Raw genomic sequence first — 230,686 nt, forward strand, 5'->3', positions numbered from 1 at the left:
CCAAACAACAATGAACGTTCCCCATTCAACATACGCGTATCTAAGTGAGGTACTGACATGGGTGGCGAACCTTCTTCGGCTTTGCCATATACTTTGGCTTCATGCCGTAAAACGGTTTCAGGGTTGTTGCATTTCAAGAATTGTCCACTGACCGGAAAACCACCATAACCTTCTCCTTCTGGGATATCAGATTTTTCTAGAAGTTTAAGTGCTCCTCCTCCGGCCCCAATAAAAACAAACTTGCTCAGAATGGTTTTCTCTTCGTCGGTACCGAGGTCGGTTAGTGCTATTTCCCAGCAGCCATCATCTCTTTTATTAATATCTTCCACCTGATGACCTAAATGAAGCTCCACATCATCACAACTTTCCAAATATCCGATCATTTTTCGGGTTACAACACCAAAATTTACATCAGTACCAATTGGCATCCGAGTGGCGGCAATTCTTTCATTGGGGTCTCTTCCTTCCATCATTAGGGGAACCCACAAGCTAATTTCTTCAAAATCATCGGAATGAACCATATCAGCAAACATGGCATAATTCGTTAGCGCATCGTATCTTTTTTTTAGAAAAGTTTGATTGTCTTCACCGAAAACAAAACTCATATGATCGATATCGTTAATAAAGGGTATGTTGGTTTCGACAAGGCCCTGTTTTACAAGGTATGCCCAAAACTGCTTTGAGATTTCGAAAGACTCACTAATTCGTAACGCCTTGGAAATATCGATACTTCCCTTTTCATCTTCGGGAGTGTAATTCAGTTCGCAAAAAGCGGAATGCCCGGTACCAGCATTATTCCAGGCGTCTGAGCTTTCAGCAGCTACTTTGTCTAATCGCTCATAGATGGTGATTTTTGCATGGGGTATCAATTGTTTAAGTAATACGCCAAGCGTTGCAGACATAATGCCTGCACCTATTAAGGTAAAATCTTGTTTGCTTGCCATGCTCGGAAATTTAATAGCAAAGCTAACAAACCTTTTCAAAGCAGCTTGCTGAGGTCTGTCAGAGTACTCTAAGTGGTTTGAGGCGAACTTGGCATTGATTTTGTTTTAGACTATTAGCGGTGGTACAGGGCCGACTTTAAAAGCTATACTCGAGAGTTGTGCCTGGCGCCATCAAATAAAATAATTCTTACTTTTACAAATAGATAGACGAACATCCTTTAAAAAAACAAACATGAAAAATTCTACAAAAAAAATAGCTGGGTTTTTGCTAATGGCTTTTGCTCTTATTTGTGCCCCAAACGAAATATGGGCAAATTCAGAAGCTAGCACTACGCCCATTAGCGTTAAAAATGATTTAATCGGCGGTTGGGAGTATACCGTTGCAGGTGCACCTGAAGGTTATGAAAAGGGGTTTTTAATGATAGTTAAACAGGGCGAATCTTATAAAACACAGGTACAGCTTAGTTCAGGTGCTGTAAATGGAGAGAACATTGTAGTAAAAGGAAACAAGATTACATTTACAATCAATGTAGAGGGAGAGACGGTGTCTGTGGCTCTAGAAGCAAAAGGCAGCACGATTTCTGGTACCAGTACTTCACCAAGTAACGGTACGATGCAAATCACAGGAGTTAAAAGTATTTCGCCACAATAAAGAATCGTAGGCACTATTTGGCTTACGTTCAAAAAAAATAGAAATGTCATTCGGGTTACTAGGCTAACTTGAATGACATTTTTTTAGGAAAAAGGGTTTTGTTTAAGCGATTCATTTCCATATTTATTTCCTTATTTTTGGTCGATTCAAAACCGGCCAAAATGAAAAAAATACCAGTACTGCTCGCAGTATTGCTTTTCGCAAGTTGCGAGTTTTTAAAAGAAGAGGTAGACATGGTAGTTGTCAACGCCAATGTGTATACCGTAGATGAGAACTTTTCAAAAGCTCAAGCTTTTGCCGTTAACAAAGGAAAGTTTGTTGCAGTAGGAACATCGGAAGAAATACGAAAGACCTATACAGCAAATCAAATTGTAGATGCAGACGGTAGAACCATTACACCCGGATTAATAGATGCGCATTGTCATTTTTACGGCATGGGGCTGAAACAACAAGAAGTTGATTTGGTGGGTACAAAAAGCTTCGAAGAAGTGTTAGAGCGCGTCCAACAGTTTCAGAGAGAACACCAAAAAGATTTCATCCTTGGTGACGGATGGGACCAAAATGATTGGGAGGTTAAAGAGTTCCCGACCAAAAAAGAATTGGACGAACTTTTTCCTGATACTCCTGTAGCCTTAGAACGCATTGATGGTCATGCCTACTTGGTGAATCAAGCTGCCTTAGATAAGGCTGGAATCAGATGGGACACCAAAGTCGAAGGTGGAGAAATCGTAAAAAAATGGACCGATGGTTATTCAGGTATCACTGGAGTACTTATTGATAATCCTATGCGACTGGTTGATGCTGTTATGCCTGTACCTACTCTTGAAGCCAAAGTACAGGCTTTGAAAGATGCGGAGCGAATCTGTATGAATTATGGTTTGACTACAGTAAACGATGCAGGAATTGATCGCGCAACCATTGAACTTATCGATAGTCTGCAGCAGCGAGGCGAATTAGCTATTCGTGTCTATGCCATGGTAAGTAATACTCCTGAGAATTTAGAACACTATTTATATCAAGGTCCCGTAAAAACAGAAAGACTTAATGTGCGATCGGTTAAAGTTTATGGCGATGGGGCTTTGGGTTCTAGGGGAGCAGTCTTGAAACAACCGTATACCGACAAAAAGGGACATTATGGTGCCATGGTAACTTCGGTAGATGAAATAGAAGATCTGGCTCGCCGTATCGCTATTTCAGAATACCAAATGAATACCCACGCTATTGGAGATTCTGCAAATGCAGTCGTATTGCGAACCTATGCAAAGGCTTTGCAAGGGAGAGAAGACCGGCGTTGGAAAGTGGAACATGCTCAGGTCTTAGATGCTATCGATTTTGATTATTTCAAAAACGGAGTGATTCCATCTATTCAACCCACGCATGCCACTAGCGATATGTATTGGGCTGAAGACCGTTTGGGAGAAGATCGGGTCAAAGATGCATATGCTTTTAAGCGGTTATTAAACAAAGCTGGCAAAGTCGCTTTGGGAACAGATTTTCCGGTGGAGCAAGTGAGCCCGTTTTTGACTTTTTATGCAGCGGTTACTAGAAAAGATACGGAGGCATTTCCCGATGGCGGTTTCCAAATGCAAGATGCCCTTAGCCGCGAGGAAGCCTTGAGGGGCATGACCATTTGGGCAGCCTATTCGAATTTTGAGGAACATGAAAAAGGAAGTATTGAGGTCGGTAAATTTGCCGATTTTACCATTTATGACAAGGACCTAATGACCATTCCGGCCAAAGAAATTCCTACTGTTATGGCCGAACAGACCTATATTGGTGGTGAAGTGCGCTAAGCAATGCATTTGCGCTAAAAACAGATCGATAAAGGAAAAGCCGAAATCACTTTTGATTTCGGCTTTTCTAGTAGTAATAGTAAAGGAATATTACATTGTAATTGGTACGGCAACTCGGGTTTTATCCCAACCCATAACCATATGTACTCCACCATCGACTTCTTTGAACGCTATAGAAAAAGCCTCCAAAGATTTGTCACCTGTGCTAACACCCGCGCTAACGCGAGCTACATCTGAGGCTTCGTCTTTATAGAAATAAGAACCCCATTGGTTCAAGTTGCTATGTAAAATTATCGTCCATTCTTTATCACCAGGTACTGATAACAAGGCATAGGTGCCCGCTTTCACATCCTTGCCGCCAAAGTTAACATCCTTGTAAAATGTGATTTCAGGAGCTTCATTAGCACCAGTTCTCCATACTTTTCCTGCTGGAGCTAGTTCCGCTAAGGCACGTCCTTTAAGCTGCGGGCGACCGTAGGTAATACGTACCACTTTATCAGAAACTTTATAGTCTGAAGGATAAGAAGCATTGTCTAACGGACTTTTATCCATTCCGCTAAAATCTTGTGCTACAGCTTCGGTTGAAAATACCATAGCTATTGCCATAAAGGCAATGGTGAAAACTTTTTTCATAATAGTGTTTATTTATTTAAGTGTTAAAATTAATGAGTAATCCAATGACTCTCTCCTAAAAAGTCGTTAAAATCGGTAGTTCTTACAGAATATTGGTTTCGCTTACGCAAATACATTAAAAACATAGGATTTGTAGAAATTATTTTAATTAATGTAATAATATGTAACTAATAGTGGTATTTATGTTTGATAAGTGAAAGTATAATTCAATATTTGTATTATAAATAAATAATTGTTATATGTGTGGAATTGTTTGTGCATTTGAAGTGAAAGAGAGCACAGAAGTATTGCGACCTCAGTTGTTGGCAATGTCGAAAAAGGTAAGGCATCGTGGTCCGGATTGGAGTGGGATTTATGCAGATGATAAAGCGATACTCGCTCATGAAAGATTGGCCATCGTAGACCCAGCTTCGGGTAAACAGCCTTTGCTGAGTCCGGATGGTAAATTGATACTAGCGGCCAATGGCGAAATCTATAATCATCGTGAATTGAGAAAACAGTTTGAAGGCACTTATGATTTTCAAACCCAATCAGACTGTGAAGTGATCTTGGCCTTATATCAAGCGAAGGGACCTTCTTTTATTGATGAGATGAACGGAATCTTTGGTTTTGCAATCTATGATGCCGAGAAGGATGAATATTTTATAGCTCGAGATCATATGGGTATCATACCCTTGTATATGGGATGGGATCAAAACGGTACTTTCTACGTAGCTTCTGAATTGAAGGCTTTGGAAGGCACTTGTAGCAAGATTGAATTATTCCCTCCGGGACACTATTTGCACAGTTCAGATGGTGAATTAAAGCGGTGGTATGCTCGTGATTGGATGGAATATGATGCCGTAAAAGAAAATGAAACCAGTATTCAAGAGGTCAAAGAAGCGCTAGAAGCGGCCGTGCGTCGTCAATTAATGTCTGATGTGCCGTACGGAGTTTTACTGTCTGGAGGCTTGGATTCGTCGGTAACTTCTGCGATTGCCAAAAAATATGCCCAAAAGCGAATAGAATCAGATGATACTGCCGATGCCTGGTGGCCTCAATTGCATTCTTTTTCGGTAGGATTGGATGGTTCTCCCGATTTGGCTGCCGCACAAAAGGTAGCGGATCATATCGGTACGGTGCATCATGAAATAAAATTTACCATTCAAGAAGGGTTAGACGCCATCAAAGACGTGGTGTACAATTTAGAAACCTATGATATTACTACCATTAGAGCGTCTACCCCCATGTACTTGATGGCTCGTGTTATCAAATCAATGGGTATAAAAATGGTACTTTCTGGAGAAGGGGCAGATGAATTGTTTGGCGGGTACCTTTACTTTCACAAGGCGCCGAATGACAAAGAATTTCACGAAGAAACCGTTCGAAAGTTAAGCAAGTTGCACATGTACGATTGTCTACGTGCCAATAAATCTTTAGCCGCTTGGGGTATTGAAGGTCGCGTACCTTTCTTAGATAAAGAATTTATGGATGTCGCGATGCGTATCAATCCGGAAGATAAAATGATCAATGGTGAACGCATGGAGAAATGGGTAGTTCGAAAGGCCTTTGAAGATATGCTTCCAGCGAGTGTAGCATGGCGTCAAAAGGAACAATTCTCCGATGGCGTGGGGTATAGCTGGATAGATACTTTAAAGGAGGTAGTAGACAGGGAGGTAAGCGATGAGCAATTGAAAAATGCCAACTTTAGATTTCCGATTCAAACACCAACCTCAAAAGAGGAGTATTACTACCGTTCGATATTTGAAGAACATTTTCCCTCAAATGCGGCTGCCTTATGCGTGCCACAAGAAGCATCAGTGGCTTGTAGTACACAAATTGCCTTAGAGTGGGACGAGGCATTCAAAAACATGAATGATCCTTCAGGAAGAGCTGTAGCGAATGTTCATGAAGAGGCCTACTAAATTATAATTGGGATGTGCAAAAACCACATGTCAAGTACGCTAATAGATGCTGTTTCATTACCTGTTTATACAGGTTCAGTTTTTATTTTAATTAGTCAGCTGACCCCGCCCTTTGGCGGGGTCTTTTGTTGGGTAGTTGATCGCTTCAATTTATCCTAATTACGGCACTATACTACAGTGATTTTTCCTTGTATTTTTTCCACAATTATTGTTAATAACTTCAATCTTTAAAAACTGGCAAAACACTATATTCCATAGGGTATTCCGTATATTTGTAAGATTGCAAAATTTTAAATGAATACAACCTAATTTATTTATGAGCGAAGAAGCAAAAAACGAGGCTGAAGAGAACAAAAAACGCCAAGAAGAAGCGCAGGAGAATACCCCGATGAAAAATTATTCTGCCGACAGCATTCAAGCCCTGGAGGGCATGGAACATGTGCGTATGCGGCCATCCATGTATATTGGAGATGTTGGGGTAAGAGGGTTGCACCACTTGGTGTATGAGGTGGTAGATAACTCCATCGATGAGGCTATGGGAGGTCATTGTGACAACATTAGCGTTACCATCAACGAAGATAATTCTATAACGACAAGAGATAATGGTCGAGGTATTCCTGTTGGAATGCATAAAAAGGAAGGTGTTTCTGCCCTTGAGGTAGTCATGACCAAAATTGGGGCTGGGGGTAAATTTGATAAAGATTCTTATAAGGTTTCTGGTGGTCTTCACGGTGTTGGTGTTTCTTGTGTAAATGCCTTGTCGGAACACTTAAAAGCTACTGTTTTTAGAGATGGTAAAATTTGGGAGCAAGAATATGAACGCGGTAAATCCTTATATCCGGTTAAAACGGTGGGTGAAACCACAGATAGAGGTACTGAGGTTACTTTTTTACCCGATACGACCATATTTACCCAAACTATAGAATACAGCTATGAGACGCTTTCCAACAGAATGAGAGAGCTATCCTATCTGAACAAAGGAGTTACCATTTCAATAACTGACAAACGTCAGAAAGATAAGGATAGCGAATCAGGCTTTGTTACTGAAACTTTTTATTCCGATCAAGGTTTGAAGGAATTTGTAAAGTTTTTAGATGGTAACAGAGAGCAGTTGATTCAGAGTGTTATTTCCATGGAAGGTGAAAAGAATGGTATACCTGTTGAGGTTGCCATGGTATATAATACCTCGTATACAGAGAATTTGCATTCCTATGTGAACAACATCAATACACACGAAGGCGGAACCCATTTATCAGGCTTTCGTCGTGGGTTGACAAGCACCTTAAAAAAATACGCCGATAGCTCAGGAATGTTGGATAAACTAAAATTCGATGTGCAGGGTGATGATTTTCGAGAAGGGCTTACGGCAATTATTTCGGTAAAGGTAGCCGAACCACAGTTTGAAGGTCAAACGAAAACCAAGTTGGGTAACCGTGAAGTTTCATCGGCAGTTAGCCAATCGGTTTCTGAAATGTTGACGAACTATTTAGAGGAAAATCCCGATGACGCAAAAGTGATCGTACAAAAGGTTATTCTTGCCGCGCAGGCCAGACATGCAGCTACAAAGGCTCGCGAAATGGTGCAGCGTAAAACGGTAATGAGTATTGGGGGCTTACCTGGTAAACTATCCGATTGTTCGGAACAAGACCCTGCAATTTGTGAAGTTTTCTTGGTTGAGGGTGATTCTGCAGGTGGTACGGCTAAACAAGGGCGTGACAGAAACTTCCAGGCTATTCTTCCACTTCGTGGTAAGATTTTAAACGTAGAGAAGGCCATGCCTCACCGTGTATTTGATAATGAAGAGATTAAGAATATCTATACCGCCCTTGGTGTTACCATTGGTACAGAAGAGGATAGTAAAGCATTGAATCTTGATAAACTACGCTATCATAAAGTGGTAATCATGTGTGATGCCGATGTTGATGGAAGCCACATTGAAACCTTAATTTTAACCTTCTTCTTCCGATATATGCGTGAGTTGATTGAAATGGGGCATGTGTATATTGCGACACCTCCTTTGTATTTAGTTAAAAAGGGTCAGAAAAAGCGGTATGCCTGGAATGATGAAGAACGCGATGAGATAGCAAACAGTTATAGTGGTGGGGTAAGTATTCAGCGCTATAAAGGTTTGGGTGAAATGAACGCAGAGCAACTTTGGGATACGACCATGAACCCAGACTTTAGAACCTTACGTCAAATTACCATAGACAATGCAACCGAAGCAGATCGTATATTTTCGATGCTGATGGGTGATGAAGTACCTCCGAGAAGAGAATTCATTGAGAAGAATGCGGTTTATGCCAACATTGATGCATAGAAAATAGCACTTTCACAACAAAAATTCGTCCGCCAACTGGCGGACGTTTTTATTTGTAGGAATTATTAATATTAACTCCTAAATCAATTTTTTTATGAAAGTAAAGTTATTTACCATGTTGTTCTTCTCAGCTGTGATTTGTTTCGCTCAAGAAGATCTAAAAGAACGTGAGAAGCAAGCAGCATTTGATCCAGCCTACAGTTCGTATTCAAGAAAAAAACCGGCCTATGTTACCCTTAAAAGCGGTGAAAAAGTCGAGGCCGACATTAAAGATGTGGACCGTAAAAAAGGTCAGATCAATGAAATCAAATTCATAAAACCTGATGGCAAAAAACTTCGTGTAAAAGCTGAGGAAATTGTTGATTTATATATGGCGCCATCTGGTTTAGAAAAGTTGTCGCAACAGAGTAACTTTATGAACGACGCTACCAAATGGGGTAAGAGTGATGCTTCAAAATATTTGAACAAAGGGTACACCATGTATACCAATCAAATGGTTTCTTTAAAGAACAAAAAGAAAGAGGCAGAATTTTTGATGCAAGTGATTAACCCTAAATTTAGTCAGTATATTGAGGTATATTCTGATCCCTTTGCCAAACAGACTTCTAGCATCGGTATCGGTGGGATGAAGTTGGCCGGTGGTATTGCTAAATCGTACTACATAAAGAAGGGAGATCAAAAAGTATTGTGGTTGACTAAAAAAGACTTTGATGAACATTTCGAGTCGCTTTTTATGGACAACGATAAGTTCAAGGCAAAGTATGCAGACCACAAATTTAAATGGAGCTTATTAGGCGTGTATATTTTAGATTACACAGAATTCCTTGCAGAAGACGGCAAGCTAGCGAAGTAAGCACTTTTCCTTATAAATTATAAAACCCTGCTCGATACTTCGAGCAGGGTTTTTTAGTAGCGTTAATCGTTTATTATTCGCGTGTGGCCAGGGTGTGACCATCGGTTGCTTTAAGTATGGTTTCGTTGTTAGCTTCAATCATAGTGACCACATCATTCAACCTATTTTCCAATCCAGGATACGAAATGGTATAGACACCATCTTCTTCTTCCCATTTAAAATCGGTCAATACTTCTAGTTGCCCATTGTTATAGCTGTGATATCGTCCAAGGTAAGCATCATTAAATATCCACTCTTGTCGATTACTGCTTTTTTGGGTCTGGCTAACAGATTTTACCTCTAGCCTAGACCAAATTCCAATAACAGGGTCATTGTTTTCTGGAATTCGTGAACAATTGCTTGCGAGTATAATGCCAAGAATTGCTAAAAATGAAAATAACTTTTTCATCGTGTAGGTTTGATTCGGGGTTTGGTGTGATTAGAACGTAACGAGTCGATTAGGTATTGCTAAAATTCGATGTATGGTAAAATATTGTGATTTTCTTCGTTGAAGTGTAATTTTTTTTAACAACAGAGGTATTTCATCGATGTTTTTAGGCACTAAAATGCCCATTTAAAAGTGCATTTCGTCGAGAATTATCCTCTATTAATTTGTATTTTTGGGAAAATTTTAAATCAATTATTAAAACACATAATTTATGAAAGTTACCGTAGTAGGGGCAGGAGCTGTGGGTGCAAGTTGCGCAGAGTACATTGCCATCAAAAATTTTGCCTCGGAAGTCGTTCTTGTTGACATTAAAGAAGGCTATGCCGAAGGAAAGGCGATGGATTTAATGCAAACCGCCTCATTAAACGGATTTGACACAAAAATCACTGGCACTACAGGCGATTATTCGAAAACGGCCGGAAGCGATATTGCGGTAATTACTTCTGGTATTCCAAGAAAACCAGGTATGACACGCGAAGAGTTAATCGGTATCAACGCTGGAATTGTAAAAACAGTTTCTTCAAGCTTAATTGAGCATTCGCCAAACGTAACCCTGATCGTAGTGAGCAACCCAATGGATACCATGACCTATTTGGTGCATAAAACCACCGATCTTCCCAAGAACAAAATAATCGGTATGGGTGGTGCTTTAGATAGTGCGCGTTTCAAATACCGTTTGGCAGAAGCTATGGAAGCCCCAATTTCAGATATTGACGGAATGGTCATTGGCGGACATAGCGATAAGGGAATGGTACCTTTAACATCTCACGCAACAAGAAACAGTATTCGGGTATCTGAATTTTTATCTGCTGAACGTTTAGATCAAGTGGCCGCTGATACCAAGGTAGGAGGGGCAACCTTAACAGGCTTGTTAGGAACTAGCGCCTGGTATGCACCTGGAGCTGCGGTTTCGGCATTGGTACAGGCGATTGCATGTGATCAAAAGAAAATGTTTCCCTGTTCTACCTATCTTGAAGGAGAGTATGGCTTAAATGATATTTGTATAGGGGTTCCGGTGTTGTTGGGTAAAAACGGCATTGAAAAAATAGTGGATGTGCCGCTAAGTGACGCAGAGAAAGCGAAAATGCAAGAAAGCGCTGAAGGAGTTACCAAAACCAATGGCCTTTTAGAGTTGAGTTAACTACCCTAGAAAAAGATAAAGCTAGAGCCTTTGTAAATGAACTACGAAGGCTTTCTCTTTTCTAAGCAAAGGTGCTGAGGATAGATATTGTAAAAAATATACTACCTAGTAAGGCTTTATTTTTATATTTGCCGCATGAATACAAAATGGTACATCAGTACGCTAATAATTATTCTAGCCTTAATAGGGCTAAATCAAGAGCAGGCCAAACTTGCTAATCAGCAAATTGTAGTACAATTTACTGATGTAGAAATGACTTCGGCAACTGCCCATGATGACGTATTGGCTTCAGTTACCAAAAAGTTACAAGCCTTAGGTATTGTCAATATTGAAATTATAGAAAATGACGATGCGAAATTAAGTATACGCTACTATAGTGCTATTGATGCTCTTAGCGTAGGAGAATTTCTTTCCGAGGATAGTGAATTTTCATTGACCTATAGCGATATAGATCAACTGCCGCCTAACTTTCCTAAAGACCAACTTCCAGAAACCTGTAGTCTGGTCATCTCCGATCTTCAGCAACAAACCGATGGTGGATTTGGTGTAAACGGAAAACTTGCATTCGAATTAAATCAAGATTATAAGCGATTTTCTAATCCGGTAATCCTACCGCTGAATGCCTTGACTGGCTTTGAGCACGATGCAATTGTACAAGTGGCCTACAAAGTAAATAGGGTTATTGCCATTGCGCTTGACAATACTTTACGTCCTATTCCAGAAGTTAGGGCAGGTCCTTCTCCATATGGAATAGCTACCTGCTAATTAGCATATTGTCTGTAAATACACAAAGTGCTTTTCTAAGCTTCCTTCCAAAAATAAATAGAGTTACCAAAGAATTCAATCACTTCATATGAAGTAGTAATCTTTGGTTATTCTAGACAAAACATCATAAGCAATATCAATTAATCAGAAACGATATTTATTAGTTTGCAGCTATAGAATATTGTCAAATTAAATACATACTAAAATGCAAAATAAAGGACTTATAAAGCTTTTCGCTTTATTGTTTGGGTTAGTTAGTATCTATCAACTATCCTTTACATTTATTACCAATAAGGTTGAAGATGAGGCGAGAGCACATGTGCTGCGCCAAATTCCCGATGCTGACGACCCTGAAACACGGGCAAAACAAGACCAACTGGTTGCCAGTTACTTAGATTCTGTAGGGCAGACCAAGCAATTTGGTTTCACCACCTACAACGATGCTAAGAAGAAACAATTAAACAAAGGGCTTGACCTTGAAGGGGGTATCAACGTTACCTTGCAAATTTCAATTAAAGACATCTTAAAAGGACTTGCCGATAATTCGAAAAACCCGGTCTTTAACAAAGCTTTGGCCGATGCTGATGAGTTGTCGAAGAATTCTGATGATACGTATCTCAATCTTTTCTTTGAGGCCTTTGATGAAATCAAAGGCGATACCAAACTGGCTTCCCCAGATATTTTTGCGAACAAGGGCTTAAGCGACCAGGTGAATTTTCAAATGAGCGATGATGAGGTAAAACCCATTCTTCGTACCAAAATCGACGAGGCCATAGTTTCTGCTTTTGAAGTATTGCGAGAACGTATCGATGGTTTTGGGGTTACGCAACCGAACATACAACGTTTAGGTACTTCAGGTAGAGTGCTAGTAGAACTACCGGGAGCTAAAGATGTGAAACGGGCAATCACATTGATTTCTCAAACCGCCCAATTGGAGTTTTGGGAAACATACGAATCAAATAATACAAGCTTTAGCACCTTCTTAATTCAGGCGAATGAGAAGCTAAAAACACTTGTTGATACTACTGCTGAACCAGAACCCGTCAAAGAAGCATCGGAATTAGATTCACTACTCTCTGATGTGACCGCAGATTCTCTAGATCTTGCAACTCAAGTGAACCCATTATACGATAAGTTACTTCCAGCAATTCCTGGAAGAAATGCGATGTTTAGGGCCCAAGTAAAAGATACAGCTATCATCAATAGCTATTTGAAAATGCCAGAGATTATTCGTTTGCTTCCTTCTGATATTCAGTTCACGAAGTTCGCTTGGGAACGTCCAGCAACAGAAGATGTAGAGGTTATTGATTTGTACGCACTGAAATCAAATCGTGACAATGCGCCACGAATAAGCGGTGATGTTGTTAGTGACGCACGAGACACTTTTGATCAGTTTGGTAAACCTGCTATTAGCATGAGTATGAACTCTAGAGGTGCTAAATTATGGCAGAAACTAACCAGTGATGCGAATATCAACAATACCGGCATTGCTGTAGTTTTAGATAACAAGGTTTATACTGCACCAGGCTGTTCAGTAGTCGGTGGTATTTCTGGTGGAGGAACTGAAATTACTGGAACCTTTACAGTTGCTGAAACCACTGATATTGCTAATGTACTGCGAGCAGGTAAATTGCCTGCAAGGGCAGAAATCATTCAATCAGAAATTGTAGGGCCATCTTTGGGGCAAGAAGCTATTGATAGTGGTTTGATGTCTTTCATGATTGCCATGGCTATAGTGCTAGTCTGGATGGTTTTTTACTACGGAAAGGCCGGTCTTTTTGCCGATATCGCTTTGCTGTTAAATATTCTACTAATTTTTGGAGTGCTTACAAGCATTGATGCGGTATTAACCCTTCCAGGTATCGCTGGTATTGTTTTGACTATAGGTATGTCAGTTGATGCCAACGTACTGATTTTTGAACGTATTAAAGAAGAGCTGAAAAAGGGAAAAGGAAAGGGGCAAGCAGTTGCTGATGGTTTTGAAAATGCACTTTCTTCTATTCTTGATGCCAACGTTACCACAGGTCTTACGGCCTTGATTTTGTTTGTATTCGGTTCAGGACCAATTAAAGGCTTCGCAACCACCTTACTAATTGGTATCGTAACCTCGCTCTTTACAGCAATCTTTATTACAAGGTTATTAGTAGACTGGTACATTTCAGGAAAAGGTCGAAGACTAGATTTTTCCACTGCCTTAACGAAGAACCTATTTCAGAATATCAATATTAATTTCTTAGGAAAACGAAAAATTGCCTACGTCATTTCCGCCGTTTTGGTGGCTATCGGGTTGTTTTCTCTTTTTACACAGGGACTGCAACAAGGTGTCGATTTTGTAGGAGGACGTTCCTATCAAGTACGTTTTGAGAAGTCAGTAAACCCTTCTGAGATTTCATCGGAATTGAATGATGTGTTTGGAAGCGGTACCAATGTGAAAACCTTTGGTGAAGCGAATCAAATCAAGATTACAACGCCATACAAAGTTGATGTAGAAGGTATTGAGGTTGATGAGGAGATTCAAGATAAACTCTATACTTCATTACAAAAATACTTGCCATCTGAAACCAGCAAAGCCGATTTCATAGTGGGTAGCGATGAGAAAGCTATCGGTATCATGCAATCGGTTAAAGTGGGTCCAACCATTGCCGATGATATTAAGAACAATGCGTTCTTGGCGATCATTGGATCACTTGCGGTTGTATTCCTCTACATCTTAATTCGTTTCCGTAAGTGGCAGTTTTCATTGGGAGCTGTAACAGCGGTATTCCACGATGTATTAATAGTGTTGGGTATCTTCTCGATCTTCGGAACGATTATGCCCTTTAACATGGAAATCGATCAAGCTTTTATCGCTGCAATATTAACGGTAATTGGGTACTCTCTGAACGATACGGTGGTAGTCTTTGACCGCATACGTGAGATAATTGGAGAAAAAGGTTGGCGTTCAGGTGAGAATGTAAATCTAGCCTTGAACAGTACTTTAAGTAGAACCTTAAATACCTCTTTAACGACCTTGGTGGTACTCTTAGCCATCTTCGTTTTCGGAGGTGAATCGTTGAGAGGATTTATGTTTGCCATGATTATCGGTATTATTGTGGGTACATACTCGTCTTTGTTTATTGCAACACCCGTGATGTTTGATAGCTTAAAGAAAAGTGTCAAAACAGGACAGGAAGACAAATAACCAACTCAAAGAGTATGGTCTTAAAGAGAGCTGCATGTTTACATGCGGCTCTTTTTTTTAGCAACTAGATCCTAAAGCAGTAGTCTAAAATACCATCTTGAGCACCCGAATCAGTGTTCATATGGGCAGTTTGTCGTGAGACTAAAACGCTAAAAAGTTAAATAGGGCTTAGCTTCTGCTGATGACATGGCCGGTTGATCCGTTTTCATTCATTTGTAGTTGGTATATGAAATCAGCTTTCAATCCAGGTTCCTTTCTATGCGATACGAAAATGGTAGTTGTATCACTTTCATGGGCAATTTTGTTTACCAATTCCACCAGTAGTCTGGCCGAGGTATCGTCAAGCCCTGCTGTGGGTTCGTCTAGAATAAGAAGTAGCGGGTGTTTGATCATGGCCCTGGTAGTCATAATCAAACGTTTTTCGCCCATTGACAACTCGTGAAAAAGACGATCCTTCTTATCCCATAAGTGAATCAGTTTTAGCCATTCTTTTGCCAATCTCAATTGCGATTCAGTTGGTCTTATATAAAGGCCGATGGAATCATTTAAACCCGAAATCAGCATGTTTTCTACGGTATGATATCCAGTAAATTTCATCGTCATTGCGGGGGTAAAATAGCCGATTTTTTTCTTGATATCCCAGATGCTTTCACCGCTGCCTTTCTTTTTGCCGAAGAGAAAAAGATCTTGTCCGTATCCTTTCGGATTCTCCCCAGTTAGCATAGACAATATGGTGGTTTTTCCACTACCATTCTTACCCGAAAGCTCCCAAAATTCCCCTTTTTTTATAGTCCAGTTTATGTTTCGAAGAATGGTTCTATTCTCGAAACTAACTGTAACATCACGTAGTTCTATAAGCCGCTCATGCTTAAATTCAATTGGTTGAAGAGCGTCAGGAATAGGCCTGGTAAAGGAACTATTTTCCTTAGTTTCAAATAGGTTATTTTGAGCGTCATGAATACACAAGCGGTCTGCATTCAAACTTGCAAAGTTCGATATGAATGGTAGCAAGTCTTCTTTGCGACTTATAATCTGAATGAATGTGGTTTGATGAGATCTATCAGCTAAGGTATTAACTAGCTGCTCCTGTGATTCAACATCTAAATTATCAAATGGATTATCGAGTATGATAAAATCAGTATGTTGGTCAAATAGATAATTAAGAAGTGCTTTTTTCTGTTCACCACTTGACATGGTACGAAGCGATTGGCTTGTTTCTTGGGTAATTATCTTGTTGTCATGGCGGTCTTCTTCATCTATGAATCTTTCCAAGGCCAGTGGCGAGAATAGCATGCCCTGCAAACCATTTAAAAATGAAAACTCGTCAACGGTACCCCCTAATAGTTTACGTACTAGTTTTGATTTATTAGCATCATTCGTAATTTTTATGGCCCAGTGTTGTATACTCATAAACGTATTCTGAAAATATGAGATGGGTTTTCATTATAGACTGTGGTTTTGTCTAGATGCATGCCATTATTTATAGCTACTTTTTGTGAAGGAATATTGTCTACATGAATAATGGAAATTAGCGATGCGGTTAGCCTATGTTCTTGGGCGAAGGCTTTGCATTTTTTTGCGGCTTCTGTTGCATATCCTTGTCTCCAATGCTTGGGAAGAATAGAATATCCTATTTCGAGTTCTTGAATACCATCGACGGTCTGCATCAGCAATCCGCACTGACCGATAAATTCATTGGTTTTTTTATGTACGAGTACATTCATGCCACCTAGCTTATTGTCATAGCGATGAAACGCTTTGTCAAACCATTGTTGGCAAGCAGCCACCGGGTCTTCTGGCAACCCTTCCCAAAACGCAGTGCTCAATGGATCTTGGTGAAACGCCAACCAAGTGTCAAAATCAGTGGGTTCTAGTTTTCGAAACAGCAGCCGTTCTGTTTCCTGCCCAGTAAGAAGATAATCATTCATACCAACGAATCGTTAAAAATCCAATGAAGGTTTTGTTCCCACAGCAGCTCTTTAAAAGCGGTCTTGAAAAAACCAAAGTGCCCCGGTTGCCTTTTCTTTTCTTCTGCATAATGCACTCGTTGTATTTGTGCATTCTTATATTGATCTGCTAACCAATCCACGGTTTTTTCTGGTGCATAAAAATCTTTGGGAAAGCTCCAAGACAAAATTGGTAACTTGATCTTGTCAAACAGAAACTCCGCATTCTTGAAATGCATCATATATGATGACTGCCTTCCCCAGGAAGCCCATTCATATACCATATTCTTGGGCAGGTTTTCAAACAAAGCTAATTTTTTGGATGGAAAGTATCCAAACAACGGGGTGAGAAGGGGAATTAGAACGTACCAAAATAACCACATTTTAGTCTGGTGATATCCTTCAAAATCTTTCCAGTACCCACCTTGAGAGGCAACCATGATTACTTTGTCAATTAATCCGTGATTTGGATTAAACCCAAGAATTTGTCCACCTACACTATGGGTCATAAGTGTCAAGGTTGCATCTGGATGTTCTTCTTTAGCCAAGGCAACAATTGCGGCTTGATCATTTTGGCCCCAACTTATAAGGTTTCCCGTATATTTTTTTAACTCCTTAATTGATGAATTTGATTTGCCGATACCGGCATAATCAAAGGTGTAGACCACAACTCCTTTTGAAGCACAAAAGTTGGCGAAATTTGCATAATACTTTTGTAGCACGCCAGTGGCAGAGGAAATCACCAAGCTGTGTTTGGTAGGTGTATTGCAAAAGAACTTTGAAACGGCAATAGGGTATCCGTTTGAAGTGCGAAGGCGTGATTCTTTTACCTGTACTTCCAAAAGCATTAATTTTTATGATAAGCAATTTTATCACCAACCTCCAAAAGCCATTTTTCTGCAAGACCTGCATTTACCTCTAGCACATATTGAATAGGCACTCTTGAAGAGAGCCCTGTTTCGTTCATGGGTTGAGCATTCTCTTGGAAACTGGCTATGGTTAGATCTGCCTTTAGAAATATAATGTCTAAAGGAATTTCTGTGTTCTTCATATAGAAGGAGTGCATGCGCTCATCGGGAAAGATAAAAAGCATACCCTGATGATCTTCCATGCTTTTACGGTACATCAGGCCGGTTTGGGTTTCATATTCCGACTCGGCAAATTCAATATCCAATGTGGTCAGCAGCGTATCTACCTTTTGCTTGGTGATGGTGAGCTCACCTTCCTTCGTAAAGGCTATCGGTTCTGTTTTAATTACCTTTTTTGGTTCTTCTTTACAAGAAACCAAGAGCATACCAACGATACTTAAAAAAACGATATATTTCACAACTTTCATCTTTATGAATTTAACCGCAGAGGGCGCAAAGAAATCACCAGTTTCGCACAGCGAATAGCATTCGATTGCCCTTAACGGCAACTAGCTACGCAGCACTTTTAGTTGGTCGGAACATAAAGTAAAGGCCAATAATAACGAAAGGAACGCTTAGTAGCTGCCCTATGGTCAGTCCTATATCGGTAAGTATGGATTGATCTAAATCGTTTTGCGTCTCTTTTACAAACTCTATTAAGAAGCGTATTCCCCACAGTAAGACCAAAAATGTACCAAATAAGAAGCCCGATTTGTTTCTTTTGTCGGTTTTCCAATAGATATAATATAGAATTACAAACATGATTATATATCCAACCCCTTCATATAATTGAGCTGGATGTTTGTAAGGCACGTCTTTAAGATATTCAGAGAACTCAGGCTTGTTTACCAAGGCGTCATAAGCCGCGTTCACAGTTTTTTCTTTTGTAATTGACATTGCCTTAGACTGTCCGATGCCATCTCTGACAAAACGGGTGGCAAAAATGAAAGATTCTTCTACTTGTTTTCCAACGATTTCTGAATTAAAAAAGTTGCCTAAACGCACGCAAAAAGTACCCAATGCCGACGCCACAACGGCTCTATCTAAGACCCAAAGCATTTTTAGGTCTTGCTTTCTGGCATAGAGATAAATGCCTATAATCGCTCCAATTGTAGCACCATGACTTGCTAATCCCGTAAAACCAGTGAACTCATAACCATCAATAAAACCAAAGAGCGAACCGCCTGCACTTTCTCGTATCGGCAACAATATTTCCAACAAATGATTTTGATAGTATGCCCAGTCATAAAAGAAAACATGGCCTAAACGAGCTCCTAACATTATCGATACCACACTATAAATAAAAAGCGAATCCAATTGCTCAACCGTTTTCTTTTCGTTGGTAAAAATTCGCTTCATTACAAACCAGCCGATGGCAAAAGCGGCAATCCAAAGTAGGTTGTAATATTTGATTTGCAAGGGTCCGAGGCTAAAAAGGGTTTCATTCGGATTCCAGGTAATTCCTAAAAAGTACATGTAGATTTATTTTGAGGGCTAAGATACTAAAATAGACCAAAGACCGCTGCGGTTTTAGAAGTTAGATAGCAGCGCAAACAATTTATAGCTGTCATCAGCAAATGTTCTGAATTGGAATTTGATTTCATCACCTTGGAATTCAGATTTAAGGAACCGGGTCATATCCTTTTCCACCCCATGGATTACAGCTAAAAATCCGCTTTGCCGATAGCCACCCACCTTTAAAAAGGCCATGCTTTTTTAAGGCTTCCACGGTGTATTGAGAGCAAGTGGGGGAGTAGCGACAAGTTGCCGGGGTATAGGGTGAAATCGCTTGCTGATAGAAACGTACTAGAAAAATAAAAGGAGCTATCAGTATTTTTTTCATTTAAGCTGAACTTGTTTCAGTTTCTTTTGAATTGTTTTTCAATCTGTGATAACAGCTCTTATTGTAAAGATATGGCAGGGTTAAATCTTCACGAAACACTAAATGTGGTACCTTCTTTGCCGTCTTTCAATTGAATGCCCATTGCTGACAATTGGTCTCTAATTTTATCTGAGGTGCTAAAGTCTTTATTGTCTCTTGCATCTTTCCGCAATTGAATCAACAGTTCAACCACAGCTGTTAACTTATCGGAGCCTGTACCCACATCTGTTTTTCGTTCAAGTCCTAAGACGTCGAATATGAATGCACTGAGAACCCCCTTCAAAGTAGATTTATCTGCTGCCGTAATACTTTCATTTCCTTCTTTGATCAAATTTATATGCTTAACGGCATCGAACATTTTTGCGATCAATATTGGGGTGTTGAAATCATCATTCATGGCATCATAACACTCTTGTTGCCAAGAACGAACATCGAAAGTTGACGACTTGCCTGCTTCTAATTTATCAAGGGTATCTAAAGCATCCATCAATCGGTTGTACCCCTTTTCAGAGGCCAAAAGGGCATCATTGCTTAAATCTAAGATACTGGTATAGTGGGCCTGCATCATAAAGAACCGCACTACCGAAGGGGTAAAGGCTTTGCTGAGTATGTCATTTTCTCCGGTAAAGATTTCTCCCGGAAGGATATTGTTACCAGTTGACTTTGCCATTTTTTTGCCGTTCATCGTAAGCATATTGGCATGCAACCAATATCGAACAGGTGCATGGCCATTGCTCGCTTCAGCCTGTGCGATTTCACATTCGTGATGCGGGAATTTTAAATCCATTCCACCACCATGAATATCAAAAGTTTCTCCGAGATATTTGGTACTCATTGCGGTGCATTCTAAGTGCCAACCCGGAAAACCGTCTCCCCAAGGAGAAGGCCATCGCATAATGTGTTGGGGTTCCGCCCTTTTCCAAAGCGCAAAATCTTGCGGACTTTTCTTTTCATCTTGACCGGTAAGCTCGCGGGTATTGGCAATCATATCTTCCAATTTACGGCCGCTTAACTTTCCGTATTCATAGCTTTCGTTGAATTTGGCAACGTCAAAATATACCGAGCCATTCTGCTCGTAGGCATATCCTTTTTCAAGAATGTCTTTGATGATTTCTATTTGCTCAATGATGTGGCCCGTTGCAGTAGGTTCTATGCTCGGAGGTAGAAAATTGAACTTTTGAAGTATATTGTGAAAATCAACGGTATAGCGCTGCACAACTTCCATGGGCTCTAACTGCTCAAGACGTGCTTTTTTGGCAATTTTATCCTCTCCATCTTCCGCATCATCGACCAAATGCCCAGCATCGGTAATATTTCTGACGTATCGCACTTTGTACCCCAGATGTTTGAAGTAGCGGAATATCATGTCAAAAGACATAAACGTGCGGCAATTACCCAAATGTACATTGCTGTAAACCGTTGGGCCACAAACATACATACCGATATGACCTTCGTTCAAGGGTTTGAAAATTTCTTTTTTGCCAGAAAGGGAATTATAAAGCTTGAGCTGTTGGTTTTGGTACAATTGCATTATTGGAGCAAAGGATTAGAAGTTGGTGTCTAAATTCAAGTAATCTAAAAATTCGCGACGCACCGATTCTTCCTTGAATTTTCCGCCGTATTCGGCAGTTACGGTGCTGCTATCTATATCGCGTATTCCTCTAGAGTTTACACAAAGGTGTTTCGCATCAATAACGCAGGCAACATCTTCAGTCTCCAAGACTTTTTGCAATTCGCGAACGATTTGAATATTTAGGCGTTCTTGTACCTGAGGTCGTTTTGCATAGTAATCTACAATACGATTCATTTTAGAAAGTCCAACAACAGTTCCGTTTGAGATATAGGCGATATGCGCTTTCCCCACTATCGGAAGCAAGTGGTGTTCACAGGTGGAATACAACGTAATGTTTTTCTCCACCAGCATTTCACCATACTTGTATTTGTTTTCAAAAGTTGACGATTTGGGCTTTCTGTCGGGGTGAAGACCTCCAAAAATTTCATCAACAAACATTTTCGCAACCCGATTCGGGGTTCCTTTCAAACTATCATCATCAAGGTCAAGGCCAAGAGTTAGCATAATCTCCCTAACATTTTCCTTAATACGTTCGATTTTCTCTTCATCATTCAATAGGAAGGCGTCATCACGCATGGGGGTGTCTTCGGATGAGGAAACGTGACCGTCTCCCATGTCCTCAAAATGCTCTTTCAATGTGCTGTCAATTTTCATTTAATATGACTTTTACGAACAGCAAAGATATACATAATATGGCACTTTATACCTGATTTAGGCTATTACACAACATAAATTGGTGTTAAGAAATGGAGTGGGTTATTTTTATATTTTATGAGGCTTAACCTACAAATGAAGCATCTTAGCATTGTTTTTAGCGCAATCTTTTGTGTTGCCGTCACCAATACCTATGCCCAAGTTTCGCCAGACTGTGGTAATGCCGTACCTATTTGCAACAATACACCAGCAAACGGTGGAACGATCGGATTTGGTGTTGATGATTTCAACGGTGCTGCAACAAGCGGTTGTTTGGAACAAACCATTACCAATGCCATTGAGTCAAATTCGGCCTGGTACCGTTTTAGAACCGGGGCCTCAGGTCAACTTGGCTTTAATCTCGGCATAGATAGTGCCGATGATTGGGATTTTGCTTTGTACAGAGCCAGTGACTGTAATTCTTTAGGAGACCCCATACGTTGTAACTTTTTTGATAATCAAGATCAAGACGCTTTCTTGGGCGTAGGTGAAGATCCAACAGGTAATACTAGTAATATTCAATATGAAGATTGGATCGATGTAACAGCAGGAGAGGATTATTATTTGCTCATCAACAATTTCAGCAACACCAACTCGGGCTTTTCGATTCAATTTTCGGGAAACATTTTTATTACCAATCCTACTGATGCTCTTGATTGTTCTATAGTTAGTAATCTATTAGGACCTCCCGTTTCAGCTTGCGAAGGAGCCCATGTTACCTTAGACGCTACCACAAGCAACGCTGTAACTTATAATTGGTTCACAGATACAGGAGCTGGTTTTCAACCCATTGTAGGGGAGCATGCCGCTATGTTAGCGGTTTCCAGTACAGCGACGTATAGGGTGGAAGTTGTACGACCAGCAGGAAATAATATTATTAGCGATGTCCAGGTCGGATTCTCCGTTATGCCGACGGTTTTTGCGCTGGCAGATGTTGGGGTATGCTCTGCCGATACAACTGTCGATTTATTGGCCAAAGATACGGAGGCCTTGGGAAGTCAAAATCCCGATGATTTTGTCGTTAGTTATCACCCTACATTAGCAGATGCCGATAGCGGGGCCAATGCGCTTCCGAAATTACTGTCTACTCCCGCAGCTTCAATACCTATTTATGTTCGGGTAACTTCAGTGATAAACCCCAATTGTTATGATGCCTCGCAACAATTTCACCTAAACTTGTTGGAAACTCCCGTTTTAGACTTTCCTTCTGAGGTGTTCATCTGTGATGGTGCGGCAGCCATAACCATAGGATCTCTTGTTGCTCTGCCGTTTCATACTTATAGTTGGGACTCTGGTGAAACGACATCTAGTATTGACGTTACTCAAGGAGGTACCTATTCGCTTACAGTTACCAACACACAAAATGGCCTAAGCTGTTCAAATACACAAGCGGTAACTGTCGTGGTATCAATCCCACCAGTGATTGCTAATATTGAGATTGAAGATCTGCAGGAGGAGAATACGGTGAGTGTGTTCACACAACAAGCGGGCGACTGGGAATATAGTCTCGACAATGGCGCGTTTCAATCCTCCTCCATATTTCAGAACGTTTTGCCGGGCTCGCACTCGATTACGGTTAATGATATCAGAGGCTGTGGATCGGTAACCGAACAAATTGTGGTTGTAGGTTTTCCTAAGTTTTTTACCCCCAACGGAGATAATATGCATGATTATTGGCAAATAGACGGCGTTTCGAATTTGGAAAATCCATCCGTTTTTATTTATGATCGTTTTGGTAAACTTTTGGCTCAGTTAACCGCCAATAGCCAAGGCTGGGATGGAACTTTTGCTGGCAAGCCATTACCTTCCTCAGATTATTGGTTTAAACTCACTTATAGTGATACCAACGGGCAAATAACCGAAGCCAAGTATATCAACAATCATTTCTCTCTAAGACGTTGAGCATTGGGCTTGCATGTGCAGTTTATCGATAAACGGCATAAATTCCCGATAAAACATACTAAATCAGGCTTGATGGAGTTATACTCTGTAGAGAATTGTACCCTATTTAGCCCTAAATCTATGCGAACACTTCTTTGTGTCCTCTCTTGCACGCTGCTGTTATCGATATCAGTAAGCGCTCAATCAAACAACTCAGCTGACTGTAGAACGGCTATACCCATATGTGCAGATGGTCTTGTTACTATTATGCCTGATGTGGATGGTCTTGGTGATATTGATGATTTCGATCCGGAAGTCATTCTTCAAACTGGTTGTTTAGAAAAAGGTAGCAATAGCTCTGCAAATATTGAAAACAACACTTCTTGGTTTGTTTTTCGTGCAGGTACTGGCGGCCAGGTAGGTTTTGATATTGAAGCCTTACCTGTATCGGGTACCACAGTGACTTCTGAATGGGATTTTGCGGTCTATGGCCCCGATGTAGATTGTGGTGATATTAGCAATGGAACGGCACAGCCTATTCGTTGTAACTATGAAGTAAATGATACCAACTTTACCGGAATTGGTGTCAATCCCATAAGCGGTGAGGAAGGTGCTCCTTTTGTAACCCAAAGTTTAAATACCTACGATGAGTGGTTAGATGTGCAACCCGGTGAAATTTACTATATACTGATCAACAATTACAATACGAATTTTGACGGTGACCCAGAGTCTTTTATGTTCACATTTACGGGAAGCTCAGTAGACGCTGATCAAGATACGGCTATAGATTGTACGCTAAGAGATGAGTTTTTAGGGCTTGATATTGTAGCCTGTGAAGGTGACCCAGATATTACCTTGAGTGCTTTGAATTCTCCTGCAGGTGCTGATATCGCAAGCGTAGCTTGGACCGTTGATTATGATGATGATGGCACTATTGATGATACCTTAACAGGTACGGGGCCTTTTGGTGCTGAATATGTGGTTACTAGCCCTAATTCAGGCCGCTATTTTGCCGTAATTACTACAACTTCAGGAACCCCTTTAACGGTTGCAGATGAAGGAGGTATATTAATTACCTTTTACGGAATACCAGTGTTGGATCGAGTAGAAATCTTAGAGACGAACCTTTCCATAGACCCTGACCAGAATAACATTGAGTTTTTTGTAGATGGTGACAGTGACTACGAATTTGCCATTAATGGAGGCGAGTTTCAAGATGATCCTGTTTTTCTAGACGTTCCACCAGGATTGAATACCGTTATTATCAATGACAAAAACGGGTGTGGAACTACAGAACCCATTGAATTTTTGGTGGTAGGCTATCCTAAATTTTTCACTCCGAACGGTGATGGAATGCATGAAACTTGGAATGTATTGGGTATAGAAACCCTAGAAGACCCTATGGTGTTCGTTTTTGACCGTTATGGGAAACTCTTAAAACAGCTTGACGCAGTTGGAGGTTGGGATGGTACTTTTAACGGCCGACCTATGCCGTCTTCTGATTATTGGTTCAGGTTTGAATATGGAGAACAAGAAAATGGAGCCCTGGTCGCCAAAACCCGTAAAACCCATTTTACCTTAAAGCGATAAAAGTGTCTTTCGCAGTCTCAGCTTAAGACCAAGTCGGGCGGCTAGTCAAAGGAACATAATACTGAGGAGTCAATGCAATGCACTATGGCCACGCAGTTATCTTTTTTGTTTTATCGTTATAGCAACCTTCGCTAATCCGCCATCAGTAGGCAATTAAAAATTAATGGTATAACTTAAGGTACCGTTCATAGAAACACCATTGACCAAGGCTGGGGTATTTATGCCCGTATCAAACAAACTTTGCGCTACATCGCGTTCCGTTCGATTTAGGGCTAAATCTAATCGGCTGCTACCGAAGTTATACCCAATTCCACCAGAGATTCCTTCCAAATCGCCTATGGTGTTTGCGTTTTCATACGGACTCTCTTCAAAGCGATATCCTGCTCTAAGACTAAATCTTTCAATGCGATATTCTCCTCCTAAGCGAAATGAACTGACCGCCCCAAGTTCGTTGGCGATATCTGTATTAACGGCGGCGAAATTGGCATCACTTGTCGGACTCAATTCTGCTTTTGACATATCTTGGTATCCATAGTCAAAGCTCAATAATCCGTTTTTTCCGAATATTAGCGCCAAGCTTCCCGTAAGCTTTGCAGGTGTTTTTATTCTGTAGGTTGGAAAAATATTGATACGATCAAAATTTATGAAATTAATATTGTCATCTGCCAAATCAGATGAAATGCGCTGGGAAAGCTCATCTTCCAAGCGATACCATGTTGGCGATTGATAGCTGCCACCAACACGAACGAAGTCGCTCAGTTTGGCTATAGCCCCCACGTTAAGTGAAAACCCTGCGCCCTGCGTAAATAATCTATTGTCAAAAGTTGTGCGTTGAATTTCAGAATCGGCATTGTATCCTGTCTCTGTAAACTCATCGTATTGGTTATAGAGAATGCTGTGGAAATTAAGCGATGCCCCTACATATAATCGGTCGTTATACTCTGAGGCAAGATTCAGGGTGAACTTGCTATTATAACCCGAGGTAATTCTTGAAAATTCTTGATTCACGTTGGTATAGCCAGCATTACTGATATAAGCCGTGTTATCGTTTTCATTAACCGCTGGATCGATCAGACCGCCAAAGTATCCTAAGAACGCTTGCTGATCTCCAAAACCTTGGCTTGCCCCGATATCTAGATAGGCATCTTCTATAAATTCTCCTTCTTGAAGTAAAATATCCCCAAAAGGTACCCCTTGAGCAAAGTTCAAAAAGTAGTTGTCAATTCCCTCTGCAGACGTTCCTGAGGCATATATGTTGTCATCAAAGTTTTCAGTGATATCATAGTTGAATGCTAGGGCCACCTTGCTCCATCCTGCGTCTTTGTTGGTACTTTTGAAAACCAAAACAGCACCGGCTTGATTAATTTCAGCATAATTTGGCGAGCTGGCTGTAAGATTCCCGTTATAACTGATTGCATTGTCTCGATTGTAAACCGTTCCGGAAACGGTTCCCAGATTGTTGTTGAATACGGCAGATCCTGCGGGGTTGATATTCAAGGCAGACAAATCACCACCCAGGGCACCAAAGGCACCACCCAATCCTTGAAAGCGAGCCGTTCCTTGTAGGTTTTCTGAACTATAACGGAGGGCATCGGTAATGTTTTGAGCACTAGCGATTGAACATACCAATAGCACGATGAAAGTTAAGTTTCTTTTCATTTTTTTAGTTTTAAACTGTACCTGATTGATTAGGGCTTATTGTCTTCCTCTGCTTGAAGATCTACCACCACCTGAAGATCTAGCTCCTCCAGAAGATCTTGAGGAACCGCCAGAACTTCTATAGCTGCCTGAACTTCTAGAGCTGCTACCTGAACTTCTGTAGCTGCCACTGCTTCTTGAGCCCGAACTACGGCCAGAAGAACGGTAACTGCTACTTCTCGGAGCTGAACTTCTGTATGACTGGTTGCTTCTAGAGCTTCTGCTGTACGAGCCACTGCTTCTGGTTCTACTACCAGAACTCCTGTAAGTAGAGGTTCGCGGTATTGAAGATCGTGTTGTACTTCGGGTGTTGGCCGTACCTCTTTGATAACCGCTTGTACGAGGCGTACTACTTCTGTAGTATTGATTGCTTCTTGAAGAGCTGTTGTATCGAGGAGTTGCTCTGGTGCTTCTGCTCGTTCTGTACGAACGATTTTGATTTACCCCGACTGATCGTCTTGAAGCGATACCACTTCTATTGCTTCTGATACTTCTGTTGGTAGTACTTCTTGCACTTGACCTTCCAGTAGTTCTACTGCTTCTATAGCGAGATGCTGTCGCGCTTCTAGAGGTATTTAAGTTTGATCTACCTCTGAACGCACTACTTGAATTTGTACGTGTTAGCGGTCTGTTATTGTTGTAGTAACCTCGTCGTGAAGAGTTATAGGCATAACCTCTGTTGCCGTAGCCCCAACCTCTGTTGCCATAGCCCCAATTATTGCCCCAGCCCCAGTTGTTCCAGCCCCAGCCACCGTAGCCAGCCCAGCCCCAGTTATTCCAGCCTCCCCAGCCCCATCTATTCCATCGGTTCCAACGATTCCAGCCCCATCCATAGCCGCCGTAACCCCAGCCGTTATTCCATAGCCAAGGATCGTTCCATCCCCATCCAAATCCAGCGCCACCCCAGCCCCAGTTGTTCCATCCATTGTCGTAGATGTTGATGTTAACGCTAGTCGGGTTATCACCCCATCCGCCATTTCCGGCATAGTCGTTGTCGGAGGTGTAATACTGACTGAGATCAACTTCGGAAATACTATCATTTTCTACACCACTAGAGTATGAATCGACATCTGTAAAGATTTCGCCCTCTAAAATTTCACCATACTGATCGGCTTTCTGCCCAAAGTACTCGGAGTACGTATTGTCACCTTTCTTCTGCACTTTTTGAGCCTGCTGACGCGGAGCCCTATCTACAGAAACACGGGTTTCGTTAGATCCGTAAATACCATCATTATCATAATAAGACGCTTGTTGGTATGAGCCACAGGAAACAACTAGAAGACCGACCACAGCGAATAAGGCCGCAGTGCGAAATTTTTGGAGGTGTAGGGATTGTATCATCGTTGTAATTTAAATTGTTGAACATTATAAAAATAGTTAGTTTTACCAACTATTTATGACAAACATTAACACAATATTTGTGCCAAACTTAAGAAATGGGTAAAAATTTAACGACAAGAAAGGAAGATTATTCCAAATGGTACAATGAACTCGTTGTAAAGGCTGATTTAGCCGAAAATTCGGGAGTTCGAGGATGTATGGTGATCAAACCATACGGCTTTGCCATTTGGGAAAAAATGCAAGCAGGTTTGGACAAGATGTTCAAGGAAACAGGTCACGAAAATGCCTATTTCCCACTATTCATTCCGAAATCATATTTGAGCAAGGAGGCAAGTCATGTTGAAGGTTTTGCAAAGGAATGTGCCGTAGTTACGCATTATAGGCTGAAAAATGCAGAAGATGGAAGTGGCATCATCGTTGATCCTGAGGCTAAATTAGAAGAGGAGCTGATCGTAAGGCCAACTTCAGAAACCATAATTTGGGATACCTACAGGAGATGGATTCAGTCTTATCGTGATTTGCCGCTGCTGATCAATCAATGGGCAAATGTCGTACGCTGGGAAATGCGCACACGTCTTTTTCTGCGTACCTCAGAGTTTTTGTGGCAAGAAGGGCATACGGCTCATGCTACCGAAAAGGAGGCTATAGAAGAAGCAGAACAGATGATGCACGTATATGCGGAGTTTGCTGAAAATCACATGGCGGTACCTGTAATTCGAGGAATAAAAACGGAGAGCGAACGCTTTGCAGGAGCCGTTGAGACCTATTGCATCGAAGCCTTGATGCAAGACGGAAAGGCATTGCAAGCGGGTACATCACACTTTTTAGGGCAAAATTTTGCAAAAGCCTTTGATGTGAAATTCGCTAACAAAGAGGGGCAAAAAGAACATGTTTGGGCCACTTCTTGGGGAGTTTCCACAAGATTGATGGGAGCCTTGGTGATGACGCATAGCGACGATAACGGACTCGTACTTCCTCCTAAATTGGCACCTATTCAAGTGGTTATTGTGCCCATTTACAAAGGCTTAGATCAGTTGGATGTAATTTCTGAAAAAGTGAAGCCGCTGGTAAAAGAGTTACGTGCCAAAGGTATTTCGGTAAAATTTGATAATCGCGATACTCACAAACCAGGCTTTAAATTCAATGAATACGAATTGAAAGGCGTGCCCGTACGTTTGGCAATTGGGCAACGTGATTTGCAGAATGGCACCTACGAAATTGCACGTAGAGATACACTTGAAAAAGAAACCGTTGCTACAGATGAGGTCGTTGCTAAAATTGAATTTTTGATGGAGGATATTCAAAAGAACATTTATCAAAAAGCTTTTGATTACAGAGAAGAACATATTACTCCGGTAACTTCCTATGAAGAATTCAAGAAAGTATTAGAGGAAAAAGGAGGATTTATAGCAGCCCATTGGGATGGAACTATCGAAACTGAAGATCGTATAAAAGAGGAGACCAAAGCGACGATACGATGCATTCCTATTGATGTTCGCGAAGAGGCAGGAAGCTGCATGGTGACGGGAAAACCTTCATCACATCGTGTACTTTTTGCCAAAGCATATTAAAAGATGTAAAGAAATTATATCTGGGTGTTGTGATAGTTAAAAATAATTGTATTTTTGCACCCGCCTTTATAATATTTTCAAAGCAATAGTGTAGAGGTTTGACATCATGGCCCGTTCGTCTAGGGGTTAGGACGCCAGGTTTTCATCCTGGTAACAGGGGTTCGATTCCCCTACGGGCTACTTGGTTAATTCAAAATTCAATTTGAGAATTCTGAATTGGTTTAACGGCCCGTTCGTCTAGGGGTTAGGACGCCAGGTTTTCATCCTGGTAACAGGGGTTCGATTCCCCTACGGGCTACAAAAGTTCGAGTGGGATTGGCGAAGAAGGATATTAAAAAATTATAATTTAAGAAATAGAAGATGGCAAATCACAAGTCAGCATTAAAAAGAATCAGAAGAAACGAAGCCGTACGTCTTCGTAACAGGTATCAGCATAAAACAATGCGTAGCGCATTGAAGAAGTTGCGTTCTGAAGAGAAGAAAAAAGATGCTGAGGCTTTGTTACCGAGTGTTGTAAGTATGATCGACCGTTTGGCGAAACGCAATGTTATTCATTCCAACAAGGCGGCCAACTTAAAGAGTAAATTGGCAAAGCATATTGCTGCTATGTAAATTTACCATTGCTAAAATATTTAAATGCCCTAACGAGAGTTAGGGCATTTTTTGTTCAGGAATTTTTTATCAAGTGTCTTCAAACGAAAAATTGCCCTTCATTTGTAGAAAACCCATAATAAAGCACGCATACATGACCACTATAAGCACATAATGTACTTGCCGTAGATAGAACTCCTGATAAAATTCTGGGTCATGCCGTGCTATTAGCATAATTATGGGGAAGAACAAATTGAAAATCAAAAGACCAATACCAATCCATACTAGGGGAAGGTTGTTTTGTTCTATTCTGTATTTAGAATCTATAAGATAGAGTAGAATAGCCATGATCAACACTGCCGACCCAACTGCCAATGCATAGGTCTGCGGGAAGATAATCCAGTTTTCAAAAAATGGATTGATGGCCGTTGCGATTACATATACAAACGCACCATATTTAATCGGTGTCTTGAGATTTCTGACTTTGATTGCTTTGTAGAAAATAGTGTAGAAGTAGAAAAAGAAAACCCAATCATAGATGTTAAAAAAAGCGTTATTAGCATAGGGGTATTCCTCAGAATAATTGATTTGAAAATCTTCAAAATTTGCAATCAAGTAACCTAGCGCCTCGGTCAGGATGGTGTACCCGATAAAGATGGGAAAATATTTCAATACACTATCGAAATACCGCTCGTAACGCACAAGAGCTATCACCAATACCGCGAAGTATAAAAGGAAAAAGTAATTGGTTTTTAAAAAATCCAGAATGACTTGACTCATTGTGACCTAAAATACCAAAAACGATTTAAAGAAGAGAAAAATTGTTTCAGTTCTCTTCTTCTTGAATCGGTTTCATTCGACGCATTCTAAAGAAGCCTATCAAAAAACATATGTACATCAATCCAATTAAGGCCAAATGAATTTCTCTTAAGTTGTATTCTTCATAAGTCGTTGCATCCCAAATCCAATTTGAAATGAGGAAAGGATAAGCTGAGTAAAAAAGTAATAATCCAATACTTATCCAAAATAACAAATTTCTATGATTTTTAAGTTTCACTTTCTTCTTATGCAGTTCGAAAAAATAAAACAAAATGCTTCCAATTAAAACCAATGAACCTATCAAAACTGCGTAAGACTGGGGAAGAATCCGGAGGTCTTGAAAAAAAGGATTTACAATGCTGGCAACTACAAATAAAACCCCTCCGTATTTTATGAACTCCCTACTATTTGAATTGGAATTTGTTTTCCAAAAAACATAGAAAAAGTATAAATAAAAAATAAAATCAAAAATGTTATAAATGAGCGCATTGTAATTTGAAAATTCTTGCCCATAAATGATTTGAAAGGTTTCATAGTCTCTCACCATTACCCCCAAAAGTTCGCATAAAAATGTGTACGCAAGAAGTATGGGAAAATACCTCAGGACCGTATCAAAGTATTTTGGATAATGAACAAGGGAAACTACGAAAGTAATACCGTAAAAAACTAAAAAGTAGTTCTCTTTTAGAAACTCAAACACTTCTATTTTTATGAAGTTATCTATTGATATTGACTTTTTTAATTATAGGGTGGTGGAATACCACCTCCTCTATTCATTGTATAGCTCTTATCATCAAAAAACATTGGAGCCAAATTGGTCTTCGAAGTAGCGATTTCAGGTAAAAAAGAAGCAAAAGACTTTTTATCCTTGTCGTACAAACTGCTTGTTAATTGTATTTTACTTCGCTTGAAATCATCATCTAACAAAATCATTTTTAGTTCGCCTTCGGTGCTTTCCTGACCAAAATAGGCATAATCTCTATCCCCTTTTTTAATTGTAGGAGTAATGAATACAGAGTTCTGCCTTACTCTTGCCGCAGTGTCTTTAGGAAACAAATCTTGCTCCGGATAGTTTGAAAGGTAAAATCGTAAGGTCGATATCTTTACACCTGCTTTTTCTGCTTCTGCCTCTATATACGCCATATATTTTTTAATGGTATCATACTCATAGTAAACATAACGTGTTACATCAAACCGTTTTTGGGCGGCAGCTGCAGCCGATTCGGCCTCATTGGTTTTGTTTTCTATTTTTTGCTGCTGCATCTTATCGTCATAGCCCCTTCTATCAATGGAATCCTCATAGCGTTGAATTAGAGGTACGCGACGTCTTTCGTAAGTATCATACATCTGTTTTGCCTCCTGCACGGTAACAATTTGATCTGGAGCTTCTACTGGCTTTTGATCTTTGGGTTTGTCTTTTTGAACACAGCTTGATAAAGCAAAAATGGAAAGGAATACAAGGCTAAGTGGAAACCACTTTCTTTTAAGGTTTGTCATGACATAGATATTTTAATGGTTGTTGTTTACGCAAAAACTAGGGGGAAGACATACTTTTGCTACCCTAAAGATATTTTAAAATATAAGGAATCGAAAAAAAAAGCAAAATAATAACGGTTTGTGAGTGAATAGGGTATAAAAAATCCCAAAAACCAAAGCACTTTAAACCTTGGAATTTGGGATTTGTTTTTTGGAATATTCCGCGGTAGCGGTTATTGATTCATCGTCATTAAGAATTCTTCGTTATTCTTGGTTTGCTTGAAACGCTGTTCAATGAATTCCATGGCCTCTACGGGGTTCATATCTGCGAGATACTTTCGCATGATCCACATACGTTGAATGATGTCTTTGTCCAATAACAAATCATCTCTACGTGTACTGGAAGAGGTAAGATCGATTGCCGGGAATATTCTTCGGTTCGATATCTTACGATCTAATTGAAGCTCCATATTACCTGTACCTTTGAATTCTTCAAAGATCACCTCGTCCATTTTTGAACCAGTATCCGTTAAGGCGGTAGCGATAATAGATAAAGATCCGCCGCCCTCAATATTTCGAGCAGCACCAAAGAAACGTTTTGGCTTATGTAAGGCATTGGCATCAACACCACCACTCAATACCTTACCCGAGGCAGGTTGAACAGTATTATAGGCCCTGGCCAATCTGGTGATCGAGTCTAATAGGATAACCACATCATGTCCACATTCTACCAACCGTTTTGCTTTTTCAAGTACAATATTTGCTACGCGTACATGTTCAGTGGCTTCCTTATCAAAAGTAGAGGCAACAACCTCGCCTTGAACGTTACGCTGCATGTCGGTAACTTCTTCAGGGCGTTCATCTATTAAAAGAATAATTTGATATACTTCAGGATGATTCGCCGCTATACCATTGGCAATATCTTTCAACAACATCGTCTTACCTGTTTTTGGCTGCGATACGATCATACCTCTTTGCCCTTTACCGATAGGGGAGAACAAATCGATGATTCGTGTTGAAATCGTACTTTGGCGTTCTGCCAAATTAAATTTTTCTTCAGGAAATAAAGGGGTCAAATGCTCAAAAGAAACACGATCACGAACGATCTGCGGGTCGATACCGTTGATTTTGTTCACCTTAATAAGGGGAAAATATTTTTCACCCTCTTTTGGTGGGCGAACATTTCCTAAAACCGTATCACCTGTTTTCAATCCGAACAAACGAATCTGAGATTGGGAAACGTAAATATCATCAGGAGAAGACAAATAATTGTAATCTGAAGAACGCAAGAAGCCATAGCCGTCTTGCATGATGTCAAGTACCCCTTCGCTCTCTATAATGCTATCGAATTCGAATTCAGGTTCTTTATATCGATTCTTTAAATCTTTGTCGAAGTTGTTTTTGTCGTGATTCCCTTTCTGCTGTTGGTGTTGTTGTTTTTTATGCGGGTTATTCTGATTTTTATGTTGACTATTCTTTTGCTGATCTCTTTTTTGGTTACCGTTTTGCTGACGCGGGCGTGGTCTTGGTCTGGGCGTAGTTTCCTCAGTTTCTGCTTTGGCCACGTTTTCCGTTGTTTTACTTTCGGTAACCGCAGCTGCTACTTCCTTTTTTTCCTCCTTTGCCACGCGAGCACGAGGCTTCGGTCTTGGTTTGTCTTCTGTAGTGCCGGTTGCAGCAGGGGCAACTTCAGCAGCAGCTTTAGGGTTGGCCGCTTGTACATCTAAAATTTGGTAAACTAAATCTAATTTTTTTTGCGTTTTGTACTTGGGTACATTTAGCCCTTTCGCTATTTCCTGAAGCTCAGGTAGCTTTTTTGATTTTAAATCTGAAATCTCAAACATTAAGAATGGTATAAATTATACGTTTTGGAAAATATCTAGAAGTATATTGTTAATTGGGTACGGTTGGGGAAAGATATCCCGTCTGGTAAGTGCTGTAACTAATAACGAAACAATATTACAAATTATTTTTAGGAATGCACCTATATTTTTTAAAAAGACGTGTATTTTTGCATTCCGAGTATTGAAAATTAACAATGATTCAGAGAATACAGACCATTTACTTGCTTATCGTCGCTCTTTTAGGTGCTGTGCTACCGTTTTTTCTTTACCTCTGGTTAGACGCTGACGGGCAAGAATTTTTTGCCAAACATCATATTTGGATCGCCACTGCGTTTTACGTCATAGCTGCTTTGGCCGTTATTGCTATTTTTTTATTTAAAAACAGACAAAATCAATTTGTTGCAAACAGATTGAATATGATATTGAATCTTATTTTACTAGGATTTTTCGTTTACCGATCGCTAAACTTATCCGGAGAGACCTTGGTTTCTGAGAAGGGTATTGGGATGCTCATTCCTGTATTTTCTATCGTTTTTTTAGTCCTGGCCAACAGGGCAATAAAGAAGGATGAAGATCTTGTAAAATCTGTTGATCGCTTGCGTTAAACCTAACATCTTAGTTGTATTAGTGCGTGAAACCCGGGGTTGTTCCCGGGTTTTTTATTCCTCCCTAACTAGACGGAAACCAATTGAAAACCCCCATAAATTTGGTTCATGTGTCCTTCTATAATGCGATTGAGCATTTTCAGCTCCAAAATACCAACTTCCACCCCGAATAATTTTTAAAGCACCAGTTGGAGGTCCAGTAAGATTCTTTTCATTTTCTGCCGAATATGGTGCATACCAATTGGAAACCCATTCCCATACGTTGCCATGCATGTCATATAGTCCCCAAGCATTTGGGGCATAGCTTGCTACCGGTGTTGGCTGTCCTATGAAATTTCCCAATGTTGACTTTTTGAATTTTATTTGGGCATTATAATTGGCTAATTCATCTGATATTGAATCACCAAAGTGATAGGCAGTTGTTGTTTTTGCTTTACAGGCGTACTCCCATTCCGCTTCCGTTGGAAGTCTAAATATAACATCGTTTGACCTTGCATTAAGTTTTTCAATAAAGCTTTGAACATCATAAAAGGAAACACTTACCACCGGATAGCGTTGATGTAAGTTCCTAAAGGGTGAGGGTTTATCTGGGTGAATTTCTTCAGTACCCATTATTTCTTGCCACTGTTGTTGGGTTACTTCTGTAACACCCATCCAAAACCCTTTTTCCAAACGAACTTCATGTGGCTTGGTATAAGGTGAATCTGGGTTTTTATTATCTGTAGTACTTCCCATTGTAAATTTTCCCTTGGGAATATATACAAATTCCATCTTCGTAATAGGATCTATCCAATGTGAGTCTTTCGAATCTTTTGTTTGATTACAACTAATTAAAAGCGATATCAAGGCTGGTAGAAAGACTTTTTTGTATGTTTCAGTTAAATTCATCTTTTCCCTAACTCAACTACCTCCAAATCTTTTATATCGGCCCCGTCGATAACGAAGCGCAACATTGTGCGTACATGATGAAAACCATGTTTACCACAAGCCCCCGGGTTCATATGTAAGACACCTAGAGGTTTATCCCACATGACCTTTAGAATATGCGAATGCCCACATATAAAAAGTTTAGGAGGGTTCTCTTTGACCACCTTTCGTGTACGTATGTTGTATTTTGGTGGATATCCTCCAATATGGGTCATCAAAACATCAACACCTTCGCACATAAATCGGTTATCTAATGGAAATTCTTTTTGAATGACATGATTGTCAATGTTTCCGAAAACAGCGCGTAGCGGTTTTATTTTTGCCAAAGTATCGGTTACTGCTAAGTTGCCTATATCACCTGCATGCCATATCTCATCGGCTTGACGGGCATATTTTAAAATGGCTTCATCTATATGCGAATGGGTATCGGAGAGAAGGAGGATTTTGGTCAAATTTCTAAGGGCTAGTGGTTAGGAGTTACGACTAAGAATTAACTGCGAGATTAAAAATACGAACTATGAAATTAGAAATAAAAAAATTGAAACTAAGATGCTTACAGAAGGCGTTATACGACCCATCATGAAACCTTATTCTGATCACGAAACACCTAACCTTAAAATCCTAAACATCACCTATCTTTGTAAAACTTTAGAGATTCTTTTCATTGAGATATTTTGTTCAATTTTCATATTACGGAAAAGCCTACCACGGTTGGCAAAATCAGCCGAACGCTATAACTGTTCAAGAGCTTTTGGAAAAAGCTTTTTCTACGCTCTTGTCAACTACGGTTTCATTAGTAGGGGCCGGTCGTACTGATGCGGGGGTGCATGCCAAGCAAATGTTCGCCCATTTTGAAGTCGGCAAAATTGATAATACAATAGATTTGGTTTACCGACTAAATTCCTTCCTTCCAGATGACATAGCGGTACAAGCTATTTTTGAAGTCTCAGCTAAGGCACATGCTAGATTTGATGCCAGCGAACGCTCCTACGAATATTGGGTGACTCAGCAGAAGAATCCCTTTTATATCGATGCGGCGCATTATGTGAAACATCCCTTGGCAATTCAAAAGATGAACGAGGCCGCGGCCTTGCTTTTAGCAAACAAAGATTTTGAGTGCTTCTCCAAATCGAATACCGATGTACATACGTATTTGTGTGATGTTACCAAAGCGCATTGGAAGCAGCAAGGAGACCTTTTGGTTTTTAGCATAAGTGCCAATCGATTTCTCAGAAATATGGTACGGGCAATTGTCGGAACCCTTTTGGATGTAGGAACTGGAAAGTCGACTGTAGCTGATGTTAAATCAATCATAAATAGTAAAGACAGAAGCGAAGCGGGGTACTCGGTACCGGCAAAAGGATTATATTTGACCCGTATTTACTATCCCAATACCATCACCACAAAACATGGATAAAGATTCAGGCAAAGCATTTGATAAACGTTTGTTCAAACGTTTGTTGGTTCATACGCGTCCGTATAAGCTAACCTTTTATGGTGTCGCTTTAGCCGCAATCTTAATATCAGGATTTGCAATTTTAACACCTTTGCTTTTGCGTGAGATCATCGATGATGCGATTCGGAAAAGCAATGAGGAAAAACTGCTCTGGTTGACCTTAGCGATGCTCGCGGTTCTTTTTGCTCAAGTTGTTTGCCAATTGCTGTTTAACTACTATGCGAATTGGTTGGGTGAATCGGTCATCAAAGATATTCGCATTAACCTTTTCAAGCATATGTTGGGGTTTCGCATGAAGTATTTTGACAATTCTTCACTTGGTGTTTTGGTTACCAGGGCGGTTGCCGATATGCAACGTATAGGTGAGATTTTTAGTCAAGGTTTTTTCGTAATTGTTGCCGACTTGCTGAAAATGTTGGTGGCTGCGGGGGTAATGCTGATTATTAATTGGAAACTTGCCTTGATCGTTTTTGCCATACTACCCATAATTCTTTATGCAACACGTCTCTTTCAAAAAGCCATGAAGGTTGCTTTTATTGAGGTGCGAGCTCAAGTTTCAAATTTGAATTCTTTTGTGCAAGAACGGATTACCGGAATGAAGATCGTTCAACTATTCACTAGAGAAAAGATTGAAAGTGCAAAGTTTCGTGATATCAATGAAAAACACCAAAATGCTTGGTTGAAAACCGTATGGTATAACTCCATCTTTTTCCCTATTGCTGAAATTGTTTCGTCGATTGGAGTAGGACTGATCGTGTGGTATGGGGGACTGCAAAATGTATCTGGCCTTGCACAGGAAGAATTCGGAACCATCTTCGCATTTATTCTCCTTATTGATATGTTGTTCAGGCCCTTACGTCAAATAGCTGACAAGTTCAATACCCTTCAAATGGGAATGGTCGCAGCCAATCGTGTTTTTAAAATATTAGATACCCAAAGCAATATTCAAGATGTTGGTACCCTTATTAAAGACGATATAGCCGGTCGTATCAGATTTTCTGATGTACGTTTTGGGTACCTGGAAGACGAAGAGGTGCTTCATGGAGTTTCATTTGATGTGCAAGCCGGTGAAACGATAGCCATAGTTGGGGCCACGGGAGCTGGTAAATCAACAATTATCAATTTGCTGAATCGATTTTATGAAATAAATTCGGGGGCTATTCTGGTCGACGGTATTGATATCCAAGAATACGCCCTGGCATCGTTGCGGAAGCATATTGCAGTTGTCCTTCAAGATGTTTTTCTATTTGCCGATACCATAGCGAACAACATCAGTTTAAAAGATGAATCGGTGACCCTTGAAATGATTGTGCAAGCTGCCAAACAGATCGGGGTAGATGAATTTATATCAAGTCTTCCGAACGGATATGAATACAATGTAAAAGAACGGGGTAGTATGCTTTCAAGTGGGCAGCGACAGTTGATTGCCTTTCTAAGAGCGTATGTCAGTAACCCAAGCATATTGATTTTAGATGAAGCGACTTCTTCAGTAGATACCTACTCTGAACAGCTTATTCAACGAGCCACTGAAAAAATTACCGAAGGCCGAACTTCCATCATTATAGCTCACCGTTTAGCGACTATAAAAAAAGCGGATAAGATTATCGTTATGGATGCTGGTGAAATTGTAGAGACAGGCACACATAAAGAACTTTTAAAGGCAGGAGGCTATTATAGCAATTTATACGAAGCTCAGTTTTTAGCTGAAGAGGTTGCTTAGTCTTATTTTTTTGGAGCGAAATCTTGAAGTGAAATTTCCCCGGTTGCAAACAAAATCACATAGAAAAAAATAATTACCCCAATATAACCAACTCCCCATAACATGATATAGAGTATCGAACGTGGAATACGGTTGGCGAACTTGTACCTATGCATTCTGTTTACTACATAGATACCGTAAAGCAACATAATCACAATCATAAGCCAAGACAGTGAAAAATATTGGTCTGGGTTAGTTAACAACAATAGCATACTGATCGGAAAAGATACAATACTGAACTGGGCAAGACTGTACATTGCTGTTACAAACTGTTCTGACAAATTGTATTCTCTTTTATTAAATGCTACCCAGCCCGCAAAAGCGAAAACAGGGATATACAATAAAAAGAGGAATGAACTGTAGTCAAATGATAAAGACATTATTTTTTGACCTACCTCATTGTTTAAGTTTTCTCCACCCGCAATTTGCGATAAATCAATGCCGTCTTTGAAAATTTTTCGCATTATAAACATGGTGATACCTGATAGTGTAAGCGCTACCGCCAAATAACTTACAGGGTTTAAATACTTTCTTCGTATGCCATCAACATATCCTCCGATAACAACTTCTGGCTTGACAATTAGATGCCAAAAAGTTTTGAGAAACGTATTGTCTAAATTGAAATACCGTTCGGTAACATCGTACCATAAATTTTTAAGCGTAAGGCGATTACGAATAATTTTAGCTCCGCAGTTTGAGCAATACGTATAATCTGTTCTTAAGGGTAGGGTACAGTTTTTACACTCCATTGTGGAAAATTAAATCAAATCTTCTTTTAGTATTTCAGATAGTTCAGTTAAATCTTTGAATTTAATGAATTCCCCATTTCTTATATAGGAGATATCTCCTGTTTCTTCACTCACAACAATTGCAATAGCGTCGGTCTTTTCGGTGATGCTCACTGCAGCTCTATGGCGAAGGCCATAATGCAAAGGAATATTTCTTTCATTGGAAACGGGTAGAATTACCCGAGTAGCAACTATATAATTGTTTGCTATAACCACTGCACCATCATGTAATGGGCTATTCTTAAAAAAAATACTCTCGATAATAGGCTGGGTAATTTCGATATACATTTTGTCACCCGAAGACTTAATAAAATCAAGAGGATGTTTTTGCTCAATCACTAACAATGCTCCCGTACGGGTTGTCGACATGTTTTGACAAGCGTGTAAAAGGGCATCAACATTAATACTTGTCGAGAGCCCCTCCTGTCTTAAGAATTTAAAGTGTTTGAGAAAGTTGCGTTTGTTGGCAAAGTTGGTCGACCCGATCATGAGTAGAAACTTTCGTATTTCTTGTTGAAAGACAATAATCAAAGCAATTAACCCTACCTGCATGAATGCACCTACCATGCTACTGATCATTTTCATTCCCAGTAGTTCAGTGAGTTTCCAAAACCCCCAGACGATTACGATTCCAATAAAAATATTAATGGCAACCGAACCACGAACCAATTTGTAGATGTAGTAGAGTAGTACAGCAACCAGAACGATGTCGATCAGATCGGTAATCTTAAGATCAATAAAATTTAGGAAATCCAAGTTGGTCGCTGTTTTGGTAAAATTAGGAAATAAGATTTCAATACGTCAAATTAATAATCGATATGTCGAATGAACTACGAACAATTCATTAGACTGCTATAGAGTTTCACACATTCTACTGCTTCTTTAACGTCGTGAACCCTAAGAATATTGGCCCCTTTGGTTAAAGCTACCATATTTAGGGCAGTGGTGCCGTTTAAAGCTCGTTCAGCCGTAATTTCAAGGGTTTTGTATATCATCGACTTTCTACTTAGACCAACCAGCAAGGGTAAATCTAAATTTTGAAATAATTCGAGCTGCTGTAAAAGGCTGTAGTTTTGTTCAAGAGTTTTTGCAAACCCAAATCCGGGATCTACAATTATATCATGAATTCCTAAAGCTCTAGCCGCCATAACTCTTTCCGAAAAATAATACAAAATATCGGTTAAGAGGTCTTGGTATTCCGTTTTTTGCTGCATACTAAAAGGAGTACCTTTCATATGCATCATAATATAAGGAACCTTGTATTGCGCAATAGTAGACAACATGTTTTCGTCTAGCTTTCCGGCCGAAATATCATTGACTAGGGCGGCACCTGCTTCCAAACACTTGATTGCTACTTCGCTTCTAAAAGTATCAATAGATACCACCGCTTGAGGGAACTCTTTAATCAGCAACTGAATAATTGGTAGTATACGCTGAAGTTCCTCTTCTTTAGAAATAGCGTTGGCTCCTGGTCTCGAACTATAGGCTCCAACATCAATAAAAGAGGCTCCCTCATCTAGCATTTTTTCAACTTGCGACAGCACTGACTTTTCATCCTTGTACTTTCCGCCGTCAAAAAAAGAGTCTGGGGTAATATTTAAGACACCCATAATTTTGGGCTCGCTCAAATCGATTAGTGCACCTTTGCAATTAATGGTCATCTGGTTTTCTAAGGCTATATTTTGGGTAATTGGTTTGGTTTAGTCAAGTAATTGAAGTGAACTTTGACATTCACATAATTTTAAACGAAATTTACGCAAATTAGATTGATATTCATGCAGCATACTTCAGAGCAATACGATGACGTCATCAAAGATTGTCGTGATCTGTTCTTAAAAAAGATGACCGATTATGGTTGTGCCTGGCGAATTCTTAGACTTCCATCACTTACCGATCAAATTTTTATAAAAGCCCAGCGTATTCGCGGACTGCAGCAGAATGAGGTGCGCAAAGTTGATGAAGGTCAGCAAGCAGAATTCATCGGTATCATTAACTACGCTATCATGGCGCTGATTCAGTTGGAATTAGGAGTTGCTGAACAGCCTGATCTTCAGACTGAAAATGCGATAGCGCTTTATGATAAACACCTGGCTCAAACAAAAGGTTTGATGGAAGATAAAAACCACGATTATGGCGAGGCTTGGAGAGATATGCGTGTGAGTTCCTTGACCGATTTGATTCTGCAAAAGCTACTTCGTGTAAAGCAAATCGAAGATAATAAGGGTAAGACTCTAGTTAGTGAAGGTATCGATGCCAACTACCAAGATATGATAAATTACGCTGTTTTTGCTATGATTCATCTTAATGAAAGTAACCCCAAATCATGAAATATATAGTTGGTTTTAGCAGGATATTTGTTGGCGTATTATTTATTATTAGTGGCTTCATTAAGCTAAATGACCCCGTAGGTTTCTCATTTAAACTAGAAGAATACTTTAGTCAAGGCGTTTTAGACCTCCCTCTTTTTGAGCCTCATGCACTCACTATTTCCATACTTGTTGTCATTTTTGAAGTGCTGGTTGGGGTGATGTTATTGATCGGATTTCGGACTAAGTTTACGGTTTGGAGTCTCTTACTGATGATTATTGGTTTTACCTTTCTAACATTCTATTCAGCATATTTTAATAAAGTAACCGATTGTGGTTGTTTTGGTGATGCCATTAAACTTACTCCCTGGGAATCATTTACAAAAGATATCGTTCTTCTGGTATTGATTGTCATCTTATTTATAGGAAGAAAATATATACTTCCGGCCTTTAGTGTCAGAACAAATCGACTCGTAGTGTTTTTTGCCCTGGTGCTTTCAGGATTTTATGTATATCATGTTTTAAATCACCTTCCTGTAATTGATTTTAGGCCCTATGAAATTGGTAAGAATATTGAAGACGGTATGAACGTACCCGAAGGTGCCCCGGAAGCTATTTTTGAGTATGCGTGGAAATTTGATGTAAATGGTGAAGAAAAAGTGGTGGTCACCAATGGCGATTACCCTAAGGTTGATGGAAAATTTTTGGATGTTGAGACCACCGAGATTCAGAAGGGTTATGAACCACCTGTACATGATTTTACCATTGAACAAAACGGGGAAGACTTTGCAGCCTCTTTATTACAAGAGCCAAAATTGGTTATGGTTATTGCTTATGATTTGAGAAAGACCAACGAAACCGTTTACGCTGAAGTAAAAAGAGTAACCGATAACGCATTAAAGAAAGGGTACAAGGTTATCGGTATGTCTGCCTCGAATAACACACAGACCGACAAACTGATAAAAGACCATTCCTTAACTTTCGAATTCTATTTTACAGATGAGACTACCCTTAAGACCATAGTACGATCTAATCCCGGGGTTTTGGTTTTGGAGAAAGGTACCATAAAACAAAAAGTACATTATAACGATTTAGACGAATTGGAATTTAAATAGGGATTGCCCTAAAACATTTAACGAACTACAAAATGAGAAGTAAGATAGTTGCCGGAAACTGGAAAATGAATAAAAACCTAGAAGAGACTGAAGCCTTGCTTACCGGGCTTTCGGCCAAACTACCAGATACCCATGCGGAGGTTATGGTAGCGCCGACCTACGTAAATTTAAGCAACTCAGTTCGTCATCTTGAATCCTCAGCCATTCAAGTAATTGCCCAAAATATGCATTTTGCCGAGAATGGCGCTTACACAGGTGAAATCTCGGCTGATATGCTTTTGAATATCGGTATAGATACGGTGATAATTGGTCACTCAGAACGCAGGGCTTATTTTGGAGAAACTGACGAAATCTTAGCTAAAAAAGTGGAGGCCGCTTTAACAAAAGACATGAGGGTGATGTTCTGTTTTGGCGAGGAATTGGAAGATCGAAAATCAGGAAATCATTTTGCCGTAGTAGAAAGTCAATTAAAGAATGCCTTGTTTTCTTTAGATGCAAGCGTATGGCCTAAGATTGTTTTGGCATACGAACCAGTTTGGGCGATTGGAACCGGAGAAACAGCTTCTCCAGAGCAAGCGCAAGAGATGCATGCCTTTATCAGAAAGACGATTGCTGAAGCTTATGACGCTGCAATTGCGGAGCATGTTTCCATCCTCTACGGTGGTAGCGTAAAGCCAGCAAATGCTGAAGAAATTTTCTCAAAACCCGATGTGGATGGCGGATTAATTGGTGGCGCCTCTTTAAATGCCGACGACTTTGTCGCTATCATAAAAGCGATTTAAACCTTTTCTACTTTAAGCTTAAGGCAAGCTTAGATGGCACGAGTTATAGAAGATATGAAGTCTTGCTAGTATTGTTCCGCTTTAGAAAATTGATCCAAAGCCAGGATGTTCTTAGAGCTTGGAAAATAAAATTTGGCAGTACCTTTTTAAAAATCCAATGGCACAGATGTCTAATATCATTTACCTAGAATATACCTTCAAAGTAGACCCACCGCAACCTACATCAGATATACTCATTGCGCAGCTAGGGGAAGCCGGGTTTGAGAGTTTTGTAGAAAATGAGGAGGGTGTTTTGGCCTACATTCAAAAAAAAGACTGGTCTAATGAGTTATTGGAAGCGGTTGCTATTTTGAAAAATGAAAATTTTAAGATCGATTTTCACCTAAAAGAAATTGAGCAAGAAAATTGGAACGCCACTTGGGAATCTAATTTTAACCCTATTCAAGTTGATGACGTATGCGTAGTTCGGGCGCCTTTTCATGAAAAGCCACATGTTACTTATGATATTGTCATTGAGCCGAAAATGAGTTTTGGTACGGGGCATCATGAGACTACTTATATGATGCTACAGCATATTTTAGACCACGATTTTAAGGATAAATCCGTTTTAGATATGGGCAGTGGAACTGGCGTCCTGGCAATTTTGGCCGCAATGAAAGGCGCAAAATCTGTTGATGCTGTAGATATAGACCATTGGTGTTATGTAAATGCGAAGGAAAATGTTACCCGAAATAACTGCGAGCACATTCATGTATTTGAAGGCGATGTAAACACCGTAGAAGGGAAAAAATACGATGTTATAATCGCGAATATTAACAGAAATATTTTGCTATCCGATATTCCGAAATATGCGAAATGCCTGAATGCGAAGGGTATACTGTTTCTTAGTGGGTTTTATGAAGAAGACATTCCTATGATTAACTCTAAATGCGATGAGGTGGCGTTAAAGTTTCAAAAAAACCTGAAAAATAATAATTGGGTAGCCGTAAAATACGTATTTTAGGAGCGATACGAAGTTATTAAACCCTGAATAGCATGAGTACCAAAGAAAAAATATCCGAAGAGCTACTTTTAGATGAGGCGGTTGTAGATCAAAACGAAATCGTTCTTTTTAACGATGAGGTAAATACCTTTGATCATGTTATCGACACCCTGATCGATGTATGTGACCATATTCCCGAACAAGCAGAGCAATGTGCTTTAATTGTGCATCACAATGGAAAATGTACGGTTAAAACAGGAGAATATAGTGATTTAGAACCTCGATGTAGCAGGTTGCTACAGGCAGGATTAAGCGCTGAAATTGTCTAGCTTCGCTCTTCTTCCTTCCCAAAATCAAATTTCCATCTTAAAACCCATTTGGATACTTTTCATATGGGGAATTACTTTTTTGGCCTTTGGTAGATCGGTAGCTGCCCAAGAGCTTCCGCCAATTGAAAATTTCTCACCTGTTGACTATGGTGCTGAAAACCAAAACTGGGGTATTTCCCAATCCAAACAAAAGAACATCTATGTTGCAAATAACGGCGGACTTCTTGAATTCAACGGTGCTGTGTGGAAATTGTACGGGTCTCCTAATGGCTCTACCATTCGATCTGTAAAGGCAATAAAGAATATAGTTTATACAGGTTGTTATATGGAGTTTGGGTATTGGAGAAAGGATGCCATGGGTGACCTTGTCTACAATTCGATAAGTAATGACCTGACTTTTCCTTTGTTGGAGGATGAGGAATTCTGGAATATTGTAGCCTTAGAAGATTGGGTACTCTTCCAAAGTCTTGAACGTATATATATCTACCATACTTCCGATAAGTCTGTAAAGGTCATAGAATCGCCTTCTACGAAAGCACACATGTTTAATTATCAAGGAACTATTTATTTTCATAGCACGGGTAAGGGCCTTTTTAAAATTGAAAATGGAGAATCTGTATTGGTTTCGGACGATTCCGTTCTGAGAGAATCTATGGTTCTCGGAATTTTTTCGAAAGAAAACGGACCTCTTCTTGTAACGGAAAAAGGCGAGTTTTACTTTTTAGAGGATGACGGTTTGGTACAATGGAATATTCCGTTTAACCAAGAATCGGGTTTGATTAATGTGTACAGCAGTCTACAACTTTCAGACAATAGTATGATCTTGGGAACTATCTCGAATGGTATTTATCATATCGATAAAGAGGGGAATACGCTTCAAAGAATCAACCAAGAAAAAGGGCTAAATAACAATACGGTACTCTCGCTTTTTGAAGATGCAGAGCGCAATCTATGGTTAGCTCTTGACAACGGAATTAGTGTGATTAATGTCGACTCTCCTTTCAAAGAATACATTGATAAAAACGGAAAGCTGGGCGTGGTGTATGCCTCCGCAGTCTACAATGATTATTTGTACTTGGGTACGAATCAAGGGCTGTTTCACAAACGCATTGGTTTTGACGGTAACTTTGAATTCATTGCCGGGACCAAAGGACAAGTATGGCTTTTGAAAATTATCGAAGACGTTCTTTTTTGCGGGCATAATAACGGTACGTATATCATAGATCGAGGAAGGGCTCAGCTTGTTTCAGATTTTCCAGGTACTTGGGATCTGAAGCCTATCCCTAATCAAAATACCCTTTTACTTCAAGGAAATTTTAATGGTTTAAGTGTCTTAGAAAAGTCAAACGGGAAATGGGCCTTGAGAAACGTAGTGGATGGGTTTGATATTTCAAGTCGTTTTTTTGAGTTTATTGACGATGAACAGGTGGTTGTAAATCGTGAGCTAAAAGGCATTTACAAGTTACGTTTAGATGGTAAATATACCAAAGTGATAGACCTTAAGAATGAGGCATCAAAAGGCATTGGAGCTAGTTTGGTGACCTATCTTGGTAAGCTGTTGTATACCTGTGAAAATGGTATTTTTAAATATGATAGTGACCAGTCTAAATTTATAGCCGATACCTTGCTTACCAAGGCTTTTTACGGAAACGCTGATAATCCTATTGGTATTTTCATACCCGAAAAACAATCGCAACGTCTATGGTGTTTTACGAACAGCAATATTGCTTATGCGGCTCCGGCAAAGTTCGATGTAGATTCTCAAGTCAATAAAATAGCGATTCCGAAGAATGTTCGGAAAAACCTTGGTGTTTTAGGTTTTGAGAGTTTAACACCTATTGGTGACGAAAAATATCTGATAGGAATTTCAAATGGTTACCTCGTTTTAGATTTGAATAGGTTGACCACAAAAGAATACTCCGTCGGTATCAATGCTATTTCTAGAAAATCAACTGATTCAGCAATAGAAAAAGTCATTACAAACGGCAAGTCGAACTTTGAATTTGCACAGAACAATCTATACTTTTCATTTAATGTTCCTGAGTTTGATAAGTATACCGAGGTCGATTATCAATATCAATTACGGGGCATGTATGACAACTGGAGCGACTGGGAGAATACCTCAAAAGCCTCTTTCGAAAATTTGCCGTTTGGTAACTATAGTTTTAAAGTGAGGGCCAAAATAGGCAATGATCTTTCTACCAATACTGCCTCCTATGACTTCAGAATAGAAAGACCTTGGTACCTCTCAAATCTTGCCATATTTCTTTACACTTCGGGCTTTGTATTGTTGGCACTTCTAGTTCATAGATTGTACAAGAATTATTATAAGAAACAGCGTGAACAGCTTTTGAGGGATAACAAGAAGAAACTAAAGCGTAAAAAGCTTAAGGCTCAGAAAAAAATTGTTCAGCTCAATAACGAAAAGCTCAGAGAAGAAGTGGAAAGTAAGAATAGGGAGCTGGCCATCTCAACTATGAGTATTATCAAAAAGAACGAATTTTTAAATGCTATAAAAGACCAATTGAAAGGAACTGCTGAAAACCCTCAGATAAAATCTGTTATTCGAACCATAGATCGCAATATCAATAATTCGGATGATTGGAAGTTTTTTGAGGACGCTTTCAATAATGCGGATAAAGACTTTTTGAAAAAGGTGAAAACAACGCACCCTGAATTAACAGCGAACGATTTGCGCTTATGTGCCTATTTGCGATTGAATTTGTCTTCAAAGGAGATAGCTCCTTTACTTAACATATCTGTTCGTAGCGTAGAGGTAAAACGCTACCGTTTACGAAAAAAAATGAATCTTCCGCATGAAGATGGTCTTGCAGACTATATCATGGAGATCTAATTACTACAACACCACATCAGTTTACCACAACATTACCTATACAACTCTCTATTTTAACAATAGAATAGCTGATTCACTATGAATTGTCAAAACCATGGCAAAAGCCTTCATTAATTGACGATTTAGCTATTTAAAGTCATTTTTTTTGAATTGTATGTTTTTTGTATGGGTTCTTTTTATGGATTCTTTTCTCTAGTACAATATATTGCAATGCACAGTTCCGACCATTGAATACAACACTTTGTTGGAACGACTATGTTGCTATCTAAAAAGAAACTGAACTAATTTAAAGAAAACAAAAAATGAAAAATTTAAAGTACTTAGTAATTTGTTTGTTCGCAATCACTTTGAGTTGCGAGGAAGACGACAGTCCTGTTGTTTTGCCGTTGGCTAATCTGACGAGCACATCAGCAGTTAGTATGGATGGTTCCGGTACAGTTACCATCAGGGCATCAGCTCAGGGAGCAAAGTCCTATACTTTTGATTTTGGTGATGGCACTACAGGGGCATCACTTACTGGCTACATTGTAAAAACTTATAGCATGACGGGTGACAATACGTATACGGTCACTATTACCGCTGTTGATGAGAGCGGATCAAGTATAACCGAAACCATACAGGTGTCGGTAAGTATAGCAGCGGAAATACCAGCAGAGGTGAATTTATTGACCAATGGCAGTTCAAAAACGTGGTATTTGGCGGCATCGCAGCCAGGGCATCTAGGCGTTGGCCCGGCTCGTGAAGGCATAGATGGAGATTGGTGGTACCCCAAATGGTATTCTGCTCAAGCCTTTGAAAAATGTGGCAGTGAAGAATCTGATTGTTTATGTGATGACGAGCTTAGTTTTTCAGTGAATAGTGCTGGAGAAGTTACGTATGAATTGAATAATAACGGTCAAACCTATTTTAATGCAGGTCATCTTGCCACCGTAGGGGGCACAGGAGATACTGACTTGTGCTATGACTTTGATACCTCAGGATCGAAGTCTGTTGCCATATCTATGGTGTCGGGTAATGTACCTGAAGGAGAAACCACAGGTATTCAAATGGATTTTTCCGATGGAGGATTCATGGGCTACTACGTAGGATCTTCAACCTATGAGATTTTATCAATTACCGAGACTTCTTTACACGTACGAACCTTTGATGCGGCGAACCCTGATTTAGCCTGGTACCACAGATTTAGTTCTGAAGTTGATTCTGGAGGTGGTGATGAAAACCTAGCGACCATATATACCAACTTAGTTTGGGCTGATGAGTTTGATGTTGATGGTGCTCCCGACCCAGCTAACTGGACATATGACCTTGGCGCAGGTGGCTGGGGTAACGGTGAAGCACAGTCGTATACTAGTGATCCTGAAAATGTCAAAGTTGAGGGAGGAATGCTAAAAATTACCGCTATTGGCTCTGGTGATGCAGGCGGCGCTACACACTATTATGACGATGTAACTTTGGTTGCTACTGGCGGGGCTACTGCTACAGTAGAAGATTTCGAAGGTACCGCTCCGGCATTTACCGGTTTTGGTGGCGCATCAACCGATGTCATTGATAATCCAGATGCGACTGGCGACAATACTTCAATGAAGGTTGCACAATCTATAAAACCGGTTGGAGCTGAAGTTTGGGCTGGATCGTTTTTCGATTTAGACACTCCACTTGATTTAACCACCTACACTAGTATGAGTGTTAAGACTTGGTCTCCAGCAGTAGGGGCAGTGGTTAGGTTAAAGCTTGAAAACAAAGCTAATGCTGCAGAATTCGTGGAAGTAGATGCCAATACTACAATGGCAGAGGCATGGGAAACCTTAACTTTTGATCTCAGTGCGGCTCCTGCTTTTACGTATGATAGAGTAGTACTGTTCTTTGATTTTGGAGTAAGTCCTACGGGTGATGCAGCATATACGTCCGCACGAATTAAATCTGAAAACCTATACGAGTTTACTTATGGTAGGGTAGAGGTTCGCGCTAAGCTTCCTTCAGCAGGAGGTACATGGCCTGCCTTATGGGCTTTAGGTGCCAATTTTGATACCGTTGGCTGGCCAACTTGTGGTGAAATAGATATTATGGAGCATGTTGGTAATAACGCCAATGTAGTCTCTAGCGCCCTGCATTACCCCGGTAATTCAGGCGGTACAGCAGTAACAAATTCCACTTCGGTGCCTACAGCAACTTCGGAATTCCATAATTATACCGTGGAATGGACTCCAGATAGTATCAAATTCGTTGTTGACGATGAATTGATACACACGAGTTTTGTGAATACGTCAGATACGCCCTTCAATAGCGATTTCTTTTTTATCATGAATATTGCAATGGGTGGTACTTTAGGTGGAACTATTGACCCAGCATTTACACAAGATACCATGGAAGTAGATTACATCAGGGTCTATGAATAAATTAATTTGAAGTAAATTTAACCTAGGGCCAATGGAATTCTCCCCCCCATTGGCCTTTTTTTCTTCTGTTAACTAGGTTTCATAACGAAAGCTATTAAGAACGTAAAACAGCCTAAATACTAAAAACCAAAAATCCAATCAAATGAGCAAACCAGCAACTGAAATAAAAATGAATAGGTCGTATACCATTCTCATAAGTCTAATTGTCGCCTTGGGCGGATTTTTACTTGGTTTTGATAGCGCTGTTATTTCAGGCGCGGTTAAAGGAATTACCGTTTATTTTGAGATGACGGAATGGATGCTTGGGTTTTCCGTTGGCTGCGTGGTTTTTGGGGCTATGGCAGGAAACCTGATGGCAGGTCCAATGGCAGATAAGTTCGGACGAAAAAGTGTATTGATCTTTGTTGCCGCCCTTTTTGCAATATCGGCGACCTGGTCGGCTTTGGCAACTGGATACACTGAATTTATTATTGCACGAATTATAGGTGGTATCGGTATTGGTGGCGCCATTTTGATCGCACCCATATATATAGCCGAAATTGCTCCGCCAAAACTTCGGGGCAGTCTGGTATCGTTCAACCAACTTAATATCGTTATTGGCATTTCGGTCGCTTATTTTTCAAATTACTTCTTGGTAAACTTGGAAGGAGAAAGCTGGCGTTGGATGTTAGGTGTCGAAGCGATTCCTGCGGTAATCTACTTTCTCTCGCTTTTTGCTGTTCCCAAGAGTCCTAGATGGTTGATTCAAAAAACGGATAATGAAGTGATAGCCCAAAAAACTTTGGCGAAAATAGGGGGTGAAGAATATGCTAAGGCAACAGTTTCGGAAATTCGACGGGGCCTTGCAAAAAAGGAGAGCAAAGGAAGGTTATCTGATTTCTTTAAGAGCAGGTACGCTACGATTATGATCATCGCACTTGGCATTGCATTTTTTCAACAGATAACAGGAATAAATGCGGTTTTTTATTATGCCCCTACCATATTCGAGCAGGCTGGCGGCAGCACCGATTCCTCCTTTTTGCAGGCAATCGTAGTCGGCCTTACCAATCTTGTATTCACTTTGGTCGCCATGTGGTTGATCGATCGTTTGGGAAGAAAACCCTTATTGCTAATTGGCACCACCTTTATGACTATTGCGCTGTTGATGGCAGCATACGCATTTAACAAAGCGACTTATGACTTTAACGGAGATACACTCTCTAAAGTAAACAATAAAGAACTTAAAATTGCATTGAATGACCTTGAAGGCAAGTCCTTTTCTGGTCAAGCAGCACTATTTGAAGCAGTTGAGACTAAATTGAATAGTGATCAGTTCTTAGATTTTAAACGAAACCAGATTACCAATTTTATTCAAATTAATGCCACCTTGGTGCTTATTGCAATACTCTTGTATGTCGCTTCGTTTGCGATATCTTTGGGTCCCGTTATGTGGACACTCCTCTCGGAGATATTCCCAAGTAAAATCAAAGGAATTGCAATATCAGTGGTCGGCTTTTTTAACTCATTGGTAAGTTTTTCAGTAACACAAGTCTTTCCTTGGGAGCTTTCCAATTTAGGCCCAGCAATTACTTTCGCGATTTATGCCTTGCTCTCTTTCTGTGCGATGCTTTTTGTATATAAATTTGTAATCGAGACCAAAGGAAAAACGCTTGAAGAAGTGGAAGAATTATTAATTCGCAAATAAAACCCAAAAATGTTACGATTAGTATTTGTTCTTAATTTCTGTATTTTTTTATCCTGTAAACAAAATACGGAAAGTAAAAAAACAGCACCAGTTACCCAGACAGAATTAAACCCCTCGAAAGTTGAAATTCAACAAGATGGTGGGAAATTCAAATTAATGGTAAATGGAGAGGATTTTTATATAAAGGGTGCCGGACTAGAGTTTGGAAACGTACCAGCATTGGCAAAACACAAGGCAAATTCCTTTAGAACCTGGCGTACCGAAAATGGCAGGAAATCCGCAAAGGAAGTGTTGGATGAAGCTTATGAAAATGGCCTTATGGTTACCATGGGCATTGAAGTAGGGCGTGAACGTCACGGATTTGATTATGATGACCCTGAAATGGTGCAAAAGCAGTTGGTAGCGATCAAGAAACAGGTTTTGTCTTTAAAAGATCATCCTGCCTTGTTGATATGGGGAATCGGTAATGAGCTTAATTTACATTATACCAACCCAAAGGTGTGGGATGCGGTAAACGAAATTTCAAAAATGATTCACCAAGTAGACCCCAACCACCCTACAACAACTAGTTTGGCCGGATTGGCACAGAAAGAAATTGACTATATCAAGGAGCGTTGTACAGATCTTGATATTTTATCAGTACAGATGTATGGAGATTTACCCGACTTACCCAAATTAATTAAAAAATTTGATTGGAAAGGTCCTTATATGGTCACCGAATGGGGTGCAACGGGTCATTGGGAAGTGCCAACCACAAAATGGGGAGCACCAATTGAAGAACACAGCTCTGTTAAGGCGACAAATTATCTGAAGCGTTTCAATGGAGGCATAGCGGCCGATTCGCTGCAGTGTATAGGCTCATATGTCTTTCTTTGGGGAAATAAACAAGAACGTACACCCACCTGGTACGGTATCTTTTTAGAAGATGGAAAGGAAACGGAATCTGTTGACGTAATGCATTATATCTGGAATGGAACTTGGCCCGAAAACCGTACTCCTATTATTGAAGATTTTAAATTGGAGGGGAAAACTGCTTACGAAAATGTGGAGCTCGAAGCAAATAAGCAATATAGCGCTGAAATATTGGTAAAGGATTATGAAGATGATGATATTAAGTACTCATGGGAGATTATGCCTGAAAGTACAGATCTCAAGGATGGTGGTGACGCTGAAGCTCGGCCCGAAGCGATTACGGGCTTGATTGTATCGCAAAATGGGGGTAGTGTAGTATTTAAGTCTCCAGGCGCTGGAGTTTACCGTTTGTTTGTATATGCGGCAGATGGGTATGATCAGGCAGCAGCGGCCAATATACCCTTTAGGGTTAACTAAGTAATTAGTACGAATTCACACAGCAAAAAGACCTCCTGAATTAATCTTTCTTAGAGAGGTCTTTGTATTTCAATAGAATAGTAATATGAGCAAAAGAATATATGTAGGCGATACTGAATTAAAAGTCCAAGGGCGGCAAGTATCGCGCAGCCTAGCCGAAGTAGATGGGGAAAGGTTTTATAAAATTACCAATGTAGATACCATGCGACCTTTTTTTATGAGTGTGGTAAGTGATTCCAATCACTGGATGTTTATTTCAAGTAATGGCGGGCTAAGCACAGGAAGAAAAGATTGCGACATTGCCCTATTTCCTTACTATACAGATGATAAAATAACAGAGTCAGTCGGGGTAACAGGAAGCAAGACCATTCTTCAAATACATCAAAACGATAAGTCATATCTGTGGGAACCATTTTCTGAGAATTATAAAGGCCTGTATGCCACAGCGCAAAACTTGTATAAAAACGAATATGGAAATAAGATTCTTTTTGAAGAAGTTAATCACGATCTCGGACTGAGTTTTAGATACCAATGGAGCACTAGTAATCGATTCGGATTCGTTAAAAAGACTACGTTGATCAACACTACCGAAAGTAAGGTCAATATCACCGTATTAGACGGCCTACAAAATATAATGCCGTATGGTATAAATGCCGATTTGCAAAACAATAGAAGTAATTTGGCCGACGCTTACAAAAAGAGTGAGCTTGAAAAAGATTTGGGTATGGGTATTTATGCGCTAAGTGCCATTATCGTAGATAAGGCCGAGCCGAGTGAAGCCTTGAAAGCCACTATTGCTTGGTGCGTGGGTCTAGAATCTCCCGAATACTTGATTTCCTCACTACAACTCAACAACTTTAGAAAAGGGCTGACGGTAAAAGAGGAGAACGAAATACGGGCTGAAAAATGCGCTTATTTCGTATGTGCTGAACTGGCGATTGATCCCCAGCAAGAAAAAAGCTGGATGATCGTGTCAAACGTAAATCAAGGCCCTTCTGACGTGAACGCGGTTTCAAGTTTATTGCGAAAATCTAAAAACGCTTTGGCTAAAGAAGTGGCTGAAGATATCGCGCTAGGCACTCATAATCTTATCGAGTTGGTCGGTGGTGCTGATGGTCTGCAATTGACTGCAGATGAACTTCAAAATTCGAGGCACTTTTCAAACGTACTTTTTAACATCATGCGGGGAGGTATTTTTGATAATGGATACGAAATCCCGAAAGGTGATTTTATAAAATATATCGGCAATGCGAACAAAGAGGTCTATCAGGAAAATGAAATCTTATGGAGGCAATTACCCGATATATTTTCCCTAGATCATTTAAGGAACATCGCAGCACAAAACGATAACACAGACTTCAAAAGACTTTGCCTTGAGTATATGCCGCTAAAGTTTAGCAGACGACATGGCGATCCAAGCCGACCTTGGAACAAGTTTTCAATCAATACCCGAAGTGAAATAGATGGGTCTAAAGTACTTGATTACGAAGGTAATTGGAGAGATATTTTTCAGAATTGGGAAGCTTTGGCTCATTCTTATCCCGAATTCATTGAAAGTATGATCCATAAGTTTTTGAACGCAACCACCTTCGATGGCTATAACCCGTATCGCGTGACGAAAGACGGTTTCGACTGGGAAGTAATCGAACCCAACGACCCATGGTCCTATATTGGCTATTGGGGAGACCATCAGATTATTTACCTACTCAAGTTTTTAGAATTTATTGAGACTCATTATCCGAATCGTTTGGCGGCTTATTTTGACCAAGAGCTTTTTGTGTATGCGAATGTGCCCTATAAAATAAAAGCCTATGAAGACGTTCTTTTAGACCCTAAAGACACTATTTCTTTTGACCACGATCTTGAAAAGAAGATCATTGTCAACAAAAAACGACTTGGAGCTGACGGGGCATTACTTACCGATAAAAACCACTCCATTTACAAAGTGAATCTGGCAGAAAAATTATTGGCAACTGTTTTGGCCAAAAGTTCCAATTTTATTCCTGAAGGGGGTATATGGTTAAATACGCAACGACCTGAATGGAATGATGCCAACAATGCCTTGGTAGGTAATGGAGTTTCAATGGTTACCTTGTGTTACCTCAGAAGATTTTTAAAGTTTTTCGAAGGTCTTGTAGACCAAATGTCTCTTGAAAAAGTCGAATTGTCTGTGGAGTTAGCCAGTTTTTTTGACGGAATTGTGAGCACTTTAGAGCAGCATCAGCTGTTGCTATCCGATAAACTTTCAGACACGAACCGTAGATTAATCTTAGATGGCTTAGGACAAGCGGGAAGTACGTACAGGGGCACTATATACGAAAATGGCTTTTCAGGAGCAAAGACGGGAATTGCCAAAGAGGCACTCCAGAATTTTTGCGAAATCACGCTAAAGTATCTTGAACATTCTATAGATGCTAATAAGCGAGAAGATGACCTGTTTCATTCGTACAACCTTATGTCCGTTGCTAAGGGTGGACAAATCTCGATAGCATTTTTAAATGAAATGTTAGAAGGGCAGGTGGCTGTTTTAAGTTCTGGCTATCTTTCTTCTGGAGCTTGCCTAAAATTGTTAGACAGCCTTAAAAATAGCGCCTTGTTTCGCAGCGATCAATATAGTTATTTGTTGTACCCCGATAAGAAGCTCAAACGGTTCACAGAAAAAAATATAGTCCCAGCCACTGCAGTTGAAAATTCTGATTTACTGCAACAATTGGTAAAGGATAACAATACACAAATCATTGAAAAAGACGTCGAAGGCAACTATCATTTCAATGGCAATTTCAACAATGCCACAAGTTTGGTAGCTGCTTTGTCTAACGTCTCAACTGAGAAATATGGCGAACTGGTACGAAAAGAAGAAAGTGCACTCCTTGATGTTTTTGAGGAAATGTTCGATCACAAATCCTTTACAGGTAGGTCAGGAACTTTTTTTGGTTACGAAGGCCTGGGTTCTATATACTGGCACATGGTTTCCAAGCTTTTGTTGACTGTACAAGAATGTTGCCTCAAAGCCATCGCAGACAATGAAAATGATGTATTGATTGGAAGACTGTTAGATCATTACTATGAAATCAATGCGGGAATCGGAGTGCATAAATCACCAGAACTTTATGGGGCTTTTACCACAGATCCGTATTCGCATACCCCAGCGAACAAAGGGGCGCAACAACCAGGAATGACGGGCCAAGTGAAAGAAGATATTCTCAGTAGGTTAGGCGAGCTAGGCGTTAGTGTCAAAGATGGAAAACTCGGATTTGGACCTGGCCTTTTGAGAAAGGAAGAATTTTTAAAAGGAGGGCGCCGATTTCAATATACTGACGTTAACGGAAAGCAGACAGCGCTGATGCTTCAAGAAAACTCACTTTGTTTTACCTATTGCCAGATTCCGATAGTATATCGAATAGCTGATCGTTCAAGTCTAGAAATATGCTATGGTAACAATACTGTTGTTCGCGATGTTCTTCAACTCGATAGCGAGACCAGCACTCAAGTTTTCAAAAGAACGGGAGAAATAGATAAAATTATGGTTTCTCTTGATGCCACCGAATTGCATTAATTTAAGGTAGTCTTAGTGCGGTAATCTATTCTTAAGTAAGCCATAAACGAAAGTTCCTAAGGTAGCCGCGGCAATTACCAAAAGCATACTGCTAACTCCGGTGCCCAACAGAATATACATGGGGCCGGGGCAAGCTCCGGCAAGAGCCCAGCCGAGACCGAAGATAGTACCTCCAAGAATATAACGGATAAAACTCCTTTCTTTTGGCGGTAAATTTATCGTATTACCTTCGATGCTTTTTACTTTGAATTTTTTAAAAATCGATAACAGTAGAATACCTAAGAAGACTGCTGAACCAATGATTCCATACATATGAAATGATTGAAATTTGAACATTTCAAAAATGCGATACCACGAAACTGCCTCCGATTTTACCAGAATAATACCAAAGAATACACCAACGAATAAAAATTTTAGAAATTTCATATTAAAAGATAAGGGGTAGTAAAATGTGCGTCATGAGTAAACCTCCTATAAAAAACCCGATTACGGCTATCAATGAAGGTAGTTGAAGATTGCTTAAGCCTGTAATAGCATGACCAGAGGTGCATCCGCCCGCGTACCGTGTGCCGAAACCAACCAGAAAACCAGCCCCAAGTAGAATAGAAAGCCCCTTTAGGGTTAATATACGGTCCCAATCATAAATTTCACCAGGTAGTAATGTTGCACCGGCATTGTCAAAACCTAAGTCTTGTAAATCTGAAATCGTTTCATGATTTAAGGCAATTGTAGAGCCATCTGAAAGAAACTGCACGGCAATAAAACCACCAATAATAGCTCCTAGCACCACAGTAAGGTTCCATTTTTGGGCCTTCCAGTCGAATTTAAAGAAGTCAGCATACTTTCCAGCACCGCCTATACTACATAGGGTTCTGAGATTTGAAGACATGCCAAAGGTTTTTCCAAAGAAAACTAAAACCGCCATAATTAGAGCGATTAACGGGCCAGATACGTACCACGGCCAGGGTTGAAGAATTGCTTCCATTACATAGAATTTGAAACAAAAGTAATTCGAAATTTAAAAGCGCAATGTGATAAAGGTTACATACCTAATTTTTTGTAAAAGCAACACTTTGAAAGCTTGGTAAATCTTCTCCAATTTGTCGGGTTAAGGTATCTCCATTAAGTAGATACAAAGTAGGTTCGAAACTACCATTTAGACTTAATTGATTGTTGGAAAAGGTCCATGTACCTGTACTGGTATCTGCATCACCACAATCGATAAAAAATAGCCCACCAGTAATGCTGGTTACATTGATGCGAATGACATTGAGATTCCAAGAAGTGTCAGCATTTATGCTTAGGGTTCCTGTAATACAGGCTACTTCGTCGAGCAGGTTGGTAGAAGCTGTACCATCTGCATTTGCATCTTGTGCCGGATTCACATTTACAGCAGACAGCGTGTAAGTACCAATAACTTCTGCGCTCTCATCAGGTGGTGTGGGGCCATCATCGCTCGAACAAGAAATGCAAATTATAGTGCATGCAAGAAGGAAAAGGAATGTTTTAACTTGGGTCATAGCTCATTTTTTCGGAAGATAATTATTTTTCGTCAAAAGACGCTATGAAGTCGTATGCTCTTGTCTATTTTTTTCCAATAGGGGAGTCGTCACATTTTAAATCGCCAACAACATATTGCATACCATCTAAAAAGAATTGAAGCAATTCAGGATTGTCCAAACTTTGGGCGTTGTGGCTAGGCGCGCTATAAAACACCCTGCCTTTACCGTGCCTTTTAATCCAAGAAACATAGATGATTTTTTCGGTTACTGCGGCTTTCAACCCTTCGAGCTTATCGACTTCCATATATAGTAAAGGCCTAAAATTATAATCGAAATAAGCATTCTTAAAAAAGTAGGGTTCGTCAATATGGGTAAGGCCTTTGCCCTTAAAGGCTTTAACCATTGGGTGATTTAGATCCACTTCCTTTACTTGTATTTCTTGTTGTTTTGGGTGGTAGTCAAAACTGCCCCCCGTCATTTTACTAAATGCTACAGAATTGTTTTGCACAACAATTCCACCATGCAGTAGCATCAAGCCGCCACCCTTAGCCACATAATTCATAAGATTCTTTTCATATTGAGGAGCTCTCTCCTTAATTTGTTGGTCGCTTAACGAAGAGTTTGCTTTTAAAAGGTCGGAGAACAAGTCGCGATCAGGACCGGCAGGGTTTGGATTGTTCAGAATCAGCGCATCATATTTTTTTAAGTTCTTTTTGGTAAACTGTTCGATATCATAGCCAATATGCACTTCAAAGGCATTCGATTTTTTAGCGAGAATCTTGAGCATTTCAACATTATGAGGAATAGTCCAATGTTTGTACCCTGTTGCCTTCGAGAATACCAAGATCTTCTTTTTAGTAGCTGTAGCTATACTGGTCTTTGATGGTGCCGACTTTTCTATAGATGCCAGCCACGCATCAGAAATCTCCAAAGGTTCCAAACCTTGAGCAGATAGTTTTAGAAAAAACACTATTGCTAAAAAGCTTACCGTTATTTTTTGCATTATTTATAGTTTTTACGTTTCTTCGTTAACGTTAACGAAATATTGATTTTCCTTGCAATATTATCAAAAGTAATTGTAAATTACAGGATTGTTTAGATTTCTGCTTTTAAGATAACATGCCAAATGTAACCATTGTTTCACAATTATCGCAAACCACAAAATGGGCCCTCTGCTTGTTTTGTCTCCTACTTCTTTTTGGTTGTAAGACCGAAAAAGAGGAGCTTTTGCGACTTACTTTTAATAGTCCTATATCGGTAGCTTCGCCAATGTTTTTGGAATTGGATGAGGATTTTTCAGCAACCTTTTCGCTGATGAAAGAAGTAGATAAAGTGACTTCGGAAGTGCCATTTCAAATAGATGGTAATCGACTTTACTTTACCCCAGAGACTCCCTACACAAATCAAAAGGTGTCTTATTATATCGTAAAGGGTAAAGCTCCGTCACCGCATACTGCCATTTCACAAACGAAAGAGAAGGGCGATTTGAGCCTTAGTCAAGCGGGCAAATCCCTATTAACGTATCGGTACGGAATGACTTATCCTCCAGAGGGTGTAGATTCAATCTTTAAAAAATCGGGATATATTCACCCGATTATAACGCCAAAAGGAGATACGTTAACCCGAATTCAACCTCCAGACCATTATCATCATTATGGCATGTGGGGACCTTGGACACACACGCGTATTGATACTGTAAGAGTTGATTTCTGGAATCTTGGTGAGGGCATGGGTACTGTTCTTTTTAAAGCTTTTAAGGATACGAACTCAGGGGGTGTTTTCTCCTCTTTTACGGCTGCTCAAGAACACATAGATTTCAAAACCCCAAAAGCACCCCAGGTAGCACTCAATGAAGATTTGCATGTTCGACTGTGGAACTTGGGCCGCCCCGATCGATATATGTTTGATTATACAACTTCATTCAGTTCCCCTTTGGAGAACGGTATTCTTTTCGAAGCCTATCGTTATGGTGGTGGATTGGGTTTGCGGTTTACAGAACGTTGGAAGGCCGATAATTGCACTGTATTGACGTCTGAAGGAAAAGACCGATTAACAGCAGATGGTTCTAATGCTCGCTGGGCAATCGTCAGTGGAATTTCGACCGATGGTAAGGGTAGTAGTGGAATCCTCTTTATGAGTTATGCTGAAAATCGAATGCACCCCGAACCGATGCGCATATGGCCCATTGATGGTAACAATGGCAGGGGCGATATGTTTTTTGAATTCTGCCCCATTCGGCATGAAGAATGGCAAATTGAACCCAATAAGAAATACGAATTGAAATATAGAATGGTGGTTTTCGACGGTGAATTAACCGCCGTGGAAGCGGAGGCCTATTGGCAAGCTTTCGCGAACCCTCAGAAAGCAAGTGTTAACAAGAAAAGCTCATCCAACTAAAAGCAAACAAAATGCAACGTAGAAAATTTATTAATAAAACCGTTTTAGGTACTGCAGCCGCAGTAGGTTTTCCATCTATTGTTCCTGCAAGTGTATTGGGAAAAAATGCACCTAGCAATAAAATAAACATTGGGCAGATTGGTTGCGGCCGTATAGCAGTCAGCCATGACATGCACGATACTTTGAAATTTGATCAGGCAAGAATAACTGCAGTCTGTGATTTGGATTCGAAAAGAGTTAATAAAGCAAAGATTTTTGTAGATAAAGCCTACCAAGAAAAGACGGGTAAGGCCAACTATATGGATACCAAAACCTACACTGATTATCGTGAAATGCTCTTAAATAAAGATATTGATGCGGTAATGATAAGTACTCCAGACCATTGGCATTCACAGCCTGCAATGGAAGCTGCTCTGGCCGGTAAGGATATTTATTTGCAAAAACCAACCTCATTGACGGTAAGAGAAGGGCAACAATTGCAAGCCGCAGTGCAACAAAAAAATGTAATTCTTCAGGTAGGAACGCAACAGCGGGCGATGCCACAGTTTCGTGTGGCTGCCGAGTTGGTTCGGAATGGCAGAATAGGTAAAGTACATACCGTTAAAATCGGTTTGCCGGGTGATCCTGGTGGGCCAGAAGTTACAGCAATGCCAGTGCCTGAAAATCTAAATTTTGAAATGTGGCTGGGTTCTACTCCAGAAGTTCCTTACAACGAAATTGGGGTTCATCCACAAAACGACTATAGCCGTCCGGGTTGGTTACGACATCGAAATTATGGGGCGGGAATGATCACCGGATGGGGTCAACACCATTACGATTCGGCAGCTTGGGGAATGAATACCGAGCTTACAGGTCCGACTTCTGTAGAGGCCTTATCTGAGTTTCCAAAATCTGGATTTTGGAATGTGCATGGTGACTTCTTGGTAAAGCACGAATACGAAAATGGAATAACGGTTTATACCAGTGGTGGGTATACTAATGGAATAAAATATATTGGCGAAGACGGCTGGATTTTCGTTTCCCGTGGAGCATATCAAGCTTCTGCTTCAGATCCGGTGGATATAGAAAAAAGTGCCAAAGCCTTGAATGCCTCTGACCCAAGTATTCTGACGTCGGTTATAGGCGAAAATGAGATACATCTTGAAAAAATCGATGACCAACACGGCAATTGGTTGGATTGTATCAAGACGCGCAAAGCACCGATTTCACCAATTGAAAAAGGACATAAGGCTTGTGCTATCTGTTTGATCAGTGATATTGCCATGCAGTTTGATAGAAAGCTTGAATGGAATCCTGAAACCGAAGTGTTCGTCAATGACGATGAGGCTAATGCCCTATTACGACGAGATCAACGGAAGCCTTACGGAACAGATAATGTAAAAGTTTGATAAAAAAGGCCAAACTCTTCTTATATACCAGAGACGAGTTGAAGCCACCGTCGTATTAGGCGGGAACAAAAGCTTGAACCCTAATTATTTTTTAGCAAACCATCATTTAGATGAAATATAAATTGATAATCTTACTAACCTTTATTTCCTTTTCCTGTGGAGAAAAAAAGTCTACTGAAAAAAGTACTGAAACACCAACGATGAATACGGTAAAACTCATGACCTTAGACCCGGGTCATTTTCATGCAGCCTTGGTACAAAAAACGATGTATCCGCAGGTCGATTCAACCATCTTCGTTTTCGCACCAGATGGTCCGGAAGTAAAGGATTTTTTAAGTAAAATAGAGCAATATAATTCAAGGAGTGAAAGTCCTACTTCTTGGACCGTAAATAGCAATCTAAGTGATGATTACCTGCAGCAGATGATTACCCAAAAGCCAGGTAATGTAATGGTCGTCGCTGGCAAGAATTCGAAAAAAATCGACTATATTTTGGCAGCAGTAAAAGCAGGTTTGAATGTATATGCCGATAAGCCCCTGGTTATCAACCCTGAAGGCTTTGTGAAACTAAAAGAAGCGTTCAAAGTGGCGGAAGAAAAAGGGGTGTTAATTTATGATATCATGACCGAACGTTTTGAATCAACCACAATGATGCAGAAACTTTTTTCGCAATTACCTCAAGTGTTTGGTGAATTGGTCGATGGTACGCCTGAAGAACCAGCAATTAGCAAAGAAAGCGTGCATCACTTTTTCAAATATGTTTCTGGAAATCCTTTGGTTAGACCAGCCTGGTTCTTTGATATCAATGAAGAGGGCGAGGGCATAGTCGATGTAACCACACATTTGGTAGATTTGGTACAATGGGAAGCCTTTCCGAATCAAATCGTCGATTCTTCCGAAGTGGAAATGTTGCAAGCAAGGCGTTGGCCAACAATACTAAGTCAGGAAGAGTTTACTAGGGTTACCAAGTTGACGGAGTACCCATCGTATTTAGAAAAGGATTTGAAAGACGCTAAGCTCCATACGTATTCCAACGGAGAAATGATTTACAAAATCAAAGGCAAACACGCTAAGGTTTCGGTAATCTGGAATTATCAAGCACCAGAAGGAACAGGCGATACACACTACAGCATTATGCGCGGCACTAAAAGTAATTTGATCATTAAACAGGGTGCTGAGGAAAATTTCAAACCTATTCTATATTTGGAATACAAAGGTGATGCTGAGTTTGAAAATAGTCTATATGCTGCTGTCGATAATGAGATTGCAAAAGAATTTCCGGGTACCTCGGTCGAGAAGGTAGCTGACGGAAAATGGAAAATCAATATTCCCGATCAATTCAAAATCGGTCATGAGGCACACTTTGCCCAGGTCACAGCGAACTATTTAAAGTATTTGGAGGCCGGTGAACTCCCCGAATGGGAAATTCCAAATATGATTACAAAATATTATACAACCGTCGCCGCATATAAAATGGCTGAAGCTAATTAAATGAGTGAACTACTTTCTTTAAAAGATAAATATTTCGCCCTTTCGGGCGGCACAGGAACCTTAGGAGGTTCGATAGCCGAGTACCTAGTGCAAAACGCAGCCTATGTACTTCTGATAGGAAGATCTTTAGACAAACTAGAATCTAAGCAAAAAGAACTAAACGCGATAAGCGAGAACAGCACGCATATTTTTGTGGTGGATGTCATGAATGAGGAGGCTTTAGCCAATTTGAAAAATACAATCGAGAACGACTTTGGACGCCTTGACGGCCTCGTAAATCTTGCTGGCGGAAACATTCCCGGGGCCACTTTAAAACCAGATCAGACGATTCATGATATTGCCGTAAGCGATACACGAAAAGTGGTCGATATTAATTTGTTCGGTACCGTGATTCCGACCATCATGCTAAGTGAGTTGATGGTCAAACAAGGTCATGGCTCCATTGTAAATATCTCTTCTATGGCTTCTAGGCAGTCTATTTCTAGGGTTTTGGGGTATTCAATGGCCAAGGCGGCGGTAGATATTTTTACCAAATGGATGGCCAACGAACTGGCATCTAAACATGGAGATAAAATTAGGGTAAATGCAATTGCCCCAGGCTTTTTTATTGGAAATCAAAATAGAAGACTGTTGACCAATGAAGATGGTTCGTTTACCCCCCGTGGAAATGATATCCTAAAGAATACACCCATGGGTCGTTTTGGTGATGCTTCTGAACTGAATGGCATGGTGCATTATTTGTTAAGTGATGCTTCAAGTTTTGTAACAGGAAGCATTTTTGACGTTGATGGTGGGTTTAGTTCATTTTCAGGAGTTTAGCTAATGGAGTATTTAAAGAAAACATTTCGATGGTTTGGCCCTTCTTTTGGGGTTGGCCTGAATGATATCAAGCAAATTGGTGTAGAAGGTATTGTTGCCGCCTGCCAGGAAATTCCTTTGGGAGACGTTTGGCCACGTGAGACGATAGCATCTCTTAAAAAAGAAATTGAGTCTTACGAACTAGAATGGTCGGTGGTAGAGAGCGTAAATGTTCATACGGCCATTAAATATGGGTTGCCGGAAAGGGATAAATATATTGCGAATTACATTCAGACCTTAAAAAATCTTGCGACCAATGGTATTTATACGGTATGCTATAATTTCATGCAACTGATTGATTGGACCCGTACGGATTTAGATTATATTTTACCTTCTGGTGGTTCTGCATTGCGGTATAGCCCAATAGCGGCGGCTGCCTTTGACCTCTTTATTTTGAAACGTGAAAAGGCGAAGGAAACGTATTCTAATGTGCACTATGAAGAAGCAAAAGACTATTTTGAGAGACTGACGGAAGCGCAAAGAAAAAAGTTGGAGGAATCCATTTTAGCGGGCATGCCGGGTTCACGAAAGCTAATTGCTTTGGAGGAGTTCAAAAAGAATCACGCAACGGTATTGGAGATTAGCAAAGCGCAGCTCCAAGAAAACCTATCCTATTTTTTAAATGCGATTATTCCGGAGGCCGAAAAATTGGGTGTTAAAATGGCCATCCACCCTGATGATCCGCCATTTTCGGTTTTTGGAGTGCCACGAATTGTTTCCAATTATGAAGAGCTTAAATTTTTGCTCGATTGCTGCCCGTCTCCAAGCAATGGGTTGACGTTCTGTTCGGGCTCCTTGGGCGCATCGGCGAACAATGATTTGGTAAAAATCGTGGAGGATTTTGGAGATAGAATCCATTTTATTCACTTAAGAAATGTAGCAAGGAGTGCCGATGGCAGTTTTTACGAAGCAGAACATTTAAGGGGTTCTGTACCAATTGATAAGGTAATGAAAGCCATCGTTAAAGAGCAAAAACGCAGACATGAAAAAGGCGATGAAACAGTTTCCATTCCAATGCGACCCGACCACGGTCATGTTTTATTAGACGATAAAAAAAGACAAAACGATTTCTATTCGGGCTATTCTCTGATCGGCAGGGCTATGGGCTTGGCGCAATTGGCAGGTTTGGAAAAAGGAATCCGAGAAAACTTAATTGAAGCATGACAAAATCAAAAGTTGTTAAGAATGCTATGGTCTTTGGTGTACTGACCCTGCTTTGTTTGTTAGTATCATCGTGCGCTGCCGTAAGCGATACGAAAGTGTTGTATTTCGCCCATTCGCTACCTACTTCGCATCCAGTGCACAAGGGCATTTTAGACATGCAAAGCATTTTGAATGAAAAGTCGGGTGGGAAATTGCAGATCAAAGTTTTTCCTGACGGGCAGCTCGGTTCAGAACGTGAGGTATTGGAACTTTTACAAATCGGCAGCATTGCTATTACTAAGGTAAGCGCCTCAGCCTTGTCGAATTTCGCACCAGAATATCAGGTAACGGTAGTACCCTATTTGTTTCGCGATGATGCCCATTTGTGGCGAAACCTAGAGGGTGAAGTCGGTGAACAACTCTTGTCAAGTGGGAGTGAATATCTGCTTCGGGGATTGTGCTTTTACGATGCAGGAGCGCGAAGTTTCTACACCAAAGAAAAACCGATTAACTCCCCTGATGATTTAACTGGTCTAAAGCTACGGGTGCAAAACGACCAGATGTCGGTTGCGATGGCGAACACTTTAGGAGCTTCGGCAACGCCGATGGCCTTTAGCGAATTGTATACGGCCCTGCAACAAAACGTTGTTGATGGGGCAGAGAATAACATTCCCTCTTTTGTAACTTCAAACCATTTTGAGGTATGCAAATACTACACCTTTGATGAACATACCATGATTCCTGATGTGGTCATCATAGGTACCAAGTTCTGGGATAAATTATCAGCGGAAGAAAAAGAATGGCTTCGTTCGGCTTCCAAGGAAAGTGTCATCAATCAAAAACGCTATTGGAAAGAAACGATTGCCGAACAAATGGAGATGCTTAAAGAAAATGGAGTGCAATTCACCTATCCTGATAAAGCACCCTTTCAGGCGAAATCTAAACCGGTAATGGAGAATTTGATGAAAAACCCGAAAATGAAGGCGATTATTGACAAAATAAATGCAAACTAATGGAGAAGACCTACCAATTTCTGAACAAGGTCATCGAATGGCTTTTGGTGACAATTTTTGCGCTTCTTGTTGTTGATGTGGTCTGGCAAGTAATTTCGCGCTATGTGGTGGGAAAATCGAGTTCCTTTACAGAAGAATTCGCCCGATTCGCGTTGATCTGGCTAACCGTTTTAGGCGCTGCATACATCAATGGTCAGAAAGAGGGACATCTCTCTATGGATTTCCTTTTATCAAAGCTCCCAGAGCACAAAAGGCACGCACGCCAAAAAGTGATTCAAATGCTTATGGCATTTTTTGCCTTAGTCATTATGGTGATCGGCGGAGGCAATTTGGTATATACCACCTTGAGTCTAGGTCAGATTTCCTCAGCACTTAATGTTCCGTTGGGGTATGTGTATTCCATTGTTCCGTTATGCGGACTCATTATCATATTCTTTTCTTTTTACAACATCAAAAAACTAAACTTCGAATAGATGAGTATTGAAATCATAAGTATTGTTGTTCTTTTCGTCAGTTTCTTTGGATTGTTGGCCTATGGGCTCCCAGTTGCATATTCCATTGGTGTATCTACCATGTTTACCCTATTGTTGAATATCGCGTTCTTGCCTGCGATTACTACGGCTAGTCAACGAATGACCACGGGTATTGACAATTTTGCCTTGTTGGCCATCCCCTTTTTCGTATTGGCGGGTGAACTTATGAATCGAGGGGGCATTGCACAACGCCTAATCGATTTCGCTAAATCCTTGATAGGCAGTTTGCCAGGCGGTCTCGCTTTTGTAAACGTGATTTCTGCCATGCTTTTCGGGGCTATTTCTGGGTCGGCCATTGCTGCCGCTTCAGCCATTGGAAGTACTCTCACTGACAAAATGGAAACGGAGGGCTATCCTCGTGAATTTAGCGCTGCAGTAAATATCAGCTCGTCTACTACGGGGCTTTTGATACCTCCGAGCAATGTACTTATTGTTTTTGCTCTTGCAAGTGGCGGAACGGCCTCTGTTGCGGCCTTATTCATAGCTGGATACTTACCTGGTATTTTGGTAGGTCTGGCGATCATGATCATGGTTTATATTTATGCAACTCGCAAAAAACTCCCAAGGGCACCCCGAGTAGGTTTTAAAAAGTTATTTATCGATTTCAAGAATGCAGTTTTGAGTTTGACCCTTTTGATCATTGTAGTTGGGGGTATCGTTGCTGGAATTTTTACAGCAACTGAGGCGGCGGCCATTGCTGTAGTGTATGCTGCCCTGCTTGGTTTCATAAACAAAGAATTAAAGTTCAGCGATCTTAGACCCGTATTGTTGAAAAGTGCCAAAACAACCGCCATAGTGATGTTTTTGATTGCGACCTCCATGGCGATGTCATGGTTGTTTTCTTTTGAGGGGATTCCCCAATTGATGACCGATACGATTTTAGACAATGTGAGTAACCCCATCGTCATCTTTGTGATTATTAACATTGTATTGTTAATCGTGGGCACCTTTATGGATATGACTCCAGCGGTTCTCATTTTTACTCCAATATTTTTACCGGTGGCTATGGCCTTAGGCATGCACCCGGTTCAATTTGGAATGGTCATCGTCTTAAACTTGTGTATCGGTATCTGCACCCCTCCCGTAGGAACCCTCCTGTTTGTTGGAAGCGGGGTTGCAGAAGTGCCTGTAACAAAAGTGATTCGACCCTTATTGTCGCTATTGGCAGCAATGACGGCTGTACTCTTTTTGATTACGTATATTCCGGAGATTTCACTTTGGCTACCACGCTTTTTTGGACTAATAGACTAATGATTGAATAGCCATCCTTATCTTTACATAAAAGCTTGCACTCGGTATCCCTATGAGATTTATAATTGCTGTATTTCTTTCCTGTATTTTGTTTTCTTGCCAGACTTCCTTTGAGGAGCCTAACATCTCTTTGGATGAATACCAAATTGAAGATGGGTTTGAGCTGTCAGTTATTGCTTCCGAACCTTTATTGAAAGCTCCAGTTGCCATTGATTTTGATGCGCAAGGAAGAATCTGGGTTGCCCAGATGCCCGGCTATATGAACGATATGCAAGGCTCTGACGAAGATAAGCCTGTCGGTAGTATTAAAATACTTGAAGACTTAGATAAAGACGGGGTAGTCGACCACGCCAAGACGTTCTTGGATAGCCTAGTGATGCCAAGAGCGTTAGCCCACGTATATGGTGGCTTGCTGTATGCCGAACCGCCTTTCCTTTATTTTGTGGATATTGAAGATGATAAACCGGTAAACCGAATCCTGGTTGATTCGCTTTATGCAGCCGATGGCAATCCCGAACACCAACCCAACGGACTGCTCCTCAACATTGACAACTGGATTTACAACGCCAAATCGAATTTCAGGTACCAACGTAAAAACGGTGTTTGGAAAAAAGAACCGACTACCTTTCGCGGGCAATGGGGTATCGCTAATGACAATTTTGGTCGCTTGTATTACAACAATAATTCACAACAATTACTCGGCGACCACGTTTTGCCGAATCGCTTGATACGCAATAAGCATTTCACGCCCAAAGTTGGCGTAAATCGAAAACTTACGAACGACCAGCGGGTTTATCCTTTACATGCTACCACCGTGAATAGGGGGTATGCACCCGGAGTTTTAAATTCGGATAGCATATTGATAAACGCCACTGCTGCAGCCGGCTTGACCGTTTATAGAGGTGGGATTTTTCCAGAGGATTATGAAGAAAATGTTTTTGTGAGTATACCCGAAGGGAATCTGATTAAACGCAATATACTTTCTTTTATTGGAGATTCAACTACCGCCGAACAAGCTTGGGAAGGCAAAGAATTTTTGGCATCTACCGATGAGGGATTCCGCCCTGTAAGTTTAAATAATGGGCCTGATGGAAGTCTCTATATCGTAGACATGCACCGGGGTATGATTGGGCATCATGCCTATTTGAGTCCGTATTTGAAGAAAAAGACCCAGGGAACTCGACTGGATACGATTGTCAATTTTGGTCGTATTTTAAAAGTGAAAAGTAAATCAAAAACGCAAGAAACTATTCGCGATTTTGATGCTTTAACGGGCCCTGAACTGGTAGCGCTTCTAAAACATAAAAATGGTTGGATACGAAGTCGAGCACAGCATTTCCTCATTTTTAAAGAAAAAATAGAAGTACTTTCTGAATTGAAGGAATTGGCTGTGAAGGGCGATGAACTATCTCAACTTCATGCACTATACGCTCTAGAGGGCTTGAATGTCTTGGAATTCGATTTTCTGGCTGAAGTTGCTAAGGAAAGTCCATCGCAAGTGGGTGCCCACGCCATTGTTTTGATGGAACGGTTGGTATCTCAAGACAATAAGACAAAGGCATTAGACCTTTTTGAAACCTTGATAGGTAAAAACGATGTGGTGCTTGATCTGTATATGGCCGGCACTTTGGGAAGATGGATGGGCATTGATGCCGAAATGTTCTTCAACCCCATGATGACCCTATTCAATAAACGCAAAGGAAATCTTATTTTTGAGGAATCCGTTTTAAGTGGTTTGGAAGGGCAAGAAGGTATGTTCTCGGAGCGTTTACAGGTGATGGCCACTGTTGACGCAACTGATTTTAAGAGGCAGTTAGCAGCGACTATGGAGATGAAAGAAACAGAAACAGTCAATCCTATTTTTTCTCGTAAATTCCTTCAAGAAGATAATAGAACGGTGGGCGGTAAAATGTATCTTCAAATTTGTGCTTCATGCCATGGTGCCAATGGCGAGGGTATTGAAGGGCTCGCACCTCCCTTAATGAACTCAGAACATGTTGCCGATGCGCAAAGATTGGGACTTATCATTCTGCACGGATTACAGGGCCCTGTAGCGGTAAATGGAAAACGGTATGAGTTTAATTTGGCCATGCCTGGGCTCATTCGTAACGAAACCATATCTGATAAAGACATCGCTGACGTGATGGCGTATGTGACCAACGCATTTTCAGATATACCCAAGTTTTTAAGTAAAGAAAAGGTGTCTGAATTACGTGGCTTCAAACCCAAGAGTGGTGCAGAATATACCGAGGAGGAGTTAAAGGAATTTTCCAAGAATAACGGCCCGATAACTTCCGAGTTTAAGGTGTTCTAAACACTTTTAATTAGATTTTTGACTGCTATTAGTTTTACTGCAGGTAACTTATAATTCTCCGCATCTAGCACATAGGCTATGTGAGCTAATCTCGTTGTAAACCGTACCCCTTACGGGCGTTATTTGCACTCAAATTTGCTTTTTGTACTGTTTATACAATCAAATCTTTGCGTATACTTTTTGATGCTAAATAAAAGCAAAGCGCACTAAGCACACTGGCGATTACCGAATTACTAAGTGCCCACCTTAAGGCGTCAACACCTAAGCTCGGTTGAAGGGCATCGCTAATGATACCGCCTACAAAAGGTCCCAAGCCAAGCCCGATAATATTCAAAACAAAAAACAAGATAGCAGAAGCTAGCGCCCGCATTCGAACATTGACGATACCGTGGGTAAGTGCAATACAGGGTGCCAAATACAGTGAATTCAAGAAAGCGGGCAGTATAATGGCAAAGAGCGTCGTATGGGCACCATTAGCGAAAAAGGCCACAAGTGCCAAAGGAATGGCTAATAAAAGTGCCGAAGCGGGTAGCCAAAGGTACCAGCGCATATCTTTTTTCGCAATACGGTCGGTCAAATAGCCACCCATAAAATAACCGATTCCTGTTCCTATACCAAAAATCAGCGAGAGCCAGGTACCGATTTCTCCACTGCTCATACCATGCACCCGGGCCATAAAAGGCGGCAGCCATGAATTTACCGTGTAGCTAACATAGGCTGCTAAGCCAGCACCGACAGCGATATAGCGAAACGATTTTTTTTCACGCAGCAACTTGAATACGTCTTTCATGGAGTGAGGCTGATCCACAGCATCCTTCCCTTTTTCAGATAGGCCGCGAGGAGGTTCTTTTACTGTAAAAAGCAGAATCAAGGCAAACAGGATTCCTGGGATACCGACCACCAGAAAAGCGGTGCGCCATCCGAAATACTGATCTATCCACCCTCCGAGTAGGAAACCCAGTAAGATACCAATGGAGATTCCGGTTGAATAAATTGCCAAGGCGGTTGCCCTTTTTTTAGCAGGATACAAATCAGAGATAATCGAATGCGCTGGCGGGCTTCCCCCAGCTTCCCCGATACCCACTCCGATTCGGGCAAGGAGTAACTGTATAAAGTTTTGAGCGCTTCCCGAAATCGCGGTAAAAGCACTCCAGACCGTCAAGGAGATGGCGATGATATTGCGACGGTTGCCTTTATCAGCTAAGCGTGCAATAGGAAGGCCGAAGGAAACATAGAAAATGGCAAAGGTAAAGCCTGACATTAAACCCAGTTGGGTATCGGAAAGGTTTAACTCTTGTTTTATAGATTCTTGTAAAATCACCAAAATCTGCCGGTCAATAAAATTGAAGACATATACTGCAGTCAATATAAATAGCGTATACCCACGATATTTAATGGCTGAATTTGTAGTTGGGTCGGTCATTGGTTTGTGTGGAGAAGTTGTGCTCACTCCAGGAATCTACTTAAGATACTGTTTTTTATACAGATACCCGTTTTATCGCCTGTTGCAGTTTCTATTCAGATGATGAATTTGACAGTATTTTCACAGGGCTGTGCTCTCAAAATGCCTATATTTAGAGCCCGTGTGGAAATTCAAAACCTTTTTGGTAAATCATGAATGCAACCGAGACTATAGATTATCTGCAGCATTTGAAGAACAAAATCCTTTCGTATACGAAAGTAGACGATATGCATTTAGATTATTGGCTAAAAGTGTATCGAAAAATTGAATTAAAAAAAGGAGAAACCCTGGTTGCACCGGGTCAGTTGGTCAAACAGTTCTACTACGTAGCAAAGGGCTGTATTTACTATTACAAATTGGAAGACGGTGAACAAAAGGTACTTGAATTTTATACCGATGATGTCTTCTTTACCGATCTGCCGGCCTATGTAAAAGGAACCCCCTCGAACTATTACCTAAAAGCGTCTGAAGCTACTACAGTGTATGCGATACAAAAATCAGATGCAGAAAGCTCATTTGAAAAATCACATCAACTTGAGCGTTTCGGTCGCCTATCTATGCAAGAAGCCTTTATGAAAATCTTTACACGAGTCGAACGTTTAAGTAGCAAAAGTAACGAAGAAAGATATTTGAGACTTTTAGAAAAACGGCCCGACTTGATGCAACGTGTCCCGCAGTATTTGATTGCCTCCTATTTAGGATTGACGCCGGTAGGCTTGTCAAAAATCAGAAAAAGATTGGGAAAAGGTTAAATCTCAAGATAAGCTTTCTGACTTCGCTACTTTTCGATTACTCCAATAAATAAAAACTCCCGCAGTTAAGAACATCAAAACGCCATACACTGCAGGCGATATAGCGTAGGCCGTATTACCCAATAGAATAGTTGCAACACTAATACCTAAAGTACCATTTTGAATGCCGCCTTCAATCGTAATGGAGATGCGTTGTTTCAGTGGAAGACTAAAAAGTGACCCTAATACATATCCTATGGTCATGGTTATTAGGTTCAGTGCGATCGCCACGCCACCAGCGGTTTGAATATGTGCTAAAATAGTCGCTCTTTCTTTAAATATTACTGCACATAATACGAGTACAAAAAATACGCCTGATATTTTTTTTACAGGACCTTCCATTCGTTGCGCAAAGTCTTGTTTCTTACGTCGAATGAACATCCCAAGGGCGACAGGTAGAATAACGATAATGAATACTTGAAGAATGGTTTGCAATACATCGAGTTGAATCAAAGTACCTTCGCCCAAAACATGCTGTAAACCCAAGTTGATGATAAATGGAATAGACACTAGGGTAATCAAACTACTAATTGCGGTCAGGGAAACGGACAAGGCTGTATCGCCATTGGCCAAATGTGTGATGAGATTAGATGTGGGTCCGCCAGGGCAGGCTGCCAAAATGATAATTCCTATGGCAATTGCCGGAGGAAGATCAAATATATTGATTAAAGCAAAACCGCTTAGCGGTAATAAAACCAATTGGCAAAGAAGCCCGACTACAATCGCCTTCGGACGAACAAAAACCTGCTTAAAATCCTGTATGGTCAGTGAGAGGCCCATACCGAACATAATAATGATAAGTGACAATGCCAGAATCGCATTTGAGATGTTATCCATGGGTATAGTGGTTTGGTATTGCACTAAATATAGTATTTAAAAAATCGAAAAAATAAGTAACCATCAAGTTCTTGATGAATTATAGTGGCGGTATTTGTTTGCCTCCGATTTTGGATTGACCCCAGCAGACTTACCAAAAATCAGAAAGAGATTAAGAAAAGTTTAGCGCTTCAAAAATAGGTAGTACTTAACATCCCTTCTACGGAGGGATTGCGGGAGGACTTCTTGCCTGTCAAGTTGATTATCAAAAAATTAGAAAGCGCTTGGGTAAGAACTTGTAAAACGTAAGTTTAGTTGTTCGACATTGTTTTATTTAGGAACCCTCAATATCTTGTCCATCTTTCTTCCCCTCGCTAATTCCTCAATCAACTTATCTAAATAGCGACACTGTTTGGTTAAGGGCGTTTCGATGTCTTCAATACGATAACCGCAGATGACCCCTTTAATAAGCTCCGCATTTGGATTCAATGTGGCTCTTTCAAAAAAGGTTTTAAAGCTTACTTTTTCGTCAATCAATTCTTGTATTTTTTTCTCATCAAAACCAGTAAGCCATTCGATGACTTCGTGTAATTCGGCTAGGGTTCTTCCTTTCTTTTTTACTTTATCAACATAGTGCGGGTACACTGAAAAGAATTTCATTTCGGCCACACGTCTGTCGTGTTCAGGGGTGGTGGTTGGCATATCTCGAAGGGTTTATGTTGTTGCCCTAAGTTAATAAATAATAAAGAACTTATAAGGCTAATCACCAAAACCAAGGCAGCACAGCCTTTCGTTTTTTCGGATAATCCTTAAAATTCTCATGGTACCAGGCGTGATGGTTCAGGGCTCTGGGTACCAGGTTACAAATGGTCCATACTGCGAAGCTTAGGGCTGGTAAATTCCAAGCGATTATGGCAAAACCAATCCATTCTATAATTTCACCGAAGTGATTGGGGCACGATATCCATTTGAACAACCATCCTTGGGGAATGACGTAGCCTTCTTTTCCGTTTCGTAGTGCGATCAGTCGAGCATCAGTACCACGATTAATATAGGTACCACCAAAGTATAACAAGAGTCCAATTAGCATGTTGATACTGAATCTAGATGGGTCTTCAGGGGCTAAATACCCCAAGTAATAACCGTTTAAAAAACCATTCACGCCATTAAAGAAGAGCGCACTAAAAACGATGGTCAGCGGCATTTTCTTTCCGCGGGTTCGCAATCGAAAAGGAAAAATCAGGGTTCGATTAACGTAGTGGAAGGTCCAAAGGGCAACGAGCAGCCAGGTGAACCAGTCTTTTTCACGGGGACCAACAAGTACCAATAAGGGAAAAAGAAGAAAAGCGGGGAGTTCCATCCAAAACCAACCCCAGTGATTGGAAATCATCTTCCCCCACTTGTCATTAGCATGGCGACCGTAGGGAGCGCGAATACGAAACAGCAGCAGCGATACGAAAGTGATGACGGCAATTCCCATCCAGATGTAATTGAGTTGGGTGAAGTTTTCCAAATTCATTCCACAATAGTACCAAAGAAAAATTGAATTCGCTCGTGATCACCTTTTTTGTAGGCTTTATAGGGTTCAGATAGTTGAAGCAAAAACCACTTCACTATTCCAGCAAATGGACGGGTAAGAGACCGCTGTACCTTCGGTACTGAGGCCTCAAAGCGTTTGAAATAAGATGCAATATCATCAGATCGAAACTGAAGAATTTCTTCCATCTCGTCTCCATCCACAAAATGCCCGCAATGGAAGTTTTGAGCTGCAAAAGCATAGCTAGGAAAGTTCACCTTTCCCAAACCGAAGGCATTAAATGCCTTGGACAAGAAATCGAAATAGTTAATTCGGCAGGGGGCTCCACCACCCAAATTAAGAACCCGGCCCGTCAATGCTTCTTTGTGGTCTATAGCATTCACAAAGGCTCTTGCCGTATCGCGAAGGGTGCAAATTTCCATGGGCGTCTCTAAAGGCATATGAAACATCAATTTGGAAAGCTTGTGGTTACCAATACCCATGATGGCCGTTAGTCGAAAAATACTCCAATTCAATTGGCTTGATTTAATGAGTCTTTCAGCTTCCACTTTTGTTCGCGCATAGGTATCATGGGCCAAACCTTTGTGTGGATCGCTAGCGCGAATATCAGGGTCTTTTAGACGATCGCCGTAAATGGCGATTGATGAACTATACAATAGCATTGCATCAGGGCATTCCGCTTCCATACTGTTGACCAAATTTTCGGTACCAAGAACATTTACCTTATGCACCAAGGCATCGTTAGTGTTTTCAACCGTTGGTATTACCGCGGCAAGGTGAATGACAACATCTTGAAGTTGCACCGCCTGTTGAACATTATCTCGATTCGTAATGTCACCATATAGCACCTTGATTTTATCGCCAAAGGGTTTTAAAACTCGTTTGGTATGCCTCGAATCTCGGACAAATACCGAAACACCATGAAGTTTATCAGCAGCATCTAATTGTTGGAGCACTTCCAAACCTATAGCCCCCGTTGCTCCTGTAAGCAGGATTTTTTTCATGTTAAATAGCGTGGTGGTGATTTCTAAGGGAATATAGTGAAATGTTCAGAGACCAGCACCTGCACAATTGCTCTCTAACGTTACGCTTCAACGGTCTTCAGCCAAAACTACTTCTGTGGTGCAGGAGGATACCAGCACTAGCAAAGGTACTAGTTCAGTCATCTAGAAATTTAATAGCATAATCGTTATACCAGAATTCGGCCCTTAAGAAAATTTTTTTTCCAAATTCATCGCACCTGTAGCTTTTTCGCCTTTCTGGAAAGATCAGCCCGTCTTGCTCTATAGTGGATTCATTTTCTATTAAGGCATAGGTGGGCTCGTGATATACCATAGAGCTTAAAAAAGCGCCTGTATTCTTGTCGAAATGATACCACCATTCGTCTTGAGTAGAATGATTTTGGTGTTTCTTTGGTTCATAGGTTGCATTAATGGTATGCACGGTGTCGATAGTATTTAGCGTTTGTAACCCTTCATAGCTAAGGACTGTACCTTTATCTAGAAGTTTGAAAGGCATGCCTATAACATAAAGAGCACTGTTCACCGTTGTTTTAATAGAAGCACCCTCATCAATCATACTTCCATTTTTAAACTTTTGAGAAACGGAATCATTGTGTATAATTAAAAAGCTGTCCTTATCTACGACCCATCTTATTTTGATGCTTTTATTAGGCCGTAATTGATAGTGGTGGCGCTGTGTTACTTCAGATTCAATATCGCCATTCTCTAAAAGTAACCTTGATTTTTTTGTATAGGCTAAAGTGGCTATGTTTTGCCATTTTTCCTTTGTTCCGGCGTGATGTATTGCGTTTTGAAGAACCTTTGAAGCGGTTACTTCTTTTGAAGAAGCATTACTATTCTCCTTTTCTTTTGAAAATTTACAGGAGATAAACCCGCTACCAAAGATGCAAATGATTAGTATTAATAGGAATGAGTGCGAACTACTATTTTTCATAAAGTCTTCTTTTTTAAATTTCATATAGATGCTTCCCTCGCAAATTCCTCACCCAGCCTCATACTGGGTACATGTCTGTACAAACCACCTTGTGGTGAAGGTAGCGAAGAGAAAGGGTGGGCGATAAGCATTGATGTTGTAAGCTCAAATCAAACTAAGAATTAAAGTGAATATGCGCCGCGTCCAATAGTTTTTTGTAGGCTTCAATTCTTGCATGAGCGGTTCCGTCAATTAATAAAATGACTACCATCATGGCAATCGTTGTGATGCCAATGGCTCGCCAAGTTGGGGTGTTGCTAAAAAGGATGAGCAAAGCGGCTGCAATAATGATAATCGGAATGGCCTTGAAAACTATGGTTTTGTATTCTTTTAAAGTGCTTTCGGCGCGTGCAATTTCTGAGGTTACAAAGGCAGCCGCATCCGCCTGAAAGGCAGTTTCAAAAGCTGTAATTCTTGCCTTATTGGTAAAAAATAAGCCGAGCCCTATGGTCAACAACAAAGCACCTGCTACCAAAGTGGGTATGATGTAAGCTCTTGCCATATCAGTTTTGCCTAACTGCCAAAACCCTAAACTTGCCGCCATAAATACAACGCCAAATAGTATGAAAAATGGGGTTGAAAAAAGTTCGGCTTTGGCCCAATCGGTGGCTGCTTTTAGGATGTCCATGATGTTTTGTTTTAATGTATGGTATGCTATATACAGTTTGGTGATTCCTAGGGGAAGATAGTAAAATGCTTGAAATACGTATCGAAGCTGTCGGCAGAAACCACTTCAATGGAGTTAAAGGAGGCGAGTAATAGCGCGGGTAAACCCATCTTCTTTATCAGAATAAAAATCCATTGTCTTTAACAGCTTTATTAAACCAGTTTAATGAATTTGGGCAAAATTTCGATTACCTTGAAGCTCCTTAAAAAAAATACTCCTATGGCAAATCAATATGTAGATTTAGAAACACTTAAATTCTTGTTGTACAATGTACAAGGCCTGCAAGAGGTACTTGACCAAGAACGTTATGCAGACTACGATAAAGACTCTATAGAGTTATTATTGAATTCAGTAAAAGACTTTTCTGATAAAGAATTGTTTCCCTACTTCCGTGAGATGGATGAGAAGCCTGCTCATTTCAAAGATGGGGAGATTGTTGTGCATCCGCAAGTGAATAAGTTCATGGCTGCAGGTGGTGAAATGGGTTTGATTGCCAGTCCGTTTTCCTATGAAGATGGAGGCATGCAAATGCCGGCCATGGCCTTACACGCGGCTACGTTTATTCAAGATGCTGCCAATAACCATTTACCTGGCTATATTGGTTTGACGATTGGCTCTGCAGAACTGATTGCCCATTTTGCCAATCAAGAATTGAAAGATACCTATCTACCCAATATGCTAACGGGGCAATGGGGGGGTACCATGTGTTTGACCGAACCGCAAGCGGGGAGTTCGCTATCCGATATAGTGACTGCCGCAACTCCCGATGGCGATGCCTATAAAATTCACGGACAGAAAATATTTATTTCCGGAGGCGATTACCAGGGTGCCGAAAATATCGTGCATTTGGTTTTAGCTCGTATTAAAGGCGCACCAGCAGGTACGAAAGGCATATCCTTATTTGTGGTGCCTAAAAACAGGCCCACCGCTGACGGGGGTTTAGAACGCAATGATGTAACCACGGTTGCCGATTTTGAAAAGATGGGACAAAAAGGCTATTGCACCACCCACTTATTTTTTGGCGATAAAGAGGATTGCCAAGGTTGGCTTGTAGGTGAAGCTAATCAGGGATTAAAATACATGTTCCTGATGATGAATGGCGCACGAATTGGAGTAGGTAGAGGGGCAGCGGCGATTGCCTCTGCAGCCTATCAGGCCTCTTTGAACTATGCGAACGAAAGACCGCAAGGACGTCAACTGACCAGCACAGGTAAGAAAGATGCAAATCAAGAACAGACCTTGATAATCAATCACCCCGACGTACGACGCATGCTGTTACTACAGAAAGTAATTACCGAAGGTTCTCAAAGTTTGGTGCTTCTGACCGCCAAATATCATGATCTTTCGATAGCAAGTGCAGCGGCCGAGGAGCGTGAGCGGTATCGCTTGTTATTGGAAATCATGACGCCTGTTGTAAAAACGTATCCGTCAGAAGCGGGAATTACATCAGTAAATAATGGCGTTCAGGTTTTAGGGGGCTATGGTTTCTGTTCCGAATACATATTACAACAGTATTTAAGAGATATCCGTATATCGGCCATTTATGAAGGTACAACAGGAATACAGTCGCAAGATTTGTTGGGCAGAAAGATTACCATGGAAAACGGGAAGGCCTTACAACTCTTATCCGAAGAAATTAAAAATACCATAAAAGCGAGTATGGCACATGAGTCTCTTACACCCTATGCTAAAAAATTAGGAGCAAAGCTGCAATTGACACAGGAAGTATTGCAATCGCTAATGGGCTTCGCAATGAAAGGAGATTACCAGCGCTTTTTGGCAGATGCAACTCCTTTTATGGAATTCTTTAGCACAATTGTGTTGAGCTGGTTATGGTTAGATATCGGAAGAACAGCTCAGGAAGCCCTGGTAACTGGAAGCAAAGAACATAGCACCGATTTCTACGAAAGTAAAATTCATGCCATGGAGTTCTATTTCAAATACGAGCTGCCGAAAACAACTGGCCTGGCTGAAATCTTGATGGATAATAGGAAGGCCTTGACTATTGGTACCGATAAGGAGGTTTTTGCATAACGCGAACGTCATTCTTAGCGCAATCGAAAGACAACTCGCTTGGAGCGGTTCCACTAGGCACAGAGCGACTTAATAACTAACAACGAGCAACTAAACATATGAGCAACATCAAACAAAAATTCGACCTTACCGGAAAGGTGGCCATCGTAACCGGTTCTAGTAAAGGAATAGGTTTATCCATCGCAAAAGGCTTGGCTGAAAACGGCGCCAAAGTGGTGGTCAGCAGTCGAAAACAAGAGGCGGTAGATGCGGTAGCTGTCGAATTCAATAAAGCCGGACTGGAAGCAGTAGGTATCGCTTGTCACATTGGCCACAGCGAACAACGCCAAGCACTTGTTGCAAAAACGATGGAGAAGTATGGCCGAATTGATATTTTGGTGAATAACGCTGCTATCAACCCTTTTTATGGCCCCTTAGAAACCTCAAATGAGGAAGTCTTTGATAAGATTATGAATGTCAATGTAAAAGCCCCCTGGTTGCTTTCGAATTTGGTACATCCACATATGAAAGAACAAGGTGGTGGAAGCATCATCAATATCGCTTCTGTTGAGGGGGTACATCCTGGTTTTCGATTGGGCTTATACAGCGTGACTAAATCGGCCTTGATAATGCTTACTAAGAATCAGGCAAAAGAATGGGGAAGAAGTGGAATACGCTCCAACGTAGTCTGCCCCGGCCTGATAAAAACTAAATTTAGCGAAGCGTTGTGGTCTAATGAAAAGTTGATTGCGGGCTATGAGCAAATGGTACCATTAAGTAGAATGGCAGATCCCGATGAAATGGCAGGAGTGGTGATGCTTCTAGCTTCCGATGCTGGCTCATACATGACAGGAGGCGTGTATGCTGCTGATGGTGGATATCTGATTTCAGGCTAAGCTTGAAATAGCAAATTAGGGTACTTCTGGTCTTTCGATTGTCATAAAACTGGCCGAGTCGAGTACCTAGAATTACAAAAATTCAATTAATAAAAGCGCACCCATGAACTTCCAATACACAGAAAAATCACTGGCCCTTCAAGAAAAGCTAAAGCAATTTGTTGCAGAATATGTTAGCCCAAAAGAAGAAGAGGTGGAGGCCTTTCATAGCGACCCTGCCAACGCCTGGAAAAGATGGCCAGGTCTTGAACGATTAAAACAAAAGGCTAAAGATGCTGGCTTATGGAATCTTTTTCTTCCAAAAACATATGGCGATTTGAGTCCCGGTTTGACGAATCTTGAATATGCGCCCTTAGCCGAAATCATGGGTCGTATACTATGGTCTTCAGAAATCTTTAATTGCAGCGCTCCTGATACGGGTAATATGGAAGTGCTTGCAAAATATGGTACACCAGAGCAACAAGAGCAATGGTTAAAACCTTTAATGAATGGAGATATTCGTTCGGCCTTCTTAATGACCGAGCCTGATGTGGCCTCTTCAGATGCTACGAATATTGAAACTTCTATTCAGCTAGACGGCGATGCCTATGTCATTAAGGGTACAAAGTGGTGGTCTTCTGGTGCGATGGACCCAAATTGCAAGATTGCCATCGTCATGGGAAAAACCGATTTCGACGCTCCCCGACATCTGCAGCAGAGTATGATATTGGTTCCGATGGACACGCCGGGTTTACAAATCGTAAGACCATTGACCGTTTTCGGTTATAATGATTCTCCAGAAGGGCATGCCGAAATCATATTAGATAATGTTCGTGTACCCAAAGAAAATTTATTGGTAGGCGAAGGTCAAGGATTCGCTATTGCTCAAGGCAGATTAGGGCCGGGTAGAATTCACCATTGTATGCGATTGATTGGTATGGCACAACGTTCTTTGGAGTTGATGTCGGAGCGCACCACTCAACGAACGCCCTTTGGAAGAACTTTAGATACCTATAGTAGCATTCGCCAAGATATAGCAAAGTCTGCTTGTGAGATAGAACAAACCCGTTTACTGGTATTGTCTGCCGCAGACAAGATGGATAGGCTTGGTAACAAAGAAGCCAAAGATTTGATTGCCATGATAAAGATTGTGACCCCCAATATGACCTTAGCTGTAGTCGACAGAGCGATGCAAATTATGGGAGGAAGAGGCGTGAGCAGTGATACCCCTTTAGCTCATTTTTTCGCCGCCGGAAGAATGCTAAGATTGGCCGATGGCCCCGATGAGGTGCATATGAGTCAGTTAGGGAAGAATGTGATCAAAAGATATTCCCAAGGATAGCCATGGTTGAAAATAGGAACACAAAACCAGTACGAGAAGGCGAAGAGCTAAACGAGGGCAACCTCAAGAAATTCCTTCTGCAAAACAACTTGATTACAGATACCAATAGTGCCCTATCTGTTGTTCAATTTGCTAATGGATTTTCAAACCTTACCTATCTACTACAAATTGAAGATAGCGAATACGTTTTACGCCGCCCTCCTTTCGCTGCCCCTAAGAGAGGGCATGATATGGGTAGGGAATACAAGGTAATCCATAACTTAAATTCCGTTTTTGATAAAACCCCCAAAGCATTTGCCTATACCGAAGACTCGGCGATAATTGGGGCTCCCTTTTATATCATGAGCAAGGTCGAAGGAGAAATTTTGACAGCAAAGGCTGCACATAAGCGGCAAGTATCTCCTGAAGAATTCAAAACCATCTCCAATACTTGGCTTGATACTTTTGTGGCTTTTCACAAGATCGATTACAAAGCCGCAGGATTAGCAGATTTAGGCCGCCCAGAGGGTTATGTAGCGCGTCAAGTCAGCAATTGGGGCAAGCAGTATTTGGCCGCAGCTACTGATGATGTGCCAGCGGCAGAAAAGGTTATGGCCTGGATGCAAGGAAACCAACCCCAACATTACGACCATACCCTAATTCACAACGATTTTAAGTATGACAATGTCGTATTCAAGGATGATTCTTGGAAAGAAATCGCTGCGATTCTAGATTGGGAAATGTGTACCCTCGGCGACCCACTTATGGATTTGGGAACCTCCCTCGGGTATTGGACGACGGCTTCAGACCCCGATATTATGAAGCAGGGTTTGCAATCTCCCACCATCATGGAAGGCAATCCGTCACGAACAGAAATCGTACAGCAATACGCTCTAAAAAGTGGACGAAACATAGATAATCTGACCTTTTATTATGCCTACGGATTATTCAAAATTGCGGTCATTGCCCAACAGATTTATTACCGATACAAGCATGGCCATACCAGCGACCCGAAGTTTGCTTACCTAAACAAGGCTGCTGAGCTATGTTGTAATACGGCTTGGCAAGCGATTCAGAAAAACCAAATCGATAATTTATTTTAAGCGCTATGGACAAGCAATCGCATTTGCAAATCAATCAAGAACAATTTAAGGCATTTGTGCAATTGCCTATGGATACTCCTGTGGTGATGTTGAACTTGCTGAGATTTAAAGACCAGGTTCCTGAAACAGGATTGACGGGCGCTGCATCTTATAAAAACTATATGAAGGCGGCGACTCCCTTTTTTACCAAAGCAAAGGCTGAGGTACTATACATGGGAAAACCCCAAATGATGCTTATCGGTCCGGAAGATGAAGATATGTGGGATAAAGTACTATTGGTGAAGTACCATACCATTGCTGATTTTTTAGGCATGATACAATCGCAAGGCTATCCTTCACATCTGAGAGCACAGGCCTTGGAAGATTCAAGGTTAATTCATTGTAAAACCTAAATTGAGAAAATAGTCGATATGAATTTAAAAGATAAAGTGGTCGTAATTACAGGAGCCGGCAGTGGCATCGGTGCAGCCGCGGCCCAACTTTTTGGAATGCAGGGCGCAACGGTTGTAGTCTCCGATATTAATTTGGAAAATGCGCAGCAAGTAGTCGAAGAAATTACGGCTGCTGGAGGCAAAGCCATTGCGATCAAAACGGATGTCACAAAATTTGAAGAAGTAGAACGGCTCGTTACCGATACTGTAAAAGCACATGACCGACTTGATGTCATAGTCAACAATGCGGGTATCGGTGGCGCAAATCAGAAAAAAACCGCCGAACACACCCATGAAGATTGGCACAATGTAATTGCGGTAAATCAGACGGGCGTTTTTTACTGTATGCAGGTAGCGCTTCGACAAATGACCAAGCAAGGGCATGGAAATATTGTGAACGTTGCTTCCCTAGCCGGATTAAAGGCTTCTGGTAATAATCTTTCCTACAGCGCGAGCAAGTTTGCGGTAGTGGGGATGACCAAATCAGCAGCTTTGGAATACGGTCATAAGAACATTCGAGTAAATGCCGTATGCCCGGGATATACCCATTCGGCACTATTAGACCAACTACTTTCTACTAGAGACGATATGGGCGATATCTTAAAGCGCTATATTCCCATGCGAAGATTCGGTGAAGCAAACGAAATTGCCGAGGGTATTTGCTGGCTGGCATCAGATAATTCAAAATTCGTAACGGGTCAAACACTAACCTTAGACGGAGGTACGTCACTATAAGCTATGAACACATTAGAAGTAACCTATAAAGAAGCCTATGCCATAGTTCAAATGAACAGAGGTAAAGTGAACGCCATCAATTTTGAGATGGTACAAGACCTACGGGATATTTTTGCAAAGCTGGAAGCGAACCCTGAGGTGAAGGGGGTAATTCTAACCGGACAGCCGCATTATTTTTCTGCGGGACTAGATTTGATAGAACTATTTCAATACGACAAAACTCAAATGACCGATTTCTTTGTCTCTTTTGGAGCACTGTATTTGGAACTGGTACAGTTTAAAAAACCCTTTATTTCAGCCATCACAGGACATTCTCCTGCTGGAGGTTGTGTTTTGGCCGTTACCTGTGACAATCGTTACATGGCCGATGGAGATAACTATGTTATTGGTTTAAATGAAGTCGCCGTGAACATTCAAATCAGCCAAAATTTGACCGAAGTATATGCCTTCTGGATGGGTGAAGGGCTTGCCAGTAGATACATTATGGAGGGAAAACTACTTTCGGGAAAAGAGGCCTTGGCCGCCGGTTTGGTTGATGAATTAGTACCCTTAGAAAACGTTTTGGAGCGGGCCGAAACTAAGATGCTTCAGTACATGCAAGCAGACCAAGAAATTTTGGTCAATACCAAGGCTAAACTCCGTAAACACCTTTTTAACAAGTTAGATCTGCGAGCAGAGAATTCCCTTAAAGAGGCCAACGAATTGTGGTGGAAGCCCGAAATACGAGCCAAGATGAAGGCCTATGTGGAGAGTTTTTCGAATAAAAAGAAAGTATAGATAGAACATAGATATATAAACATGAACAAGCAACTATTATTTGTAAAAAGACCTGAAGGCGAAGCTGATGCTTCTACCTGGTCGTTAGAGACGCATCCTATTCCTGAAATCAAAGAGGGTGAAGTATTAATTCAACAACATTATGTATCCTTAGATCCGGCGATGCGAGGGTGGATGAACGAAGGAAAATCATATATAGCTCCCATGGAAATTGGTTCCGTGATGCGAGCAGGTTCTGTGGGGCAGGTTATTGAAGCCAAAAATCATCCAGAATTCAAAGTTGGTGATTTTGTTGCCGGCTATGCGGGCGTACAGCAGTATATCGCAACTGACGGAAAAGGTTATTATCAAGTTGACCCCAAGCTCGCACCCTTGCCCATGTACATTGGTACTTTGGGAATGCCGGGTATGACGGCCTATTTTGGGATTACTGAAGTGGGTAAAGTCAAAGAAAGTGATGTCGTTTTGGTTTCCGGAGCTGCTGGTGCCGTGGGGAGTATTGTAGGGCAGGTGGCCAAAATTAAGGGATGTCAGGTAGTCGGCATTGCCGGTGGCCCTGAGAAATGTAAATATGTTGTTGAAGAATTAGGTTTTGATGCCTGTATTGATTACAAAAACGAAGATGTAAAAGAAAGGTTGAAACAAGAATGTCCTAAAGGACTAGACATCTACTTTGATAATGTAGGAGGGGAGATTCTTGATATTGCATTAGGTCGCTTACGTATGCATGCCCGTATTGTAATTTGTGGTGCTATTTCGCAGTACAATAACAAGAAAGCCATGAGAGGGCCGAGCAACTATCTGTCGCTCTTAGTCAACAGAGCCAGTATGACGGGTATGGTTGTTTTTGACTATGCAGACCGATATAAAGAAGGGGCTCAAATTTTAGGCGGATGGATGGCCGCGGGAAAACTAAAGAGCCGCGAAGATGTGTATGAGGGTATAGAGAACTTTCCAGAAACCTACAATCGACTTTTCTCTGGTGATAAAATGGGGAAATTAGTTTTGAAGGTGATTGAAGATTAAGCAGTATAAGATTAGTAGAGAGAGACCATCGTTTCAGGCCTTTCGGCTGCCTTCAAGACGGGCGAAATGGAGCGCCGAGGAGCTGGTCGGCTGTATTTTTTTAGTGTTGAAAAAATTGAATTAAAATAAAAGCCTTATTAAAGAATGTCTATTTACCAAAAAATCGGGGAAGTCGGTTCAAAGTACATTGGAAAGGCAAAGCTTTTTAAGTACGGTTTTAATCTATCACCAATGTATAGAAGGAGCACGGGCAGGATACTGGCTGTTTCAGAGGATTTATTCAATATACAGATTAAGTTGCCCATAAGTTATAAGAACAGAAACTATGTGAATTCAATTTTTGGAGGAAGTATGTTTTCGGCTGTAGATCCAATACCAATGGTGCAACTAATGAACCTGTTAGACACCGATTATGTGGTTTGGGATAAATCTGCAGAGATTTTCTTTAAACGCCCCGCAAAAGAAAACTTGTATGCAGATTTTACATATACCCAGAATGAGATTGACGATATCAAGGAGAAAGTTGCGCTTGATAAGGAGACAGAAATCACCAAGATTACTACCCTGACCAACAGGGATAAATCTGTTGTTTACTGTGAAGTGAAAAAGCGAATCTATATAGCGGACAAGTCCTACTTTAAGAATAAGCGAAAAACTAAAAAATGAAAGCAATACGATGCAAAGCATACGGTCCGCCGTCTTCCCTTATTTTAGAGGAAGTGGAAAATTTGAAGCCAAAGTCCAAGGAGGTTTTGGTGGAAGTAAAAGCCTGTGGATTGAATTTTCCTGATACCCTTATTATTCAAGGCTTGTATCAGTTTAAACCCGACTTACCATTTACACCTGGCAGTGATGTAGCCGGAATTGTAAAGGAAGTAGGGGAAGGGGTATCTCACTTAAAGGTCGGACAAGAAGTTTTTGGTTTTGTGGCACATGGTGCCCTGGCAGAAGAAGTTTTGGTGCCTTCAAACGCCTGTTTTCCAAAACCTCCACAGATGGATTTTCCGATAGCCGCATCTTTTCTCATGGCTTATGGTACTTCTTATCATGCGTTAAAAGATAGAGGGCGTTTGGCCGAAGGAGAAACCCTTTTGGTTTTGGGGGCTTCTGGGGGCGTAGGACTTGCAGCAGTGGAGTTAGGAAAGTTAATGGGGGCCAAGGTGATTGCGGCCGCGTCAACCGATGAAAAATTAGACTTATGTACCGAGTATGGCGCAGATGAAACGATCAATTATACAACTCAAGACTTAAAAGCGACCATAAAAGAATTGACTCAGGGCAAGGGTGTCGATGTGGTCTATGACCCCGTCGGAGGATCATATTCAGAACCAGCCCTTCGAGGCACGGCATGGAACGGAAGATTTTTGGTGGTAGGTTTTGCCGCTGGAGATATTCCTAAAATGCCCTTGAATCTTCCTTTGCTAAAAGGAGCTTCAGTCGTAGGCGTTTTTTGGGGTGCTTTTGCAATGAAAAATCCCAAGGCAAATATGGAGAATACAATGACACTGATGAAATGGCACGCAGCAGGAAAATTAAAACCACATATTCACGCCATCTATGATTTGGCCGATACGCCCAAAGCCTTGGAGGAAATGACCAATAGAAAGGTAAAGGGGAAACTGATTGTGAAGGTTTAGTATTTTTGGAGAGAGACTAGATACCAAAGATTAGAGACAGGAGTGTCGCCCTGAGTGGAGTTGCAGGGCAATAACGCAAAAACTCGAATAGAACCGATTTATTCATTTAAAGAACAACTATCAACCATATAAAATGAGACTAGAAAATAAAATTACAGTAGTAACAGGAGGCTCCCGCGGAATAGGAAAAGCCATTTCTGAATTGTTTGCCAAAGAAGGAGCCACCGTAATCATTGTTGATTTGTTACCGCAGGGGCAAGAGGTCGCAGATGGAATCAATTCTAGAGGGGGAAAAGGAGAATTTCATTCCGTTTCTGTGACCGATAAATCGGCTATTGAAAAACTCTTTGCTGAGGTAAATGCGAAACACGGTAAACTAGATATCCTTATCAATAACGCCGGCATTACTAGAGACAGAACCTTAGAAAAAATGAGCGAAGAGGAATGGGACTCCGTAATCGATGTGAATTTGAAGGGGGTGTTTTTATGTACGCAGGCCGCTGCCCCGTATATGAAAGCAAACAAATACGGTCGTATTGTTAGTGCCGCCTCGAATGTGGGTCTTCGCGGAAATTTTGGTCAAACGAATTATGCAGCTACCAAAGCAGGAGTTATTGCCATGTCAAAAACATGGACCATGGAGTTGGGTAAACATGGCATAACGGCCAATGCTATTGCTCCTGGTTTTACGATGACCGATATGGTCGATAAAATTCCCAAAGAACATTTTGCAGCAATTGAGGCCAGTATTCCATTGAAAACCGTGGCACAACCTGTTGATATCGCTTATGGGTACTTGTACTTGGCTTCTGATGAAGCACGTTTCGTTTCTGGAATATGTCTAACAATTGATGGAGGAACCTCAAGATAAAATTATGGCAAAGCTAGTAGTAGAAAATTTTAATGCGTTTCGCGAATTGGAAGGAAAACCCCTTCCTGAGGGCGATTGGATGACCGTTACCCAAGAAATGATTAACGATTTTGCAAAAGCAACAGGAGACTATCAATGGATTCATGTAGACGTTGAAAAGGCAACCAAATACTCTCCCTTTAAAAAACCAGTAGCGCATGGCTTTATGTCGGTATCCTTACTTTCTAAAATGTTGGAAGAATTAATTCAGGTAAAATCTGCACAAATGGGGGTGAATTATGGCTTGAATAAGGTTCGTTTTCCGAGTCCGGTTTTGGTCGATAGTCGCTTACGCTTGGTAGGAGGTATTTCAAATATCGAGAACTACGGTGATACCGGATTGAAAATTACCTGGAACTGCACTGTTGAAATTGAAGGTTCTGAAAAGCCTGCTTGCGCTGCAGAGTTTTTGAGTTTAATGTTTGAGTGAGTCTGAATATACTTGGTTTCCTTAGGGAAACCTTTCGTATTTTTTGTACATTAAAAGCCTAATCAAAAAATACCAAACTTATGACCAGACTCTTTGACTTGCTGTACCACCAGCTTGAAAAAAATCCACTAGAAAATTCCCTTAATGGACGAGATGCCTCTGGCAAATGGCAAAGTTATAGCTCACAAGAAGTAATAAACGCTGCGGAGCAGGCTGCTTCTGGTCTGCTAAGTTTGGGTTTGCAACGGGGTGATAAGGTTGCCATGGTCATCTATAAAAACAGACCTGAATGGGTGATTATGGACTTCGCCATTCAAATGGCAGGACTGATTAGTATTCCTTTATACGCGACAATCAGCATTGGTGAGTATGAATATATATTAAATGAGGCTGAGGTAAAGGCTGCATTCTGCGGTGGTGGCGATTTATATGCTAAACTTACAGGTGCACAGCCAAACGTATCCGATTTAAAGCATATCTATACTTTTGACCAACATGATGATAGACCATTTTGGAAAGATATATTTAGCACCGAACATACAGAACAGGTAGAAGAAATAAAAAAAGATATCAAAGGGGAAGATTTGTTAACGATAATATACACCTCTGGTACAACAGGAAACCCAAAGGGTGTAATGTTAACGCATGACAATGTTATGCATGTGGTAAAGGAAACCTCTATTTTAATGGCTGCCGATACCGGTGATAATGTTTTAAGTTTTTTACCGCTATGCCACATTTTCGAACGCGCGGTTTCTATGGTGTACTACTATAAAGGATGCGGAGCATATTTTGCAGGAACCGATAATTTAAGTGGCCCTGAAGGTGATTTGGCAGCAGTAAAACCAACTACTTTTAGTACGGTGCCGCGACTTCTTGAAAAAATTTACGAAGCTATTTATAACAAAGGTTTGACTTTAGACGGAGCGAAAAGGAAGCTCTTTTTCTGGGCATTGAACTTGACTGATGACTACGAAATCAATCAAAACTTATCTTTTGTAAATAAACTTAAATGGCGCATTGCAGATAAGTTGATTTTTAGCAAATGGAGAGAAGCTTTGGGAGGTCAGGTAAAAGGTGTTGTTACCGGTTCAGCCCCTTGCCCTGTAAAAGTCATGCGCGTATTCTGCGCGGCCGGTATTCCTATACGAGAAGGATACGGCCTCACGGAAACCTCTCCAACCTTAACGGTAAATACCATGGATGCTGATGGAGTACTATTAGGAACGGTAGGACCCGCAATTGAAGGAGTTGAAATTATGATCGATCGTGAAGGTGGTGACTATAAGGAGGGTGAAGGCGAGGTTTTAGCACATGGACCAAACGTGATGCTCGGGTATTACAAAAAACCAGAAATTAACGCACAGGTATTTACCGAAATAGACGGTAAAAGATGGTTTAGAACAGGTGATATCGGCAAATTGGTTGGTGGCCCGGGAGGCAAACAATTTTTAAAAATTACCGATAGAAAAAAGGAGCTTTTAAAGACCTCTGGCGGTAAGTATGTTGCTCCTGCTCCTATTGAAAATAGGGTGAAGGAAGAGTTTTTGGTAGAGCAGATGATGGTGATAGGTGACAAACAAAAATTTGTCTCTGCCCTTATCGTTCCGGCAGAAGAGGCGTTGAAGAGTTATTGTGCAAAGAAAGACATTCCATGGACGAGCTTGGAAGAAATTATCACGCATAAAAAAGTAATCAAGAGATTTCAAAAAATTGTAAATAAGTATAATCCAGAATTTAGCCATGTCGAGCAAATTAAGAAGTTTTGTTTGCTTCCAAATCAATGGCTACCAGTTCATGAGGATGGTGCTGAAGCCGAATTGACCCCAAAACTCTCGCTAAAAAGAAGGGTTATTCGTGAGAAGTTTAAAAAGCAAATTGAGGAGATTTATGCGGTATAGCTATTTGCTCAATCCGGCATCAGCCATGGTTATCAGCAAGGCTAATTTGATCGCTTTTGCCCCATCTGCATTCATCCACCATTCGCCTAAGGAATGAGCACCACCCCCTTTGCCTCCACGTCCTAAGGTTACAGCTGGTATTCCCATAGCAATAGGGATATTGCCATTTGTAGACCCTCTGGTCAATTTAGGTGTTTCCCCGAAAAATGTGGTAGCCGCTATGGCGCGTTGTACAAGGGGAGTAGTAAGGGGCAATTCTCCCGAAGGACGGTCTCCAATTTTAATAAGTTCAAGTGCAATCTGATCATGCACTCCCGTGGCATTATATTCTTCTACGGCGGTGTTCATCGAAGCTTTAAAAATACTATCCATCTGAACTAATCTGGTGGCATCAACAGAACGCATATCAACTTCCATCCACGATTCAAAGGGAATGGAGTTTACCGAGGTACCCCCGCCAATTCTGCCGATGTTAAAGCTTGTTTTCGCACCGTTATCTGTATACTTTTTTGCCGCCTTAGTGAAATGGCCAATCGCAAAACCTAAAGCGTGATGCGGATTCGCTAGTCCGAATGCCCCCCAAGAATGCCCGCCTTTTCCTTTGAATAGGGCCTTGTAACGGGTAGAGCCTAATCCTGCAGTATTCACCCGCCCAGCTGAACCTCCATCAATAGCTATCCAAGAATCTATCTTAGGTGCACCTTTTCGAAAGAAATGTTTAACCCCGCGCAAATCTCCAAGACCTTCTTCCCCCACAGATCCTACAAACCAGATATCGGCTTGTGGTTTTATTTCGGCTCGTTGCATTGCCTTTGCGATTGCAAGCAGCATGGCTAATCCTCTCGTATCATCACCGATACCCGGTGCATATAGGGTGTCTCCTTTTTGCTTCACGACCACATCGGTTCCCTCCGGAAAGACCGTATCTAGATGTGCGTCAAGCACCACTACACGACTGCCATCTGTACCCTTTTTCAGACCGATGACGTTACCTACTTCGTCTATCCATGATTTATCAATTCCCGTTTTATCTAGCATTGCCTTAAAGACCGCTGCTCTTTTAGATTCTTTGAATGGCGGTGCTTCTATTTCCGTAAGTACGATTAAGTCTTTTGTAGTCTGACTGTCAATTTCATCTAGTACTGCAAAAGCCTTTTGGATCTGATTATTAGCACTGAGCTTCTTGATTTCTTTTTTATAGGATTTATCTGCCTGAGTTGCCAATTGGGCCGTAAGCCCAGAAAAGGAAAATACCAGCGTTATAAAAATAGGGAAGAGGTATGCGCCGTTCGGTTTCATTTTTTAGTTCTTTGATCTATCAATAGAATTTTTATAGGGAAAAGATACTGAAATTGTTGGGAGTTTGATTTAAAAATAGTTGAGGCTAGTCAGGAATGAACCGAGTTGTGCCGTACACATTAAAAATAATAATCGATAACCTCAGGAAAGCTAAAAAAAGCGGCATACCCTTGTCTGCTAAAAAGCTTATGTGTGTTTTAGCTACTGAGCCATAAAATTCTGATTTGGCATACTTAACAACGCCTGTAAGATATTGTTTCTCGAATTTGATCAAAAGCAGTAGCTTATGAAGATTTTAAAAGTATATCAAAAATAATCCTGGCAGCTTCTGTGCTACCTTTTACTGAGGGATGAAATTGATCTGATCCGTAGTAGGAAAAATCATTGGTAGCATCGAAATGGGCTTTCCATATTTGTCCAACAGGGCATAAAATGGCATCATACGCAGATGCGACATCCTTATGGTTTTTTATAACATCATCAAATGTGTCATAATAGGTACGGGAAGGCCAAACCATAAAAATTACCAGTTTGGCGTCGTTTTTTTTACAAATTTCGTCAAAGCGTGCTGCTCCTTCAAACAAGAGTTTTCTTCCTTCGCTTTGAGAAGATGGCCCTTGTTGCACGACAACATAATCGTATTTTTTTGACTCAATTTCATTTTTTGCCTTATTCCCAAAGTCAAGATGGTCAATAATGGCATAATTGGGTTCTGCCACCATTTTGGTACTAATATCCTTTTCTTTGGCTTTGGCATATTCGTAAACCAGTTTTGGTAGATCATTAGAATAGGTCAAACTATTGCCTATAAAAAGAATACTAATTGCCGCTGTATCTTGATCGCCATGCGTGCTGTCAATTGTTGGTGCACTGGCATCTTGATTTTCCTCAGTTTGAATCGAGGTGTCGATCGAGGCAATTTCCATAGTTCTACTTGGATTACAAGAAAGAAATAAGACTAGCGCCAGCATTTTAGAAAAAAGCACCTTCATGGTATAAATTTAGTCTATAACCTCAATAGATGGATTACTCCTGCGTTTTTTAACATTGAAAATATAGGACATACACGGAGATGATATTATTGTCAAATGTCAATTGTCTTTTGACAATGCCTTGAACAATAAATCTCATGTCGCAATTTAAATGAAGTAAAAAGGCATTTCATATGTCAAATCGTTAACCTAGGTACTAGTTGGTATGTGATTGCGATAGGCTATAAAAGGTTGCCTGAGTATAGTCGTCTGGGTCACCAGAGTTATTCTGGTTATATACGCCTGCCTTAAAGTACATGTATTGACCGCCTTCGTCATATCCACTACTGCTCATGTCAACATATTGTTCAATATCTTCCTTGCCTTCACGGGAAATGGTTACCCACATATCGTTTCCTATTACTTTCACTTGGTAACCAAAAACCTCATCTAAAGCAACGCCATCTTCAGGATTCGATGCAGAACTAGATCTACTTCCAATAATCTCAAAATACGTATCATCTCCATTATTTACCTCGTGGGCGATGTAGATAGATCCTAATTCGTTGTTGGGTAATTTTCGATAATAAATGCGTAAAGGCTCATCGTTGTTGGCATGAATCTGACCAACAATGACTCTACCGATTTGACTACTACTACCTGTGATAGTTACGTAATTTACGGCCAAGGTGGCATTTAGCACACCATCGTACCCCGCGGCATCATTTTTATCGCTTTCTGGGGCGCTTCCAAAGACCCAATTGTTTCCATTAACCCCTTGGGTACTAATATCTGTATTTCCCGCACGCAACATTTCACGCAGTTCGGTACGTGTGTACGAGGTATTGGCTGAAGTTTTAAAACCGTCTACAAAGCACTTGAAAACCATTCCCCCATCATCAGCCGTATAAAAGTACGTTGCGTTTTGATAACCGTTATTTAACTCTTGTTCTTTAATCTCGTCTGCAGTACCGCTGCCGTCATTGTCTGTTGGAATACTAATCTTCCATTTTGAAAGATCAAAATTGTCCGACGGCGGGTTATTTATTTCGGGTTCTGGTTCAGGCTCGGGCTCGGGCTCTGGTTCAGGCTCCGGTTCAGGCTCTGGTTCCCCAGTGGTTGCGTCCGGTTCGTTGTCTACTACTATTGGGTCATCAGAAGCACAAGAAAAACTTACCAAAAGTATAATAAGCACAAAACTGTTACCTATAATGTTCATTGTTGATTTGCTCATGCGATGGCGTATAGAAAAATTAGTTTTATCGGTATCGATATATCAAATGTTGTACACGAATCATACCGTTTTAGCTTCAGCTACAATGTAATCTTAAAAACGCTAAAATTACCTTATAGGTATTTTAAAATCGATGAATAGTTAGAATTTTAGTCCAAAAAGTAGCGAAATGACTCTTGACATTCCTCTAAATTAAACAATCGATCATTTTGGTGATGAACTTTCTACTTGCTGTGACCTCGACGGTATTACATCTTTCCTGATAAAGCTCCGCTTTGAAAACCACAAAAGAAAATACGGCGCTATTTTTCAAAAAAGAAGCGAGCTTCATTTAGAAACTCGCTTGCACTTCCACTTTTTTGTGGTTTATTCGTGACCTCGACAGGATTGATTACATCTTTCCTGATAAAGCTCCGCTTTGAAAACCACAAAAGAAAATACGGCGCTATTTTTCAAAAAAGAAGCGAGCTTCATTTAGAAACTCGCTTGTATTTCCACTTTTTTGTGGATTATTCGTGACCTCGACAGGATTCAAACCTGTAACCTTCTGAGCCGTAATCAGATGCGCTATTCAGTTGCGCCACGAGGCCTTTAGTTCCCCTAAAAGGGGCTGCAAATATATTTCTTTTTACTTTTATCGCCAAAATAACTCTGAACAAAAGAAATGGATTTTAATACGTATATACGCGATATCACAGATTTCCCGAAAGAGGGCATCGTTTTCAAAGACATCACTCCACTATTAAAGGATGCTAAGGCCCTAAAGGAAGTGACAAATGCTTTGTTCGAGTTAATCGGAAACCAAAGAATTGATAAGGTCGTAGGAATGGAAAGTAGAGGCTTTTTCTTTGCGCCCCTTTTGGCTTCAAAATTAGAGGCCGGTTTCGTTCCGGTAAGAAAGGCTGGTAAACTGCCCTATAAGACCATTAGTGAAGTGTATACCTTGGAATATGGTGAAGATGTCTTAGAAATGCATGAAGACGCTATTGCAAAAGGAGAACGCATTTTAATACACGATGACGTATTAGCCACAGGGGGTACGGCAAAAGCGGTTTGTAAGCTAGTTGAAAAAATGGGTGGGGAAATCGTGCAGTGCAATTTTTTGATCGAACTGGGTTTCTTAAATGGTAGAGGGAAATTGCAAGGCTATGAAGTGAAATCTCTTTTGCAATATTAATCTAGGGCGTTCGTGGTTACAAAATAACGCCAGCCAATTATAGCTAGTTGTAATTTCGAAGCTTTAGCCAAATCTAATCTCTTTTTGGTATAGGAGGGTAGAAGGATCTTATTCACCCGCGCTAAAAATTTGTAGAATGACGTTTTCATTGGGTTGGTTTTTACAAATATAACAAGTAAAGTCGTACCGTAGAATTGAAAAGACCGCCATACGGCGGTCTCTTTATATAGGCCTATATGATTCTACTTAAGCTATTATCGCGATCAAGGATAACAATAAGAACAATAAAACTTTAGCTAGTGTAATCATAAAAAGGGTTTTTTAGGGTTAATAAATAGTTGCACATAATCGATTATCCAAATAAGATATATTTAAAAAATGTTCAGTTGCAAGTATTTTGACTAAAATCAATACAAGTGAATACACTATTGAAACTAAAATAACGAGATATGTTTTAAATTTTATGACTCGCTCTTGTATAAAGTTTCATATTATAAGTAAAAATTCATTAAAATATTATAAATTGAAATAATTGTAGGGGTGTTTTTGAGTCTTTTTCAACTTGCAAGGGAGATTTTGCATTAAAAAAGGGTTTTTTTAGTGATTTCGTTTCTAGAACGAGAAAACCGACTTTGAAAAAAATCGGTTTTAATACGTCTCATGGTATCCCTAAAAATTGTTTTTTTAATTCTTTTTAGTGTGTATTTCAACTACACCGTCTTTTGCCTTTTTGCCATACTGCTCAATAGCTTTTTCTCCTTTAGAGACATCTATGGATTCAATATCATCAGGATCAAGGCGCTTTACTTTTTTTGCAGTACTTTCTTTACCGTCTATAAGGTATAGCGGTTCTTTGTCTCCATCAGTGTGGGTGAAGAAAAAGCCATTGCCTTTTTTACTGATGACTTTGATATCGTGGTCGTCATCGGAATCTAAATGAACAAAAGCATTGTTTTTATGATTTTTAGATATAAAAACATGCGCATCTTTTTCAATATGAATATCCATATCTTCTAAATCTTCCTCCTTCACTTCTTCTCCGTCTACAATAATGACCCTTTTTCCGTCTTCTTTCTTTATACGAATTTCCTTGTGCTCTTCCCCATCTGAACTAATCCATACATTCGTGTCGTCTGAATCAATGCTGATGCTTCTTGGTGTGTAGTTTCCTTTAGATCCAATAGAGACAAGATTGTGCTCTTGATCAATTAAAACGACCAATGGAGAAATGGGTTCTTCCGAATCTGAAGAATTGTAAGTGCTATTGAACGTTCCGCCGTTTTCGCTTTTTCCTGTGATTTGTATGGCTAGGTCGATGATTTCCTCATTCGCGTTACGCACTACCGTATAAGAAAAATCAATTTCTTGCTTCTTCAAATCATTCTTAATGTCAAGGAGCGTTTCATCGGAGGTCTTCTTGTCAATGGTCAGCTCTATTTTTTTCATTGGGGTAGCTTGCTTCTTGATATATTTTGCCTTGCTCTTTTCTTTCGTATGGCTACTCCCTTTAAAAGCGATTAAACTTTCAGGATTGATGGGCTTGTCCGATTTTAAGATTTCAAAATGCAAATGGGGTCCGGTAGATTTCCCCGTATTCCCTACATGGCCTATTGTCGCTCCCCTGTCGATTTGTTCACCACTTTTAACGCTCCTATCTTTTAAGTGCATATATTTTGTACTATAACCAGATTCATGTTCAACGATGATATAATTTCCATTGGATGCAGTTTGGGAGGAAACTTTTACAGTTCCAGCGCCGCTGGCCATAACTTTGGTTCCGGTCGTGGCTACTAAATCAATTCCATTGTGGAATTTATCTTTTTCAAACTTGTTTTGACCCATACCGAATCCGGCTGATATACGTTTGATATCCTGATGTGCTATAGGGCTTTGAAAATCTAGCATTTCATTGCTGTTTCCGCGTATTGAATTGGCAACTTCAGAAAATTTGATTTCCTCTTTGATATTGAAAGCGACTAAAAAAGTCATTATAAGGGGGAGCACAATAAATAATTTCAAAAAGTTTACTTTTTTGGATTGATTTTGATTTAACATGACTATTCGTTTTTTGATGAGTGAATTAAAAAAGGGGTTCGCGATTGATACTTCGCTAGTACCGATTACTTTTTGTAGTAGTAGATATTGGTAGTGCTTTTTATCGTCTTTGTCGACGCAGGTATATGCATCCGCTAGAAATTCTAAATTTTCCTTGATTGATTTTCTATACAACCAAATGATGGGATTGAACCATTGCAAAATCATAACAAGTTCAGCGAGTAGAATATCAAGTGAATGCAGCTGTGTAGCATGAACTTTCTCATGATTTAGAATGATTTTTAAATCGCTTCTTTTGAATAGCTCTGGATTGTAGAAAATATGTTTGAAAAAGGAGAAAGGTGAAATGGTCTTTTCTGTTTTTACATGCGTTAGCTTATCTTGTTTTACCACGCAGGCGCTATTTTTTATCTTCTTAAGAGCCCACAATTGCATACATAGACGAAAACTAAAAAAAAGAACACCCAAGACATATACGCTTATCAAAAGGGCCAACCCATTAAAAGCCTGCGATGTTTCGGTCACCGTGAAGGTGTTTTCAGTAGGGTAGAATGTACTTGCGGTAAGCGGCTGAGGTGCTACCAGTACCGTTCTTGTAAAGGTGATCAATGGCACTATAAAAGAAGCCATTAAGCCAAGAACCAAAAAAAGTCTATTGCTTGTAAAAAAGGTTTCTTTTTTTAAAAATAAATGATATGTGGTCAAGAATAGCGCTAAAACTGCACCAGACTTTAAAATATAAAGGAGAAAAGCTTCCATTATTTTTTGTTTTCTATCAGGTTAATGATTTCTTTCAATTCATCTACAGATATCTTTTCCTCTTTGGCAAAAAACGAGACCAAACTCTTGTACGAATTATCGTAGTAATCTGCGATGGTAGAATTGATGAACTTCTTTCTATAGCTCTCTTTAGACACTAGCGGATAGTACCGATGCGTATTTCCGAAGGCCTCATGACCAACATATTTTTTGTCTTCAAGATTGCGCACTATGGTCGATAGGGTATTGTAATGCGGTTTATCTCCTTGTAGTTCTGCTCGAATTTCTTTGACAAAAGCTTTCTCAAGCTGCCAAAGAATCTTCATGATCTCCTCTTCTTTATTGGTCAATTTTTGCATAGTGGTTCTAATTTGAATCAAACTTATTACTATTTTTTTAGTTGAACAACTGTTTTTATAGTTATTTAACTATTTATATAGGATTAACTGGGTTTTCTGTCTGGTTGATATCCTTCTTAATCAAAAATCTTCTGCTATATTTGTGAAAACTAACCAATGCAAAATCCCCTGTTGATACTTGCTGGTCTCGTTCTTCTAATCTTAGGGGGCAATTGGCTTTTGAAAGCTGCCGTAGCTTTATCTCTTAAATTAAATATCCCAAAAATTGTTATTGGAATGACCGTGGTCTCTTTTGCCACCTCTGCCCCAGAACTTATTGTTAGTGTTCAAGCTGCTTTAGATGGTTTTCCTGATCTCGCATTGGGCAATGTGGTTGGCTCCAACATCGCAAACCTAGGACTGGTACTGGCAGTTACCATACTGTTGGGGAGTATCGATGTCAATAGGAGTTTTTATATTACAGATTGGCCAGTAATGATGATTGCTTCCTTTCTTTTCTTTGGTTTTATTTATTTTGATGGGGTTATCGTTCAGTATGAAGGTATCATCATGGTGGTTTTTCTCTTTTTATTTTTGGTTTACTTACTCCGATTTCAGAAACCAGCCGTGATTGATGAACTTCCTGAAGACGATGAACCCTTACCCTTGTACAAAACCGTTTTATTTTTGGGTTTGGGCGGACTAGGTCTTTGGGGAGGATCAGAACTGCTTATTAAAGGTGCGGTGGGAATGGCCTCGGCTTATGGCGTAAGCGAACGTATAATAGGAATTACCATAGTGTCAATTGGTACTAGCATTCCAGAGTTGGCAGCCTCGATCATTGCCGTTATCAAAAAGGAAAAGGCAATCTCTTTAGGAAATCTTATAGGCTCCAATATTTTCAATTTGTTGGCAGTATTGGGCATCACCTCCATAATTACACCTATCCGAGTGATGGATGAAGGATTGCTGAGCAATGACATCTTCTGGATGTTAGGTATCTCGTTTTTGATACTTCCGTTGGTATTCATTCCAAAAGGTTTACGATTGGGATGGCGTGATGGCCTAATACTTTTAGGGGTTTACTTCACATTTGTCTATTTCACTATTCAATAGTTGCTAGACAAGCAGATCAATGGTATAATTTTTGTGGGTTTTTACCAGAATTGCTGTAAGGCATTTTCAAGGTAACCAACTGCACAAAATGGAAAGAACACTACTCAAAATTACCTTTTCTGTTTTCCTACTTATAATGTCAAATTCCGCTTGGTCGCAAGAACGAGAGTATATTGCTGGTATTTTGTTGGATGCCAAAACACAAGAACCTGTTGCTTTTGCCAGTATTCGTATCAAAGATAGAGCCTTAGGAATTATTTCAAATACCGATGGCAGCTTCAAAATTCCATTAAAGTACAAAGAGTATGGAGATATTATTGAAATATCTTCTATGGGGTATCAGACTAAAGAAATACCACTATCGCAACTATCGCTTATCACACTCAATACCATCCGTTTGGTCCCTGGTGTTTTAGAACTGGTTGAGGCGGTTGTTAAGGCGAAAAGTCGGAAACGGGGAAAACGAATCAAAAGACTAAAAAAACTGTCCGCCGCTCAAATTGTTAACAAAGCGATACAGGCGATACCTAACAATTATCCGACTAGTACTTTTTCATCTATTGGATATTACAGAGATTATCAATTGAAGAAAGAGAATTATGTTAATCTAAATGAAGCCATTTTAGAGGTGGTTGATGCTGGCTTCGATAATAATGACCATTCAACCACTAAGGTGCGGCTCTATGACTACAGTGGGAATGATGATTTTAATAGAGATCTGCAAGGCCGTTATAAATACGACTATAAACATTATAAAAAATATATTGACAAGGCCTACCTATCTGATTATGGTGGTAACGAGTTTAGTATTCTGCGAATACATGATGCTATTAGAAACCATAAAATCAACGCATATGATTTTGTCAATGTATTGCATACAGATTTTGTCGCCAATCATTTTTTTAAAAAAGAGGATGAAATTCATCGTGACGATGAATGGCTTTATCAAATTAGTTTCGCCAAAATTTTACATCGGTATCGGGCTTTGGGAACCATTTATATTGCCAAGAGAGATTTCGCAATCCATAAGATGGAATATACCCTTTATGACAGAACAAGAACTACAGAAAACAAGCAAAAAGACAAGCATGGGATCGACGAGGAAATAATTTTTACTGTCAACACCGAGTATAGGAGAAAGTATGCTAAAATGTATTTGAATTACATTTCCTTCTTTAATACTTTCCAGGTAAGCCAACCACCCAAATTTATGCTAAAAGAGACGGTGGTCGATCTTCAATGTAAATGTTTTGTCTTAACCTTCAATAATAAGGTGGACCTGCTATACGCCAAAGAAAAAAAGTATTACGATTTTAAATTTAAAGGAAAGAAAATTCAAATTGATAGAATACGTATAGAAAAGGATAATGAGCACCTAGTACTTGTATACCCTGATATGGCTCGAAGCGAATTTTTAAATATTACCAATACATTGAACGTAGCTGAACGAAAAAGGTTGGAGACCTTCGATATGCTTACCATAACATTAACTGGCCTTAGAGATGCTACAGGGGCAGCCAACCTAATAAATGAAATGCAGTACATAACCTACAAGCAGTTTCGTGAATTTTTTGTTCAAGAAATAAAGCCCAACGGGAGTGTCCTAAACGATACCCTTTTTATGAAAAAAGACATCCCCATTTTTAAAGACCAAGCCGTTGTAAAACCAGATAATTTTGATGATTATTGGATGAATACACCCCTTCAAAATATGAAAAACTAAACGTTTTCCGACAATGCAAAAAAGATTACCCATCAACTTGCTTTTGCTATTACTACTGCTAGTATCGAGCTCTGCTTTGTCGCAACAAGGTGAATATATCGTTGGAAAGTTACTGGATGCCAAAACACAAGAACCTGTTGCTTTTGCCAGTATTCGAATCAAAGACAGAGCCTTAGGAATTATTTCTAATATTGATGGAAGTTTCAAAATACCTTTAAAATATAAAGAGTATGGCGATATCATCGAAATATCTTCGATGGGGTATCAGACTAAGGAAATATTGATTTTTGATTTTTCAATATTCGAGCTGAATAATGTGCGATTGCAACCGGCTATCTGGCAACTGCAGGAAGCCATAGTAACCGGCAAAAAGAAAAGAGAACTAAGCGCCAGACAAATAGTGCGCAAGGCGCTAAGGGCAATACCAGACAATTATCCGCTTGAACCATTTTCTATGGTAGGTTATTATCGTGATTACCAATTAGACAGTTTGCAATATGTAAACTTAAACGAAGCTATTTTAGAAGTATACGACCAAGGTTTTGATGCCATGGATTCGGTGACCACCAAAGTAAAAATCTATGACTATTTAGAGAACACTGATTTCAAGCGTGATTCGATGGCCTTACGGTCGTACAATTATAAATTCAAAAAAGGTCGCAAGGTTATTGACAACGCTTTTTTATCTGCTTATGGCGGAAACGAGTTCACCATTTTAAGGGTGCACGATGCGATTCGTAACCATAAGGTCAGTTCCTATTCTTTCGTACATCGACTTAAATCAGATGTGCTTTCTGAGCACCGGTTTAAAAGAATACCCGATACGTATTTTGACGGTGAACCGCTCTACACTATACGCTTTACCAAATTACTTCTAAACTATAGCGCGTATGGTACGATGTATATTTCAAAACGCAATTTTGCAATCCACAAGATGGACTATACCGTTTACGACTTAAAGAAAAAGTTACCCAACGGACTGCGCAACAAACACGAAACAGAAAACGAACTGATATTTGAGATCACCACCTCTTATCAACCCAAAAATGATAAGATGTTTCTCAACTACATCTCTTTTCACAATACATTTCAACTTTGGGATCCACCAAAGTTTGTAATCGATTATATTACTCCTGATTATGTTTCAAAGTGTTTCGTTGTTGGTTTTAATAACAAAGTGAGGCTGCAAGACGCGGTTGCTTTAAAGAATTACGAGGTAAAAGTGAAGGGCAAGATCGTTAGAATGCAAAAAGCAGAGCTAACAGATGCACAAGATGTTGTGCTGTTGTACCCCAAGATGTATCCCAATAAGGCAGAGCAAATGCTAAGGGAAATTGAAATTGCCGCGCGAAAGAAGAAGATTACCAATGAACTGTTTGAAATAAAGCTTACCAATATCAAGGATGTTGATGGCAATGTAATTGACCAGTGGACTTCTAGAGATTACAATCAATTCCGAGAATTTTTTACTCAGGAAGTAAAGCCATTAACACAGGCGCCCTCAGATACGCTCTTCATGAAAAAACAAAGGCCGATTTTTAAAGACCAAGTTGTTGTAAAACCAGATAATTTTGATGATTACTGGATGAACACTCCCCTTCGCAATAAGACGAATTAAAACTAAGGAAAGATGCAAAAAACACTACACTTCAATTTCGTATTTACATTTTTCTTGTTGGTCTTGTGTCAGGCTATTGCTCAGGAGCAAGATTATATTTCTGGAAGACTTTTAGATGCTCAGACCACCGAACCTGTAGTTTTTGCCAATATTAGAATTAAGGATAGGGCTTTAGGTATTATTACAAATGTAGACGGTAGTTTTAGAATTCCCTTGAAGTATAAAGCCTATGGTGATATTATAGAGGTATCATCGATGGGGTATCTAACCAAGGAAATTGCCATAACGCAACTGCTTCAAGATAAGCTCAATATCATAACCCTAGACCCTTCAGCGATAGATTTGCAGGAAGCTGTGGTCAAAGGAAAACGCAAAAGAAATCTTAGTGCTAAGCAAATCGTGCAAAAAGCCATTGATGCCATACCCAGAAACTTTCCTGCAACTTCTTTTTCAACAATTGGGTATTATCGCGATTATCAATTTAAAGATGAGGAGTACCTCAATCTGAACGAAGCCATTTTAGAAGTTTTTGACCAGGGCTTTGATCAATTAGACGATGGTACATCGGAAACAAGGCTGTATAATTTTGGTCTGAATAAAAATTTCAAGCAAGATTCAATAGCACGAATAGCCTATGATTACCGAACCAACAAAAAAATAATAAGAAAGGCGCATCTAGACGCCTATGGAGGCAATGAATTTCGAATTTTAAGAATTCATGATGCCATAAGAAATTACAATGTAGGCGCCTATGATTTTGTAGGCGCACTAAAAACCGATTTGATAGCAAACCATTTTTTCATGAGGAGTAGTGATACGCGTATCAATAACGAAGAACTCTACGTTATTAACTTTAAGACCTTATACCCAAATTATAGTGCGCATGGAAAGATTTACATATCGAAGATGGGTTTTTCGATATATAAATTAGAGTATACCATGTACAACGCAAATAAAAGGAATAAGGATCGCAAGAAAAACAAACATGGGCATCGGCAAAAAGTGATTTTTGATATTACAACAGACTATAGAAAGAAAAGCGATAAAATGTATTTGAATTATATCTCGTTTCACAACAGTTTTGAAATTAGGAAACCGCCGAAGTTTGTTTTAGATTCTACATTTATCAATGCCCCAAAGGGGTATTGTATGTTGTATTTCAACAAACCAATAGACTCCGTATCAGCCAAAAGACTTAAGAATTACGAAGTTATTTTCAAACAAAGAAAGTTTCGTGTCAAGCAGGTTAAGGTAGTACAGGACTCCCTCAAAATTTATCTCGAACCTGATTTTAAAAATGCAATGATGAACGCCAGGTTTGAAATAAATATGTCGATTAAGAAGCAGAAGAGTGCGAATGAATTGTTTGATCTACGCGTAAAGAATATTAAAGACATTGACGGCAATGTGCTCAATGAACCTGAAATTGAAGATTACCTGCAATTCAGAGAATTTTTTGTGCAACGGGTAAAACCTGATTCAAGAGCCCCGCTTGATGATCTTTTTATGAACAAGCGAAAACCCATATTCAAGGAGCAACCGATGACTAAACCAAAAGACTATAAAGAATATTGGATGAATACGCCCTTAATAGAAAATACCCATATTGAATAAGATGCCGAAAAATAGCTTATTGATTCTGATTTTTTTGATTTCAATAAGCTGCCTTTCGCAAGAAGGGGAATACCTATTTGGGAAAGTCATAGACTCATCTCAGCATGACCCTATACCCTTTGTTAGCATCCGAGTTAAGGATAGAGCGCTTGGGGTTATTTCCAATATCGATGGAACTTTTAAAATACCGATGCGGTACAAAGTACTGGGTGAGATATTGGAAATTTCTTGCTTGGGGTATGAGACCAAAGAAATAAACATGCAAGACCTAGATGACGCCCAAAGCAATATTGTCGTTCTAAGGCCAGCTGCGTTTGAGCTTCAAGAGGCCGTTGTTTCTGCGAATATCAAGAAGCTTAGTGCGAGACAAATTGTTAAAATAGCTGTGAATAGTATTCCGCAGAATTATCCTCAATATAATTTTAATATTGTAGGCTATTATAGAGATTACCAGGTTAAAAATAGCAGCTATATTAATTTAAATGAGGCAATAATTAAAGTTTCAGACGAAGGTTTCGGAAAAAGAAACAGTTATTACAATCAACATCAGTTGTTGTCTTATGATAAAAATTTAGATTTCGATGTTGACGACTTTGCTAAGCAACCCTATGACTATGACGGTTATGATAAAATCGTACCAAACGCTAGAATGATCAACGATGGCGGCAACGAGTTTATTATGCTCATTATGCATGACGCCATTCGCAATTATAAAGAAGAGTCTTTTTCATTCGTTAACGACATGAAATCTGATTTTATTGACAACCATAGTTTTCGATTGGTAGGAAAGTCGTATTATAAAAATGAGTTCATATATCAAATCGAAATTGAATTTAGGAATGATCACTACTTGGCAAAGGGCAAGATTTTTATTGACACAAAAGATTTTGCAATATTCAAACTTGACTATGCGGTGCATAAATTGGCAAATCCTTCTAATAGAGCTAAAGAAAGCTTTGATTACGGTATTGTGGATAATGCATCAGAACGTTTTTCTGACGGATTTAAGAAAATGAATTCCGAAGTTTTGTATCATATACATACGGAGTATGTTCGCGATTTAGAGGGAAAAATGTTCCTGAATTATATTTCATTTTACAATAAATTCCTGATTCAAAGGCCTGCCGAATTTTACTCTAAATTCGTAATTAATTTAAATGACAACTCTTTTCGTATAAGGTTAAATAAATTGCCCGCCAACTTGAAGAAAATAAAGAATAATGATTTTAAAATAAGATATAAGAAGGTTTTGGTGCCAATAAAAGATTTTTACTTTTTGGAAGATGAGCGCACCTTTGTAGTTTGCCCTGATTTAGATAGTAAGAAAGCAGAAGGTCTTTTTGAAAACTTCAATTATAGTGTTTCAAATGTGACCTATAACTATAGAATTAGAGATACTGAAGGAAACAAACTCGATGAACGAAAATGGGAATACTTACATCAATATCGAGAATTCTTTACCCAAGAAATTCGGTTAAAAAGCGAAAAAATTGGCCAAAGCCAGTTCATGTTAAAAAACTTGCCTTTAGATAGTCCGCGACAACCCATTCTAAACGAAACAATGAAAGGCGACTATTGGAAAAATACGCCACTACCAACTATTCATAACTAAAAAAACCGCTTTTGAAGCGAATCAAAAGCGGTTTAAATTACAACAATTAATGTCAGCTATACTTTTGCTGATTTAACGGTTTTAACAATTCTTCCTGCAATTTTATACGGGTCACCGTTAGAAGCTGGTCGACGATCTTCCAACCAACCTTTCCATCCGCTTTCTACGGTTGCGATTGGAATACGAATAGAAGCTCCTCTATCTGAGATACCAAAGCTAAATTCATCGATAGATTGTGTCTCGTGATCTCCTGTCAAGCGTTGATCATTAAATTCACCATAAACAGCAATATGTTCTTTGACCACTGGACGGAAAGCCTCACAAATTTTTTCGTAAGTCGCTTTGTCTCCACATGTTCTTAAAGTTGTGTTGGAGAAGTTGGCATGCATACCAGAACCGTTCCAATCCATATCTCTTCCTAGTGGTTTTGGATGGTATTCAATGTAATAGCCATATTTCTCTGTAAGACGATCTAACAAGTAACGAGCCACCCAGATTTCATCTCCAGCTTTCTTTGCACCTTTTGCAAATAGTTGGAATTCCCATTGTCCGGAAGCAACTTCCTGATTGATCCCTTCAAAATTGATTCCAGCAGCGATACATAAATCCGCATGCTCTTCAACCAAATCTCTACCGTGTGTGTTTTTACCACCGACGGAACAATAGTACATGCCCTGTGGTGCAGGATAACCACCCACTGGAAAACCAAGCGGTAATTGGGTTTTGGTATCCATTATAAAGTATTCCTGCTCGAAGCCGAACCAGAAATCGTTGTCATCATCATCAATGGTTGCTCTACCATTTGACTCATGAGGTGTACCGTCTGCGTTTAACACTTCGGTCATTACTAAATATGCATCTTTGCGAGCCGGATCTGGAAAAATAGCTACAGGCTTTAATAGGCAATCTGAAGCTCCACCTTCAGCCTGTCTTGTTGAACTTCCATCGAAAGACCACATCGGGCAATCCTCTAATTTACCACCAAAGTCATTCACCACTTTGGTCTTACTTCGCATATTTTGCGTTGGGAAGTATCCATCCAACCAGATGTACTCTAATTTTGTTTTACTCATAATTTTAGCCGTTAATTATTCCATTTTTAAAAAGACAAACAAAAATAATTTTTTTCATCAATTAACCTACTTTTAAAGGGGGTAATTTTATCAAAAGTTATTATTATTGTCTTTAGCCCTAATTTTTCTAGGGTAAATTGTGAAATATCTATTATTTGATGGTAATTTTGTCATATTATTAAGGAATTACTGATTTTCTAAGAACAAAGATTTATGGCTACAATTCGATTTGAGGCTATTGCGGAAAGCCAAAGCAGAATCCGTATCAATATTGAAGATGAAGGAAGACGTTCAACGCTCTTTGCCAAGAATGTTTTTAATGAGGAGCGTATGCTTCAGTATTTGACTAAAGACGCCTTAGAAAGCGTGCAAAGTGCCATATTTTCGGGCTCTAAAATCGATCGTAAAATTGCCGATCAGGTAGCAGAAGCCATGAAAGGTTGGGCCATTACCATGGGGGCAACGCACTATACTCATTGGTTTCAACCCTTAACGGGTTCTACGGCTGAAAAGCACGATGCCTTTTTAGATTTATTGCCCGACGGTAGAGCACTGGAGAAATTTGGAGGCAGACAGTTGGTACAACAAGAACCCGATGCTTCTAGCTTCCCAAGTGGAGGAATTCGCAATACATTCGAGGCAAGAGGCTATACCGCCTGGGATCCTACCTCACCTGCTTTTATCTATGAAACTACCTTGTGCATTCCAACCATTTTCGTTTCGTATACGGGAGAGGCCTTAGACAATAAAGCGCCGCTTCTTAGAGCATTGCACGCTGTAGATGAAGCGGCAACCGCTGTTGCGAAATATTTTGACAAAAATGTTACCAAAGTCAGCGCCACCTTAGGTTGGGAACAAGAATATTTTTTGCTTGATAAAGCACTAGCTAACTCAAGACCAGATATTAGTCTGACAGGTCGAACCCTAATAGGTCAAACTGCGGCGAAAGGGCAGCAGTTAGATGACCACTATTTTGGAACCATCCCCGGTAGGGTTTTGAGTTTTATGAGTGATTTGGAAAAAGAATGCACCAAATTGGGCATTCCGGTAAAGACACGCCACAACGAGGTGGCGCCAAATCAATTTGAATTGGCCCCTGTTTTTGAAGAAGCTAATTTGGCGGTTGATCACAATCTGCTTTTGATGGATGTGATGGATAAAATTGCAGATAGGCATAGTTTTAAGGTGTTGTTTCACGAAAAGCCTTTTGCAGGTATCAATGGGTCTGGCAAACACAATAACTGGTCTTTGGCTACCGATACCGGAGTGAATTTATTGAGTCCTGGTACTACCCCGATGAAAAATTTACAGTTTTTGACGTTTTTCGTGAATACGATTAAAGCAGTAGATACCTATGAGGAACTATTGCGTTCTTCTATTGCATCTGCCGGAAATGACCATAGGTTGGGCGCAAATGAGGCACCGCCAGCCATTCTATCTATTTTCATTGGAACGCAGTTAAGTCGGGTTTTAGACGAGTTGGAAGGGGTGTCAAAAGGTAAATTGTCACCAGAGGAAAAAACAGAACTAAAATTGAATGTGGTAGGCAAGATTCCTGAAATTCTATTAGACAATACCGATCGGAACCGAACATCACCCTTTGCATTTACGGGTAATAAATTTGAAATACGCGGCGTAGGTTCTAAGACAAATTGCGCCAAACCGATGACTATTTTAAATACCATAGTCGCCAAACAGTTAATCGCCTTTAAAAAAGAGGTTGATGTCTTGATAGACAAGAAAAACTTAAAGAAAGACGAGGCGGTTTTTAATGTGCTTCGAGAGTATATAAAAACTTCCAAGAGAATTCGATTCGATGGCGACGGATACAGCGATGTTTGGGAAAAAGAGGCTAGAAAACGAAAACTTAGCAATAACAAAACCACCCCGGAAGCCCTTAAAGTACTAACCTCAAAAGAGAGTTTAGAGCTTTTCAAGTCGATGAAAGTGATGAGCGAAATTGAGGTGAAAGCGCGCCAAGAAGTAGAGCTGGAAGCGTATATTTTGCATCTGCAAATTGAAGGACGGGTACTTAACGAATTGGTTTATGGGCACATCATACCCGCAGCTATTGAATATCAAAATACGCTTATTCAAAATGTCTTGGGCCTGAAAGAAATTTACGGTGCCGCACATAAAAAACTCTCCGAAGGACAATCGAATATCATTGAGCAAATGGCCGAGTACCTAGTTGCGCTAAAAAAGAATACTGATGCGATGACGGAAACACGAAAAAAGGCAAATAAACTAACCGATAGTCATAAAAAAGCGGTGGCGTATGCCGAAAATGTCAAACCTTATTTTGATGAAATTCGCTACCATTGTGACAAGTTAGAACAGCTGGTAGACGACCAAGTTTGGCCATTAACAAAGTACCGTGAACTTTTGTTTATAAAGTAGGCCCAACTACAACCGCAGATTTCAGCAATTCACTTACTTTTGACACAAAAATCGAAGCATGAGTTCAACCCATAGTGAAAGATATAACCAAAGAGGTGTTTCTGCCTCCAAGGAAGACGTTCACAATGCCATTAAGAATATAGATAAAGGGTTGTTTCCTAAAGCCTTTTGTAAGATTGTACCCGACTATTTGACCAACGATGATGCTTATTGTTTGATAATGCATGCCGATGGTGCCGGAACAAAGTCTTCTTTGGCCTATATGTATTGGAAGGAAACAGGCGACATTTCTGTGTGGAAGGGAATCGCGCAAGACGCCCTGATTATGAATATTGATGATTTAATTTGTGTAGGTGCAACAGATAACATTATGCTTTCCTCCACAATTGGGCGTAACAAGAACTTGATTCCAGGGGAAGTGATTTCTGCTATAATCAATGGTACCGAAGAACTGATTTCCGACCTTAAAAAACATGGAATCACCATTCATTCTACGGGGGGCGAAACTGCCGACGTTGGCGATCTGGTACGTACGATTATCGTTGACTCTACGGTTACAGCACGAATGAAGCGTAGCCAGGTTATCGACAATGCGAATATTCAAGCGGGAGATGTGATTGTTGGTTTGGCATCTTTTGGCCAGTCAACATACGAAACAGCCTACAACGGTGGAATGGGAAGTAACGGACTCACATCGGCCAGGCATGATGTGTTCTCAAAATATTTGGCTGAAAACTATCCGGAAAGTTACGATGCTTCCGTACCTGAAGATTTAGTGTATTCTGGCAAGATCAAGTTAACCGATGCTATCGCCGAATCTCCATTAGATGCTGGTAAGTTGGTATTATCGCCAACACGCACCTATGCTCCCATCGTCAAGAAAATCCTCGAAAAATATACATCCGAAGACATACATGGTATGGTGCATTGTAGCGGAGGTGCACAAACCAAGATTCTTCATTTTATAGACCAAAACCATATTGTAAAAGACAACCTGTTTCCTGTTCCACCCTTGTTCAAATTAATTCAAGAACAGTCGGGCACAGATTGGAAGGAAATGTATCAGGTTTTTAATTGCGGACATCGCCTTGAATTATACGTCAATGATGCTGTGGCACAAGATTTGATTAGCATATCGGGCAGTTTTGGCGTTGATGCCCGAATTATTGGTCGTGTAGAAGAAAATCTTACGAAAAAACTTACGATAAGAAGTGAGTTTGGAACCTTTGTCTATTAGGGCATACGAATCATCCGAATACTGCGTTTTGTATAGTAAATATTGGTACTATGGAAAGAAAGCAGTTTTTACGAACCTTGGGCGCAGGTGCGGCTTTTGCACTTGCTTTTCCTTGTGTTCACGGATGCTCTAAAGATGATTCCCCAAACGGAAACATTGTAGAAGAACCCACAGGGGTAGATTTTACAATCGATTTGACCTCTGCTGAGGCGGCTAATTTGGCAACAAACGGTGGCTTTATACTGAAGAATTTAGTTGTGGTGGCTCGAAATCTTGAAGGGCAGTTGATTGCCGCTAGTCAGGTTTGCAGTCATGAGGCCTACGACCAAGTTAGATTTGTAGATCAACAAGGGGGTATTTTTTATTGTGATGTACATGGTTCACGTTTTGAACAGAATGGAACACCCTTGAATCAAGTAGATGCTAACCCCGCAAAAGCATTAAAAATATATAATATTGAACTTACCGGAGATATGCTTCGGGTCTTTGAATAGTTATGTAACAAATTTGTTTTGAAAATAGTTGCCCCGATACTTAGCCTTTTTTTTTCCATTTTTGCCCTTGGGCAAGACTGGAAAGAAAACTATGCTGATGCCTTGACTTTGTCTGTCGATGAAAACAAACCAATTGTCTTGGTATTTGCTGGATCAGATTGGTGTGCTCCCTGTATAAAGCTCGATAAATCGATTTGGCAATCAGACGAATTTAAAACGTATTCAAGCGCAAATTACATTCTCTACAAAGCTGATTTTCCAAGAAAGAAGGCGAACCGATTGGCTGTCGATCAAACAAAACAGAATGCTGCTTTAGCCGAACGTTTCAATCCCAAGGGCCATTTTCCTTTGGTTGTTGTTTTAGATTCCACAGAAAAAGTCTTGGGCAAGATGGGGTATAAAAAAATTAGCCCGCAAGCGTATATTTCACTTTTAAACAACTGTCTTAAGTGAAAATCCTTATCACGATACTTTTAAGTTTTCTTACCCTCACTGGATATGCACAGGAGCGTGAATTGGTTACCGTAAAGAAGACGCTAAAATTGATGGGGAGCAGATTTAGTATCACCGTAGTTTCACCAAGTGAGGAACTGGGTCACATCAATATTGAGGAGGCTATTGCCGAGATTACGAGAATTGAAAGAATGATCTCGTCTTGGAACACCGATTCGGAAACCTATCTTATCAATAAAAATGCGGGAATTAAACCGGTAAAGGTAAGTCTCGAACTATTCAGGTTGATTGAAAGATGCAAGGTGATTTCTGTACTTACCGACGGCGCTTTTGACATCTCCTATTCTTCGATGGATAAGATTTGGAAATTTGATGGAACGATGACTGAAATGCCAACAGCCGAAAAGATCAAAAAATCTGTTGAGAAAGTGGGTTATGAAAAAATCATACTAAATAGCGAGAAGCAAACCGTTTTTCTAAAGGAAAAGGGAATGAAAATTTCCTTCGGTGCAGTTGGTAAAGGATATGCCGCAGACAAGGCAAAGCAATTTTTGGTCTCCAGGCAGGTTGCAGGTGGTATTATCGATGCGGCCGGAGATCTTTCTACCTGGGGAACTGATGTGACTGGAAAGAAGTGGGTTATTGGCATTGTGAATCCGCTTGCCAAAGACAAAATCGTTTCTTGGTTACCCATTGTAGAATCCTCGGTTGCGACTTCTGGTAACTATGAAAAGTATGTGACCTTTAAGGGCAAACGTTATTCTCATATTATAGATCCAAGAACGGGTTATCCATCTTCGGGTATACGTCAAGTAACTGTTTTTGCAAAAGAGGCGGAGGTATGTGATGCTTTGGCAACTGCGGTATTTATAATGGGAAAGGAAGCCGGACTTTTTCTCATAAATCAGCTTGATGGTGTAGAGGTAATTCTTTTTGATAATTTTAATAAGGCGCACAAGAGCGATGGCATTTTGTTTGATAGAGATCCGTAACTTTATACATATGAAAAAAGTACTTCTTATATTATGTTTGGCTTTAACCTCGGTGTCTTGTGTAGCGGTAAAAGAATACGAAAAAGTGTATCTCAATGATGAGGAAATGCTATTGTCGGCCAAGGGCATGGAGCGTTTTGAAACCAACTTCCAGATTTACCGTGAAGCAGCTGCAGGGGCAAATGGCGGAAAGAGTGGGGGAGGCTGTGGTTGTAACTAACACAAATTGCAAATGTTCTAACTTCAAAAAAGTCTTTTCTAATTTAAGAATCCCATCTTTGAAACAGTTTTTACTTTTTAATTTTCTTTTGATAGCTTTCGCGGGCTTCTCCCAAGAGGATACTGCGTATAAAAAAAGGGTCTTAGAAGCTTCCGAAATAGACTTGTTGTTTAGCTATTATGGTCAAGATGGCCAGAATGCAGCGGTAACCGGTGGGGCAGGCACCGAAGAATTGACCGACGCTACCTCGAGTATAGTAGTGCGAATTCCGATTGGTGAAGATGACATCATAACTGTTGACGCCGGCATATCGGCTTATACTTCTGCATCTTCAAGCAATGTAAATCCGTTTGATGGTGATGCGAATCGCAATGCGAGTCCGTTTAGTGCTTCCTCAGGAGCATCTCGTCAAGACGTACTTGCGCATTTTAGTCCAGCGTACTCGCACAGTTCTGATGACCGCAATTCAATTGTTACGGCTAAGGCTTACGTTTCTGCAGAGTATGATTATTTCTCTGTCGGATTTGGTGGAGGCTATACCCGATTATTTAATGAAAAGAATACCGAACTTTCGATTAATGCCCAAGTGTATTTAGACAAATGGAACCCCCAATACCCCATAGAATTGAGAGATGGATTTTTTGATTCAAGAATTATGGGAAATGGAACCTACGCTCCGAACTTCAACGCTTTTGAAAAAGAAACTAGAAACTCCTATTCCCTGTCTTTAAGTGTTTCTCAAATCTTAGGCAAACGCCTACAAGGAGCTGTTTTTATGGATGTGGTTACCCAAAATGGATTATTGAGCACTCCTTTTCAGCGCGTATATTTTGGTGACACCTCGAACTTTTTTATTGAAGATTTTCAGTTGGCAGACGATGTAGAGCGGCTCCCCGACACCCGTTTTAAAATACCCATCGGTGCACGACTGAATTATTATTTGAGCGATCGATTTATTCTACGAACTTACTATCGCTTCTACACCGATGATTGGGGAATTACGGCACACACGGCCAACCTTGAGATACCCATAAAATTAAGTGACCGGTTTACGATATATCCTGTTTATCGCTATTATACCCAAACTGCTGCCGATTACTTTTATGCCAAAGATGTGGCACAGTCTACCTTTGATTTCTACACTTCAGATTATGACCTGTCGGCATATGATGCCAATCAATACGGAATGGGAATTCGCTATAAAGACATTTTCGCAAAGGCAAAGATTTTTACTTTCGGCTTGAAGACCTTAGACCTGCGCGTTAACAAATACGATCGCAGCGATGGGTTGAATGCATTTATTGTTTCTTTGGGTACTACCTTTGTTGGAGATTAAAATTGATGTATCCCTCATTTTCTAAATCAACTTTTGATTGTATAAATTTTGAAGATCCATTTTTTAATAGATAAATGGTATCGCCTAGATCTAAAATTTCACGATAGAAATGATCCGTAACGAGTATTGCAGATTCTTTTTTCTTTTCCTGAATCATAAGTTTGAACTTTTCTACATATGTAGGTGCTACGAAAGAAAAGGGTTCATCTAAAAGAATTATTTCCTTGCCGGAATTTAGGATAAGATAGGTTTCAACAACGCGAAGCTCACCAGAGGAAAGCTCAGACGTTTTACTATCCGCATAGCTTGAAAAGGAATCAAATTGACCAATAAAATCATGCCAATCCACACGAAATAAAGCGAATGCTTTCCTTACCTTAAGATTGCCCGGCAGCAATTTGTGCTGGGGTAGATATGCAATGCTATTGGTAGTGAACAGTTTTGTTTTTAGATACTTGCCATCTATGCGAATGTTTTTATATTTTGGATTTAGATCTCCGAAGAGAATTCGCAGCAAACAGGTTTTACCACTGCCATTCCTTCCTAGAATCCCTGTTACTTTCCCGGTTTCAGCTTTTAGGTAGACCCCATAAAGAATTTTCTTCTGGTCAAAGCTTAGTTCAACGCTGTCGATTTCTAGTATCAAAATTGGTTTAGCGTTAATACTAGAACAATAGTAATTACGGTATCTAGGAAAAAAGAAGTTATAAATAATATGGTAGAGGAAATTCCGAAGTTTTTATAAAAAATCAATTTTTGTTTTAAGCTGGGTTCGACATGGGAGGCAAACAAAATTCCGATGAGGAAAAATTTCAGGGTGATGATTAATGATAATGACATTTTTAAGAACAGAAAACCGAAGGTGATCAGCAAGAAAGTAATCAGAAACTTTCTGTAAAAATGAAAACCGAGTTGAAGTGTTTTGAAATTGAAAATATGCTGCATCAAATGGTTGCGATATCTTTAAATGTACAAATTTATCGTAAATTCGCACTCCAAGTGACACCAGATTATGATTGACAAATTAAATATTGTAAAGCAGCGTTTTGATGAGGTTTCAGACCTGATTATTCAGCCTGATGTTATCTCAGATCAAAAGCGCTATGTGCAATTGACAAAGGAGTATAGCGATCTGAAAGATCTTGTAGCAAAGCGCGATCAGTATATCGAACTTACCAATAACCTAGAGGAGGCAGAGGAAATCATTGCCGATGGTAGTGACCCTGAAATGATAGAAATGGCCAAGATGCAATTGGAGGAAGCGAAAGAAGGTATCCCAAAATTAGAGGAAGAAATCAAGTTTATGTTGATTCCCAAAGACCCTGAAGATGCCAAGGATGTCGTTATGGAGATACGAGCGGGTACAGGAGGAGACGAAGCAAGTATTTTTGCAGGAGACCTTTTCCGAATGTACACCAAATATTGTGAATCGAGAGGATGGAAAACCAATGTGATCGATTTAAGCGAAGGCACAAGTGGTGGGTACAAAGAAATTCAGTTTGAAGTAAGTGGAGCGGATGTCTATGGAACACTCAAATTCGAAGCTGGGGTTCATCGCGTACAGCGTGTACCTCAAACGGAAACTCAAGGTCGTGTGCATACTAGTGCTGCGACGGTGATGGTGCTTCCTGAAGCTGAGGATTTTGATGTGCAAATCGACCCGAAAGACGTTCGAATTGACTTTTTCTGTTCTTCTGGTCCGGGCGGACAGTCGGTAAACACTACGTATTCTGCGGTTCGGTTGACACACGTTCCTACAGGGTTGGTGGCGCAATGCCAAGATCAAAAATCGCAGCATAAAAACAAAGACAAGGCTTTTAGGGTTTTGCGTTCGCGTTTGTATGATTTAGAACTTGCTAAGAAGCAGGAGGAAGATGCGGCCAAACGAAATTCTCAAGTAAGTAGTGGAGATCGTTCTGCGAAAATTAGAACCTACAACTATGCTCAAGGTAGGGTGACCGACCACCGTATCGGACTTACGCTTTACGATTTGCAGAATATCATAAATGGCGATATTCAAAAAATTGTCGATGAACTTAGTTTGGTAGAAAACACCGAAAAGCTGAAAGAAGCCTCAGAGACATTTTAAATTAATATTACATCAGTTGTTCCGTTCGATTCTCTCGACGGCGCTTAAGGAGACATCTATTTATGACTACAGCGGCCTTAGTAGAACAAATCAATAAAAAACAATCTTTTCTCTGTATTGGTTTAGATACTGATTTGGATAAAATTCCCCCTCATTTACTAGAAGAGGAAGATCCGATTTTTGCTTTCAATAAAGCAATTATTGATGCTACGCACCATTTGTGCGTTGCTTATAAACCAAACACAGCCTTTTACGAAGCTTACGGAATTAAAGGTTGGAGGGCTTTGGAAAAGACAATAGAATACTTGAATACAAATCACCCGAGCATATTTACTATTGCCGACGCAAAGCGCGGAGATATCGGAAACACTTCAACGCGATACGCAAAGGCTTTTTTTGAAGATTTAGAGTTCGACTCGGTAACCATCGCTCCCTATATGGGCAAGGATTCTGTAGAACCATTTTTGGCGTTTAAAAATAAACATACCATACTTCTTGCCTTGACTTCGAATCAAGGGGCCTACGATTATCAAACCAAGATGGTTGGTGAAAAGGAATTGTATAAAACAGTAATAGAAACATCGCAAACATATGCGAATGCTGAAAATTTGATGTATGTAGTTGGTGCTACCAAAGCTAGCTACTTATCTGAAATACGAGAATTGGTTCCCAACAGTTTTTTACTGGTTCCTGGAATTGGAGCGCAAGGCGGTAGTTTAGCGGAGGTATGTAAATACGGAATGAATAGTCATGTAGGATTGCTCATAAATTCCTCTAGGGGAATAATCTACACTTCAAATAACAGCGATTTTGCGGAGGCCGCTGCAGCTAGTGCAAAAAAGATTCAAATGCTAATGGCTGAGGAATTGGGGAAGCTGAAATGATTATACCAGATTCTCTAAAATCTTTTTGATTTTTTGAGCTTTAATTTCAAAATACTCTACAAGTTTTGCGTCGTTGATGCTTGATGCCCTATCCATAAAATTTTGGTATTGATACTCCAAAAGGTGGATGGCCTGTCGTCCGTTGCTGATAGGTGTAACTGCACCTACTCTACAATATTGCTTTTCCATAGTCTTATACTTTGTTCTTATAAAGATACGGGCAGAATACATTTTTAGACGTAAAGGATCGTCATATTTGACTAAAAATCAGTTCTTTTGACGATTTCTTAACACTTTCGCATTGGGCTATTTCATTACAGTTCGTTGATTGTGTTAAATAATCCGTTAAAAGGGAATCGTCTAATAAAAGTTTTTATACCTTGCGATGTTGCCCTTTTTAGCAACAACAGAGAACACTTTGCTAAGCTATACCACATATCTCCACCAAGAATCCAATGTTTGGGTGACTTTCGTGCATGGCGCCGGGGGAAGTTCTTCCATTTGGTTTAAACAAGTGCGCGAGTTTCGAAAGCACTTTAACGTACTACTATTAGATTTGCGTGGGCATGGCAATTCGAAACCTTCACTCAAAGATGCCTTTAACGATCAGTATACCTTCGACTCCATTACAGATGATATTGTTGAGGTCATAGATCATCTTAAAATCAAGAAATCACATTTTATCGGCATTTCCTTAGGTACCATCCTCATTCGAAATATAGCCGAGCGTTATCCTGATATGGTTGAAAGCATGGTTATGGGCGGAGCCATAATGAAGCTTAATTTTAGATCACAGGTTTTGATTCGCTTGGGAATTATTTTCAAGTCAATCGTACCCTATTTATGGCTTTACAAATTTTTTGCTTTCGTGATCATGCCCAATAGCAATCATAAAGAGTCACGACTACTTTTTGTAAGGGAAGCCAAAAAGTTGTATCAGAAAGAATTTATCAGATGGTTCAAATTAACGGCTGAAATAAATCCGTTGCTGCGCTTTTTTAGAACTGCCGATATTAAAATTCCCACACTATATGTGATGGGAGGAGAAGATTACCTCTTTTTGCCATCGATCAAAAAAATAGTAGATAAACATACGCAATCAAGTTTAATCACCATAGAGGATTGTGGACATGTTGTAAATGTTGAACAACCACAGATATTCAATCGTTTGGTTATAAATTATGTAGCTGACATTAGTTGGGAATCCATTCTTGTTCAGAAGACATTGAAACAGCAAAAAGCATTGCTGTCTAAGGTATAGTCTTTTTAAGTTTTCATGTATTTTTAGACACTACAATCCTTACAAAGAGATGTTAAAACACGTACTAATTTTTACTTTTATGTTCTTGAGTCTATTGGTGTCAGCCCAATCAGATTCATGCGCTTGTTGTACAGAGCATCACAAGGCTTTCGATTTTTGGGAGGGCAAATGGGAGGTTACGAATTCCGATGGCACTATAGCTGGAACAAATACCATCGAAAAGATTCAAACGGGCTGCATACTCAAGGAGAATTGGACGGGTTCAAGCGGTTCAACAGGCACAAGCCTGAATTTTTACAATCTACAAACAACACAGTGGGAACAGCTTTGGGTGGATAATTCTGGAAGGCATTTGAAGTTACAGGGAAATAGGGTAGGTAATAAAATGATTCTCTCTTCCGAAGAGTTTACCCATACCAATGGCAAGCAGTATCGCAACAGAATTACATGGACATTGAATGCAGATGGAAGCGTACGTCAACTTTGGGAGATATTGGAACAAGATAACGTAGTCAACATCGCCTTTGACGGTTTGTATAAACGAATTGAATAAGCCACCGCAGGATTAAAAAAAAGCGACCAGTTCAATTGAACTGGTCGCTTTTTTTTAATAAGATTTGAATTTAATTGTACCCTGGGTTTTGTTCTAACAAAGGATTTCTATCACGTGCAGATTGTGGAATAGGAAATACCAACTTGTTGTCATCCCAAGAAAGCGTTCCAATATTGCGTTGTGTTCTTTTGTAATCGTGCAGTGTAAAGCCTTCAAAAGCCAATTCCAATTCTCTTTCGTTTAAAATCAAATCAAGGGTCAGCGCACCTAATGCTGGGGCAGAAGATCTTGCACGAAGTGCGTTGATTTCGTCTAAGGGTGCTAGCCCCACTGATGAATTCAATCTGAAATTACACTCTGCACGAATCAAATGCATTTCGGCAATTCGAACTGGAGTTGCATTTGCAAACTGTCTAACATGTTTCGATGTTAATAACAAACCGGTACTCACACCTTCTCCGGGATAGGTGAAATTTCTTCTTTGATCTGCATCAGAATCAAACTTGTCGAGATATGCCTGTGTAATGGCAATATCTCCTCCACGACCTCCAAGAGCCTCAGTGGCATAATGCGTATTTGAAATATTGGTACCTTCTTGTTGTGTAATCACCCAAGAGTAAATTGTCTCCGAAGGATTGTCATCTGTATCGAATGCTTCGGCAAAGGTAGCGGTTAAACTGTGTCCACTGTTTTGCAATATGTTGTCAGCGGCATCTCTTGCCCCGGTGTAATTGCCTTGTTGTAAATATACTCTTGCCAAGATCGCCTGTGCGGCGTATTTATCTGCGCGAGCGCCATTGTCATCTGGTAATTTGGCAAAGGCATCGGTAAGGTCGGAAATTACTTGGGTATAAACCTCCTCAACAGTGTTTCGTTCGATTCTGATGCTTACATCAGGCGGTGTAAGTATGATAGGAACTCCTAGTTGCGAATTGTTGCCCGCAGGGTTATATTGCTGCCCAAAAAAGCGAACCATATCAAAATATACAATTCCTCTTAAGAATTTCGCTTCGCCCTCCACACGATCTCTTTCTGCAGCGTCATCAAACTTATCTAGATTGGCTAAGACTGTATTTACATGTCCCATAATCGCATAGCTATCGCTGTATATATTCAAGGCTCCGGTGTTATTGTTGATCAGTGCCTTATTGAATATATCCCTTAGATAATCGAAGGTACCGTTCCAACTTACTTGATCGGTATTTCCTAGTAACTCAGAAGAGATATTTAGATAGCCGCTATAATTACCATTGTAGAGCGGGGCTAGGTTATCTGGGCTTGTATTTCTACCAATATCATAGGCCGCTAACAAAATCCCGTTTATGTTTTCAGGTGTTGCGGTGGCCGCATCAATGCCAATGCTCTGTTGCGGCTGTAAGTCTAGTTCCTTTTCGCAGGATGCAAAAACCAGTAAAAGGAGTAATGAGATTGAAAATTTTATATGTTTCATTTGTTTTATTTTTTGTTTAGAATGAGAGATTGAGCCCTAAGGTATAGACCTTTGCCGGTGGAGAAGAATAAAAGGTGCTTCCCACGTTGGTATTGGTATTGCCATCATCGTTGGATGATTCAGGATCATACCCTCTATAATCGGTTATGGTAAGTAGGTTTAAACCGGAGACATAAACACGTACCCTACTCAATCCTATGCGTTCAAGCGCTTGATTAGGTAATGAGTACCCAAGGGTCAAGTTTCGTAAACGAATGAAGTCGGCATCTTGTAAATAGCGTGTGCTAGTTGAATGTCCATTGTTAGTAAAAAGGCGCGCCTGAGGAACATCGGTTATGTCACCAGGGTTTTGCCATCTGTTATTGTAAACGTATACATCTTGGTTATCGAGGCCATTACCAAAACCAGTTTCTTGATACTGCCCGGCATTGTTGTATAATTGCGCGCCCCATTGGCCTTGAAAAGTGAACGAAAAATCAATGGTCTTATAATTCAAATTGCTCGAAAAACCTCCAATAATATCAGGGTTTGGATTGCCTACAACAACCCGTTCAGCTTGTGAAAAATCATTGGTCACCCCTTTGTTCAACGTACCGTCGGCATTTTCGGTATTCAAGACAAACTCCGCATCTCCAGTTTGAGCGTTAACCCCAGCATACTCTACCATAAAAAAGGAATTGATGGGTTCACCCTCTCTAAGAATGTTTCTACCTGTTATTTGATCTTCGGCATTGGGTAAACTGGTGATTTCATTTTTGTTTGTTGCGAAGTTGAAACTGGTCTTCCAAGTAAGATTCTCTGTTTGAATGTTGGTAGTATTCAAAACAAATTCAAATCCGCTGTTCTCTAGGTTACCAATATTTTGAAGTACTCGAGCCGAAGGAATTTGCGCTTCAAAAGGTACTCTGGTGAAAAACAAAAGATCCTTGGTTTTTTTGACGTAATAGTCGATTTCACCGCTTATTCTATTGTTAGCAAAACCAAAGTCTAAACCAAAATTGGTTTGTTCCGTTTCTTCCCATTTTAAATCGGGATTTTCTCCTTGCGTAAATTCAAGTCCTGACTGACCGTTGTAATTGGTTCCTCCATAGAGCCCTAAACTTGGAAAGTTGGTAATAGGGGTGTTACCATTGATACCCCAACTCGCGCGGAATTTTAGTAATGACAAAACGTTAGATTCTTTGAGGAAGTTTTCTTGCGAAACGATCCATCCTAATGATCCTGCTGGAAAGTATCCAAAACGATTGTTGGAACCAAAACGCGATGAACCATCTTGACGTATACTTGCCTTTAAGATGTACTTGTTTTTGTAATCATAAGTGGCCCGAGCAAAATAGGATATTTGTGCCCAGTTCGAAAAAGTTCCTGTACCTGCTGAAATTGTGGCAGCGCTCGAAACGGATTTAAAATTATCAGTGGGAAAACCGTCTCCCGTTACTGAAGTGGCGCGATTTTTAAAGCGCGTGTAGTTAGCTCCCAGAACAAAATCTACATTTGAATATTCGCCAAAAAGTTTGTTGAAGGTCAAATAGTTGTTCGTAGAGATAATCTCGGTACCGTCGTCAGAAGCGAAAGTCTGGCCGTTGGTAGATTGAAAAGGAGCTAATCTTCCTGTATTTCTATCAACTGTTTGATTGAGATAGTCATACCCGATTTCTGATTTGAATTTTAGTGATTCATGCAGTGTTAGTTCTGCAAAGAACTTCGTTAGCAGTCGACGTCTTTTGGTCAAACGGAAAGAATGTTTGTCTTGAAGTAAGAAGTTTGCATACAGCGTATTCCCGTTTATATCTCCATCTAATAAATTTACTGGTGAGGTGGGCACTTGAGCTATAGCCTGCAATGGTGTGGTAAAAGAATTGTCCCCCGAAATTCTGTCAATTACCGTGCTGCTATAGCCCAAATTAAGCCCTACATCTAACCAATCGTTAACGTTATGGTCGATGTTAGACCGCATACTTATACGCTCTAAACTGTTGCCGCGAACAATACCTTCAGAATCGTTATATGATGCGGATAAAAAGCTTTTCGTTTTTTCGTTGCCTCCAGTAAAGGAAATATTGGCATCTTGTACGAAGCTGTTTTGAAAAGCTTCTTCTTGCCAATCGGTATCTAGATTTCTATAATCTTGATCTCCTTGATAGCGCTGTAATCTGGTATCTACCCATGCATCAGATTCAGCCTGATCAGCAAAAAAGCCGCTATTTAAAGCAGATTCTTGGAGCAGTTCGATATATTGTGAGGCGTTTAACCAGTCTCTTTTATTGGTGGGTTCTCCATAACTTGACGATAGATCTATCGAGATGGTCGATTTTCCTTCCTTACCTCTCTTTGTAGTAATCAAGATAACTCCATTTGTTCCTTTTGCACCGAATATTGCTGTTGCCGAGGCATCTTTCAAAATATCAATAGATTCGATATCGTTTGGATTCAATGCTAAAAGCGGATTTAAATTTGATTGAATCGATGAGATATTGTTGTTGTTCATCTCAATACCATCGATTACATACAGTGGTTCTTGCGAAGCGGATACTGATGAAAGACCACGTATGATTACCTTAACCCCACCTTCGAGCTTACCATTTATCTGCGTGATTTGAACCCCTGGTGCCTTTGCGACCAAAGAACTCTGTAGGCTAGGCGTTGCAATACCTCCGATTTGGTCCGAATCGATTTTCGCAATATTGTCAGTTAATAGCCTTTTTGATTGTGTACCGAAACCTACTACCACAACCTCTTCAAGTTGTGATGCATCTTCCTGCATGGTAACACTAATGGTATTGGAGGCGCCTACCGTACGTTCAATAGTAGTTTGCCCCAAATAAGAAAAAACCAAAATTTCTCCCGCACTTGCGCTAATGGCATAGTTTCCGTCGAAATCTGATTGTGTTCCGCGTGTAGTTTCCTTAACAAGTATATTAACCCCAGGTAAGGGTACATTATCTTGATCTGTAACAGTTCCTGTAATTGTTTTTTCTTGTGCTTGTACTATAGAAATTAGTAGAAATAAAAGCATGCACAGCCATCTACATTTTTTTTTCATTCTTTTTGAGTTTAAAAGTTGTTTTTGAGTGTTGCTATAAATTGCAACCCTGAATTATTTTGATAGCTAATTCAAATAATTACCCTAAAAATTGAGACAGAAGTTTCTTTTAGAAGTAAAGTGTTCAGGGTTGCTTTATAGTTTTATTAGTCATTCTTAAGATCAAAGAAAGTGGGTATTAACGTATTGTTAGGAAATGCTTATAAACGTTTCCTTTTCCGATGAAAGTTTACGCTGAGTTTACAATTAAAAAGAGGGGGACAAGCCTTGAATAGATCATGCTGCGGCAACGAACTAATTGCGTTCATAGTAGAAATTCATAATTTTGATGATGTCTTCGGTGCTGTTCATTTTCAACCCCTCCTTTTTAATGTATTTTTCCATTGGTTTGGTCTGCTTTTCAAAAAGATTAGAAAGGTTTTTCTTTTTTTTTGGAAACTCCAATAGCCCTGTAGATTTTAGCTTAGGATCGGTAATATAAAATAGTGTACGTCCTCTCTTGAATTTTGCAGGTAAATCTTGCTCATAACTACTTTTTGCTTTTTTAGCAGCGGTATAGATAATCCGTTCTTTTTGGTACAGTGCAAACTTTTTAGAGACATAAAGTTTTTCAAAAAACGAAATACCACTCGTTCCATCTTCGTTGCTAAACGAATGCGTTTCGTAGGTTTGGTCAGAACCATTGAGCAGTTTAATGGAATAGCTATACGCATTGGAGAGGGTCAAAATCTTGTCCTCGTCTTTCAGTTCGATTGTACTTTCTACCGCATTAAAACGTACGAACTGTGTTTCTTCAATTCCATTTATTCGCGCAGGTGCAAATTCCTCATTTAGGTATGGAGAACCTTCTGCTTCAGCGTCATACTTAGGCTTGTTAGTGCCTACATAAAAAACCAATTCATTCAAACTTCCATTATTAACCTGTTGTATTTGTGCGGAAACAGAGGTGCCAACAACTGCCAAAACAAGAACTAGATATTTTAATTTCATAACCTATTTTTTTATTACACTTATAACACAAAGGCCACCAAACAAAAATTCGTCGGGTGGCCTTTTCTCTCTATTTTGCACTAACTATTAAGAGATTAAAAATTACCTGGGTTTTGAGTAATGTTGGGGTTATTCGTAGTTTCATCTTCTACAATAGGAAAGATGACCTTATTTGCTCCAGGTGCAGAAACTGCTCCATTATCTGGTCTTAGGTTTAGATTGTTTCGTAACAAATCCATTCTTCGATGACCTTCAAAACACAATTCTTTTCTTCTTTCCAGGAGTATGGCATCTAAATCCACAGTAGTTAAAGCTGTCAAACCAGCCCTTGTTCTTAATAGATTGATGTCGTTTAACGGTGAATCACCTACAGCGGTTCCATCTTGGAAGTTGGCCTCAGCTCTGATCAAATACATTTCGGTCATTCTCAAAACCATACCATCAGAAGCATTGTTCACCACATCTGGATATTTTGTGGTAAAAAAGGTGTCGTTACCTCCCGCATCTGAAGCTGCAGCAGACAGTTCGTCAAATCTTCTGTCTCCTGCCTCTGCAGCAAAAGCATCTATAAGGTCTTGACTAAAGGGGGCATCACCTCTTCCACCGGGCGAGGGATTGTAGAAGTTAACATAGGTTTCGTCTGAACCCGCATTTTCCTGTGGGCCATCAGTAGGTGTATTGACTACTACAAAAATGTTTTCAGAAGAGCCCGGATTGGCATCATAAAAATCATAATTTGCCGCAAGCGCATAGTTACCTGAGCTTATGACCTGATCTGCAAAATTAGCAGCGTTTGCCCAATTTTCTCTATATAAGTATAGTCTTGCCAAGAGAGCTCTCGCAGCTCCAGCCTCCGCTCGAAGCCCATTTTCTTCGGGAAGTGCGGCTATAGCATCTAATAAATCTTGTTCAATAAACGCATGTACTTCATTAACCGATGAACGTTCTAACTGGAATTCAGCAATATCTCCCCCTTCAAAAGGTTTGGTAACTAAAGGAACGCCAAGGTTAGATCCTGTTGAAAATTGATAGGGTTGTGCGAACAAGTTTACCAATTGAAAATAGGTAAGGGCTCTTAAAAATTTGGCTTCCCCGATGAACCGTGTTTTATCCTCATCTGTCAATCCGGTTACCTCTGTTACTTCTGGTAGGTTTACGATAATACTGTTTGCCGCACCTATTAGTTCATAACCATCCAACCAAATATTATCAATGGACGTATTTGTAGCTAAAGTTGCAAATTGGTCTACCTCCTGAAGAGATGGAAAACTACCCACAAAATTAACATTGTCTGACATAAAATCTGACATCAGTTGTGCCATTCCATTTAAATCACCACTTTGGTTCTTACTATAAATACCCACAACTGCGCCATTAATGGTAGCGAAACTGCTGAATACCGTGCTCGATGCAACATTATCTTCAGGAATTACGTCAAGTCGATTTTCACATGAAAATATCAAGGCAAAACTGAAGAGAAATACTATTTTTTTATATGTTTTCATTGCTTTATTTTTTTAAAATGTTAATCTGGCTCCGAAAGAATACGACTTCGCTTGCGGCGCAGTAAAGAACGACTCGCCTTGGAATAATGGATCTATATCATCAGTTACCTCCGGATCTATTCCTTTCATTTCGTCTGACTTTATGGTGAATAGATTAGTTGCTGTCGCATAAAAGCGCACTCCTTTAAAAATACCTCCTAAGTTGTCTAATGTTTTTTGACTTAAACTGTAGCCTAAGGTGATGTTTTTGAATCTGAGATAAGAAGCGTCTAATTGTTGTTGCGTAGATCGCTGATTGAATAAATTAAATGTAGAACTAGTGGGACTTGGTAAAAAGGCATTATCACCAGGTTGTCTCCAAAAGTTTAGATTTTGCTTCCTAATATTAACAATACCACCAATGGCATCATTACCATCAGCGAATCGAAGTCCGTCAATAACAACATCATTGCCGTAAGAATAGTTGATTAAAAAAGATAGATCAAAATTCTTAAAATTAATGGTATTAGTCATACCCCCTGAAAAATCTGGTAATGGACTACCGGTAACAACACGATCTCCCGTACCGGGATTTGTAGTTACATTACCATCAACATCAAGCCACTCTGCATCTCCTGTTTGTGGATTTACACCAATGTATCTAATCAAGAAAAAGTTGTTCAACGACTCTCCTTCGATGGCACGCTGTATAGGCCCATCGATAATTCTTCTACCTTGTGCATCTGTTGCAGCATCGGCGTTTAGCGTAAGAACTTGGTTATTGATAGTCGTTAAATTGAAGTTGGTTCTCCATCTAAAGTTTTCCTTATTGATGTTCACGGTGTTTAGCTCAAACTCCCACCCAGAATTTTCCATTTCGCCAATATTTCGGCTGATAGAAGCAAAACCTGTTTGAGGGGGTAAAACCTGGTTCAGCAAGAGATCACTTGTGGTTTTTTTAAAGTATGATGTATTGAAGGTGATCCGGCCTTTTAGAAAGGTAGATTTGAATCCGATATCTAGGGTTTCACTTTCTTCCCATTTAAGATCTGGGTTGGCTGGTTGATTGGGTATAACTCCTGATTCACCGTTATAATCTCCTATTGCCCCTGCGTTAAACAACCCTAATGAAGGGAAGGTACCCAAGCGGTCGTTACCCACAGTACCTAAGCTTGCTCGAATCGATAGGTAGTCAAAGAAATTTAGATCTTGAATAAAAGATTCTTCCGAAAGAACCCATCCGGCGGCGGCTGACCAAAAATATCCGAAACGATTGTTGGCTCCAAATCTAGAAGACCCATCTCTTCGAATAGAACCCTCAACGAGATATTTCCCTTTATAGTCATATGACAGTCTTGAAAAAAGTCCAAATAAATGCGATGGAAATCGATCCCCATTAAGAACTGTAGGTGTTGATCCTGATCCTAAATTTCGCAGTCCGTCAGTCAAAAAACCAGTTGATGAAACGTTCAGCCTTGTTCTTAGGGTTTCTTCGTAGTTCAGCCCCAGTAAAATATTTACACTGTGATCCTCTCCTAAATTCGGAATGTAATTCAGGGTTTGATTGGTCAACCATCTTTCTTCTCTAACGCTCACCACTTGGGCCAAACCACCGGGATTATTAAATGCTGCTTCTCTAGTGGTTTCTTCAACACTTAGTCGGTCTAAACCAAATTCGGAGCGCCACTTGAGCCCTTCAAAAGGGGTGATTTCAGTGAATGCGTTTCCAATTACTCTAAAGGTTTTAAGTTCACGCTCATCTAAAGCAACTCGAGCAAATATGTTCGGAATAAAAGAACCTGATTGCACGAAATTACCTTCGTCATCATACGCAGGAACCACAGGACTTTGTAAAAAGGCGGTCGTAAAAGGGGCGTCAATCTCATTTTCAATAAAAACACGTGCCAATCTGTTGTTGGTAATACCTAGATTCATACCAGCCTTTAACCAGGGTGTGACATCGGTATCTAAGTTAATACGTGCTCCAGCTCGTTGCTGATCATTTCCAATTATAAAACCTTGTGCATCTTGATAATCAAGGCCGAAAAAGAACGAAGTTTTTTCGCCACCGCCACGTACACCGAGATTATAATTTTGAGAGATACCTGTACGTTGAACTCCCCCTAACCAATCTGTGCCGCCAGAACCTAATGCTCCAAGCCCTAAATCTTCTGGAGAAGTTGGCGTGCCATTTTGTAGCGTAGCAACATCCGATTTAAACTGACGGAATTCATCTGCAGTCAGTATTTCAGGAACATCGGTAGATTCTGAATACTGGCTACTTACATCTAGGGTTACCCTGGTTTCAGAATTTCTTTTCCCTTTTTTCGTAGTAATTAAGATTACTCCATTGGCGCCTCTAGATCCATAAATTGAAGTTGCCCCTGCATCTTTCAAAACTGTAAGCGATTCGATATCATTAGGATTTACATAAGATAGTGGGTTGATGTCAGTATTACCACCACGGTTTAATGTATTACCTTCGGTATCAGTAATAGGAACACCGTCAATAACAATCAACGGTTGACTACCAGAATTAATGGAATTCACACCACGCACTCTTATTACGGCAGCAGACCCTAGTACACCTGAGGCGTTTACCACTTGAGTTCCAGCACTCTGACCTTGCAATAATTGATCTGCGGATACTACCTGAAGGTTTTCTATGGCTGCCTCCTTAACCAAGGCAACGTTTTGAATAATTTTCTTTTCTTGCTGGTTTCCATAACCGATAACAACAACCTCTTCAAGTGCCTCCGCATCTTCTTGCATTTGAACATTTAAAGTATTAGATTCTGTTATTCTTCGTTCAATTGTACTTTGACCTAGATACGAAAAGACTAAGACGTCTCCCGTACTTGCTTGAATTTCATAATTGCCATCAAAATCAGACTGTGTTCCATTTGTAGTCCCCTTTACCAGAATGTTGACTCCGGGCAGGGGTACATTTTCCTGATCGGTAACAGTTCCTGTAATTGTTTTTTCTTGCGCAAATCCCATCGATAATGATAGGCATAAGAGTATGCACAACCAATTGCATTTTTTTGTCATAATAGATTTATTTTTAATTAGTCATTAAGCATGACCAAAAATGTAAAGTGTAGCCTTAGTGCAACAGCTTTTTAACTGACGGTATATTCTTGCACTTGTTTGGGATAGTGAGAATACAACAACGTTGGGAGCGTGTTCAGAAATTAAAAAGTTGATTTGTTAAAGTTGTTTTACATCAATTAGCCATACGGGTCAAAGTAAAGGGCTATTAACATTTTTTTGGGAAAGTCCTATAAACATTTACTTATCCGAAGAAAGTTTACGGTTCGTTTACTTTTTAGTAGGGAATGGTTGAAGATTTAGAAAATATAACAATACATCTTTGTTTTGTTGTATAGGTAAATCGAATCACGGCGTTGCGCCTGCCTTGCTGTCATATATAATTGAAAATTATTCCCAGACAGATGAAAATCTATTATTAAAAATATGGAGCTTAGTATTGTTTTGAATTCGAAGTGAAATTGCAAATTGCAGCCCTGAGTGGGTTTTGATGACTAATTCAAAAACTACTCTAAAAATGAGAAAGAAGAAATGACTTCTAGGAGTATAACCTCAGAGCTGCTGTCTTACAATTTGATTGATGAAGGATCAATTTAAAAAGATTGGAGCAATTCGTAGGAAAATCTTATAAACGTTTCCTTTACCGATAAAAGTTTACGATGGGTTTACCTAGCAGCGCTAAGAACTAATAGCGAGTCTTTGATATTGGCTAGGGGTTAGTTGGGTGTCCTTCTTAAAGGCTTTGTTGAATGTTACCTTGTTGTTGTAACCTACCTCGTAAGCGATGTCTATTATGTTCAGGTTTTTCTGCTTGTCACTATTTAGCATTTCTTTAGCCTCTTGAATCCTATAGCTATTTATGAGCTCGTGAAAACTCATTTTAAAATGTTCGTTGATGACCTGCGAAGCATTGTGCCTAGAAGTGTTCAAATAAACGGAAAGTGTTTCTAGGCTAATATTATTTTCCTTATAGATTTTTTCGTGATCAAACAGATAGATAAGGTTTTCTTTTAATTCATGTGATAGGCTTTTGGTAAGGCCAGATTTTTCGTATTTATAAAACAATTTATTAAAGGTAAACGAGCCGTTGAATACATCAGGTTGAACGTTGGCTGAGTATCCAATATACATCACCATTAATGCCATGCAAACTACTTGCATGTGAAACAAAAATCCGAAGGTGATATTATTACCTAATAGTAAGCCGTATATCAGGTAAGAGCAGACATAGAGTATATGAATTACAAAAATGTTCTTCTGCCAACGGGCATTTTCCTTATTGATATGCGTGTTCGTTTTTGAGGCCAGATATAACCTTCTGATAAAGTAACCGTAAATCAACAACGACATTAGTTTTAAGGCAATTATCGCTATATCTGAATAACTTCTGCCAACATCTATCCGACCAAGCATTATCTCCAATTTCTGATTGGCACTCATAATATAACTTGGTAGTAGATAAAGTGCAAACAGCAAGGTCGGTAGAAAGTGTAGTAAGTCAATTTTCTTGAATTTGTATTGCTGTGTTATTCTTTTAAAGTACAGGTAGAGTAAGGGTCCGTATAAAAAGGAAAATACGGTAGATATTCGATAGCTATGTGGAAACTGATACTGGTAGCTAGTAATATTTAAGAAAATATGAAATATGAAAACAGAGTGAATAAAGATGAAGCTGCTGATCAACATTTTGGCCGTTGGATCGACTTTTTTGTTGAAGTGAAGAATAATTGCAATGTAAAAACCGATTAGTGCAACATACAAGTATATGAAAGATAGCGTGTTGAGCTTAGGTGCATACTGTGAAGGTACTACTTTAAGTTCTGGCGAATTTTCCAAATTTGAATACGCCTGATTTGGTAAAATCGTAGTTTTGAATTCGGCTAACGAATACTTTTTAAGGTATTTAATAGGCAGTTTTGAACTGTGGAATATCAAAGGGGTTAAAACCATGTTCTTCAAAACAGGATTACGTTTTGTATTGGTTTCTTCTAAGATAAAATTTGAGGTGTTAACCACTGTTGCGAAGAAATTTTTTGCTTCGTCTGATTTAAACAAATGCGTCTCGGAAGATTGTAATTGACTATAGCGAACACTATTTTCAAATGCGATAGGTACAGCAGAAAAACTTTGTTGTATAGCCAATAAGAATGCGATTACTATTCCTAATTGTCTCATTGTGCTTGATTGATGAATTAGCCACTCTCAAATTACTGATTAAATAAAAATGAAATCTTAAAAAAAACTTAAAAAAAGTAAACCCCGATAATAGTTTACCTATAGCAAATTGCTTAAAGTGTAAGTAAATACTGCGTTTTTCGCTTAAATGCAGTTTATTTATAGTTCAAAATAAAAGTTAAATTGTGTGTCAATAGCACAAAAAAAAACCGGTGCTCCCACCGGTTTTAACTAACTAACTCAAAAAATTACTAACTCAAATTTGTACTAAAAAGTTTTTGGAAACTTTGCAAATACTATTTTAGGTTCTCTAAAATTAAAACGTGCTAAAAACAAGAATAGTATATGGCAGCAAGAATAATTTTAACATTAATCCTGTAACACGAAAACTTTTCGCAATAGATCAGTGGTACGCGAAGATACTTTTGTGCGTATTTCTTTTTCTTCTATAGCGATCATAGTATACACACCCTTCAAAGCTTCTTGCGTCACGTAATCTGTCAAATCAGGATTTACATTCTTTGTTAGCGGAATATTGTTATACTTTGTTATCAAGTTGTTCCATATCTTATCTGCGCCAACTTTTTCGAATGAATTTTGAATTACCGGATTAAACTTTGCGTACAACGCTGTCTGCGTTGCACTAACAAGGTATTGCGTTGCGGCATCATCACTTCCCAAAAGAATTCCTTTTGCATCATTAAAGGTGATTCCTTTAATAGCATTTACAAATATGGGTGTGGCCTCGCCAACAGCATCCTCTGCTGCGCGATTCAAGACTTTGAGGCCTTCATCAGCTAATTTGCTTAGCCCTACATCGCGAAGCGTTTTATCTACTTTCCGCAATTCCTCAGGAAGTAGAATTTTCACAAGTTCATTTTTTAAAAAGCCATCTTCAAGTGTTAGTTTGCTAACCTGTTTGTCAATTCCCATGTTCAATGCTTCTCGAAGACCGGCAGCAACGTCTAAAGTGCCTCCAGTAGTACCTTGAGGGAGTTGGTTCACTACCTGTTGCAGTTCTCCACAGGCAATCAACTGAAATACAATAATGGCTAGGATAATCTTTTTCATATGGAAGGATTTAGATACGTACTATTTCTAGAACGAATTTGCCATACCAATAGTATGTTAATTCAATGCAAAAGAAAAATAGAGGAATTTAGGCGAAGATTACTGTCTTGTTATTATAAACCATTGTTTTCCGTTGCAAATGTAGTTTTACGGCTCTAGCTAATACAATTTTCTCTAGGTCTCTGCCCTTTGCAATAAAATCATTAATCGTATGCGAATGCGAGACGGTAGTAACATCTTGCTCGATTATAGGACCAGCATCCAAATCTTCTGTAATATAATGACTTGTTGCACCAATGATTTTTACCCCCCTTTCAAAAGCGGCGTGGTAGGGCTTGGCACCCACAAATGCCGGTAAAAACGAATGGTGAATGTTAATAATTTTATTCGGATAATGGTTGACAATCTTTTCGCTCACAATTTGCATGTAGCGCGCCAAAACAAGGAAATCGACCTGCTGTTCTTTCAATAGATTAAGTTGCTTTTCTTCAGCTTTTGATTTGGTTTCTTTGGTTACGGGAATGTGGTAAAACGGAATGCTGAACTGTTCGGCTATGTCTCCTAAATCGGAATGGTTACTGATGATGAATGGTATATCAACTTGCAATTCTCCCGACTTATACCGACTAAGAAGATCATAAAGGCAATGATTGTATTTTGAAACAAAAAGCGCCATTTTGGGTACCATATCATCTGTATAGATACTGCATTTCATATGATAGGGTACAGCGATAGCTTTTACAAACTCGGTTCGAAAGGATGAAATCGAAAACTCGGCTTTGCCATTGAAATCACTTTCTAGGCGCATAAAGAATACGTTAGCCTGTTTATCAACATGTTGGTCTAGATAAATGACATTGCCGCCTTTCTTTTGGATAAATCCAGTTACCGCATAAATGATACCGGCCTGGTCAGGACAATTGATAAGAATGGTGGTTTTCAATAGTTCTAGTTTTTACGACAAAATTAGAATATTAAAAATAGCAAACCAGCTTAAAATTGTGATTTTATCAGAGGACAGATTTTGACGAAATGGGTCTAAAGCTAGCTAAAAGAATCATCCGAAGAATTCGGCAAGTTGCGCATCCATTTTTTGAGCGATAGCCTAAAGCTTTTTATCTCCTTTCGCAAAAGATTAACGTATTCCTTCTCTTTGACACCATCTTTTTCCAAGCCAGTACAATACGAATTGATATTGCGAATCATGATGTTGATAAAGGTAGCATTTCGAAGACGTTCACTATACGATTTTGATGACAAGGCTTGTGCCATGTTTTTGGAAATTAAACGCGCATCGGTAAGGAGAGAATTGGCAATTATATCACGTAAACTATTCGATTGACATAATTTTACCAAATCTTTATTGAAGGAAACATAAGATACCAGATGCCTGCTAATCTCATAAAGTGATTCCGCTTTTTGATATACTGGTACAGAGCCTAGATTTTCTGAGGACATTATTTCTTAGAATAGCAATTTTCAACATAAAGTTACGTCGGAAATGAAGTATTTTTCTTTAGAATCGATAGTAAAATCGTATTTTAGCTTTTGATCGTTAAATTTTATTGTATTATACCTATGAATATTAAGATTGATGATTTGAATTGGAAGATCCTAGAATGTTTGCAAGAAAATGCTAGGGTATCTTTTGCCGATATTGGTCGAAAAATTGGACTAACGCCCCCTGCGGTGGCAGAGCGTGTCAAGAAAATGGAGGACCTTGAAATTCTTGAAGGTTATTCGGCTAAAGTGTCTCACGCCAAGACGGGGTATCAATTAAAGGCAATCATAACGCTACGCGCTTTTATGGGAAAGTTAAAACCATTTCTTGTTACGGTTACAGGCTTCGAAGAGGTTGTTAATTGTTATAGAATTACTGGTAATGAGAACATTGTGATGGAGGTGGTTTTGAAGGACCAATTTCATTTGGAAAAATTCATTGACCAACTTATTCAATATGGGGAGACCCGCACCCATATTATACTTTCAAATGTCGTTTCGAATGCACCCATAGCAAAGCGAAGTGGTTAAATAGTGCTTACATAGAAAGAAACCAGGATTTTTGGCTAAATTCCAACCCGATAAACTTAGAGCATGCAAGTTATTTTGGAATATGCAATTACGGCAATAGTCTGTTTGATTACAGCTATAGTAATTCAACGTATTTACAAAAAAGAAAAGAAAAACGACACAGAGGCACCCGGAGTTAATGGAATTATGTGGTTTGGGCTCGCCATTTTCGTTTGGGGAATCGGCGCGCTACTTAGTTTGATTGTCGTCTCTGGTTTTGGTTGGGCGCCTACCGATAAATTTTTGATCTATTTTGGTGTTTTGATTTCTCTTTTAAACTCCCTCTTTATATTACTTTCCTTACCGTCTATAGCATATACCGGTAGACGTAATATCGTAATTCGTTTGGTAGAACGCTTTTCTGAACGAGAGTTTATATCGATATATCTGGGTATTATGGGCATGCTTACTTTTGTTTTTTTTACTGCCTCTTTTACGAATTCAGCAATAAGTAACTCACTCATATGGCTCATTGATATACCAATTTCTATTGTGGTTGCTTTTGCGTTGCTAAATGCCTTAAATAAGGCCTTTAACAATAGAAATATGCGATTCATGGTTTTGCCATGCTTTGCGCTATTCGTGCTCATAGTAATTGCGGTTACGCACAGAATAATTCCCGAAGAACGAATTCCGATAATAATTTCAAAGGCTAGTTGGGTAACCCTTGGTACCGTAACCGCTATCTCCTTTAAGTTTCTCTTTATCCTTTTGTTTTCCATTTTATTATACAGCTGGAAATTCTTGTCTGAAAAAGAACAGAAGCAGTCTCGGTTAGATGAGGTTTTAGTTGAAAATGGAAAATTAGAGCAGGAGAATTCGAAATTGAAAATTGCTAACAGCAGCCATCTTGACACCATTTTGAGATTGACAAATGACTTAGAAACACTAACCGAGAACACCAAAATCGAGCTCTCAGAAAGACAAAAGGAAGTCTTGGGTAATTTAGGAGCTTTGGGTGCTGAAAAGTCGTATACCGAAATCGCCGAGGCTATGCATATCAGCGTCGATGGTTTTCAAACCCATATTCATCAAATCAAAAAAGCATTGCATATCAAGGGTTCAGCAGGTAAAAACCAACTCATTCAATACGCTATTGAAAATGATATGTTGAGGTATGCGACTCTCACCTTAGATTAGTTTCGCTAGTAAACCTCCACTGGTTAGTCAGTACTTCATCAATGCTACTGTGATTTTTCATCATTGCTTAGCCTTGCGCACTTTTTGGATTAAACACAACTTGCCTCAAATCAATAGCAAATACTATGGTACGAGTTGTTCTGTTTCTTTTTTTCTTCCTAAAATCTATTTTTCTAAGTGCCCAAGGTTCAATTGATGATCAAATCAATGAGAAATTTGAAAATGCAACGGGCTGGTTTGTAGATTTGATTTTCGCACAAATCCCTATTACGAATGAGGTGGGGGTGCCCTGGGTTCTTGTGATTTTAATTCTCGGCGCCAGCTATTTCACTTGGTATTTTAGAGGAATAAATTTTACAGGCTTTCGCACTGCTATTCGAATTGTGCAGGGCAAATATGATAATTTGGAAGTTGATGGCTCGCTGCACGTTTTCGATGCAATAAATATGAAAAACGGCGCTAAGCCTGAAGCCACTAAGGTAACGAATCATATTGGAGAAGTTACCCACTTTCAAGCACTCACAGCGGCTTTGTCGGCTACTGTAGGTCTTGGGAATATTGCAGGTGTAGCCATTGCGCTTTCTATTGGTGGTGCGGGTGCCACTTTTTGGATGATATTGGTGGGTTTTCTTGGGATGGCTTCCAAATTTGTAGAATGTACCCTGGGCGTTAGGTATCGTGAGATAGACGAAGATGGGAGAGTGTTTGGTGGTCCGATGTATTATCTAACCAAAGGTCTTAAGGAAAAAGGACTGGAGCGGTTGGGAAAGATTTTGGCAATAATTTTTGCTATCATGTGTATCGGTGGTTCCTTTGGGGGTGGGAATATGTTTCAAGTGAACCAAGCCTTCCAATTATTTGAATATGTTACGGGTGCGGAAGACAGTTTTATTCATGGCAAAGGATGGCTTTTCGGTCTGATTATGGCCATTTTTGTAGGTATCGTAATTATTGGTGGGATTCAGAAAATTGCCAAGGTGACCGATAAAATTGTTCCGGCTATGGTTGTTTTATATGTATTGGCGGTAATTACCATTTTGGTGATTAACTATACGCGTATTCCCGACGCCTTTATCGCCATATACAATGGAGCGTTTGCACCCGAGGGTATTGTTGGGGGCTTCATCGGAGTGCTTATTCAAGGATTCAAGAGAGCGGCTTTTTCAAACGAAGCGGGTATTGGTTCAGCTTCTATTGCGCATGCTGCTGTCAAGACCAAATATGCGGCAAGCGAAGGTCTAGTAGCTCTTTTAGAGCCCTTGATTGATACTGTAGTAATTTGTACGATGACCGCCTTAGTGCTTATCATTACAGGACAAGTAGAGGTCGGACTACCAATCTCAGATGCTCAAGGGGTTGTGTTAACCTCAAATGCCTTAAAAAGTGGTATATCGTGGTTTCCGTATTTACTTTCGTTTGCCGTAGTGCTATTCGCTTTTTCCTCGATGATAGCCTGGTCGTATTACGGGTACCAAGCCTGGTCATTTCTTTTTGGGAGAGGTAAAAAAACAGCATATCTGTATAAAACTATCTTTTGCATTTTTGTAGTAATAGGTTCGGCGGCTACATTAGGTTCGGTAACTGATTTTTCAGATGCCATGATCTTTGCTATGTTAGTGCCGAATATGATCGGTTTGTTCTTGCTTTTGCCAAAGGTAAAACAGGAGTTGGTAAAATATAAGAATGCTATTAAAACCAGGTCATAAAATGCGTACGAATATTTGTAGGTAAGCGATATAATCGCTTATTTTATATCCATGGAAATGGATAAAATCAATGAGTATCTTCAAATCGCCATTGACAAGGTGGTTTTCTTTTTACCTAAGATAGTACTTGCCGGTGTAATTCTCTGGATTGGCTTCAAATTAGTTAAAAAAATAGTTCAATTATTGAATCTCGCGCTGCAGAAATCGGGATTTTCGGAAACGCTACGCCCATTTATAGGTTCAACCGCTACAGTTCTTCTCAAGGGCGCAGTTCTTTTTGCCATCGCCTCTGTAATAGGAGCAGATCTTACCGGCTTATTTGCCATATTAGCCGCGGCAGGATTTGCCATAGGAATGGCTTTGCAAGGTAGCTTGGGAAATTTTGCCTCTGGGATATTGATTCTTACCTTAAAACCATACAAAATTGGCGATTGGATACAATTAGATGATAAGTTTGGAAGGGTAGAGGAGATCGGTATTTTTAGCACTGATGTACTTACTCCGGGGAATAAGATATTGATCATTCCCAATTCAATGATTACAGAATCAGTGGTCACCAATTATTCTGAAAAAGGAATGATACGCCTAGAACTTCTGATTACGATGCCTTATGATGAAAGCTTTCCCAAGGTAAAAAGCGTAATAACCGATGCTTTGCTTGAACTACCCAAAGTACTAAAAGATCCGCTGCCAGATATTGGAATACAAACGTTCGACAGTCACAGCATTTCATTGCTTGTGCGGCCGTATGTGGTTCCGGATGATTATTGGTCTGTTATTTTCGAAGCCAACCGTGCTATGAAAAAAGCATTTAACTCCAATAACATAAAAGTTGCCTACTCTGAAGGCGTTGAAATGGGTACAATAGGGGAATAAATTTTACAACAATCCATACAGAATTTATTGTGTAACTTTAGTAGTGCTAATTTTTGGCGAGATTTTTGATGGATGTTTTATCATATGAAGAAAAAATTACTACTCCTTTTCCTTGCCGTGTCTTTTTCGGGAGCAGCGCAGCAAATTACTCTTAAAAAGGGGGCCATTATAGACGCTATTGCTGTCAATGATTCTATCTCGGAAAATTTCGCCTTATATCTTCCAACCAGTTTCGATTTTTCCAAAAAGTGGCCCGTCGTCTTTGTATTTGATATGCAGGGTAGAGGCAAGCAAGTGTTGAGTATGTTTCGGCAAGCAGCTGAGCAACAGGGGTACATTTTGGCAGCATCTAACAACGTACATGATAGTATTACACTTTCAAAAAACGTTCTCATTGCTAGCAGAATGTTCAATAGTGTTTACGCTTTTTTACCGATAAAGAATAAACGAAGTTACACCGCAGGATTTTCAGGTGGTGCGCGCTTCGCCTCCCTGGTGCCTACCTTCGTAAAGGAAATACAGGGTGTGATTTCTTGTGGCGCTGCAGTTGCGAATGAAGGAGTGCTAAGTAGTAAAAACAAGTTTCATTTCATTGGTATAGTCGGTACTGAAGATTACAATTATTTGCCTATGCGCAATAGTCAAAAAGTGCTCAACAAGCTAAAGTTCCCCAACCAACTACTCTTGTTTGATGGCGGAGAAAGATGGCCGGAAACCAGGTACATCGCCAAGGCCATGGAAATTTTTACCTTGATGGCTCTGAGTAAGGGTATTGAGCCGAAAGATGATACTTTCATAACGAATACCTACAAAGGTAATATTGGAGAGGTCAGTGCGTTGCTTTCCTCCCAAAAGCCCTTAAGAGCAGACAAGCATCTCAATGAGATGATACGTGTTTACCGAAACTTCAAGAATATCGATTCCCTGAAGGAGAGCTCTAAAACCCTGAGGAAAACAAGGGCCTATCGAGTATTAAATCGCGCCCAGAATGCTACGTTTTTTAAGGAAACCTTTATCAAAGAAGATTATACCTATTATTTGGAAGAAGACGTCATTACGTACAACTACAATAATTTAGGCTGGTGGAAGTATCAAATGGATGAGTTGGAAAAATACGAATCGGGTACCAACATTTTTGAAAAGCAAATGGGTAGAAGATTAAAGTCTTATATAAATGCCTTAATAGCGGATAATATTGATATGGTAAAGGGAGCTAGCCCAATTGATGAAGAAGCCCTGCTTTTTTTATGGATGGTCAATACAATTACCGACGCCAAAAACTATAGCCCATATCTGAAAATTATTTCGCTCAGTGCAAAGGTTGAAGATTATGGTACCGCTCTTTTCTATCTTGAAGAACTGTTAAAAATAGGTTATACGAATACGTCAGAGTTATATGCTTTAGAAAACACAGCCCTCTTTCGAATTACCCCTGAGTTTAATAAGGTGGTGGACAAGTACCTTAAAGATGCCCGCTATGAAACTATAGACGAATAGGTTGTTTATTTTTTTACTATAAGTCTTGGAACTGCTTCTAAATTCCAATCGATTACCAATCCCCCTGCTAGTGATTGAGCAATTTCGCTACCGTACAATAGTTCACTGAGATATAGGGCAGCCTCAAAACTTTTAGCCCCTCCGGCAGAAGTGATGTACTTGCCATCGTGAACAAACAACACGCTATCTTTTACCTGTAGTTGCGGAAACATCTTTTGGTAGGAAGTAATATCGCTAGGAAAAGTAGTAGATACAGCATTGTTTAACACTCCCGCTTTGGCCAATACAAAGGCTCCATCACAATGACTGGTCATATACATGGCGGTTTTATCAACTTTTTTTACAAAGTTGATCATAACAGAATCTTTTAAATCGCTATCCAAATGATGCTCAGCACTAGGAACTACTAATATATCAATGTTAGGAATCGAATCTTTGGTGTAGTTAAAGTCAGGGAGAATTCGAACTCCTTCAAATGTAGTAATAGGTGCCAAGGTGTTTGCGACGGTAAAGGTATTCATAGCCTTGATATTTTTTCGATATTGGGTATGCTGAAAAATGTCAAAAGGGGCGGTAAATTCTGTATTATAGGTGCCTTCCATTATCAAGAAAGCAACATTGTATCTATCTGCCTTCAATTCTGGAAAGATTCTTTTTTCTACTATATTATTTTTACTTTCTTTCTTAAGCTGCTTGCACGATATACATATAAGAGCAATTGAAAGTAATAGGAGTCGTTTTTTCATGAGCTTTGATTTATGCGCAAAGTACAACAGAAACAAGAAAGAGGGAAATAGTATAAATCGTATTTTTACCTAAAATTAAGTCATGAAATACAACGCTTTACTTTATCTGCTTTTCGGATTGGTTTTGCTAATTGCTTGTAAGCAAAAAAAGAAGTATCACGATATAGTGGAGAAGGAAATTGAGGCGATTCAAACAGAGGCTACTGTTGGTATCCTAAAGTTTCAACAAGACTTGAATGAAGAGTTCAAAAACCCCGAGACCTCCCCACTACCTGACAAATTTAGAAAGGACTTTGAGTCTTTAGATTTTTTTGCTCCAGATACGAGCTATGTTGTCGTCGCAAAATTGGTTCGCACCCCTGAAGCGTTGCCTTTTATGATGCCCACTACCACCGACCGAAAAACAGAAGAAGTAGTTTACGGAATTGCTCACTTTACGCTCAACGGCAAAGCCAGACAATTGGAAGTCTATCAGAACAAGGAATTGATGTTGGAAGAAGATTACGCAGACTATCTTTTTTTACCATTTACCGATTTAACCAATTCGGAGGAGACCTATGGGGGAGGACGCTATATCGATTTAAGAATTCCGAAATCAGATGTCATCACTATCGACTTCAATAAAGCCTATAACCCCTATTGTACGTACAACAAAAAGTATTCTTGCCCTTTAGTCCCTGCCGTCAATCACCTCGAGACCAAAGTTTTGGCTGGCGTAAAAGCTTTTAATAAAGGGTACAAATAAAAAACCCCAGCAAAAAATGCCAGGGTTTTTCTCAACTTAAACTATTTAACTCAACCAATTTAATTCATATTAAAAAGAGTAGACTGCTGCCAAAACAAAGGAAGAAAGGCCTGCCATTACTTCACCATCCGAGTTAACAAATACATCTTCGGAAGCGCTGTCTAATCGCAATTCTGGTTTTATTATTAAATCACCAATGGTAGCACTACCGGTAAGGGTTACTGCAAAAACGCTTTGGTCACCATCAAAATTTGGGTCAGGAGAAGTTCCAATTGCACCGAAACCATCTGTTTCTGCAAAATACTCACCTCTTAACCCTATAGTGAAATTATCAGATGTTGCCAGTTGGGGATAAAGAGCAACACCTGCAAAGTTGCCTATGCCGTCTTCTTCATCACCACTGAAGTAAGCGGCATTGATTCCTAAGAAAAAAGAATCAGAAAGATCAAAACCACCTGTATAATCAACTTCGAAAGAACCATTGTCTACCAATAAATTAAGATATTGTCCACTATATCCTAATTGTGCTCCATAAGCATATTGTCCTGTAGGATTAAATTCGGTCAAATCTGTTTGATTCATGACAGCCAACATAAGACTAAAATCATCTGATAATGCAAAATCAGCTTTCAATCCCGTATGGGAAAAAGGGCCATAAGAAAACAGGTATGACGTGCTATAGTTGAAATTAGCTACAGGTGAAATTACTTCATAACCTAAGAAAGTATTGAAGTTACCAAAAGTAAGTTTTACTGACGGACTAACATTCCAATACACATACAATTGATTTACAATGTCGCCTGTTGCCGAGTACATTGGAGAGGCAAAAATTGCATCGGTTCCTCTAGGACCAAAAACTAGGTCAGCTACGAAACCTACTTTTTCCCCTTCGTAACCGGCAATAACATTGGCCATACCTAAGGCAAAGCCCGGGAGGTTGGCAAACGAACTACCTGGAGCCTGTGCATCAGTACCATTGCCAGCGTTTAGGTTAGCTCGATAGTAAGCATCAACACTACCGCTAAAGGTGAATTTTGACTTTGCTTCTTCTTCGGTTTCCTCCTCTTGAGCGAAGGTGCTGACCGTTGCAAAAAGCATGAATGCTAATAAAAGTATATTTTTTACGAAATTTGTTTTTGTAATCGTGTTCATAAGTTTAAATTTTAAGTTTCCCGCAAGGGACTTGATTTTTGATTGATCTGTTGTGAATAGATTATTTTGACGGAGCGTTCTGCAAAACGCTCCGTCTGTTTTTATTTTGAATTAGTCATTCATAAAGTCGGGGTATGAATCCATACCGTGTTCATGAAGGTCAAGGCCTTCGACTTCTTCTTCTTTAGAAACTCGAATCCCCGTGATGGCTTTTAATGCTCCTATGATGATTCCCGAAGTAACTACACAGAATGCACCTATTATTAGAACACCATATAACTGGGTCATGAACTGAGCTCCACTAGCCATTTTACCAAAGATACCTACCGCTAAAGTACCCCAGATACCACAAATCAAGTGAACTGCTACAGCACCAACAGGGTCATCGAGTTTTAATTTGTCTATCAATGCAACACCTAAAACGATGATAATACCAGACAGTAAACCAATAACAATTGCATTCTCTGGAGACATAAGATCAGCCCCGGCAGTGATACCTACCAATCCACCTAAAATTCCGTTTAAGAACATGGTAAGGTCAAGATTTTTGTAAAGTATATATGAAAGTACCATTGCGGCTACTCCACCAGCGGCGGCAGATAAACAGGTAGTAACCAATACCAATGAAGTTAATTCTGGGTCAGCAGACAGCACAGAGCCTCCGTTAAAACCAAACCAACCTAGCCATAAGATAAGCACACCGGCCGTAGCTAAAGGAATACTGTGACCTGGTATCGCTTTGGGTTTACCATCTTCTCCAAATTTACCTATTCTAGATCCTAATAAATAAATAGCTACTAGAGCAGCCCAACCTCCAACGGAGTGAACCAAAGTAGAGCCTGCGAAATCGTAGAAACCCCAAGAATCTAAGAAGCCACCGCCCCATTTCCATGCACCAACTATAGGATACACCAAGCCAACGTAAATTACGGTGAATATCATAAAGGCACCTATTTTAATACGTTCGGCAACCGCACCGGAAACAATTGTTGCTGCTGTTGCTGCAAACATTCCTTGAAAAAGGAAGTCGGTCCACCAGGTGTAACCGCCATCAGCGTAATCTGGAGTCATTCCGTTTTCGGGTGCTCCAATACCAAATCCGGCAAAGCCGAATATTCCTGATGACCCTTCCTCAAAGCCGGGATACATCATGTTGAAACCCCAAGCGTAATACAGAAGAAGGCCTACTGTAATAATAAAGATGTTTTTAAATAATATGTTAATTGTATTTTTTGATCTTGTTAATCCTATTTCTAAAAATGCAAATCCGGTGTGCATGAAGAATACCAATGCGGTAGCTACCATCATCCATACGTTATTCGCTGTAAATAATCCTGCGTCCATTTTAATAAAAGTTTAGTGGTTGTTTAGTTGATTCCTGCGTGACCGCTTTCCTTGGTTCGTATTCTATAAGCTTCAAGAACTTCTGAAACGAAAATCTTTCCATCACCTACGTTTCCTGTGTAAGCTGATTCTAGAATGCAGTTCACTGTTTTTTCCAAAAATTCATCGGATACTACAACTGATAAATAGCGCCGTTGAATGTCGGTGGTGCTATACGATATGCCTCGGTAGACATGACCTTGTTTTTCATTTCCTACTCCGGTTACATCCCAGTAACTGAAGAAATTGACTTCGATTTCGTGCAAAGCCTTTTTGACTTCGTCGAATTTCGACTTTCTGATAATTGCCTCGATTTGTTTCATAATAATTATAACGGTATTAGTTGAAGTGCCAAATGTATGTTAAAATTAATTGTACCCTATACTTTTTGGGGGTAGTATTTAAATTTTTATATATATAACAATTTAACCCCTATAAATTTGTGGGTATGATTAAATAAGTTGTACAATTTTGAATTTTTACATATTCAGTTTGCCAAAAACGTCGAGATTTTTGATATAAAGTAGATGTTTGGCTTACTTTTTTGAGAAAAGTTTAAAAAAAGCTAGGAAGAGCCTGTTTTTTAGCAAAAAAACAGAAATAGCAGTCGTAGTGTGATATTTATAACATTTTAGCTAACCACAACCCAATTGCAATAGCAAATACGCCAACTACGATACTGGCAATGGTATAGAAAGAGAAGTGCATTAATTCACCTGCTTTGAGCAAAGCGTGTTTTTCAAATGCAAAGGTGGAAAAAGTGGTAAATCCACCACAAAAGCCTGTTGATAATAACAAGGTCTGGTTTTGTGTTAGATAATCACTTTTCAAGGAGAAACCTAGAATTATGCCTATTAGTATACAACCTATAATATTCACAAGGAAGGTGCCTAAAAAGAAGTGTTGAAAGTAGTTATTAAAGTTTTTGGAGATGACAAAGCGCAGTATGCTTCCAATGCCTCCACCAAAAAATACAAGTAACAGTTGCTTCATACCCTAAAGGTATAAAACTAAACTGCTTTCTTATACTTCGAAGAAATTAAATCAATCGGATGTATCTCAGAAATGGAAGCTTTAGAACTTCCAGTTGAAGGTTTTTTTGCCTTTTGGTTCGTACCACTTAGGCTGAAAAACATCATTACTGCATTTACTCCGAGAATGATAAAAAGTATAGTAAAAAAAGTTGTCATCTTTTGCCCCTTATGGATGAATAACGCAAAAATACGTTGTTTGGTATATAATACGTGTAAAAAGATGAAATAGTCTACAAAAATGTAAGTTTTATCGTATACTTAAAAAAAGTGTTAATTATTGAGTAAATACTTAATTATAAAGAGAAGTATTAGAAAAATCAGAAATGTAACAGCAACCCATTTAACACCTTTATAATTCTTTAAGTGTAATTTTTTATCTTTTTTGTACGATAGCACAATTATCACCGCAAAAACAAGAACAAAAAGGCCAGCAAAAATTAATTGCCCAGAGCTGAACATATTTTATATTTTTGCGCAAAGCTAACGCAAAAACTCGTATCAATGCAAGACAAGATAAACGCGGTAAAGGAATTCCATATTTCTTTTGGACTTGGATATTCTGAAACCATGAAGGCTGACCTGGGGGAAAGTAAAAATTTGCTTCGTTTTAATCTAATGGATGAAGAGAACAAAGAGTATCTTGAAGCGGTTCAAGACAATGATATGGTTGAGGTTGCCGATGCCTTGGGCGATATGCTCTACATTTTGTGCGGAACCATTATCGAGCATGGAATGCAACACAAGATCGAGGAAGTCTTTAGCGAAATACAGCGTAGTAATATGAGCAAGCTAGGTGCTGACGGAAAGCCCATCTACAGAGATGACGGTAAGGTTTTGAAAGGGCCTAACTATTTCAAACCCAATATTAAGAAGATCTTAGAGGGGTAGCTAATCATCTATTTCGACCAAGTTTGGTCGCTTGCTTAAATGGTTGGTAATCCGCTCATAGGCCAATGCGAACTCCAATACCTTTTTATCATCACCGAATTTGCCCATTACCTGCATGCCCATGGGCCTGCCTTTTAAGTCAAATCCTACTGGCACGTTCACCACAGGAATACCTCCAAGACTACCCAATATAACTACCTCCATCCAACGATGATAGGTGTCCATCGGCTTGCCATTAATTTCTTTTGGCCAATGAATTTCCTTTGAGTACGGGAATACTTGGGCAGTAGGTAGTACTAAGAAGTCAAATATATCGAACATGCGATCTAATTCGATATTCCAATTGTTTCGGATAACATTTGCATTCTGAATATCTGTCTCGTCAAGGCTAAGGCTCTGTTCGATTTCCCAAATCAATTCTGGTTTCAGAAGTTTTCGCTTATCAAGATCATCATAATATTCCAACATACTAGAACGCCCAGCATGCCGCAGGGTTGTCCAGCTCTGCCATAAATCTGATAGTGTAAAGTTTGTTTTCACTGCTTCAACCGAGGCCCCAGCATCGGCTATACTAACTAGGCTGGCTTCGCACAACGCTAGTATGCCTGACTCCATTGCCAGATAATTGTCGAGATTTCCCATCCAACCCAACTTGATATTTTTGAGATTGAGGGGGCGTAAATCATCAAACACAGGATCTTTGGCCATGGTCTGAAGTAAGCGAATGGTATCTTTTGTATCTCGGCCCATCGGTCCGGAAGTCCAGAGCAGGCGTTCCTCGGCATCACCCTCTTCCATGACAACCGTAGTGCTCGGCCTAAAACCGATTACATTGTTAAAGGCACCTGGATTCCTTAAGGATCCCATCATGTCGCCACCATCCGCAGCAGGTAACATATGGGTGCCTAAACCGCAAGCCGCCCCGCCACTACTGCCGCCTGACGTCAATTCAGGGTTATGGGCACTGCCTGTAGCTCCAAACACGCGATTGTAACATTGAGACCCGAGACCAAATTCAGGGGTATTGGTCTTGCCGATAAAAATGGCACCCTGATTTCGAATTTTGGCTACCAAGAAACCATCCTCCTCGGCAATTCTATTGGCAAACAGTGGCGACCCACTAGTATAGGGGAGGCCCATCACAGGGGCCAAATCTTTTATGGCATGTGGCATACCATGCATCCAACCCCAATATTCGTTTCTGGCCAAAGCCTGGTCCGCCATTTTAGCTTGTTGCAATAGGGCATCATCAGCTACTAAACTTACGATGGCATTATAAACAGGATTGTACCGATGAATTCGATTCAGGTAAGCCTGCATTACCTCAAGGCAACTGACCTGTTTTTTTCGTATGGCCAACGATAGATCACAGGCGCTAAGGTCGGTTATGTCAGCTGGTAAGTTACCAGTAAACAATCCGTGGGAATACGAAAGTGGTGTAGAAATTAGTGCAGCAAAAGCAGCTGTATGCTGTAAAAATTTTCGACGCTCCATAGTAGTGATTTAATTTTTGGCTAGTTCTTGCAAGCCGCTATATATTTTGGCCAAAACATCAAATTCTCTTGATGTTCGAATATGTATTGCTTAAGTTGAAAAATAGTCTTTCATGGGTTGAAAATAATGATCATCCCATCCTTTTTGATAGTGCGCTCCGCTTTCCGGAAGTTTGCTATGAGCTAAGGTGATTTCAGTCTGGCCTTTGACTTCCTTCAATACAATTTCCAATTGTGAATCTTGTTCTTCATCTTCAAATTGGGAGGTTCTCCAAGATTGTGAAATTCTTTTGTTGGTCTCCAATTCGATGTTTACTCCTTCGATATATCCATCCCATGCCGTAAATTTTTCACCAACCCTGTCTGAAACAATAGCCGTAGCGCCAGTCATTTTTGTGTGCCCTTCACTACTTAACCAAGTCTTATAGATTTTTTCAGCTGTAGCGGGAATGACTGTTTTCAAGGTAAATTCCATATTAATTTGTTCGAGCCATACGCTCCGCTAGTTTGCCACCAATCCAAGCCATGGGAATGTAAGCGAGAACAATATCCACAACTGCAAACCAGGTTGGTCCGGGTAACATATAGTTGACCATAATACCCCCTAACAAGAATAAACCCCCAACACCCAATGCAATTTTCATTTTGTGTTTTGTAGCAATCGACGCTGCTATAGCTGCCCCAACAAGGGTTCCTAGGGCATGGGCCAAAAATGGAAAGATAAAATACTTGAAATCTAAAGTGGGCATTACTTCCGCCAAGGCATTCATATCACTAGGGTCTATTCCCACTATTGGAATTAATGCATGACCAAGTTTGACAAGCCCCATATTGACAAGGCTACCTCCAAACCAACCGGCAACTAAGGCTAAGAGGTTTCTAAGTATCGGATTCATAATTTTTACACGAATTGGTTAGTTATTGGTTTCTTATATGACGAATGAATGCAACTACACAAATGAGTCATTTCCGCCCTCCCTAAGGTAGTAAATAAGTATTGGAATTCCATTTGAGTAGCCTGTGGCCTCTAATTGGCAACCTTTCAATGCACCACCCTTTATTTTATTCGCGTGTCGTGAAATCCTGCTCTTTTCCAAATACCTTCTTCTTTGACCCAAAGATTAGTAACCCTAAATTCGCTTTCTTTTTGTTCATTCGGTGTAATCGTAGTAAAAGAAACTTTTGCCGTAACAATTGCCGTTTGCATATGCATTTCAATTTCAGTATCATGCATTGCATAATTTTTTACCGTCAAACGGCCACTAGATAATTGCTTTTTTCGTTGCTTTAAATAGGCCAACCAATCCTCTTTGTGTATTGATTTAGAATTGCCGTTTGTATGTACGTAGTTGTTGGTGATCATGGTTTGTAATTTTTCAATCTCCCCCGCCTCAAAGGCCATATTGAATTCGACAACCCGTGTCATTAACTTTTCTTTTTCCGCTGCCAAATTGGAGTTTTGACTGTGCTCTGTTTTACAGCTAATTGCAGTACAAAAAACTAAAAATATACTGAAGACTACCGTATTTATATTGCTCTGAATATGCATTGTATCTTTATGCTTTTATGGATTTCAATGATGTTTTTTCTTTTGGTACCGCGAGCACATTACGCGTTCGAAACGGTCCTATAGTTTTCTTGTTTCAGTTGCTTTAATCCGTATTTGCTTGTGATTACCAAAAAAGACATTGACGGTAATACGTTTATCTGATCTGATAGCGGTGGCGACCAGTCGTTTGACAATTGAACTCGGTGTTCTCGAGCGACCATAAGTTACGGAATAATCATAAAATTGCGATCACCAATCAGACGAGAATTTCAAGCTTGAAAACCCTAAAAGGTTTTACAAATGAATGCTGAGAATAGTTAATCGTTTTCTATTTCGCTCAAAACTCTTTTCAATATGGTGTTCAATTCATTTAGGTCATCAATTGTTTTAAGATACTCGTCTATACCGGTATACCCCATATTTTGTATTCGATAATCTGGTAAAAAGTCAGCAAAATGTAGCATTACAATGGTATCTACAATTCGTTCCTTTGTAGGATGCGGAAGATTGTTAGCTAAGACGATAGATTCTTCTATTCCAATGTGCACCACCTCGTGTATAATGGTGTTGGCAGGATTCACATAGTTCTTGAACCCTCCATCAATAGTGGTATAAATTAGTATTGACCCTTCACTAGGATCATAACTTCCCCCAGGTCCGTACAGGGTCAAGTTTACATTGTAGGTTTCAAACTCTTTGAAATTCCAATTTAAGCTTGAACGATTTAGTTGATTAATCATTTTATTGATTAATACCAGTTCACTTTCAATTTTTTCAAATCCTTTTTTATAATCAGCCAAACGGTATACGCTATCTCTTATAAAAGCTTCTAAGCGCTCATAATCATCACCAGACAATTCTCCTAACTTAGATTTTCGCTTGAGTTTTGCGATGAGGGGGGCTTTTGGTAGACTTACCTGATATTTTTTTTCTTCAAAGAAGTCAGTATCCTGTATTGTTCTCCAAATATAGTGAGACTCTGACTCTGCTGTGGGAATGGTAATCGTTATGCGATTCTGACCACTTGATTGATAAAATACCAAGAAAACAGTAACGACTATGATGCTGTATTTGAATTTCATTTTTTTGGGTATGCCAAACATCTCCTAACTACACTGAACAAGGCGATAGGTCTCATGGCAATCGGTCAGAGCACAGAACAGATCGTATTAACGTTCGACTCAGTTTATACCTTATACCGCCATCCGTATTCATCTTCGGCCCGATTGTACTGAATATCGGTAATGTGCCTTTTGAATTTTGAGGCGTAACTGTTTTCCACTCTGGGAAGATCATAGTCTGTGCCTCTATATCCGAAGCCTGCAATTGGTGAAATCACCGCTGCCGTACCGGCACCAAACATTTCTTTTAAACTTCCGTCTTTGGCAGCTGCAACCACTTCTGAAACAGTAATAGCCCGAACTTCGGTTGTGATACCTTCCGTTTTTGCTACCTCTAGTACACTTTTTCGTGTGATACCGTCTAAAATACGATCACTGGTTGGGCCCGTAATCAAAGTATCGCCGATACGAACAAAGATATTCATGGCGCCTGCTTCTTCTATATTTTCATGATGGTGGTCGTCTGTCCAAATGACTTGCTGGTATCCTTGTGCCTTGGCCAATTGGGTAGGATGAAATTGGCCTGCATAGTTTCCACCTGTTTTGGCGTAACCTACACCCCCATTTGCCGAACGAGAATATTTTTCCTCAATCAATACTTTTACTTCCCCAGAGAAGTAAGGTCCTGAAGGCGCCAGACAAATCATGAACCTGTATTCGTCTGCGGGTGACGCATGAAAACCTTCACCCGAGGCAAACATAAATGGTCGTATGTACATGGCACTTCCCTCTGTTTGCGGAATCCAATCCTTGTCTAATGCTAAAAGGGTTGTCAAGCCTTCCATGAAATACGCTTCGGGTAATTCAGGCATCGACATACGTCGCGCCGAAATATTCAACCGCTTGTGATTGTCTAATGGGCGAAAAAGAAAAATATCGCTATTCTTATCTTTATACGCTTTCATACCCTCAAAAATGGACTGGCCGTAGTGGAATATCTTTGCAGAAGGTGCTAAACTCACAGGTCCATAGGGTACTATTTTAGGAGTTTCCCAAGCGCCATTTCGATAGTCGCAGACCAACATATGATCAGAGAATACGCTTCCGAAAGCTAAATTGTCAAAATCAACTTGTGTTATTTTCGAGCTTTGTGCCTTTTCAATGGTGATGGCATTCTTGGTAATACTTTCCATTTTGAGTTATATTTAAAGAATAAAATTAGTTAAATATCTCAAATTGTATGGGCTTTTTCGGTTTAAAATGTCCAATTTTGTTGAAGTTTTAGAAATAATGAATAATATGAAACGAATTAACATTTTACTTATATTTTTCTTTGCTTTTGCCACTGTTGCGGCCCAAAATTCGCAGTCTGAAACAGAACAATCGGTAGTAGCGAGAACGTCTTTACCCTCTTTTGGAATGCTGATTGATGAAAATAACGTCATTTCCGCAGCTGAAATGTCTGAAAAGTACGGCGGCATGAAGGCGGCTGATACCGTACAAACCAAATTTGTGGCTACAGTTACCGATGTGTGCCAATCTAAAGGGTGCTGGATGCGGCTCGAATTGCAAGACGGACAAGAAACCATGGTGCGTTTTAAAGACTACGGATTTTTTATGCCCAAGGATATCAAAGGAAAAGAAGTTATTGTAAACGGACTTGCCTTTGTTGAAGAAATGAGTGTAAAGGACCAAAAACATTACGCGAAAGATGGCGGTAAGAGCGACGAGGAGATTGCTAAAATCACAGCTCCCAAAAAAACCTTGGGCTTTGAAGCTGATGGGGTTTTACTAAAAGACTAGTGGAACGCAAGATTATTACCACCTTAGATGGTTCAAAGACTATTCATATTGCTGATTGGGACGAACAATACCATTCCAAACACGGTGCTATTCAAGAAGCCTATCATGTATTCATAAAGTCTGGGCTTTCCCTTTTCAGTAATAGTTCTCTATCTATTTTAGAAATAGGTTTTGGCACAGGTTTGAATTGTTTGATTACCCTTCTTGAAGCACAAAAGTTAAATTTGAATATTCGGTATACTGGGGTTGAAGCTTATCCGGTTACATCTGAAGAACTAGAACAACTCGATTATATTTCAGAGCTGAAAGCTGAGAAGTTGGTAAAAGAGTTTCAACAGATGCATCAATCCTCCTGGGAAAAAGAAGTAGTGATTTCCGACTCCTTCCGCTTACATAAAAAACAGGAAGATTTTAAGGATTTTGATGATGCCAATGCATACAATCTAATCTATTTTGACGCTTTTGGGGCAAGAGTGCAACCCGAGCTTTGGACAGAAGCCATCTTTTTAAAAATGTACGCAGCCCTTCAAAATCAAGGTGTTTTAGTAACCTACTCGGCCAAAGGCAGCGTTCGAAGGGCTATGCAGGCTGTTGGTTTTGTTGTTGAACGATTGCCAGGTCCTCCAGGTAAGCGTGAAATGCTTCGGGCCACTAAATACGTATCTTAGCGGCAAAGTATTCATATTCAGTATTTAACATAAGCTTAAACAATACTGTTAAATCCAAATTAAAGGATAGCTTACCGATTTTAAAAACCAATACCTTTGACATATGCGCATATTGATTACAGGAGCCACAGGTTTGGTAGGCAGCGAAATTGTTCGTTTATGTCATGAGCAAAATATTGACGTCAACTATCTTACAACTTCTAAAAATAAAATCGTTTCTAAGACGAATTACCAAGGGTATTACTGGAACCCAGATACTGGAGAGATTGATCAGAATAGTTTTAAGGGTGTTTCAGCTATCATCAATCTAGCGGGAGCCAGCATCTCCAAACGATGGACCACTAGCTACAAGAAGATCGTACTTTCAAGTAGAATAAATGCGCTTCGTACCCTTAAAAATGCGTTGGAACAAATTGATACTTCAGGTATTAGATCATTTATTTCCGCTTCTGCAATTGGCATTTATCCGAATTCACTTGCCACTTTCTATACCGAGGATGAAAAAAATGTGGATGATAGTTTTCTAGGTGAGGTTGTAGCCATTTGGGAAAAGGAAGCAGATGTATTTGAAAAATTCGATTTTGCTGTTGCCAAGATTAGAATAGGGCTGGTAATTTCTGCGGCAGGCGGGGCACTACCCGAAATGGCAAAACCCATTAAATACTATGCAGGTGCAGCTTTTGGCAACGGCATGCATTGGCAGTCATGGATTCATATTTCCGATCTTGCGAGACAATTTTTATATCTTATTGAACACCGACTAGAGGGTACATACAATGGGGTAGGGCCGAACCCGGTAAACAACGCCAAATTGGTAAAGGAGATTGCGAAAGTAATTGATAGGCCCTTGTTTCTTCCGAATATTCCACGGTTTGTCATGAAAGCAATTTTGGGCGAGATGTCTTATCTTTTGTTTGCTAGTCAACGCGTTAGTAGCAAAAAAATAGAAGAAGAGGGTTTCGTCTTTCACTACCCGAATATTTGCCGTGCCTTAGAGAATATCTATTCAAAGGAAACGACCAAAAGTAAATTCAATTCTGTAGCTAAGAAAGAATACATTTAACACGCTTCAAGCTTCATACTTCTCCACACCTACTGTCTTTCAATATTTTTCGTGACATTTTGACATTTTTAAAGAATTGGCAGTACTTTTGCCACCTCAAAATGACGATTAATAGTACTATCAAATGAGTGAGAAAGACAAAACTGAAGATTTAGAAGATATTATTTCTGACACTACGCTAAACGAAGAAGGGCAAACGCAAGCTGAAGAGGTTGTTGAAGAGGAAGATGAGCTGACTGCTGAGGAAAAACTGCAGGAAGAACTTGGCAAAGAAAAAGACAAGTTTTTGCGTCTTTTTGCCGAGTTTGAAAATTATAAAAAGCGAACTTCAAAGGAGCGTATTGATTTATTCAAAACTGCTGGTCAAGAGGTTATCGTTTCGTTATTGCCTGTAATGGATGATTTCGATAGGGCAATGAAAGAGTTGGCAAAATCAGAAGATAAAGAAATGTTCAAAGGGGTTGAACTTATCAACAACAAGTTCAGGGAAACCTTAAAGAATAAAGGGCTAACCGAAGCGGAGGCAAAACAAGGTGATTCCTTTGATGCAGAAATTCACGATGCGATTACACAAATACCGGCACCGAACAAAAAGTTGAAAGGTAAAATTATCGACGTAGTCGAAAAAGGGTATAAGTTGGGTGACAAGATTATTCGTCATCCAAAGGTTGTTGTTGGAAACTAAGAAGAAATCATGAAGCAAGATTATTATGAAATTTTAGGGGTTACCAAGAACGCTAGTGCAGCCGAAATTAAAAAGGCGTATCGCAAGAAGGCCGTTCAATATCATCCTGATAAAAACCCTGGAGATGCCAAAGCGGAAGAAAATTTTAAAAAGGCCGCTGAAGCCTATGAAGTTTTGAGTGATGCAGACAAAAAAGCACGTTACGACCAATTTGGTCATGCCGCCTTTGAAGGTGGCGGTGGCTTTGGTGGTGGAGGTATGAATATGGATGATATTTTCAGCCAATTCGGTGATATCTTCGGAAGTGCTTTTGGTGGCGGTGGTTTTAATGGCTTTGGCGGTGGCGGCCAACGTCGTGTTAAGGGAAGTAACCTGCGCATTCGTGTAAAGCTTACCCTTGAAGAGGTTGCGAATGGCGTTGAGAAAAAGGTGAAGGTCCGTAGAAAAGTACAAGCTGACGGCGTCACATATAAAACCTGTGGTACTTGTAATGGTCGCGGGCAGGTAACCAAAGTGACGAATACCATTTTAGGTAGGATGCAAACGGCGGCTACCTGTAATACCTGTGGTGGCAGCGGTCAAATTATCGACAAACGGCCAAGTGATGCTGACGGACAAGGTTTAAAAGTTGCGGAGGAAACGGTTTCGATAAATATTCCTCCCGGTGTTGAGGAGGGTATGCAATTAAAAGTGCCCAATAAAGGTAATGAAGCTCCAGGTAATGGAGTGCCAGGAGATTTGTTGGTTGCAATAGAAACTGAGGATCACGCTACACTCAAGCGCGAAGGAGATAATCTGCATTATGACCTATATGTTAGTATTTCAGAAGCTGTCTTGGGAACATCAAAAGAAATTGATTCGGTTGGCGGAAAAGTACGTATCAAGTTAGAACCGGGAATTCAATCGGGGAAAATACTGCGTCTACGTGGAAAAGGTATTTCTAGTTTAAATGGTTACGGTAGTGGTGATTTATTGGTACATGTTAACGTTTGGACGCCCAAAGAGCTGAATAAGGAGCAAAAAGAGTTCTTTGAACGGATGCAGAACAACGAGAATTTCGAACCCAGGCCAGAAAAATCAGATAAATCTTTCTTCGAAAAAGTTAAAGATATGTTCTCATAGTGGATATTAATTTGGCATTTAAATAAAAAACGTATATTTGGAATAGTATTGGGAAACCGATACTAATTTTCTTTTTCATAGCAATTTTTTTCCCATCCTTAATTCATTAAGGGTGGGTTTTGTTTTTTTAGCGCGTTTGTGTTTTCCACAAGTGGTACAGCGTTCATAAGAAAATCGAACTAAGCCCACTGTTGCGTCGGGTCTAAATACCAAAGGGGAAGTTTTTTAGATTAAATCCATCTTAAAAGAGAATTGCCTTTAAAACGCATTTACATATCTTTGATAAAATTGCTTGCATGAACAATATTTTGGTTACTCAGGGGGTTACCAAACGCTTTGGAGAACATACCGCTCTCAAAAAAGTCTCCCTCGAAATTCCCAATAACAGTATCTACGGACTCCTCGGTCCGAACGGGGCCGGTAAAACCACTTTAATACGTATTATCAATCAAATTACATTCCCCGATGACGGAGAGGTGTTTTTTGATGGAGCACCCCTAGACGCTCGACACATTGCGATGATAGGTTATTTGCCTGAAGAAAGAGGATTATACAAGAGTATGAAAGTAGGGGAACAAGCCCTGTACCTGGCCCAGTTGAAAGGATTGAGCAAGTCAGAGGCCAAACAGCGTTTAAAGTACTGGTTTGACCGTTTGGAAATAGGAGACTGGTGGAATAAAAAAATACAAGAACTCTCCAAAGGAATGGCTCAGAAAATACAGTTTATTGTAACGGTATTGCACGATCCTAAGCTATTGATTTTTGATGAACCTTTTAGTGGTTTTGACCCTATAAATGCAAATATCATTAAAGACGAAATATTACAGTTGAGAGATAAAGGAGCTTCTATTATTTTCTCTACACACCGAATGGAATCTGTTGAGGAACTTTGTGATCATATCGCCCTCATTCACCAATCTGAAAAGATTTTAGATGGTAAACTATCCGATATTAAAAAGACATATAAAAGTAATATCTATGAAGTAGGGTTGGAAGTTGAAAAAGGAGAGGCCTTGCTCCAAGACCTTAAAGATAAATTTCAAATTACGTACTCATCGTTTAACCCTACAGAAAACCAGCTAGATTTTAAGCTGCAGTTACCTTCAAGCGATTCAAGTGATGTACTTGCCTATTTGGCTGATCGGGCCAACATCAATCAATTTGTGGAAACCATACCTTCTGCAAACGAGATATTTATTCGAACTGTTCAAACCAAAGATGCGAATGCATAAATTACCTTTAATTATCAAACGCGAGTATTTGGCAAAGGTGCGTAACCGATCTTTCGTGATAATGACTTTTTTGAGTCCAATTTTAATGGTGGCTATGGTAGTGTTAATTGCTTACCTAACCAAGTTGAACGATAATGAAAAACGAATCATTTCTGTTCTTAATGAGAGCAGGTATTTTACGAATGACTTCTTGTCAGACGAGTATACCGGTTATGTGAATTTCGAGGGCCTAAGTTTAGAGGCCGCCAAGGATTCTACAGCTAATTTAGGGTATTACGGTCTATTGCACATTCCTGAGGAAAGTGATTTAGAAATGGTCGCCGCACGCTCTTTCTTTTATTCTAAGGAGGCCGCTAGTAACAATGTTATCGAAGATATTGAGGCTGTTTTTCAAGAAAAACTTCGGCAACAGAAACTGAAGGATATGGGCGTTTCTTCCCGAGAATTTGAGCAAATAGCTGACCGCTTTGAAATTCGTACTTCTACTTTTGCGGGTGAGCAAAACTTAAAGAGAATTAACATGCTCAAAGCTGCCGTTGGCGGTGCTTTCGGATATTTGATCATGATGTTCATTATAATTTATGGAGGATTTGTAATGCGGAGTGTAATCGAGGAGAAAACAAGTAGAATTATCGAAGTTATTATATCATCGGTAAAACCGTTTCAATTGATGCTTGGCAAGATTATTGGAACTTCTCTAGCTGGCATTACCCAATTTGCCATCTGGATTGTATCTGCAAGCCTTTTGTCAATGGTGGCATTTGCGATTTTTGGTATAGATCCAGACAGCTTGAATCAAGGCGCTGACCTTAGCGTGGCTATGGGAGAGCATCTTACCAATCCGGTTCCATCACCATCTAAAGCCATAGCACTTGTTCAAGATTTTTGGCGCTTGCCCTGGCTCATGTTAATCGCATCCTTTTTGATATATTTCGTTTTGGGGTATTTGATTTATAGTTCGATCTATGCAGCTATTGGTGCCGCTGTTGATAATGAAACTGATACACAGCAATTTATCTTTCCCATTATCCTACCCTTGATGTTGGCGATTTATGTAGGATTCTTTTCTGTTTTTAACAACCCTCACGGCCCAATAGCCGTTGGGTTTTCGTTGTTTCCGCTAACATCGCCCATAGTAATGTTGATGCGGTTGCCCGGCGGAATTGGAGAAGGAGGAGTACCCATTTGGCAACTGTTGACATCGATTGCCCTTTTAATAGGTACCTTTATTGGAATCGTGTGGTTGGCTGCCAAAATCTATAGAATCGGTATTTTGATGTATGGTAAAAAACCGAGTTACAAAGAACTTTTTAAATGGTTGCGCTATTAATGATACTTCAACAAGAATCGAATACAGTTAAAGAAATTATCGAGGAAGATATCAGGGGTTCTATAAAAGAATTCTTGAATCTGGGTTTTCACTATGGTGAGGGAGAGAACTCTATTCATATCACAATCGGTTTGCTATTGCTGGTTATTGTAGCCTTCATGGTGACTAGTTTTGTGCTGAAATGGCTGAGAAAACTCTGGACACGCAAAATGGAAAAGGAAGATGAACTTAAGTTCATCAGCGTCTTTAAGTTCATAAAGTACCTTATTTATATGGCCGTCATCATGATAACCTTAAGTGCGGCCGGTATCAACATCACTCTAATTATAACCGCGTCAGCTGCGTTGTTCGTTGGTTTGGGATTAGCGCTACAAGAACTTTTTCAAGATGTTATTGGTGGTATATCAATTATTGCCGATAAATCGGTAAGCGTTGGCGATGTGGTGGAGATCAATGGTACCGTTGGTAAGATTTTTGAAATCAAATTACGCACTACAAGAGCTATCACAAGAGATGATAAAGTAATCATTATTCCCAATCATAAATTTATTAGTGACATAGTCTACAACTATACCCAAAACCATTCTACTACAAGAGAATCTATTCGAGTTGGTGTTGCTTATGGGAGTGATGTTACCTTGGTTACCCAACTATTGGAAGGCGTAGCTGAAGAAGAAAGGGAAGTCTTAAAAAATCCGAAGTACTTTGTTCTTTTTGATGACTTCGGAGAATCTGCCCTCCAATTTTCATTGAACTATTATATAAAGGATAGTTTTAGCGACCCTAAAACTAAAAGTCGTATGCGATATAAAATCGATGCAAGGTTTCGCGAAAACAATATCAGTATACCATTCCCACAAAGAGATGTACATCTAATTCAAAAGAATTTACCCATAAAAGACTAATTCGTGATTGCCGCCGTTTAACTGCTATGAAGCAACATTTTTTTTGCTGTTTATTATTTCTTCTAATAAGTTGCTTCGGGCTATCGCAAACCCCTGATTTGTTGCGTTTGGAGTATACGGCAATACCTGAAAATGATTCTGGAATTCGTACCAATCGATACAGGGCCGTTTTGAATGCTCCCATCAAAATTAAGGAACACAACTACTTGGTCATAGGTGGTGAGTATAATACCTATGAGTTTAGAGTTGGTCAACCACTTCCTTTCGAAACAAGTACCTTAGAACGCCTTCATATAGTAGATTTCAATCTGGGGTATTCCTTTAAGTGGAATGAAACTTGGCGATTCGTAGGCGCCGTGCAACCGAGATTGGCCTCTAATTTTGTGTTGGGTATTGAAAACAATGATTTTAGAGTGAATCTTTCCGCCGTTTTGTTGAAAGAAAAAAAGGATATCGATAGGCCTTTTCGATTAATTGTTGGCTTGTCTTTCAATAGTGCAACAGGTTTGCCCTTTCCATTGCCCATTGTCAATTACTATAGAAGGTTTCACCCAAATTGGTCATATACCATTGGTATTCCTAGGCAAGATGTCAAATATTATAGCAATTCTGGAAAGCATGTGCTACAAGCGGCATTGTTTTTGGATGGTTATTTTATAAATATTCAAAATGATGTGTTATTGCCCAATAATAATGTTGGTACATCAATTTCCTTGTCAGCTTTGGTAAGCGCCGTAGGATATCAGTATAAGTTCACAAAAGAGATATCTTTTTATACACTGTTAGGATATTCACTTTTACAAGAGGGACTTATTAGAGATGGGAATAGAAATAGGGCATTTACACTAAATGATCAAGGAAATATTTATCTTAGAACAGGATTTAAAATAGGAATTTTTTAAAATTGACCACCTTCTGTAACGGTTAAAATCTCGAAAACAAAAAATAAATACATTCCCTAATGCTCGGGAAAGAAAATAAAACATACTACCTATGTCAAAAATATTGATCATTGAAGATGAAGCAGCAATCCGAAGGGTACTGGTTAAAATTCTTTCCGAGGAAAATGACAGCTATCAATTAGAAGAAGCAGAGGACGGATTAAAAGGCCTTGAAGCAGTAAAGAACAATGAGTACGATTTGGTGCTTTGCGATATAAAAATGCCTAAGATGGATGGAGTCGAAGTATTGGAAGCTGCACGCAAGATCAAACCAGAAATACCCTTTATAATGATATCAGGTCATGGAGATTTAGATACTGCAGTGAATACCATGCGCGCAGGGGCTTTTGACTACATCTCAAAACCACCAGATTTAAATCGACTCTTGACCACTGTTCGCAATGCTTTGGATCGCAAAGAATTGGTGGTAGAGAACAAAATTCTGAAGAAAAAGGTCAGCAAAAATTATGAAATGGTAGGTGATAGCAAAGAAATTGGTGCTATCAAAGACATGATTGAAAAAGTAGCTCCTACTGATGCCCGGGTTTTAATTACAGGATCAAACGGAACTGGAAAGGAATTGGTAGCACACTGGCTGCACGAAAAGAGTCAGAGAAGCGCAGCACCCTTTATTGAAGTGAATTGTGCGGCCATTCCATCTGAATTAATCGAGAGTGAATTGTTCGGTCACGTAAAAGGAGCCTTTACGTCAGCGGTAAAAGATAGAGCTGGTAAATTTGAGGCGGCCAACAAAGGCACGATTTTTCTCGATGAAATTGGTGATATGAGCCTATCAGCCCAGGCAAAAGTGCTGCGGGCACTTCAAGAGAGCAAAATTTCGAGAGTGGGCACAGATAAAGACATTAAAGTAGATGTTCGCGTACTTGCCGCAACAAACAAAGATTTAAAAAAGGAGATCGAAGAGGGTAAATTTCGAGAAGATTTGTATCACCGACTTGCCGTTATTTTGATAAAAGTACCGGCCTTGAATGATCGTCGCGATGATATTCCTTTGTTGATAAATCATTTTACCTATAAGATTACTAGCGAGCAGGGCATTGCTGGTAAGACCTTTTCTGACAAAGCCATTAAACTCTTAAAGGCATATGATTGGACAGGAAATATACGCGAACTTAGAAATGTGGTAGAACGCTTGATTATTCTAGGAGGTCATGAAGTAACGGAGGAAGATGTGAAATTGTTTGCTAGTAAGTAATGTTCCGTTAGCTGCAGTAACACTAAGGGTTAGTGAAAAGAAATGTTAAGGGTGAAAGCGTTAACGATTTGACAGGTGAAGGATAGCCATAGTACATGTGCTAGTGTTAAATTTTGAGCATGCCGAAAACTACGCCCAAACGCCGACTATCTATTGCTTTGAACCACAGTCACCCAAACGCAGAAGCGCTTTTGCGGTAATTTCCTTGGTTCGTAAATTGTAGTATTTTTTACCCTCTGAAAGGTTTGGTTTTAATAGCTGCTGTTCGCAACGCGTATAGATCGTATTGGCAAAAGCTCTCGCTTCAAGACAGTTGACCGAGTCCACTACGGCATTGATAGATTTCGAATATTTAGCTAACGAATTATCAATTTGTTCGTATAGCTCGTTCTTTTCCAATTCGTTAGCAATCAACTCTGCTTCCATTCCAACCTCGACATTCATGGCAATATCCTTTGACGGAAAAACGACATCGTGCATTTCATGCTGATCAAGCGCATCTAGCGCATCTATTATTTGTTGAAGAGCTTCTTGCAATAATATCCTAGTTCCGTTAAGCGATGTTGATTTTGTTGCCGCTTTTAAACTGATAAGACTTTCTTCGATGTTAATAGCTGCATCTTTGCAACCACAATCGTTAAATCTATTGGTGGAGGTCTGAATTACCTTGATGGCCTTGTACGCATAGAATCTGGCCTTGTTGATGTCATCCATCTGCAGAGCTTCTTCTGTCCTTGCCTTTACATAGTTCATATTTGAGCCCGCATAACTGCATGCTTCGCCTGGGGCAAAGGAGGAAAGTAATAGGAGTGCTATACTGTATAGCATTACATGCAGGATCTTCATAACGTAGGTTTGTAGGTCATAAAATTTGGGATTCTACTATCTGTAAAATTAGGAAATGCTTGCCGTTGTCATCTACTTTTTTCGACGGAACACCCTCAATTTCAGGTATTTCGGATGAACTGAGGTGTATGGGCGATGAACGACATTTTTTTTTAACATTTCATGCATTTCACCGATAAAAAATTTTATCTTTTCACCATGGATACAATAGGAAGTAGTGATTTTAAAGTCGAAAAAGCGATCAAACTGTCAGATTTAAATACCGTGACAGACTTGAGTGCGTCAAATAAGGAGTTAAAAAAACAGTTGGAATCCATTCGTGAAGATTTAGGCGATTTTCAAAACACGCTTTACGCCCATAGTAAATATAGTGTGTTAGTTTGCCTTCAGGGAATGGATACCTCAGGAAAGGATAGTCTTATTCGCGAGGTTTTTAAAGACTTTAATGTTCAAGGTGTCGTGGTGCATAGTTTTAAAGTGCCCACCGAACTAGAGTTAAAACACGATTATTTATGGCGGCATTACATCGCGCTGCCGGCAAAAGGTAAATTCGGTGTTTTTAATCGAACACATTACGAGAATGTATTGGTGACCAGAGTGCACCCCGAGTATATTTTGGGAGAGCATATTCCAGGAATTCATACCGTGAAAGATATCGACCAAAATTTTTGGGAGAAACGTTTTGAGCAAATCAACAATTTCGAAAAACATTTGGCTGAAAATGGAACCATTATCTTCAAATTCTTCTTGAATCTCTCCAAGGCAGAACAGCGAAGACGCTTGGTACGGAGATTAGACTTAAAAGAAAAAAATTGGAAGTTCTCGGCGGGAGATCTAAAAGAGCGTAAACTATGGGATAAATACCAAGAGTGCTACGAAGAGGCGATCAATAAAACGTCGAAACCACATGCTCCATGGTTTGTAATTCCTGCTGATAACAAAAAAGCCGCTCGTGTAATCGTTGCCTCCATTTTATTGGAAGCGTTAAAGAAATACAAAGATATCAAGGAACCCGAGTTGAGTGCCAAAATAAAAGCTAATTTAGGGGAGTATAGAAATCAGCTCGAAAAAGAAACAGAATGAAGAAGATTTACCTTGTATTCCTCTTAGTAGTATCACAAGCTTTTGCACAATCGGAAGATGAAAAACAAATCCGTCAAATTTACGATGTTGCCCTTACTGATGGGCAAGCATATCTTTGGCTCAATTATTTATCCAATCAAATAGGGGGGAGGCTCTCAGGTTCGGTACAAGCGCAACAAGCCGTAGATTATACCAAAACCCAAATGGACTCTCTAGGATTAGACCGTGTTTGGCTACAACCTGTCATGGTACCCAAATGGGTTCGAGGTACCCCTGAGTTCGCCTATATTGAAACAGACCCTGGTGTGACCACAAATGTTCCTATATGTGCTTTGGGAGGCTCGATACCGACTTATGGAAGAGGCGTGAAAGCCAATGTTATAGAGGTGCAGAGTATTGAGGAACTCAAAACCTTGGGAAAGGAAAAGATATCAGGAAAAATAGTCTTCTTTAATCGTCCGATGGACCCGGCCCTAGTAAATACCTTTGAGGCGTATTCAGGTGCAGGCGACCAAAGGAGAAGTGGTGCTGCCGAAGCTGGCAAATATGAAGCCTTAGGCGTAATCGTTCGCTCCTTGAACCTTCGACAAGATGATTATCCGCATGCTGGGGGTATGAACTACGGTGATATTCCGGAAGCTGAAAAAATTCCCGCAGCAGCAATTAGTACCAATGGAGCCGATTTATTAAGTGCTACCTTGAAATTGAACCCTAATACACAATTCTTTTTCAAATTAAATTGCAAGACATTGGAAGATGTTGAATCTTATAATGTTATAGGGGAAATTAAGGGAAGTACCCATCCAGATGAAATTATGGTTGTTGGCGGCCATCTTGACTCCTGGGATTTGGGTGATGGTTCCCATGACGACGGGGCTGGATGCGTTCAAAGTATGGAAGTACTTCGCATACTTAAGAAAATAGGGTACAAGCCAAAAAGAACCATTCGAGCCGTACTCTTTATGAACGAAGAGAACGGATTAAGAGGTGGTAGAAAATATGCTGAGGTAGCTGAAAGTACAAATGAAAATCATGTCTTTGCCTTAGAAAGTGACTCTGGCGGATTTACCCCAAGGGGTTTCAGTTTCGACGCCTCTGATGAAAATATCGCGAGGGCCCAAAGTTGGGAAAGTCTATTTGAACCCTATTATATACATACATTCATGAAGGGATTTTCTGGTGCTGATATCAGTCCATTGAAAAATAATACTATTGTATTAGCCGGACTCCGACCAGACTCACAGCGTTATTTTGACCACCACCACGCTGAAAATGATACTTTTGAACATGTCAATCGTCGAGAACTAGAACTGGGTGCCGCTGCCATGGCAAGTTTGGTGTATTTGTTTGATACCTATGGCGTAGTCGGTTCGAACTAGAATTTGCTACCAAGTTACAGGCTGAACGTCATTACGAATGTCTATTTACCCCTGTAGCTTGTGCTGTGTGGCTAGCATGGCTATGCACTCGCTCTCGCCGCCAAAAATTGCACAATCGTTTTCTAAAATGGGAGAGGTTAGCTGGCTTTGAGAACTACTTGTTCTGGGGCAGAAGAACCGATAACCAATCGCTTATCTCAAAAATAGGGTACCCTACCATCGGTCCTACATGTGCTGTCTTCCATCAACTAAAAATCCCTACCTTTGCGGCTCATTAAAATTCGCTTAAAATGCAAGAAGGAATCTACGCAAAATTCAATACCTCAAAAGGAGAAATACTCGTAAAATTAACACACGATAAAACCCCAGGAACGGTTGGCAACTTTGTTGCCTTAGCGGAAGGGAAACAACAAAATACAGCAAAAGCTGCTGGAGAACCTTACTACAACGGTTTGAAATTTCATAGGGTCATACCAGATTTTATGATTCAAGGGGGATGCCCTCAAGGCACCGGAACCGGAGATGCCGGATATAAATTCGACGATGAGTTTCACCCAGATTTGACACATGATGGGCCAGGAGTACTTTCTATGGCAAATGCCGGACCCGGAACGAACGGTAGTCAATTCTTTATCACCCATATTGCAACACCTTGGTTAGACAACAAGCATACCGTTTTCGGCCATGTGGAATCTGGGCAAGATATTGTAGACGCAGTGGCCCAAGGAGATGAAATCGAAAGTGTTGAAATCGTAAGGGTAGGGGCGGAAGCTGAAAGTTGGGATGCCGTTGCAGCTTTTGAAACTTTCAAGAATTCTGGCGCTGAAAGGCTAGCCGCAGAAAAGGCAAAGCAGGCCGCTGAACTAGACAAGGTTGCTGCAGGTTTTGAGTCAACAAATAGTGGACTCCGATTTAAAATTATCCAAAAAGGAGATGGTGCCAAAGCCCAAGGTGGTAGCCAAGTATCAGTGCATTATGAAGGGTCTTTATTGAACGGACAAGTTTTTGATTCTTCGTACAAGCGAAATGAACCCATTGGTTTTCAACTGGGTGTTGGACAGGTAATCAAAGGTTGGGATGAAGGAATCTCGCTGTTGCAGGTAGGCGACAAAGCTCGTTTCGTAATTCCTTCAGATTTAGCTTACGGCAGTGCTGGCGCGGGAGGTGTGATTCCTCCAAATGCAACACTTATTTTCGATGTTGAATTGATGGATGTTCGATAAGAAAATTACACAACATGAAATCAACTCCCTTTTGGTAAAAAAGGGAGTTTTTTTATATCACAAATAGGTGAAGGGAGTTCACAAGGCATATAGTAGAGAGTAGCCATAAGAATTTACGCTAAACTTCAGCGCATCAGAATCTCAATTATCGAGTTGACTCAAGTTATTGCTCGTCTACACTAAGAAACAGCAGCAAAATGTTTACCGCTATAAGGATTACTAATATGATAAAAAAGGTAGCCAAAGAAGGTTAATTTTAGGGGTATATGTATACCATAAAAACAACTTGAAATAATATTACCCTACCTCATTTATTGTTAAATTATGATTGCGCATAAAAAAAGGCCGCAACTATAAGTTGCGGCCTTACTATAAAAAAGTTTAATACCTACCTAGTCTACTACCTTCACATTAACGGCGTTCAATCCTTTTTTACCTTGTTGTAGTTCAAATTCCACAACATCACCTTCACGAACCTCGTCGATTAAGCCAGAAATGTGTACAAAATGATCTTCGTTCGAACCTTCTTCAGTTATGAAACCATATCCTTTGGAATCATTGAAGAACTTAACTGTTCCTTTACTCATAATACTAAAAATTAAAAATTATTAAAGGCCAAAGATACTATTTAATTGTTAAATGTCTGAATTTTTGCAAGTTATATTTGAATTAAGATAAGGTAAAGGATATGAATTGATTAGCTTTTTTTGTGCGACAAACACTCCTGATTTTTCTTATCTATAGGTGTTTTCTTACTTCAAATAGGGCTCAACTAGGAAACAAGTTCTTGAATATTTCGCGTAACTCCCTTAAGGTCTAAAGCAAGTATCGCCGAAGCCAGGTTTATAATAGAACTCGCCCTATCGAGTATCGTTTGAACATTCGTTAATTTTTTATAAAGCTCCTGCGATTCTTTGGTAATAGTATCAATTTTGTTCAAGCTATCTTGAACGTCCTCTAGAACCAAAACGGCCGACTTGGTGTACAATTCAGTAGTGTATGTTAGCTGTTGGTTGTGCATACTCTTAATGGTTAGATCCTCCTCCTCAGTAAGGGAATCAATGTTATTATAGCGGTAGTCACCCAAAGCATTTGCCATTTGCAAAAAATTATCGGCAAGTTGTTTTACCTCTTCAGCATTTAGATTTCTCATCTTTTGTCGATTTGAGTTTTCCAATACAACAATTTGTAGTCTTTATCGCTTAATCAAGGCAGTAGAATGCATTTTAAGTTGGCTACCATACTTGGCCAAAGCGACTTTCAGATCATCATTATGCAACTGTTCAACCTCTGCATAAAGTTTAGAATGACCTTCTGCAATTGAATTTAATATTTTTGAATATTCCTCTAACTCACGCTGTTGACGTTCAATTTCCTGAATTCTTAAAAAATAGTCTTCTGCAAATTTGGTTCGTTCATAGGTCGAAAGTTCTGTATCACGTACCAAATCGAAATAATAGTTTTTGATACTGCTTTTCTGCACTTCCAACTTGCCTTTGAGATTGCCAGCCAGATTCAAATCTAAGAAATGAAGTAAATCTTGAACAGGTTGATTTGCATTTGAGATGTAAGTTTTGATTTTATTTCTTCGGTATCGGTCGGTAAATGCTCGTCCTATTAGCGTGATGATGTTCGAATACGATTTTGCCTCAGCTTCATTCACTTGAATTGAACCAAAATTTCCTGAAGTAATCGCATTTGTAAGTCCCTCTGTCTGGTAGTTAGTGAGCTGGTTATCGGAAATGTTGGTCAAAGCATTAAAATAACCTTGCAGCCCGTGATACATCAGTTCGGTAATGCGATCCGCTTCCTGATTTTGGGTGCAATCGCAATCGGTTTGGTGAATGTTTAAGGTAGTAATATGCTTATTTTGGCAATCCGAAAGACAAGTTTTATAAAAACTGGGTGACAAAGTTTCAAAGGTTGCTACGCTTTCTATGGCAGAGGTTGAAAACGCAGTAACATGTTGGAGGTTAACACAATTACTAAAAAGTAGCGCGCAACACAATGCAAGGAAAACATATTTTACTCGATATTGGGGCATCTGCACAGTTTTCTCCTTACAAGGTAAAAAGAATTTTTTAGTTCTCCCCGTACTTGGTTTACTGTTTGGCCAATTTTCGCATCATTACCCATTGTTTGAGCATATCTCTAGAATCTTGTGCAGGATACCCTAAAACAGTTTTGCCGGCCTCTACGTCTCCTACAACACCTGACCCTGCTCCAACAGTTACCCCTGAATGAAGTGTAGTATGATCTTTTATAGAGGCGCTACCACCTATGATCACTCCATCTCCTAGGGTTACCGAACCAGCCAAGCCACTATGACCGGCCATGATGCAAGACCTTCCCATAATGCAGTTGTGCGCGATTTGTACTTGATTGTCTATTTTGCAATTATCACCTATAATAGTTGCACTAAATTTTCCACGATCGACACAAGAATTTGCTCCAATCTCGACGTCGTCACCGATGATTACGGTTCCTATTTGTGGAATTTTAACTAGTCCTCGGCCATCATCACTAGGTCGGTAGCCAAAACCATCGGCACCAATGCTTACATTATTATGCAAAATACAAGCTTGACCAATTTCGCAACGCTCTCGAATGACAGTCCCAGACCAGATCACAGAGTTCTTACCAATGCTAGTGCTGTCTAAAATGGTTACGTTAGGATACAAGACTACCCCATCTCCTAGTACTACATCTTTACCAAGGTAGCAATGCGCGCCAATTTTACAGGCATTACCAATTTTTGCAGTTTCATGAATTACGGCAGTAGGGTGAATATCAGTCTCAAAAACTGGTGGTTCAGGTTCAAAGGCTTCCAGTACTTTGGCCATTGCCAAATCCGCGTTTTTAACTTTGATCAGGGCACGATTCTCTCCCGGTTCTACCTCTAGGTTAGCATTGACAATGGCCACAGAGGCTTTGGAATCCTTCCAGCGCGATACATACTTACTACTGCCTATAAAGGTGATATGATTGGCCTGGGCTTTTTGAAGTTCTTCTGGGCCGGTGATGGTTTGTGTAGTATCTCCGACTAATTCACCTTCGAGTAAGGTGTTGATCTCAGCTATTGTAAAAGATTTCATGCGAATACGTTTGGTTTGTGTTATTATGGTTGACGGCAAGATAACATATATAGACCAAAGCGTAAATGGCTCCGAATGAAAATGGGATAGATATAGTAGCAACACCAGGTAAATTATAAGTGAAAATTATAAAGTTTCACCTTGCCAACTTTAAAATACCTTAAACCAAAAAACCTCCTATAACTCAGGAGGTTTAAATACTGTTGTTGCAAAAAAGCTATGCAGTTGGGTCAGGAGTCATACGTAAATAGGGTTTTACCTCTTCAACACCTTTAGTGAAAATCTCTTTGGCCTCTTGTGTAGGTATTGACGGACTTACCACTACATCTTGTCCGTTTTCCCAATTTGCTGGAGTGGCCACCTTGTGGTTGGCGGTTAATTGCAACGAATCTACCACCCGCAGCAATTCATAAAAATTACGACCCGTTGAGGCGGGATAAGTCAACATTAGCTTTACGGTTTTATCGGGAGCAATAATAAATACCGATCGAACGGTAAGGGTGCTATCAGCATTAGGATGAATCATATCATAAAGGTCAGCAACCTTTCTGTTTTCATCGGCTAGTATTGGAAAGTTCACCGTAGTATTTTGCACTTCGTTGATGTCTTTTATCCATTCTACGTGAGAAGCTGCTCCATCAACGCTCAAAGCGAGCATCTTTACATTTCTTTTATCGAATTCCCCTTTGAATTTGGCCGCTGTGCCCAATTCGGTAGTACAAACAGGAGTGAAATCAGCCGGATGTGAAAATAATATACCCCAACTATCACCTAGATATTTATATAAATTTATGGTTCCCACAGAACTATCTGCGGTAAAATCTGGAGCAGTATCGCCCAATCGTATTGTTGCCATTTTTTGTTGTTTTTAGTACATTTTATTATCCTATAAAATTAGTAGGTAAAAAAGATTTTCTTGAATCTTCAAGGTTAAAAATGTATTAAAGTTTATTTTTATATTATGGAAAATTCCTTAGAAAAACTACGATATCCCATTGGTCATTTTGAATGCCCAAAGGAAATTAGTACAGCTCAAATCAATGATTGGATTCATGTTCTAGAAGCGCTTCCTCTGCGTCTTCAAACCTTGGTTAAAAATCTAAGTGCGGAGCAGTTGGAAACCCCTTATCGCCCTGATGGATGGACGATACGTCAAGTAGTGCATCATATTGCCGATAGCCACCACAATAGTTACACACGCTTTAAGTGGGCTCTGACCGAAGATCAACCCTTGATTAAAGCGTATGAAGAAAAAGAATGGAGTAACCTGTTTGATGCGAGAACAGCTCCCATTCAGCTTTCGCTAGATTATATAAGCGCTTTGCATGCTAAATTGGTTTATTTGCTAAAAGGCCTTTCCGAAGATCATTTGAAGAGACCGTACTTACATCCTGACGGAAATGTAGTGGTTACCGTGGCCGAGAACATTGGAAAATACGCCTGGCACGGCAATCATCATTATGCTCATATCGAAGGTGTGCTGAACCGCAAAGGTTGGAGTTTGTAAATCTAGAGTTTTAGGAGGCATGTATTTGGGTCATTCTGTAGCTGCTATTGGCAAATTCGCAGCCTTCAGCCTAAAACACTGGGCACTCTGCTAAGGTAACGATCAACACCTTTTTACCATAACCCACATCGAACTTTCATCTTCAATGACCGTGGGAAAAGTAACCTTAGTTTCACTGTGAATTTCAAATCCGTTTTTGAGATAAAAATCTTGAGCAGGTCCTTTTTGCATCGTATCTAACCAAACTATTTTTTTATGCATCTCCTTGGCTCGTAGCATTACGAATTGAAGCACTTTTTTGCCAATTCCTTTTCCTGAATGTTCGTTTAGAATGTAAATCTTATCGATGCATAAGGCCTCGCTCTCAGAAAATGGAGGTAGCGAAGCGTTTATGGTAAGTTTTAGAACACCTACAGCTTTCAGGTTGCTCAAAATTCGAAAAAGTATGGTATTGTCATCTTTCTGTTCCTTTTCAAGAATGACTCTTGTGAAACTACGTTGAATATAAGGTAAAGAATTTCCGTTGGGCCAAAGATGCAAATAGTGTTGATTGTAGGCTTGAATGCCTACCTCGATATAGCTATCGTAGTTTTTAGGTGTTATGGGTTCGAAATGAACAATATTTTGCATGCAACACTATACTTTTTCACCACCCTCAGGCCCGTAAAAAATAACCCAGGTTGAAAAATCGTCTGTAAAGTTTTCAAATCGATGTTCGATTCCGGCCGGAACGAATAGGAAATCACCTTTTTTGACTTCAGTTTGCACTCCATCATTCAAGAATTCTCCTTTACCCGAAATGATTATATAGGCCTCATCTCTGGAGTGGGGCTGCTGCAAATCTACTTTTTCAGGTTTATAAACTTCTACTAAAAGTGTTCCATGTTCGAATACAGTTAGAAATGGAGATTCGATCTTTGCAAGCTTTTGAAGCGCCTCTTGTGGATTTATTTTCATTTTAGCTGCGATTGATTGCGATTATTGCTTCCATTTGATATTACACCCGATACTTGGTTTTTGTACTTGTGTATTCTCTTTTCCGCTAAGCAATGCATCTATAGCGGTTCGTAAATCTGCTCCGGTTAGTGAAATTCCATTTCCGGGCCTAGAATCGTCTAGTTGCCCCCGATAAACCAATGCTAAATCGGTATCAAACAAGTAGAAATCGGGAGTGCAGGCTGCATCATAGGCTTTTGCTACCTCTTGCGTCTCATCGTACAAATAGGGAAAAGAATAACCCACTTCTGCTGCAACTTTTTGCATGAAGTGTGGGGCATCTTGCGGATAGTTGACAATGTCATTGCTTGAAATAGCGATAAAACCAAGTCCCTTTGCTTGATATTCTTTTGCTACCCTTACAATTTCCGGATTTACATGAACTACAAACGGACAATGATTACAAATAAACATAATTACAGTTCCTTTGTCGCCCTTAATAGCCCCTAGGTGCAGGGTTTCCTCACTTAACGAATCCACCAAGTTGAAGTCTGGTGCTTTTGTACCTAAGGGTAACATATTACTTGGTGTTAAAGACATATTATCACAATTTACTAGTATTTAAAGTTAAAAGTATTTGACCGATTCTTTGTTATCTCCTGTGCTATTTTTAACTTGACGCCTTTACTTTGACCAACCAACACTAATCCTATTTTTGACCGACTCCGTTCTCGATACTGTTCAAATCAATTTTAATTCAGAAACTCTTTGGGTGCTGAACTTTGCATTGGCATTTGTTATGTTCGGAATCGCGCTTGAAATTTCGATTGGAGATTTCAAACGTTTATTGAAACACCCGAAACCTATTTTAGTGGGTATTTTTAGTCAGTTTCTCGTGCTTCCGGCCATTACATTTCTGTTGGCGCTGGTCCTTCAACCTATGCCCAGTATAGCACTAGGAATGTTTATGGTCGCAGCTTGTCCTGGCGGAAATATATCGAACTTTATAACCCATCTTTCTAAAGGAAATACTGCTTTGTCAGTTAGCCTAACGGCTATTGCAACACTATTGGCTGTTGTGTTGACACCTTTAAATCTTCAATTTTGGGGTTCGCTTTACGCTCCGACGGCTACAATCTTAAATGAGGTTGCCATCTCCTCACTAGAAATGATCAAGCTGGTGGCCTTGTTATTGGGTGTACCTTTGATTTTGGGGATGTATATCAACCATCGCTCTCCAAAAATCGCTAAGCAAATGGCGAAGGTGCTAAAGGTGGGCTCCTTGGCCTTCTTTGTTGCGCTCATATTCATAGCCTTGTATAACAACAGAACTATTTTCATAGACTACATTGTATATGTTTTTTGGATTGTTCTACTGCACAACCTGATCGCATTTACAACCGGATTTTCACTTGGCAAACTATTCCAACTTTCAGAGGAAAATATTCGTAGTATCACTGTGGAAACCGGTATCCAAAATTCCGGGCTGGGTCTGTTGCTAATTTTCACCTTTTTCGATGGATTAGGCGGAATGGCTTTGTTGGCAGCTTTTTGGGGAATTTGGCATCTGATTTCAGGTCTTCTGCTCGCTTCATTTTGGGGTTATAAACCAATAAAAAAAGAAAAGCTCGCTTGAAAAATCTAATTTACAGCATGGTGAAGATTTGGATGAAGACTAACCTTCATCTCTACTATGGGAAGATTAAAGTTTCAGGACTTGAAAATGTACCCAAAGATAAACCTGTATTGTTTTTGCCCAATCACCAAAGTGCGTTGTTGGATGTTTTACTTATTGCAGTTGATTGCAATCGCAAACCCTGGTTTTTAACGCGGTCTGATGTTTTCAAAAGCAAGACACTAATTTCAATATTTAATTTTTTTCAGATGATTCCTATCTACCGCATTCGCGACGGAAGAGAGTCTTTAAAAAACAATCAGGCCGTTTTTGACCGCTGTTCCGAACTACTAGTGCACAAGCAAGCCATTCTTATGTTTCCGGAAGCGAACCACAATTTGAAGCGAAGAGTGAGACCGCTAAGTAAAGGTTTCACCAGAATTCTTTTCAATACGCTCAATGTGGCGCCCAACACTGATATACACCTTGTACCCGTGGGAATTAATTATAGAGATGCTGTACGTTTTCCAGATAAGGTGGCCCTATATTTCGATACTCCTATTGCCGTTAAGGACATGTACAACCCGATGAAGGAACGGGAGTCGATTGATCGCATAAAAGATGCCGTCTCAAGTAGGTTAAAAAAGCTTACTTCGCATATTGAAGATGAAAATAGCTATGAAGAAACTGTAAACCGCTTGGATGTAATTGGAGTAGATTATTTAAACCCTGTTCAGGTGAATGAGGCGATCGCAAATGGCGCTATAACAGAAGTTGTCACAAACAGGCAATCAGCCTTTTTATCTGAGCTTGGTCAGAGCTTGTTCTGGCTCCTCAACTTTCCGATTGTGCTGTTTTGGAGAACTTTTGTGAAACCGAAAGTTTGGGAACCCGAATTTATGGGAACCTTGCGATTTGCTTTCGCACTTTTGACTTACCCTATATATTATGCAATACTATTTACGATTGTGGCCCTCAGCTGGAATCCACTTATTGGCTTAGTGGTGGCACTTGCTTTGTTCGTTTTTAATTGGTTTTTTGTACGGATGAAATAGATTTTTATTTCAAAACCCCTTTCTCCGTTCTGTTAGCAGTACGTTCCATCATAGCTAGATTGAGAGCTACATCATATCTCCGAAGAAAATAGCATTCATCAGAAGCTTATTCGTGCCATACCAAAATGCCCTAAACTGAGTATTATCGGTAAAAGCAATAACTCTTCCTTTGCCCAATCGCCTTACTTGAAAAGGCACAGTGTTTTTTACAAGCTCTTGATTTTCCTCTGAAATGTAGCCACTTAATAACGGATTAGCAGTATATAGAATAGGATTATTATAGCTGTTTTTATCAGCCTCAACATAGATGTTTGTGTTTCTAAACATAGCTAAGTTGTTGTTCTTATATCCATAATTAATGGGGTGAGAGCGATCTAGTTTTGTTTGAAAAATTGCGCCACCGGTAACTTGCGCTCCCAGAAAGTCTCCCTTCTTGTCAAATGGAATATTTTTGGCAACCAAAGTGTCTTTTTTAAATTTTAATGTCATCAGTTCACTTTTGCTGAACCATTCCACAGCATTTCTATACCCAATCAAGGTGCCCCCTTCCTTCACCCATTTCTTCAATTTTTCAGTATTCTTTTTGCTTCTAACGCTACTGTTAACACTTGGTACAATGATATCGGTATAATCGCTGAGATCTACCCTGTCAAAGTATGCCATATCAATTTTGGTAAGCTCAATATTATAACGTGTATCGAAAAGGTGCCAAATTTCTCCTGCGTCGTAAGAACGTATTCCATTCCCTACCAAAATGGCTATTTTTTGTTTTTTGATAGCATCATAATCATTACTGCCTAGATCAATTCCTTGCGTTAATCCGGTACTAACAGATACAATTTGAATTTTGCTTTCACGCGCAATATCGATCAAGAAGTTATGCAAATCGGTGGCATTCAAAGCTTGGTTTTGAACGGGGACCATAATGGTTCCGTAATCGTACTTTTTACCCTCTAGGGTAAAAGGTGATTTAGCGACTTTGGCTCTCAAGCCTTTTTCCAAAATGGTGTTTAATGCTTTTGGCGTATAGTATTCGTGCCACTCGAAAAGGTATGCATAGCTGCTTTTGGCGCTTACAGTTCCTGTTAAAGGGGCGAAATCTGTAATTTCTGGCCCAGCTTGGTTTAAAGAGCTTAATTCTGAATAATCGACATTAAAGGCCAATGGAAAAGTCCAAGCCGAAACATCATAGAAAAGGCTATCAGTAAAAGTAGTACGTTTTTCAAACATGGCTTTGATCAAGCGATGGTTCTTTTGATTCATAGGCACTACGTAGCTGCTACCCTTTTTGTAGGCTTTACCGCTTATGGTAGCATCGTTCGCTAGTTCGTGGAACTTGATTTTATGACGATTTAAAATTTCTGCCAAATGCCAAGATTTTGCCGCATCTTTACTATCACCAAATACAATGGCCTTGGTTTTACTTCGCGCCGCCATATTGCGGGTATCCGAATAAAATCCTTTTTGGTAGTTTAAAATTTTCACTCGCATATTCTTTGCTGCTTCAATAGTTGACAGTGCTGCAGTAAATTGATTTCGAATGGTAAACGGAAAAGTGAGCAATCCGTTTTCACTTTCCTGAATATGGCCTCGAGAACTACCTTGTTCGAATAGTATTCCGATACCTCCATTTACATCGGGAAAGGTTGATCCCTTTCCGTAGTAATAATCATCGAAGTTTTCTCCTGAATAATACAGCGAGCCCAATTTGTCTAAGGCCTTTACGTGATAGCCGCCAATCTCGGCCGTAAGCTCTTGGTTCATTTTAGGCGTCAGGGGGTGTGTTCTTGAAGGTTCTCCAGGTTGAAAAAAGAAGGTAGAATTGGTGCCCATCTCATGATGATCGGTCAAAATATTCGGCATCCATTTATGAAAGCTCTCAATACGCGCTCTACTCTCAGGAAGTTGTACAGGTAACCAATCACGATTCATATCGAACCAATAATGGTTGGTGCGCCCTCCAGGCCAAACTTCGTGGTACTCACGGTCATTGTTGTCTGCTATAAGATTTTGAGCTTTATTCGTATTCGCCCAATAGGCAAAACGTTGCAAGCCGTCGGGGTTGAATGAAGGATCCATAAGAATCACCATATTGTTTAACAAGGATTCAATTTCAGGTCCCTGAGCTGCGGCTAGGTAGTAGGCATAAGCTAGACCTGCATTTGCACCGCTTGGTTCGTTTCCATGGATTGAAAAACCCTGATAAACTACTATTGGCATATTTTCGATAGCAGTTGAACTTCCAGCTTCCGTCAGGGCAATATGATCTGCTCGTAGCTGCTCGATGTTTTTATGATTCTTTGGAGCGGTGACGGTCAATAACAAAATAGGCCTTCCTTCAAAGGTCGTTCCTCTATTCTCAATAGTCATCCGATCAGAAGCTTTAGCAAGCGTTTGCATATAAAACATGAGTTTGTCATGGGTTATATGCCATTCACCAACTTCATGGCCAATAATTTCTTTTGGTGTCGGTATATTTTTATCATAGGTGATGTCTTGGGGGAGATAGTAATTGAGGTCTAGTTTTTCTTGAGAAGTAAGTGTTTGTACTGAAACGAGCGCCGCGAGAAGGAGTATTGTTTTTTTCATAAAAGTTTGGTGTAATTAGTCAAAGTAAATTTAAGTAAACTAAAGCCCATAAAAAAACGGCCCATTCAGAATGAAGGACCGCTTTTTTGCTATTCGAATAACTTATATATCGTCGAAGTCGATATCGGTAAAACTTTCGGTAGATTTTACCTCGCCAGTTCCTTCTACAGGAGCGGTGTCTTCCTCTTTTTTAAAATCTTTTTGATGTCTTTCAGAAATGACTTCAGTGCCTTTTTCGTCGATGATGAAATCCATCATTTCAATGACATTTTCCTTGAAGGCGTCAAAGTCTTCTTTGTAAAGGTAGATTTTGTGCTTCTTATAATGGAAAGAACCATCATCGTGGGTAAACTTCTTGCTTTCGGTGATGGTAAGATAGTAATCACCGGCTTTAGTGCTTCTTACATCAAAAAAATAGGTTCTTCTTCCGGCCCTTAGAACTTTGGAGTGTATCTCCTCTTGTTCCATTGAATCTCTTTCGCTCATCTTGGGTTGTGTCTAGTTAGTGCTAAATTAATATTCTACCAAAAATGAAAAAAAAAAGCGTATCCAGCAACAATTTATTAGTTTTCTTTCTCCGATAGCTGGTTCTCAAACAGCTCTTTGTAATACCCGTCGATACTATTAAGTTCTTCATGGGTACCTTCTTGCAGCAATCTGCCATCTTCCAAAACTAAAATCCTATCGGCATTTTTAGCAGAAGATACGCGATGGCTAACGATGAGGGTAGTTCGGTTATGGGAAGCCTTTTTAAGGTTGTTTAAAATTTCTTCTTCAGTCTCGGTATCTACCGCGGAAAGACAATCATCAAAGGCATAGATTTCTGGATCTTTCAGTAATGCCCTTGCAATTGAAACACGCTGCTTTTGCCCTCCACTTAGGGTAATGCCTCTTTCTCCTAAAACCGTATCGTACTGATTAGTGAAACCCATAATGTTGTCATGAACTACTGCATTTTTGGCTACGGCAATTACCTCTTCCTTGGTTGCATTATGCTTCCCGAATTTAATGTTGTTTTCAATAGAATCTGAAAAGAGAAAAGCGTCTTGAGGAACGGCACCGATAGCTTCTCGGAGACTCGTAAGGTTCAAATTTTTGATAGCGACATCATCGATTAAGATTTCTCCCGAGGAAACATCATACAAACGCGCTACTAAATCTAAAATGGTCGATTTTCCAGAGCCTGTTTTGCCAAGAATAGCGACGGTTTCACCTTTATCAATTACAAAAGAAATATTTTTAAGTGCCGTAATCTCAGTATCTTCATACGTGAAAGTGACATCCTTGAACTCAATTTTACCATGAACTGGTGTTTCATGAGCCACCTCATTTTGCATTTCGGGTTGCTGCTTTAAAAACTCGTTTATTCTTTTTTGCGACGCTTCTGCTCGTTGCACTATAGTAGTTAACCATCCGACAATAGCAACTGGCCAGGTAAGCATGTTAACATAAAGAATAAATTCAGCAATAAGTCCAACCCCGATTTCTCCCGCTAAGTATTGTTTTCCTCCAATATAGATCACGAAGATATTGCTAATGCCTATTAACAAGATCATCAACGGAAAGAACCAAGCGTTTACCTTGGCCAAACGCATACTTTTATCCTTTCCCTCAAGCGCCAATGTCTGTAATTCTTGATTGGTTTGGGGTTCTAGTGCATAAGCCTTTATTACCGAGACTCCTGAGAATGTCTCCTGTGTAAATGTGGAAAGGGTCGATAGATATTCTTGAACTACTGTACTTCGTTTATGAATTAGCTTGCTAATTTGATATATAAGTACCGATAATATCGGCAAGGGTACTAAGGTGTAAGCTGCAAGTGTTGGAGCTTTTATGAACATCAGAGGAATTAGACAGGCGAAAAGCGTTAGGGTTTGTATACCGTACATTATGGCAGGCCCGGCGTACATGCGTACTTGATTAATATCTTCACTAATACGATTCATTAAGTCTCCGGTCCGATTGTTTTTGTAGAAATTAAGACTCAATAGTTGGTAATGATCAAATACCTCATTTTTTAAATCGTATTCTATATAACGAGAAACATTAATTACTGTCTGGCGCATCAAAAAAGTGAAAAAGCCTGATAGTAACGCTGCCCCAACGATTATAAGAATGTAGGTGAGAATGGTATCTTCGGCTACCCCCTTCTCGATAATTCCCTTAAAATTGTCTTCAACAACCGAGAGTATCTTGTTGACATACGAAGGCATCACCAACTGAAAGACCCGGGCAATAACGGTAATTACCATCCCTATTAGAAGCTTGAACCAGTATTTTTTAAAATATTTGTTAAGGTGTTTGAGTTCCTTCATGCAGTCGAAATGCTTTGGGTCGCCAGTTTTGATTTCAATTCACCAAAGATAGGTGTTTGCTATAAAACCAAATGTTATAAAATGTATAACATAATAACCTTTAGATAACTCGCGGTTTAGAAATAGATTCCTATTTTTGCGCTGTGATAAATCGCCCAATTCTATTTAAAGTTCTTTAACATGTTAACAAGAAGGCATATCAGGGTAAAAGTGATGCAATGCATATACGCGCTGATTCAATCGAAGGATGATTCTCTGGAAAAACAAGAAAAGTTTCTGGAGGACAGTATAGGAAATATGTATACGCTTTACTTGTTGATGTTAAGTCTCCTCAAAGAGGTTCATCATTTTGCTGCTAGCCAAGTAGCACTATCTTCAAAAAAATATTTAGAAAATGCTTCGGATGACTTTCCAAACAAAGAGAAGTTTTTCCGGAACAAAGTTTTGATGCAAATTGCAGAAAATAGTTTGCTAAAGGAGGAGCTAGAACAGAGGAAACTCAAAAACTGGTACTTAAACGAAGAATATGTAAAACTGATTTATAGGGCGATAATAGAAAGCAAAAGCTATATCGCGTATATGCAAACACCAACGAGTACCTACGAGGAAGACAAACAATTGATAAAAACTTTGTTTGAGGAGATAATTGCTCCAAACGAAAAAATCTATGATTATTTTGAAGATGATAAACTGACCTGGGTTGATGATATACCTATAGTCAACACTTTTATCTTAAAGCAACTGAAGAAGGTGAAAGAAGACAAACAGCCGAAGTTCTTTTTGCCCCGATTGTTAAAAGATGAAGAGGATATGAGCTATGCAAAGCAGTTATTGACCAAAACACTTTTAAACAATGCAGCATGGGAAAAGGAAATAGAGGGCAAAACACCTAATTGGGATAAAGACCGTATTGCCGATATTGATTCCATATTGTTGAAAATGGCCATTTGTGAACTGTTAAATTTTCCCTCCATACCCGAAAAAGTAACTATTAATGAATTTTTAGAGATAGCAAAAGAGTATTCTACTCCAAAGAGTAGCATCTTCATTAATGGAATTTTAGACAAGCTGGTCAAAGAATATAAAGCCGAAGGAAAATTAAAGAAAATGGGTAGAGGCCTCTTGTAGGCCCTCTTAGTTCGGAGATTTTCGCTTAGGCAATGTATTTTCACTAGCTCATCGACGAACGGCATTTGAAAAAAACCACCTTTGAACAGACTATCAAGACAATTTTATCGTTAATCTATAATATTTATCTAATTTTGTAATTACTAAAAAATCAATAAAATGAAAAGAGTTATTTTATTTGTAGGGGCATTATCCCTTTTCGCTTTTGTTTCCTGCAAGGAAAACGCCACTAGTAAAATCAATAGTGACAATGTAGCTGTTGCAGCGCAAAGAGATGAGGCTGCAAAGCAAGTTCCGGTAATGAGCTTTGAAAAAGCCGAACACGATTTCGGTACTATTGAGCAAGGAACTCCTCAAGAAACGGTTTTCAAATTCACCAATACAGGTAACGGACCGTTGATTATTACTGACGCAACAAGTAGCTGCGGTTGTACTGTACCCGAATACCCAAAAAATACACCAGTAGCGCCAGGAGAATCTGGAGAGATGTTGGTAAAATTTAACGGATCTGGTCAAAATCAAGTGACAAAAACTATAACGGTTAAAGCAAATACTGCGAAAGGTTCTGAGATTTTAAGAATCAAAGCGTTTGTTAACCCTAAAGGTGCCGCTCCGTTAGGACCAACCAAGTAACCCTTTAAACCAAGAACACATAATGGGCGATATTCAGAGTTTACTTCCAATGCTACTGATTTTTGTGGTAGCGTATTTTTTTATGATACGTCCACAAATGAAGCGTGCTAAGGACGAAAAAAAGTTTGCAGCAGAACTAAAACGTGGTGATCGTATCATCACTAAAAGCGGACTTCACGGCAAGGTGATGGATGTCAATGACAAAGACAATTCTTGTGTTATTGAAACTATGGCTGGTAAGCTGAAGTTTGATCGTTCAGCAATTTCTTTGGAGATGAGCAAAAAACTAAATGCTCCAGTCGAAAAGAAATGATAATCACAAACTAGGAATAGCGAAGCCTTGATCTTTTGATCAGGGCTTTTTCATTTTAAGAGGATAAACATAAATTTCAAATTCAATCACCAACTCTGAGTTCGGAGCTTTATTTTTTTAGATTTTGTTTATCGGTACATATCGTTTAACCCTTTCCCTTCTGTTATCATAGGGAGGATCTTTTCAAGGCGCGACAGCTTTGTTTTTTCCTGTTTTGCTGTTGCGATATATTCGCCATACTCGTTTTGATTATATAGCGATAGCTTTTTGAATGCTATGGCCGCACTTTTGTTCTTGTTCAGCGCATCTTTTAAAAGTTTCGGCACCGGCTTTTTTATGGCTTTCTTCTTAGTCGCGACCAAAACTCTTCCATTTTTTTGATTGTCAATGGCTTCGTGCATATAACTCAAAACCGCGGTTTCATCAATAGCATCGATGGAATGGAATTTCCAATGGCGCATGGCCTGTGTTTTCCCCTCTTGGGCATTTTCCAAAACCTGCTTCTCGTCTTTGAGAAACACACCATTAAAAAACCAGATACCGAAATGCTTTTTGAATTTACAAATAGACAGTACATTTTTTCCATCCAAGGTATAGGTAGGGAACATCCATTTGTAAGTTTCCTCCATTCCGGTTTTTAAAACAAGATCTCTAAGTTTGCCGATAGCCTTTGAGAAATGATGTTCTTCGCTATAGTAGCGTTCTACTTTTTCCGCTCTTTCCATTGTCGAAAAATCGTTTGGTTACAGAATAATTTAGTGTAGTGATCTACCCCAATAGCCAGCGGGATCAAAAATCGAAAACTACTTCTCCGTAACAAGTTCGCAAATTTTTACGATAACTTCAACGGCTTTCAGCATGCTTTCTACCGGTATATACTCGTATTTTCCATGAAAATTATGTCCGCCAGCAAAAATATTCGGGCAGGGCAGTCCCATATAACTTAGTTGTGAACCATCGGTTCCGCCACGAATGGGTTTGATGATGGGTTCTACCCCGACTTTTTCCATAGCTTCTTTTGCAATTTCGACAATATGAAAAACGGGTTCAACTTTCTCACGCATATTGAAGTACTGGTCGCTTAATTCCATTGAAATACAACCGTCGTGGTCTTTGTTAAGTTTAGTTGCAATATCGCGAAGCAATTGTTTTCGTCTTTCAAATTGTTCCATATCATGGTCGCGTATGATCAATTCAAATACTGCATGTTCAATTTCGCCCTCCATGTGATGAACATGAAAAAAGCCTTCTCTTCCTGAGGTATTTTGAGGCGTTTCTTCAGGCGGCAGAATAGACATAAATTCGGTAGCTATACTTAACGCATTTATCATTTTACCTTTGGCATATCCTGGATGTACGCTTTTTCCTGAAATGGTTACCTTGGCCTTGGCGGCATTGAAATTCTCATATTCCAATTCTCCTATTTGGCTTCCATCTATGGTATAGGCCCAATCAGCACCGAACTTTTCTACATCAAATTTATGTGCGCCACGACCTATTTCTTCATCTGGCGTAAACCCAACGCGAATAGCTCCATGCTTGATTTCCGGATGATTGATCAGGTGTTCCATGGCCGTAATGATCTCGGTGATTCCTGCTTTGTCGTCGGCACCCAAAAGGGTTGTTCCATCCGTTGTAATTAAGGTTTGCCCTTTGTACTGTTGTAAATCTTCAAAATAAAAAGGAGAGAGCACTATTTTTTGGTCTACATTCAAGATGATATCACCACCATCGTAATCTTCAATTATTTGTGGCTTTACATCTGTTCCTGTAAAATCAGGAGTGGTATCAAAATGTGCAATAAAACCGATGGTGGGCACTTTTTTATCTATATTGCTGGGTAGAGTCGCCATAATATAGGCGTTGTTATCAATAGTAACATCTTGCATACCTATCTGTTTGAGCTCATACACCAACTCGTTGGCTAAATGCCATTGCTTTTCAGTACTTGGGGTGGTTTTGGAGGTCGGATCGCTTTGTGTGTCAATACGAACATAACTCAAAAAGCGCTCTATAATATCTTGCATTTGTATAATTTTTGACTAAAAATACTGTTTATACAATAAGAATTCCAAGAATTGAATTTAGAAACCAAAATCATGTACTCGAAAATAGTTGTTCCGTTTTTTGTTTTGCTTTTATTTTCTTTCTGGGGAAATGCACAAGATTGCACCTTAGATGTTGGAGGAAAGAATACCGATATTCTTATCAAGGTTTTTCAAATGAACGAAGCGCAAATCAGTAAGATGGAGACTTTAGCTGCTGAACTTGCCATAGAGACCAAAGTTATTGAAGATGAAATTCAAAAACTTTTTGATGACCATCCTCAAAGTACACCCGAAGAATTGGAGACGCTTTCCAATAAGTACAAAGTGTTTCAAGAAAAAATTGTCATGGCGTCAAAGGCCACTGATAAAATGTTATTGAGCTCCTTCAATGAAAAGCAATACGAACGGTATTTAGAACTCTGTTACGAAGCTCTTAGAAGGCCAATTAAAGTAAAACCTATAAGTTTAACCGATACCATTTCCACGCCTGAATAATTGTCAACTGCAAACTGTTGATAAAATCGCCTGAGATAGCATAAATACTCAGCCTGAGTTCGTATTTTTGACGAAATCTTGGCCGCCATTCATGTATAAGTTTCTTATTAGACCTTTCCTTTTTCAGATGAATGCGGAAAGAGCTCATTATTTCACATTTTCCCTAGTACGTTTGCTGTCTAAAATAGGTTTTTCAAGACTGTTTAGAGCACTTTATGTTGTTGGGGATGCACGTTTGGAGCGCGAAGTTTTCGGACTTAAATTTAAGAACCCTGTGGGTTTAGCCGCAGGATTTGATAAAGATGCCAGATTGTTCAATGAATTTTCAAATTTTGGATTTGGTTTTGTTGAAATAGGAACCCTTACCCCCAAACCCCAATCAGGAAATCCAAAACCCCGATTATTTCGTCTAAAGCCAGATGAAGCCATTATCAATCGAATGGGTTTCAATAATAGTGGAGTGTTTGACGCCGTTGAACGATTAAAAAAAGAACATCAGGTTTTAATAGGAGGTAACATTGGAAAGAACAAAGCAACCCCTAATGATGAAGCGATTAAAGATTATTTGATTTGTTTCGATGCGCTTTTTCCATACGTTGATTATTTCGCGGTCAATGTGAGTTCACCTAACACCCCCGGGCTCAGAGAACTGCAAGATAAGGAACCCTTAAAGGCTTTGCTTCTTGAACTAAAGAAAGAGAATTTAAAGTGTCCGAAATCCAATGAAAAAGGGAAACCTATTCTGCTAAAAATAGCGCCTGATTTGACCGACGAACAGTTGCTCGACATTATCGAGATTGTAAAAGATACTGAAATTGACGGCGTTATTGCTACCAATACCACCGTCGCAAGAGACCACTTAAAATCTGACTTGGTTTCTACCGAAGAGAAAGGCGGTTTGAGCGGTAAACCGTTGACGCACAGGAGTACCGAAGTTATTCGGTTTTTAGCAGAGAAGAGCGGAAAAGCATTTCCAATTATTGGAGTTGGAGGAATTCATTCTGCAGCAGATGCGATAGAAAAACTGGAGGCAGGAGCTGACCTTGTTCAGGTATATACCGGTTTTATTTATGAAGGCCCTTCTTTAATTAAGCGGATAAATAAAGCGATTCTGAAAGATACAATTAGTTCTTAGTCCAGTAATCTACTACCAACACATCGTCCAAATGTGGTCCTAAAACATCACCAAATGCCTTGTGGTCTGGGTGCGGTAAATATATCGCTCGGTCTTCTTCACTATTAAACGTCAAGAAAAAGCAGTGCGTAAATCCTTTTTCCAGCCCTTCGGGACTATTGTTTAACCCCCATTCGTAATCCTTGATTTGAGCTATTTTAGAGGGGAGAGCACTAAAAGCCGCCTCAACTTTTTTGATATTTTCAGAAGAGGTTCCATCTTTAAATTTAAAAAGAACTACGTGTCTAAGTACACTGTCATTTGCCATAGTGATCTTTGCTTTAGTTTCATCTTCGTTATATTTCCAAGTTGCTGAAATACAAACTAATGCCGCAAAGGCTATAAATAAAACTAAGGATATTTTTTTTGTGTTCATCGCCTGTGTTTTTGGTAAGATATGAAAAATGGATATTACTTCAATGGATTTTGTATTTTCAATCTTTAACATTTCTATTTTGAATTACGAAATTTTATATGCTTTTGTGGGTGCTACGGCTTTGCTGTCGCTGTCGCCAGGCCCCGATAATATTTATGTGCTTATGCAAAGTATTACCAATGGTAAGAAGTTTGGTTTGGCGACTGTAGCAGGTTTAATGACCGGCTGTTTGGTGCATACCACTTTATTGGCCTTTGGAGTCTCAGCAATTATTAAGGAAAACGATAAGCTGTTTTTCGCAATAAAGCTTTTTGGAGCCTTGTATCTTTTTTTTCTGGCTTTTCAGCTATACCGCGGCGATGATACAATCTCTCTTACCAAGGAAGCGGTACCAAAAAAGAACCTGTTGCAACTTTTTCAACAAGGTTTTATCATGAATGTACTCAACCCTAAAGTCACTATTTTCTTTCTGGCCTTCTTTCCAGGGTTTTTGTTTAGTGCATCTATGAGCACAGTATTACAGTTTTACGTATTGGGACTGCTATTTATTGCAGTTTCTGCTCTTGTTTTTAGCGGGATTGCCATTTTATCGGGAATGATCTCAGAGCTTATTATCAAGAATGCGAATATAGGAATCATGCTAAAATGGCTACAGATAATTGTTTTTATCGGCATTGCCGTCTATCTCCTTTTATCTGATAAATAGTAGTAATTTTGAAATGCAGTAGAATCGCAAATGTCAGAAAAAGTTAAAGTAATTGAATGTCCGCGTGATGCCATGCAAGGTATCAAAGCTTTTATTCCTACAGAGGATAAGGTGAGATATATTCAGTCTCTTCTAGGCTGTGGTTTTCATACTATCGATTTTGGTAGTTTTGTTTCACCCAAAGCAATTCCTCAAATGGTGGATACCGCCGAGGTGCTCGCGCAATTAGATTTGTCAGCTACCGAAAGCAAATTGTTGGCAATTGTAGCCAATGTTCGCGGTGCGCAAAATGCATCGGAGCATGAGGAGATCAATTATTTGGGCTATCCTTTTTCGATTTCAGAGAACTTTCAAATGCGTAATACCCATAAGACCATTGCGCAGTCTGTAGAAACCTTGCAAGCTATTTTTGATATCGCCGCTGCCGCAGGAAAGGAAGTAGTCACCTATATCTCAATGGGTTTTGGAAATCCGTATGGCGACCCCTGGAATGTTGAAATAGTTGGGGAGTGGACCGAAAAATTGGCAGAGATGGGTGCGCGTATATTGTCGCTTTCAGATACGGTTGGATCCTCTACACCTGAGGTTATTGACTATTTGTTTTCGAATCTGATTCCCAAATATCCTGAAATTGAGTTTGGCGCACACTTACATACTACGCCAACGAAATGGCATGAAAAGATAGATGCTGCCTACAAAGCAGGCTGTCGCAGATATGATGGAGCCGTTCAGGGGTTTGGAGGCTGCCCAATGGCCAAAGACGAACTCACTGGCAATATGCCTACCGAAAAAATGTTGTCTTATTTTACCACGGCCAAGGCCGACTCCAACGTAAATTGGTTGGTTTTCGAAGCGGCCTATAATAAAGCGTCTGAACTTTTTTCAGCATATCACTAATCACCAGAACATAGACCGCCTAAAAAGTTGTCTAAATTCATTTGAAATAGCGTTCCTTCGACAAGATCTTCTACAGCGGCCAATTCTTTGGCATTCATAGCGAAGGTTATTTGTTTTGCGGGTGAATCTACCAAAAGTGCCTTACACGAATCATTGTTTGTACAATCTTTACATAGCGTACTATTGTCTTTCGTATACTTAATGTTTTTAGAAAATTGATGTAGTTCCTCTTTAGACAGTAGCAATCCTGTATCTCTAAAGACAATTTGAACTTTCATAATGTCTTTGACACTGTTTCTTTTCCATTGAAAAGCGAATCCAAAGGTATTGTGGTATATGGGGTGTATGTCTTGCATTTTGAATTATTTAATAGCCTCTTTTTCTTTTAAAATTTGAATGCTCTTCAGAACATCTCCGACTGCCTTTGTCATGTTAGATGCGGAAATGGTGGCCCCGGAAATAGCGTCAATGTTATCGCCATAGGTGAGTACATCACCAAAAGACAGCCCTATAAATTGTTTTAGCCATCTTTGACTGCCTATTTGCTTACCATGCTCTTCTCTATAAATCAGCACTTTTGACTTTTTGATGGTAAAGTCAGTATGGAACATCAAGATGTAGTCGAACTTTCGTTTCATACTTGCTGCCTCTCCTACATACAAATAACCAATGAGATTTGAACCCGAATGTATCTCGAATAGTCTGTTATCCGTAAAATCAGCTGGGGTTGCGCTGTTGACATCCAGGGGTACCGTTATGCTTTTTAATTTGACGTTATCTACTTCATAGGTTGACCTTATGGCAGCGTCTATTTTCTTTTGTAACCTTAGGCTGATTTCGCCTCCGGAGAATGAAAATGATAATCCTATGCTAAGCAATGCTGCAATCGCTAAAATGGTGCTATTTTCCTTCCACATTTGTCACAGATTTATCAGTAATGAATTTTTGGAGTAGGCTGCTGATTTTTCCAAGTTTGGCGTTTTCTTTTTCCAGTTTATAAAAATGCATGAACAGTGGTTCTTCGTCAATAGTTTTACGAAGTGTTAATTCACCGGTGCGGTTATACACTTCATCCCATGAATTCCTGACTTTACCCCAAAACTTATTATTACTAGCCCACCAATCTTTTGCCCTTTGACATTTTTCGTCAGCTACCTTGGTATAAACATTATAGCCTTTTTCTTGTACTAACAAAATATCTTCTTGATTGTCTTCGCGAATCAATTTATCATTGTCTTGTTCATGCAACCAGCCGTAATTGGTAATTTCCTGACGATTGCCGCGTAGCATTACATTGTAGTCCGTGCGCTTGGTATATTCTCGTCTGGGTAGCGGCGAGGCGGTTTTATTTTCCCAATAATGTTTGCCATCTGCATGTATCCAAGTTGATGAACCAGAATATCTGGGACTGTCATCTACCTGAAATACCTTTTGCGTCCATTGCCCTTTCACCCGCTCTTTTGCAAGGGTTTTGAACTTCCAGGTATTGTCTTTGTCGTAATAGAATACGTTTTGGTTTTCGTATTCCCAATCTTGTCGCCAGTGTTTTATGACTCTGTTGTCATTAACGAGTAATAGGTGTTGTATGGATAGTTTATTGTCTTTTTCTTCAATAAGTTCTGCCCATTCTAGAGCTCCAGATGTATAGTCCAAGTGCTTTTCATAATCGATTTCTGGAGCAAAAGTTTCGGTGTATTTAAAGGTCACCTCGTAACAACCGCACATGCCTTTAATGGCGTCAATGTCTTGTTGTTTTTTGTTTTTTTCCGACTGGCCAAATACAGAAACGGCCATCGATAACATTCCTAAAAAAGTTAGTTTTCTCATTTTAAATGGTTTAAAAGTGGATCAATAATTTTCTTCGTCAAAAATAGTATTTTTATTTAGATTGAATTAAAATAAGATATATATTTGTCAAAAAATTATTAGGAATGAATCTAAATAAGGTTTTAACGTCTTTGTTTATAGGTGTTTTGAGCGCATCTGTTTTTGGACAAGAAATGTTTGTTCAAAAAGATTCGGTGTTAATTCAAGATTTAGATGAGGTAATTGTGACGGCTACACGTACCGTTCGACAGCTTTCTTCAGTGCCTTTGCCGGTGACTTTGATTTCGAAAAAACAACTTCAAAAAACAGGAGTTATTCGGCTTAATGAAATATTGAATGAGCAAACTGGAATTATTACTGTAGCTGATGAAAGCGGGTTTAGTGGTGTTCAAATTCAAGGTATTGCCTCCGATTATGTTTTGATTCTTATGAACGGTGTCCCGTTGGTTGGTAGGTCAGCCGGCAACTTTGATTTGAGCCGATTGACCGTTGGCAATATCAAGCAGATAGAGGTGGTAAAAGGACCTTCTTCGAGCCTGTATGGTTCAGAAGCTTTGGGTGGGGTTATAAACATTATTACGGAGAAACCCGATGATGAGAATATTCATGGCAATGCTTCGTATCGATTTGCCTCTTTTAATACCCATGATGTGAATATTAATTTTGACCAGAAACTAGGAAAATTTGGGTATTCCTTATTTGCGAACACGCTACATAGCGATGGGTATGATTTAAGACCTGAAGTTATTGGCCAAACGGTTTCTCCATTCCAAAACTACACATTTAGTGGCCAGCTAATATATGACTTTTTTGACACCCTAAAATTGTATGCCTCCGGGCGATTTTACCAGCAAAACCAAGAAGCAGATTTGCTTGTGAATGATCAATTTTTTGAAGGTAATAGTGATATCAATGAGGGAAACCTACACCTTCGATTGGATCATGCCCTTGGTTCAAAATGGCAATTGCAATATGAGTTCTATTATACAAACTATAAGGCCTCTGAATTTTTGGAAAACCCTATTTCTAAAGACTTACTAAGTCAAAGTGATTTTGATCAAAACCTTTTGAGACCAGAAGTTCGTGCAACCTATTCCTTAAAGCCAAAACATAATTTAACGGTAGGGGTGGGATACAATTACGAAAATCTTGACCGGACTTTCTTTGATGAAAAAGTGACTTTTGATTCTCAGTACGCTTATGCACAGTATGACTTTTATCCTTCAAAAAAATTAAATCTTATTCTTGGCGCTCGCTTCGATAATCACAGTGAATACCAATCTCAGCTTAGCCCGAAAGTGGCTATCAACTATAAACTAAGCGATGCGATTTCATTTAAAGGCTCTATAGGATATGGATTTAAGGCACCAGACTTTAGACAGTTGTATTTTGATTTTACAAACTCTGCTGTTGGTTACACCGTATTAGGATATAATGTCGCTGTCGAAAAAATTCAGGAGTTAGAAGAATTAGGTCAAATAGAGCGACTTCTTTTTGAGGTGGGTGCATTAGCGAATCCATTGGAAGCAGAAAGTTCCATTGGCTACAATTTGGGAGCTGCCATTACCGAAGGGAAAGTTAAATTCAACATAAACCTGTTTCGCAACGATTTTAAGAACCTTATTGATACCAGGGCTATTGCCAGAAAAACTAACGGACAAAACGTATTCAGCTATACCAATTTTGATGAAATCTATACTACCGGACTAGAGTTGGATGCCAAGTTTAAACTATCAGATAACATACATCTTTCTGGGGGGTATCAATTGTTATACGCAAAAGACAAACAAAAAAAGGTGGCCTTGGAACGGGGCGAGATTTTTGCACGTGACCCCAATTCGTTGCAAACGGTTGCATTAGATGATTCTGATTATTTCGGGCTCGTCAACCGTTCTAGGCACACCGCAAATTTCAAGATCTTTTACGAAGTACCACAATGGGATTTTAATGCCAACCTACGTATCAATTATCGAAGTAAATACGGCCTTTTTGATAGTAACGGCAATAGTATCATAGACGATTTTGACACCTCTTTTGTTAACGGTTTTGCATTGAGCAATATCACCCTGAACAAAACATTTGCCGATAACTATTCCTTACAATTAGGAGCGAACAACCTATTTGATTACAAGGATGCAGAAAACATACCAGGACTCGCTGGGATACAATTATTCACCAAAATAAATATTCAATTCTAAAAACATTTCTTATGAAAATGACATCCAAAGTTTTAATACTACTTTTTCTTGCTATCGCTTTTATTTCCTGTAACGATGACGATAACGACCCAATTTTGGTAGCAGTAGAAAGTGAAACAGCAAACGATATTCCCGCTCCGCAAACCGGAGGTCAGGGGCAACCGGTAGGGGGTAATTTTACAAAGTTCAGTTTTGCTACTGGCGCGGTTACAACAAGCGATACGGATTGGGATATTGCTTTCAGAGGTACAACTATAGCCGTAAATGGTGGAACAGTAACAGGAACCGACGATGAACCTGAGCGCAATGGAAATGCCGGTGCCTTTGTCGCTTCCGGAACTTTTGAAAGTATCAAAGATGCTGCGGGAATTACTTTTACACAAGATACTGATGGCAGCTTTGCCATACCTACAGGAAGTGATAATGGATGGTATAATTACAATCCACAAGTGAATATCGTTACGGCAATTCCAGGAAAGATTTTGGTTATTAAGACCCATGATGGTAAATACGCAAAGATGGAAGTCTTGAGTTACTATAAAGGCGCGCCTGCTCAACCAGATGGCTTTGTTGACGAATCGCGTTTTTACACTTTTAATTATGTGTATAACCCCAATGACGGGCAGACCGTGTTGGAATAAAGCAGTTTGAGTTGTGTTAGTTTGAAAGGCCCATTTTCTAATAATGAGAATGGGTCCTTCTTTAGACAATGCGCAGTATTTACCACCCAATATTGAAAATTTAAGAATTCTCTAATTTTATTTAGATTTAATTTAAATAAAGTTTGCTCGATTCGATTTTGATATTAAATTTGCACCTCTAAAAATTAATTATCTATAACAAGTCTAAATAAGAATAATGTCTAAACAACCACTTTTATCAATCATTTTTTTCTTTATAGTTATCACACTTGGTTTTGCACAAACACAAACCGATTCGATCACATTTGTACCGCAATCACAGTTAAATGCCGCCCAGCGTTTACTTTCAGGTAATTATGCTTCGGCAGTAACGGTAAGTGCATACGCAGAAATTTTATATAATCAACCTGAGGGAGATAACGGCGAGCTAGATGTTCAACGGATGGTGTTACTTTTCGGTTACCGTTTTAATGAAAAAACACAGTTTATTACCGAAGTAGAATTAGAGCATGTGAACGAAGTTTTCATTGAACAGGCATTTGTGAATTACGCGGTGGGGAGTAGTATTTCACTACGTGGAGGATTAATGCTGGTGCCTATGGGTATCATTAATGAGTTTCATGAACCAACTACTTTTAATGGTACTGAACGACCCGCTATGGATAACGCCATAATACCCACTACATGGCGAGAAATTGGAATTGGCGCCGCTGGTAGGTTCAATGATATTTCCCTAGGGTATCAAGTCTATGTTTTCAATGGTTTCAAATCTACTGAAGCCAACGGCGAAGGTGGCTTGTCTGGTTTTCTCCAAGGCTCTAATGGATTGAGAGGCGGCCGCCAAAAAGCCATTCAATCGACCATAGATAGTCCGACCCTTTCGGCAAAATTTGATTACTACGGAATTCCTGGTCTGCGCCTTGGTCTTTCCGGTTATTTTGGAAAAACACAGGCCACTGACGATATTGAGGAAATTGAAGGAGCAAATATTGGTATCAGTATGATTGGTTTAGATGCACGCTATGCCTACCAACGTTTTACCGCCAGAGGTCAATTTGTACATGCATCGCTTTCCGATACAGACCTATATAACAATGCCACAGGTAGAGACTTAGGCAGTGCTTTGCAAGGTTTTTACGTAGAAGGTGCCTATAACCTTTTACCCGTAAACAAAAAACAAAAACTATTTGCTTTCGCCCGTTATGAAAAGTTCAATACACATGCAGATACAGCAGGAGATTTGACTGCCAACGCCGCCTACGACAGAACTGATGTGACTACGGGACTTACATATCATATTGCTCCTGGTGTTGTTGTTAAGGGTGATTATCAATTCCGGTCCAACGAATCTGATACCGCTACGAAAAATAGATTGAACTTCGGCATCGGGGTGTGGTTCTAAAGAGCAATTTGTGTGTGTTCAATCCCTTCCCCGCTGTGATGAAAATTAAATAGATGGGATAAATTGTTTACAAAATAATAACACTATTTTTATTGAGATTGATTCTAAATTGATACCTTTGCCTATGCTTCGTAAATCAGGACTTATTGGCATTTTTCTTTGTACCGCATTCCTGTTGGTGGGCTTCGGGCTTCCTAAAAATGTTCAGAAAAAGGTAATTAAAGAAGTTGCAAAAGCTTTTGAAGTTGAAGACTTCCAAATGAATGCCGTTGTTGTATCAGAGGCACTAAGAGGACAGCTTCCTACAAAACTTACCGCCGATAACTTTTATGAACTCTCCAAAGGTGACGAGCTTTTAGGCTATGCTTTTGTTGACCAAGCACCAAGTAAGACCGCCAAGTTTGACTACCTCGTTGTTTTTGATTCCAATTTGAAGGTAAAACACTCTAAAATTTTAATCTATCGTGAAGAGTATGGGGGTGAAATTGGTAGTAAAAGATGGTTGAAACAATTCTTGGGTAAAAGTGGAGGCGATCGCGTTGACCATGAAACCAATATTGACGGCATTGCTGGGGCGACCATTTCGGTGCGCTCTATGACCAATGCTATGGACGATTTGTTACAAACTATAGAAATTCTTCAAGCAAACGAAGCTTTGTAATGCACTATAACGGTCTTTTGTCTTCTTTTCCAAAGGAAATAAAAATCTTTGTTGCGGCCTTTGTTGTCATTTTATCCATAGGTTTTTTCACCGGTTTACTTTTTGTTTCGCAAACAAGTACAACTTCCGCTGACGGCCTAGTAGAAAATTATAACGGTAATGAAGAAGATGAGGAGGCTGAGGTAATGAAATTTAAAAAGAGTGAGCGTGAAATGTTGACCATAGTGCATACCCACATTCTTTCGATGTCATTTATTTTCTTTTTGTTGGGCGGATTGGTATGGTTAACCAAACTCTCCAAAAGGCTTAAACTGTTTTTGACTGTTGAGCCATTCGTGTCCGTTATCTTAACCTTTGGGGGAATATACTTTCTTTGGCTCGATGTGCTATGGATGAAATATGTGGTCATCTTCTCAGGGTTTTTAATGACACTTACATTTACGGCTTCTTCATTTTTAGTACTCTATCAATTGACTTTGAAGCCAAGTGAGAACAACTGAAGTAATCCCAATAAAAATCACTACATTTGCTCGCAATTAATCCTTAATTGCCATGCAAGCTCACCTTGACAAAATTGTTGGAGAAGGTCTTACTTACGACGACGTACTCCTAGTTCCTGCCTTTTCAGAAGTACTGCCTAGAGAGGTAAACATTCAATCGAAATTTACACGCAATATTACAATTAATGTACCGATAGTTTCAGCTGCTATGGATACCGTAACCGAATCGCGTATGGCCATTGCCATTGCTCAGGAGGGCGGAATTGGTGTTTTGCACAAAAACATGACCATCGAACAACAGGCGATTAAAGTTCGCAAGGTAAAGCGAGCTGAGAGCGGTATGATTCTAGATCCTGTTACCATGCCTCTCCATTCAAAGGTAAGTGATGCCAAAGCGAATATGAAGGAACATAGTATTGGTGGAATTCCGATAGTCGATGATGCTGGTAAGTTGATTGGTATTGTGACCAATCGTGATTTGCGTTTCGAAAAGAATAACAATAGACCAATTTCTGAAGTGATGACCTCGCAAAATTTGGTTACGGCCGCGGAGGGAACTTCACTTTCTGAAGCAGAAGATATTTTACAAGAACATAAAATTGAGAAACTACCCGTAGTCGATAACAACAACAAATTGGTCGGCCTAATTACCTTTCGGGACATTACGAAACTGACACAGAAACCCATAGCAAACAAAGATAAATACGGAAGATTGCGAGTTGCGGCAGCGCTCGGGGTAACAGCTGATGCAGTTGATCGGGCAGAAGCTTTGGTAAATGCTGGCGTAGATGCCGTAGTTATCGACACGGCACATGGTCATACCAAAGGAGTGGTTGCTGTTTTGAAGGAGGTAAAAAAGAAATTCCCCGAACTCGAGGTCATTGTGGGTAACATTGCCACTGGCACAGCCGCAAAGTATTTGGTCGATGCCGGAGCAGATGCAGTTAAGGTGGGTATCGGTCCCGGATCGATATGCACAACCAGAGTTGTAGCGGGCGTTGGTTTTCCACAATTTTCAGCTGTTTTAGAGGTCGCTGCTGCGATTAAAGGTTGTGGAGTTCCCGTAATTGCTGATGGAGGAATCCGCTATACTGGTGATATCCCAAAGGCCATTGCCGCAGGTGCTGACACCGTGATGCTTGGTTCATTATTGGCGGGTACGAAAGAATCTCCTGGAGAAACCATTATCTATGAAGGACGAAAATTTAAGTCGTATCGAGGTATGGGATCAGTTGAAGCCATGAAACAAGGATCAAAAGACCGCTATTTTCAAGACGTAGAAGATGATATAAAGAAGTTAGTACCTGAAGGAATCGTTGGTCGCGTACCCTATAAAGGCGAATTGTACGAAAGTATCCACCAATTTGTTGGTGGCCTTAGAGCTGGTATGGGGTACTGCGGTGCCAAGGATATTGCTGCCTTACAACATAATGGACGTTTTGTTAAGATAACAGCTAGTGGAATTAATGAGAGTCATCCTCATGACGTGACTATCACCAAAGAGTCACCTAATTATAGTAGATAGTTCTTAAGATGAACCTAATCGAACCTCCAATGAACTGCAGAATTTGCGGTAATTCAGAAAGTAATACTGCATACATTGGTAAGGAAATGATGTTTGGGCTTCGTGATGAATTTGACTATTTTCAATGTAGCCGTTGTGAATGTTTGCAGATAGCCGATGTTCCTGATGATATGTCGCGCTATTATCCAGAACAGTACTATAGTTTTGGCAGTTATAGCGGTAATAAATTCAAAGGCTTTAAAGGTAGATTTCGCCGCATGAAGTACGCCGCCTTGGTGAATCACCAAAATTTCTTTCATACCATTGTACGTTTCCTCACCGGTAAGACAGATTATGATCTGTTTCAAGGGCTGCAAGTTCAAAACAGTACCCGTATATTAGATGTAGGTTGTGGTAATGGTCAAAGTTTTCTTTATCCCCTGGCCGAAGTTGGATATTCAAATATCTTAGGCTGTGACCCTTACTTGGAGGATGATATCTCATACCCCAATGGACTAAACATCAAAAACTCAAGTATTCACAATCTGTCGGGAACGTGGGATATAATTACATTTCATCACTCCTTTGAGCATATCAACGACCCTATTGAAAATTTGAAAAAGGTACGCCAATTGTTAGCTCCTAATGGAGTTTGTATTATCCGAATTCCTACTGTTTCATCCTTCGCTTGGCAGCACTATAAAACCAATTGGGTACAGTTCGATGCACCGCGACACTTCTTTCTACATTCGAAGAAAAGCATGCAAAAGCTTGCTGAAATCACCAATTTAGATTTCTTTAAAACAGACTATGATAGCACGCATTTTCAGTTCTCAGGAAGCGAAATGTATCGTAAAGACATTCCACTGTCAGAACGAAGGTCCGTAGGTTTTTTTAACAAATTGCGCTATAAGAAACGGGCTCGAAAATTAAACAAAGAGGGCAATGGTGATCAAGCCGCCTTCTTCTTTAAAAAGAAGTAAACTTCTTTCTTCATTCCGCTTTGCAGCGATTTGTAACTGCCATTTATCAACTGATTCAGAAGCTAAACCGCTCTTGTACAGAGGCTGGTATTCCTAAATTTTGTTAAAGTTTTCTTAACTTTAGCCAAATAACCCTCGAAACTATAATCATGGAAAACGGAAAATCATCAAAAAAAATCACCAAAATCGTCGATGACACCATGTCATCGCAAACTGCCGATACCGGCGGTACATGGACACCTACTGAAGAGAGTAAATCAAAGGCAACTACATTCAGAGTTATCGCTGTAGTAGGCTGGATTGTAGCCATCGGATGCCAGATTTTTGCATATTTTAAACTGCAAGAGATACCGGTCAACATGGTCTGGATGATCGGATTAATCGTTGTTGCATTGATTTTTGCAATTCTAGGTAACATCTTATGGAAAAAAGCAAACCGTTTGGACCCCGCATCGGAGAAGAATAAGTTTAAATTCTTTGTGCAGAATCAGCTGGGTATGATCATCAGTGTACTTGCATTCCTCCCTATGGTCGTTCTTATTTTTACGAATAAGAATCTGAGTGGAAAACAAAAAGGAATTCTAGGATCGATTGCCATTGCCGCCCTTGCCGCTGCAGGTTTAACGGGAACTGATTTTAATCCACCTTCAGCAGAACAATATTCCGAACAAACCAAGCAGGTTGAGCTACTCAATGATGGTGTGAATCAGGTCTATTGGACTCCATCAGGTAAGAGCTACCATCTATATCAAGATTGTTCTTATATCAATGGGAAACGCACCAACGAAATTTTCCAAGGTACGGTTGCAAAAGCAAGAGAGTTAAAAAAAATAACCGATTTATGCGATAGGTGCCAAAATAAGGCTAAAAAGGCCAAGGCGCTTGACCTTAGCACAGAATAGTTCAATGGAATGCGTTAAAGAGGTGTTCCTTTCACTGTATAGTGATTGGAGCATTTTTCTATGTGTTGGAATGCTTATTTTCCTTTGCTCGAGTAGGTTTTCCAGTCCTTTTCTTTGTAGATGTCGTCACCAAAGTATTTAGCGATATTTAAGAAAGGCTCGGGTTTTTGATAGCCAGGAACGGGTGAAAGCATGTTCATTTCCTCATCTAAGAAGATCGTAGTGGGGTAACTCAGTTTGCCACCCATTAAAGCTGCGGCGAACTCGTGATAGCCTTTCCTTCCGGAAGGAACGAAATTGAAAGTTCTTCCTTTGTATTCTATAGGTTCTTTTCCTTCTCCATCTAATTTCACCATATAAAAGTTAGCGTCCATATAAGCTGCTACTTCGGCATTCTGAAAGGTATCTTTGTCCATCTTTTTGCACCATCCACACCAATCAGTATAGACATCGACAAATATTTTCTTTGGATTTTCCTCGCTTGTCGCCAATGCTGCAGCCTCGCTCCAGGAGAGCCAAGTTACTTCTTGGGCGCTGGTAGTATGTGTCACCAAAGCGACAAAAAGGAAAAGGATGAAACCTATTGATTTTGGGGCAATTGCCTTCATGAGTACTTATTTTTCTGAATTAGTCCAAAGACTATACCAAAACTAACGAAAATCCACGACCTTTATTTCAAGAAGATGCTATTTAAGCTTTGCGGTTTCTTTGACTGGGGAGAATAAATCTTTAACATCAACCTGATGTTGAATCAAATCATCGAAGTTTTCTCTTTCCCGAATGAGAATAGCTTTACCCTTATGCCATAATACTTCAGGCGGCCTAAATCTTGAGTTGTAGTTGCTGGCCATCGTAAAACAGTAGGCACCGGCATTTTTGAAACACAGAATGTCACCTTCCGAGATTTCATTGATTCTGCGGTTGCTGGCGAATGTATCAGTTTCACAAATATATCCTACTACCGAGTAATAGCGTTCCCTGCCTTTTTCATTTGAAATATTTACGATAGAATGGGTTGCCCCATAGAGCATCGGTCTGATCAAGTGATTGAATCCAGAGTCAATACTTGCAAAGACCGTTGAAGTGGTCTGTTTTACTACATTTACGTTCGCCAAAAAATAACCCGCTTCGCTCACTAAGAATTTTCCAGGTTCAAAAGCCAGGGTAAGTTCTTTGCCATATTCCCTACAGAATTCATTGAATCTTGAGCTTAATTTTTTGCCCAATTCCTCTACATTGGTTTCGATGTCACCTTCTTTATAAGGAACTTTAAATCCACTACCAAAGTCGATAAAATCTAGATCAGAGAAGTTTTTCGCTGTTTCAAAGAGTATTTCCGAAGCGTATAAAAAGACATCAATATCTAAAATATCACTGCCGGTATGCATGTGAATACCGTTGATATTCATTTGGGTTAAATCAACAATCCGTAGCAAATGTGGAATTTGGTGGATGCTGATCCCAAACTTAGAATCGATATGACCAACAGAGATGTTGGAGTTTCCTCCAGCCATTACATGCGGATTGATACGAATGCATACAGGAATATCTGGATGCTTACTACCAAACTGCTCCAAAATGGAGAGGTTGTCAATATTGATACGCACACCCAACTTTGCAGCCTCTTCAATTTCCTCCAGGGAGACACCATTAGGAGTGAATATGATTGATTCTGGTTTAAAGCCTGCCAATAATCCGAGCTGAACTTCCTGAATTGACACGGTATCTAAACCACTTCCTAAGCTGTTCATTAACTTCAAAATGGCCAAGTTAGACAGTGCTTTAGCTGCGTAATTCAATTGCAGCTTCTTCACCCCGCTGAAGGCATTTGTCAATCTATTGAATTGAGAAATTATTTTTTCTGAGCTATAAACATATACTGGATCACCATATGTTTTGGCAATTTTGAGTAAATCAGCATTCTTCATATTGCAATTTATTTTGAACAAATCTAGCTTTCTTACACTGTCCAAACAAAAAAAGAATGCTAATTATAATTAATACAACAATTTGTTATATTTATAACAAATTATGAATTGGAATTCATTTGTTGTTGAGCGGACTGTATCGTATTTTTACCCAAATTGCTAGTGTTATATGAAGTTGCCCTTATTTCCTTTACAATCTATATTTTTTCCAGGTGAGACGGTTCCGCTACACATTTTTGAGGAGCGCTATAAGCAACTGATAAGTGACTGTCGTGACGAGGCTACTACCTTCGGTATTCCTGTTTATATATATGATAGTATCCTTTTTGGAACTGAAGTACAGTTGGTGGAAATCGTAAATTCTTACGAGGGAGGAGAGATGGATGTTACCTGCGTCGCAAGACAGGTTTTTAAGGTGAATACCTTTGAAAACCAAATGGAAGGAAAATTGTATGCTGGTGGCGATGTCGCATTTTTAGATAACATAAACGATGCCGACGATAGTAGTAGACATGAAGTGCTAGGGCTTTTGGAGGCCTTATATAATCTAATGTCGGTACCTTTTACTCCCATCCCGGTTGAAAAATTCCACAGCCATGTCCTCGTACATAAAATGGGTTTGTCTTTCGAGCAAGAATACGAGCTCTTGCAACTTTCTCGGGAAAGTGAGCGACTGGCTTTTATAAAAAATCATTTGGTAACTACGATTACCGTTTTAGAAGAGGTGAATAGAACCAAGCAGACCATAAAATTGAATGGGGACTTTAAAAATTTTGACCCGCTTGATTTTGATGATTACTCCATAAAATAGTCGCTTCGGTTTTAACTTCTTAAGGAAATACTGTTCACTATTATTTTAGTGTAAATCATAATCGTTTCCTATTTTTGCACCCGAACCTAAATACACCTTCTATATATGAATCTTCACGAGTATCAAGGAAAAGAAATTTTGGCCAGTTTTGGCGTTCGTATTCAGCGCGGTATTGTCGCGCATAATGCAAAAGAGGCGGTTGATGCTGCCAAACAATTAACGGCTGAAACAGGCACAGGATGGCATGTCATTAAGGCTCAGGTTCATGCTGGGGGCCGCGGTAAGGGCGGTGGGGTTAAACTTGCTAAGAATTTAAAAGAGGTTGAAGAATTGGCAGGTCAGATCATTGGCATGAATTTGATAACGCCACAAACCTCAGCTGAAGGTAAGAAGGTACATCAGGTCTTAATCGCAGAAGATGTATATTATCCAGGCGACAGTGAAACCAGTGAATTCTATATGTCTGTTTTGTTAAATAGAGGTACTGGTAAAAACATGATTATGTATTCTACTGAAGGTGGAATGGATATTGAAGAAGTGGCCGAGAAAACACCCCATCTTATTTATACAGAAGAGATTGATCCGGCGGTAGGATTGTTGCCTTTTCAAGGTCGGAAAATAGCCTTCAATTTAGGACTTTCAGGAATGGCTTTCAAAGAGATGACCAAGTTCGTTGGTTCTTTGTATAAAGCTTATGTAGAAAGCGATTCAAGCATGTTTGAAATCAATCCGGTTTTAAAAACCTCAGATGATAAGATTATGGCAGTTGATGCCAAAGTATCTATCGATGATAATGCGTTATATAGAAGAAAGCAATATGCAGAAATGCGTGATTTGCGTGAAGAAAATCCCATAGAGGTCGAGGCAGGTTCCTTAGGATTGAACTATGTAGATTTAGATGGAAACGTCGGTTGTATGGTTAATGGAGCCGGACTCGCAATGGCCACAATGGATTTAATTAAAATGGCTGGCGGTGAGCCTGCTAACTTTCTAGATGTTGGTGGTACCGCAGACGCAAAGCGAGTAGAAGAAGCTTTTCGCATCATCTTAAAAGATGATGGTGTAAAAGCCATTCTAGTAAATATTTTTGGAGGTATTGTGCGTTGTGATCGCGTTGCCAATGGTATTGTTGAGGCTTACAAGAACATGGGAGATACCATCAACGTTCCGATCATAGTTCGTTTACAAGGTACAAACGCGGAGATTGCAAAAGAAATTATCGATAATTCTGGTTTAGCAGTGCATTCAGCTGTACAGTTTCAAGAAGCCGCTGATAAAGTCAAGGAAGTGCTTAGTTAAGAATTATAGCTACAACAGATAAAAAAAGAGCCGTGTATAACACGGCTCTTTTTGTTCGTGATTTTAACATTTATAGCCAAGGCAAGTTAAAATGTGTTAATTGTGAATTTTTACTGTAACTATGTAGCAGTTTCCTTAGTCCATTTAGTAATTCATCATTCAAATTAGTATTAATCAGATTTTGAGAAAACCGACAATCATCGGGTCAAAATCACAAAACGAACAGCATGAAAAAAATCAGTTTGATGCTAGTGGCAACATTGCTACTGGCAAGTACGAGTGTTTTCGCAATCGACGAAAATCCAAACAGCAATCCGTCAAATGAACTTCAGACGAAAGTCAGGAAACTACTTGATGGCTACTTTGAAATGTCTTCTGAGGAGAAATTCAAAGCGACTTTAATATTTACGGTAAACAAAGATGGAGAACTCGTGGTATTGTCAGTCGATTCTGATCAAAAGGAATTCTGTCAATTTGTAAAAAACCAGTTGAACTATAAGGAAGTCAAAATTGATGGAATTGTTGAAGGAAGACGTTATACTATTCCAATAACCGTACAAACTTAATTTGTTTCCAAAATTGGTATCGAAGGGTAATGTTGCAATAACATTGCCCTTTTCTTTTATGGTAAAGACCTCAAGTGGTTGGAATTTACTTTCCATATCTTTTTTTTTACAACTTTTTCTTGCTCCTTTAAATAGTTTAGGATTTATTTTTTTTGTTTGCTACATGTTTTTTTCTCTTTCGTAATCATAAGGTTATCAAGTTCAAATAATCGTTAAGTTCTTGGTTTGTTTTAGGTTATGATTTTTTTGTGGAATAATTTTGAACCTCAAGTACGCTATTGAAGTCATTAAAAAAATGTTAAAAGCAATTTTGTGTGTAACATTCTCGTTTTTGAGACGTCTTTTTAGTAATTCATCAATTAATTAATAATCAAAATCCTGAAATAAAATCGTCAATCAACGAATCAGGGTTAAAAACAAACAAGTCATGAGAAAAGTTAGTTTAATGTTAGTAGCAGCTTTGCTACTTTCCACTGGGAGTATTTTTGCAAACGATTCTAAAAAAGGTGTAGAGCCTTCAAAAAGCCAAAATCTGTCTGAGCAGATTGGCAAATTCTTAAACAACAACAATTTTGACGAAAAACACGAGGGCTATTCGGCACAAGTGCTTTTTATGCTAAATGACAAAAAGGAAATTGTGGTGCTTTCCGTTGATACCGACAAGGAAGATCTTGAAGGTTTTATCAAAAGTAGATTAAACTACAAGCAAGTAGATCTAAGCAATTTCGAACAAGGTAAAAAATATACCGTATCGGTACGTGTTGCTAGTTAACGGTTGGTCAATGACTAGCAATTTAAAAGTCCTACCTCGAGAAATTCGAGACTAGGACTTTTTTTTGTTCTTATATTTAACAGGATCGATATCGCTACCTATGTTTTTTCGTTGGGCGGTTTTGAAATTAGGCTTGGGTTTCGATACTTTAGGCACTGAACTCCTCTTTAAGAGCACCTCACCAGGATTTTTGGGATTTTCCTTGGTTCCACGCAAATGAATTACCAATCCGTTCAAGAAGTTCCGTAGTACTTGATTGCCGCACTCCATATAATTTGGATGGTCTTCTTTTCTAAAAAAGGCACCCAACTCACTTTTCGAGATGTTGAAATCAGCTTTCTTCAAAATGTCTACAATTTCATCGTCTCTCAGCATCAAAGCTACCCGCAGTTTCTTAAAAATGTCGTTGTTGGTCATACCATATTATTTCTTTGCAAGATATCACAAAATTTGAGTCCCCTTGTACATGAGGGTTGTTTGTCGACAATTTATACGATAGTATTTCTTTTTTAGTTATACTATGACCACCTATTCAACAACTATGAGTACCTACGAAGAAAAATTAAGTATTCTTTCTGAAATGATCACCTTTGCAAAGGTCGATAATGTCGTGAAAGAGCCTGAGTACAAATTTTTATGGAGCGTTGCATCGCAATTGGGTATAACGCAAGATGTTTTTGATGCCCTTTTTGAACAGCAAAGTGAACATTTGATCCCAAAGACCCAAGCAGAGCGTATCTTACAATTTCATAGATTGGTTTTGTTGATGAACGTAGATCAAGTACAAGAGGAAGTTGAAGTAAGGCGTCTACATGAAATGGGCTTAGGCATGGGTTTGCCGCCCTCCGCAATAGATCAGGTACTTTCGGTTATGCACAAATATCCTAACAATGTAGTTCCACCTGAAGTGCTTATTGCTATTTTTAAGGCATATGACAACTAGCGCTTGCGTACTATTGTTTTCCCGTTCGAAAGAATAGCAGTGTTCTGCTTATTCTTTTTCTATTGTCCTGTTATATGCTTTCATGATTTTGATGATTTTATCCAAAGGAATCGCCTCCGCTTGATGTCCATCTCGGCCTTTCATGGTGCTAGCAGCAAATAGCGAGTTTAATATAGCCTCTTCGGTTGCCTCGATCGTAGCAAGGAAAAGAGGAGTCATAGCAGCATTTTTTAAGACTCTTTTTTGTTCGAATAATGATTTGTTTTGATGAGCGATTCGATTTTCCAATGCTGTTGAAACAGCTATGACATAGTCGCCACTTCCGTTGGAGGCGACACCCCCGGTTTTGGCCAAGCCCATAATCGCCCTTTTTGCCATTCGTTCCAAGTTTCGTGAAGTCAATGGAGCATCGGTCATCACGACTATCATACAAGAGCCGTCAACATCGTAGGTGTATTGTCTTGGGTAATTATCCAATTCTTTGGCAATGGGTACGCCGTTTAGTTCAAAAACACCACCAAAGTTGGTTTGAACTAAAACGCCTACGGTATATCCTCCTAAAGATTGCGGTACCCGTCGCGACGCGGTACCGATTCCGCCTTTGTACTGAAAGCATATTGTACCTGTTCCGGCCCCTACATTTCCTTCTTCAATTATACCACCTTTAGCATTTTCAATAGCTTTTAATACATCCGTTTCGGTAACGTGCCTACCTCTAATATCGTTTAGCCAACCGTCATTAGTTTCGCCGACCACCGGGTTTACAGAACGTACATTCGAATTTTCACTTTGGGCTAGGGTATAGCTAATAAGTGCTTCAGAAGCCACGGGAACACTTAGGGTGTTGGTTAAAACAATTGGGGTTTCTATATTACCTAGTTCCTTGACCTGGCTGTAGCCTGCCAATTTACCAAACCCATTGCCTAAATAGATTGCGGCCGGTACCTTAGCTTGAAAAATATTGCCTTCATGCGGCAAAATGGCCGTGACACCCGTTCGAATGCTGTCGCCTTCGAGCAATGTAACGTGGCCTACTTTAACCCCTTCCACATCGGTAATTGCATTGTTTTTACCCGGCTTTAAAATTCCGATTTCAATACCGTAATCGCGTACTCTCTTGTTTTGCGCGTAGACGTTTAGATGGGCAATAAAAAGGATAAAAAACAATAGCAGATTTTTCATTGAACGTTATGTATGATTTTGATTCGTTTGTTCCCCCAAGCCCTCTAATCTCCCATTGCGATCTCACAAAATGGGAATTACCTCAATAAAAGTGCCATTATGACATAAAAACCAGGGTGTATTATGTCAAAAAGACATGATATTGCTCTTGGTATGTATTTTGACCTTATGAGCTTGATAAAAAAACTATTTAAAAATACACATTATGAGCATAGTTAAAAGAAATAATTTGGTCTTCCCAGCATTGATAAATGAAATTTTCAAGCCAGACTGGTTTGGTGGCTTGGAAACTGTAGGGCATAACCTTCCGCCCGTGAACATCAAAGAAAACGAAGGGGATTGGCAATTGCAGTTGTTGGTTCCTGGAAGAGTAAAAGAAGATTTTCATATAGAGATAGATAAGGATGTGCTAACTGTATCTACTGAGGTAAAGACTGAAGAGGTGAAAAAAGAGGGCAGATATTCGAGACGAGAGTTTTCATTTCAATCTTTTAAAAGATCCTTCACCTTACCTAACACTATTGATGCGGAAAACATTAAAGGAGATTATGAAAACGGAATATTGAGTTTTGTGCTACCTAAAAAAGAAGAGGCAATGCCAAAACCCAAAAGGCAGATTGAGCTGTCATAAAACATAGTAACGTATTGTGATGCGTCCGTTTCTTCGGACCTTCATGATGATTGGTTTAGTTGGTTAGTTGAGAAGCGTCTCTATTGTATGATAGGGGCGCTTTTTGTTAGCTTCAGTTTTAAAGATTTTAGGTCATGGGTAAAATATTTTGTAGGAAAAATTTAAAGAACAGAAATTGTATTTTCTTGTTTCAACCAGATGGGTAGTGTTAAAAATACATCCTCCAATTTTCTAAATTCGGATAGTATAGTGCGTACCAATTCAGTTCGCCTGCAATTGCCTTTAAAGAAAAGAACTGATTTAAATCACGCGACAAATTTAACTTGAAATAGCTGTAGGGTAGGGGGTAGTAAGAGGCGATTTTTATTGTTCTACATGAAGGCCGTAATGTACATTGTGAAAAGTAGCTGTTTGGATTTTTGTTTTGAAAAGAATTTCTTGATGTGGCACCTTATCGAAATAAAATAATTTTCTTTCAAGAAGCAAGACTGAGTTTTTGCGAAATACTTGACGAAGGCATGAAATACAAGTTATTTCGATACGATTTATAGATTTAGACTTGTCTAAAAAAATAACTTAATATATTTATTACCAGATGTTTAAATAGCATTACATGAATGAATAGATAATTATTTATATAATAGCTGCTATTTTGATTAAAAATACACTATTTACTGGACTTTAGTCCATTTCTTGTAATTTTTTTATTTCGTCTCGAAGCTTAGCGGCTTGCATAAAATCCAATTCTTTGGCGGCTTTTTCCATAGATTTTCGTTTTTCTCGAATTAGTTTTTCTATCTGATCCTTAGTCAGATATTCCATATCAGGTTCCGCTGCACGCATCTCTTCCTTTTCAAAATGATAGGTGGAAACAGAATTTTTTGCCAGTGCACTGTCTAGACTTTTGTTGAGTGATTTTGGAGTGATGTTATGCTCCTCATTGTAAGCAATTTGTTTCGCTCTCCGGTAGGTGGTTTCATCAATTGTTTTTTGCATACTCGCGGTAACCTTATCTGCATACATGATTGATTTTCCATTGAGATGTCTCGCTGCACGCCCTACAGTTTGTGTAAGAGAACGATTACTTCTTAAAAATCCCTCCTTGTCAGCATCTAGAATGGCCACGAGTGAAACTTCTGGTAAATCAAGTCCTTCACGCAACAAATTTACGCCGATCAAAACATCAAAAATTCCTTTCCTGAGATCTTGCATGATCTCAACACGTTCTAAGGTGTCAACATCGCTATGAATATATCTGCACCTTATGTTAATACGAGCTAAATATTTCGCTAATTCTTCGGCCATGCGTTTGGTTAAAGTCGTGACTAGGGTGCGCTCATCTTTTTCTACTCGTTGTTGTATCTCTTCTACGAGGTCATCAATTTGATTCAAACTGGGCCTCACTTCTATTATAGGATCCAAAAGACCGGTTGGGCGAATGATTTGTTCGGCGAATACGCCCTCGCTTAATTTCATTTCATAATCTGCGGGAGTGGCACTAACATATATAACCTGATTTTGCAATGCTTCAAATTCTTCGAATTTCAGGGGTCTGTTATCCATTGCTGCGGGCAGACGGAAGCCATAATCAACCAAATTCACTTTTCTAGATCGATCTCCTCCGTACATAGCATGTACCTGCGGAATAGTTACATGGCTTTCATCGATTACCATTAAGTAATCATCGGGAAAATAATCTAAAAGGCAAAAAGGTCTGGTACCCGGATCTCTACCGTCTAAATACCTCGAATAGTTTTCAATACCCGAGCAGTATCCCAATTCGCGAATCATCTCCAAATCGAAATTGGTACGTTCCTCCAAACGTTTGGCTTCAAGGGGTTTAGCAATGTCTTTGAAGTAATCTATTTGTTTTACAAGATCTTCTTGTATTTGATGGATGGCATTTTGGAGCACATCAGGCGATGTAACAAACATGTTTGCAGGGTAGATATTCAAGTTTTCATAAACCTCTAACACCTTGTTATTAAAAGGGTCGAAAGCTTCGATTTCTTCAATTTCGTCACCAAAAAAATGAATCCGGAATGCATGATCGGCATAACTTGGAAATACATCCACTACATCTCCCTTAACTCTGAAATTCCCGTTTCGAAAATCAGCCGTAGTCCGCGAGTATAGACTTTGCACCAGTTGGTGTAAAAACTTGGTACGGGCAATGACCTGATCTTTTTTGATATGAAGTACATTCTTCTGAAACTCCACAGGATTCCCAATGCCATACAAGCAAGATACAGAAGCAACGACCAAAACGTCACGCCTACCTGAAAGTAGCGAAGAGGTAGTACTTAAACGTAGTTTCTCAATATCCTCATTGATCGAAAGGTCTTTTTCTATATAAAGCCCAGAGGTGGGAATAAAAGCTTCCGGTTGATAGTAGTCATAGTAGGAAACAAAGTATTCTACTGCATTTTCTGGAAAAAACAGCTTAAACTCCGAATACAATTGAGCAGCCAAGGTCTTATTATGTGCCAAGACTAATGTTGGCCGCTGCACTTCTTCGATTACGTTTGCAACGGTAAACGTTTTCCCCGAACCTGTTACACCTAATAGGGTCTGGTATTTTTCGTTACCAGCTATGCCATCGACTAGTTGCTTGATTGCTTGTGGCTGATCTCCGGTCGGTTTGAACTCCGATACTACCTTAAATTTCATCTCCTAAAAATACGAAAGCAGAAGTACTTTTTGCTATGAAGTATCCAGAATTCCGGAGGAAATAAATTTTCAAATTTTGAAATGCCAAACTACCTTTTTAGTGTGAAGTGCCCTATCATTTTTTGCTGATTTCTTGAGATGGCCTTGAACCAATAGTCAGAAGAGGGCAGCGGTTTACCATTAAAATTGCCATTCCATCCTTTAGATTTTGGGTCCAGTTCCAAGAGAAGGTTGCCATATCTATCAAAAATTGAAATGCTTCCATTTAAAACTTCAAATACGTCAGCGATTTCGGGAGGCGGAACGAACTGCCAAAAATCATTGATACCATCGCCGTTGGGCGTAAAGAAATTTGGAAAATCTTCGGGCTTTAATCCTCTTTCTATCAGTCTAGAAACGATGCCACATCCGTTCTTATCGCGTATGTAGATCGTATGTGGTCCTTCAGGCACATTTATAAAAACAGGATCATCTTGATAAGTTCCATTTGGCTCATCAAGTGCAAATTCATATTCGCCAAGGCCCACAACATTTATCGTTACCTCTTTACCTGCAGTTAACTTTCTTATACCCACCGATTCAATAGTAGCCGCTTCCGACGGAACAATACTAAAATTTCTTGAACTAACACATTCCAAATTAACCCCTGATTTGGTAATAATGTTGTACGCTTCGAACAGGTAATTGCCAACATCATCAATTAGGTTAATTCGATCCTGTGAGATTAGGGTATTGGTATTCCCTTCCGTACGATACCACCTGAAACCATCCGCCTCGCCTAGTGGAGATACTAAGATAGGGCCACTATCTTTGCATTTGGTAAATCTGTTAGGAAGTTCTATTTCTGGCCTTGAGGAGCTTGTTGCTCCCGTAATAGGATCTATTTGCTCGCAGGGGTCATCTACTACACCTGTAAAAAAACTTTCCTCAGTACATGAAGCCATAGCACCATTTTCGTTTTCCGGGCGTACGGTTACGTAAATCCGTAAGTCTTGAGGTAGATCTACCGGAGGATTGTAAGATAGTACATTGCCCACATTCATTGCATTCAGAATATCAGTGCCTCCTTCAGACGTGCCTATTGATAACGTATAGCTTGTTGCGGTAGGCGCGTATGCCCATATGATATCAGTAACAATCGTAACGTTCGTGGCATCATTATCAGGTGCTACCAAAAAAGTACAAGGTGGGGGAGTGGTCACATCCGTGGTATTGAATATTATACTACCACATTCAACTGGCTGCGCATTGGAATTAAGAATACTTAGTGTTGCATAAATTCGAGTGTTATCGGGCAGGCCAACCGGGGCTTTGTACGAATTGATTATACCCGTGGGTTCCCGTGACAAGAGTTCAGTACCTCCCGGGGTGGTACCTAAAGAAATTAGGTAGCCATTTATGCCGGTTACAGCCGTCCACGTAATAGTAGCATCTACCGGCACCTCCGTTTCCCCATCCATAGGATATGTTATGACCGGACATTGTTGTCCGTAGGTTGTACAACCTATCATAACCACCACTATAGTTAGTAATTTCCGAAGCATACAGCAGCATCTATCGTTTAAGCGTAAAATGACCAAATATTTTCCGACGATTGAAGGTCACAGCTTTGAACCAATAGTCAGAGGCCGGAAGGGGGTTCCCATTGAAGTTACCGCTCCAACCTTTTGAGTTGGGATCTACTTGCGCCATTAAATTGCCATAACGGTCATAAACCCAAATTGATTCTACACTAATTTCTCCAGTATCGGGCGGAGGAACAAATTGCCAAAAATCATTGATTCCATCGCCATTCGGGGTAAAAAACTTAGGGAAGTCTTTTTTGGTAATGCCCCGCTCTACCAGTCTTTTAGAAATTCCACACCCGTTTTTGTCACGTACATATGCGGTATGCTCTCCTGTAGGGATACCGCTAAATACAGGGCTATCTTGATAAGGACCACCTTCGTTATCAAGGGCAAATTCATAATTTCCAGACCCGCTTACTTGAATTTCAATTTCCAGTCCGTTTGATTCTCTAGCTACATCAATTCTATTGATAAATGCTGCTCCCGAACTAACAACCATAAACTCCTTAGTGCTTGCACATTCTATGGTCGCACCAAATTGAGTTACCATATTATAGGCCTCATACCGATATTTACCAAAGCGTTCAATCGATACTTCATCGGTTTCGGAAAGCAAGGTTTCTGTACCATCACCATTTAGGCGGTACCAGCGAAAACCCCTAGCACGATCTCTAGATTTCAATAATTTAGCACCTTCGCCAGCACAAATGCCAATTTGATCTGGGAAGTCGATTTCGGGGCTGAGCTTGACCGTTGCCCCCGATACGGAATCATAGTACAACAGACAATCGAACTCTGGTACACCAGTAGTGAAACTTTCTCTTATACAGCTGCCGGCATCTCCATTTTCATTATAGGGTACGATTTGAACAAAAATCTCTTGGTCAAGGGGTAATTCTACTCTTGGCCTATAGGTTAATACATTGCCTACATCAATATTATCAGCAATTTCAGCACCTCCTGGTGAAGACCCAATGCTTATTCTATATCCTGTTGCGGTTGGCGCATAGGCCCATGTAAGTTTGCCGTTTACGGCAATATTTATGGCGTTGTCTACTGGTTCCACCAAATTTGTACAGCCTGGGGGCTTTGTAACGTCAACGGTTCTAAAGCTCTCCCCTGGGCAAAGTACAATTTGTTGACCGGGTAGAAACATCTCAATAGTCACGTAGATTAGGGTATCATCTGGTAAGCCTACTTCTGGAGTAAACGAGTTAATTAAACCCGCCGAACGCCGATTCAGAATCTCAGTGCCCCCCGGGGTAGTGCCCAGAGAAATAAGATAACCGACGATACCATCTACACTATTCCATGTAATTGTAGTGTTTACCGGAACCTCAATCGAACCATTTACCGGATTGGTAAGTCTTGGGCACTGTTGCGCATGGGATAGAAATCCGTACAGTATACATAAAACAGCTAACGTTATCTTTTTCATAGGTACCTATGCTAGCGTTTAAGAGTGAAATGGCCTTGAATTTTTCTATTCTCAAGTGAAATGGCCTTAAACCAGTAATCAGATGCGGGTAATGGTTTTCCATTGAAATTACCATCCCATCCTCGAGAAGTTGGGTCAATTTGTTTTAAAAACACCCCATATCTGTTGAAAATGGAAATAGAACTTATTTCTACTCTTCCGGTATCGGTCGGCTGAATAAACTGCCAAAAGTCATTAATTCCGTCGCCATTGGGAGTGAAAAATTTAGGAAATCCATCTAGGGTTAGGTCCTGTTCGAGTGTCTTTTCCGCAATTCCACATCCATTTTTGTCGCGCACGTAAAAGGTGTGAAAGCCTGGTTCTAGATTTTGGAAGCTGGCACTATCTTGATATGGGCCATCAACATTGTCAACCGCAAATTCGTAATCTCCCATCCCTGAAATTTGAACCGTAACATCAATAGTTCCATTTTGTCCGGTAATACTCAAGTCACCTATGGTAGCTATTTCCGAAGACACCACCTCAAAAATCTTAGAAATATCACATTCAATAGTGTTGCCAGATTGTGCAATGGTATTGTAGGCTTCATAACGGTATCTCCCTGTTTCATTAAGCACTACTTCGCGCTCAGTAGAGATGAGTTGTTCATTGTCAAATTGATCGACTTTATACCATCTAAACCCCTCGGCTAGGTCATCAGAACTCACCATCAAAGGAGCTTCATTTTCACAAAAAGAAATCAGGTCTGGAAAGTCTATGTCGGGCCTTAAATCAACTAATTCATTACTGATGGAATCGAAATAGGGTCCACACCCCAATAGTGTAGAAAATGATTGCTGTTCGCATCCCAGGGCCTCTCCTGCCGCATTGAAGGGAATGATGGTTACAAAAAAAGTGAGATTGGGTTCAAATTCAAGTATGAGCGTACTATTTTCTCTAAAGCTAACATTGTCTAAAACATTGCCATTGAAGGGTGTAGTTCCAACGGTTACGCGATATCCAGTAGCCTCTGGTACTTCGGTCCATTCTAAAACAGGCGATAACGCTACATTTATGGCTCCATTTGCCGGACTTATCAAAGAACTACAACCTGGTAAGGTAACCATAGCACCTGTAGTAAAGCTATAATCAGTACATAATGCAATTGCAGGACCATTGTCATTGTACGGAATTATGGTCACGAATATCTCAGTGTCTACCGGTAAATCCATTACAGGTTGGTAAGAAACTGCACCAACGATATTTTCACTGTTCACTATATCGGTGGCACCAGGAGCTGTTCCTAGGGAAATTCGATAACCTGTTGCCGTGGCAGTGTGGTTCCATACAATGGAAGTAGATACATTAACATTTTCTGACCCATCGATAGGAAATCGCGGGGTGGTGCAACTCGGTGGCTCCGTGACATCTTCGGTACGAAACATTTCCGTACTACAGATGATATTTTCCGAATTAAAGAAGAAAATGGTAATGGTTACATAGATATCTGTATTCTCCGGCAATCCTAAAGGAGGTTGATAAGAAGTTGCATTTCCTACTCCACGCTCGTTTACAATATCGGTACCTCCAGGTGTGGTTCCAATGGAGATCAAGTATCCCGGGGCACCTACAATACCGTTCCAGTTTATAGTGGCATCAACAGGAACATTGGTTTCACCATCTACTGGGCTGGTGAGTTGTGGACACTCCAATTGTCCGTAGGAAATAACACTACAGCACAAAATCAGATAAAATAGCAGTTTTTTTTTCATTTGATTTTAACACCAAACATTACAATATAGTAAAACTCTAGCGCTTCAACGCGAAATGACCTTTGAATTCTCTACCGTTAATTAGGGTTATTTTAAACCAGTAATCCGAAGCAGGTAGCAGCTGTCCTATAAAATTACCATCCCAGCCCGTACCTTTTGCATCTAACTGTTTTAGTAGTCTTCCATAGCGATCGTGAATCGAAATACTTCCTGCGACCATATCCTTACCAGCACCTATGAGTTGCCAGGTATCATTAGAACCATCGCCATTGGGAGTGAAAAATTTTGGAAAGCCAACGACGGCAATTTCTTTTTCCGAAACGCCACAACCGTTTTTATCTTGGGCAAAAACGGTGTAAAATCCGGGTTCAATATTTTCAAAAAGAGGTTCATCTTGATAGCTATCTCCATCTAGGGAAAATTCGTATGCTCCGTCTCCCGAAACCAAAGCCAAAATCGTATTGTTATCGGAGAAGTCTTCAATATTTATCTCTGTAAAAGTTGGGCGATTCGATTGCATGACTTCAAAATCGGTAGTTGTAGTACAACGCACTGATTTACCGTTATTTTCATAAACCACACCGACTTCCAAGCTATAGTTTCCCCCACTAGCAATACTAATTTGTTGCGACGCACCAATTTCCAACAGCTGTCCGTTATCAAGTTTAAACCATGTATAGGAGTCGAAACCGAAAGGTGCATCTATAACTAAGGCATCACCATCGCTACAGACTTGATAGGAACCCTCAAGAAATAACTCTGGAAGAGGGTTTACGATAATATCAATGGTCTGAACACTTCGGCATTGATTATCATCTTCGATTCGTACATAGATGGTTGTACTTGCAGTTCTGAAATTACCCTCAAGTGCGTTATCTTCTAATGACGCATCAGATAAACTTGAATAAAAGCTGGCCTCTTGGTCAGTGAATTCTTTTTGTAATAAATCATCTAAGTCTATAGTCCCAATCAGGGCCGAGTCTGCTTCGCTATCATCACAAATCATAATCGGGCCAAGGGAACTAACATCAACCGAAGTTGAATTTACCAGCAAGGTGATTTCACCAGTATCACTGCACCCCAATTCGTTGGTAACAGTATAAAAGAGGGTTTGAGAAAAAGCTTGGGTATTTGTAAAAACCTCCGGATTCGCAATATGATTTTCAATCTCCCAATCTTGAAGCGTTTCATAAAAAACAAAATCAAGTGCCTTTCCATTAGTGGCTTGACCTAAATCAAAAACGGTGAAACCGTCCGAGTTGTTTGTGTCAATATCACATTGTTCAAGCACTAACGCACTGGTTTCGGGAAGCGGTGCAACCTTGATTAAGGCCTCTCCGATAACCGGACAATCGGTTGGATTTCCGGTTTGAATGGTTAGGCGATATTTGCCCGAATCTGCATCGGTGGTAACTGGTATTTGCAATACGTTCCCCGAATTTGCTAATGGTTGCCCATCTTTTTCCCATGTATATGTAGCTCCTGGTATTTCTTCTACTTCCAATGTTGCAGGTTCTCCTGCACAAATTGATAAAGAACTGCTTGTGGTGCCGTCGGCATTTTTTAACAATGTGATTTTGTTGAAAAAGGATTGAATAAAAGGAGGAAGACCTTGGGTGGCATTCTTTCCATTGAGCGAGATGGCATTGTGCTCATAATTAGCTGCATCTCCTTTTTGATTCGGATTATGTATTACGCTTAAAAAAGGAGTGCCTTCAAAATAGTTTTTGGCGGCTGTTCTATAAATTTTTCCATTATCACCTAACTGAAGGGCACCACGGTATATCGAACGTGTATCGATTATTTCTTGAGATTCGGCAATGTCTAATGCTTTCATATCATACTGTAACAGTGAAGATCGATGACCTGACTCTGCGAAGATATCGTTGGAGGCATGGATATATAAAAATTCGCTGTTTGGCGAGAATTCAACTCCATAAGGTGCCTTGTTAGAACCCGATATAAAAATAGGCTCTTGATTAGCTAATTTACCCGTCACTGCATCGAAATCATAAACATACAAACCACCCTTCATATTGGCATTAGCCAGTTTTTTTCCATCTGGTGATATTTTCAGATACCCTCGAGGGTCTTCAATACGTAAATCATCAAAGGTGGTTTTCACCGCAGGTCTTACCACTCCTGTTTCGTTAATTTCAAAAGCGTGAAAGGTGTCAAACGTATTGGAGGTACCGCCCACAGATGCAAAGGTCAGAAGCCAAATCGATTGGTTCGAACAATCTTTTATGACGGCAGCAATTTTTTCAGAACAATCATTAAGTAAGGGAATGTTCTTCTGCGTTACAGCGCCTTTCCCGTTGTTTAAAGTAATATCAACAATAGAATAGTTCAAGCCTCGATCTGGGTCATTTTCGAATGCAGAGGTGTCTACGGTAAAAATATAGAAGATATCGGGGTCGCCTGGTTTAGGTACAATGAGTGCTGATTGGGTACTTGAAGGATCACCCAAGAGGTTACCTCCATTTTGCATCACCTTATGATCTTGGTCATAGACAATGATGCCATCTGTATAAAATAGCAAATCACCAAAACTGTCAGAAATGGTTGCACAGCCTTCAAAGGTATCTAGCTTTCCATTAGTGACAGGTACGACGCTGCCGTCAGTATTGAAAGTAATTCCCGCACCATTACCGAAATACCAGTTTGACGTCTCACCTTGTCCAAAAAAAAGAGCAGGGGTGAAGAGGCCTAGTAATAAGACTATTGAAATGACTCTCATCATAGCGTTCTCTGAGCCTCACAATATAGTGAAAGTATGTGTTTTAAAGAGAAATGACCATAAATTCCTTGGTGTAATTCAAGATAATGTTATGCCATAAGTCGAACAACGAAAGAAACTCACAGTTCATCGATTCGTTTCAAGCTATAGCATTGGAGTTGGTATGGTTGATACACTTTCTGTAATCGGTCTAAAGCGAAATTCATCGGTTTAATCGCTATACCTATAGCTTAACTTGACTATAAGTCGCGCTTTTTCAAAAGTGCGTAGGAACAATAAATGAAAACGGCCGTCCATCCAAGTACGATCACAATTTCGTACCAATGTACTGCATAATCGGTAGAGACATCTTCCCCAACAGTTTGCACCGCGGATCTGATAACTGAGAGCCTAGTAATTGGCTGTTCTATGGTGTTCCAGATCGATCCAAAGGGAAAAAACTGATAAATGCTATCCGCGTAGGCCTTGGAGTATTTCCCCATGAGGTACAAATACGGAATGAATTCGGCTCCAATGAACCAAATAAACAAGAAGCCTAAGGCAAAGGCAGAACGTTTAATTAGCATGCCAGCAAAAAAACAAAAAGAGAAAAACCCTAAGAGTTTAACAAAGTAGGCTACCAGGTATTCGAGATCGGAAAATATTATTGAAACTTCATTGTAATTGGAATAAATCAGTCCTAAAATCAATGAAACAACAAAAATAAATGCCGTTGAAATCAGAGAGAAGGTCAAAATCATAAGAAACTTGGAAAGTATAAACTCCTTTTTACTAAGCCCGTCGATTAGGTTTTGTTTAATCGTCTTGTTACTATACTCATTGGCAATCATTGACACAATTACAATGGCCAAGAATAGCTTAAGAAATGCGGCCATGAATGTGTTGAAATGCCAGATATACGGAAAATTGAATATGCCGATTTCAGCTACATTGAATTGAAGAGGCCCCCAATCGATTTTGATATTTACTATTAATGCAATTAAAGTCATCAATCCGAAATATGCTGTTATCAGAAAACGACTTGACTTATTGTTCCAAAGTTTTATAAATTCTATTTGAAGTAAACGTATCATTAGGCCGGTCGATTAGTTGGATTGATTATTGGTTAACTCTAAAAACTGCTCCTCGAGACTTTCTTTTCTTTTTACCAGATGGGATAGGAAAATACCTTTTTCGAATAAGGTTCGATTTAATACTTCCGCACTCATTTCTTCCTTCAGAAAAGCGGTTGTAAGTCCGTTTTCCGTTTTGATTTCACCAAAACTTGCGTTGTTTTCCAAATGCTCGATAAGGGCCTCTGATTGTGTAGTTTTCAACTCAAAAAAACCATGACTTGCCATCATGCCGTCTACACGGCCCGAATACAATTTTTCTCCTTTTCTAAGGATTACTACATGGCTGCAAACTTTTTCAACCTCGTCTAATAGGTGAGAAGCCAATAAAATTGTGGTGCCTTGAGATGCAATCTTTTTTATGATTTGCCTAATTTGATGAATGCCTTGGGGGTCAAGGCCGTTGGTAGGTTCATCTAAAATCAATATTTCAGGATCGTTAAGTAGGGCGGAGGCAATAGCCAGTCGCTGCTTCATACCCAATGAATAGGTTCTGAACTTACTGTTTTTGCGCTCGAGTAGTCCAACAAGTGCCAATTTCTCTTCAATTTTGCCCTCAGAAACCTCCTTAATTTTGCACACCAATTTAAGATTCTGTATCGCGGTCATATACGGATAGAAATTCGGCCTTTCAATAATGGCTCCAACTTTTTTGAGAGCGTCATGAGTTGAGGTATTTCCATCAAACCAAAGGAATTCGCCATCGGTTCTGTTTACAACATTTAAGACGACGCCTAGGGTAGTTGATTTACCGCTTCCGTTAGGCCCTAAAATGCCATAAACATTGCCTTTTTCAATGGTAAAAGACAAATCTTTGACAGCCGTTAAATACCCATATTTTTTGGTAAGGTTTTTTACCGTTAGAATTTTTTCCAAAGTAGGATGTGTTTAGTTGATTGATGAAAATAAAAAAAAGACATGGCTTGCCCGTTTAGTAGATCTGACGACTACCATCAGTTTTTGTTACAAATCGACCGAAAATAAAAATCTAGAGATCGTTAATTCTAGTTTGAATTGACCCTAATGGTAATTCGGCGATTGGTGATTACCGTTGTTGGTGGAATCATATTTACGGTAACATTCACGGTGGGGTTATCTGTAGTAATATTCAAATCTGTCTGATCTTGGGTTTTGGTAACGGAATTGGTGTAGGTTTGGGAATTCATGTAGATGTTAGTGATTCTAGCTTTAGCGGTCAAGGTCAGTGTTTCTAATTGCCCAGAGTTCAAAGTGCCTAAATTCCAATTTGGATTAGTGAAGGAACCTGAAGTAACAGCGGCAGAAACGAATTCCAGTCCAGTAGGTAGCATGTCTGTTAATGTAAGATTTGTAACCGGATTATCCCAAAAGTTTTCTACGGTTATAGTAAAAGTTATGTTGGTGCCATCAGCTACGTTATTTTGGTCAACACTTTTGTTCAAGATGATATCTGGATCACAATAATATACCGAGATTGAATTTGAATCATAAGTACAGGGGCCTCGCGTTACCCTAAGAAAGTAATCCCCTGCTGTTGCACCCGTATGCGATGCAGCAGTCGCCCCTGGTATTAATGTCCCATCGCTGAACCACTGATAAGCGTCAAAGGTTTCACCGCTCGAAATTTCTAGAACAGCACCCGGCAAACAGTTATTTCCTGTAATCTGTAGATCAATACTGGGTACCGTGTCAAAGCCAGAATAATACCCAGCCACACCTCTCGCTCCATTAAACCCGAAGAAACCTACGGCAATTGGCCCCGTAGATTGTACACTAACGTTACCCGTTAAACTCGGCAAGTAAAATGTTTTCCAATCTGCGGTGCCCGCTACGGTTGAGGAGGGTGGTAAAGTCACCGTACCACTACCATCGGTAACAGTAATATTACTGTCAGGTGTTGTAGTTGCTGCGGTAATTGTAACCCCTCCTGTAATAGTTACTCCAGCCGCATCGGTTATATCTGGAATGTTATTCATCGTGTCTGGTAAAAGACAGCTAACTGGAGCCACAAAATTTAATCCTTGGGTATAAGCGGCAGTTGAACCACCCATACACTGATACGCATAAACGTCTTTTGATGTTTCGACATACATATTTGAACCTACCGTATTTGCGGAGAAGTTATTGCTTGGTATTTCAAAGAAATCCCCTTCATTAATTGTTGCAATAGGCGTTCCTGATCCATTTACAAAAATTTGAGTATTATTTTCAGTAGCAATGATTAAGGGAAATTCTGTCCAACCATTTGAATTACCATTTCCTCTTATGAATACATATTCTTTACCCAATCTATTCTCTGGAACGGGTTGATCGATGCCCGCATCACGATTACTGCTTCCTAGTTGACGCCCGTAATTTAGTGACCCATTACTAATCACAATGTCTTTGTCTGCTTCTATTGAAGCCCCGATCCAACCCCTTTCATGGGCAGGAGTTGGCGAATTGCCAATATAGGTTTCGAAAACAAACGATTCATTTTCATCTAATGTTATTGTGTAACTGTCATCTGTTATTCCGGCACGATCATTACCTACTCTAAACTCACAATTGGGGTCATAACCCGAGAGTGTAACGGTTGTATTATCTTCGGTTGCCATAATTCCTAAGGTATTGCTCTTTGAAACTTGACTACCCAAATTTGGCACTCCTCCCCATTTAAAACTGGTGCCTAGTGCAATTCGCCCTTTTGAAGTTAGAGAAGCTGCTTGAGAACCTGACCTTCCTCTATAATTCACATAAAAATTATTTCCGCTTGGGGCTTCAAAACGCAATCCACCATCGCTTAGCACCACTCCTGTATTTGAAGCACTAACTAAAGTAATGTCGTTGTCACCGTTACTCAAGGTATATTCTTGAGGTGCGGTATTTGAAATGGTGAAACTGGCAATGGGTGTTGTATTGGTTCCTCTATAAGCATTTACCGTAAATGGAGTGGCCACAGGTGTTGATAAGTAAATTGATTGTTGCTGTATAGCCTGGTTGTTGCTTCCCTGTCTTAAGGGTGGTAAGTAGTGTAAATCGCTTAATTGGCTAAACCCGTAAAAACCGAAGCATAGCATAACCAAAATAAAAATTATTTTTCTTTTGGGATGAAAAAGCGGCATATGCGATTAGAGAAATAATAAGATTATACTTACAAATAAAATGGTTTTCACATCATATTAAAACAATTTGTTGTATACCCTCACTAATTTGTTGTAAAAGCACACTCTGGTTAATACGCTAAAAAAAGTTGAGTATGGCTGCCATTTAGCAGAGTGCCAAAATTTTAATTCTACAAAAAAACCATCCAAATTGGATGGTTTTTCTAAGCAGTTTTCTACCTGTATAGGGTAAAGTTACCCACAAATTCTCGATCATCATCTTCCCCATTTAGTCGTATAACATACCAATAATCACCAGTGGGCAAGTCGGCTTCCTGATAAAGACCATTCCAACCATCTTCGTTGTCTTTTATACGGTATACTTCTCTACCATAGCGGTCATATATGGTAATGAATATATCTGGGAACTGTTCAATATTACGTGGTATCCAAATATCGTTTTTTCCATCACCATCGGGGGTAAAGAAATTTGGTATTTCAATATCAATGAATTCCACAAATATTGAAGCTGTAGCTTCACACCCATTTTCATCAACTACACGAACTTCAAATGTATCCGTTCTTCGAATATAAAAAGTATTATCGTCAGTATTGTTCTGACCGTCGAAGTAATAGGTATACCCTTCCCTACCTCCAGTGGCTGTGGCCGTAATCTCATTCAGATCCAATTGTTCTAAGGTTAATACCAGGGTTTCGAATTCCTCTATTTCGAAATCAACTGTGGTACTACAACCGTTGGCATGAACTATTTGAATAAAATGATTTCCGGGCAATAGATTTTCAAAATTTGGATCTAGTATGAAATCATTTGGATTCGTAGAATTTAGGGCGTAAATAACATCTTCTTCGACCGAATTGTCTTCAAAGGTTAAATTTAGTCTATTTGTAGGGGTAGTTCCAGAACACTCATATATAACTTCTACGCTAGCATTTAGGTTGGCCCCAGTTTCAACTCTGATGAGATCCTGTACGGTACATCCATTGGCATCTTTTACATAAATAAAGTAATCACCTCCGGCAAGGTCATTGATGTTCAGTCTTCCTTCTACAAAATCAACATCATCATTAGAATTTATGGCTGAACTATATGGCGGTGTTCCACCTTGAGGCGATATGATAATAGCACCATCTTGATCACCAACACATATCTCTGGTGTAGCCGATAAAGTCATTAATAACTGGTCTGGCTCTGTAATGCTAAATTCTATCAACTCTATACAACCTTTGGCATCTTGAACGATTACGCTATAATCGCCTGTTGCAAGATTTTCAAAACTATTTTCGTTAACAAATTTGTTTAAATTAGGGGAAATCGAGAATTGGTAGGGAGCAGTGCCAAATTCAACGTCAATTTCTATACGCCCATCTTCGTCTCCGAAACAACTAATATTTGTTATTTCTGGTCTAACAACCAATGCTTCCGGTTCCGTTATCTCAATTACACTAGAAACTACTTCGCAATCTTCACTTTGAACATGAATATAATATGTTCCCTCAGGAATATTTTCAAAAGTACCCGTACTTTGGTAAGGCCTAACCTCGTCGGTATGCGCCAAGTCCCTAAACAATCCATACTGGTAATTGCCAAGACCGCCATCAGCGACCCAATCGATTACTGCTGTTGCTTCCCCGTTACAATTGATTGCAGGAATTATGTTTGGATTTACAGGATCGACAGTCAGAGTTTCAATAGTATTTATGACGATCTCATTCGTCGGAAATCTTGCATCACAATTTAGATTGTCTTGAACAAAATAGTGATAACTTCCGGGGGTTACATTTTGAAATAAATGCGTATTTGGTCCATTGATTCCATTCATTGCATTGAAGTTGACACCATCGGTACTCCAGAAATAAGGTCCAGTGCCTCCAGTTACGCTAAGCTCAAGTTCCGCATCTGCGGTGCAGCTCAATGCCTGGGTTAACAATAGCACTCCTTCAACCTCTATTGGGTTTACAATTTCCACTGGTACCGCATCCTCGTAGCTACATCCCAAATTATCTTCAACCAAGATGGTATAGAATCCAGATCCCTGATTGTCGAAAACCGGAGACGCTTGCACTGCTGAAAATGACAACAATGTAGTTTTAGCAGCGTCACTGTATTTATTCAAAGTATAACTGTAAACCGGAGTCACATTTCTAGGTGGTACAGTCGTTAACACAAATTCTACTCTTGCGTCATTATCTCCTTCACAAGCCAAGCTTGTTGCCGATAGTGTACCAGCAATAGGGTCTGTAGGGTCTAGTGTAAAAGTATTTGGGAAACTTCTTGTACAACCTAATGCATCAGTTACTTCAAGACTATATTGACCAGCGTTCAAACCTTGGAAAAGGTGTGCATTGACACTGGCAACGATGGGGTAAACCGTAGTTGTGGTTAAATTGGTCAAAGTAATGTCATACGGTGCAACCCCACCCACAGGAATGATATGTGCACTACCACGATCGTTGCTACAGCCAACATCAACTAAATCGATAGTTGCAATGGTGATGTCAGCATCAGGTGCGCTTATTGTAAATGCTCTAAATTGACTACATTCTGGAAAAGCGTCTTGAGTAACCTCCACAATATAATCACCCGCTGGCACATCAAAAGGAGCCCTCGGGTCATTGCCCAATGGCATACTCATTACCATAGTATCATCTAAGCGGTCTGTTGGCGTGCCTTGCGGATCATATATGGTCCAGCTATAATTTCCGGTATAGGTTGCATCGGTTATATTTAGTTGAATTTGGCCATCATCACCAAAACAAGTAACATCGGCAATTTTTTGAACATTAAGACTAAAGGTATTCGGGTCTTCAACACTATGATTTACCGTTAATTCGCAACCTGTACTGATATTACGTACACCAAAGGTATACGCTCCTGGTGCTAAATTGTTGAACGTACTATTGCCAGGTGCCTGATACACTGTTGCAGGTAATAGTCTGAATTCATAATTGGTTGGGTTCGCTCCAAAGTTTGTGATGCTACTTGAAACATCGATACTGATGTCCTCTCCAGAAGAAGTACATGAAATAGGGTTCAATATACTTACTGATGCGCTATTCAATTGGTCAAATGCAGGAACAGTAACAATTTGTTGGGCCATACAACCTGCACTATCAAAGACTCTAACAATAACATCTCCACCTGCTATATCTGTAAAGTTATAGCTTGATGAGGTTCCATTCTGAATGTTACCGCTAGTCGCTTCTTCAAATTCGAATATGGAGAAATTATTGCTTCCACCAGCAATACTTGAGGTGTTTATCGAAATAGTCGCGTTGTTCTGACTATTTCCGCTAGAACACTGAAATGCATTCACTGTGGGAAGGTCAAATGTAATATCTAGTGGCTCATTGATAACAACATTGCTCAATACCGTTGAACAACCATTAGGTCCAGTTCCGGTAATCTGGTAGGTGTCTGGAGGTAGGTTTTCATAGGTTGAGGTTGTTGCATTAAAGGTCCCATTATTAGGCGATAAGGAATAGGTTAACGGATTGTTACCATTATTTACCTGTGTTAGAGCAATGGAGCCATTTGTATTTCCAAAACAATTTACATCAGTTGTTTGGTAACTAAAATTAGGTGCGATTGCCGAAAGAACTTCGATACTAAATGTACGAGGACAGACAGGGTTGCTAGTCATGTCATACACATTTATGGTATAGGTATCTGCTAAAGTTATAAGTTGGGTAACGCTTGTACCAACCAAGGTTTGTCTTGCTACAACATCTGCCGTAGATGAATCTAAAATTTCATATTCGTAATTACCCGAGCCTGCAGAAACTTCAATACGTATGGCAGCTTCTTGCCCTGGGCCACAACCGAGATCATCGGTTAATACCGCTGTAGCTTGAATACTGGGTTCTACCGTAAATGCTTGTGAAACGGTACAACCAGCACCGTTTTTTACAACTGCCGTATATGCTCCTGGTATTATATTGTTGAAAATACCAGCGTTGTCAAAATAGGTCGTACCTCCATCAATTGAAAAAAGCAAAGCTGGAAAGGCCGGACTACTACCTTGAATGGTAACCGTGGTGGTCGCAGCACAATTGTCAACATTCAAGCTGGTAATTGTGGGGTTTTCAGACAAAGTCAAGCTTGTAGTTAATACTGCCGACGAGCAGCCAAACTGATCGGTGATGGTTACATGATAATCTCCAGCAGGTGAATTTACCGGTATTTCAATCGGATTATCTGGAGTACTTGTTTGGGTTACGAAAGGTGCCGGACCAGTTACAGTATAGGTAAATGTGCCACCCCCACCTTGTATGTTTTCAACAAGAATAAGACCCGGGGCTTCGCATGAAATGTCTTGAACAGGATTGAGAGTTGCCGTAATTGCATCCAATTCTTCTAATATCAAATTTTCGCTAGCGCTTATACATTGTGATGTGTTGCTACCATCAACTTGGCTAACCACGATATAGTATTCATTGGCAGCAAGACCAGAAATATTTATGGTACTTGCATAAGGAACAATTCCACTTGCTTGAATGACAACATCGTTAATATCATAAAGAGTCCAGTCCATTTGAGGCTCAGTTGAACCATCAGTATCTGTTATAGTATAGGTGATTTCACCGTTATTCGCCGCATTACATGAAGGTTCGTAACTAGCGGATATCTCCATGGGGTTTGTCGTAATATCATTTACGTTTACGGTACTCTGTCTGACACAAGCTGGAGGCCCTGATGAATCACGAACATAGAACACATAGGTTCTACCAGGAACCAGATTTAGCCACTCGTACATGCCTTCTCCTGCCGGCACTGCGTTATTTAAAATATCAATATTACCACCTGGTATCCAAGTAGCCGTGTTTGGATCAAAATTTGCCGGATCTTCAGCAAACGAATATTCATAGGGTGCTGAACCTTCAGAACCTTGAACTTTTACCCGCAATTCGTCACAGTTCACTATTATTGTAGTAAGGCTGATATCTAGGTCATCTAATGGATAAGGAATAATAAAAGGAGGCAAATCGGTTTGACAAATTGTGTTATTCGATCCATCGACGGTTCGCATTGATGGATTGACCGTGTCACCAGATAGGTATCCCGTAAGTTGATCAGACGTTCCTGGCGCGCTGTTATCTCCAATCCAGGTCAACCCTCCATCGGCACTAAATTGGATTGTACCCAAAGTTGTAGGATAAGCGCTAAATCCAAATCCAAAGTCATTGATATTACCTGTACAATTTGCTGGGGTAATACCAGTAACCGTAGCCGTTAATTCGTCTGGCTGGGACACTGTGATTGCAGATTGCGTTAGCGCACAGCCATTGGCATCGGTAACCACGACCTCATAGTCTCCAGGAGTCAAGTTGAAATAAGTTCTTGATGTATTGACCACCCCTGTCTGGGTTTGGTTCGATGTTCCGTGATCTGTGTCAACTAACTGATAGGTATAGGGTGCTGAACCTGATGTTATGGTAACCGCAATGCTACCGGTTCCTCCGAAGCAAAGCGCGTCTGTTGGTATTGCATTGTATGCCAAAACTGGTGCGGTATCTACCGATACCGTTCTCATGAATTCGCATCGAGGTGCGATTCCTCCATTATCGCGCACATATACGTCGTAGTCACCTTCAGATCCGCTACTTACCGTAAATGCATTGGATGAACTAAAATGGCTGTCTAAAACTGTAGTGCCTGTTGGTAAATAGGCATACGCATAATTGCCGTCGCCTCCTGTTGCGTTTACAGCGATACTTCCGTCGGCACAAGCTGTGACGTCAACCGGAAAAATTTCAGCCGTTAAGATTGGAGTGATGGTTACTGTCTCGATGGTTGAAGTACAGCCATATTGGTCACTAACTTCAACGCTATAGCTACCATCTGACAATCCGTTAAAAGTATGTGTACTAGCAGTTGATGGGCTAGGTGTAATCCAAGGGCCGTTAACTCCGTTTACATTTAATCTAAAAGTATAATTACCATTACCAGTATTTACAGTTGCCGTAATACTTGCATTGTTCAAACCGTCATAACAACCTGTAGGAACCGTCAAATCAAAATCAATATCCTCATAACGTGCTATGGTTACTGCAGTTGCCGTTATTTCTTCGCAACCTTTGGCATCTCTAATACGAACTAAATAATCTCCTTCTGTTACATTGGTAAAGGTAGCATCAGTCTGAAATGGTCTGATTTCGTTGCCAAGGGTATCTTCTAAGCGGTAGCTGTACCCGGGAGTTCCACCTGTTGCTGTTGCTTCTAAAGTACCACCCGTATTGAAACAAGTATATGCGGCAGTTTGACTTAAAGATGGAACAATGGGAGATGGATCTGTCAAAGTGAAGGCAAAGTCAGTTGTACAAGAGCTAGGAGTAGCTAGCGGGAGACTTTCTATTTGTATGGTATGTGTACCTGCACCAAATGAAGTAGCCGTAGTTACTTCAGATACCAAAGAGGTGGTCCAGTTCAGACCATCACTTGAATACCTGAAACCGGTAGCAGGAAAGTTCAATACTTCAAAGCGTACCGATCCGTCAGCACCGGTGTTACAACTTGGGTCAGTAGTTCCAAGTACATTCACTGAAAACTCCTTATTATCTTCAACAACCACAGTAATATCAGCCGTTTTTTCACAAGCTTCAAGTAATTGAGAAACGGAAATGTCATCTAATATCAAGTCGTTGCCATCATTACTGTTTACGTTTGATCTAAATACAATATCTATTTCGGTGCTGGCACCCGGGTTGAAAGAAATAGTACGCTCGTGCCAATCGGTATTATTGTTGTTTTTAGGTATTTCAGGAGCTACTTCACTATGAATCAGGGTTCCAAGGTTATCAAAAATTTCAACTAGCACCTCAGGATTATTTCCTGTTCCTGTGGTGTTTTTAAGATTGTACGCCCAGAAACCAAGAGTTACTTCCCTATTTGCCGATACTTGAATATTTTGTCTTCTCCATAGTATAGAATTGAGTACTTCATTGCCAGTATCTGAGAATGTACTTATATCGATTGCTAAGAACCTGCCATCTATTAAGCCACTGTGGTCTTGAGGACTTGTCAGTGATGAAATGGGATTAGTTACTAAATTGGTCACCGTATATTCTCCATTCACCAATATACCAGCCGGACCTCTATTGCAGCTTACTGTAGATCCATCCTGTGGTTCATAACAATAATCTGTACCTATTTCCGCTATTTGCGTGTTAGGGCCAGTACCAAAATTCTCAAAAAATACAGTACTTTGATCAGGTGAAGTGATATTGGAATAACCAATTGTAATAGTATGAGTGCCATCAGCAACGTTGTTAAATACGTTGTTATCTGCAGGCGCGTTTGCAGCTCCATTAAGAGAATAGCTATATGTAAAATCTGTTGTATTAGATGGTGTAATCGTAATTGCACCTTCGCCAATACAGTTATAGTCTACCGAGTTAGAAAAAGTAGGGTCTATCGTAGTTGTTGGAACGGTAAGTTCCATGTTATACGTACAGCCCAAAGCATCTCTGAGGGCGAAGTTATGTGTCCCTGGAAGTAGGTTTTGTTCATCAACCCCACTAAAAGTACCGCCATTAAAACTATACTCATAAGGCATTTGTCCACCGGTGGCATTTATTATTTTCACTAAGGCTCCCGCAGGATTACAAGAAGCATCTTCAATAATTGCGGCAGATGCCGTTAATCTGAAGGGTTGTACGATTTCATAGTCAAAATCCTCAATACAGCGCGTTCCTAGGTTACCACTTGAGTCCATGACCGTGATGGTATAGTGCCCTGCAGCTAAATTGGTAAAGGTGTTAGCGTTTTGATAATTGGTTCCTCCATCCAAACTATATTGATAAGGAGGCGTACCACCAGTAACGGTTATGCTCATAGTAGCCGTTGAAGTGTCGGCACAAACAATATTAGCATTGGATGCCGATATTGATAAGTTACCCAAGTCTTCAACGCTAACAGAATTTGAAAGGCCATAACACCCGTTGCCATCTCTGAGGATAAAAATATAATCACCATCCCTATTTGGATTACCCGCATCACCGAAGAGAAAAGTCGTTTCCGTTTGATAGGCTGAATCTGGAACCGATGCTTCATCTGCATATTGCAAAACACCATCAATGCTCCAAATGGCCATTTCGTATTCCGGACTCGGCAAACCACCGGCAGGGGTCAGATTAACCACACCAGGATTACAGCTAATATTTTCCGAAGTAATGGCACTTAGCGTCAATTCATCAATACTAGCTACCGTAATATTGCTTGTGTTAGAGCAGCCATCTTGCGTACTTGTGATAAGGATGTAATCGTTAGGGGTTAAATTTAAAAAGGTGTGCGTATTGTCATTTACTGCTGTCTGACTGCTTACAAGTGAACCTTGACCACCATTGCTTCCATCATCTAGGAAAAGCTCATAGCTATAATTAGGTCTAGCGTTTAAGGCAGCAATTGAAACAGTGCCTAAATTATTACAATCAGCAGGGGAACTATCTACGGTAGCATCAAATATCAATTCTTGAATACCAATATCTTCCGTTTCGAATATACACGAACCTACAATTGGCGTATTGTCTGCAGGGTTTAATGCGGTAACTTGCACACGGTAGGTACCATTATTTGCAATAGTAAAGCTTGGCCCGTTGTTAGCAGAATAAGGCACGATAATGCTATCATCAATTGCGTTGATTAGTTGAAATCCATAACCCGCACCAATATTGGTAACCCTGATATTTCCGGGTGTTGTACAAAGAATATCTTCTGTGGTAGTTAGAATTTCTAAGTTGTTTTTAAATACATTGAAATAAAACCTACTAAAACATCCATTTTGGTAGTTAATAACGATTCGATATTCTCCTTCATCGGTTATCGTATAATTATCTAGCGTAGACACATTCGACCAAGTACATGTACCATTTTTATTTGCACAATCAGCTGCGGCATCAGAACAACTTCCTTCATCTAATTTTTGCCAAACAATGCTCTGAGCATCAGTTATACCTAACTGAATGGTAGCCTCATCATTTGTTCCGCAAAGAAATATGTTGGGTAGTATTTCACCGTCTATTGAACAGCTGACAATTTCACCTTGTAAGTCATTATCGGGGTTTGCATCACCATTTACTTGGTTAAAATATTCAACTATCGGATTGGTCTGAGTGGTTCCAAATCGCTCAACCTCCATAATTTCTATTAAATCAGGACATGTGCCATTGGAAATTTTCTCAACAATATAGGTGCCTATATTGGTTACCAATAGGGTTCTTGGATTTGTATCTGGATCACCATCATTCATCGCGCTATCGCCAGCGTCGATTTGACCATTACCATTTGTGTCTAAAAACCAATTATAGGTAGTAAAGCCTTCACCGGCTGTTAAAATGACATCGTCTCCACAGAGCTGCACGGTTCTTGCTTCATTGCAATTCGCAAGGTCATTTAAAATTGAATTTTCAGCCACTTCAGGTGTTCTAGGGCATGCAGTAATTGAGTTTGACCCATTCTCATCTGAAAATACGTTTGTATTGATAACTCCACTGTAGGTCGAATACGCATAGTTTTGCAGTTGCGATGAACAGGCTGATACAAAATCGGAACAATTTGATGCAAGGGTAACCCGAATTCGTATACTATATTCAGGATCTCCAACTTCTACCAGATTATCGGGAACATCAATCGTTAAAATATTTGTGTTGATATCATAATTATGTGTGCTCCCTGGGGCGTTGGTTACATTTATATTATCTAGGGTGAGATTTGAAGGTAAGACATCTCTAATAGTGTACCCTGTAGCGTTGTCATCTCCAGTATTTTGAAATCTAAGAACGTACTCAAAAGTTTGTCCTAAGCTTAGCGCTTGCCCATTAATATCATTACCTCCCAGATCTTCAGAAGTATTGCCTAATAAGATTTCTGGGGCAAAAACCCTTAGATAAGATGCAATATCGACAGTTCCATCATTGGCATCAACCACAGGTACTCCAGTTCCATATTCACCGCCATCGCCGCCATCGGCGTTTTCTTCTTTATAAAATTCATTGGCGTCGCTGCATCCATCCCCATCACTGTCAAGATCTAAATGATCTGGAATACCATTAGCATCCGTATCGCAACCGGCGGTCAAGAGTTCGCCCTGCATGTTCGTTGGGCCTGCCACGCTTTGACCTATAGCGATGGTATTCGAACCTCCTCCATTCCAGGTAAATGCGTTTGCCGGTGTAGCTAGGGTCATAGGCTCCAATGGGCCATTTGATGTACGCGAGCCAAATAGACTGAACTCACCCAATTGATTTACTACTACTCTGATCAGTGGACTTCCATGAGTTCCAGTAAGTGTATAGATTTGAGGGTTTCCACTTTCTCCGTACCCTGAACCATCTAAAAACCTTGCAAAGTTGCCTGGTGAATTCTGAAATTGGATTTCACCTGCTAGATCTGCACCGTTTAACTGAAGATTAAAAGAATTAT

General features: G+C 39.8%; 201 protein-coding genes and 3 tRNA genes (2 of these 204 running past the window's edge). 111 read left to right on the forward strand and 93 right to left on the reverse strand.

Annotation, left to right across the window (positions count from 1 at the left end; genetic code table 11):
• Positions 1-944 carry the 5' portion of a malate dehydrogenase (quinone) gene (gene mqo, locus ABJN95_RS18630; RefSeq protein WP_348372670.1) on the reverse strand. Its footprint begins 544 nt before the window's first position, so the window shows 944 of its 1,488 coding nt (coding positions 1-944); its start codon is at positions 942-944; the stop codon falls past the left edge of the window.
• 232 nt (positions 945-1,176) lie between these two features.
• Here mqo and ABJN95_RS18635 point away from each other — a divergent pair, with 232 nt between their 5' ends.
• The gene (locus ABJN95_RS18635) at positions 1,177-1,596 is read left to right on the forward strand and encodes a hypothetical protein (RefSeq protein WP_348372671.1); all 420 of its coding nucleotides are present in this window, start codon (positions 1,177-1,179) and stop codon (positions 1,594-1,596) included.
• A 161-nt stretch (positions 1,597-1,757) separates the two neighbouring features.
• A complete protein-coding gene (locus ABJN95_RS18640; RefSeq protein WP_348372673.1) occupies positions 1,758-3,389 on the forward strand; it encodes an amidohydrolase in 1,632 nt (543 codons plus the stop codon).
• Between the two features lie 90 nt (positions 3,390-3,479).
• On the opposite strand, the gene ABJN95_RS18645 is transcribed toward ABJN95_RS18640, so the two are convergent.
• Entirely contained in the window at positions 3,480-4,022 is a 543-nt protein-coding gene (locus ABJN95_RS18645) for a DUF2911 domain-containing protein (RefSeq protein ID WP_348372674.1), read from the reverse strand.
• Between the two features lie 239 nt (positions 4,023-4,261).
• On the opposite strand from ABJN95_RS18645, the gene asnB reads away from it, so the two are divergent.
• From asnB to ABJN95_RS18660, 3 genes are all read left to right on the forward strand, one after another.
• Complete coding sequence (gene asnB / locus ABJN95_RS18650) at positions 4,262-5,926, forward strand: asparagine synthase B (protein WP_348372676.1); 1,665 nt, start codon at positions 4,262-4,264, stop codon at positions 5,924-5,926.
• A gap of 388 nt (positions 5,927-6,314) precedes the next feature.
• Positions 6,315-8,243 (forward strand): DNA topoisomerase (ATP-hydrolyzing) subunit B, encoded by a 1,929-nt coding sequence (gene gyrB, locus ABJN95_RS18655; protein WP_348373221.1) that lies wholly within the window; start codon positions 6,315-6,317, stop codon positions 8,241-8,243.
• Positions 8,244-8,337: 94 nt separating this feature from the next.
• The gene (locus tag ABJN95_RS18660; protein WP_348372678.1) at positions 8,338-9,096 is read left to right on the forward strand and encodes a hypothetical protein; all 759 of its coding nucleotides are present in this window, start codon (positions 8,338-8,340) and stop codon (positions 9,094-9,096) included.
• 73 nt (positions 9,097-9,169) lie between these two features.
• On the opposite strand, the gene ABJN95_RS18665 is transcribed toward ABJN95_RS18660, so the two are convergent.
• Positions 9,170-9,544, reverse strand: coding sequence for a hypothetical protein (locus ABJN95_RS18665; RefSeq protein WP_348372679.1), 375 nt, complete (start codon positions 9,542-9,544; stop codon positions 9,170-9,172).
• A 250-nt stretch (positions 9,545-9,794) separates the two neighbouring features.
• On the opposite strand from ABJN95_RS18665, the gene ABJN95_RS18670 reads away from it, so the two are divergent.
• From ABJN95_RS18670 to secDF, 3 genes are all read left to right on the forward strand, one after another.
• Positions 9,795-10,724: a malate dehydrogenase gene (locus tag ABJN95_RS18670; RefSeq protein ID WP_348372681.1), complete on the forward strand. Its 930-nt coding sequence runs from the start codon at positions 9,795-9,797 to the stop codon at positions 10,722-10,724.
• A 135-nt stretch (positions 10,725-10,859) separates the two neighbouring features.
• A complete protein-coding gene (locus tag ABJN95_RS18675; protein WP_348372683.1) occupies positions 10,860-11,489 on the forward strand; it encodes a hypothetical protein in 630 nt (209 codons plus the stop codon).
• Between the two features lie 205 nt (positions 11,490-11,694).
• Positions 11,695-14,670, forward strand: coding sequence for a protein translocase subunit SecDF (gene secDF, locus ABJN95_RS18680; RefSeq protein WP_348372684.1), 2,976 nt, complete (start codon positions 11,695-11,697; stop codon positions 14,668-14,670).
• A 168-nt stretch (positions 14,671-14,838) separates the two neighbouring features.
• On the opposite strand, the gene ABJN95_RS18685 is transcribed toward secDF, so the two are convergent.
• The 8 genes from ABJN95_RS18685 to folE all read right to left on the reverse strand — a co-directional run bounded on the left by ABJN95_RS18685 (position 14,839) and on the right by folE (position 21,633).
• Entirely contained in the window at positions 14,839-16,080 is a 1,242-nt protein-coding gene (locus ABJN95_RS18685) for an ATP-binding cassette domain-containing protein (RefSeq protein WP_348372686.1), read from the reverse strand.
• The gene (locus ABJN95_RS18690) at positions 16,077-16,598 is read right to left on the reverse strand and encodes a GNAT family N-acetyltransferase (protein ID WP_348372688.1); all 522 of its coding nucleotides are present in this window, start codon (positions 16,596-16,598) and stop codon (positions 16,077-16,079) included. The genes ABJN95_RS18685 and ABJN95_RS18690 overlap by 4 nt, the downstream gene beginning before the upstream one ends.
• Positions 16,595-17,458, reverse strand: coding sequence for an alpha/beta hydrolase (locus ABJN95_RS18695; protein WP_348372690.1), 864 nt, complete (start codon positions 17,456-17,458; stop codon positions 16,595-16,597). Before ABJN95_RS18695 ends, ABJN95_RS18690 begins: the two co-directional genes overlap by 4 nt.
• A 5-nt stretch (positions 17,459-17,463) precedes the next feature.
• On the reverse strand, positions 17,464-17,952 hold the full coding sequence (locus tag ABJN95_RS18700) for a DUF192 domain-containing protein (protein WP_348372691.1): 489 nt from the start codon (positions 17,950-17,952) through the stop codon (positions 17,464-17,466).
• Positions 17,953-18,037: 85 nt separating this feature from the next.
• Positions 18,038-19,000 carry a prolipoprotein diacylglyceryl transferase gene (gene lgt, locus ABJN95_RS18705; protein WP_348372693.1) on the reverse strand — a complete coding sequence of 321 codons (963 nt, stop codon included), beginning with the start codon at positions 18,998-19,000 and terminating at the stop codon, positions 18,038-18,040.
• A 145-nt stretch (positions 19,001-19,145) separates the two neighbouring features.
• Positions 19,146-19,367, reverse strand: a complete 222-nt coding sequence (gene yidD / locus ABJN95_RS18710) for a membrane protein insertion efficiency factor YidD (protein WP_348372695.1) — start codon at positions 19,365-19,367, stop codon at positions 19,146-19,148.
• 88 nt (positions 19,368-19,455) lie between these two features.
• The gene (gene cysS, locus ABJN95_RS18715; protein ID WP_348372696.1) at positions 19,456-20,937 is read right to left on the reverse strand and encodes a cysteine--tRNA ligase; all 1,482 of its coding nucleotides are present in this window, start codon (positions 20,935-20,937) and stop codon (positions 19,456-19,458) included.
• Between the two features lie 15 nt (positions 20,938-20,952).
• Positions 20,953-21,633, reverse strand: a complete 681-nt coding sequence (gene folE / locus ABJN95_RS18720) for a GTP cyclohydrolase I FolE (protein WP_348372698.1) — start codon at positions 21,631-21,633, stop codon at positions 20,953-20,955.
• A gap of 135 nt (positions 21,634-21,768) precedes the next feature.
• Between folE and ABJN95_RS18725 the strand changes: the two genes are divergently transcribed.
• Both ABJN95_RS18725 and ABJN95_RS18730 read left to right on the forward strand, forming a co-directional pair.
• Complete coding sequence (locus tag ABJN95_RS18725) at positions 21,769-23,574, forward strand: T9SS type B sorting domain-containing protein (protein ID WP_348372699.1); 1,806 nt, start codon at positions 21,769-21,771, stop codon at positions 23,572-23,574.
• Positions 23,575-23,694: 120 nt separating this feature from the next.
• Positions 23,695-25,143 (forward strand): T9SS type B sorting domain-containing protein, encoded by a 1,449-nt coding sequence (locus ABJN95_RS18730; RefSeq protein ID WP_348372700.1) that lies wholly within the window; start codon positions 23,695-23,697, stop codon positions 25,141-25,143.
• Positions 25,144-25,296: 153 nt separating this feature from the next.
• On the opposite strand, the gene ABJN95_RS18735 is transcribed toward ABJN95_RS18730, so the two are convergent.
• On the reverse strand, positions 25,297-26,802 hold the full coding sequence (locus ABJN95_RS18735) for an outer membrane protein transport protein (protein ID WP_348372702.1): 1,506 nt from the start codon (positions 26,800-26,802) through the stop codon (positions 25,297-25,299).
• A gap of 36 nt (positions 26,803-26,838) precedes the next feature.
• A complete protein-coding gene (locus tag ABJN95_RS18740; RefSeq protein WP_348372703.1) occupies positions 26,839-28,182 on the reverse strand; it encodes a hypothetical protein in 1,344 nt (447 codons plus the stop codon).
• Between the two features lie 95 nt (positions 28,183-28,277).
• On the opposite strand from ABJN95_RS18740, the gene proS reads away from it, so the two are divergent.
• From proS to rpsT, 4 genes are all read left to right on the forward strand, one after another.
• Positions 28,278-29,753, forward strand: a complete 1,476-nt coding sequence (gene proS / locus ABJN95_RS18745) for a proline--tRNA ligase (protein ID WP_348372705.1) — start codon at positions 28,278-28,280, stop codon at positions 29,751-29,753.
• 108 nt (positions 29,754-29,861) lie between these two features.
• Positions 29,862-29,933, forward strand: a tRNA-Glu gene (locus tag ABJN95_RS18750).
• Between the two features lie 46 nt (positions 29,934-29,979).
• Positions 29,980-30,051 (forward strand) — tRNA-Glu (locus ABJN95_RS18755).
• A gap of 62 nt (positions 30,052-30,113) precedes the next feature.
• On the forward strand, positions 30,114-30,365 hold the full coding sequence (gene rpsT / locus ABJN95_RS18760) for a 30S ribosomal protein S20 (RefSeq protein ID WP_348372707.1): 252 nt from the start codon (positions 30,114-30,116) through the stop codon (positions 30,363-30,365).
• Positions 30,366-30,434: 69 nt separating this feature from the next.
• Here rpsT and ABJN95_RS18765 read toward each other — a convergent pair whose 3' ends face one another.
• From ABJN95_RS18765 to rho, 3 genes are all read right to left on the reverse strand, one after another.
• On the reverse strand, positions 30,435-31,124 hold the full coding sequence (locus ABJN95_RS18765; RefSeq protein WP_348372708.1) for a hypothetical protein: 690 nt from the start codon (positions 31,122-31,124) through the stop codon (positions 30,435-30,437).
• Positions 31,125-31,901: 777 nt separating this feature from the next.
• Positions 31,902-32,660 (reverse strand): hypothetical protein, encoded by a 759-nt coding sequence (locus ABJN95_RS18770; RefSeq protein ID WP_348372709.1) that lies wholly within the window; start codon positions 32,658-32,660, stop codon positions 31,902-31,904.
• 212 nt (positions 32,661-32,872) lie between these two features.
• Positions 32,873-34,483, reverse strand: coding sequence for a transcription termination factor Rho (rho, locus tag ABJN95_RS18775; protein ID WP_348372711.1), 1,611 nt, complete (start codon positions 34,481-34,483; stop codon positions 32,873-32,875).
• A gap of 194 nt (positions 34,484-34,677) precedes the next feature.
• On the opposite strand from rho, the gene ABJN95_RS18780 reads away from it, so the two are divergent.
• On the forward strand, positions 34,678-35,088 hold the full coding sequence (locus tag ABJN95_RS18780) for a DUF4293 domain-containing protein (protein ID WP_348372712.1): 411 nt from the start codon (positions 34,678-34,680) through the stop codon (positions 35,086-35,088).
• Positions 35,089-35,142: 54 nt separating this feature from the next.
• On the opposite strand, the gene ABJN95_RS18785 is transcribed toward ABJN95_RS18780, so the two are convergent.
• Positions 35,143-35,976 (reverse strand): formylglycine-generating enzyme family protein, encoded by an 834-nt coding sequence (locus ABJN95_RS18785; protein ID WP_348372714.1) that lies wholly within the window; start codon positions 35,974-35,976, stop codon positions 35,143-35,145.
• Complete coding sequence (locus ABJN95_RS18790; protein ID WP_348372716.1) at positions 35,973-36,467, reverse strand: metallophosphoesterase family protein; 495 nt, start codon at positions 36,465-36,467, stop codon at positions 35,973-35,975. Before ABJN95_RS18790 ends, ABJN95_RS18785 begins: the two co-directional genes overlap by 4 nt.
• A 212-nt stretch (positions 36,468-36,679) precedes the next feature.
• On the opposite strand from ABJN95_RS18790, the gene truA reads away from it, so the two are divergent.
• Both truA and ABJN95_RS18800 read left to right on the forward strand, forming a co-directional pair.
• A complete protein-coding gene (gene truA / locus ABJN95_RS18795; RefSeq protein ID WP_348372717.1) occupies positions 36,680-37,432 on the forward strand; it encodes a tRNA pseudouridine(38-40) synthase TruA in 753 nt (250 codons plus the stop codon).
• The gene (locus ABJN95_RS18800; protein ID WP_348372718.1) at positions 37,425-39,191 is read left to right on the forward strand and encodes an ABC transporter ATP-binding protein; all 1,767 of its coding nucleotides are present in this window, start codon (positions 37,425-37,427) and stop codon (positions 39,189-39,191) included. The genes truA and ABJN95_RS18800 overlap by 8 nt, the downstream gene beginning before the upstream one ends.
• A 2-nt stretch (positions 39,192-39,193) precedes the next feature.
• On the opposite strand, the gene ABJN95_RS18805 is transcribed toward ABJN95_RS18800, so the two are convergent.
• The 3 genes from ABJN95_RS18805 to folP all read right to left on the reverse strand — a co-directional run bounded on the left by ABJN95_RS18805 (position 39,194) and on the right by folP (position 41,679).
• Positions 39,194-39,979 (reverse strand): DUF3667 domain-containing protein, encoded by a 786-nt coding sequence (locus ABJN95_RS18805; RefSeq protein WP_348372720.1) that lies wholly within the window; start codon positions 39,977-39,979, stop codon positions 39,194-39,196.
• A gap of 9 nt (positions 39,980-39,988) precedes the next feature.
• Complete coding sequence (locus ABJN95_RS18810; protein WP_348372722.1) at positions 39,989-40,774, reverse strand: diadenylate cyclase; 786 nt, start codon at positions 40,772-40,774, stop codon at positions 39,989-39,991.
• 74 nt (positions 40,775-40,848) lie between these two features.
• Positions 40,849-41,679, reverse strand: a complete 831-nt coding sequence (folP, locus tag ABJN95_RS18815) for a dihydropteroate synthase (RefSeq protein ID WP_348372724.1) — start codon at positions 41,677-41,679, stop codon at positions 40,849-40,851.
• Between the two features lie 114 nt (positions 41,680-41,793).
• On the opposite strand from folP, the gene ABJN95_RS18820 reads away from it, so the two are divergent.
• The 10 genes from ABJN95_RS18820 (at position 41,794) to ABJN95_RS18865 (ending at position 57,351) form a co-directional block, all read left to right on the forward strand.
• Positions 41,794-42,345 (forward strand): DUF1599 domain-containing protein, encoded by a 552-nt coding sequence (locus ABJN95_RS18820; RefSeq protein ID WP_348372726.1) that lies wholly within the window; start codon positions 41,794-41,796, stop codon positions 42,343-42,345.
• Positions 42,342-43,439 (forward strand): BT_3928 family protein, encoded by a 1,098-nt coding sequence (locus ABJN95_RS18825; RefSeq protein WP_348372728.1) that lies wholly within the window; start codon positions 42,342-42,344, stop codon positions 43,437-43,439. The genes ABJN95_RS18820 and ABJN95_RS18825 overlap by 4 nt, the downstream gene beginning before the upstream one ends.
• Before the next feature lie 32 nt (positions 43,440-43,471).
• Positions 43,472-44,221, forward strand: coding sequence for a triose-phosphate isomerase (gene tpiA, locus ABJN95_RS18830; RefSeq protein ID WP_348372730.1), 750 nt, complete (start codon positions 43,472-43,474; stop codon positions 44,219-44,221).
• Positions 44,222-44,387: 166 nt separating this feature from the next.
• The gene (gene prmA / locus ABJN95_RS18835) at positions 44,388-45,224 is read left to right on the forward strand and encodes a 50S ribosomal protein L11 methyltransferase (RefSeq protein WP_348372731.1); all 837 of its coding nucleotides are present in this window, start codon (positions 44,388-44,390) and stop codon (positions 45,222-45,224) included.
• Positions 45,225-45,256: 32 nt separating this feature from the next.
• Positions 45,257-45,532 (forward strand): ATP-dependent Clp protease adaptor ClpS, encoded by a 276-nt coding sequence (locus tag ABJN95_RS18840; protein ID WP_348372733.1) that lies wholly within the window; start codon positions 45,257-45,259, stop codon positions 45,530-45,532.
• A complete protein-coding gene (locus ABJN95_RS18845) occupies positions 45,525-48,386 on the forward strand; it encodes a triple tyrosine motif-containing protein (RefSeq protein WP_348372734.1) in 2,862 nt (953 codons plus the stop codon). Before ABJN95_RS18840 ends, ABJN95_RS18845 begins: the two co-directional genes overlap by 8 nt.
• 302 nt (positions 48,387-48,688) lie before the next feature.
• Positions 48,689-50,782, forward strand: coding sequence for a family 16 glycosylhydrolase (locus ABJN95_RS18850; RefSeq protein ID WP_348372736.1), 2,094 nt, complete (start codon positions 48,689-48,691; stop codon positions 50,780-50,782).
• Between the two features lie 142 nt (positions 50,783-50,924).
• Positions 50,925-52,466: a sugar porter family MFS transporter gene (locus ABJN95_RS18855; RefSeq protein ID WP_348372738.1), complete on the forward strand. Its 1,542-nt coding sequence runs from the start codon at positions 50,925-50,927 to the stop codon at positions 52,464-52,466.
• A 9-nt stretch (positions 52,467-52,475) separates the two neighbouring features.
• Positions 52,476-53,795, forward strand: coding sequence for a glycoside hydrolase family 2 TIM barrel-domain containing protein (locus ABJN95_RS18860; RefSeq protein WP_348372739.1), 1,320 nt, complete (start codon positions 52,476-52,478; stop codon positions 53,793-53,795).
• 85 nt (positions 53,796-53,880) lie between these two features.
• Positions 53,881-57,351, forward strand: coding sequence for a hypothetical protein (locus ABJN95_RS18865; RefSeq protein WP_348372742.1), 3,471 nt, complete (start codon positions 53,881-53,883; stop codon positions 57,349-57,351).
• Between the two features lie 12 nt (positions 57,352-57,363).
• Here ABJN95_RS18865 and ABJN95_RS18870 read toward each other — a convergent pair whose 3' ends face one another.
• From ABJN95_RS18870 to ABJN95_RS18885, 4 genes are all read right to left on the reverse strand, one after another.
• Positions 57,364-57,777 (reverse strand): DUF6691 family protein, encoded by a 414-nt coding sequence (locus tag ABJN95_RS18870; protein WP_348372744.1) that lies wholly within the window; start codon positions 57,775-57,777, stop codon positions 57,364-57,366.
• A gap of 1 nt (position 57,778) precedes the next feature.
• Positions 57,779-58,336 carry a YeeE/YedE thiosulfate transporter family protein gene (locus tag ABJN95_RS18875; protein ID WP_348372745.1) on the reverse strand — a complete coding sequence of 186 codons (558 nt, stop codon included), beginning with the start codon at positions 58,334-58,336 and terminating at the stop codon, positions 57,779-57,781.
• A gap of 64 nt (positions 58,337-58,400) precedes the next feature.
• The gene (locus ABJN95_RS18880) at positions 58,401-58,871 is read right to left on the reverse strand and encodes a hypothetical protein (protein WP_348372747.1); all 471 of its coding nucleotides are present in this window, start codon (positions 58,869-58,871) and stop codon (positions 58,401-58,403) included.
• Positions 58,872-58,935: 64 nt separating this feature from the next.
• A complete protein-coding gene (locus ABJN95_RS18885) occupies positions 58,936-59,856 on the reverse strand; it encodes a ThuA domain-containing protein (RefSeq protein WP_348372749.1) in 921 nt (306 codons plus the stop codon).
• A 116-nt stretch (positions 59,857-59,972) separates the two neighbouring features.
• Between ABJN95_RS18885 and ABJN95_RS18890 the strand changes: the two genes are divergently transcribed.
• The 9 genes from ABJN95_RS18890 to ABJN95_RS18930 all read left to right on the forward strand — a co-directional run bounded on the left by ABJN95_RS18890 (position 59,973) and on the right by ABJN95_RS18930 (position 71,240).
• A complete protein-coding gene (locus tag ABJN95_RS18890; RefSeq protein ID WP_348372751.1) occupies positions 59,973-61,250 on the forward strand; it encodes a PmoA family protein in 1,278 nt (425 codons plus the stop codon).
• Positions 61,251-61,261: 11 nt separating this feature from the next.
• Positions 61,262-62,638: a Gfo/Idh/MocA family oxidoreductase gene (locus ABJN95_RS18895; RefSeq protein WP_348372752.1), complete on the forward strand. Its 1,377-nt coding sequence runs from the start codon at positions 61,262-61,264 to the stop codon at positions 62,636-62,638.
• 110 nt (positions 62,639-62,748) lie between these two features.
• Entirely contained in the window at positions 62,749-64,128 is a 1,380-nt protein-coding gene (locus ABJN95_RS18900) for a putative oxidoreductase C-terminal domain-containing protein (protein WP_348372754.1), read from the forward strand.
• On the forward strand, positions 64,129-64,947 hold the full coding sequence (locus ABJN95_RS18905; protein ID WP_348372756.1) for an SDR family oxidoreductase: 819 nt from the start codon (positions 64,129-64,131) through the stop codon (positions 64,945-64,947).
• Positions 64,948-64,950: 3 nt separating this feature from the next.
• Positions 64,951-66,150 (forward strand): mannonate dehydratase, encoded by a 1,200-nt coding sequence (uxuA, locus tag ABJN95_RS18910; protein WP_348372758.1) that lies wholly within the window; start codon positions 64,951-64,953, stop codon positions 66,148-66,150.
• Positions 66,147-67,142, forward strand: a complete 996-nt coding sequence (locus tag ABJN95_RS18915) for a TRAP transporter substrate-binding protein (RefSeq protein ID WP_348372760.1) — start codon at positions 66,147-66,149, stop codon at positions 67,140-67,142. Before uxuA ends, ABJN95_RS18915 begins: the two co-directional genes overlap by 4 nt.
• The gene (locus tag ABJN95_RS18920) at positions 67,142-67,615 is read left to right on the forward strand and encodes a TRAP transporter small permease (RefSeq protein ID WP_348372762.1); all 474 of its coding nucleotides are present in this window, start codon (positions 67,142-67,144) and stop codon (positions 67,613-67,615) included. The genes ABJN95_RS18915 and ABJN95_RS18920 overlap by 1 nt, the downstream gene beginning before the upstream one ends.
• Positions 67,616-68,926, forward strand: a complete 1,311-nt coding sequence (locus ABJN95_RS18925) for a TRAP transporter large permease (RefSeq protein ID WP_348372764.1) — start codon at positions 67,616-67,618, stop codon at positions 68,924-68,926.
• A gap of 52 nt (positions 68,927-68,978) precedes the next feature.
• Positions 68,979-71,240, forward strand: a complete 2,262-nt coding sequence (locus ABJN95_RS18930; RefSeq protein ID WP_348372765.1) for a c-type cytochrome — start codon at positions 68,979-68,981, stop codon at positions 71,238-71,240.
• A 151-nt stretch (positions 71,241-71,391) separates the two neighbouring features.
• On the opposite strand, the gene ABJN95_RS18935 is transcribed toward ABJN95_RS18930, so the two are convergent.
• A complete protein-coding gene (locus ABJN95_RS18935; protein ID WP_348372767.1) occupies positions 71,392-72,663 on the reverse strand; it encodes an MFS transporter in 1,272 nt (423 codons plus the stop codon).
• A gap of 191 nt (positions 72,664-72,854) precedes the next feature.
• On the opposite strand from ABJN95_RS18935, the gene ABJN95_RS18940 reads away from it, so the two are divergent.
• Positions 72,855-73,454: a Crp/Fnr family transcriptional regulator gene (locus ABJN95_RS18940; RefSeq protein WP_348372768.1), complete on the forward strand. Its 600-nt coding sequence runs from the start codon at positions 72,855-72,857 to the stop codon at positions 73,452-73,454.
• Between the two features lie 3 nt (positions 73,455-73,457).
• Here the strand turns inward: ABJN95_RS18940 and ABJN95_RS18945 are convergent, their stop codons facing one another.
• The 6 genes from ABJN95_RS18945 to ABJN95_RS18970 all read right to left on the reverse strand — a co-directional run bounded on the left by ABJN95_RS18945 (position 73,458) and on the right by ABJN95_RS18970 (position 78,469).
• On the reverse strand, positions 73,458-74,330 hold the full coding sequence (locus ABJN95_RS18945) for a bile acid:sodium symporter family protein (RefSeq protein ID WP_348372770.1): 873 nt from the start codon (positions 74,328-74,330) through the stop codon (positions 73,458-73,460).
• A gap of 309 nt (positions 74,331-74,639) precedes the next feature.
• Complete coding sequence (locus tag ABJN95_RS18950; protein ID WP_348372771.1) at positions 74,640-75,011, reverse strand: DUF2200 domain-containing protein; 372 nt, start codon at positions 75,009-75,011, stop codon at positions 74,640-74,642.
• Positions 75,012-75,072: 61 nt separating this feature from the next.
• Positions 75,073-75,828 carry a DUF1295 domain-containing protein gene (locus ABJN95_RS18955; RefSeq protein WP_348372773.1) on the reverse strand — a complete coding sequence of 252 codons (756 nt, stop codon included), beginning with the start codon at positions 75,826-75,828 and terminating at the stop codon, positions 75,073-75,075.
• A complete protein-coding gene (locus ABJN95_RS18960) occupies positions 75,825-76,850 on the reverse strand; it encodes an NAD(P)-dependent oxidoreductase (protein ID WP_348372775.1) in 1,026 nt (341 codons plus the stop codon). Before ABJN95_RS18960 ends, ABJN95_RS18955 begins: the two co-directional genes overlap by 4 nt.
• 154 nt (positions 76,851-77,004) lie before the next feature.
• Positions 77,005-77,802 carry a hypothetical protein gene (locus tag ABJN95_RS18965; RefSeq protein ID WP_348372777.1) on the reverse strand — a complete coding sequence of 266 codons (798 nt, stop codon included), beginning with the start codon at positions 77,800-77,802 and terminating at the stop codon, positions 77,005-77,007.
• 154 nt (positions 77,803-77,956) lie between these two features.
• Positions 77,957-78,469: a hypothetical protein gene (locus ABJN95_RS18970; RefSeq protein ID WP_348372779.1), complete on the reverse strand. Its 513-nt coding sequence runs from the start codon at positions 78,467-78,469 to the stop codon at positions 77,957-77,959.
• A gap of 258 nt (positions 78,470-78,727) precedes the next feature.
• On the opposite strand from ABJN95_RS18970, the gene ABJN95_RS18975 reads away from it, so the two are divergent.
• The 13 genes from ABJN95_RS18975 to ABJN95_RS19035 all read left to right on the forward strand — a co-directional run bounded on the left by ABJN95_RS18975 (position 78,728) and on the right by ABJN95_RS19035 (position 91,667).
• Positions 78,728-80,542: an acyl-CoA dehydrogenase gene (locus ABJN95_RS18975; RefSeq protein WP_348372781.1), complete on the forward strand. Its 1,815-nt coding sequence runs from the start codon at positions 78,728-78,730 to the stop codon at positions 80,540-80,542.
• Positions 80,543-80,640: 98 nt separating this feature from the next.
• Positions 80,641-81,417, forward strand: a complete 777-nt coding sequence (locus ABJN95_RS18980; RefSeq protein ID WP_348372782.1) for a glucose 1-dehydrogenase — start codon at positions 80,641-80,643, stop codon at positions 81,415-81,417.
• A 103-nt stretch (positions 81,418-81,520) separates the two neighbouring features.
• Positions 81,521-82,738: an acyl-CoA dehydrogenase family protein gene (locus ABJN95_RS18985; protein ID WP_348372784.1), complete on the forward strand. Its 1,218-nt coding sequence runs from the start codon at positions 81,521-81,523 to the stop codon at positions 82,736-82,738.
• Positions 82,739-82,740: 2 nt separating this feature from the next.
• Positions 82,741-83,820, forward strand: coding sequence for a phosphotransferase family protein (locus ABJN95_RS18990; protein ID WP_348372785.1), 1,080 nt, complete (start codon positions 82,741-82,743; stop codon positions 83,818-83,820).
• A gap of 5 nt (positions 83,821-83,825) precedes the next feature.
• Complete coding sequence (locus ABJN95_RS18995) at positions 83,826-84,212, forward strand: hypothetical protein (RefSeq protein ID WP_348372787.1); 387 nt, start codon at positions 83,826-83,828, stop codon at positions 84,210-84,212.
• 18 nt (positions 84,213-84,230) lie between these two features.
• Entirely contained in the window at positions 84,231-84,986 is a 756-nt protein-coding gene (locus ABJN95_RS19000) for an SDR family NAD(P)-dependent oxidoreductase (protein WP_348372789.1), read from the forward strand.
• 3 nt (positions 84,987-84,989) lie between these two features.
• A complete protein-coding gene (locus ABJN95_RS19005) occupies positions 84,990-85,763 on the forward strand; it encodes an enoyl-CoA hydratase/isomerase family protein (RefSeq protein WP_348372791.1) in 774 nt (257 codons plus the stop codon).
• Between the two features lie 21 nt (positions 85,764-85,784).
• Positions 85,785-86,789, forward strand: coding sequence for an NADP-dependent oxidoreductase (locus ABJN95_RS19010; RefSeq protein ID WP_348372794.1), 1,005 nt, complete (start codon positions 85,785-85,787; stop codon positions 86,787-86,789).
• Positions 86,790-86,933: 144 nt separating this feature from the next.
• Entirely contained in the window at positions 86,934-87,455 is a 522-nt protein-coding gene (locus tag ABJN95_RS19015) for a DUF4442 domain-containing protein (protein WP_348372795.1), read from the forward strand.
• Positions 87,452-88,426 carry an NADPH:quinone oxidoreductase family protein gene (locus tag ABJN95_RS19020; RefSeq protein ID WP_348372797.1) on the forward strand — a complete coding sequence of 325 codons (975 nt, stop codon included), beginning with the start codon at positions 87,452-87,454 and terminating at the stop codon, positions 88,424-88,426. The genes ABJN95_RS19015 and ABJN95_RS19020 overlap by 4 nt, the downstream gene beginning before the upstream one ends.
• Positions 88,427-88,559: 133 nt before the next feature.
• Complete coding sequence (gene fabG, locus ABJN95_RS19025; RefSeq protein WP_348372798.1) at positions 88,560-89,297, forward strand: 3-oxoacyl-ACP reductase FabG; 738 nt, start codon at positions 88,560-88,562, stop codon at positions 89,295-89,297.
• A 4-nt stretch (positions 89,298-89,301) separates the two neighbouring features.
• A complete protein-coding gene (locus tag ABJN95_RS19030; protein WP_348372800.1) occupies positions 89,302-89,766 on the forward strand; it encodes a MaoC family dehydratase in 465 nt (154 codons plus the stop codon).
• An 80-nt stretch (positions 89,767-89,846) separates the two neighbouring features.
• Positions 89,847-91,667, forward strand: coding sequence for a long-chain fatty acid--CoA ligase (locus ABJN95_RS19035; RefSeq protein WP_348372802.1), 1,821 nt, complete (start codon positions 89,847-89,849; stop codon positions 91,665-91,667).
• On the opposite strand, the gene ABJN95_RS19040 is transcribed toward ABJN95_RS19035, so the two are convergent.
• The 4 genes from ABJN95_RS19040 to ABJN95_RS19055 all read right to left on the reverse strand — a co-directional run bounded on the left by ABJN95_RS19040 (position 91,668) and on the right by ABJN95_RS19055 (position 95,761).
• A complete protein-coding gene (locus tag ABJN95_RS19040; RefSeq protein ID WP_348372804.1) occupies positions 91,668-92,966 on the reverse strand; it encodes a M20/M25/M40 family metallo-hydrolase in 1,299 nt (432 codons plus the stop codon).
• Between the two features lie 284 nt (positions 92,967-93,250).
• Complete coding sequence (locus ABJN95_RS19045; RefSeq protein ID WP_348372805.1) at positions 93,251-93,958, reverse strand: SGNH/GDSL hydrolase family protein; 708 nt, start codon at positions 93,956-93,958, stop codon at positions 93,251-93,253.
• 196 nt (positions 93,959-94,154) lie between these two features.
• Positions 94,155-95,171, reverse strand: a complete 1,017-nt coding sequence (locus ABJN95_RS19050) for a polysaccharide lyase family 7 protein (RefSeq protein ID WP_348372807.1) — start codon at positions 95,169-95,171, stop codon at positions 94,155-94,157.
• A gap of 516 nt (positions 95,172-95,687) precedes the next feature.
• Positions 95,688-95,761 (reverse strand) — tRNA-Arg (locus tag ABJN95_RS19055).
• Between the two features lie 74 nt (positions 95,762-95,835).
• Here ABJN95_RS19055 and ABJN95_RS19060 point away from each other — a divergent pair.
• A complete protein-coding gene (locus tag ABJN95_RS19060) occupies positions 95,836-96,348 on the forward strand; it encodes an adenine phosphoribosyltransferase (protein WP_348372809.1) in 513 nt (170 codons plus the stop codon).
• On the opposite strand, the gene ABJN95_RS19065 is transcribed toward ABJN95_RS19060, so the two are convergent.
• From ABJN95_RS19065 to ABJN95_RS19075, 3 genes are all read right to left on the reverse strand, one after another.
• Positions 96,345-96,497 (reverse strand): SsrA-binding protein, encoded by a 153-nt coding sequence (locus ABJN95_RS19065; RefSeq protein ID WP_348372810.1) that lies wholly within the window; start codon positions 96,495-96,497, stop codon positions 96,345-96,347. The genes ABJN95_RS19060 and ABJN95_RS19065 overlap by 4 nt on opposite strands.
• 535 nt (positions 96,498-97,032) lie before the next feature.
• Positions 97,033-99,162 carry a peptidoglycan DD-metalloendopeptidase family protein gene (locus ABJN95_RS19070; protein ID WP_348372812.1) on the reverse strand — a complete coding sequence of 710 codons (2,130 nt, stop codon included), beginning with the start codon at positions 99,160-99,162 and terminating at the stop codon, positions 97,033-97,035.
• Positions 99,162-99,521, reverse strand: coding sequence for a BlaI/MecI/CopY family transcriptional regulator (locus tag ABJN95_RS19075; protein WP_348372813.1), 360 nt, complete (start codon positions 99,519-99,521; stop codon positions 99,162-99,164). Before ABJN95_RS19075 ends, ABJN95_RS19070 begins: the two co-directional genes overlap by 1 nt.
• A gap of 156 nt (positions 99,522-99,677) precedes the next feature.
• On the opposite strand from ABJN95_RS19075, the gene ABJN95_RS19080 reads away from it, so the two are divergent.
• From ABJN95_RS19080 to ABJN95_RS19100, 5 genes are all read left to right on the forward strand, one after another.
• A complete protein-coding gene (locus tag ABJN95_RS19080; protein ID WP_348372815.1) occupies positions 99,678-100,616 on the forward strand; it encodes a calcium/sodium antiporter in 939 nt (312 codons plus the stop codon).
• A gap of 88 nt (positions 100,617-100,704) precedes the next feature.
• The gene (locus ABJN95_RS19085) at positions 100,705-102,339 is read left to right on the forward strand and encodes a carboxypeptidase-like regulatory domain-containing protein (protein WP_348372817.1); all 1,635 of its coding nucleotides are present in this window, start codon (positions 100,705-100,707) and stop codon (positions 102,337-102,339) included.
• A 13-nt stretch (positions 102,340-102,352) separates the two neighbouring features.
• Positions 102,353-103,957, forward strand: coding sequence for a carboxypeptidase-like regulatory domain-containing protein (locus ABJN95_RS19090; RefSeq protein WP_348372818.1), 1,605 nt, complete (start codon positions 102,353-102,355; stop codon positions 103,955-103,957).
• A 12-nt stretch (positions 103,958-103,969) separates the two neighbouring features.
• On the forward strand, positions 103,970-105,571 hold the full coding sequence (locus ABJN95_RS19095) for a carboxypeptidase-like regulatory domain-containing protein (protein ID WP_348372821.1): 1,602 nt from the start codon (positions 103,970-103,972) through the stop codon (positions 105,569-105,571).
• Between the two features lies 1 nt (position 105,572).
• On the forward strand, positions 105,573-107,183 hold the full coding sequence (locus tag ABJN95_RS19100; RefSeq protein WP_348372823.1) for a carboxypeptidase-like regulatory domain-containing protein: 1,611 nt from the start codon (positions 105,573-105,575) through the stop codon (positions 107,181-107,183).
• A gap of 56 nt (positions 107,184-107,239) precedes the next feature.
• Here the strand turns inward: ABJN95_RS19100 and ABJN95_RS19105 are convergent, their stop codons facing one another.
• Positions 107,240-108,256 carry a glutamine synthetase beta-grasp domain-containing protein gene (locus tag ABJN95_RS19105; protein WP_348372825.1) on the reverse strand — a complete coding sequence of 339 codons (1,017 nt, stop codon included), beginning with the start codon at positions 108,254-108,256 and terminating at the stop codon, positions 107,240-107,242.
• 213 nt (positions 108,257-108,469) lie between these two features.
• Here ABJN95_RS19105 and ABJN95_RS19110 point away from each other — a divergent pair, with 213 nt between their 5' ends.
• The 7 genes from ABJN95_RS19110 to ABJN95_RS19140 are packed head-to-tail and all read left to right on the forward strand — an operon-like array spanning position 108,470 to position 115,388.
• A complete protein-coding gene (locus ABJN95_RS19110) occupies positions 108,470-110,656 on the forward strand; it encodes a glutamine synthetase III (RefSeq protein WP_348372828.1) in 2,187 nt (728 codons plus the stop codon).
• A gap of 58 nt (positions 110,657-110,714) precedes the next feature.
• Positions 110,715-111,893, forward strand: a complete 1,179-nt coding sequence (locus ABJN95_RS19115) for an AIR synthase related protein (RefSeq protein WP_348372829.1) — start codon at positions 110,715-110,717, stop codon at positions 111,891-111,893.
• Between the two features lie 50 nt (positions 111,894-111,943).
• Entirely contained in the window at positions 111,944-112,387 is a 444-nt protein-coding gene (locus ABJN95_RS19120) for a Rieske 2Fe-2S domain-containing protein (RefSeq protein WP_348372832.1), read from the forward strand.
• Positions 112,388-112,405: 18 nt separating this feature from the next.
• A complete protein-coding gene (locus tag ABJN95_RS19125) occupies positions 112,406-112,840 on the forward strand; it encodes a thioredoxin family protein (protein WP_348372834.1) in 435 nt (144 codons plus the stop codon).
• Entirely contained in the window at positions 112,837-113,832 is a 996-nt protein-coding gene (locus tag ABJN95_RS19130) for an FAD:protein FMN transferase (protein WP_348372836.1), read from the forward strand. Before ABJN95_RS19125 ends, ABJN95_RS19130 begins: the two co-directional genes overlap by 4 nt.
• A gap of 10 nt (positions 113,833-113,842) precedes the next feature.
• Complete coding sequence (locus ABJN95_RS19135; protein WP_348372838.1) at positions 113,843-114,052, forward strand: DUF4266 domain-containing protein; 210 nt, start codon at positions 113,843-113,845, stop codon at positions 114,050-114,052.
• 58 nt (positions 114,053-114,110) lie between these two features.
• Positions 114,111-115,388 (forward strand): DUF3570 domain-containing protein, encoded by a 1,278-nt coding sequence (locus ABJN95_RS19140; protein ID WP_348372839.1) that lies wholly within the window; start codon positions 114,111-114,113, stop codon positions 115,386-115,388.
• On the opposite strand, the gene ABJN95_RS19145 is transcribed toward ABJN95_RS19140, so the two are convergent.
• On the reverse strand, positions 115,369-116,034 hold the full coding sequence (locus ABJN95_RS19145; RefSeq protein WP_348372841.1) for an ABC transporter ATP-binding protein: 666 nt from the start codon (positions 116,032-116,034) through the stop codon (positions 115,369-115,371). The two genes, ABJN95_RS19140 and ABJN95_RS19145, sit on opposite strands and share 20 nt — an antisense overlap.
• Positions 116,035-116,400: 366 nt before the next feature.
• Between ABJN95_RS19145 and prfA the strand changes: the two genes are divergently transcribed.
• Both prfA and pyrF read left to right on the forward strand, forming a co-directional pair.
• Complete coding sequence (prfA, locus tag ABJN95_RS19150; RefSeq protein WP_348372843.1) at positions 116,401-117,477, forward strand: peptide chain release factor 1; 1,077 nt, start codon at positions 116,401-116,403, stop codon at positions 117,475-117,477.
• A 62-nt stretch (positions 117,478-117,539) separates the two neighbouring features.
• A complete protein-coding gene (gene pyrF, locus ABJN95_RS19155) occupies positions 117,540-118,361 on the forward strand; it encodes an orotidine-5'-phosphate decarboxylase (protein WP_348372844.1) in 822 nt (273 codons plus the stop codon).
• Here pyrF and ABJN95_RS19160 read toward each other — a convergent pair whose 3' ends face one another.
• Positions 118,362-118,550, reverse strand: a complete 189-nt coding sequence (locus tag ABJN95_RS19160) for a hypothetical protein (RefSeq protein ID WP_348372846.1) — start codon at positions 118,548-118,550, stop codon at positions 118,362-118,364.
• 229 nt (positions 118,551-118,779) lie between these two features.
• Here ABJN95_RS19160 and ABJN95_RS19165 point away from each other — a divergent pair, with 229 nt between their 5' ends.
• Both ABJN95_RS19165 and ABJN95_RS19170 read left to right on the forward strand, forming a co-directional pair.
• On the forward strand, positions 118,780-119,622 hold the full coding sequence (locus ABJN95_RS19165; protein WP_348373222.1) for an alpha/beta hydrolase: 843 nt from the start codon (positions 118,780-118,782) through the stop codon (positions 119,620-119,622).
• A 79-nt stretch (positions 119,623-119,701) separates the two neighbouring features.
• The gene (locus ABJN95_RS19170; protein WP_348372848.1) at positions 119,702-120,175 is read left to right on the forward strand and encodes a hypothetical protein; all 474 of its coding nucleotides are present in this window, start codon (positions 119,702-119,704) and stop codon (positions 120,173-120,175) included.
• Positions 120,176-120,245: 70 nt separating this feature from the next.
• On the opposite strand, the gene ABJN95_RS19175 is transcribed toward ABJN95_RS19170, so the two are convergent.
• From ABJN95_RS19175 to ABJN95_RS19215, 9 genes are all read right to left on the reverse strand, one after another.
• Complete coding sequence (locus ABJN95_RS19175; RefSeq protein WP_348372849.1) at positions 120,246-121,625, reverse strand: RagB/SusD family nutrient uptake outer membrane protein; 1,380 nt, start codon at positions 121,623-121,625, stop codon at positions 120,246-120,248.
• 16 nt (positions 121,626-121,641) lie between these two features.
• Positions 121,642-124,668: a TonB-dependent receptor gene (locus ABJN95_RS19180; protein ID WP_348372851.1), complete on the reverse strand. Its 3,027-nt coding sequence runs from the start codon at positions 124,666-124,668 to the stop codon at positions 121,642-121,644.
• 294 nt (positions 124,669-124,962) lie between these two features.
• The gene (locus ABJN95_RS19185) at positions 124,963-125,658 is read right to left on the reverse strand and encodes a hypothetical protein (protein WP_348372852.1); all 696 of its coding nucleotides are present in this window, start codon (positions 125,656-125,658) and stop codon (positions 124,963-124,965) included.
• Positions 125,659-125,753: 95 nt separating this feature from the next.
• Positions 125,754-127,163, reverse strand: coding sequence for a RagB/SusD family nutrient uptake outer membrane protein (locus ABJN95_RS19190; RefSeq protein ID WP_348372854.1), 1,410 nt, complete (start codon positions 127,161-127,163; stop codon positions 125,754-125,756).
• Positions 127,164-127,175: 12 nt separating this feature from the next.
• Positions 127,176-130,193, reverse strand: a complete 3,018-nt coding sequence (locus ABJN95_RS19195) for a TonB-dependent receptor (RefSeq protein WP_348372856.1) — start codon at positions 130,191-130,193, stop codon at positions 127,176-127,178.
• 678 nt (positions 130,194-130,871) lie between these two features.
• The gene (locus ABJN95_RS19200; RefSeq protein WP_348372858.1) at positions 130,872-132,368 is read right to left on the reverse strand and encodes a helix-turn-helix domain-containing protein; all 1,497 of its coding nucleotides are present in this window, start codon (positions 132,366-132,368) and stop codon (positions 130,872-130,874) included.
• A 369-nt stretch (positions 132,369-132,737) separates the two neighbouring features.
• Positions 132,738-133,439 carry a DUF4197 domain-containing protein gene (locus ABJN95_RS19205; protein ID WP_348372859.1) on the reverse strand — a complete coding sequence of 234 codons (702 nt, stop codon included), beginning with the start codon at positions 133,437-133,439 and terminating at the stop codon, positions 132,738-132,740.
• Between the two features lie 88 nt (positions 133,440-133,527).
• Entirely contained in the window at positions 133,528-134,382 is an 855-nt protein-coding gene (purU, locus tag ABJN95_RS19210) for a formyltetrahydrofolate deformylase (RefSeq protein WP_348372861.1), read from the reverse strand.
• Between the two features lie 101 nt (positions 134,383-134,483).
• Complete coding sequence (locus ABJN95_RS19215) at positions 134,484-134,897, reverse strand: hypothetical protein (RefSeq protein WP_348372863.1); 414 nt, start codon at positions 134,895-134,897, stop codon at positions 134,484-134,486.
• Positions 134,898-135,017: 120 nt separating this feature from the next.
• On the opposite strand from ABJN95_RS19215, the gene ABJN95_RS19220 reads away from it, so the two are divergent.
• The 5 genes from ABJN95_RS19220 to ABJN95_RS19240 all read left to right on the forward strand — a co-directional run bounded on the left by ABJN95_RS19220 (position 135,018) and on the right by ABJN95_RS19240 (position 140,728).
• Positions 135,018-135,470 (forward strand): Lrp/AsnC family transcriptional regulator, encoded by a 453-nt coding sequence (locus tag ABJN95_RS19220; RefSeq protein ID WP_348372864.1) that lies wholly within the window; start codon positions 135,018-135,020, stop codon positions 135,468-135,470.
• Between the two features lie 63 nt (positions 135,471-135,533).
• Entirely contained in the window at positions 135,534-136,649 is a 1,116-nt protein-coding gene (locus ABJN95_RS19225) for a hypothetical protein (protein ID WP_348372866.1), read from the forward strand.
• A gap of 125 nt (positions 136,650-136,774) precedes the next feature.
• The gene (locus ABJN95_RS19230) at positions 136,775-138,355 is read left to right on the forward strand and encodes an alanine/glycine:cation symporter family protein (protein WP_348372867.1); all 1,581 of its coding nucleotides are present in this window, start codon (positions 136,775-136,777) and stop codon (positions 138,353-138,355) included.
• Positions 138,356-138,412: 57 nt separating this feature from the next.
• Entirely contained in the window at positions 138,413-139,231 is an 819-nt protein-coding gene (locus tag ABJN95_RS19235) for a mechanosensitive ion channel (protein WP_348372868.1), read from the forward strand.
• 84 nt (positions 139,232-139,315) lie between these two features.
• Positions 139,316-140,728 (forward strand): alpha/beta hydrolase, encoded by a 1,413-nt coding sequence (locus ABJN95_RS19240; protein ID WP_348372870.1) that lies wholly within the window; start codon positions 139,316-139,318, stop codon positions 140,726-140,728.
• Positions 140,729-140,733: 5 nt separating this feature from the next.
• Here ABJN95_RS19240 and ABJN95_RS19245 read toward each other — a convergent pair whose 3' ends face one another.
• Positions 140,734-141,474, reverse strand: a complete 741-nt coding sequence (locus tag ABJN95_RS19245) for a DJ-1/PfpI family protein (RefSeq protein WP_348372872.1) — start codon at positions 141,472-141,474, stop codon at positions 140,734-140,736.
• Between the two features lie 82 nt (positions 141,475-141,556).
• Between ABJN95_RS19245 and ABJN95_RS19250 the strand changes: the two genes are divergently transcribed.
• Complete coding sequence (locus ABJN95_RS19250) at positions 141,557-142,219, forward strand: DUF1684 domain-containing protein (RefSeq protein ID WP_348372874.1); 663 nt, start codon at positions 141,557-141,559, stop codon at positions 142,217-142,219.
• Positions 142,220-142,288: 69 nt separating this feature from the next.
• Here ABJN95_RS19250 and ABJN95_RS19255 read toward each other — a convergent pair whose 3' ends face one another.
• The 4 genes from ABJN95_RS19255 to crcB all read right to left on the reverse strand — a co-directional run bounded on the left by ABJN95_RS19255 (position 142,289) and on the right by crcB (position 145,747).
• A complete protein-coding gene (locus tag ABJN95_RS19255; RefSeq protein ID WP_348372875.1) occupies positions 142,289-143,371 on the reverse strand; it encodes an outer membrane beta-barrel protein in 1,083 nt (360 codons plus the stop codon).
• A 111-nt stretch (positions 143,372-143,482) separates the two neighbouring features.
• A complete protein-coding gene (amt, locus tag ABJN95_RS19260) occupies positions 143,483-144,715 on the reverse strand; it encodes an ammonium transporter (protein WP_348372877.1) in 1,233 nt (410 codons plus the stop codon).
• 23 nt (positions 144,716-144,738) lie between these two features.
• Positions 144,739-145,077 (reverse strand): P-II family nitrogen regulator, encoded by a 339-nt coding sequence (locus tag ABJN95_RS19265; RefSeq protein WP_348372878.1) that lies wholly within the window; start codon positions 145,075-145,077, stop codon positions 144,739-144,741.
• A gap of 298 nt (positions 145,078-145,375) precedes the next feature.
• Positions 145,376-145,747: a fluoride efflux transporter CrcB gene (gene crcB / locus ABJN95_RS19270; protein ID WP_348372880.1), complete on the reverse strand. Its 372-nt coding sequence runs from the start codon at positions 145,745-145,747 to the stop codon at positions 145,376-145,378.
• Positions 145,748-146,289: 542 nt separating this feature from the next.
• Between crcB and ABJN95_RS19275 the strand changes: the two genes are divergently transcribed.
• A complete protein-coding gene (locus ABJN95_RS19275) occupies positions 146,290-146,676 on the forward strand; it encodes a nucleoside triphosphate pyrophosphohydrolase family protein (RefSeq protein ID WP_348372882.1) in 387 nt (128 codons plus the stop codon).
• Here ABJN95_RS19275 and ABJN95_RS19280 read toward each other — a convergent pair whose 3' ends face one another.
• From ABJN95_RS19280 to ABJN95_RS19305, 6 genes are all read right to left on the reverse strand, one after another.
• Complete coding sequence (locus ABJN95_RS19280) at positions 146,677-148,170, reverse strand: amidase (RefSeq protein WP_348372884.1); 1,494 nt, start codon at positions 148,168-148,170, stop codon at positions 146,677-146,679.
• 90 nt (positions 148,171-148,260) lie between these two features.
• Positions 148,261-148,644 (reverse strand): SRPBCC domain-containing protein, encoded by a 384-nt coding sequence (locus ABJN95_RS19285; protein ID WP_348372886.1) that lies wholly within the window; start codon positions 148,642-148,644, stop codon positions 148,261-148,263.
• Between the two features lies 1 nt (position 148,645).
• The gene (locus ABJN95_RS19290) at positions 148,646-149,065 is read right to left on the reverse strand and encodes a hypothetical protein (protein WP_348372888.1); all 420 of its coding nucleotides are present in this window, start codon (positions 149,063-149,065) and stop codon (positions 148,646-148,648) included.
• 161 nt (positions 149,066-149,226) lie between these two features.
• Positions 149,227-149,619: a nuclear transport factor 2 family protein gene (locus ABJN95_RS19295; RefSeq protein ID WP_348372890.1), complete on the reverse strand. Its 393-nt coding sequence runs from the start codon at positions 149,617-149,619 to the stop codon at positions 149,227-149,229.
• 416 nt (positions 149,620-150,035) lie between these two features.
• On the reverse strand, positions 150,036-150,800 hold the full coding sequence (locus ABJN95_RS19300; RefSeq protein ID WP_348372891.1) for a hypothetical protein: 765 nt from the start codon (positions 150,798-150,800) through the stop codon (positions 150,036-150,038).
• Between the two features lie 104 nt (positions 150,801-150,904).
• Positions 150,905-151,972, reverse strand: a complete 1,068-nt coding sequence (locus tag ABJN95_RS19305) for a branched-chain amino acid aminotransferase (protein WP_348372893.1) — start codon at positions 151,970-151,972, stop codon at positions 150,905-150,907.
• A 106-nt stretch (positions 151,973-152,078) separates the two neighbouring features.
• On the opposite strand from ABJN95_RS19305, the gene ABJN95_RS19310 reads away from it, so the two are divergent.
• The 10 genes from ABJN95_RS19310 to ABJN95_RS19355 all read left to right on the forward strand — a co-directional run bounded on the left by ABJN95_RS19310 (position 152,079) and on the right by ABJN95_RS19355 (position 161,744).
• The gene (locus ABJN95_RS19310; protein ID WP_348372894.1) at positions 152,079-152,582 is read left to right on the forward strand and encodes a DUF4920 domain-containing protein; all 504 of its coding nucleotides are present in this window, start codon (positions 152,079-152,081) and stop codon (positions 152,580-152,582) included.
• Positions 152,582-153,250, forward strand: coding sequence for a tRNA (5-methylaminomethyl-2-thiouridine)(34)-methyltransferase MnmD (mnmD, locus tag ABJN95_RS19315; RefSeq protein WP_348372896.1), 669 nt, complete (start codon positions 152,582-152,584; stop codon positions 153,248-153,250). The genes ABJN95_RS19310 and mnmD overlap by 1 nt, the downstream gene beginning before the upstream one ends.
• Positions 153,251-153,353: 103 nt before the next feature.
• Positions 153,354-154,313 carry a TIGR01777 family oxidoreductase gene (locus tag ABJN95_RS19320; RefSeq protein WP_348372898.1) on the forward strand — a complete coding sequence of 320 codons (960 nt, stop codon included), beginning with the start codon at positions 153,354-153,356 and terminating at the stop codon, positions 154,311-154,313.
• A gap of 124 nt (positions 154,314-154,437) precedes the next feature.
• Positions 154,438-154,998, forward strand: a complete 561-nt coding sequence (locus tag ABJN95_RS19325; RefSeq protein ID WP_348372900.1) for a nucleotide exchange factor GrpE — start codon at positions 154,438-154,440, stop codon at positions 154,996-154,998.
• Positions 154,999-155,007: 9 nt separating this feature from the next.
• Complete coding sequence (dnaJ, locus tag ABJN95_RS19330; RefSeq protein WP_348372901.1) at positions 155,008-156,120, forward strand: molecular chaperone DnaJ; 1,113 nt, start codon at positions 155,008-155,010, stop codon at positions 156,118-156,120.
• Between the two features lie 296 nt (positions 156,121-156,416).
• A complete protein-coding gene (locus ABJN95_RS19335) occupies positions 156,417-157,352 on the forward strand; it encodes an ABC transporter ATP-binding protein (RefSeq protein ID WP_348372903.1) in 936 nt (311 codons plus the stop codon).
• Positions 157,345-158,682 carry an ABC transporter permease gene (locus ABJN95_RS19340; RefSeq protein WP_348372904.1) on the forward strand — a complete coding sequence of 446 codons (1,338 nt, stop codon included), beginning with the start codon at positions 157,345-157,347 and terminating at the stop codon, positions 158,680-158,682. The genes ABJN95_RS19335 and ABJN95_RS19340 overlap by 8 nt, the downstream gene beginning before the upstream one ends.
• Positions 158,682-159,587 (forward strand): mechanosensitive ion channel domain-containing protein, encoded by a 906-nt coding sequence (locus ABJN95_RS19345; protein WP_348372905.1) that lies wholly within the window; start codon positions 158,682-158,684, stop codon positions 159,585-159,587. Before ABJN95_RS19340 ends, ABJN95_RS19345 begins: the two co-directional genes overlap by 1 nt.
• A 26-nt stretch (positions 159,588-159,613) precedes the next feature.
• On the forward strand, positions 159,614-160,489 hold the full coding sequence (locus ABJN95_RS19350) for a DUF6268 family outer membrane beta-barrel protein (protein WP_348372906.1): 876 nt from the start codon (positions 159,614-159,616) through the stop codon (positions 160,487-160,489).
• Positions 160,490-160,580: 91 nt separating this feature from the next.
• On the forward strand, positions 160,581-161,744 hold the full coding sequence (locus ABJN95_RS19355; protein WP_348372908.1) for a sigma-54 dependent transcriptional regulator: 1,164 nt from the start codon (positions 160,581-160,583) through the stop codon (positions 161,742-161,744).
• Between the two features lie 150 nt (positions 161,745-161,894).
• Here the strand turns inward: ABJN95_RS19355 and ABJN95_RS19360 are convergent, their stop codons facing one another.
• On the reverse strand, positions 161,895-162,590 hold the full coding sequence (locus ABJN95_RS19360) for a hypothetical protein (RefSeq protein ID WP_348372910.1): 696 nt from the start codon (positions 162,588-162,590) through the stop codon (positions 161,895-161,897).
• Between the two features lie 198 nt (positions 162,591-162,788).
• Between ABJN95_RS19360 and ABJN95_RS19365 the strand changes: the two genes are divergently transcribed.
• The 3 genes from ABJN95_RS19365 (at position 162,789) to ABJN95_RS19375 (ending at position 166,275) form a co-directional block, all read left to right on the forward strand.
• Positions 162,789-163,673, forward strand: coding sequence for a PPK2 family polyphosphate kinase (locus ABJN95_RS19365; RefSeq protein ID WP_348372911.1), 885 nt, complete (start codon positions 162,789-162,791; stop codon positions 163,671-163,673).
• Positions 163,670-165,052 (forward strand): M28 family peptidase, encoded by a 1,383-nt coding sequence (locus ABJN95_RS19370; RefSeq protein ID WP_348372913.1) that lies wholly within the window; start codon positions 163,670-163,672, stop codon positions 165,050-165,052. The genes ABJN95_RS19365 and ABJN95_RS19370 overlap by 4 nt, the downstream gene beginning before the upstream one ends.
• Positions 165,053-165,342: 290 nt before the next feature.
• Entirely contained in the window at positions 165,343-166,275 is a 933-nt protein-coding gene (locus ABJN95_RS19375; protein ID WP_348372915.1) for a peptidylprolyl isomerase, read from the forward strand.
• Positions 166,276-166,667: 392 nt separating this feature from the next.
• Here the strand turns inward: ABJN95_RS19375 and ABJN95_RS19380 are convergent, their stop codons facing one another.
• The 5 genes from ABJN95_RS19380 to ABJN95_RS19400 all read right to left on the reverse strand — a co-directional run bounded on the left by ABJN95_RS19380 (position 166,668) and on the right by ABJN95_RS19400 (position 170,226).
• Positions 166,668-166,862 (reverse strand): cold-shock protein, encoded by a 195-nt coding sequence (locus tag ABJN95_RS19380; protein ID WP_138659665.1) that lies wholly within the window; start codon positions 166,860-166,862, stop codon positions 166,668-166,670.
• A 185-nt stretch (positions 166,863-167,047) separates the two neighbouring features.
• The gene (locus ABJN95_RS19385) at positions 167,048-167,428 is read right to left on the reverse strand and encodes a hypothetical protein (RefSeq protein WP_348372917.1); all 381 of its coding nucleotides are present in this window, start codon (positions 167,426-167,428) and stop codon (positions 167,048-167,050) included.
• Between the two features lie 42 nt (positions 167,429-167,470).
• A complete protein-coding gene (locus tag ABJN95_RS19390; RefSeq protein WP_348372918.1) occupies positions 167,471-168,187 on the reverse strand; it encodes a hypothetical protein in 717 nt (238 codons plus the stop codon).
• Positions 168,188-168,377: 190 nt separating this feature from the next.
• Positions 168,378-169,370: a UDP-3-O-(3-hydroxymyristoyl)glucosamine N-acyltransferase gene (gene lpxD / locus ABJN95_RS19395; protein WP_348372920.1), complete on the reverse strand. Its 993-nt coding sequence runs from the start codon at positions 169,368-169,370 to the stop codon at positions 168,378-168,380.
• Between the two features lie 217 nt (positions 169,371-169,587).
• Complete coding sequence (locus ABJN95_RS19400; RefSeq protein ID WP_348372921.1) at positions 169,588-170,226, reverse strand: peroxiredoxin; 639 nt, start codon at positions 170,224-170,226, stop codon at positions 169,588-169,590.
• Between the two features lie 105 nt (positions 170,227-170,331).
• Between ABJN95_RS19400 and ABJN95_RS19405 the strand changes: the two genes are divergently transcribed.
• Positions 170,332-170,877, forward strand: a complete 546-nt coding sequence (locus ABJN95_RS19405; protein WP_348372922.1) for a YfiT family bacillithiol transferase — start codon at positions 170,332-170,334, stop codon at positions 170,875-170,877.
• A 102-nt stretch (positions 170,878-170,979) separates the two neighbouring features.
• Here ABJN95_RS19405 and ABJN95_RS19410 read toward each other — a convergent pair whose 3' ends face one another.
• The 3 genes from ABJN95_RS19410 to ABJN95_RS19420 are packed head-to-tail and all read right to left on the reverse strand — an operon-like array spanning position 170,980 to position 172,413.
• Complete coding sequence (locus tag ABJN95_RS19410; protein ID WP_348372923.1) at positions 170,980-171,507, reverse strand: GNAT family N-acetyltransferase; 528 nt, start codon at positions 171,505-171,507, stop codon at positions 170,980-170,982.
• A 6-nt stretch (positions 171,508-171,513) separates the two neighbouring features.
• The gene (locus ABJN95_RS19415; RefSeq protein WP_348372925.1) at positions 171,514-171,834 is read right to left on the reverse strand and encodes a cupin domain-containing protein; all 321 of its coding nucleotides are present in this window, start codon (positions 171,832-171,834) and stop codon (positions 171,514-171,516) included.
• A gap of 21 nt (positions 171,835-171,855) precedes the next feature.
• Positions 171,856-172,413: a thioredoxin family protein gene (locus tag ABJN95_RS19420; protein ID WP_348372927.1), complete on the reverse strand. Its 558-nt coding sequence runs from the start codon at positions 172,411-172,413 to the stop codon at positions 171,856-171,858.
• Positions 172,414-172,528: 115 nt separating this feature from the next.
• Between ABJN95_RS19420 and ABJN95_RS19425 the strand changes: the two genes are divergently transcribed.
• Both ABJN95_RS19425 and ABJN95_RS19430 read left to right on the forward strand, forming a co-directional pair.
• A complete protein-coding gene (locus tag ABJN95_RS19425) occupies positions 172,529-173,449 on the forward strand; it encodes a bile acid:sodium symporter family protein (protein ID WP_348372929.1) in 921 nt (306 codons plus the stop codon).
• A complete protein-coding gene (locus tag ABJN95_RS19430) occupies positions 173,446-174,483 on the forward strand; it encodes a lysophospholipid acyltransferase family protein (RefSeq protein WP_348372930.1) in 1,038 nt (345 codons plus the stop codon). The genes ABJN95_RS19425 and ABJN95_RS19430 overlap by 4 nt, the downstream gene beginning before the upstream one ends.
• A gap of 66 nt (positions 174,484-174,549) precedes the next feature.
• On the opposite strand, the gene ABJN95_RS19435 is transcribed toward ABJN95_RS19430, so the two are convergent.
• The 3 genes from ABJN95_RS19435 to ABJN95_RS19445 form a co-directional block, all read right to left on the reverse strand.
• Positions 174,550-177,072: a M14 family zinc carboxypeptidase gene (locus tag ABJN95_RS19435; RefSeq protein ID WP_348372931.1), complete on the reverse strand. Its 2,523-nt coding sequence runs from the start codon at positions 177,070-177,072 to the stop codon at positions 174,550-174,552.
• 102 nt (positions 177,073-177,174) lie between these two features.
• Complete coding sequence (locus ABJN95_RS19440) at positions 177,175-177,558, reverse strand: PUR family DNA/RNA-binding protein (RefSeq protein ID WP_348372933.1); 384 nt, start codon at positions 177,556-177,558, stop codon at positions 177,175-177,177.
• Positions 177,559-177,635: 77 nt separating this feature from the next.
• Positions 177,636-179,387, reverse strand: coding sequence for an ABC transporter ATP-binding protein (locus ABJN95_RS19445; protein WP_348372935.1), 1,752 nt, complete (start codon positions 179,385-179,387; stop codon positions 177,636-177,638).
• Between the two features lie 180 nt (positions 179,388-179,567).
• Here ABJN95_RS19445 and nusB point away from each other — a divergent pair, with 180 nt between their 5' ends.
• The 3 genes from nusB to yajC all read left to right on the forward strand — a co-directional run bounded on the left by nusB (position 179,568) and on the right by yajC (position 181,461).
• The gene (gene nusB, locus ABJN95_RS19450; RefSeq protein WP_348372937.1) at positions 179,568-180,515 is read left to right on the forward strand and encodes a transcription antitermination factor NusB; all 948 of its coding nucleotides are present in this window, start codon (positions 179,568-179,570) and stop codon (positions 180,513-180,515) included.
• Positions 180,516-180,674: 159 nt separating this feature from the next.
• Positions 180,675-181,148, forward strand: a complete 474-nt coding sequence (locus ABJN95_RS19455) for a DUF1573 domain-containing protein (RefSeq protein WP_348372939.1) — start codon at positions 180,675-180,677, stop codon at positions 181,146-181,148.
• A gap of 22 nt (positions 181,149-181,170) precedes the next feature.
• The gene (yajC, locus tag ABJN95_RS19460; protein ID WP_348372941.1) at positions 181,171-181,461 is read left to right on the forward strand and encodes a preprotein translocase subunit YajC; all 291 of its coding nucleotides are present in this window, start codon (positions 181,171-181,173) and stop codon (positions 181,459-181,461) included.
• A gap of 128 nt (positions 181,462-181,589) precedes the next feature.
• Here the strand turns inward: yajC and ABJN95_RS19465 are convergent, their stop codons facing one another.
• Both ABJN95_RS19465 and pepT read right to left on the reverse strand, forming a co-directional pair.
• On the reverse strand, positions 181,590-182,186 hold the full coding sequence (locus tag ABJN95_RS19465; RefSeq protein ID WP_348372942.1) for a DUF1801 domain-containing protein: 597 nt from the start codon (positions 182,184-182,186) through the stop codon (positions 181,590-181,592).
• Positions 182,187-182,264: 78 nt separating this feature from the next.
• Entirely contained in the window at positions 182,265-183,488 is a 1,224-nt protein-coding gene (gene pepT, locus ABJN95_RS19470; RefSeq protein WP_348372944.1) for a peptidase T, read from the reverse strand.
• 72 nt (positions 183,489-183,560) lie between these two features.
• On the opposite strand from pepT, the gene ABJN95_RS19475 reads away from it, so the two are divergent.
• Positions 183,561-184,004, forward strand: a complete 444-nt coding sequence (locus ABJN95_RS19475; protein WP_348372945.1) for a hypothetical protein — start codon at positions 183,561-183,563, stop codon at positions 184,002-184,004.
• Between the two features lie 91 nt (positions 184,005-184,095).
• Positions 184,096-185,139: a quinone-dependent dihydroorotate dehydrogenase gene (locus tag ABJN95_RS19480; protein ID WP_348372946.1), complete on the forward strand. Its 1,044-nt coding sequence runs from the start codon at positions 184,096-184,098 to the stop codon at positions 185,137-185,139.
• Here ABJN95_RS19480 and ABJN95_RS19485 read toward each other — a convergent pair.
• On the reverse strand, positions 185,129-185,554 hold the full coding sequence (locus ABJN95_RS19485) for a Dabb family protein (RefSeq protein ID WP_348372948.1): 426 nt from the start codon (positions 185,552-185,554) through the stop codon (positions 185,129-185,131). The two genes, ABJN95_RS19480 and ABJN95_RS19485, sit on opposite strands and share 11 nt — an antisense overlap.
• Positions 185,555-185,582: 28 nt before the next feature.
• On the opposite strand from ABJN95_RS19485, the gene ABJN95_RS19490 reads away from it, so the two are divergent.
• Positions 185,583-186,260 (forward strand): LysE family translocator, encoded by a 678-nt coding sequence (locus ABJN95_RS19490; protein ID WP_348372949.1) that lies wholly within the window; start codon positions 185,583-185,585, stop codon positions 186,258-186,260.
• Positions 186,261-186,290: 30 nt separating this feature from the next.
• Positions 186,291-187,157, forward strand: coding sequence for a hydroxymethylglutaryl-CoA lyase (locus ABJN95_RS19495; RefSeq protein ID WP_348372951.1), 867 nt, complete (start codon positions 186,291-186,293; stop codon positions 187,155-187,157).
• Here the strand turns inward: ABJN95_RS19495 and ABJN95_RS19500 are convergent.
• The 3 genes from ABJN95_RS19500 to ABJN95_RS19510 are packed head-to-tail and all read right to left on the reverse strand — an operon-like array spanning position 187,154 to position 188,984.
• Positions 187,154-187,513, reverse strand: a complete 360-nt coding sequence (locus ABJN95_RS19500) for a hypothetical protein (RefSeq protein ID WP_348372953.1) — start codon at positions 187,511-187,513, stop codon at positions 187,154-187,156. The two genes, ABJN95_RS19495 and ABJN95_RS19500, sit on opposite strands and share 4 nt — an antisense overlap.
• A 6-nt stretch (positions 187,514-187,519) precedes the next feature.
• Positions 187,520-188,074 carry an FMN-binding protein gene (locus tag ABJN95_RS19505; RefSeq protein ID WP_348372954.1) on the reverse strand — a complete coding sequence of 185 codons (555 nt, stop codon included), beginning with the start codon at positions 188,072-188,074 and terminating at the stop codon, positions 187,520-187,522.
• Positions 188,058-188,984 (reverse strand): DUF6607 family protein, encoded by a 927-nt coding sequence (locus tag ABJN95_RS19510; protein WP_348372956.1) that lies wholly within the window; start codon positions 188,982-188,984, stop codon positions 188,058-188,060. Before ABJN95_RS19510 ends, ABJN95_RS19505 begins: the two co-directional genes overlap by 17 nt.
• 104 nt (positions 188,985-189,088) lie before the next feature.
• On the opposite strand from ABJN95_RS19510, the gene ABJN95_RS19515 reads away from it, so the two are divergent.
• The 8 genes from ABJN95_RS19515 to ABJN95_RS19550 all read left to right on the forward strand — a co-directional run bounded on the left by ABJN95_RS19515 (position 189,089) and on the right by ABJN95_RS19550 (position 197,775).
• Positions 189,089-191,182 (forward strand): TonB-dependent receptor, encoded by a 2,094-nt coding sequence (locus tag ABJN95_RS19515; RefSeq protein ID WP_348372958.1) that lies wholly within the window; start codon positions 189,089-189,091, stop codon positions 191,180-191,182.
• 11 nt (positions 191,183-191,193) lie between these two features.
• The gene (locus ABJN95_RS19520) at positions 191,194-191,823 is read left to right on the forward strand and encodes an HmuY family protein (RefSeq protein ID WP_348372959.1); all 630 of its coding nucleotides are present in this window, start codon (positions 191,194-191,196) and stop codon (positions 191,821-191,823) included.
• 217 nt (positions 191,824-192,040) lie between these two features.
• Entirely contained in the window at positions 192,041-193,225 is a 1,185-nt protein-coding gene (locus tag ABJN95_RS19525; protein WP_348372961.1) for a hypothetical protein, read from the forward strand.
• A 124-nt stretch (positions 193,226-193,349) separates the two neighbouring features.
• Positions 193,350-193,886, forward strand: a complete 537-nt coding sequence (locus ABJN95_RS19530) for an FMN-binding protein (protein WP_348372963.1) — start codon at positions 193,350-193,352, stop codon at positions 193,884-193,886.
• Positions 193,886-194,386 (forward strand): hypothetical protein, encoded by a 501-nt coding sequence (locus ABJN95_RS19535; protein ID WP_348372964.1) that lies wholly within the window; start codon positions 193,886-193,888, stop codon positions 194,384-194,386. Before ABJN95_RS19530 ends, ABJN95_RS19535 begins: the two co-directional genes overlap by 1 nt.
• A 52-nt stretch (positions 194,387-194,438) precedes the next feature.
• Positions 194,439-195,911, forward strand: coding sequence for an IMP dehydrogenase (guaB, locus tag ABJN95_RS19540; RefSeq protein WP_348372966.1), 1,473 nt, complete (start codon positions 194,439-194,441; stop codon positions 195,909-195,911).
• Positions 195,912-195,940: 29 nt separating this feature from the next.
• Positions 195,941-196,873 carry a class I SAM-dependent methyltransferase gene (locus ABJN95_RS19545; protein ID WP_348372968.1) on the forward strand — a complete coding sequence of 311 codons (933 nt, stop codon included), beginning with the start codon at positions 195,941-195,943 and terminating at the stop codon, positions 196,871-196,873.
• Between the two features lie 149 nt (positions 196,874-197,022).
• Positions 197,023-197,775, forward strand: a complete 753-nt coding sequence (locus tag ABJN95_RS19550; RefSeq protein ID WP_348372969.1) for a hypothetical protein — start codon at positions 197,023-197,025, stop codon at positions 197,773-197,775.
• A gap of 74 nt (positions 197,776-197,849) precedes the next feature.
• On the opposite strand, the gene ABJN95_RS19555 is transcribed toward ABJN95_RS19550, so the two are convergent.
• The gene (locus ABJN95_RS19555; protein WP_348372971.1) at positions 197,850-198,383 is read right to left on the reverse strand and encodes a DUF255 domain-containing protein; all 534 of its coding nucleotides are present in this window, start codon (positions 198,381-198,383) and stop codon (positions 197,850-197,852) included.
• Between the two features lie 78 nt (positions 198,384-198,461).
• Positions 198,462-199,703 carry a diaminopimelate decarboxylase gene (lysA, locus tag ABJN95_RS19560; RefSeq protein WP_348372972.1) on the reverse strand — a complete coding sequence of 414 codons (1,242 nt, stop codon included), beginning with the start codon at positions 199,701-199,703 and terminating at the stop codon, positions 198,462-198,464.
• A 169-nt stretch (positions 199,704-199,872) separates the two neighbouring features.
• Here lysA and ABJN95_RS19565 point away from each other — a divergent pair, with 169 nt between their 5' ends.
• From ABJN95_RS19565 to ABJN95_RS19580, 4 genes are all read left to right on the forward strand, one after another.
• Complete coding sequence (locus ABJN95_RS19565; protein WP_348372974.1) at positions 199,873-200,514, forward strand: LON peptidase substrate-binding domain-containing protein; 642 nt, start codon at positions 199,873-199,875, stop codon at positions 200,512-200,514.
• 105 nt (positions 200,515-200,619) lie between these two features.
• On the forward strand, positions 200,620-201,813 hold the full coding sequence (gene sucC / locus ABJN95_RS19570) for an ADP-forming succinate--CoA ligase subunit beta (RefSeq protein ID WP_348372976.1): 1,194 nt from the start codon (positions 200,620-200,622) through the stop codon (positions 201,811-201,813).
• A 227-nt stretch (positions 201,814-202,040) separates the two neighbouring features.
• Entirely contained in the window at positions 202,041-202,379 is a 339-nt protein-coding gene (locus tag ABJN95_RS19575) for a hypothetical protein (RefSeq protein WP_348372978.1), read from the forward strand.
• Between the two features lie 427 nt (positions 202,380-202,806).
• Positions 202,807-203,151 (forward strand): hypothetical protein, encoded by a 345-nt coding sequence (locus tag ABJN95_RS19580; RefSeq protein WP_348372979.1) that lies wholly within the window; start codon positions 202,807-202,809, stop codon positions 203,149-203,151.
• A gap of 51 nt (positions 203,152-203,202) precedes the next feature.
• Here ABJN95_RS19580 and ABJN95_RS19585 read toward each other — a convergent pair whose 3' ends face one another.
• Entirely contained in the window at positions 203,203-203,568 is a 366-nt protein-coding gene (locus ABJN95_RS19585) for a DUF1456 family protein (RefSeq protein WP_348372981.1), read from the reverse strand.
• A 124-nt stretch (positions 203,569-203,692) separates the two neighbouring features.
• On the opposite strand from ABJN95_RS19585, the gene ABJN95_RS19590 reads away from it, so the two are divergent.
• Entirely contained in the window at positions 203,693-204,094 is a 402-nt protein-coding gene (locus ABJN95_RS19590; protein WP_348372983.1) for a TerB family tellurite resistance protein, read from the forward strand.
• A gap of 48 nt (positions 204,095-204,142) precedes the next feature.
• Here ABJN95_RS19590 and ABJN95_RS19595 read toward each other — a convergent pair whose 3' ends face one another.
• Entirely contained in the window at positions 204,143-205,276 is a 1,134-nt protein-coding gene (locus ABJN95_RS19595) for a P1 family peptidase (RefSeq protein ID WP_348372985.1), read from the reverse strand.
• 205 nt (positions 205,277-205,481) lie between these two features.
• Here ABJN95_RS19595 and ABJN95_RS19600 point away from each other — a divergent pair, with 205 nt between their 5' ends.
• Positions 205,482-205,907, forward strand: coding sequence for an Hsp20/alpha crystallin family protein (locus ABJN95_RS19600; protein ID WP_348372987.1), 426 nt, complete (start codon positions 205,482-205,484; stop codon positions 205,905-205,907).
• Between the two features lie 681 nt (positions 205,908-206,588).
• Here ABJN95_RS19600 and uvrB read toward each other — a convergent pair.
• The 9 genes from uvrB to ABJN95_RS19645 all read right to left on the reverse strand — a co-directional run.
• On the reverse strand, positions 206,589-208,577 hold the full coding sequence (gene uvrB, locus ABJN95_RS19605; protein WP_348372988.1) for an excinuclease ABC subunit UvrB: 1,989 nt from the start codon (positions 208,575-208,577) through the stop codon (positions 206,589-206,591).
• Between the two features lie 89 nt (positions 208,578-208,666).
• Positions 208,667-210,121, reverse strand: coding sequence for a T9SS type B sorting domain-containing protein (locus tag ABJN95_RS19610; RefSeq protein WP_348372990.1), 1,455 nt, complete (start codon positions 210,119-210,121; stop codon positions 208,667-208,669).
• Positions 210,122-210,131: 10 nt separating this feature from the next.
• Entirely contained in the window at positions 210,132-211,583 is a 1,452-nt protein-coding gene (locus ABJN95_RS19615; protein WP_348372991.1) for a T9SS type B sorting domain-containing protein, read from the reverse strand.
• Between the two features lie 11 nt (positions 211,584-211,594).
• The gene (locus tag ABJN95_RS19620) at positions 211,595-213,334 is read right to left on the reverse strand and encodes a T9SS type B sorting domain-containing protein (RefSeq protein ID WP_348372993.1); all 1,740 of its coding nucleotides are present in this window, start codon (positions 213,332-213,334) and stop codon (positions 211,595-211,597) included.
• A gap of 37 nt (positions 213,335-213,371) precedes the next feature.
• Positions 213,372-216,077 (reverse strand): T9SS type B sorting domain-containing protein, encoded by a 2,706-nt coding sequence (locus ABJN95_RS19625; protein WP_348372995.1) that lies wholly within the window; start codon positions 216,075-216,077, stop codon positions 213,372-213,374.
• A 236-nt stretch (positions 216,078-216,313) separates the two neighbouring features.
• Positions 216,314-217,147, reverse strand: coding sequence for an ABC transporter permease subunit (locus ABJN95_RS19630; protein ID WP_348372997.1), 834 nt, complete (start codon positions 217,145-217,147; stop codon positions 216,314-216,316).
• Between the two features lie 12 nt (positions 217,148-217,159).
• Complete coding sequence (locus ABJN95_RS19635; RefSeq protein ID WP_348372998.1) at positions 217,160-218,062, reverse strand: ABC transporter ATP-binding protein; 903 nt, start codon at positions 218,060-218,062, stop codon at positions 217,160-217,162.
• A gap of 128 nt (positions 218,063-218,190) precedes the next feature.
• Positions 218,191-220,269, reverse strand: a complete 2,079-nt coding sequence (locus tag ABJN95_RS19640; RefSeq protein ID WP_348373000.1) for a DUF11 domain-containing protein — start codon at positions 220,267-220,269, stop codon at positions 218,191-218,193.
• Between the two features lie 215 nt (positions 220,270-220,484).
• Positions 220,485-230,686: the 3' portion of a T9SS type B sorting domain-containing protein gene (locus ABJN95_RS19645; RefSeq protein WP_348373001.1), read on the reverse strand. 2,176 nt of this gene lie beyond the right edge of the window; the window shows 10,202 of its 12,378 coding nt (coding positions 2,177-12,378); the start codon falls outside the window, past its right edge — the gene reads right to left on this strand; its stop codon occupies positions 220,485-220,487.

The sequence above is a fragment of the Maribacter sp. genome, from assembly GCF_039974175.1.
GTDB lineage: Bacteria > Bacteroidota > Bacteroidia > Flavobacteriales > Flavobacteriaceae > Maribacter_C.

Coding starts and splice junctions, on each gene's coding strand:
- ABJN95_RS18635 (WP_348372671.1), top strand. CDS start 1,177: ATGAAAAATTCTACAAAAAAAATAGCTGGGTTTTTGCTAATGGCTTTT.
- ABJN95_RS18640 (WP_348372673.1), top strand. CDS start 1,758: ATGAAAAAAATACCAGTACTGCTCGCAGTATTGCTTTTCGCAAGTTGC.
- ABJN95_RS18645 (WP_348372674.1), bottom strand. CDS start 4,022: ATGAAAAAAGTTTTCACCATTGCCTTTATGGCAATAGCTATGGTATTT.
- asnB (WP_348372676.1), top strand. CDS start 4,262: ATGTGTGGAATTGTTTGTGCATTTGAAGTGAAAGAGAGCACAGAAGTA.
- gyrB (WP_348373221.1), top strand. CDS start 6,315: ATGAAAAATTATTCTGCCGACAGCATTCAAGCCCTGGAGGGCATGGAA.
- ABJN95_RS18660 (WP_348372678.1), top strand. CDS start 8,338: ATGAAAGTAAAGTTATTTACCATGTTGTTCTTCTCAGCTGTGATTTGT.
- ABJN95_RS18665 (WP_348372679.1), bottom strand. CDS start 9,544: ATGAAAAAGTTATTTTCATTTTTAGCAATTCTTGGCATTATACTCGCA.
- ABJN95_RS18670 (WP_348372681.1), top strand. CDS start 9,795: ATGAAAGTTACCGTAGTAGGGGCAGGAGCTGTGGGTGCAAGTTGCGCA.
- ABJN95_RS18675 (WP_348372683.1), top strand. CDS start 10,860: ATGAATACAAAATGGTACATCAGTACGCTAATAATTATTCTAGCCTTA.
- secDF (WP_348372684.1), top strand. CDS start 11,695: ATGCAAAATAAAGGACTTATAAAGCTTTTCGCTTTATTGTTTGGGTTA.
- ABJN95_RS18685 (WP_348372686.1), bottom strand. CDS start 16,080: ATGAGTATACAACACTGGGCCATAAAAATTACGAATGATGCTAATAAA.
- ABJN95_RS18690 (WP_348372688.1), bottom strand. CDS start 16,598: ATGAATGATTATCTTCTTACTGGGCAGGAAACAGAACGGCTGCTGTTT.
- ABJN95_RS18700 (WP_348372691.1), bottom strand. CDS start 17,952: ATGAAAGTTGTGAAATATATCGTTTTTTTAAGTATCGTTGGTATGCTC.
- lgt (WP_348372693.1), bottom strand. CDS start 19,000: ATGTACTTTTTAGGAATTACCTGGAATCCGAATGAAACCCTTTTTAGC.
- yidD (WP_348372695.1), bottom strand. CDS start 19,367: ATGAAAAAAATACTGATAGCTCCTTTTATTTTTCTAGTACGTTTCTAT.
- cysS (WP_348372696.1), bottom strand. CDS start 20,937: ATGCAATTGTACCAAAACCAACAGCTCAAGCTTTATAATTCCCTTTCT.
- folE (WP_348372698.1), bottom strand. CDS start 21,633: ATGAAAATTGACAGCACATTGAAAGAGCATTTTGAGGACATGGGAGAC.
- ABJN95_RS18725 (WP_348372699.1), top strand. CDS start 21,769: ATGAAGCATCTTAGCATTGTTTTTAGCGCAATCTTTTGTGTTGCCGTC.
- ABJN95_RS18730 (WP_348372700.1), top strand. CDS start 23,695: ATGCGAACACTTCTTTGTGTCCTCTCTTGCACGCTGCTGTTATCGATA.
- ABJN95_RS18735 (WP_348372702.1), bottom strand. CDS start 26,802: ATGAAAAGAAACTTAACTTTCATCGTGCTATTGGTATGTTCAATCGCT.
- ABJN95_RS18740 (WP_348372703.1), bottom strand. CDS start 28,182: ATGATACAATCCCTACACCTCCAAAAATTTCGCACTGCGGCCTTATTC.
- proS (WP_348372705.1), top strand. CDS start 28,278: ATGGGTAAAAATTTAACGACAAGAAAGGAAGATTATTCCAAATGGTAC.
- rpsT (WP_348372707.1), top strand. CDS start 30,114: ATGGCAAATCACAAGTCAGCATTAAAAAGAATCAGAAGAAACGAAGCC.
- ABJN95_RS18765 (WP_348372708.1), bottom strand. CDS start 31,124: ATGAGTCAAGTCATTCTGGATTTTTTAAAAACCAATTACTTTTTCCTT.
- ABJN95_RS18770 (WP_348372709.1), bottom strand. CDS start 32,660: ATGACAAACCTTAAAAGAAAGTGGTTTCCACTTAGCCTTGTATTCCTT.
- rho (WP_348372711.1), bottom strand. CDS start 34,483: ATGTTTGAGATTTCAGATTTAAAATCAAAAAAGCTACCTGAGCTTCAG.
- ABJN95_RS18780 (WP_348372712.1), top strand. CDS start 34,678: ATGATTCAGAGAATACAGACCATTTACTTGCTTATCGTCGCTCTTTTA.
- ABJN95_RS18785 (WP_348372714.1), bottom strand. CDS start 35,976: ATGAATTTAACTGAAACATACAAAAAAGTCTTTCTACCAGCCTTGATA.
- ABJN95_RS18800 (WP_348372718.1), top strand. CDS start 37,425: ATGGATAAAGATTCAGGCAAAGCATTTGATAAACGTTTGTTCAAACGT.
- ABJN95_RS18805 (WP_348372720.1), bottom strand. CDS start 39,979: ATGGAGTGTAAAAACTGTACCCTACCCTTAAGAACAGATTATACGTAT.
- folP (WP_348372724.1), bottom strand. CDS start 41,679: ATGACCATTAATTGCAAAGGTGCACTAATCGATTTGAGCGAGCCCAAA.
- ABJN95_RS18820 (WP_348372726.1), top strand. CDS start 41,794: ATGCAGCATACTTCAGAGCAATACGATGACGTCATCAAAGATTGTCGT.
- ABJN95_RS18825 (WP_348372728.1), top strand. CDS start 42,342: ATGAAATATATAGTTGGTTTTAGCAGGATATTTGTTGGCGTATTATTT.
- tpiA (WP_348372730.1), top strand. CDS start 43,472: ATGAGAAGTAAGATAGTTGCCGGAAACTGGAAAATGAATAAAAACCTA.
- prmA (WP_348372731.1), top strand. CDS start 44,388: ATGTCTAATATCATTTACCTAGAATATACCTTCAAAGTAGACCCACCG.
- ABJN95_RS18840 (WP_348372733.1), top strand. CDS start 45,257: ATGAGTACCAAAGAAAAAATATCCGAAGAGCTACTTTTAGATGAGGCG.
- ABJN95_RS18850 (WP_348372736.1), top strand. CDS start 48,689: ATGAAAAATTTAAAGTACTTAGTAATTTGTTTGTTCGCAATCACTTTG.
- ABJN95_RS18855 (WP_348372738.1), top strand. CDS start 50,925: ATGAGCAAACCAGCAACTGAAATAAAAATGAATAGGTCGTATACCATT.
- ABJN95_RS18860 (WP_348372739.1), top strand. CDS start 52,476: ATGTTACGATTAGTATTTGTTCTTAATTTCTGTATTTTTTTATCCTGT.
- ABJN95_RS18865 (WP_348372742.1), top strand. CDS start 53,881: ATGAGCAAAAGAATATATGTAGGCGATACTGAATTAAAAGTCCAAGGG.
- ABJN95_RS18870 (WP_348372744.1), bottom strand. CDS start 57,777: ATGAAATTTCTAAAATTTTTATTCGTTGGTGTATTCTTTGGTATTATT.
- ABJN95_RS18875 (WP_348372745.1), bottom strand. CDS start 58,336: ATGGAAGCAATTCTTCAACCCTGGCCGTGGTACGTATCTGGCCCGTTA.
- ABJN95_RS18880 (WP_348372747.1), bottom strand. CDS start 58,871: ATGACCCAAGTTAAAACATTCCTTTTCCTTCTTGCATGCACTATAATT.
- ABJN95_RS18885 (WP_348372749.1), bottom strand. CDS start 59,856: ATGCAAAAAATAACGGTAAGCTTTTTAGCAATAGTGTTTTTTCTAAAA.
- ABJN95_RS18890 (WP_348372751.1), top strand. CDS start 59,973: ATGCCAAATGTAACCATTGTTTCACAATTATCGCAAACCACAAAATGG.
- ABJN95_RS18895 (WP_348372752.1), top strand. CDS start 61,262: ATGCAACGTAGAAAATTTATTAATAAAACCGTTTTAGGTACTGCAGCC.
- ABJN95_RS18900 (WP_348372754.1), top strand. CDS start 62,749: ATGAAATATAAATTGATAATCTTACTAACCTTTATTTCCTTTTCCTGT.
- ABJN95_RS18905 (WP_348372756.1), top strand. CDS start 64,129: ATGAGTGAACTACTTTCTTTAAAAGATAAATATTTCGCCCTTTCGGGC.
- uxuA (WP_348372758.1), top strand. CDS start 64,951: ATGGAGTATTTAAAGAAAACATTTCGATGGTTTGGCCCTTCTTTTGGG.
- ABJN95_RS18915 (WP_348372760.1), top strand. CDS start 66,147: ATGACAAAATCAAAAGTTGTTAAGAATGCTATGGTCTTTGGTGTACTG.
- ABJN95_RS18920 (WP_348372762.1), top strand. CDS start 67,142: ATGGAGAAGACCTACCAATTTCTGAACAAGGTCATCGAATGGCTTTTG.
- ABJN95_RS18925 (WP_348372764.1), top strand. CDS start 67,616: ATGAGTATTGAAATCATAAGTATTGTTGTTCTTTTCGTCAGTTTCTTT.
- ABJN95_RS18930 (WP_348372765.1), top strand. CDS start 68,979: ATGAGATTTATAATTGCTGTATTTCTTTCCTGTATTTTGTTTTCTTGC.
- ABJN95_RS18935 (WP_348372767.1), bottom strand. CDS start 72,663: ATGACCGACCCAACTACAAATTCAGCCATTAAATATCGTGGGTATACG.
- ABJN95_RS18940 (WP_348372768.1), top strand. CDS start 72,855: ATGAATGCAACCGAGACTATAGATTATCTGCAGCATTTGAAGAACAAA.
- ABJN95_RS18945 (WP_348372770.1), bottom strand. CDS start 74,330: ATGGATAACATCTCAAATGCGATTCTGGCATTGTCACTTATCATTATT.
- ABJN95_RS18950 (WP_348372771.1), bottom strand. CDS start 75,011: ATGCCAACCACCACCCCTGAACACGACAGACGTGTGGCCGAAATGAAA.
- ABJN95_RS18955 (WP_348372773.1), bottom strand. CDS start 75,828: ATGAATTTGGAAAACTTCACCCAACTCAATTACATCTGGATGGGAATT.
- ABJN95_RS18960 (WP_348372775.1), bottom strand. CDS start 76,850: ATGAAAAAAATCCTGCTTACAGGAGCAACGGGGGCTATAGGTTTGGAA.
- ABJN95_RS18965 (WP_348372777.1), bottom strand. CDS start 77,802: ATGAAAAATAGTAGTTCGCACTCATTCCTATTAATACTAATCATTTGC.
- ABJN95_RS18970 (WP_348372779.1), bottom strand. CDS start 78,469: ATGGACATCCTAAAAGCAGCCACCGATTGGGCCAAAGCCGAACTTTTT.
- ABJN95_RS18975 (WP_348372781.1), top strand. CDS start 78,728: ATGGCAAATCAATATGTAGATTTAGAAACACTTAAATTCTTGTTGTAC.
- ABJN95_RS18980 (WP_348372782.1), top strand. CDS start 80,641: ATGAGCAACATCAAACAAAAATTCGACCTTACCGGAAAGGTGGCCATC.
- ABJN95_RS18985 (WP_348372784.1), top strand. CDS start 81,521: ATGAACTTCCAATACACAGAAAAATCACTGGCCCTTCAAGAAAAGCTA.
- ABJN95_RS18990 (WP_348372785.1), top strand. CDS start 82,741: ATGGTTGAAAATAGGAACACAAAACCAGTACGAGAAGGCGAAGAGCTA.
- ABJN95_RS18995 (WP_348372787.1), top strand. CDS start 83,826: ATGGACAAGCAATCGCATTTGCAAATCAATCAAGAACAATTTAAGGCA.
- ABJN95_RS19000 (WP_348372789.1), top strand. CDS start 84,231: ATGAATTTAAAAGATAAAGTGGTCGTAATTACAGGAGCCGGCAGTGGC.
- ABJN95_RS19005 (WP_348372791.1), top strand. CDS start 84,990: ATGAACACATTAGAAGTAACCTATAAAGAAGCCTATGCCATAGTTCAA.
- ABJN95_RS19010 (WP_348372794.1), top strand. CDS start 85,785: ATGAACAAGCAACTATTATTTGTAAAAAGACCTGAAGGCGAAGCTGAT.
- ABJN95_RS19015 (WP_348372795.1), top strand. CDS start 86,934: ATGTCTATTTACCAAAAAATCGGGGAAGTCGGTTCAAAGTACATTGGA.
- ABJN95_RS19020 (WP_348372797.1), top strand. CDS start 87,452: ATGAAAGCAATACGATGCAAAGCATACGGTCCGCCGTCTTCCCTTATT.
- fabG (WP_348372798.1), top strand. CDS start 88,560: ATGAGACTAGAAAATAAAATTACAGTAGTAACAGGAGGCTCCCGCGGA.
- ABJN95_RS19030 (WP_348372800.1), top strand. CDS start 89,302: ATGGCAAAGCTAGTAGTAGAAAATTTTAATGCGTTTCGCGAATTGGAA.
- ABJN95_RS19035 (WP_348372802.1), top strand. CDS start 89,847: ATGACCAGACTCTTTGACTTGCTGTACCACCAGCTTGAAAAAAATCCA.
- ABJN95_RS19040 (WP_348372804.1), bottom strand. CDS start 92,966: ATGAAACCGAACGGCGCATACCTCTTCCCTATTTTTATAACGCTGGTA.
- ABJN95_RS19045 (WP_348372805.1), bottom strand. CDS start 93,958: ATGAAGGTGCTTTTTTCTAAAATGCTGGCGCTAGTCTTATTTCTTTCT.
- ABJN95_RS19050 (WP_348372807.1), bottom strand. CDS start 95,171: ATGAGCAAATCAACAATGAACATTATAGGTAACAGTTTTGTGCTTATT.
- ABJN95_RS19060 (WP_348372809.1), top strand. CDS start 95,836: ATGGATTTTAATACGTATATACGCGATATCACAGATTTCCCGAAAGAG.
- ABJN95_RS19065 (WP_348372810.1), bottom strand. CDS start 96,497: ATGAAAACGTCATTCTACAAATTTTTAGCGCGGGTGAATAAGATCCTT.
- ABJN95_RS19070 (WP_348372812.1), bottom strand. CDS start 99,162: ATGGAAGCTTTTCTCCTTTATATTTTAAAGTCTGGTGCAGTTTTAGCG.
- ABJN95_RS19075 (WP_348372813.1), bottom strand. CDS start 99,521: ATGCAAAAATTGACCAATAAAGAAGAGGAGATCATGAAGATTCTTTGG.
- ABJN95_RS19080 (WP_348372815.1), top strand. CDS start 99,678: ATGCAAAATCCCCTGTTGATACTTGCTGGTCTCGTTCTTCTAATCTTA.
- ABJN95_RS19085 (WP_348372817.1), top strand. CDS start 100,705: ATGGAAAGAACACTACTCAAAATTACCTTTTCTGTTTTCCTACTTATA.
- ABJN95_RS19090 (WP_348372818.1), top strand. CDS start 102,353: ATGCAAAAAAGATTACCCATCAACTTGCTTTTGCTATTACTACTGCTA.
- ABJN95_RS19095 (WP_348372821.1), top strand. CDS start 103,970: ATGCAAAAAACACTACACTTCAATTTCGTATTTACATTTTTCTTGTTG.
- ABJN95_RS19100 (WP_348372823.1), top strand. CDS start 105,573: ATGCCGAAAAATAGCTTATTGATTCTGATTTTTTTGATTTCAATAAGC.
- ABJN95_RS19105 (WP_348372825.1), bottom strand. CDS start 108,256: ATGAGTAAAACAAAATTAGAGTACATCTGGTTGGATGGATACTTCCCA.
- ABJN95_RS19110 (WP_348372828.1), top strand. CDS start 108,470: ATGGCTACAATTCGATTTGAGGCTATTGCGGAAAGCCAAAGCAGAATC.
- ABJN95_RS19115 (WP_348372829.1), top strand. CDS start 110,715: ATGAGTTCAACCCATAGTGAAAGATATAACCAAAGAGGTGTTTCTGCC.
- ABJN95_RS19120 (WP_348372832.1), top strand. CDS start 111,944: ATGGAAAGAAAGCAGTTTTTACGAACCTTGGGCGCAGGTGCGGCTTTT.
- ABJN95_RS19135 (WP_348372838.1), top strand. CDS start 113,843: ATGAAAAAAGTACTTCTTATATTATGTTTGGCTTTAACCTCGGTGTCT.
- prfA (WP_348372843.1), top strand. CDS start 116,401: ATGATTGACAAATTAAATATTGTAAAGCAGCGTTTTGATGAGGTTTCA.
- pyrF (WP_348372844.1), top strand. CDS start 117,540: ATGACTACAGCGGCCTTAGTAGAACAAATCAATAAAAAACAATCTTTT.
- ABJN95_RS19160 (WP_348372846.1), bottom strand. CDS start 118,550: ATGGAAAAGCAATATTGTAGAGTAGGTGCAGTTACACCTATCAGCAAC.
- ABJN95_RS19170 (WP_348372848.1), top strand. CDS start 119,702: ATGTTCTTGAGTCTATTGGTGTCAGCCCAATCAGATTCATGCGCTTGT.
- ABJN95_RS19175 (WP_348372849.1), bottom strand. CDS start 121,625: ATGAAACATATAAAATTTTCAATCTCATTACTCCTTTTACTGGTTTTT.
- ABJN95_RS19180 (WP_348372851.1), bottom strand. CDS start 124,668: ATGAAAAAAAAATGTAGATGGCTGTGCATGCTTTTATTTCTACTAATT.
- ABJN95_RS19185 (WP_348372852.1), bottom strand. CDS start 125,658: ATGAAATTAAAATATCTAGTTCTTGTTTTGGCAGTTGTTGGCACCTCT.
- ABJN95_RS19190 (WP_348372854.1), bottom strand. CDS start 127,163: ATGAAAACATATAAAAAAATAGTATTTCTCTTCAGTTTTGCCTTGATA.
- ABJN95_RS19195 (WP_348372856.1), bottom strand. CDS start 130,193: ATGACAAAAAAATGCAATTGGTTGTGCATACTCTTATGCCTATCATTA.
- ABJN95_RS19200 (WP_348372858.1), bottom strand. CDS start 132,368: ATGAGACAATTAGGAATAGTAATCGCATTCTTATTGGCTATACAACAA.
- ABJN95_RS19205 (WP_348372859.1), bottom strand. CDS start 133,439: ATGAAAAAGATTATCCTAGCCATTATTGTATTTCAGTTGATTGCCTGT.
- ABJN95_RS19215 (WP_348372863.1), bottom strand. CDS start 134,897: ATGTCCTCAGAAAATCTAGGCTCTGTACCAGTATATCAAAAAGCGGAA.
- ABJN95_RS19220 (WP_348372864.1), top strand. CDS start 135,018: ATGAATATTAAGATTGATGATTTGAATTGGAAGATCCTAGAATGTTTG.
- ABJN95_RS19225 (WP_348372866.1), top strand. CDS start 135,534: ATGCAAGTTATTTTGGAATATGCAATTACGGCAATAGTCTGTTTGATT.
- ABJN95_RS19230 (WP_348372867.1), top strand. CDS start 136,775: ATGGTACGAGTTGTTCTGTTTCTTTTTTTCTTCCTAAAATCTATTTTT.
- ABJN95_RS19235 (WP_348372868.1), top strand. CDS start 138,413: ATGGATAAAATCAATGAGTATCTTCAAATCGCCATTGACAAGGTGGTT.
- ABJN95_RS19240 (WP_348372870.1), top strand. CDS start 139,316: ATGAAGAAAAAATTACTACTCCTTTTCCTTGCCGTGTCTTTTTCGGGA.
- ABJN95_RS19245 (WP_348372872.1), bottom strand. CDS start 141,474: ATGAAAAAACGACTCCTATTACTTTCAATTGCTCTTATATGTATATCG.
- ABJN95_RS19250 (WP_348372874.1), top strand. CDS start 141,557: ATGAAATACAACGCTTTACTTTATCTGCTTTTCGGATTGGTTTTGCTA.
- ABJN95_RS19255 (WP_348372875.1), bottom strand. CDS start 143,371: ATGAACACGATTACAAAAACAAATTTCGTAAAAAATATACTTTTATTA.
- amt (WP_348372877.1), bottom strand. CDS start 144,715: ATGGACGCAGGATTATTTACAGCGAATAACGTATGGATGATGGTAGCT.
- ABJN95_RS19265 (WP_348372878.1), bottom strand. CDS start 145,077: ATGAAACAAATCGAGGCAATTATCAGAAAGTCGAAATTCGACGAAGTC.
- crcB (WP_348372880.1), bottom strand. CDS start 145,747: ATGAAGCAACTGTTACTTGTATTTTTTGGTGGAGGCATTGGAAGCATA.
- ABJN95_RS19275 (WP_348372882.1), top strand. CDS start 146,290: ATGCAAGACAAGATAAACGCGGTAAAGGAATTCCATATTTCTTTTGGA.
- ABJN95_RS19280 (WP_348372884.1), bottom strand. CDS start 148,170: ATGGAGCGTCGAAAATTTTTACAGCATACAGCTGCTTTTGCTGCACTA.
- ABJN95_RS19285 (WP_348372886.1), bottom strand. CDS start 148,644: ATGGAATTTACCTTGAAAACAGTCATTCCCGCTACAGCTGAAAAAATC.
- ABJN95_RS19290 (WP_348372888.1), bottom strand. CDS start 149,065: ATGAATCCGATACTTAGAAACCTCTTAGCCTTAGTTGCCGGTTGGTTT.
- ABJN95_RS19300 (WP_348372891.1), bottom strand. CDS start 150,800: ATGAAATTCAAATACAGCATCATAGTCGTTACTGTTTTCTTGGTATTT.
- ABJN95_RS19305 (WP_348372893.1), bottom strand. CDS start 151,972: ATGGAAAGTATTACCAAGAATGCCATCACCATTGAAAAGGCACAAAGC.
- ABJN95_RS19310 (WP_348372894.1), top strand. CDS start 152,079: ATGAAACGAATTAACATTTTACTTATATTTTTCTTTGCTTTTGCCACT.
- ABJN95_RS19320 (WP_348372898.1), top strand. CDS start 153,354: ATGCGCATATTGATTACAGGAGCCACAGGTTTGGTAGGCAGCGAAATT.
- ABJN95_RS19325 (WP_348372900.1), top strand. CDS start 154,438: ATGAGTGAGAAAGACAAAACTGAAGATTTAGAAGATATTATTTCTGAC.
- dnaJ (WP_348372901.1), top strand. CDS start 155,008: ATGAAGCAAGATTATTATGAAATTTTAGGGGTTACCAAGAACGCTAGT.
- ABJN95_RS19335 (WP_348372903.1), top strand. CDS start 156,417: ATGAACAATATTTTGGTTACTCAGGGGGTTACCAAACGCTTTGGAGAA.
- ABJN95_RS19340 (WP_348372904.1), top strand. CDS start 157,345: ATGCATAAATTACCTTTAATTATCAAACGCGAGTATTTGGCAAAGGTG.
- ABJN95_RS19345 (WP_348372905.1), top strand. CDS start 158,682: ATGATACTTCAACAAGAATCGAATACAGTTAAAGAAATTATCGAGGAA.
- ABJN95_RS19350 (WP_348372906.1), top strand. CDS start 159,614: ATGAAGCAACATTTTTTTTGCTGTTTATTATTTCTTCTAATAAGTTGC.
- ABJN95_RS19355 (WP_348372908.1), top strand. CDS start 160,581: ATGTCAAAAATATTGATCATTGAAGATGAAGCAGCAATCCGAAGGGTA.
- ABJN95_RS19360 (WP_348372910.1), bottom strand. CDS start 162,590: ATGAAGATCCTGCATGTAATGCTATACAGTATAGCACTCCTATTACTT.
- ABJN95_RS19365 (WP_348372911.1), top strand. CDS start 162,789: ATGGATACAATAGGAAGTAGTGATTTTAAAGTCGAAAAAGCGATCAAA.
- ABJN95_RS19370 (WP_348372913.1), top strand. CDS start 163,670: ATGAAGAAGATTTACCTTGTATTCCTCTTAGTAGTATCACAAGCTTTT.
- ABJN95_RS19375 (WP_348372915.1), top strand. CDS start 165,343: ATGCAAGAAGGAATCTACGCAAAATTCAATACCTCAAAAGGAGAAATA.
- ABJN95_RS19380 (WP_138659665.1), bottom strand. CDS start 166,862: ATGAGTAAAGGAACAGTTAAGTTCTTCAATGATTCCAAAGGATATGGT.
- ABJN95_RS19385 (WP_348372917.1), bottom strand. CDS start 167,428: ATGAGAAATCTAAATGCTGAAGAGGTAAAACAACTTGCCGATAATTTT.
- lpxD (WP_348372920.1), bottom strand. CDS start 169,370: ATGAAATCTTTTACAATAGCTGAGATCAACACCTTACTCGAAGGTGAA.
- ABJN95_RS19400 (WP_348372921.1), bottom strand. CDS start 170,226: ATGGCAACAATACGATTGGGCGATACTGCTCCAGATTTTACCGCAGAT.
- ABJN95_RS19405 (WP_348372922.1), top strand. CDS start 170,332: ATGGAAAATTCCTTAGAAAAACTACGATATCCCATTGGTCATTTTGAA.
- ABJN95_RS19410 (WP_348372923.1), bottom strand. CDS start 171,507: ATGCAAAATATTGTTCATTTCGAACCCATAACACCTAAAAACTACGAT.
- ABJN95_RS19415 (WP_348372925.1), bottom strand. CDS start 171,834: ATGAAAATAAATCCACAAGAGGCGCTTCAAAAGCTTGCAAAGATCGAA.
- ABJN95_RS19420 (WP_348372927.1), bottom strand. CDS start 172,413: ATGTCTTTAACACCAAGTAATATGTTACCCTTAGGTACAAAAGCACCA.
- ABJN95_RS19435 (WP_348372931.1), bottom strand. CDS start 177,072: ATGAAAAAAACAATACTCCTTCTCGCGGCGCTCGTTTCAGTACAAACA.
- ABJN95_RS19440 (WP_348372933.1), bottom strand. CDS start 177,558: ATGAGCGAAAGAGATTCAATGGAACAAGAGGAGATACACTCCAAAGTT.
- ABJN95_RS19445 (WP_348372935.1), bottom strand. CDS start 179,387: ATGAAGGAACTCAAACACCTTAACAAATATTTTAAAAAATACTGGTTC.
- nusB (WP_348372937.1), top strand. CDS start 179,568: ATGTTAACAAGAAGGCATATCAGGGTAAAAGTGATGCAATGCATATAC.
- ABJN95_RS19455 (WP_348372939.1), top strand. CDS start 180,675: ATGAAAAGAGTTATTTTATTTGTAGGGGCATTATCCCTTTTCGCTTTT.
- yajC (WP_348372941.1), top strand. CDS start 181,171: ATGGGCGATATTCAGAGTTTACTTCCAATGCTACTGATTTTTGTGGTA.
- ABJN95_RS19465 (WP_348372942.1), bottom strand. CDS start 182,186: ATGGAAAGAGCGGAAAAAGTAGAACGCTACTATAGCGAAGAACATCAT.
- pepT (WP_348372944.1), bottom strand. CDS start 183,488: ATGCAAGATATTATAGAGCGCTTTTTGAGTTATGTTCGTATTGACACA.
- ABJN95_RS19475 (WP_348372945.1), top strand. CDS start 183,561: ATGTACTCGAAAATAGTTGTTCCGTTTTTTGTTTTGCTTTTATTTTCT.
- ABJN95_RS19480 (WP_348372946.1), top strand. CDS start 184,096: ATGTATAAGTTTCTTATTAGACCTTTCCTTTTTCAGATGAATGCGGAA.
- ABJN95_RS19485 (WP_348372948.1), bottom strand. CDS start 185,554: ATGAACACAAAAAAAATATCCTTAGTTTTATTTATAGCCTTTGCGGCA.
- ABJN95_RS19490 (WP_348372949.1), top strand. CDS start 185,583: ATGGATATTACTTCAATGGATTTTGTATTTTCAATCTTTAACATTTCT.
- ABJN95_RS19495 (WP_348372951.1), top strand. CDS start 186,291: ATGTCAGAAAAAGTTAAAGTAATTGAATGTCCGCGTGATGCCATGCAA.
- ABJN95_RS19500 (WP_348372953.1), bottom strand. CDS start 187,513: ATGCAAGACATACACCCCATATACCACAATACCTTTGGATTCGCTTTT.
- ABJN95_RS19505 (WP_348372954.1), bottom strand. CDS start 188,074: ATGTGGAAGGAAAATAGCACCATTTTAGCGATTGCAGCATTGCTTAGC.
- ABJN95_RS19510 (WP_348372956.1), bottom strand. CDS start 188,984: ATGAGAAAACTAACTTTTTTAGGAATGTTATCGATGGCCGTTTCTGTA.
- ABJN95_RS19515 (WP_348372958.1), top strand. CDS start 189,089: ATGAATCTAAATAAGGTTTTAACGTCTTTGTTTATAGGTGTTTTGAGC.
- ABJN95_RS19520 (WP_348372959.1), top strand. CDS start 191,194: ATGAAAATGACATCCAAAGTTTTAATACTACTTTTTCTTGCTATCGCT.
- ABJN95_RS19525 (WP_348372961.1), top strand. CDS start 192,041: ATGTCTAAACAACCACTTTTATCAATCATTTTTTTCTTTATAGTTATC.
- ABJN95_RS19530 (WP_348372963.1), top strand. CDS start 193,350: ATGCTTCGTAAATCAGGACTTATTGGCATTTTTCTTTGTACCGCATTC.
- ABJN95_RS19535 (WP_348372964.1), top strand. CDS start 193,886: ATGCACTATAACGGTCTTTTGTCTTCTTTTCCAAAGGAAATAAAAATC.
- guaB (WP_348372966.1), top strand. CDS start 194,439: ATGCAAGCTCACCTTGACAAAATTGTTGGAGAAGGTCTTACTTACGAC.
- ABJN95_RS19545 (WP_348372968.1), top strand. CDS start 195,941: ATGAACTGCAGAATTTGCGGTAATTCAGAAAGTAATACTGCATACATT.
- ABJN95_RS19550 (WP_348372969.1), top strand. CDS start 197,023: ATGGAAAACGGAAAATCATCAAAAAAAATCACCAAAATCGTCGATGAC.
- ABJN95_RS19555 (WP_348372971.1), bottom strand. CDS start 198,383: ATGAAGGCAATTGCCCCAAAATCAATAGGTTTCATCCTTTTCCTTTTT.
- lysA (WP_348372972.1), bottom strand. CDS start 199,703: ATGAAGAATGCTGATTTACTCAAAATTGCCAAAACATATGGTGATCCA.
- ABJN95_RS19565 (WP_348372974.1), top strand. CDS start 199,873: ATGAAGTTGCCCTTATTTCCTTTACAATCTATATTTTTTCCAGGTGAG.
- sucC (WP_348372976.1), top strand. CDS start 200,620: ATGAATCTTCACGAGTATCAAGGAAAAGAAATTTTGGCCAGTTTTGGC.
- ABJN95_RS19575 (WP_348372978.1), top strand. CDS start 202,041: ATGAAAAAAATCAGTTTGATGCTAGTGGCAACATTGCTACTGGCAAGT.
- ABJN95_RS19580 (WP_348372979.1), top strand. CDS start 202,807: ATGAGAAAAGTTAGTTTAATGTTAGTAGCAGCTTTGCTACTTTCCACT.
- ABJN95_RS19585 (WP_348372981.1), bottom strand. CDS start 203,568: ATGACCAACAACGACATTTTTAAGAAACTGCGGGTAGCTTTGATGCTG.
- ABJN95_RS19590 (WP_348372983.1), top strand. CDS start 203,693: ATGAGTACCTACGAAGAAAAATTAAGTATTCTTTCTGAAATGATCACC.
- ABJN95_RS19595 (WP_348372985.1), bottom strand. CDS start 205,276: ATGAAAAATCTGCTATTGTTTTTTATCCTTTTTATTGCCCATCTAAAC.
- ABJN95_RS19600 (WP_348372987.1), top strand. CDS start 205,482: ATGAGCATAGTTAAAAGAAATAATTTGGTCTTCCCAGCATTGATAAAT.
- uvrB (WP_348372988.1), bottom strand. CDS start 208,577: ATGAAATTTAAGGTAGTATCGGAGTTCAAACCGACCGGAGATCAGCCA.
- ABJN95_RS19610 (WP_348372990.1), bottom strand. CDS start 210,121: ATGCTTCGGAAATTACTAACTATAGTGGTGGTTATGATAGGTTGTACA.
- ABJN95_RS19615 (WP_348372991.1), bottom strand. CDS start 211,583: ATGAAAAAGATAACGTTAGCTGTTTTATGTATACTGTACGGATTTCTA.
- ABJN95_RS19620 (WP_348372993.1), bottom strand. CDS start 213,334: ATGAAAAAAAAACTGCTATTTTATCTGATTTTGTGCTGTAGTGTTATT.
- ABJN95_RS19625 (WP_348372995.1), bottom strand. CDS start 216,077: ATGATGAGAGTCATTTCAATAGTCTTATTACTAGGCCTCTTCACCCCT.
- ABJN95_RS19630 (WP_348372997.1), bottom strand. CDS start 217,147: ATGATACGTTTACTTCAAATAGAATTTATAAAACTTTGGAACAATAAG.
- ABJN95_RS19640 (WP_348373000.1), bottom strand. CDS start 220,269: ATGCCGCTTTTTCATCCCAAAAGAAAAATAATTTTTATTTTGGTTATG.